This is a genomic window from Mesorhizobium sp. L-8-10 (assembly GCF_016756635.1).
GTDB lineage: Bacteria > Pseudomonadota > Alphaproteobacteria > Rhizobiales > Rhizobiaceae.
In genome coordinates this window covers 5,794,774-6,017,758 of sequence record NZ_AP023263.1, presented here as the reverse complement: position 1 = coordinate 6,017,758, position 222,985 = coordinate 5,794,774, and the positions used below count along the sequence as shown (strand labels likewise).

Below are 222,985 nucleotides of genomic sequence, written 5' to 3'. Positions count from 1 at the left end.
TCGCTGCTCGATGGCGTCTCTTGCCGGGGATGCTTGAAGCAAGGACGAACCGGAACGTGAGCGTATCTGCGGCACGACAGAGATGGACCTACTGGCTGGACGACGAGGGCCGTGCGCTGCCTGGCATAGCGGCGCGACGCCGCTGCTCAAGCCCCACTTTCATGTCGAGGACCAGCTGACGCTTACAGCGGAGGGGTGTGCATTTTCAGGCAGGCCGGTTTGGCAGGGCCGGGAAGGGACGCGATCACCTGCGGCATTGACGATGCCGGGCGGCGCGCTTAGCACTTCTGACCTGTTCAACTGTCTGGATTCTTGCGCATGGATTTTGGTGGCGGCGACGACATCCGTTTCGAACGGATCGGCAAGGCAGGAGTCGTGACCCTCACCCGCCCGAAGGCGCTGAATGCGCTCAACCATCGAATGGTGCTGGCGCTGGCGAAGGCGCTGGATGCCTGGGAGGTCGATCCTGCGGTCGCCCTGGTCGTCCTCAAGGGCGAGGGCAGGGCCTTCTGCGCGGGCGGCGACCTGCTCGACGTCTACGAATCGGGCCGGGCGGGAAAGCCGCAGGTGGGCTTCTTCGCGGACGAGTACCGGCTCAATGCCCGCATCCGCGGCTTCGGCAAGCCCTATATCGCGCTGATCGACGGCATTGTCATGGGCGGCGGCGTCGGCATATCCTTCCATGGCTCGCATCGGGTGCTGACGGAGAACGCCCTGTTCGCCATGCCCGAGGTCGGTATAGGCTTCTTCCCCGACGTTGGCGGCAGCTACCTGCTGCCGCGGCTGAAGGACAGTTTCGGCATGTACCTGGCGCTTACCGGCAACCGCATCCGCCATGGCGACGCGCTGGGTTGCGGGCTCGCCACCCACGCCGTGCCGGGTGCTGCGCTGCCCGCACTTGTCGACGCGCTGTGCACGGAAGGCGTTGCCGCATTGGGGGCCTGTAGTGAAGCGCCAGTCGGCGAGACCGACGAAGCGACGCTTCACGCCATCAGCCGACATTTCATGCAAGGCGATCTCGCCGGTCTGATCGCCAGCCTTGAGCAGGCCGGGCCGACGGATACGTTCGCCGCCAAGACGCTCGACACACTGTTGAAGCGGTCCCCAACCAGCCTGAACGTTGCTTTCCTGCAGATCAAGGCCGGTGCCATGCTCGACATGGAGGAGTGCATGCGCATGGAGTTCCGCATCCTCAACCGTATGCTTGCCGGGCACGACTTCTACGAGGGCATTCGCGCCGTGATCGTCGACAAGGACGGGGCGCCGGTGTGGCGGCCCGCGACGCTCGAAGCGGTCGACAGGGCTGAGATCGACGCTTATTTCGCACCGTTGCCGGACGGGGAACTCGATCTGTGAGCAACTCGCTCTTCCGTCGCCCCGCGGACGGCGTACTCGCCGAGATGGCCTACAGCCGGGCGTCCAGTGACAAGCGGGGTGGGGTCTGTCGAGCGTGAGCGCCATGCAGGCAGGCCTGGAACCGCCCCAACGGCTTCCCCAGCAGACGCTGACCGAAACGGCCTTCGCCTGGTTCCAGCGCGTGATCGCCGGATACTGCCTGCTGTTCGGCGTGCTCTACTGGATCCGGCTGATAGGCTTCTACGACGGCCAACTCTGGCGCTTCGATCTGATGCCGGTGCATTGGCAGGTGGCCGGCGTGACGCTTGCCGTGCTGTTTCCCTTTGCCGCGATCGGGCTTTGGATGCTCGCTTCCTGGGGCCCCGTGATCTGGTTCCTTTGCGCCGCAATAGAGACGGTGATGTATGTCGGCTTTCCCGACCTCTACGGGAACCGCCCCGTGATCCCGATCTCGCATCTCTGCGTCGCTTTGATCTATACGGCCTTCAGGGTCGTCATCTTCCTGCAGAAACGACCGCGAGCCCACCAGTAACTCCCGACGAAGCACGCAGGATTCTGCCCGACAACTCGGGCCTTGCCCTCCATTGGACGCGCAAGGGACGCTCCATCACTTTGAAACCGCGCGTCGCGCTTTCCGAAAACGAGGCCGATATTCGGGCCGATAGGGTACGGTTAATTTTCTCGTTTCGGGTGACCGTTCGTTAAGCCTCCGAGTCGCTCACCCAAATGTAAGGCCTTGTTAAGCCTGACGTTTAAGTCGAATTTTATGTGTATTCGATAGGGTCGCGATCAAGGTGAGAAACTAAAAAAATCACCATGGCGACAAACGAGAGGCTCGAACAATGATCAATACGCGCCAAGCGGCGAAACCCGCTGTTGCTATCGACGAACGTCGCGATGCGATCCGTTCCCTATACATGGAATCCCTGCAGCTTGTTGAAAGATTGCATCGTCGTCTTCTTGACGTGATCAAGGACGAATTCGACCGCAACGGCCGCAGCGACATCAATGCGATCCAGGCACTGCTGCTGTTCAACATCGGCAACTCGGAGCTCACGGCCGGCGAACTGCGCTCGCGTGGCTACTATCTGGGGTCGAACGTCTCCTACAATCTGAAGAAGCTGGTCGATCTCGGCTTTATCAACCACCAGCGCTCGCGTATCGATCGCCGGTCGGTCCGTGTGAGCCTGACCGGTAAGGGTCAGGAAGTCGCCGAGGTCGTGGCCAAGCTCTACGAGCGCCACATAGGCTCGATCGAACAGGTCGGCGGCATAAATGCGGAAGAGTTCAGTCAGATGAACCGTGCGCTGCAGCGCCTCGACCGGTTCTGGAACGACACGATTGCATACCGGATGTGAGAGCGGGGACGCGATGTTCCGCTGGCCGTACGGATATTGAGAGCGGGCGCCTCATCCACGGCGCCCGCTCTCAATTCGGGCTTTCACTTTGTTGTGTGTGGCGCCGGCCACGTTGCCGCCATATTCGGATGGGTAGGGGAAGACGATGCCGCCTTTGTCCATGGCGGCGATGTCGGAGCCGGGGAGGGGTATTCCCGCTAGAGCCGATCTCGATGGCTCGCCATAGGGTTGGCGAATTGTTAAGGCAGGGCCGGTAGTGTTGCCGGCCTACCCGAGGGAATGCGCTGAGAACCGAAACAGTATGTCTGGAATGTTCATGAGAGCAAATCGCCGTTTCTTCCTCGCCGGCGCCGGCGCAGTCGCCGCCACGGTGCTGACGGGCGCAGCCAATGCCCAGGACGTTATCGGCGATATCCTGAGCTCGCCGCGCCGCGGCAACTGGAACGACCAGTTCGACGCCAGCGTGAGCCAGAGCGGTGGCAAGGTGGCCTCCCACCTGCCCATCTTCAGCCCCGAGACAGTTTTCTATATCGAACAGGCGATCGGCCAGTATTCCAACATCGTCGCGCAGGGCGGCTGGCCGACCGTTCCCGCCTCCAAGAAGCTGAAGCTCGGCGTCGTCGATCCGGACGTCGAGATCCTGCGCAAGCGCCTGATGATCTCGGGCGACCTGTCGACTCGCGCCGGCATCAGCCAGTCCTTCGACACTTATGTCGACGCGGCCGTGAAGCGCTTCCAGGCCCGCCACGGCCTGCCTGCCGACGGCGTGCTTGGCAAATACACCTATGCGGCGATGAATGTTTCTGCTCCGGTGCGGCTCGGCCAGCTTGAGACCAACCTCGTGCGCCTGCGCAGCATGTCGGGCGAACTGGGCAACCGCTACGTCATGGTCAACATCCCGGCCGCCCAGATCGAGGCGGTCGAGAACGGCCGCGTGGTGTTGCGCCACACGGCGATCGTCGGCAAGATCGACCGCCAGACGCCGATCCTGAATTCGAAGATCAACGAGATCATCGTCAATCCTTACTGGAATGCGCCGGAATCGATCGTCCGCAAGGACATCATTCCGCTGATGCGCAAGGATCCGCAATATCTGACCAAGAACAGCATCCGCATCCTCGGGCCGGACGGCAACGAGATCGATCCGGCGACCATCGACTGGTCGACGGAGGATGCGGCCAAGTTCCGCTTCCGACAGGATCCGGGCGCCGGCAATGCCATGGCTTCGGTGAAGATCAACTTCCCGAACCCGCATGCCACCTACATGCACGACACGCCGCAGCAGAGTCTCTTTTCCAAGCTGATGCGCTTCGATTCTTCCGGCTGCGTGCGGGTGCAGAACGTGCGCGACCTCGTCACCTGGCTGCTGCGCGACACGCCCGGCTGGAGCCGGCAGCACTTCGAACAGACGATCAAGAGCGGCGAGAGCGTCCCGGTGGCGATCTCCGATCCGGTGCCCGTCTACTTCACCTATGTCTCGGCCTGGTCGACCGGCGACGGTGTTGTCCATTTCCGCGACGACATCTATGGCCGCGACGGGGTCGACGAGTTGCAGATCTCCGCTCTCTGAGCGGCCGAGCGGCACAAGCCCGCGAACAAGAACAGGGGCCGTCCTTCGGGGCGGCCTCTTGCGTTTCAGGCAGCCGATCCGGCCAGCGTCGTCGTCGCTTTGCCACATGCCGCAAAGCGGCAAGCAAAATTCGCGCGGCGAACGTGGCAGGGCCGGACGAAGTGTGTTAATGCGCGGCCGACTTTCCCCGAGCCAAAGGATCTCCCGCCATGGCAACAGCAACGGCCGCCTCGAACCAGTTCGAATCCTCCTTCTTCACAAGAACGCTGGCCGATGCGGACCCGGAAATCTTCGGCGCCATCCGCAACGAGCTCGGTCGCCAGCGCCATGAGATCGAGCTGATCGCCTCGGAGAACATCGTCTCGCGCGCCGTGCTGGAGGCGCAGGGCTCGATCATGACGAACAAATATGCCGAAGGCTATCCCGGTAAGCGCTACTACGGCGGCTGCCAGTTCGTCGACGTCGCCGAGGAACTTGCCATCGAGCGTGCCAAGAAGCTCTTCGGCTGCGCCTATGCCAACGTCCAGCCCAATTCCGGCAGCCAGATGAACCAGGCCGTGTTCCTCGGCCTGCTGCAGCCGGGGGACACCTTCATGGGGCTCGACCTGAATTCGGGCGGCCATCTGACGCACGGCTCGCCCGTCAACATGTCCGGCAAGTGGTTCAAGGTCGTCTCCTACGGGGTGCGCCGTGACGATCACCTTCTCGACATGGATGAGATCGAGCGGCTTGCCCATGTCCACAATCCGAAGCTGATCATCGCCGGCGGCACGGCCTATTCCAGGTTCTGGGACTTCGAGAAGTTCCGCGAGATCGCCGACGCCGTCGGAGCCTATCTGATGGTCGACATGGCCCACATCGCCGGCCTGGTTGCGGGCGGCGAGCACCCTTCGCCGTTCCCGCACGCCCATGTGGTGACGACCACGACGCACAAGTCGCTGCGTGGCCCGCGTGGCGGCATGATCCTCACCAATGACGAGGATATAGCGAGGAAGATGAACTCGGCGGTGTTTCCCGGCCTGCAGGGCGGGCCGCTGATGCATGTCATCGCCGCCAAGGCGGTGGCGCTGGGCGAGGCGCTGAAGCCGGATTTCAGGATCTATGCCCAGAACATCGTGGCGAACGCCAAGGCGCTCGCATCCAGCCTTCACGAAACCGGCCTCGACATCGTGTCGGGCGGGACCGACAACCATCTGATGCTGGTGGACCTGCGTCCCAAGAACGCGACCGGCAAGCGGGCCGAGGCCGCCCTTGGGCGGGCGAACATCACCTGCAACAAGAACGGCATTCCGTTCGATCCGGAGAAGCCCTTCGTCACCTCGGGTGTCCGTCTCGGCACGCCGGCCGGTACCACGCGTGGTTTCGGCCAGGCCGAGTTCCGGGAGATCGGCCAGTTGATCGCCGAGGTGCTCGACGGGCTGAAGTCCGCCAATTCCGACGAGGGCAACGCCGGGGTCGAGGCGGCTGTCAAAGCCAAGGTCGTCGCGCTGACGGAGCGTTTCCCGCTCTATTCCTATCTGGGCTGACCGAAGGCCGAGGGGCCATCCGCATTCAAACGATGTCTCCCGGAGCCGTGCAGCGGTTTCGGGAAAAGCTGAAGCAAGCACCTCCAGCGTCGCGTGAGCCCTTCTTCACGCAACACGCTGGAGGCCGCAGCGCGGAACGGGTTCAGTTGCGCGATCTCGTCGTCGTGAAGAAGTCGGGCCGAAAGGTCCCTTTCGATCGGGACAAGCTTTTGAGGTCGGTCGAGATCGCGCTGCGCAAGCGCAATGTCGATCCCGACCGCATCGACCGCGCCGTCACCGGGATCGTGCGCCAACTCGAGAGCTCCGGCGAGACGGAAGTGGCTTCGGGCGAGATCGGCCGCCTCGTCATGGAGGCACTGAAGTCGCTCGACGACGTGGCCTATGTGCGCTTCGCTTCGGTCTATCGCAATTTCCGTGAAGCGAAGGACTTCCATGAGGTTCTCGGGGAACTCAAGACCGAAGACGACGTCGGCTGAACGTCGATGGGCGCATGCTGCCGGGCGAGAGGTGACCTGCTCGATACTTGGTGACGCCGCGGTGGCGGCGACGGGCGGGACCGGCGGCCTGCCGCTTCCGGTCCAAGAGTGACGGCACCGCCTTACTTGCTCGGAATCAGATGGAGCGCAGCCTTTCCACCTTTTACCGCATCAGGTGACAATTTACGGTCAAAGGTTGCGAGTTGGCCCCCGTTGGACTTGGCGAGCGATAGCAGATAGGTATCGGTCACCTGCGCAGAGGTCCGGATTCTGTCGGTATCAATGTCACGTGAACTGACAAGGCTTGCATCATCGGGCCAAAACTGGTGCCCGGGAAGCGCCCGCAACCTCTTGACGATGTCTGCGACGAGGGGGGGAGAGCCTGGAGAGTTTGGGTACTTTGGACTGCCGACAATCCGCATGACCCCATTCTCGGTTATGGGACAAGTTGCCCAAGACGCTTGCCCTGCCAATTCGAACCACCGATGAGCGTCGTCGTGAGCAATGTGACCCGGATCGATCAGTGCGATTAGCACATTGACGTCAAGCAGATAGATCACGAAAGTTCGTCGCGCAATTCATTGACGAACTCTAGCGTAACGGGGGGGCTGTCGGGGCGGGGCGACAACAGCGGAATGCCATTGCGTTCGCCGCCGATCCTCGGCCTGCGCAAGGAACGCCGCGCCAACTCGGAGATCACCTCTCCGAGGCTTCGGTCCTGCTGCCGGGCCATCGCCTTGGCCGCGACCAGAACATCATCGTCAATCGCCAGTGTCGTTCGCATCTCGTGATCCTGGAGGCGCATCAATCATCACGCATCACATAGCGCGCTCGACCGCGTCCTTCAAGTTGCCGTATCTCATTCACACCGAACTTGAGGGTGCTGTCACATTGTTCTTCGTCAACGGTGTCGGCGATACGGCCGTCGCAACCTACGGCCTCGCCGCCTGCGGAATTGACGCGCTGGCCGTTTCGGGAAACGACAAGCGCTGTAGCAAAACCTGCAGAGTGTTGCGTGAGCCCTTCTTCACGCGACGCGCTGTAGGCCGCAGCACGGCTTTTTTTGCACCGCGCTTGCACTTCGGCGTAAAGCTTCTAAGCCTTTGCGCACGTCGAGAATCGCGAGTTGCCATGCGCTGCCCCTATTGCCAGTCCGAAGATACGCAGGTGAAGGACTCCCGTCCGGCCGAGGACGGGTCGGCCATACGTCGTCGTCGCGTCTGCCCGACCTGCGGGGGGCGCTTCACCACCTTCGAACGGGTTCAGTTGCGCGATCTCGTCGTCGTGAAGAAGTCGGGCCGAAAGGTCCCGTTCGATCGGGACAAGCTTTTGAGGTCGGTCGAGATCGCGCTGCGCAAGCGCAATGTCGATCCCGACCGCATCGACCGCGCCGTCACCGGGATCGTGCGCCAACTCGAGAGCTCCGGCGAGACGGAAGTGGCTTCGGGCGAGATCGGCCGCCTCGTCATGGAGGCACTGAAGTCGCTCGACGACGTGGCCTATGTGCGCTTCGCTTCGGTCTATCGCAATTTCCGTGAAGCGAAGGACTTCCATGAGGTTCTCGGGGAACTCAAGACCGAAGACGACGTCGGCTGAACGTCGATGGGCGCATGCTGCCGGGCGAGAGGGTGCCCGAGGCGTTTTGACTGCGCCGTGCTTTGCGGGTTGGTCACGATCATGTTATTCGCGCGCGGCTGGCCACACTAGCCTTCGCCCTGGAGCATCGGCCCGATGACAGGACCGTTCTTCGGAGAACACGATAGCAGAGCCGAAGGCTGTGGCTCACCACGCGTCCCAGGAGAAGGGGAAGCGGCGCGCAGGAGGAATAGTGCTGTCTCTGTGGAGGGGGCTGTGCGTGATCGACCGTACCGTTTTTCGTGAACGCCGAGGCGTGCCGTCTTTCGTGCTTGGTTGTCTCGCTGTGACGATCGGCGGGCTTCTCCATGTCCCCATGTACTGGATGGGCAAGGACATGGGATTCGTCCTTGCCGATATGCCGATGGACGACGGCATGATCTTCGGCATGGTCCTGATCGTGGCTGGGATAGGCGTTGCCGCTTACGGTCTGTTGCCGACGAAGCTTGGCCGGCAGTTGGACACCGCAGCGACCATTGCGGTCGTGGCGCCCGAGGACGCCCGCCTGAGCCCGGCCCATTTCACCTTGATGGCCGCTCTGGTGATGGCCTTGGTCATCGATGTGATGAAACCCGCCTCGCTCGGCTTCATCATGCCCGGCATGACGGCCGAGTACGGCGTCTCCAAGGCCGAGGCCGCGCTCGTGCCGTTCTTCGCCTTGACAGGCACTGTGGTCGGATCCGTCCTCTGGGGGGTCCTTTCGGATGTCTATGGCCGAAAAGCCTCGATTCTGCTTTCCGCGGTGGTCTTTGTCGGCACGTCGATCTGCGGCGCGATGCCCTCGCTCGCCTGGAACATGTTCATGTGCTTCCTGATGGGAGCGGGTGCGGGCGGGATGCTGCCTGTCACCTATGCGTTGCTTGCCGAGACGATGCCGTCAAGACATCGCGGATGGGCGCTGGTCCTCGTCGGCGGGCTTGGCGCGGTTGGCGGCTATTTCGCGGCGAGCGCATTGTCCGCGCTCCTTGTTCCTGATTTCAGCTGGCGCATCCTGTGGCTGGCCAATCTGCCTACTGGCATCATCCTGATCCTGATGGGCGGGATGATACCGGAATCGGCGAAGTTCCTGTTGGCGCGCGGCCGCATCGATGAAGCGCGCAAGGTCATGGCCCGCTTCGGCACCACGAGCCGCAAGGTTTCGGGCGTCGAAGCGGAAGAGCCTTTCCTTCACCATGGCCATCACCATACCGAGGGCAGCCACGATCCGGGGCCAAGCCTTTGGACGCCCGAAGTGGTCGGCAAGACGATCGGTCTCAGCGTGCTGGCAGTGGCCTGGGGATTGATCAATTTCGGATTGCTGCTGTGGCTTCCCGCAGACCTCGTCTCGAAGGGTTACAGCATGGGCGTGTCGTCGCGCCTTCTGGCCGAGTCGGCGCTGATCGCCTTTCCGACCGTGTTCGTTTGCGCTTTCATCTACAGTCGATGGAGCACGAAGTGGTCACTGGTCGCGACAATCCTGGTTACCCAGCTTGGCCTCATAGGGGTGCTCCTGCTCGATGTGCATGGCAACGGAAGCCCGGTCTTGCCCGTCGCGTTGCTGATCATCGGCAGCAACGGCATCATCGCCATTCTGCTCCCCTATGTGTCGGAGATATTTCCCCTGAAAGTGCGCGGGCGGGCGACTGGTTGGGTCGCCGCCTGTTCGAAGGCCGGCGGTTTGATCGCGCAGGGCCTGAGCATATCAGCACTGGTGCCGCCACTTGGCATCGCCGCTGTTGCCACAGCGGTGCCGATGCTGGTCGCCCTTGCTCTCATTGCCTGGTTCGGCATCGAGACGCGTGGCCTCGACCTGCGTCGTCTGGAGCGGCCTTTGCAGCGCGTGCCGGCCGGATCCTGAAACCCACACTCTGTCCCGCTGCGCCGGACAGACTCCCAAGATCGTAGTCGGCTACTTCGTGCCCGGACCTGCGCGGTTATCCGCAAGGGGCGTCGACGGGAAGACCGATGATGCTCTTTTACTGTGATCCACCTGTTCATATTTGTAAAACAATTCAAAAGCTTTTCTCGTTTATTCTGGTAACGATCGCGTGATATGCGGTATATATAGATTTATATATCAATTGATAGCGAATGTATTATGAGTATGGCGATATGAACTATAAGTCATTTAGCTAGTGGCAGTATGAATAAAGTTGATATCGATTCTGCTTCGAACCGTCTTTGAGAGATGGTCCGGAGCACCAAGCTTTGCACGTACTGATTGCGGTGCCGTCGGAGAACGTTACGTCATCCGGTTCTGCCGATACCCCCATTGAATTCGAATCACAAATATGTGATCAAGTATCATGCCCTGGGGAGGGCAATAAAAACAAAGGAGGGGCCATGCCGGGAAGGAAACGCCGGATTGTCATCGTTGGTGGAGGGACGGCCGGTTGGCTGGCCGCCATGATGTTGCAGCGTCACGGTGCGGCCAACAGCCTTGGGCTCGACATCAGCGTCGTCGAATCGAGCAGGATACCGACCATCGGCGTTGGCGAAGGCACGACCGCCGTCTTCCGGCAGATGATCCTCGAACTCGGCATCGATGAGGCCGCCTTCATCCGGGAAACGGGCGCAACCATCAAGTTCGGCATCCGTCACAAGGAATGGCGCCGCAAGGGGCACAGCTATGACGGCCCGATCGATGACCCCAATCTGCTGGCCGCTACGCCCGCGCTGAAGCCGGCCGAGCGGGAATCGGCGCTCGACATCCATGCCGTCGCAAACGGCAAGCCTGTCTCCGACCTGCACCTCTTCCAGGAGCTGATCAATCGCGGCAAGAGCCCGTTCGGCGTTGGGCCGGACGGGATCGGGCTGCTTCAGGCCGGCCCGTCGGAGCATGCCATGCATTTCGACCAGGCGCGGGTCGGCGCCTATCTGCGCGATATCTCCACGGGCGTGACCCGCATCGATGCCGAAGTCGGTGGTGTCCGCCGCAATAGCGTATCGGGCGATATCGAAGCCTTGCTGACGACGGACGGGCTGGAAGTCTCTGGCGACCTCTATATCGACTGCACGGGATTCCGGCGGAGGCTGATCTGCGGCGAGATGGGTGCGCGCTGGATTTCCTACTCCGACATCCTGCCGGTCAACCGCGCCATGCCTTTCTGGCTGGAGCATGAGCCTGGCGCCGAGATCCCGCCCTACACACTGGCCTGGGCGCAGGAGGCCGGCTGGATGTGGTCGATCCCGACGCAGGACCGCATCGGCTGCGGCTACGTCTATTGCGATCGCTTCCGCACACCCGACGAAGCGCAGGCCGAAATCGAACGCCAACTCGGGCACAAGATAGAGCCGCGCAACGATCTGAAATTCGACGCCGGGCGGGTGGACGAGGCATGGATCGGGAACTGTGTCGCGCTCGGCCTGTCGTCGAGCTTCCTTGAGCCCCTGGAGGCTACGTCGATCCACGGCACCATCGTGCAGGTGATGCTGCTTCGGCGATTGCTGTTCAGGTCGGGGCCGGTCGACGTGAAGAAGGCAAGGGACGACTACAACAAGGTGGTCGCGCGTCAGCTCAACGATTTCCGTACCTTCATCAATCTGCACTATGCCGGCGAGCGCGAGGAGCCGTTCTGGCAGCATGCGCGGCGCGACTGTCTGCACGACACCACCAAGGCGATGCTGGAACTGTGGTCGAAGCGCATGCCGCGGCGCTCGCAGTTTGCGCCGCTCCCTTGGGACATGCCGCATGTCAACGAGCAGCTCTATTATCCCGTCATCGATGGGTTGGGGCATCTTTGTCGGACGGTTGCCAGGTCCCACATGGACGCCAACCCGAAGGTGCGGGCCCATGCCCGCAAGGTGACGGAGGCGATGACGAAGGACAACAAGAAGGCCGCGACCCAGTGCCTCGGCCATCGCGAGTTCCTCGAGCGCATCGCCGCCGGTACCGTCGAGTTTCGCTGGGCGCAGGGCAGGGCGCCGACGCGGACGGCGGCGGTTCGCGAGCCTGCCTCGGCGGGCGCCGGGCGGTAGAAGAGGCGGTCCGGATTCCTGATCTTCGCCACTCTGCAATCGGTCGACATACGGCAGCCGGTCTGCCATGCCTGCCAGGACGAGCGGAGGGGGCTGGATCATATGATTCCGGCCTCGGCGCGGATTGCGGTGACATGGCGGATTGCGGTGACATGGTTTCGCCGATACATCATCCTTCGCATGGAGTTCCCGCTTCCCCATTTCTTCGGCGAGGCCGCCCCGCATGACGACATCGGCTGTTGACCGTCGCTTCATGGCGGCGGCAATCAGGCTGTCGCGCATGCACAAAGGACGCACCTCGACCAACCCGGCCGTCTGCACGCTGATCGTGCGCGACGACGGCGACGGTCCCGTGATCGTCGGTCGCGGCGTGACGGCAATCGGCGGGAGGCCGCATGCCGAGACCCAGGCGCTCGCGGAGGCAGGCGAACGGGCCCGCGGCGCGACAGCCTATGTGACACTGGAGCCCTGCGCGCATCATGGCCGGACCCCGCCTTGCGCCGACGCGCTTGTCGCCGCGGGGGTCGCGCGCGTTGTCGGCGCCGCCAGCGACCCCGATCCGCGTGTCTCCGGCAACGGCTATGCGATCCTGCGGCGCGCCGGCGTCGAGGTTGTCGAGCGTGTGCTCGCTGACGAGGCTGCAGACCTCATGGCCGGCTACCTCATTCGTTCGGTGAGGAAGCGGCCGGAGGTGATTCTGAAGCTTGCGCTTTCCGCCGACGGCATGATCGGCCGGCTCGGGCAGGGACAGATAGCCATCACCGGTCCGGTCGCCCGCGCTCAGGCCCATCTGATGCGCATGGAGGCCGATGCGATCATGGTCGGCATCGGCACCGCACTGGCCGACGATCCGCAACTCACCGTACGCTTGCCCGGTCTCGAGAACCGCTCGCCCGTCCGAATCGTGCTCGATCAGAGCCTGCGCCTTCCGGCTGTGTCGGGCCTCGTGGTGACCGCTCGCATTGTGCCGGTTCTAGTGGCCACGGGGCCGGATGCCGAGGCGGGCCGCAGGGCCGTTCTCGAGGCCGCCGGAGTGAAGCTGCTGGCTGCCGAAATCTATGACGGCCGCATCGCGCTCCCGGAACTGCTCGAGGATCTCGCCTCTCGCGGCATGTCGAGCGTGATGGTCGAGGGAGGCGCCGACACGGCACGTGCGTTCCTGGAGGACGATCTGGTCGACAGGATCGCTCTGTTTCGCGGACCGGCCACGATCGGTGCCGGCGGCGTGGCGGCGCCGATCGATCACGGCCATATTCCCGCCGGGTTCAAGCTGAGCCGCGAGGCTCGCTTCGGCGACGATCATTTCGCGGAATGGACGAGGTCGATCTGATGTTCACTGGAATAGTCACCGATGTCGGCACTGTGGCCTCCGTCGCCCCGCTGCCCGAGGGGAGGCGGCTGCGCATAGAGACGGCCTACGATCCGGCTACGATCGCCATCGGGGCCTCGATCGCCTGCGGCGGCGTATGCCTGACTGTCACCGCCCTGCCCGAGCAAGGTGCGAACCAGCGATGGTTCGAGGTCGAGGCTTGGGAGGAGGCGCTGCGGCTCACCACCGCGGCAGCCTGGACGGAAGGGACGCGGGTCAATCTCGAGCGGGCGCTGAAGGTCGGCGATGAGCTGGGCGGCCATATCGTCGCCGGCCATGTCGACGCCACCGCCGGTATCGTGGCGCGGCAGGACGAGGGCGACGCCGTGCGCTTCACGCTGGAAGCGCCGCGCGAGCTGGCGAAATTCATTGCCCCAAAAGGCTCCGTCGCGCTCGACGGCACTTCGTTGACCGTCAACAAGGTCGAAGGGACCCGGTTCGACGTGCTTCTGATCCACCATTCCCTGCAGGTCACGACCTGGGGACAGCGCCAGGCCGGCGATCGCGTCAACATCGAGATCGACACCATGGCGCGTTATGCGGCGCGGCTGGCGGATGCCGTCAAGGAAGGGTTGTGACGAGCAGTCCGTTGGGGCGATTTTGAACGTCTGTTCCGCGTTCGAAGCAGCGATCGTACCTTCCGTGCCAATGAACGGCTTGCGGTGAACTCGGGTTCGGCCTAAGTCACCGGCGACCCCCCGGAGACATTCATGCCCAATACCCAAAAGCCCCATCTCCTGATCGTCGAGGCGCGCTTCTACGACGATCTCGCCGATGCCCTGCTCGACGGAGCGAAAGCAGCGCTCGACGAGGCCGGCGCCACCTACGACGTCGCGACGGTTCCGGGCGCGCTGGAGATTCCGGCGGTCATCTCCTTCGCGCTCGACGGAGCGGAAGAGGGCGGTACCGAATATGACGGCTTTGTCGCGCTGGGCACGGTCATCCGCGGCGAGACCTATCATTTCGACATCGTCTCCAACGAATCGAGCCGCGCCCTCATGGACCTCTCCGTCGAGGAATCGATCGCGATCGGCAACGGCATCCTGACCACTGAAAACGACGACCAGGCCTGGACGCGCGCCCGGCGCAGCGAGGGCGACAAGGGCGGCTTCGCAGCCCGCGCCGCGCTGACTATGATCGCGTTGCGCAATCGTTTCGGGGCCTGAGATGGCTAACCCGTCCGACAAGCCTGCGCCGACCGTCCGCCACGCCAACAAGCGCGGGGCGGCGAGGCTGGCGGCCGTGCAAGCGCTCTACCAGATGGATGTGGCGGGCAGCGGCCTCCTGGAGATCACCGCCGAATACGAGACCTTCCGGCTGGGCAAGGAGGTTGACGGGGCCCTGTATCGCGAGGCCGACGCGCAATGGTTCCGCGCCATCCTGGCCGGCGTGGTCGAGAAGCAGAAGACCATCGATCCGGTGATCCGCCAGTCGCTGACCGAGGATTGGCCGCTGTCCAGGCTCGATTCCACCTTGCGCGCCATCATGCGCGCCGGCACCTATGAATTGATGGACCGCGAGGACGTTCCGGTCGCCGTCATCGTTTCCGAATATGTCGACATCGCCAAGGCCTTCTACGAGGAGGACGAGCCGAAGCTCGTCAATGCCGTCCTCGACCGGGTCGCCCGCCGGGTGCGCGGGGAAGGGCGCGGAAAAGACGCCTCGTGAGCCCCGCCGAGCGTGAAGCGCGGCGCACGGCGCTGATCCTTGCGTCCTCGCAGGCGATCGTCGGCTCCGCATCCTCGATCTGCCTCTCCATCGGCGGCCTTGCGGGCTATTACCTGCTTGCTGCCGACAAGTCGCTGGCGACCGCTCCGGTCACCGGCTTCAACGTCGGCATGGCGCTGGCCGCCTTGCCGGCCGCCGCACTGATCCGGCGTGCCGGGACACGCAGCGGCTTCATGTTCGGCACGCTCGTCACCGCCATCGGCGGCGTGATCGCGACCTGGGCTCTTTTCCAGGGTCTCTTCTGGCCCTTCGTGATCGGGCTCCTCGTGGTCGGCGGCGGTGGCGCCTTCGTGCAGCAACTCCGCTTCGCGGCGGCCGACAATGCGCCGCCCGCCTTCAAGGCGCGCGCCATTTCCTTCGTCATGGCTGGCGGCCTGATCACCGCCGTCATCGGCCCGCAGATCGTCATCTTCACGCATGAGCTGCTGGCGCCGGTGCAGTTTGCCGGGTCCTTCGCGGCGATCGTGGTGCTGGCCGCGATCGGTGCACTGAACCTGTCTCTGCTGCGCGAGCGTCCCATGGGCCATGCCGGCGTCGCCGCGGCAGACGGGCATTCCGCGCGGCCGCTCGCCGAAATCATCACCCAGCCGAGGTTCCTGGCCGCCCTCATCTGCGGGGTCGGCTCCTTCGCGTTGATGTCATTCGTCATGACCGGCGCGCCGCTCGCCATGGTCGGTTGCGGTTTCTCGGCCGACGAGGCGACGCTCGGCATATCCTGGCATGTGATGGCCATGTTCGGGCCGAGCTTCTTCACCGGCCGCCTGATCCACCGTTTCGGCGTCGAGCGTATCGTGGCCATCGGTCTGCTGCTCCTCATCGCCTGCGCCGCCATAGCCTTGATGGGCATAGAGCTGTGGCACTTCTGGACGTCGCTGATCCTGCTCGGCCTCGGCTGGAACTTCGGCTTCATCGGCGCCACGGCCATGGTCGCCGACACCTATCGCCCGGTTGAAAAGGCCAAGGCGCAGGGCTTCCACGACTTTGTGCTGTTCGGCACGGTCGCCTTCTCCTCGCTGATGGCAGGGACCGTCTACAACGCCTGGGGTTGGGAGATGCTCAACTGGATCGTCTTTCCGGTGGCGGTGCTGTGCCTGGCCGTGCTTGGTGCGTTGGTACTTTCGTCACGCAAGCGCGAGACGGCAAGGGCCTGATCTGGCTGCTGCCTTGTCAGGAGTGATCGCCTGGTCCGCCTGTCTGGCCTTGCGGAGCGTGCCAGGCCTCCCCATTCTGATGGCGGCGCGCAACCGTTCACGCGCAGCGGAGTTGTTTCGTCGGGCCTGTCGCTTGCGAAACCGAATGCGCCGACGGCGGGGTGGGCGCATGCTCATTCGCCGCCATCGCATATCCGACCGTCACAGAGGGAAATCCAGATGAAATCGATCAGAAGCCTCGTCGGCGCCGCCGTCGCGCTGTCGCTCACGACAGTGGCCGCCGGCGCCCAGGTCGTCGTTTCCTCCAAGATCGACACCGAGGGCGGCGTGCTGGGCAACATCATCCAGCTCGTGCTCGATGCCAATGGCATCGCCACGACCGACCGGATCCAGCTCGGTGCCACGCCCGTTGTGCGCAAGGCGATCGCCGCCGGCGAGATCGACATCTACCCCGAATACACCGGCAATGCCGGCTTCTTTTTCGAAAAGGCCGACGATCCGGTCTGGAAGGATGCGGCCAAAGGTTACGAGCTGGCGAAGAAGCTCGACTATGACGCCAACAAGATCGTCTGGCTGACCCCGTCGCCCGCCAACAACACCTGGGCGATCGCGCTGCGCAAGGACGTGGCCGAGCCCAACAAGCTCGCTACGCTTTCCGACTTCGGCAAATATGTCGCCGGCGGCGGCGCGGTGGTGCTGGCGGCCTCGTCTGAATTCGTCAACTCGGCCGCGGCGTTGCCGGCCTTCCAGACCACCTATGGCTTCACGCTGAAGCCGGACCAACTCATCACCTTGTCGGGAGGCGACACCGCCGCCACGATCGCGGCTGCGGCCAACCAGACCAACGGCGCCAACGCGGCCATGGTTTACGGCACCGACGGCGGCATCGCGCCTTCCGGGCTCGTCGTGCTCGCCGACGACAAGGGCGTGCAGCCTGTCTACCAGCCGGCACCTATCATCCGCGAAGCCGTGCTGAAGGAACATCCCGAGATCGCCGACCTCCTCAAGCCGGTCTTCGAGAGGCTCGACCTCGTCACCCTTCAGCAGCTCAACGGGCGCGTCCAGGTCGGCGGAGAGCCGGCGAAGGCCGTCGCCGAAGACTTCCTGAAGAAGAACGGCTTCCTGAAATAGTCCGTGAGGCCGGTCCCCCGGAGCGCGGCTCGCCTGCATGGGTCGACGTTCAAGTCCGATGATGTAAGGTGCCCGCAACCGTCGTCCGGACAGAGGACGAAGCACCGTTTCGCCTAGGGACGAATGCCCGGCCTCAGGCGCTTGACCGGCAAATGGGGGGAGGGTGGTCTTTCGATTCGACAAGCTCGGCGTGGTGATCGCGGCGATCGCGGCCTATGGCGCGCTGATCGCTCCCTTCGCCACGTTTCGCGCGAACCGCATCGTAGCCGGCGAGCCGCGTTCCTTGTTCGAGGCGCTGCCGCCCTCGATCGCGGCGCTGCTGTCGGCTGTCGTGCTTGTTTCGGGCCTTTGCGCCTTCCTGCGCGTGGCGGCAGGTGTCCGCCTCGCCGCGAGCCTTGTCGCGCTGGTCGCGCTCGCCCTTTCGATCGGCTCGGCCGCGGGTCACCTGACGCCGCCGGAAAACAGCTTCGCGCGCGTATCTCCCGCGTCTGGCTTCTGGCTGCTGGCCTTCGGCTTCGTTCTGCTGCTTGCCGATGCTCTGACCAGGCTGAAGCTTTCGCCGCTGGGGCGCGTTGTGGTGCTTATCCTCACGGCCGCGGCACTCGCTGCGATGATCGCGTCCGGTCTCTGGGACGGGCTGTCGGTCTTCAAGGAGTATGCCAATCGGGCCGACAGTTTTCGTGCCGAGGCCGCTCGACATTTGACTCTCGCGCTCGGCTCGCTCGCCGCCGCCATGGTCGTCGGCATACCGCTCGGCATTCTGTGCCACCGCCTGTCGGCGGTGCGCGACGCCGTGCTCAACGTTCTCAACATCGTCCAGACCATCCCGTCGATCGCCCTGTTCGGTATCTTGATCGCACCTCTCGGCTGGGTCGCGACCCATGTGCCGGGAGCGGCCGCGCTCGGCATACGCGGCATCGGCGTGGCGCCCGCCTTCGTGGCCTTGTTCCTCTATTCGCTGCTGCCGATGGTGGCCAACACCGTCGTCGGCCTTGCCGGGGTTCCCTCCGCGGTCAACGATGCGGCACGCGGCATGGGCATGACCGACCGCCAGCGACTGTTCGGCGTCGAGTTCCCGCTCGCCTTTCCGGTTATTCTGACCGGCATCCGCATCGTGCTCGTGCAGAATATCGGCCTGGCGACGATCGCCGCTCTGATCGGCGGAGGCGGCTTCGGCGTATTCGTCTTCCAGGGCATCGGCCAGACGGCGATGGATCTTGTGCTGCTTGGCGCCATACCCACCGTGGCGCTGGCCTTCGCCGCCGCGATCATCCTCGACGCGGTGGTCGAGCTTACCGCAACCGGCAAGCGTCCGGGGAACCAGTCATGATCGAGATCGAGAACGTCACCAAGCGCTACGGCGACGCGGCCGTCGTCGACGATGTTTCGCTTGTCGTCGAGCCTCGCACCATCACGGTGGTCGTCGGTACCTCGGGGTCGGGCAAGACCACCTTGCTGCGCATGATCAACCGCCTGGTCGAGCAGACCTCGGGTGCGATCAGGCTCGACGGCGTCGACAATCGTTCGCTGCCCGGATACGAACTGCGTCGCCGTATCGGCTATGCGATCCAGGGACATGGGCTCTTTCCGCACCGCACCGTCGCGCAGAACATCGGCACTGTCCCGGTGCTGCTCGGCTGGGATGCCAGGCGCGTTGCGGCCAGGGTCGAGGAATTGCTGACGCTGTTCCAGCTCGACCCCGCGGCTTTCGGCCCTCGCTATCCTCACGAATTGTCCGGCGGCCAACAGCAGCGCGTCGGCGTCGCGCGTGCGCTCGCGGCCGAACCAAACGTGCTCCTCATGGACGAGCCCTTCGGCGCGCTCGATCCCATCATCCGCGCCAAGGCGCAGGAGGATCTTTTAGCGATCCAGCGTCGCTTCGGCACCACCATCGTTCTTGTCACTCACGACATGGAGGAGGCCGTTCACCTCGGCGACAGGATCGCGGTGATGGATGGCGGCAAGCTGATGCAATATGCGACGCCGGCCGAGGTGCTGGCGCGGCCGGCCAACGCCTTCGTGGAGAACCTGATCGGCACGGGCGATCGGCCCTTCCGTCTGCTCTCGCTCGGCAAGGTGAGCGAGGCGGTCGAGCCGGGCCCGGCCGAGGGTGAAGCAATCACGGCCGACGTCAGCCTGCGCGATGCCCTGGCAATGCTGCTCTGGTCAGGGCGTCAGGCGCTGCCCGTGGTGACAGCGGACGGCAGCCCGCTCGGAAGGGTGACGGTCGATGAATTGGTCAGGCGCGGGGCGAGGCCGGCATGATCCGCTTCCTGCCGTTCGCGTTGCGGCTTCTGGCATTGCTGCTGCTCGTCGCCTTCGTGACGGCGCCCGACTGGTTCGCGCCGCTGTTTCGCCCGCTCACCAGGAACAACGCGCCGGCGATCTATAACCAGGGCAGCCTCCTTTCGCTCACATTGCTGCATCTGTGGACCGTGCTGCTCGCGACCGTGGCGGCGACGATCGTCGCGGTGGGGCTCGCCATTCTCGTCACCCGGCCGGTAGGTGCCGAATTCCTCCCGCTGTCGCGCAGCCTCGTCAATATTGGCCAGACCTTTCCCCCGGTTGCGGTGCTGGCACTGGCCGTGCCTGCCGTCGGTTTCGGCGAGAAGCCGACACTGATCGCGCTTTTCCTCTACGGGCTCCTTCCGATCTTCGAAAATGCGCTGACGGGACTGACGACGCTGTCGCAGCCGGTGGTTGAGGCCGCGCGCGGCGTCGGCATGACGGGCTGGCAAAGGCTGACCAAGGTCGAACTGCCGCTCGCCGTTCCCGTCATCCTGGCAGGCATCAGGCTGTCGGTCGTGATCAGCCTGGCCACCGCGACCATCGGCTCGACCGTCGCGGCCAGGACCCTGGGCGAAGTCATCATCGCCGGGCTCCTGTCCGACAACCTCGCCTTCGTCCTGCAGGGCGGACTGATCGTCGCCGTGCTGGCGGTGCTGATCTATGACGGACTGTCCGCGGTCGAGCGGATTGCCGCTCGTCGCTCAGGTCGGCTGCAGGTTGCAGACTGAGTACGAAGCGCCTTTCGAATCGCGGCGAAATCAGGGCAAAAACCTAACAAAACCTTGACGTTGACGCTCGCCTTTGGATAAGCCCGTGGCATAGGCCGGATTCCGTCCAGAGACCGGCCTGTCCCAATGGCCCGGGGAGGGGTTCTATTCGGGCCGCAATCGAGGAAATCCGCAATGACAATGCTTTACGTCGTCATTCTCTGCGGGCTGCTTTCTGTCCTGTACGCCCTATGGGCTACGCAGTCGGTCCTTGCGTCCGACCAGGGCAATGCACGCATGCAGGAAATTTCTGCCGCCATCCGTGAAGGCGCGCAGGCCTATCTCGCGCGCCAATACACCACCATCGCCATCGTCGGCGTGGTCGTCTTCCTACTCGCCTGGTGGCTCCTTTCCGGCACCGCAGCGATCGGATTCCTGATCGGGGCCGTTCTTTCCGGGGTCGCCGGCTTCATCGGCATGCATGTCTCGGTCCGCGCCAATGTGCGCACGGCCCAGGCAGCTTCCAACAGCCTCGCGGCCGGCCTCGATATCGCCTTCAAGTCCGGCGCCATCACCGGCCTCCTCGTCGCCGGCCTCGCGCTGCTCGGCGTCTCCGTCTACTACTGGGTCCTGGTGGGTGCGCTCGGCCACCAGCCCGCCGACCGCGCCGTCATCGACGCGCTCGTCGCGCTCGGCTTCGGCGCATCGCTGATCTCCATCTTCGCCCGTCTGGGCGGCGGCATCTTCACCAAAGGCGCCGATGTCGGCGGCGACCTCGTCGGCAAGGTCGAGGCGGGCATTCCGGAGGACGATCCGCGCAATCCGGCCACCATCGCCGACAATGTCGGCGACAATGTCGGCGACTGCGCCGGCATGGCCGCCGACCTGTTCGAGACCTATGCGGTCACGGTAGTCGCCACCATGGTGCTCGGCGCCATCTTCTTCGGCGGCACCGCAATTCTCGGCAGCGTCATGCTCTATCCGCTCGCCATCTGCGGCGCCTGCATCATCACTTCGATCGTCGGCACCTTCTTCGTCAAGCTCGGCGCCAATGGTTCGATCATGGGTGCCCTCTACAAGGGCCTCATCGTCACCGGCCTGCTGTCGATCGTCGGGCTTTGGGCGGCCACGCAGCTCACCATCGGCTGGGGGGAGATCGGGACCGCCGGCGGCACGGCCGTCACGGGCACGAACCTGTTCGCGTGCGGCCTGATCGGCCTCCTGGTGACGGCGCTGATCGTCGTCATCACCGAATACTACACCGGCACGGGCAAGCGACCGGTCGTGTCGATCGCGCAGGCGTCGGTCACCGGACACGGCACCAATGTGATCCAGGGTCTCGCCGTCTCGCTGGAATCGACCGCGCTTCCGGCGATCGTCATCGTCGGCGGCATCATCGCGACCTTCCAGCTTGCCGGCCTGTTCGGCACCGCGGTCGCGGTCACCACCATGCTTGGCCTCGCCGGCATGATCGTCGCGCTCGACGCCTTCGGCCCGGTCACCGACAATGCCGGCGGCATCGCTGAAATGTCGGGACTGCCCAAGGAAGTGCGCCAGTCCACCGACGCGCTCGACGCTGTCGGCAACACGACCAAGGCGGTCACCAAGGGCTATGCGATTGGCTCGGCCGGCCTCGGCGCCCTGGTGCTGTTCGCGGCCTACAGCTACGACCTCCAGTACTTCGCCGCGAACCCCACCCGGTTCCCCTATTTCGCCGATCTCGGGACGGTTTCGTTCGACCTGTCGAACCCCTATGTCGTGGCAGGGCTGATCTTCGGCGGCCTGATCCCCTATTTGTTCGGCGGCATCGCCATGACGGCGGTCGGCCGCGCGGCGGGCTCGATCGTGGAGGAGGTCCGCCGGCAGTTCCGCGAAAAGCCGGGCATCATGCAGGGCAAGGACAGGCCGGACTATGCCCGCGCCGTCGACCTTCTGACCAAGGCGGCGATCCGCGAGATGATCGTGCCGTCGCTCTTGCCGGTGCTGGCGCCGCTCGTCGTCTATTTCGGCGTGCTGCTGATCTCCGGCTCCAAGGCCTCGGCCTTTGCCGCACTCGGCGCCTCGCTGCTCGGCGTGATCGTGAACGGCCTCTTCGTCGCGATCTCGATGACTTCGGGCGGGGGCGCCTGGGACAACGCCAAGAAGTCTTTCGAGGACGGCTTCACCGACAAGGACGGCGTCAAGCACATGAAGGGCTCCGAGGCGCACAAGGCCTCGGTGACCGGCGATACGGTCGGCGATCCCTACAAGGACACCGCGGGCCCTGCCGTCAATCCGGCGATCAAGATCACCAACATCGTCGCGCTGCTGCTGCTCGCCGTGCTCGCCCATTCGGCCTGAGCGAGGAGCATCAGCCTGAAACAGAAGCCCCGCGGGAGCGATCCCGCGGGGCTCATCTCTTCTCGCGTTCGGAAGCGGTCCGGTTGTGCCTGCATTGCGCCGAGCGCGCCGGCATAGGCGAACGGCTTTATTTGGATAGGCGCTGGCGGCCTTGATCAGCCGCCGCCGCCGAAGATGTTCTTCGCGGCCTGGGCTCCTCCCGTGCCTGCACCGGCGAGCAGCTGGCCTATGAAACTGTTGTCCTTGCCGCCCGTCGGCGTGGTCCGCGAGATGAAGTCGAACACCTTGCCGTCCTGCAGGCCGTAGTGGGCGATGTTGGTGACGCGCCCGTCGGGCCCGAAATACACCGCCAGGATCCGCTGATCCACCAGAGCCGGGTTCATGAACGCGACTCTGCGGACGCGGGTCTGCGAGATGTAGTAGAAGACCTCGTTGTCGAAAGTCGCCGTCGTCGAGGGTGTGCCGAGGGCCAGCAGAACCTGCTCGCGGCTGGAGCCGACGGGCACCTGGTCGATCTGCTGCTGGTCGATGACATAGCCCTGGGTGAGGGTCTCGCTGGGGTTGAGGGTCTGGGAGGCATTGCAAGCCGCCGCGGTCACGCCGAGGGCGAGCACGGCGGAAAGGCGCATCGTCCTCGTTCCCGCCATCTTGAAATTCTGCGAAACCAACAACAACTCCATGTCACCCCTGTCGAACATCGGCTTGCTGCTCGAGCGGCAGAAGCGGTAAACCAGCTTCTACGCCGATGCAACCTGACCACGCCGCGAAACGGTTCCAAGGAGGCCGTACCGCATGCTGAAATTTCTGTTCGGCCGCCGTAGAACGGTGAGCCGCGCAACTGTCGACCGCCTCTACGATCAAATCGTGGCGGCCGCGCGGCAGCCGCAGCTATATTCGGCCTGGAATGTGCCCGATACGCCGCTCGGCCGCTTCGAGATGGTCGCGTTGCACATGTTCCTGTTTCTTCGTCGTGTCCGAGGCGAGGAAGGGCCGATCGCGGAAATCGCCCAGGAACTTACGGATGAGTTCTTCCGCGATGTCGAGCATTCGATTCGCGAGCTCGGCATCAGCGATCCGGGCGTGCCGAAACGCATGAAGCTGCTAGCGCGCATGTTCTACGGACGCGTGAAAGCCTATGGCGAGGCGCTGGATGCCGGGGACGGCGAGGCGCTGTCGCAGGCGCTCGCCCGCAACGTCCGCCCCGGTGTGGAGAGGTGGGCCGAGGTTCGGGAGTTGGCCGCCCATGTCGGGGGTGTCGCGACGGCGCTCGCGGCCCAGCCGTCGTCCGACCTGCTTCGCGGCGAAGTGACGTTCCCGGCGCCCGAGCCGGGCACAAGGAGTTCATGATGGACAACCAGACGAAGAGCCCCGTTTCCTTCCTCGCCCATGTGGCACGCCTGCCGCAGAAGGGCATGCCCGTTGTGATCGACGCGGATGAGAAGGAGCGTGCTGCCTTGGCCGCCGCGCATGGGCTCGTCGCCGTCGAGCGCTATCGCGCCGAACTGCTGGTCGCCCCCTGGAAGCGCCACGGCGTGAAGGTGAGCGGGACGGTCGAGGCCGATATCGTGCAGGAATGCGTCGTCACCCTCGATCCGATCGAGAATCACATTGCCGAGGCCGTTGAGGCGGTCTATCTGCCCGAGGATTCCAAACTCGGCCGCCTCGGCTTCCAGAGCGGCGGCGAAATCGTGCTGGATGCGGAAGGGCCCGACAGCCCGGAGACCTTCTCGGGCGACACGATAGACGTCGGTGCCCTTGCCGAAGAGTTCTTCGGACTGGGCATCGATCCCTATCCGCGTAAGGCCGGCGCCGAGATAACACCCGCTGTGGACAGCGAGAATGAAGCCGAGGGACCGCTGCAGCAGAAGCTGCGCCTGTTGAGGTCGAAAATCTGAAAAGCCGCCTTGTGAGGCGAAATGCCGGTTGTGTCGGGGACCAAAACCGGTATTTTCGCCCGACTTCCGAACCCCGGCCCCGCCCCGGGAGAAACGAGATGACTGCCGCGTGATACGTATTTCCATTGACGCGATGGGTGGCGACCACGGCCCCACGGTGACGATACCCGCTCTGGCCAAGGTGGCAGAACGGCGAGCCGATGTCCGCTTCGTCGCCTATGGCCGCGAAGAAGAGGTGCGTCCGATCCTCGCGCAATTCCCGAAGCTCGCTTCGATCACCGACTTCCATCATTGCGAGGTGGCGGTCCGGATGGATGACAAGCCGAGCCAGGCTCTGCGCCAGGGGCGCTGGAAGTCGTCCATGTGGAAGGCGATCGAGGCGGTGAAGAGCGGCGACGCCGATGTCTGCGTTTCGGCCGGCAACACCGGCGCGCTGATGGCGATGTCGAAATTCTGCCTGCGCACCATGGCGACCATCGAGCGCCCGGCCATAGCCGCCATCTGGCCGACGGTTCGCGGCGAGAGTATCGTGCTGGATGTCGGGGCGACCATCGGCGCCGATGCGCACCAACTGGTCGACTTCGCCATTTTGGGAACGGCCATGGCCCGTGCGCTGCTTGAGACCGACCGGCCGACGGTCGGCCTGCTCAATGTCGGCGTCGAAGAGATCAAGGGGCAGGAAGAGGTCAAGGACGCGGGCCGCATCCTGCGCGAGGCGGGCCTGCGGTCGATGGACTATCGCGGCTTCGTCGAGGGCGACGACATCGGTAAGGGAACGGTGGACGTGGTCGTCACCGAAGGCTTCGCCGGCAACATCGCGTTGAAGAGCGCGGAAGGCACGGCCCGGCAGATCGCGGAATATCTCAAGGCAGCGATGAGCCGGACGCTGATGGCGCGCATCGGCTATGTTTTCGCCAAGGGCGCCTTCGACCTGCTGCGCGAGAAGATGGATGTACGCAAGGCCAATGGCGGGGTTTTCCTCGGCCTGAACGGCATCGTGGTCAAAAGTCACGGCGGCACGGACGCCGAAGGGTTCATGGCGGCGGTCGAACTCGGATACGACATGGTTAGGAACCGGCTGATCGAGAAGATCAAGGCCGATCTCGACCTGTTCCATGCTCGATTGCCGCAGGTGGCGCGGCCGTTGCCCGCCGCCGAAAGCGAAGCTGAAGACACGCTCTAGGGGCTGAAATGATACGATCAGTCGTGCGCGGCATTGGTTCGGCCCTGCCGCGCCGCATCATGAAGAACACCGACTTCGAGGGCGTCGTCGAGACCTCGGACGAGTGGATCGTGCAGCGCACGGGCATTCGCCAGCGCCATATCGCGGCCGACGACGAGACCACCGCCTCGCTCGGTGAAGCCGCGGCCCGCGCAGCGCTCGACAATGCGGGCCTGACGCCGGCCGATCTCGACCTGATCGTGCTGGCGACGTCGACACCCAACAACACCTTTCCGGCGACGGCGGTCGACATCCAGCAGCGGCTCGGCATGCGCCACGGCTTCGCCTTCGACATGCAGGCGGTCTGCAGCGGTTTCGTCTATGCCGTCACGGCGGCCGATCTCTATCTGCGCGGCGGCCAGGCGAAGCGTGTGCTCGTCATCGGTTCCGAGACCTTTTCGCGCATTCTGGACTGGAACGACCGCTCGACCTGCGTGCTCTTCGGCGACGGCGCCGGCGCGATCGTCATGGAGGCCGGGGAGGGCGCGGGCACCATCGCCGACCGCGGCGTCCTTGCAGCCAGCCTGCGGTCGGACGGTACGCACAAGGAGAAGCTCTATGTCGACGGCGGTCCGTCCACGACCGGCACCGTCGGCCATCTCAGGATGGAGGGCCGCGAGGTCTTCAAGCATGCCGTCGGCATGATCACCGACGTCATCGAGGCGACCTATGCGCAGGCCGGCATCACGTCGGCCGATCTCGACTGGTTCGTGCCGCACCAGGCCAACAAGCGCATCATCGACGCTTCCGCCAGGAAACTCGGCATAGCCGAGGAGAAGGTCGTCGTCACCGTGGACCGTCACGGCAACACCTCGGCGGCGTCGGTGCCGCTGGCGCTTGCCGTCGCCGTCGCCGACGGGCGGATCAAGAAGGGCGATCTCGTTCTCCTGGAGGCCATGGGCGGCGGCTTCACCTGGGGGGCCGTTCTCCTGCGCTGGTGACCTGCGCGGGAGCGCCTTAACCATTGTGGCCATGGTGTGGCGCAAATCGGAAAACAGCCGGTCCGTGGGTCCTTGACCTAGACGAACCAATTACTTAACGTCTCGAACGTTTTGTATCGCTGTCAGTTTTGAGGATGGTTGGACGTTCGCATGGGGGGAAAAACACTTACGCGAGCCGACCTAGCCGAAGCCGTCTATCGCAAGGTCGGCCTGTCCCGAACGGAATCCGCGGAACTGGTCGAGACCGTGCTCGATGAGATCTGCGAGGCGATCGTCCGTGGCGAGACGGTAAAGCTCTCCTCTTTCGCCACCTTCCACGTCCGCTCCAAGAACGAGCGCATCGGCCGCAATCCCAAGACCGGCGAGGAAGTCCCGATCCTGCCGCGCCGCGTGATGACCTTCAAGGCCTCGAACGTGCTGAAGAGCCGCATCCTGCGGGCGCATCAGAACAATCGCGGCAAGGGCGGCAAGTAGCGCCCGAGAGTGTCGATTTCCAGATTTGGCGGTTGACAAGCCGGACGCGGATTCGTGCCGGGCTTGAATGTTGCGCCGCAAACCGCTGAAATAGTCTACGAATCGATCCCGGAGCGCCTATGATGCGCAGCGCGGAGTGGCGCCCGGGGTGTTGCTTTCAACGCATCGGGCCATTTGCAGCCTTAGGGCCGATGCGGCAAGGAGGGAGACTTGGCCATGGACAAGAGCCCCGACGCGTTCCGAACCATCAGCGAAGTCGCCGAAGACCTTGATCTGCCGCAGCATGTGCTGCGTTTCTGGGAGACGCGGTTCACCCAGATCAAGCCTATGAAAAGGGGCGGCGGCCGCCGGTACTACCGGCCCCAGGATGTCGAGTTGATCAAGGGCATCCGCCACATGCTCTACGACCAGGGCTACACCATCAAGGGCGTGCAGAAGCTGTTGCGCGAGAACGGCAACCAGTTCCTCGTGGCGATCGGCAGCGGCGACCTCGCTGCGGTCGAGGCGATCGCACAGCGCAAGCAGGCCGAAGCGGCTGCGCCGCCCCTGACGCCGGCGGCGCAGCCGCGAAGCCATGACGATGAGATGCTGGTGGGCGAGCCCAAGGTGAAGCCGTCCCGCCGCTTTTTCGGGCTCGGCAAGGCCGACGACGAAGGCCCGGTCCAGCCTGGCAGCGGCAAGCTTTCGCGCGACAACCGCGCGCTGCTGCAGGAGGCGCTCTTCGACCTCCTCGAGTGCAAGCGCCTGCTCGATCAGGTGCGGTAGCTCTTCCTTAGCGCCGGCGGTCAATTTTTCGCCGGAATTCGGCATTCCGGGGCTATGGGGCTGGAGCCGGGTAGCGGCTGTAGGGGAAGTCGGATACTCGAAAATAGGTCGGAGCATCCGGTGCTCGGACAAACAAATGGAGCGCGAGCGCGGTGCGCCGCTCTGGTAGTTTCGTGGGGCGGCGTTCGACGCAAAGATCGGAACGCCGGTATCGGGGGTAGATGAATGGCAAGTCCGACACGGAACTCCGTTGGCTGGACGGAGGTGAACCCAGAGTGGGCGGGGATCGGAAAGTACCTGATCGGCGGCACGAAATGGGGTGGCGGCTTCGGGCAGGGCGTGACGCTGACCTACAGTTTCCCGACCGGCTGGGCATACTACGACAACTATCCCGGCAACGAGTGGGGCAACTGGATTGCGTTGTCGGCAGCGGAGCAAGCAGCCGTTCGCGACGCGCTTGCGGTGTGGGCGGGTTCCGCCAACGTCCGCTTCGTCCAGGTTGCGGACAACAGCACGACCGTCGGTGAGCTTCGTTTCACCTATACGCAGAACATCAGCAGCGGTTCGGCCGCGCATGCCTATTACCCAGGCGGCCACACCGCGGCCGGGGACGTGTGGTTCAGCTGGGTCAATTTCAATGCGGACGGTGGTTCCGTGCCGCGAGGGACCGACGATTTTCACACGATCCTGCATGAGGTCGGACATGCGCTCGGCCTGAAGCACCCCTTCGAAGACGGCAACATCATGCCGCGCGCGCAGGACAACTATTTCTACACGGTGATGAGCTACACGGCGTCGCCCTGGTCGAGCCAGGGCGACGGCTGGGCGTCCTTCTATCCGACGACGCCGATGTATTATGACCTCGTCGCCATCCAGGCGCTCTACGGCCGTGCCAGCGTCAACACCGGGAACAACACCTACATCTTCTACGACAACCGCTATTACTGGCAGGCGATCAACGACAGCGGCGGCATCGACACGATCGTCTACAGCGGCTCCGAGGCCACCAGGATCAACCTCAATCCCGGAGCGTTCAGCAGCCTCAGCGAGGCGATCCGCTTCAATGGCGGCTCGACCTCGCGCGATACGGTCACGATCGGTCCCGGTGTCGTCATCGAGAATGCCACCGGCGGTTCCGGCAACGATACGCTGACGGGAAACGGTGCCGCAAATGGTCTGAGCGGGGGCGCCGGCAACGACGCGCTCTATGGCGGTGCCGGCAACGACGCGCTCGTGGGAGGAACGGGCAGCGATCGGCTCTACGGCAGCATCGGCAACGATCGCCTGAACGGCGATGCCGGCGCCGACCGGATGTACGGCGGCGCTGGTAACGACATCTACTATGTCAACAGCACCAGCGACATCATCGACGAGAGCGTTAGCGGGTCCGGCGGCAGCGATACCGTGCTGTCGTGGATCAATTTCAGCCTTTCCTCCAGCGCGCGCGTCTTGGGGGCGGTGGAGTACCTGAGGCTTACGGGTACGAGCGCGGTTTCCGGCACGGGCAACAGCCTGAACAACGTGATTGTCGGCAACGGCGTCGCGAACCGGCTCGACGGCGGTGCCGGCAACGACATGCTCAACGGCGGTCTGGGCAACGATACCCTGATCGGTGGTGTGGGCAGGGATTCATTCGTGTTCAACACCAGGCTCGGCAGCGGCAATATCGATCTGATCAGCGGCTTCTCCGCCGCGGACGATACGATCCGCCTGGAGAACGCCGTCTTCACCGGCCTGAAGCAGCTCGGCTTCCTGGCCGCGTCGGCCTTTGCCAGGAACACGACGGGCCTTGCCCAGGATGCCGACGACCGCATCATCTACGAAACCGATACCGGCTGGCTGAACTACGACTTCAACGGCAACGCAACGGGCGGCGGCTTGCATTTCGCGCGCCTCGGCACGAATCTGGCGCTTTCGAACGCTGATTTCTACGTGGTTTGACCCCGTCGCATTTCCATCGGCGCGCCGGACCCGGAACTGAAACCACCTCCGGGTATTTTCAGTCGTCGTTAGACGCATCGAGTTCGTCCGGACGCTTTCCTTCGTCCGCGCTCGGCACATGGCCATGCGCGAGCGCCCAGTCGCGGAACGCGATCCGGAGGGCCTCGGGCCGCGACAGGTTGCCGTTGCGGGCAAATCGGTCAAGCGCCGAGAGCAACTCAGGCTGCAGGCGCACGCCGACAAGGACGCCCTTGCCGGTGGGCGCAGGGCCGCGTCGCTTCCGGCGCGGTGGGATGTGCTGATCCATGACAAGAACCATGTTAACACAAAAAGCGGCGGCGTGGAGGCCGCTGTTGCAGGACAGCGTTTGTCATCTCCCGAGGAGGATGGCGGTCGTCCGGCGAAGCAGAGCGGTCACATGCCTGGTCCCGTGGAAGCCCATGGGCGCGGACGGGTGACACGCGGTCAAGGCGATTCGCCCTTGTGGCGGGCCTTCTGGTCCTGCGGTTTACGCGGGCTACGCCTCGCAGCCTGCGCTTGCATGATCCAAAAGTGAGGCTCCATCGTTCCGATGGCTGGCTTGGCCTGATGCAGCCGGCTCCGTAGACTGGTATTTGGACGCGCCCGTAGCTCAAACTGGATAGAGCGGCAGGCTTTGTCTCTGGCAATGCAGGTTCGAATCCTGCCGGGCGCACCATTTCTTGATCTCACGCCGGCTCGCTGCGCTCGCAGCTCCGATGGGGCGGCCTGACCGTCCGGCGGGCCGTCGCCCTTACGAACCCTTTGGGTTCGATCCCACTCCAATATGGCACACCAAGAGACCCGTTGCGGTACGAAACTATCCCGGCGCCAGCTTGAACCGGTAGCTATGTGCCTCCGGGCCGGAAAAAAGTGGAAAATGGTCGGAGCGGCGGGATTCGAACCCACGACCCCTTGACCCCCAGTCAAGTGCGCTACCGGGCTGCGCTACGCTCCGAACCGGGTGCTCTCTATCGTCTTATCCATCGGGCGGTCAACCGAATTCGTCGTCTACGCACTCGAAAGAAGAGAGCTGCCTCGTGGCGCCGGGACGCCCTGAGCCGGCGGAGGAGGGGGCGCCGCGACGAGCGGCTGCAGCCGCAGAGCGCGCTGATGCCGCTGCTCCAGCGCGATGCCGCCCCAGACGAGGCCGAGCAGCAGGTAGAAGTGCCGCCAATGGTCGGTGTCGATGATGGTCCCAAGCGCCACGTGGCCGATCAGCACGACATAGGCGCACAGGAAATAGGGCTGCCAGGGCCGTGCCCGGAACAAAATGCGGAAACCGGCGGCGAGCGTCCAGCCGATCAGGACCGCATAGGCGGCAAAGCCCAGCCAGCCATAGTCCAGCAGCGCCTTCAGCCAGATATCGTGGGTGTCCTCGCCATAGATCCTGCCGAAATTCAGCGGGCCGATTCCAAGCGGGTGCTCCATCGCCATGGCGAAGCCGATGCCGTAACGGGCAAACCGGCCGAGCCGGTCGCTGTCATAGTCCTGGGCGAACCGCGCCCGCGCCGTGAACATGTCGGCGACGCCGGGGATCTGCAGGATCACCAGGACCGCAAGAATGAGCAGCACGATCGCCGCCACGGTCATGACCACGATGCGCAGACGGAACAGGCCGCTTGCGCTCTGCAGGAAGAGGCAGGCGACGAGCAGCACCGAGGATGCGGCGAACAGACCCCATGCGCCGCGCGAGAAGGAAAAGAAGATGCCGGCGGCTATGATCACCAGCGGCACGGCATAGAGCACCATTCTGAGCGGGCTGCCCGTCAGCAGCCGGTAGAGCAGCCAGATGCCCGGAAGCGTGAGGAATGGACCGAAGACGTTCGGATCCTCGAAAGCGCCCGCGGCGCGATCGTAGCGCGTGAAGACACCGGCGCCGGGAAAGGCATTGAAATAGCCGAGTATGCCGAGTGCCGCGGTGGCGAGCGCGGCTGCCAGCCAGGCCATGAAGATCAGCTTGTAGATGCCGGGCCGCGCTTCGGTCACGGCGGCGAAGAACACGGCGGTAAAGGCCAGGAACAGCGAGACGGCGAGGTAGAGCGGCGTGTTGTAGAGTTCGCCCATCTGGCTCATCGAGATCAGCCCGCCGATGTTGAAGATCACCAGCAGCACAAGCAGCGGCGTGACCGCCCGGGAGATTCGCAGTCCGAACAGCGCCCATACCGCGATCAGCCCGGCCATGTAGAGCTCGTAAGGCGCGGGCTCGTTGATGACGAAGCCGGAGAGGAAGACGCCGAAGGAAACAGCGGCTCCGCTGATCAGCGCGACCAGCCTGGCATTGACTGCGGCACGCGGCAGCTCCGGGGCTTGCGCGGTCAATACGCGTTTTCCGTGTTGAGCAGCCGGACCGGCGTGAGCAGCAGGATCTTGAGATCGAACCAGAGCGACCAGTTCTCGATGTAATAGAGGTCGTATTCGGTGCGCATCTTGATCTTCTCGTCGGTGTCGATCTCGCCGCGCCAGCCGTTGATCTGCGCCCAGCCGGTGACGCCGGGTTTGACCCTGTGACGGGCGAAATAGCCATCGACCACCTCGACATAGAGCTTGTTGTGGGACTGCGCCGACACCGCATGGGGCCGCGGCCCCACCAGCGACAGGGAGCCGAACAGGGAATTGAAGAACTGCGGCAGCTCGTCGATCGAGGTCTTGCGGATGAAGCGGCCGACGCGCGTGACGCGCGGATCGTTCTTGGTCACCGCGTTCTTCGCCGTCGGATCGGACATGTCGGTGTACATCGACCGGAACTTGTAGACGTCGATCTCCTCGTTGTTGAAGCCGTGCCGCTTCTGGCGGAAGATCACGGGGCCCTTGCTGTCGAGCTTGATGGCGATGGCGGTGACCAGCATGACCGGGGAGAAGACGATGATGCCGACCAGCGAGAAGACGATGTCGAAGGCGCGCTTGGCGACCGAATCCCAGTCGTTGATCGGCTTGTCGAAGATGTCGAGCATCGGCACGGAGCCGATGAAGGAGTAGGAGCGCGGCCGGAAGCGCAACTGGTTCGAATGGGCCGACAGGCGAATATCGACCGGCAGCACCCACAATTTCTTCAGCATCGAGAGCACGCGGGCTTCGGCCGTGATCGGCAGGCAGACGATCAGCATGTCGATGCGCGCAATCCGCGCGAACTCGATCAGCTCGGACACGTTGCCGAGCTTCGGATAGCCGGCGACGACCGGCGGTGATCGGCGGTCGTCACGGTCGTCGAAGAGGCCGCAGATGCGGATGTCGTTGTCGGGCTGCCGCTCGATCGAACGGATCATGGTCTCGGCCGCCTGGCCGCCGCCCACGATGACGGCCCGGCGCTCCATCGTGCCGTTGCGGGCCCAGCGCCGGATCATGCTCGACATGACGAGCCGCAGCCCGAACGACAGGACGAACCCGGCCAGGAACCAGCTCCCCAACCAGAAGCGCGAAAAGTCCGACGACACCTTCAGGAAGAAGCCGCCGAGCGCCAGCAGGGCGAAGGTGCCGATCCAGATCAGCAACAGACGTCCGGCATGGACGATCGGCCGGCGCAGTGCGGAGATCTGATAGAGATCGCTGAGCTCGAACAATATCACCGTGACCAGCGATCCGCCGAGGATGACGGCCGGGTAGAGCCAGTAGAGGTGAGAGAAGCCGACATAGTAGCCGTAGAGGGCGATGCCGCAGAGCGCGAGGAGCGCGAACTCAACCAGCCGCAGCACGCCACTCACCATCACCGGCGACATCGTGTCGTGGCGGTACTGGGATGCCACCTGGCGGGCGACGTCGTTGAGTTGCCGCAGCGAATTCTTGTCGGCCGAGCCGTCCTGGAACTTGCGGACGGCGTCAACCGAAAAGCGCTTGGCGGGGTCGGTCTCGTTCATGGCCGGCTGTCTCGGATTGCGACGGACAATTAGCCGAAATGGGCTAAGAAACCCTTTCGGCGTGCGGGTGCGGCTGAGACGTCCGCCGGCCGCGATTCGGGACTGGTGAACGCTCAGCGCTCAAGCGCGGCAAAATAAGCCTTTTCGATGCTTGCTGCCATCACATCGGCACCGAAACGAGCCCGAAGCGCCTCCGGCGTGGGCATGCGCGCCCTGTAGGCGGCGAAGTCGCCGAGCGCATCGGCCATCCTGGCGGCGATCTCTCCAGAATCCGGGCGCACGAGCGCCGCCTGGTCAGGGTCGAAAATCTCCGGAATGCCGCCCACCGCGGTCGCGATCATCGGCTTGCCGGCGGCGAGCGCCTCCAGCACGATGTAAGGCATGGCCTCGGCGCGCGAGGGGACGACCACGATCTCGGCCAGCGTGAAGGCTTCGCGCGCCGGCATGGGCTTGAGGAAGACCGTATGTTGCGAAAGGGCCAGGCTTTTCACCTGTGCCTCGTAGCGCGGCCTGTCGTCGCCGTCGCCGACCAGCACGGCGGTCACCGGGCGCCCGAGCCGGCGGCTCGCCTCGGCGAGGGCGTCGATGAAGAGGTCGGGTCCCTTCAGATCGCGCATCATGCCGATATAGAGGAAGTCGGCGGCGCCGGGCGGGACGGAAACGGGTTCGAATTCGGTGGCGCGAAGCCCGTTGTGCACCAGGCTGTTCGGGGCGCTGGGCTCGCCGATCTTGCGGCGGAAGACCGCGCGCTCATATTCGGAGACGAAGAGCAGGTGGTCGGTGAAGCGTTCCATCGCCCGCTCCAGCGCGAAGAAGAACTTCCCCGTCGCGGTCGTTTCGTCATAGTGCAGGCTTCCGCCATGCGCTGAATAGAGGCGGGCTACGCGAGACCTTGAAACCCGCAACAGTGAGCCGAAGACGCGGGCATAGACGCCACCCTTGGCGCCGTGCCCGTGCAGGACGTCCGGCTGCAATTCCTTGATGATCTTCAATGTCCGCCAGGCGGACGTGACATCTCCGAGGCCGATATGCCGCTGCATGGGAGTGCGGCTCACCCCCAGCGCCAGCATGGGCCTTATGCCGTCGAACAGCTTCTCCTCGAAGGCGCCGCCGGTGGTCGAATCGCATACGATGCCGACAGCATGGCCGGCAGCCACCTGCGCCTCGACGAGGTCGCGCACATGGCGGAATATTCCACCGACAGGCGACCGGAAGCAGTGGACGATGCGGAGCTTTCTCGTCGTCACGGGCATCGGGCCGGTTCGATCTCAGAACAGCCTTTCGCGCACATAGACGGTGTCGCCCGGCATCAACGGGTCGGAGGTGACGACGCGTCCGGTCATGACCTTGCCGTTGATGGCGCGGGTGATGTCGACATTGGCCTGATTGGCGCGCGGCGAGAAGCCGCCGGCAATGGCGATGGCCGAATATACGGTCATCCCCGGCACGTAGGAGTACTGGCCGGCGGCTCCGACCTCGCCCATGACGAAGATCGGCCTGTAGCGATCGATCTCGACCGAGACGTCGGGGTCGCGCAAGTAGCCCTGGCGCAGCTTGGCGGCGATCTGTCCTTCAATCTGCTTGGCCGAGTGGCCGCGCGCGGCAATGGAGCCCACCAGCGGGAAGGAGATGTAGCCGGACTGATCGACGCTGTAGGTGTTGGTAAGGTCCGCCTGCTCGAAGACCGTGACGCGGACGCGATCGCCCGCGCCGAGCAGATAGGGTTTGTCGAGCGCCTCGTGGAACGCCTCCGGCGCCGGACGGTAACCGGCACAGCCGGCGAGAATCGCCGCCGCAAGCATCGCGTGGAGCAGGGGGAGCGATCGTTTCATGGGCGGCGCAAACCTCTGTCGAGGGGCGGGAAGCCCCCGGCACTTCGTAGTAGGCTCGTTATCACTCTGTTAGGGTTAATGCCCGGTAAAAGCTTCGGGCGGCGACGTGTAGTCGAGAAGCCGACTGCAACCGCGGCTGGCGCGATCGGCGCGGGTTAACGGCTGGGTTACCATGGTTGTTTACCATGTGACCGGTTCTTGTGTGGAGTGGATGCATGACCGGCATTCAAACGGCAATCAATGATGTCGACGTCGATCTGGGCAGGCTGTTTGCCAGCCTCGTCCGGGAATGGCGCCGCATCGCCGTCGTGTCGCTGATCGTCACGGGCCTTGCCTTCGTGCTCGCCTGGATGGCGACGCCGCATTACCGGGCCGAGACGCGGATCCTCATCGAGACGCGCGAATCCGTCTTCACGCGCCCGGCCGTCGAGGGCGGGGAGAACAACACCAACCCTGTCCTGGACGAGGAAGGGGTGACCAGCCAGGTCGAGGTCATCGGCTCGACCGACATATTGATGCAGGTGGCGCAGAAGCTCGAACTGGCAAAGCGGCCCGAGTTCGACCCGGCGGCCAACATGTCGCTGGTCGGGCGCCTGCTGGTGTTGACCGGGCTGCGCACCGACCCCGGCGAGATTCCGGCGAAAGAGCGCGTGCTGAAGGCCATGCGCGAGAAGCTCTATGTCTACCGTGTCGAGCGCTCGCGCGTCATCGTCATCGAATTCTCCTCCGAGGACCCGAAGCTCGCGGCCGCAGTGCCGAATGCGATCGCCGACGCCTACATCGCTGTCAGCCGCGACGCCAAGCTTCAATCGAACTCCGATGCCACCGAGTGGCTCGAGCCGGAGATCGCCGACCTCACCAAGCGCGTAAAGGAAGCCGAAGCCAAGGTGGCGAACTTCCGCTCGCAGTCGGACCTTCTCATCGGGCAGAACAATTCCGTGCTGGCCACGCAGCAGCTTTCCGAACTCGCGACCGAACTGTCGCGCGTGCGGGCGAACCGGGCGGCCGCCGAGGCCAACGCGCAGGGCGTTCGCGCGGCGCTGCAGAACGGCGGCTCGCTCGATTCCCTGCCCGAAGTGCTGTCGTCGGGGCTGATCCAGCGTTTGCGCGAGCGCCAGGTCCAGTTGAAGGCCGATATCGCCGACCTGTCGACGACGCTGCTCGACAACCACCCGCGCATCCGTGCGTTGAATTCGCAGCTCGCCGACCTCGATCGCCAGATCCGCAACGAAGCGGAGAAGATCCTGAAGGGCCTGCAGACCGAAGCCAAGACCGCGCAATTGCGCGAACAGCAACTCACCGGCGACCTGAACTCGCTCAAGGCCGCCTCCGCCCGCGCCGGCGACCAGGAGGTGGAACTGCGGGCGCTGGAACGGGAGGCGGCGGCGCAACGCCAGTTGCTCGAATCCTATCTCGCGCGCTACCGCGAGGCCTCGTCGCGCACGGATCGCAGCTACCTGCCGGTCGACGCGCGCGTCTTCTCCCGGGCGATCGTTCCATCCGAACCCTATTTCCCGAAGATCCTGCCGATCGTCGGCGCCGCTTTCGTCGGCTCGCTGCTGATCACGGCGATCGTGACCTTGCTGCAGGAACTGTTCAGCGGCCGCGCGATGCGCCCGGCGCCCGGCGCGGTGGTCGAGCCGGTGGGGCAGGTGGAGATGCCGTCCTCGGCCGAACCTCCCGTTCCGGAACCAGACGTCGTGGTCGCGGAGCCTCGTGCCGAGCCGTCCGCACCCGCCACCCCGAAACCCAAGCCGTCTCCGGAACTGCATCCGAGCCTGCTGGCAGAACTGCCGCCGCAGCCTCCTCCGACGCTCGGCGAGGTCTCGATCGAGCGGGCCGCCGAAAAGCTTATCGCGGGCGGCGCGACGCGTGCGATCTTCGTCTCGCCGGAGGGCGACGAGGCGGCCGCGACGGCCGTACTGGTGGCGCGCGAGGTTGCCGATGCCGGGCTGCGGGTGCTCCTGCTCGACCTTACCGCATCCGGCGCGGCCTCGCGTCCGATGCTCGAAAGCGGCGCCTATCGCGGGATCACCAATCTTCTGGCATCCGAGGCCCAGTTCACCGATGTCATCCATGCCGATCTCTATTCGGACTGCCATGTCATCCCGCCGGGCACGGCCGACCCGGCGCGCGCCATGCGTGCCGCCGACCGCCTGCCGATCATCATGAATTCGCTGACCACGGCCTATGACGTGGTGGTGGTCGAATGCGGCCCCGCCGACGCCGAGGAGATCCGGCGCCTCGTCTCATCCGCGACCGAAGTGATGGTGAGCGTGATCGAGCCCGCCGACAAGGCCGTGGCCGAAGCGGCGGCGGAACTCGAGGCGGTCGGCTACGGCAAGCCCACCCTGGTCACGCCCCTGGGCTACAAGCCGCCTTCCGCGCCCGTGCCGGGCCGATCGGCCGCGTGATGTGTTGGTGAATGGTGGAGTGGTGAATGGTAGATCAGTTTAGTGAAGTTCACCAATCGAATGAGACACGGTAAAACAAGTATCGGGGTGAATTCAAGAGTTGCGCGGTTCGATCTACTGAGATATTTCCATTCACCATTCACCATTCTGGAGTGCACCCCTTGATTGAGACACGCTAATCAAGTGACAGGGCCTCTGAGGAGGTGCCATGCCACAACAACCGAAGCGAGTCTTTTCCGTTGCCTTCAAGGAAGCAGCCCTGCGCCGGCTGGACGCGGGTGAGTCGCTCGCCGCCGTTGCGCGTGAGCTGCAGATCGTGCGCAAGCTGCTGTATGACTGGCGGGCTGCCTATCGGGCGCACGGCGCTGCCGGGCTGGAGAACCGCAGGCCCGGACGCAAGCCCGGCCGGCTCAAGGTTCGCGATGCCATGGCGGTGAAGCCGCCGCCGGAACTGCCCGGCGATCTGGCGCAAGCCCACGCCCGGATCGCCGAGCTCGAGCGCAAGATCGGGCGCCAGCAGATGGAGCTCGATTTTTTTCGCAGAGCCTTGCATCTGGTGAGCGGGACGGCGGCGCAGGCCGCCACCGCCCCCACATCTACGCGGCCATCGAGGAAATGACCGCACAGATGCAAGGCAGCCTCGATGTCCGGCGGCTGTGTGCCCTCGCCGGTGTCTCACGGGCAGGCTTCTACCGGTATCGGCAAGAGCAGGCACCGGCTCGCGCCGACGCGGAACTGCGCGACATGATCCAGAAACTCAGCCTCAAACACCGCCACTACGGCTATCGGCGCATCGCAGCCCAATTGCACCGCGACGGCGTGCCGGTGAATGCCAAACGTGTGTTGCGGCTCATGCGCGAGGACAATCTCCTGTGCATGCGCACCAGGCCCTACGTGCCGCGCACCACCGACAGCCGGCATGGCTACCGCATCCTGCCCAATCTGGTGCGCGGGCTCGTGCCTCCGGCATCGATCAGATCTGGGTCGCCGACATCACTTATGTCCGCCTGGTCGAGGCCTTCGTCTATCTCGCCGTCATCCTCGATGCCTTCTCGCGCAGGGTGATCGGCTGGGCTCTCGACGATCACCTCGAAGCCCGCCTGGCGCTGCATGCCCTCGACATGGCCATCGCCGCACGCAAACCGCAGGCCGGGAGCCTCATCCATCACTCCGACCGGGGCGTCCAGTATGCCTGCAGCGATTATGCCAACCGCCTCGACAGCCAGGGCATCCGCATCAGCATGAGCGGCGTCGCCAACCCGTACGACAATGCCAAGGCCGAGAGCTTCATGAAGACACTCAAGGCCGAGGAGGTCAACGGCAAAAGCTACACCACACTCGACCACGCCCGCCGCGACATAGCCATCTTCCTGGAAACCACATACAATCGCGAACGGCTACATTCGGCCATCGGATATCAGCCACCAGTTGAATTCGAAGCCGGCTTGAACCAACCCCAAACCCCATAACCGATCAACCAATGCACCCCTGTCACTTGATTTCCATGTCTCACTTGAGGGGTGCACTCCAATTCACCATTCACCATTCACCATTCACCATTCACTTCCCGTCCAGCCTTGCGTCGGCGCAGCGCCTTGGCCAGTCGCCAGAGGTAACGATTGCCCTTGACGATCGCCTTGAGGCGGTTCTTCGCGTGGGTGGCGAGTGCGAGCAGCGTTCCCCTGGCGCTGAGCGGTACGATGACGTCGTGATGGACGATCTCCGTGTCGCACCACAGCCGTTTGTAGGGCTCGTCGCCGACACTGAAATCGTAGACCTCCAGCCCCTCGGCGCAAGCCACGGCGATGTTGTTGAAGAAGAGGAAATCGCCGGGGCTGTGGATTGCGAGCTCGTCGTCGATTATCGCCCCGAATTCGCAGATCAAGCGGCTGCCGCAGCGGCTCGCGCCGGTTACGGCGCGGAGCTTGCCGCCGACCTCGAGTCCGTCGAGCTGAAAGACCGGCGGATCTGTGGCGAGGGATTCCGAGAAGAGGCGGCCGAAGAAGCCGCGGATCTCGGCATCGGCGAAGACGTCGCCGACGCCCATCTTGCGGAACTGCTCCCGCTTCATCGAAAAAAAGGCGTCGAGCAGCCTTGCCGCCTCCATCTGGCTCGAAGCCCTGATGAATCGGTAACCGCCGGCGGCTGCGAGCTTGCGCGCCTGGGCCCGGTTCCTCTTGCGCTTCCGCCTGCTGCCGGCACGATCGAGCACGGCGTCGAAGCCGCCGGTCAAGCCGACGGCCAGCGCCAGATTGGGGCTCGGCCGGTTTTGCAGCGCCAGGAGCGGGTTGGGCTGCCCCCCGATCTCGCCGGCCATGCGCTCCAGCGAAAGCAGATCGATGTCGGGCCTCGCCTGGCCGATTGCCGCGACCAGTCGCCGAAGCACTGCGAGCGGCAAGCGACCGCTCGAGGCCGCAAACGGGCAAAAATTGCCATTGGCGTGGTGACCGCCCATGAAACGGGCGAGGCGGAACGGACCGGACGCGACGACTTCAGCCGCCAGCGCAAGAACCGGCGCGCCGGATTGCGATACCACGGCGACGAAAAAGTCCGGCCGCGTTTCGGCGATCCACGCGCGGATCCATTGGGGGCTCTGGGAGGGAGAATGGACGGTAGCCTCGCAGAGTGCTTCATAGGCTGCGATGGCTTCCGCCCCGCCGGGATGGATGACGATCACGGCTTCGCCGGAGGCCAATGCGGCATCCGGCACGCCGACCTCGATCGAATGGCCCTCGAACGACGCCGCAGCGTCAACCATACTTCAATCCTTGGGTCCTTATCATCGGCGCGGATTGCATGGCCCTGCAGCCATGCATCCCCGAGCTTAGTCGCCAAAGGTGAATGAATGATCGACAGGGCGGAGACGCTGCGCAAGCTGGCACTCAATACGGCCAGGCTCACTGGCATCGCGCCCCTCCTGCGCCCATGGACGGCAGGCGTCGGCGTGATCCTGATGCTGCATCGCGTAACGGCGGCGCCGGGCAAACCGCTTGCCATCAACGACCATCTGAGCATATCGCCGGCCTTTCTCGACGTGCTGATCGCCGACATGAAGCGGAGCGGCTATGTCTTCATCGGCCTGGACGAGGCCATCGATCGCCTGAAACGAGGCGGCCGTGGGCCGCGTTTCGCAACCGTCACGGCCGACGACGCCTATCGCGACAATCTGCTCGAGGCGCTGCCGATCCTCGAAAAACACGATACGCCCGTAACGATCTATGTCGCCCCCGGGCTGATCGACGGCACGGTCGATCTCTGGTGGGACCTGCTCGAGGATGTGGTCACCGCAAGGGAGCGGATCGAGATGAAGACGCCCCAGGGGCCGCTCGATCTCGAATGCTCCACCCGCGCGGGCAAGCGCGAGGCCAGCGCCCGGCTTCACGACTTCTTCACCCGCGAGGTGGCCGAGGAGCATCAAAGCGAGGCCGTTCGCGCGCTCGCGGATTCTGCCGGTCTCGATTTCACCGCGCCGCGCCGCGAGACGTTGATGAACTGGGACGAGATAAGGGGCATGGCACGCCACCCGCTGGTTACTATCGGCGCCCACACCGTCCATCACTACAATCTGCGGAGGCTGAGCGAGGAAGCTGCGCTGCGGGAGATCGTCGATGCCGGGCGAGCCCTGGCGCTGCATCTCGGCGAAACACCGCGACATATGGCCTATCCCTATGGCTATGAAAGCGCGGTCGGGCCGCGCGAAGTGGCTCTCGCATGCGGGGCAGGATACGAGTCGGCGGTGACGACCCGCCACGGCGTGCTGCGGGCCGAGCATGCGGACCATCTGCACGCCTTGCCGCGTCTCTCCGTCAACGGCCGCTACCAGCGGCTCGCCCATATGCGCACCATGCTGACGGGCGTGACGACGCCGCTGGCCAATGGCGGGAAGCTGCTTGTCACAGTCTGAGCGGATTGCGGCCGGCTCAGCTCCTTGCCTTCGGCTCGGACACCATCCATTTGATGATGCCCATCGCCGGAAGGATCCACACCAGCCCTGACAGCAGGAAGAACAGGAAGTGGACGACAGGGCCGGATTCGGCGAGCTGCGCGACGGCGACCATGGTGGCGACCAGCGCATAGACGATGACGAGCGCCACCAGCAGCACGGTTCCGATGAGTTTCTTGAGGCGGACGGGCATGTTTCTTCCTTTGCCGATCTCGTAAGGGTTTCGCATCGCGGGCGCAACCGGAACCCAGGCAGGTTCCGCAAAAGTGTCCCACCGTTTTTCCGACGGGAACCCTGCGGCGGAAAAGCGCCCAGGCCGGTGACGTGCGGGCGAAGCCACGCAGAGCTGCCTGGGCGCGACGGCGTGTCGCGAAGCCCGCCCTTGCGGCGGCCGCGGCTATGGTCCACCAATCCGCTATCATGACCGCAGTCGTCACCACTCGCCCATCCGCCGAAACCCGCGACCGTCTGCTGCGCAACCGCCTCGAGGTGCGCTCTTGGCTCTATGTCGTGCTCGTCGCGCTGTTCGCGCTCGTCATTGTGGGAGGCGCCACGCGTATGACGGGTTCCGGGCTTTCCATAACCGAATGGAAGCCGATCCACGGCGTCATCCCGCCGCTCAACCAGGCGGAATGGCAGGAAGAGTTCGAGAAATATCAGCAGATCCCGCAATATGAGCAGATCAACAAGGGCATGACGCTCGACGAGTTCAAGGGGATCTTCTGGTGGGAATGGGCGCATCGCCTGCTTGCCCGCGGCGTCGGTTTCCTTGTCGCGATCCCGCTCGTCTTCTTCTGGCTGGCCGGCCGGCTGGAGAACGCGCTCAAGCCGCGTCTCGTCGGGCTGCTCGCGCTGGGCGGGCTGCAGGGCGCGATCGGCTGGTGGATGGTGGCATCGGGACTGGTCGAGCGCGTCAGCGTCAGCCAGTATCGCCTGGCGACGCATCTGACGCTGGCCTGCATCATCATCGTGGCGGTCGCCTATATCGCGCGTGGCCTTGCGACCTACACGCAGTCGCCGGCGGATCGCGGCGTCAGGCGTTTTGCCGGCGTCATGGTGCTCCTGGTCCTCGTGCAGATCTATCTCGGCGGGCTTGTCGCCGGGCTGCATGCCGGGCTGACCCACAACACCTGGCCGTTGATGGACGGGGCGATCGTCCCCGGCGACCTCTTCGTCATCGAGCCGGCGTGGCGCAACCTGTTCGAGAATCCGAAGACCGTGCAGTTCGTGCACAGGATGTTTGCCTACACAATTCTGGTCGCAGCAGTCTGGCACGCGATAGCGACGGCGCGGAGCTTCTCGGCGAGCACCCATGCCAGGCGGGCCTGGGTGCTCGTGCTGCTCGTGCTCGGCCAGGCGGCGATCGGCGTCGGCACTCTGCTGATGCAGGCCCACATGCATTGGGCGCTGCTTCACCAGGCTGCCGCCATGGCCGTGCTGATCTTCGCGACCGCCCATTGGCGCGGGACCAAGGGCGCCTATCCGCTGCCCTCGAAGGTGCCCTCCGGAGGCTGATCCTGGCTGCTTCCCGGATGGGCACCATCCTGTAAAATACTGGAAAAAAACAGGACGAGGCCAGTTTCGGCCCACAGGCCTTTCGGCATCGGGACAGGCCGGTTGAAGGGCAAACGCGAACGACCGCCCGAGAAAGCAGCCCGCCCGCCAGCGCGCAGGTCGCAAAACCTCGACAGTGAAAGAATGCGTCGAAAAATCACCGATCCCGGCGCCGGTGTCAACCGGAGGTCGAGGGGGGGGGACATCAAGAATTGATTACGCCCGGCGCTGCCCGGCGGGCGAACCCTACCGTCAGCGCCCCAGCATCAGTTCCATGTTCTGGACGGCCGCCCCGGAAGCGCCCTTGCCGAGATTGTCGTAGACGGCGAGCAGCAGCGCCTGGGCGCGCTTGTCGTTGGCGAAGACGTAAAGCTTCATCCGGTTCGTGTCGTTGTACTCTTCGGGATTGATCTCGGCCATGCGCTCGGCATCGCCAAGCGGCGCCACCTCGACGAAGCCGTTCTTCACACCGGCATAGTGGTCGGCGATCGCGGCATGCAGTTCCGCGCCTGACGGCACGCGCTCCAGCGTTCCGAGTTGCAGGGGCACGGCGGTGATCATGCCTTGCGCGAAATTCCCGACCGCCGGCTGCATCAGCGGATCGCGCGAGAGGCCGGCGTATTTCTTCAACTCGGGCACGTGCTTGTGCTGGAAGCCGAGACCGTATGGCAGGAACTCCGGCGCGTCCTCGCCCCTGGCGACATAATCTTCGACCATGCTGCGCCCGCCGCCCGAATAGCCCGATATGCCGTTCATGGTAACAGGGTAATCGGCCGGCAGCAGGCCGGCGGCAATCAGCGGCCGCAAGGTCGCGATCGGCCCCTGCGGCCAGCAGCCGGGGTTGGCGACGCGCTTGGCCGCGGCGATCTCGCTCGCCTGGGCCCGGTCCATCTCGGGGAAACCGTAGCTCCATCCTTCAGCGACGCGATGCGCCGTCGAGGCGTCGATGACGCGGGTGTTGTCGTTGGCGATCAGCGAGACGCTCTCTCGCGCCGCGTCATCCGGCAGGCACAGGATCGCGATATCGGCGGCATTGAGGAATTCGGCGCGCGCCGCCTGGTCCTTGCGGCGTTCCACCGGGATCGACAGAACCGTCAAGTCGTCGCGATCCGCCAGCCGGGTCCTGATCTGCAGGCCGGTCGTGCCATGTTCGCCATCGATGAAGATCTTCGGTTTCATCTCAATCATCCGTTGGGAGCCGTGGCGTCCAGATAGTCGAGCCGGGGCGCGGAATCAATTCCATAGCCCGGCCGGTCTCCGCCCGCGAGATCGATTCTCGCGGGCGCGCTCAGGCGCGCGCCTTCCGCTCGGCAAGCAGGCCGAGATAATACATCGCCACGGTCGAACCGGCGATCGCTGTGATGTCGGCGTGGTCGTAGGCGGGCGCCACCTCGACGATATCGGCGCCGACGATGTCGACCTTGGTGAGTTGACGCAGCACCGAAAGGATCTTGGCCGAGGACGGCCCCCCGGCGACCGGCGTTCCCGTGCCGGGCGCATAGGCGGGGTCGAGGCAGTCGATGTCGAAGGTGACGTAGGTCTTCCTGCCGTCGGTCCGCTCGGCGATGGCATAGGCGATGTCGGAGGCCCGCATCTCTTCGACGTCATGGCCGTAAAGGATCTTGATCCCGCAGTCCTCCGGCGCATGGGTGCGGATACCGATCTGAATCGAGCGGTCAGGATCGATGACGCCTTCGCGCACGGCGCGCGCCACGAATGAGCCATGGTCGATGCGCTTGCCGTCGTCAGGCCAGGTGTCCTGATGCGCGTCGAACTGGACCAGCGCCAGCGGGCCATGAATCGCCGCCTGGGCTTTCAGGATCGGCCAGGTGACGAAATGGTCGCCGCCGAGCGAAAGCAGGAAGGCGCCCGATTTCAGGAGCTTCGCGGCCTCGCGCTCGATCGTTCCGGGCGTCTTCTGATGGTTGCCGCTGTCGAGCAGGCAGTCGCCATAATCGACGACGGCCAACTGCTCGAACAGATCCATGCCGAACGGATATTGCGGGTCATTGTCGAAGATGGCCGATGCACGACGAATCGCCTGGGGGCCGAATCGGGCGCCCGAGCGATTGGTCACGGCGGCGTCGAAAGGAATGCCCCACACGATCGCATCCGCGCCTTTCACGTTCTTGGTAAAGCGGCGTCGCATGAAGGACAACGCGCCGGCATAGGTCGGGTCGTAGGCGCGTCCGGTGGACTTCGTCGCGGTGAAGGCGTGATCGATGGACGATGCGGGCATGCACAAATCCCTCTCATGATTTTCGAGGCCTCCCTTATTCGATATTCCCTCCGCAATTGCGACCCCCTTCGCGTGGCGCCGCGCCGCCTCCCGCTTCATGTGCCTGTCATGGGGCCGGGCTATTACGGCCATCGCACATCATCTGCCACGGAGCGATTCTCGTGAGCATGGTCAGGTCGGGCGCCGCGCTCGCCATCCTATTTGCCGCGCTGTCGTCGCCGGTATCGGCGCAGACCAGGGTCGACGCGATCAAGGAGCGGCTCGAACACGCCAACCAGTGGCGTGACCATGTGATGGTGGTTGCCCATCGCGGCGGCGGGCTGCAGGCCGGCAAGTCCCGTTTTCCCGAGAATTCGGCGGCGGCTGTCGAGGATGCGATCGCGCTCGGCGCGGAGATGATCGAGATCGACGTCCAGAAATCGAAGGACGGAGTCTACGTGGTGCTGCATGATAGCTGGCTCGACCGGACGACGACCTGCAAGGGCGAACTCGTCGAAAGGTCGATGACCGAACTGGCCTCCTGCCGGCTGGTCGTCGAGGGCACCGGCGTGGCGACCGCGGAAACCGTGCCGACGCTCGCCGATATGTTCGCCGTCACCAAGGACAGGATCCTCGTCAATATCGACAACAAGCTCGACCCGGGCGAACTGCCCGGGATCGTGGCGGTCGCGCGCGGCATGGGAATGGCCGACCAACTGGTCATCAAGCAGAATCTGTGGAACGCCGAGAAGGTCGCCGAGGCGCGGCGGATCGTCGAAGCTGCCGGGCCGGGTGTTACCTTCATGCCTATCATTGCCGACGACGCCGTGCGCGAGACCGCTTTCCTGGAGTCTGCCACGCGCGCGGTCTCGGCCAACGCCGTCGAACTCATCCACTGGCGCGAAGCGGGCCAGCCGATGACCGGCGACGGCGGACCGCTCTTCGGCGCCCGGGCGAGGGCGGTCGCCGCCCGCGGCGACTGGCACCTCTGGGTGAACACCTATGCGATCGTCAACAGGACCGGCGGCATGCTCTCCGGCGGGCGCGGGGACGAACTCGCCGTCGCCGCGGGTTTTCCCGAACAGAGCTACGGCTTCTGGGTCGACCGAGGCGCGACGATGATCCAGACCGACGAGCCGGCGGCCGCCATCGGCTGGCTGACGGAGAACGGCTACCGCCGGCCGTATGGTGGCGAAGAGGCTTCCGCGCGGCACGCATCTGCCGACGTCGCCGACGGAGAGCGCAATCAGTAGATATCAACCATCGGGCGCAGCGGCCCGAGTTGGTGTCTGTTCAGAAACGTCGCAGGAACCACAGGAAGCCGGCCACCGAACCGTCGAAGCCATCCACCTTGTCGTAGTTCGCTTCGGCGCGGATCTCGAAGTCCTGGACCGGCTCGTAGACCAGGGACAGGTCCGCGCTGTAGCCATCGAGGTCGGTGCCCTCCTCGCTGTACGCCTCATAAAAGTTGTTGAAATACTGGAAGCCGGTGGAGGCGCTGAATTTCGGCGTGAATTGGTGATTGTAGGCTGCCAGCACCGACCATTCCGCGTCACCGAAACCGCCGCTTATGCCGCTATAGGCGCTCTGCGTGCCGTAGGCATTGTCCGAATTGGCATACCAGCCCATGACGCGAATAGCGGATTCGGTGTTGGGAATATTGATCTGGGCGGCGAGCTGGGCGCCGAAACCGCCATCGTCATCCCCGCCGATTTCCGGGCTGCGGGCGCTGTCATAGCCGGCACGCGCCCAGACCGCACCCCAGCCCTGCTGATATCCGATGACGCCCACAAAGTCGGGAACGTAACCGTTGCCCTGAAGCGCGTCGTCTTCCACCGACAGTACGGCGAAAAAGCCCTGTTCGGCACCGAAATTGTACTGGACAAGATGCCGCTGCTGGTCGCCATACCAGAGGCCGCCATCGGAGAACGAACCGCCGTTGGTCACGCCATAGATCGTTTCGGCCCATGCCGATTCGGTATAGCCCATGCGCAGGCCGCCGAGCTGCAGCCAGGCCTGGTCGGCGCCGACGGGCCCGTCGGCGAAGGGATTGTCGTCCTCGGAGGCCTCGCCCCAATTCGCCTGAAACCTGATGAATGCCTGCAATGTGCCCCATTCAGTCTCGGAATGTGTCTCGAAATTGACGCGGGCGCGAGTCTGCTTGTTCCAGCCGCCGCCGGCGAAGCCCTGGTAGTTGGGCGTGTAGCCACCGATCACATTGCCGTCGGCGTCGAAGACCAGCCCGTCGTCATTGGTCGCACCGATCCGGTAGCGGATGTAGCCGGAGATCTTCAGGCAGGTCTCCGTCCCGGGGATATAGAAGAAGCCCGTCCCGAAGGTATCGCAGACACGGACATATTCAATCGGTTCGGGCTCCGGCACCACGACCGCATCCGCCGCGCGAGCGCCCGTACCAGCGGCGAGCGCAGCCGCAAAGCCGAAAGGAATGCACTTCGGCATCACCACTTCCCCCTCCATGAGCATTCGCTCTTCCTGCGAATGCGTCGGATATCACGGTGGTCATGGCCTCACTCCAAGTCCCCACGAGGCCGTTACCAAGGGTGATTCACCCTATCATCATAAGTGGAGTTTGGGGAGCCGCTTTTGCCGGTTCCGCGAGCAACCGGTGGACCCGCCGGCATACAAGAACTTGGCATGCCTCGGTTGCATCGTCGTCATCAGGTCGCCGATCCCCGGCTTGTAGGCGGGGCCGAGGCATCCTGCGCCAAGACGGAGGCGCTGGACAACAAAGAAGCCAAAACAGGCTGAATGGAAACGCGGCTTCAGGGCACTCTTCCCGCTGGCCCAGCGTGCTGCGTCGGCGCCTCCGCGCCTCGGACGCGGAGGATCCGGGTTCCTCTTGCCCCGCCGAAACCCCGGATTTCAGCGCGGGAGCTCTCAATGCCAGGTCATCCCCTGGAAATCGGACCGTATCAGTGTTCCTTTTTCGCCACGCACGATCGCGGCAATGTCCGCCAATGCTCCGATCGCGGCCGTCCGCCCGGTCGTCCGGGCGAAATGACATGCGGCGTCGACCTTCGGCCCCATCGAGCCCGCCGGGAATTTGTGAGCCGATATCGCTTCGGGGCTCGCTCGATGGATGGCCTTCGCCTCGGGCGTGCCCCAGCCGATGAAGACCGCGTCCGCATCGGTCGCCATGACGAAGAGGTCGGCCTCGAGTTCCCGCGCCAGCAGTTCGGAACACAGATCCTTGTCGATCACGGCTTCGACGCCGACCAGCTTGCGGTCCTTGCCCGGTTCGTACATGGTCGGAATGCCGCCGCCACCGGCGCAGATGACGACAGTGCCGTGGTCGAGCAGCCAGCGGATCGGGCGGATCTCGAAGATTCGCTTCGGCAGGGGCGAGGGCACGACCCGCCGCCATTTCGCTCCGTCGAGCTTGAACACCCAGCCCTTCTCCGCCTTGATGCGATCAGCTTCGGCCTGTTCATAGACGGGACCGACAAACTTGGTCGGATCCTTGAAGCCCGGGTCGTTGCCGTCGACTTCGACCATCGTCAGGAGCGTGGCGAAAGGCACCTCGAAAGGCAGCAGGTTGCCCAGTTCCTGCTCGATCATGTAGCCGATCATCCCTTCCGTCTCGGCCCCGAGGACATCGAGCGGATAGGCCTCGTCCGCCTTGTATGCGGCGCCCTGCAGAGCCAGAAGCCCGACCTGCGGGCCGTTGCCGTGACTGATCACCAACTGGTGTTCGGAGGCGATGGGCGCCATCGCCCGGGCGGCGGTTTCTATGTTGCGCCGCTGGACCTCGGCCGTCATCGGCTCGCCGCGCTTGAGCAGCGCATTGCCGCCGAGTGCGATCACGATGCGCATGGTTCAATCCCCCAAGGTGGCCACCAGGAGCGCCTTGATCGTGTGCATCCGGTTCTCGGCCTGTTCGAAGGCCACGTTGGCTTCCGATTCGAAGACGTCGTTGGTGACTTCGAGCCCGTTGCTCATCCCATGGTCCTGGGCGATCTGCTTGCCCACGGTCGTCTCGGTATCGTGGAAGGCCGGCAGGCAATGCATGAACTTGACCTGCGGATTTCCACTGGCCTTCATCAGTTCCGTATTCACCTGATAGGGCGTCAGCAGCTTGATGCGTTCGGCCCACACATCCTTGGGTTCGCCCATCGATACCCAGACGTCGGTGTGGATGAAGTCGACACCTTCCACGGCCTTCTGGACGTCGTCCGTTATCAACAATCTCGCTCCGGAACTCTCGGCCAGGCCGTTGGCGATGCCGACATAGTCCTCGGACGGCCAAAGCTGCTTGGGCCCGCAGATGCGCACATCCATGCCCATCAGGCAGCCGACGATCAACAGGGAATGCCCCATGTTCGAACGGGTGTCGCCGACATAGGCATATTTGATGTCGCTGATCGGCTTGTCGGCGTTCTCGCGCATGGTCATGACGTCGGCCAGCATCTGCGTCGGATGATATTCGTCGGTCAGGCCGTTGTAGACGGGCACTCCGGCATAGGCCGCCAGTTGCTCGACCGCCTTCTGGGCCGAGCCACGATACTCGATCGCATCATAGAGCCGGCCCAGCACCCGGGCCGTGTCCTTGAAGGATTCCTTGTGCCCGATCTGGGAACCGGCCGGGTCGAGATAGGTGACGTTGGCGCCCTGATCGTGGCAAGCGACCTCGAACGCGCAGCGTGTGCGCGTCGATGTCTTTTCGAAGATCAGGCAGATCTCCTTGCCCTTGAGATGCTGCTGCTCGGTACGGGCATATTTTGCGCGCTTGAGGTCGCGGGCGAGGTCGAGCAGGAAACGGAACTCGCGCGGCGTATAGTCCTGCACCGTCAGCAGCGAACGGTTGCGTAGATTGAAGCTCATCTTCCACTCCCTGATGTGATGGCTGATGTCAGTAGGCGGGGTCCCGCAGGATCGGACAGGTCATGCAGTGGCCGCCGCCGCGACCGCGTCCGAGTTCGGACCCGCGTATGGTGATGACCTCGACACCCGCCTTGCGCAGCAGCGTGTTGGTGTAGGTGTTCCTGTCATAGGCGACGACGACACCGGGCTCGATCGCGACGACGTTGTTGCCGTCGTCCCATTGCTCCCGTTCCGCCTGATAGACATTCCCTCCCGTCGCGACGGTTCTCAGCTTGCCGACGCCGAGAGCTTCGCCGACCACTTCCAGGATCGGCTTTTCGTCCCGGCGAACCTCGAAGGAGCCGCCATCGCCTGTGGGGTAGACGCTGTAGCAATGGATCTGGTCGACAACGTCCTGGAAGACGGTGACGAGATCGCGGTCGCAGAAGCTGAATACCGTATCGAGATGCATGGCCGCGCGGCTCTTCGGCATGAGACAGCCTATGATCCGCTTGGCCGCCTTGTTGCGGAACAATTGCTGCGCGACCTGGCCCACTGCCTGGTGTGTCGTGCGCTCGCCGAGACCGATCAGCACGATGCCGTTGCCGACCGGCATGACGTCCCCGCCTTCCATCGACGCGGCGGCAAACGGCTCGTCGGAATCGCCCCACCAGATCTTGAAATCCCCTGCGCTGAAGGAGGGATGGTGCTTGTAGACAGCGCGCTGCAAAAGGGTCTCGGGTTTTCTTGCCGGCCAGTACATCGGATTGCAGGTGACCCCGCCGTAAATCCAGCAGGACGGATCGCGCTGGAACAAGGTGTTGGGTATGGGTGGCAGGATGAACTCCGCCTCGCCGAAGGCTTCAGCCATCATCGTCTTGCTGAGGCCTTCGGGCAGGTCGGCGACGGTTATGCCGCCGATCATCAGGGGCGTGAGACGGCCGGCCTCCAACTCATCCAGCCAGGGACGCATGATCGCGGCGTTCTGCACACCGACGGAGTTTGCCGTGATCAGCCGGTCGAGAACGAAGCGCCGGCCTTCCGGCACCTGCAATGTCTCCTCCAGCAGGTCGTGCAGATCGAGCACCTCCACGCCGCGCTCCTGCATCTTCAACACGAAGTCGTAGTGGTCCTTCTGAGCCTCGTGCACCCAGATAACGTCGTCATAGAGCAAGGTATGGCAGTTGCCCGGCGTGAGCCGTTGGTGGGCGAGCGAGGGCCTGCACACCATCACCGTGCGTAACTTGCCGACCTCCGAATGCACGCCGAATTCACGCATTGTCTCCTCCATTGAGCTCGCTGACGGCGGCTATGCCGGGCCGCCGTCAAAAGGGGCTGATCCGGCCGGTCCACAACAGCCACGCAGCCAGCAACGCCAGAGCGACCAGCACGATCGCGAGGGCGTATTCGTATCCAGAGAAGGCCTGCTCCCCGCGTTCTGTCCTGGCCCTGGCGTAGACGAAGATGCCAGGGGCGAAGAGGATGGAGCACATGAGCAGGTACTCGAGCCCTGCCGCATAGACCAGCCAGATGCCGTAGAGGGTAGCCAGAGCACCGACCACCGTATCCCTGGTTCGCGATCGCTCGTCGTCGGCGTAGCCTTCGCCGCTCCTGGCCAGCTTGAGCGCATAGGCGCCCGACAGGACGTAGGGCGGAAGGATGGCGACGGAGGCGATGAAGTAGAAGAACTGATAGGCGCTCTTCGAGAACAGGCTGAGCACGAGGAATGCCTGGATCAGGATATTCGTGGCCCAGAGAGCATTGGCGGGCGAGCCATTCGCGTTCTCGCCGCCGAACCATCTGGGGAAGGTACCATCACGAGCACAGGTGTAGGGGATCTCGGCACAAAGCAGCGTCCAGGAAAGAAAAGCACCGCCGACAGAGACGATGAGGCCGAGGCTGATAAGGATGGCGCCCCATCTTCCGACCAGGGCCTCCAGCACGCCGGCCATGGAGGGCACTTTCTGGGCGGCCAGCTCCGGCTGGGTCATCACCCCGGTGGCCAGCAGCGAGACCAGCACATAGATGACGAGCGCGCCACAGAAGCCGATGACCGTCGCCCGGCCGACATCGGAGCGTCGCGCAGCGCGCGCCGAATAGACGCTCGCGCCTTCTATGCCGATGAAGACCCAGAGCGTGACCAGCATCGTGCTTTTGACCTGGGCGAGAATCGAGCCGAGCCCGCCGGTGCCGTCAGCGCCTCCCTGTCCCCAGAAGTCGAAGGAGATCTTGTCCCAGTTGAAACCGATGACCGCGAGCAGAACGAACGCCATCAGGGGAACCAGCTTGGCGATGGTGGTCACGACATTGACGAAGGCGGCCTGCTTGATGCCGCCCAGCACGAGCACATGCACCAGCCAAAGGCAGATCGAGGCGCCGAGGATCGAGGCGAGGTTGTTTCCGTCGCCGAAGACCGGAAAGAAATAGGAGAGGGCCGAGAAGATCGCGACGGCGTAGGCCACATTGCCGAGGAAGGCGCTCAGCCAATAGCCCCAGGCGCTGTTGAAGCCGATGAACGGACCAAAGCCCGCCTTCGCATAGGCATAGGGGCCCGCGTTCAACTCCGGCTTGCGAACGGCAAGGCGCTGATAGACGAAGGCCAGCATCAGCATGCCGGCACCGGTGATCAGCCAGCCGATGATGATCGCACCGGGCGAGGCCTGGCGCGACATGTCGGAAGGAAGGTTGAAAACCCCGCCTCCGATCATGGACCCGACGACGAGCGCGATCAGTGGGAGGAGCGTCAGCTTATGCGCGGTTTCGGATGTCGTCTGCGGCTGGTCGGTTGCGAATGTGGTCGACATTGGATGCCCTCCCTTTCACCGGACACACCTCCAACGGAGGCGTACTTGCGAGCCTGTTGTCATGATCCGGGTCGATAATGGTCGCAGGCGGAGCCCGGGGTATGCGACGCGGCTCTACCCTGGCGTCTGCATCGAAGGCGATTTGTGCTACCAGCCGGGACGACTTGCCCTCCCTCGCCATGGCCGCCGGCATCGCGAGTTTGCCCAGCGTGCAACCGGGAGCATTCAACGTATGCTGCATCTTTCCAAGTCGTTTGGGGTTATTCACTAGCCTTTACTTGTTCGCTGTGTGGTGTTCACGCGTCGACAAGAGATGTGAAGTCCTGCTATTTGCTGGCTAATTTCCGGCTGCGGGCGAAACGCCTCGATCCACGATGTCCGATCGCCATCAATCCTGATTGCAATCATTCCGTGCCTCGCCAAGTTGAAACGTCGATGTGGCGAGCGTCGAAAGATGTGTCATCAGCAGGTATGTAACCGTATGTTTCAGTCGAGACTGATCGCGGCGGTAGCAATCGACTACCCCTGTGATAGTCTTCATGCCTCGCAAGACAGCGACGGATCAAAGGACATGGCCGAGGAAAAGTCAGACACCCCGCTCAGCGCGTCACAGCTTCGCCAGATGCTGCTCGAGAAGGAAATGGAGAAAGCCGATCTCTACAGAAAGGAGCGGGAAGCCAAACAGAAGGAACTCGCCGACTTCGCCGAGAGCTTTCTCAAGCAACACGTGACCGAGAGCGAGATCGCCACGGTGCGTCGGCTCGTCATGAACGCGGTCAGGGACGGGAAGCTCGAGGCCCTTGTCTATAGCTTCCCATCCGATCTGTGCACCGACAGCGGACGTGCCATCAACAGCAACGACCCGGACTGGCCGAGCACATTGCGGGGCAAGGCCAAGGAGTTCTTCGAACGGTACCAGGCCTTCGGCAAGCCGCAAGGCTACAAGCTGAAAGCCATGATCATCAATTTCCCCGGAGGAGTTCCCGGCGACGTTGGATTTTTCCTGAGCTGGGCACCGGAAGCAAAATGAAACGGGTTGAAATCGAAGGCGGCTGCTTCGAGGCGATCGAGGCACCCGCTTTCGACGTTACTTTTCTCCGCTTCAAGCCTGTTTTCTAACCGGACGGGCGATTGGGGAGCACGATCCTGGGTTGAAGAAGCTGGGTGTAAGACGTGCCGACCGATGCGGCTCCCGCTTGTCTCTCAGATTTGGATGCTCTGACGCTTCCGACGTGACCCCCGCAGTTCTTCGCTGCGCGGCATCCTTTCAGGGATCCCCCGCACGGAGGGCCGCGCGAGCAGCGTAACTTACGGCAAGCGTCGGGTCACCACAGCGTTCCGATCTTTGTCCAGCGGAGGGAAGGTCAGGCTGACTCTGCGGCCAGAAAGCCAGTATCGCGACCTTGCAAACCCGCCTTGCGCAATCCATCGACGGCCATCCGGATGAGGTCGGGATGCAAGTTGCGGCTCTCCAGATCCGCGACCACATGGTCGCCATAACTGGCGTCGAGCGCGATCATCTGGCCTACTGCCTTCACTGCCTCCTTATGGTCGCCCAGATGGGCTGCGGCGACGGCGATGGCCATCGGTCCGAGGATCATGTGGGGCGTGCCGATCTTGCGCGCTTCCCTCAGCGCCTCCTCGAAGCGGCCATGGGCGCAATGATAGAAGAACAGCCCGAGCCTGTAGCTGCCCGGCTGCACGGGATTTCTCGAGAACGACTCCTCCAGCAACGGCACTGCCTTTTCCCATTCGGCAAGCATGGCGTAACGCTGCCCGAGATCCGCGGCGATCGCCGTGTCGTTGGGGTTGAGCGCACGGGCGGTCTCGAAAGCGGCGAGGCTCGCCCGGATGTCGCGCAAGGACCAGTAGGCCAACGAACGCGCGTAGTGGCCCCAGCTCGAACTCGGCGCAAGCTCGACGGCGCGATCCGCAAGGGCTTGGGCGCGCTCACGGAAATCGGTGTCGGCAAATCTGTTCCCGTTTCCGAACCGATGGATGTTGGAATAGACCAGGGAAAGGCAGGCGAAGGCTTCGGAATAGTGTGGCTCGGACCGGATTGTGCGTTCCAGGCAGTCGCGGACACGATCCACGATGTCCTGATCGAACGTCCGCCAGTACTGATAGAAGTACAGCACGCAGTCGTAGCTGCTCAATCTTTCGGGAGGGCTGCCTTCGGTCTCCTGCGCCCGATCACTGTAAATAACGCCATAGGGCTGGGCCAATGTGCGGGCCACCCGGTTCGCGACCTCGCTGCGAAGCGCGAAGATCTCGGATGGAACGAGCCCGCGCTCGAAGCTGTCCGCCCAGACCGTTCTTCCGCTGCGCGCGTCGACAAGCAGCATGTCGGCCCAGAACCGATCGGAACCGACCGTCGTTCGACCGCTGAGGATGTAGTCGACGGCCACCTCGTCGGCGCCGCCGGATGCGGGACCTGGAACGCGCTCGATCAACGGCTCGGCCCCGAACACCCGCAAATTGGTGAAGCGGGCAAGTCCGACGACAAGCGATCTGGCGAGCCCGCGCCCTAGATTCGGATAGGAGGCCAGATCACCTTCCTCGATGAAAGGGCCGACCAGAATAGAGGGCCCGATCTTGCCCGGCTTCTGCAACTCACCCCCGTGCGAATGCAGCGGGTCTTCCAGCGCCATGGCCGCATCCTCGAAGACGGGCACATAGGAGCCCTTCGGAATCCGGATTCGCAACGGATCATCCTTGCCGCCGGTGAGATAATAACGCTCGAGGGACCGGCGCATACGGCCGGCCACGATACGCACGATGGAGTCGACCTGCGGATCGAAGGTCTCGTCACGGCCAAAGACGGAGGTCGCAATGCTGTAGGCCTTGATGCGGTCGGGACGGCCCTTCAAAGTCTCGTCCACCACGTAGCTCAAAAATCGCCTGATGCGATCCGTCGCGTCGAAATCAGGCGACTCCAAGATGCGCGCGAGCGCGTCTCGAACGGCATCCGAGGAGTGACACCCCGCTTCTTCCATCGACTCGACCTCCCTCAGGGTCACAATGGCGATTGGCTCGCATAGAGCGGGTATGCGTGCCTTCCAACGTTAGCAGACCAAACGGTAACGGCAAACGGGGAAAGGTTAGGCCAGTCACCGTGACTTACTCAACCTTCCATTGCGGCGCGGTATCGAACATCTCATACTTTGACGGTATTCCGGAGGTATGGATGACGGGGCCCGAAAATCTGCGCCTCGATCTCGCGGAGATCATTGAACGCTTTCCCGGAGATGGGGCTCTCATCCGCCGGCTGGCGCTCAAGGACGAGGCGTTTCGCGGAATATGCGAGGAATATGTGCTGGCCCGCGCCAGCCTCTCCTGGTTCGAAGCGCGTTCCGGGGCAGAAGAACGTCCCGAGGTTGCCGACTATCGGTCGGTCATTGCCGGGCTGGAGGAAGAGGTCGCCCAGTTGCTGCAACAGGCTCGAGGATGACGATGGCTGCGCCGACGGCGAAAGATGCACCCAGACATGCGTGATCCATCGGCGTCGCGCGGGGAGAGGGCAGGCGGCCTCGGCCTGATGGCCTGCACGGCTCTGGTCGTCGGCAACATGATCGGCTCGGGGATATTCCTTTTGCCGGCGTCTCTTGCCGCGTTCGGGCCGATCTCACTCGCGGGATGGATCGTGACCTCGATCGGGGCGCTGATCCTGGCCGTCATCTTCGGCCGGCTGTCGCGGATCGTCGTCAAGACCGGAGGCCCATATGCCTATACGCAGGCCGGGTTCGGCGAATTTGCCGGCTTCATCATCGCATGGGGCTATTGGATCGCCTTGTGGACCGGCAACGCCGCTGTCGCGGTTGCCCTGGCTGGCTATGTCGGCTTCCTTGTTCCCGCGATCGGCTCATCGGACACCTACAGCCTCGCGGTGGCGTTGCTGGCGATCTGGACGCTGACCCTGGTCAATATTCGCGGGGTCGAGGAAGCGGGCTTCGTCCAGATCGTGACAACCGTGCTGAAGCTGGTGCCGCTCGTGCTCATCGGCACGCTGGGCTTCCTTTGGGTCGAGCCGGCGAACTTCTCGCCATTGAACACCAGCGGCGAGTCCGACCTGGCCGCGATCTCCGCCGCGGCGGCGCTGACGCTGTGGGCCTATCTCGGACTGGAATCGGCCACCGTGCCGTCCGGCAACGTGATCAACCCGGCAAAGACCATACCGCGGGCGACCATCGTGGGGGTGCTGATCGCTGCCGCGGTCTATATCGCGGTCACCACGGTGGCGATCGGGGTGCTACCGGCGGAATTGCTGGCGCAGTCTTCGGCGCCACTGGCCGACGTGTCGCGCGAGATGTGGGGGGCGGTCGGCGGAACCCTCGTCGCGATCGGTGCGGTCATCTCCACCTTCGGCACGCTGAACGGCTTCACCCTCCTGACCGGCCAGGTGCCCTACGGAGCGGCCCTCGATCATGTCTTCCCCGAGCGGATGGGGCGGCTTTCCCGCTACGGCACCCCCGCCAATGCGCTGATCTTCTCCAACCTCCTGGCATCGATCCTGGTGGCGATGAATTTCGCCAAGGGCCTGGTCGGCGCCTTCAATACGATCATCCTCTTGGCAGTGATGTCGAGCCTGCTGCCTTATGCGCTTTGCGCCCTGGCTGAACTGATGATCGTCGTGCGGTCAGGCCGCACCGTCGCGGGCCCCGAGATCACCAAGGTCGCCATATTGGGCGCCATAGGGTTTGTCTACGCGCTCTGGGCTCTCTACGGCGCCGGGGCGGAGACGGTGTTCCTGGGCTTCCTGCTGGTTCTGGTGGGCATTCCCATCCATGTGTGGATCAAGTGGCGCAATTCCAGGGCGAGCAGCGACCAGTCAGCCACGGCGGCTCGGCAGGACGCGGCATGACCGCGAAAAGTCCAGGGGGCTCCCGCAAAGAAAGAGGCCACCCGGAGGCGGCCTCGAGAGATCGGCACCAGATGGTGCGATAAGAGATCAGCGCTTCGAGAACTGGAAGCTGCGGCGGGCCTTGGCCTTGCCGTACTTCTTGCGCTCGACGGTGCGGCTGTCGCGGGTGAGGAAGCCGCCCTTCTTGAGGAGGCCGCGCAGGCCCGGCTCGTAATAGGTGAGGGCCTTGGAGATGCCGTGACGAACGGCGCCCGCCTGGCCGGACAGGCCGCCGCCGGCGACGGTGGCGACGATGTCGTACTGGCCGGCGCGGTTGGCCGCGACGATCGGCTGCTGCAGGATCATCTGCAGAACCGGGCGGGCGAAATAGGCACCGAAGTCCTTGTCGTTGACGATGATCTTGCCCGAGCCGGGCTTGACCCAGACGCGCGCGATGGCGTCCTTGCGCTTGCCGGTGGCATAGGCGCGTCCGCTCTTGTCGAGCTTCTGGACGTGGACCGGCGCGGCCGGCTGCGCGGCCTGGGTGGCGGCGCCGAGTTCTGCGAGCGAGGAAAGCTCAGCCATGTTGATCAAGCCCTTTTGTTCTTGGCATTCAGCGCGCCGACGTCGAGCGTTTCGGGCTGCTGGGCGATGTGCGGGTGCTCGGCGCCGGCATAGACGCGGAGATTCTTCATCTGGCGACGGCCGAGGGGGCCGCGCGGGATCATGCGCTCGACGGCCTTCTCGACGACACGCTCGGGGAAGCGGCCCTCGAGCAACTGGCGCGCGGTGCGCTCCTTGATGCCGCCGGGATGGCCGGTGTGCCAGTAATAGACCTTGTCGGTGTATTTCTTGCCGGTGAGCACCACCTTGTCGGCATTGATGACGATGACGTTGTCGCCGTCGTCGACATGCGGGGTGAAGGTCGGCTTGTGCTTGCCGCGGAGACGGTTGGCAATGATGGAGGCGAGACGGCCGACGACGAGACCCTCGGCGTCGATCAGAACCCACTTCTTCACCACGTCCGCAGGCTTCTGCGAAAAGGTTTTCATGGTTCGCTGCTTTCGGTTGGGACCTTCCCGGGGGAAGGCGTTTCTTGTTGCTTGCCTTGGAGTGCCGCCGGAACGGTGCGCCAAAAACGAAACGGCGGCCGGCTGGCCGCTGCTTCGGGCTGGCTTATAGGGGAGGGAGACTGTCGCGTCAAGCTTGCGGGATGACCGTTGTTGCAAAAATATCCAGTAAAAACAATGTCGTTATGAATGTGGTATTATTTTACCGCAGTAGGGAGACATGGCATCTGGTGGTGAAGCGCGAAGCTGGGGTTCGCGACAGTTGCTCGGGCCGACCTGATGGGGAAAGCCCGACACCTGGCTATCCGGCGCGGATGTGGTCTTAGAGTCCCGGCAAGGGATCAGGAAACCCCATGCTGGTCAGGCCCGTTTCGCCTTGGCCGCGAGCATCGCCGCCGCGTCCAGCGCGATACCGTAGCCTTCGGGGCCAAGCCCGCATATCACCGCCGTCGCTGCAAAGGAAATGTAGGAGTGGTGCCGGAAGGCTTCGCGACGATGAACATTGGTAACGTGCAGTTCGATCACCGGACCCGCAAAGCTCTTCAACGCGTCGTGGATGGCAATCGATGTATGAGTAAGACCGCCCGCATTGATGATGATTGCGTCAGCCTCGCGGCGCGCCTCGTGAATCCAGTCGATGAGCTGGCCTTCATGGTTGGATTGCCTGAAGACGATACCGTGCTCGCCGGCCGCGGCGGTGCGGCCGCAACTTGCCTCGATGTCCGCCAGCGTGGTGTGGCCGTAGATGTGCGGCTCACGATCGCCCAGCAGATTGAGGTTCGGGCCGTTCAGGACGTAGATGGGCTTGCTGGTCATGATGGGACTTTCTTGCATGGGCTGGCGATGAGGCGAAGGCGCCGGAGAGCGCTTCGTAGCGGTCACGAAGATCGATGCGGGCACCGGTGGCCGCAGCCTCTGTGACGGCGAGCGTGGCGATCAGCGTCCGGGCGCCGTCCTCCACGCTCTGCATCGTTGAGGCGGCGCCGCGGATCACGTCGCGGAAATGATTGAGCTGCGCCAGGTAGGGGTCGATCGTCGTGGCGAAGAGGCGCTGCGATATGACGGGCCGGTTCCAGGAGCGCGCGCCATCGGTCTGGCCCCAGCGGACGAGGGTCGGGAATTCGAGCGAGCCGTGGCTGCCGATGAAACGATAGGGGCTCTCCCCGCTGAAGGGGAACTCGACTGATTCACCCGTGCCCTGCTCGACGCTCCAGGGCGAGACGGCACTGTCGCTGGCGATGATGGTGCCGATGGCCCCATTCTCGAACTCCATCAGCGCGGCGGCGGTATCCTCTACCCCGAAATGCCGCTGGCGATTGGACGAGATCGCGCTGACGGCGACGATCTCGCCCGCCGTGAAGCGCAAGAAATCGACCTCATGGATGAGGTTGATGAGAATCGGTCCTCCCCCCGGTTGCGTGCGCCACGGCGCCGCCTTGAAGTAGTCGTCGGGCTTGTAGACCGCCCAGATGGCCGACACGCCGACTAGCGCGCCGATGTTTCCTTCGGTCAGCAACGATCGAAGCTGCTGCACCTGGTCATGGTGGCGCCGGTGATGACCCACCAGTGTCTTGATGCCGCTGCGCCGGGTCTCGGCAATCAGCACGCGTGCGGCCTCGGCGGTGTCTGTCACCGGCTTTTCCACCAGGATGTGAATGCCGCGGCGCGCGCATTCCACGCCGGCATCGGCGTGCAACTGGTTGGGCGAAGCGATGATGACCGCCTCGGGTCGAGCCTCGTCCAGCATGGCGCGATAGTCCGCATAGACCCGTTCTTCCGGATACTGCGCCGCGACGGCGTCGCTGTTGACGTCGGAGATGCCTGCCAGGGTGTAGTCCGGATGCTCGGCGATCTTCCTAAGGTGCTTGCGGCCTATCAGGCCTGCGCCGATCAGGCCGATGGAGATGCTCGTCATGATGTCCATTGCTCCTTGTGTGGCTGTGTCCGCACTCCAATTCCAAGTGGGGCATCGTGGCCAGAAACGTTGCGTGCCGGCGTGACGGCCGGGCAAAGGGTGCTTGTTCCGAAGGGCGAGATCAGGAGGGAGGCTCCTATCCGTCGTAACCGAACATCCGCGGCAGCCAGAGCACGATGCCCGGGAAGAGGATCAGCAGAAGCAGCGCAAAGACGAGGACGGCCACGAACAGCCAGATTTCGCGGATGATTTCGGCGAGCGGGATGCGCGTCACCGCGTTGATGACGAACAGGAGGATGCCGTAAGGCGGCGTGATCAGCCCGATCATGCAGTTGACGACCGCGACCACGCCAAAATGCACAAGGTCGATGCCGAGTTCGCGGCAGGCGGGAATGAAGAGCGGAATGATTACCAGGATGATCGTCGCGGCATCGAGAATGCACCCCAGGATCAGCAGCAGCAGGTTGACGCACAGCAGGAAGGCGAGCGGTGATACGTTGACGCCGACAAGGGACTGCGCGACGAGATTGGGGATGTTTTCCGAAGCGACAACATAGTTGAGGACGAGCGCGCCGCCGATCACGAGGCCGACCGCGGCCGAGGAACGGGCACTTTCGACGAGAATCCGTCCGAACGCCGCCAGGGACAGCGAGCGGTAGAACAAGGCGGCCAGGAGCAGCGCGTAGAACGCGGCGACCGCGGCTGCCTCGGTCGGGGTCGTCACTCCGCCATAGATGCCGTAGAGCAGGATAGCCGGCATCAGCAGCGCGGGACCCGCATCGAGGGTCAGCTTTGGAAGTTGACTGAGTGGGACCGATTTCTCCACGCCGAACCCGCGCTGGTGCGATATCCAGGCATTGATGGCCATCAGCACCGCTCCCATCAGTAACCCAGGCATGATGCCGCCCAGGAACAGGAAGCCGATGGAACTGTTGGAAACCAGCGCGTAGAGCACCATGGGGATCGATGGCGGGATGATCGGCCCGATGGTTGCCGACGCGGCGGTGATCGCCGCCGCATAGCCGCGCGTGTAGTGGCCGGAGCGAACCATCAGGTCGATGATGATCTTGCCGATACCGGCGGCGTCGGCGACGGCCGATCCGGACATGCCGGAGAAGACAAGGGACGCAAGGACGTTCACATGGCCAAGGCCGCCCCTGAAGCGGCCGACGAGGCCGATGCAGAAGCGCAGAAGCCGGTCGGAAATCGAGCCTGCGTTCATGATGTTGGCTGCAACGATGAACAGCGGCACAGTCAGCAGGATGAAGCTCTGGTAGAGCCCGTCGAGCATGACCTTGCCGGCGATACCAATGCTCATCCCGTTCGCGGCCAGGTAGACAAAGGAGGCGAGGAGAATCGCATAGGCGATCGGTGCGCCGATCGCGGCGATCACGCCCATCGTGCCGAGACAGAGGACAAAGGCGAAGCTCATGCGTCGACGCGCTCCCCGTCCGAGAGATCCAGTTCGTCGACGCCGTGGCGGAATGCGCGCCAGACGCCCGCCGCGTAGCGGAGTGCGACGACGAAGAGGAAAAGCAGGTAGATCGCGTAGATGTCGCGCATCCGGATCCAGTCGCCGAACAGCGCCGAGAGCGTTGCGGTCTTCTTCAATCTCAGGACCGCCAGCCGATCCCAGGTCGGCTCTATCGACAGCAGCAGGCCCACCGAGATGGCAAGGCCCCCCGCGATGAAGAAGGCCCTGCGCATGCCCGGCGCCACGGCGAGATAGAGGATATCGAACGAGACGTGTTCCTGGTTGCGGACGACGAAGGCATTGCCCCAGAACACCAGCCAAACCCACAGCGCCAGGCAGAATTCCAGCGTCCACCCGAAATTGGACGGCTGCAGCAGCGGAACGGCTTCAGCGATCCAGTCGGCCCGGGCAGTGTAACGGATAGTGACCTGCACGATGAAGGTTACGAACATGGCCGCCATCAAGGCACCGGCAACGGCCTCGGCGAAAGTGCGAAAAGTGTCGATCGTTCGTCTCACGCGGGACCCTCCCTAGTCCGACGTCAAGCCCTGCCGCGGATGATGGCGGCAAGGCGGGGACGCGCGTCCCCGTCGCGCCTACTGAACCACTTCAGTTGCCGAGTGCGTTTATCTTGTCCAACACTCCTTCCGGCCATGCCTTGGCGAATTCGGAGCCGACATATTGTGCCTGGACATGCTCGCGAAACGCCTTGAGGTCCGGCTCATAGATCTCGAGACCCTTGTCCTTCAGGAAGGCCACGAGTTCCTCCTCCTTCTGCAATTGCGCCTGCCGACCGGACTCGGCCGCGTCCACCGCGGCCTTCTGCACGGTTTCCTGCTGTTCCGGTGTCAGCCCGTCCCATACTTCCTTGGAGAAGGCGATGTAGTTGAGGTCGACCAGATGCGACGTCAGGCTGATCTGCCTGGTGACTTCGTAGAATTTGGAGTCGACCACGGTGGGCAGCGGATTGTCCTGCCCGTCAACCGACCCGGTCTGCAGCACGGTATAGACTTCCGAGAAGGCGATCGGTGCCGGGTTGGCTCCGAGCGCCTTGCCGAGGAACAGCCAGGCATCGGTGCCCGGCATGCGCAGGTTGACGCCCGCAAGATCTGCCGGCGTCATGACGTTGCGTTCCGAACGCGGGAAACGAAGATTCACGTGGCGGCGGCCCAGATACATGACCGCCAGCAGCTTCACGCCGAGTTCGTCCTCGACCTTCTTCTTGAACGGATCCATCAGCGGATCGTTGAAGACCTTCACCTGATGCTCGGCGTTCTGGTGCACGTAACCGGCCGCGAAGATCGAGAACTCCGGAAAGAAAGTCGCCAGTTCCTGGGCGGAGCAGATCGTCATTTCGAGGTCGCCCGACGAGATCGCTTCCAACTCCGAGCCCTGTGCAACCAGCGAGGAGTTGTAGTGCGGCTGAAAGTCGGCGAAGCCCGAGACGGCGGGACCGAAGACATTGGCCATAGCGATGGATCGCTGATCCGTCTGCGTGCCGGAAGTCGACAGGCGAAGCGTGATCTTGTCCTGCGCCCATGATGTGACGGGTAAGCTGATCGTGGCCGCCAACATGAGGCCAGCGGATCCGGCAAGAAGCGTGCGACGGGTGACTGCGGTCATCTGATTTCCTCCCAGAAATTGTCCATGGTCGTTCATTTGGTCCATCCCGAGAATGCCTCGGAACGATCTGCTTCGAATCGGGGGGCACATGCCGAGGAACCAGGCTGGTGCGCGATTTCGGGTCGAACCTTTCGGCGAAGGCGCAGTGTCGGCCAAAGCCAGCCCATTCGCGGCCAAGTGGCAGCGATCAGGCTGCATCGGTCAGGGTCACAACAATGGATTGGATTCGCGCCGGCCCAACATTTGGCTTGAAACGCGATATTCGAGCCGTCAGCTCATTGCAATTTCCTCCCAGTCGAACTTGCGCGGCGTCTGTTGCGCCATTTCAAAATGTTCGATTGGGTTCACAGTAGCTCAGATATGCGTACTGAGTCAAACCCCTCGGTCGAAACGTGGAAAATTCACAAGGAACATTGTTGATTCAACGCGCTATGATCAGGTATCAACTCCGCGTCAGTAAATCATGCGGAGCTGAGAGCGACGGGTGATAATGAACAAAATGGTTCACAAGCTCGCCTGTTCGGACCGAGAGCCGGCGGCTGAGGTTGTGCCGACGCCGCCTCTCGCGATAAGGACGGGCGGGCGATTGGTCCGAGGTCGAGGGCATGAACGAGCAGCCGCCAGGCAGAGCAGGTCCTAGCCGTAGATACGAGCGGTCGCTGCCGAGCAACGATCCGGATCGCACCCGTGCGGACATTCTGAAGGCGGCGGAGGCAGAGTTCGCACGCCACGGTTTCGGCGGCGCCAAGCTCGACAGCATCGCGGCCAAGACCAAGCGCAGCAAGCGCATGATCTATTACTATTTCTCGTCCAAGGCGAAGCTCTACCTGGCCGTTCTCGAGAACGGCTACCGTCGCATGCGAACCGCGGAGCTCGCGATCAACCTGGACGAGGACGACCCGCGGCAATCGCTGAAGAACCTCGTCGAATTCTCCTTCGACTTCCATTTCGCGCACCCCACCTACGTCAAGCTTCTGATGACGGAAAACCTGAACGATGCCCGCTTCCTCGCGACATCGTCCGTTGTCCAGGAATTGCATCAGCCGATCATCGCCCGCATCGAGCGGCTGCTCAGGAGGGGCTACGAAAAGGAGAACTTCCGGCGGACGATCTCGCCGGTCGAGGTCCACATGACGATCTCGGCCTTGTCCTTCTTCAACGTGTCGAACCGTGCCACCTTCACCGCGGCATTCAATGTCGACATGCAGTCGCCGGCGTTCCGGCGGGCGCGCAAGCAGGAGATACTGCTGACCATCCTCGGGCGTCTCGATGCGGACATGACCGGGTTCGGTTCGGAATATACGCGCTGAGGAGTGGTGCGGCCGCGCCAGGCTGGAGAGGGGACATCGCCAAGCGTGTCGCGGATACGCCATTGCTGTCATCCGTTCAAAGCGTGGACGGTCGCTTCGGTATCGGCCACCGCGTTGCTGGAGATCACCTCAACCACGGCGAGCCCGTCGAACGCAATCTCTCCGAGCGTAGCCCTGACTTCGCCGAAATTCACCGTCCCCAGGCCGGCGGGGTCGTGCTTCCACGAACTGCGCTTCGCATCGGATACATGCACCTGGCCCAGGATCGGCTTGAGGCGGCGGAGGGCCGCGACTTGATCCTCGCCGATGAATTCGGCATTGGCTACGTCGTAGGCGACCAGCAGACGCGGATGGCCAATCGTTTCGATGAAAGCGGCGACCGCCTCTGCGGTGGGGATCGCTGTCAGCGGATGCGTCTCGAGCAGCAGGTCTTGTCCCGTCTTGTCGGCGAAGTGCAGCAGCGCCTCGATGCTGTCGCCAAGCCATGACATTGTGTCCTCCATCTTCGGCGGCAGCAGGCCGGAGACGCGACCCGGCACGACGACGACACCGCGGCCGCCCAGATCCGCGGAGAGACGCAAAGCTTCGGCGTAGTTGCGGACCGCGTGGTCTCGCACCTCGGCCAGGCAACTGCCGAGGTTGAAGTCGAGTGCGGGGAGGTTCAGCGACTCGATTTTCATGCCCTCCCGCGAGAGCGCCTGCAGCAAGTCGCGTCGGGCTCCGGTATCGAGTTCGTCCGCCCACAAATGACCGGGCGCCAGGACGACGTCGAACTCTCGCAGGCCGAGGCGACCGAGGCGCCGCATCGTCTCGTGCGCCGGCTCGCTCCACATGAACGAGAACGTCGTCCCACCAAGTCTCATGTCCGGTCCCCTGTCCGCAGTGGCTGTCGGTGGTGCTGGCCTCGAACCGCTATCGACGAGCGGCCGCGGCGATACGCCGGGCGGTTGCCGCGCTGAAATCCATCTCGCCGAGCCCCATGTGTCCTGCCATGAACGCGAGCTGGTGATCCATCATTCCGGTCCCGTCGATCGTCCTGCAGCCGAGCGCGGCAGCTCGTCGCAGCAGTTCGGTTTCATGCACGATCACGTCCGCCACCACGCTGCCGGCACCAATGTGTGTCGCGTCCATTGGCATCGGGTCGTCGCTTTTCATTCCCAGGGGAGACGCGTTGACGACGAGGTCGAAGCCGGCCGGGTCCGGTGGCCCAGTGCGCACCGGACGCTCAAGGTTCGAGAGCCGCGCGGCGAGGCCGTCGCTGCGCGCGGTGTCGCGGTCGTGGACAAAGAGCTCTGAGACGCCGGACTCGGCGAGCGCGAAGGCGATCGCCGTTCCGACCCCGCCGGTTCCGATCAGCAGCGCCCGCATGCCCCGGGGGTCGACGCCATGGGCCTTGAGGTTTTCGACGAAACCGATGCCGTCGACGATATCGCCTTCCGGCGCGCGGACCTGGGCAATCGGGCTCCCGACGATGCCCACCAGCTGCGTGGCGCCGTCGACGACCGGCCGCCTGGTCACGAGTTCGATGTCATCCGCTTTCATTGTGCTGCTCAGTCCGTTGCATCGAGGCAGAAGGCCATGTCGTAGATGGCTGCTTCGGCCGGATCGATGCTGAGGCCGCGCGCCCGCAACCGGCCCATGATCTTTGCGTCGAGCCTATCCAGTTCGCGGCGCCCGATGCCATCGATCATGATCACGGCGTCGAAGATGTCGTCTCTCGTCATGCCGCGAAGCTCGGTTTCGCGGGTCTTCGCGCCTGTCACGTCAGGGCGAGCGACAGCGAGATGGACCGCCGAGACGCCCTCGAGTTCAATGATTTCCTCTGCCAAGGGCTGAGCCAGAGCGCGAAAGCCCGCGTCGTCAACGCCGTTGAATGGCACGCGGATGGTCGCCATCGCTCCGCCGACGCCGCGTCCGATGCTTGCGGCCAAGACGCAGGCGCAACGGATGAAGTTGTAGAAGGTCGGCTGGGTTCTCAGCGTCCACGGCGTGGGATTGTTGAGCCGCCGGAGATACTCCGGCGAACCGAAAGTACCGATGCTCTCTCCTTCGTAGAGGGTCAGGTAGCGATGCCTGTCGCGGTTCCAGTCCACCCCGCGGCGTCCGCGCAGGAAACCCCGTACGGCGAGCCGCTCCGGCATGTGCTCGCGCGTATGCCAGAGGTGATAGTCCGGTTCCGATCCCTGTCTGATGTCGTGCCAGACGATCATGATGGCTTTGCCCTTGAGCGGCATCGGGTGTCTCCGTTCAGTCGGTGGTGTTGGTCCGATGCGGCGACCTGGGAAGCTGCTCCACGCGCCGGATGTCGCGCCGCTCGATCTCTTCGCCGAGGCAGGCGGGTGCCTCGGCACCGAAGATCACGCGCGAGGGCTCAGACCCGCACACGAAGGGTTGCATCGGTTCAGTTTCCGTTTCGAGCGCGCGGCCGTCACGCACCGGTCGCTTGCGCCGGTTGATCTCCCGGCACGCCGGTGGGGCCGCCTTCGAGCCAGCCCCGGCCGCGAGCATAGAGCGCCTCGACCTCGGGCCCGATCAGGCCGGGCATGTCGCGCTTGACCGTGTAGCCGATGCCGGTCTGCAGGTAGGCGAGGTGTCTGTAGCCCTCGGGAAATGCCTGCAGCAGCTCGCTGTCCAGCCTCGGGGCTTCGGTCGGATCGATCGGATCCAGGCGGTCCTTCTCGTAGATCGGCTGGCGCAGCACGACACCCCAGCGCCCGCCGCGGCGCTCCAGGAAATCATAAAAGCGACCGGTGCAGACGACGTCGCAGGCCACGCCCTCGACTTTGGCGCGCTGGCTGATCGTCATCTTCGTCTGGGCGATCGCCCTGTCACCCGACAGGTCGATCGACGTGCCGCCCAAGAAGTGCAGGATGCGCACGCCGTTCTCGAAGCCTTTGCGGCTGACCGCAATGAACTCGTCCGCTGTTCCCTGGAACCAGGTCGCCATCATTCGCCCGTCGTCGTGCCAGACGGTGCGGAAACGCTCCCAGTCGCCCGCGTCGCGCCAGACGACCCAGTTTTCCAGCAGTTCCCGGATGGTGAACCGGTCATCGAACGGCGCAGTCATGGCTCGGTTCCTCCTTGGTATCTGTTCACATAGGAGAACTTGTTCTATAAGTAAACCGGATTCTGCCACTCGGATCGATGGCCATGCCCGCAATACTGTCACTCGCCCACCTGACCCAGCTCTCGACGCACCCCATCGAACTGATCGAGCTGGCGGCTGGCGCGGGGTTCGACGCGGTCGGGCTGCGCCTTTGGCCGCCGCTGCCTGGCGACGTTGTCGCGCCGGTGCTGGAAGAGCCGAAGACCCGGCGTGCGATCCGGCAACGGCTGCGCCAAACTGGGATCGAACTGCTCGACATCGAGGCGTTCTGGTTGCGGCCGGACAGCGATCTGGACGCGTTCCTACGCGCCTATGAAGTCGGAGCCGAACTCGGTGCGCGCCACGTGCTGATCGTCGGGCACGACCCCCACCGCGCGCGGCTGACCGAAAGTCTTGGCAAGACCTGTGAAGAGGCGGTGGCCTGCGGCCTGTCGCCCATGCTGGAATTCATTCCCTACACGGCGGTTCGCTCCCTGGCGGAGGCGCATGAACTGCTTGCGGCCGCCGGAGCAGCCGACGCCGGGCTCCTCGTCGATGCGCTTCATCTCGCACGCTCCGGCGGTTCGCCCGATGATCTCGCACTCTATCCCCCGGACCTGTTTCGCTACGTTCATCTCTGCGACGCGCCAAGCCGACCACCGATGGACACGGACGCCCTGCGCCGGGAGGCGCGGGGCGCGCGGCTTTATCCCGGCGAGGGCGAACTGTGGCTGAGCGCCTTCCTGAGAGCATTCCCGCGCGACGTTCCCGTGGCGCTGGAAGCGCCGACGATTCGCCATGGGGAACTATCCACCATCGACCGGTTGCGCTTGGCTGCGAAGCTGTCGCGATCCGTGATAGAGCGTGCCTGGAGCGATGAGCCGGCTCCCTGACGCGAGCGGAAGCTCAGAGATGCGAGAGGCCATGGACGGCGAAAAGACCCCAACGGAACAAGGCGTCGTCAAGTCCGCGACGCGGGCGCTCGATCTTCTCGAATATATCGGCCGCTGGGGCGCGGAGAAAACCCATTCCGAGATCGCCGAGGAGCTCGGCATCCCCAAGAGCAGCCTCACGCAGCTTCTCAAGACCTTGGTCAATCGCGGATACCTGGCTTACGTCCCGGCCACCAAAGGCTATGAACTCGGTACCGCCGTGGCCCGGCTGGCGCGGCATGCAAAAGGCGGCAGCGAGGTCATCCCCGCCGCCGAGAGCGTGCTCGAATGGGTCACGCTGCAAACGCAGGAATCGTGCGCGCTTAACGTGATGAGGGGGATGTCATCGCAGGTGGTCGCCTGCGTGACGAGCCCGCGCAGGCTGCTCTACCACATGCGGCTGGGCGACACCGCTCCCCTCTACGCCACCTCCGGCGGCAAGGCGCTTCTTGCATTCCTGCCGGACGAGATGCTGAAGGAGTACCTGGCGCGGGTCACGTTCGAGCCGATTACGCTGGCCACGATCCGTACGGTCAAGGCCCTCATCGATGAACTGGAAGTGGTGCGTCAGAGCAGCGTGGCCTACGTGGTCGAGGAGTTCACGCCGGGGATAGCCGGCGTGGCGCGGCCACTTCTGGACGAGTCCGGCTTTCCGCTAGCCTCCATCAACATCGCCATCCCCATGCCGCGGTTCAACGACGCCGTCCGAGACCACTGCGTAGAGGTCCTCGGCGAGGCCGTTGCGACCGTTTCGCGCAGACTGGCCGGTTAGTTCGCAAGGCTCCCGTTCCCGCGACAACGGACAAGCTCGGCCCGATGAATTCAGTCAGGTCGTGTTCTCGGAAATGACGATGTTGAACGGGAGGGCCTCGGGCCGCGACAACTCGGTTCCCATCGTCTGCACGGTACTGACGGCTTCGTCGACCAGTTGCCGCGTAAATTCGCGCACTGGCGTCGCGATGACCATTGAGACGGTTCCCGCGAGAAGCGCCTGGCGCGAGCTTGGAGTGATCTCGTTGACGACGAGCGACACCGTTCTCTCCCGACCCCTTGCCGTCAGGGCCTCCAGCGCGCCCTCGAAGCCGCCGCTGGCGACGTAGACGCCGACCAGATCGTCGTTTCTATCCAGTAGCTGTCCCACGGCCTGCCTCACGGCGTCGGAAGACTCGGCGACAGCGGCCGTGTCAACGATCGCGAAGTGGGGGCAGCGTTCCCGCATATAGGACCGGAAACCCAACTCCCGCATTTCCTGGGCGCTAAAGTGGTAAGCGCCCGTGACCAGAGCCACCCGTCCCGGGCGCAGGGCCGTATGGGCAATTCCCCAGGCCGCCGTCCGCCCGGCCTGCCGGTTGTTGACGCCGATATAGGCGTGGCGGAAATCGACCGCGAAGTCCGACAGAATGGAAAATGTGAACACCTTCCGCTGACGCAGGCCGAGGATGGTATCGCGCAACTCCGCACTGTCCGGAGCCATCATCGCGATCGCGTCGCAATGGCCGCCCATTTCGCGGGCGAGCCTGACCGCCTCTGCTGGTGAATTGTCCGAGTGATAATAGAAGGCGAGTTCCACCTCGGCAGTCGAATGGCGTGCCGCGGCCGCCCGCAGGTCGGCTTCGATCTGCTGATAAAAGGCGTGGTGCCGCCGGCGGATGGCAATGCCAAGACGCATATGCTGGCGCGGCGCCGGCGCGCGCGCTCTCAGGATCGGTAGCCCGTGATAGCCGAGCGCACGGGCGGCGTCGTAGACCTGCTGCGCGCGCTTGCCGCTGACCGGCGCCCTTCCGTTCAGCACCCTGTCGACCGTGGCGAGGCTCACTCCGGCAGCCTTTGCCACGTCCGAGAGAGTTATCCGCTGCGACCCGGGTTCCTCAGTGATGACAGTTTCTTTCATTGAATGATGATTTTGAGGGAAAATATCAAGACGAGTTGAATCCGGCAAGCTGCTTCGCGATTGTCGCACAACCAATCGTGACGGGAGGAGACGATGCCAGGCGAACCGCTACGCGACTACAGCCTCGCAGGACCGAGTTCACGCGCAGCCGTCGCGGCGGGCCTGGCCGCTGCCGAATGGTACCACACCGAGATTCCACGCAGGGAAATGAAGGCGCTGATGCAGCGCAGCGACGGACCCGCCATCAGGGACACGCTGCTGTGGTTCGCGCTTCTGGCGGCGAGTGCTGCCGGCGGCGTCCATTTCGACGGCTCGTGGCTCGCGCTGCCCTTCTTCGCTCTGTATGGCGTGCTCTACGGTTCGGCGTCGGACTCACGCTGGCACGAATGCGGCCACGGCACCGCCTTCCGGACATTCTGGATGAACGACATGGTGTATCAGCTTGCCAGCTTCATGGTCATGCGCGAGTCCGAGGTGACCCGCTGGAGCCACGCCAGACACCACACAGACACACTGATCGTCGGGCGCGATCCTGAGATCGCCGTCAAGCGGCCACCAAACCTGCCGCTGATCCTGCTGAGCTTCCTGGCCGTGGGCGGCGTCTGCAACTCGATCGTTTCGATGGTTCGCCACAGCCTCGGTCGGCTGACCGGGGAGGAGCGCGATTTCATCCCCGAGGCCGCGCGGGCCAAAGTGTTCACGACCGCGCGCGTCTGGCTGGTGATACATCTCGGCACCGTCGCGCTTTCGCTGCTGCTGCGGAGCTGGATACCCGTCCTGCTGATCGGCGTGTTGCCCACCATGTACGGCGCCTGGCTGGCGCGGCTCTTCGACCTTACCCAGCACGCCGGATTGGCCGAGGACGTACTCGACCACCGCCTCAACTCGCGCACAGTGATGATGAATCCGCTGTTCCGCTTCGTCTACTGGAACATGAACTACCACGTCGAGCACCACATGTTCCCGATGGTGCCGTATCATGCGCTGCCCCGGCTGCACGAGATGATGAAGCACGATACGCCGGTACCATATCCGAGCCTCTGGGCGGCCTATCGCGAAATTGTCCCTACGGTCTTCAGGCAGGCTCGCGATCCCTACCATCATGTGGAGCGCATACTGCCCCCAACGGCGAAGCCCTATCGCCATGAGCTTCATGACCTCGCGGTCATGCCGCAGCCCGTTCAATGAGAACCGAAGCTTCGGAGGAGGAAGTCATGGCTGATCACGACTGGATTGATGTCTGCAGTGTGGACGACGTCGACGAGGAAGACGTCGTCCGCTTCGACCATCAGGGAAAGACCTATGCCATCTACCATGCTCCCGGCGGCCGGTTCTTCGCAACGGACGGTCTGTGCACGCACGAGCAGGTCTCTCTAGCCGACGGGCTGGTGATGGACCACGTGATCGAATGTCCCAAACACAATGGCAGGTTCGACTACCGGTCCGGGCAGGCGCTGAGCGGCCCGGTGTGCAGGAATCTCGGCGTCTATGCCGTCAGGCTCGACGGCGGACGGGTCCAGATCGCGGTCGCTTGAGATGCGGGCGCGAGGAATGGTCATCGTCGGTGCCGGCGAGGCCGGCTGCGCGGCCGCGCTCGGCTTGCGCGCCAATGGCTACGGCGGTCCGGTCGCGCTGATCGGAGAGGAAGCTCAAGCGCCCTACGAGAGGCCGCCGCTCTCCAAGCCGCCGACGAACGGCGGCGCGATCGAACCGAAACCAATCGTTACCCCGTCGGGACTGGCTTCGGCGGGGATAACATTCCTGGAATCCACCCGTGTGGCGTCGATCGACCGCAGCGCGCAGACCGTTGCGGTAGGTGATGGCGGCATCTTCGCCTATGACAAGCTGCTGCTGGCGACCGGCGCGAGCCCACGCCGCCTGAATGGGTTGCCGACACATGAGCGCATCATGACCGTGCGTACGCTGGACGATGCTCGCCGGTTTTGCCGTGCCGTACGCCCGGGAGTCAGGCTCGCCATGGTCGGCGCCGGCTTCATCGGTCTCGAACTGGCCGCGTTCGCGCGGCAACGCGGCGCGGAGGTCGTCGTGCTGGAGGCGCAAGAGCGTGTGCTCAAGCGCGGCGTACCGGCACCCATCGCGGCGATCATTGCCGCACGTCATTCGGCCGAGGGCGTGCGTATCATGGCCAACGCGCGCATCGTCGAAGCGAGCCTCGGACCATCGCAGGTGGCGATCCGGCTGGGAACGGGCGAAACGCTTCTGGCCGACCACGTGGTCGTCGGTGTCGGCGCCTCGCCGAACGACGGGCTGGCGCGCGCAAGCGGTCTTGCGTGTGATGACGGGATCGTGGTGGACGGCAGCCTTGCCACTCTTGATCCGCACATTTTTGCCGCTGGCGATTGCTGCCGTTTTCCGGTCGCTCTCTATTGCGGCCGCCATGCGAGGCTGGAAAGTTGGCGCAGTGCGAGGGAACAGGGCGAGCATGCCGCTTCGGCCATGCTGGGCGATCCCGCGCCATTCGATGCTGTTCCATGGTTCTGGTCGGATCAGTATGAGCTTGGGCTGCAGGTGGTGGGCCTGGCGGAATTGTCGGCAGGCTCCGTCGAGCGCAAGCTGCGCGACGATGGGCTCATCGTGTTCGATCAGGCAGCGGATGGCCGTCTGCTCGCTGCCAGTGCAATCGGCCCGGGCACATCGGCCGCCAGGGAAATCAAGGTTGCCGAGCAGCTCATCAGAAGCCGCCGGGGCATCGATCCCGCACTGCTTGCCGACGGCGGCGTCAGCCTGAAATCGCTGTTGCGACCGGAGGCAATCGCGGGAGCTGCGTCGTGACAGCCAAGAAAACGACGATCGCCGATCTGCGGGCGCTCAAAGGCAAACGCCAGCTCATCATGTTGCGCGTCGAGAGCATCGAGGAAGCGGCAGCGGCCGAGCAGGCCGGAATCGACATGATTTCAGTGCCGCCACATCTTCTGAAGCATCCGCAGTTCCGGGAGGCGGTACCCACGGTCTTCTGCGTGGTAAGCCTGAGCTACGGCGTCTATCTAACGCCGAAAGACTATCTTCGGGGTGCCTTCGAGGCTCGCCGGGCCGGTGCCGACGCGGTCTATTGCGCAGCCAGCATGCGTGTCGTCAGGCGCCTCGCCGAAGAGCGGATTCCGGTCTGCGGCCATGTCGGGATGATCCCTTCGCAGATCAGCTGGACAGGAGGCTTCAGGGCTGTCGGCAAGACCGTCGAGACAGCGATGGAGGTCTGGCAGCGTGTCCGCGACCTCGAAAAGGCCGGCGCGGTCATGGCCGAGATCGAGGTGGTGCCCGAGGACGTGGCGGCCGAGATTTCGAGGCGCACCTCGCTCGTGCTGATATCCATGGGTGCGGGGGCAGGTTGCGACGGCCAGTATTTGTTCGCGACAGACGTACTTGGGGCGCACAGGGGCCACTATCCACGTCACTCCAAGACCTACCGCAATTTCGTCGCCGAATTTGACCGGCTTCAATCCGAGCGTATCAGTGCCTTTCGCGAGTTCGCGGATGACGTCGCCACCGGGGTCTACCCGGCCGCGGGACACGTTGTTTCCGTGAATGGCCAAGTGCTTGCGGAATTCATCAGAAGGCTCGACCAAGCCTGACCGAGACAGTCGCGAGGTGGCCTGACCCGATGGGCGTCGAAGGAGCGCACGGTAATCGATTGGCCGACCGCTGCCCGGTGGGGCGCGCTGCGCCGCGATACAAGTGATGGACGCATATCGCCTGGCTTATAATGTGCCTGAGGCAGCGCCTTACCGCTTCGGCGGGATGGAATAAGTTCCGGTGGCATGCGCGACCGTCTGCCGGTCGGGGCCCGCGACGATGTCGATGTCGAAGACCATCAGGCTCCTGCCGAGCTTCAGGATACGGCAGTGACCGTCGATCGGGCCGGCCTCGGCCTTGCGCACGAAATTGATGTTGAGGTTCGTCGTCACCGACAGCGCGTCGGGACCGGCATGGGTGAGCACGCAGACATAGCCGCCGATGTCGGCCAGCGTGAACAGGGACGGGCCCGACACCGTGCCGCCCGGCCTCAAGTGCCTGTCGTCGGCGTTGAGCCGCACCGTGCAGCCGCCCGGGAACACGTCGACCGCGTGATAGAATTCGAACTGCTCGTTGAGTTGGGGATAGACCTTCCTCAGGAGGTCGTTCACTTCATCCGCCGTCATCAGCGGCTCGAGCCTGGCCTGTGCTGGCATTCCTGCTTCCTGTCCTTGGGGCCGGGACGGCGTCCCAGAGTCTTCCGTTTCCGTAAACGGAAGCCAGAAGACACATTTCGGTGCTGTTCTTCAACCCAGCGCGTGATAGTTCTTTGGCCGAAAAGTCCTATATGAAGGCCGAATGGAGTCGCCGCCATGGCGGAAGTCGTCGCGTTGAAACGCAATCACGAGCAGGGGCCGGTGCATGCCGCGCTCGACGGCGGCATTCTTCGCCTCACGCTCATGAACCCGCCGGCCAATGCGCTTTCGCTCGCCTTCATGGAGGCGCTGCAGGCCGAGCTCGACGCGGCCCGCGACGACAAGGCCGTGCGCGTCGTCGTGATCTCCGCCCCGGGCAAAGTGTTCTCCGCCGGCCACGACCTGAAGGAACTGACCGCGCACCGGACTGATCCGGACCGGGGGAGGGCGTTCTTCGAACTCACCATGGGGCGCTGCGCGGCCCTGATGCAGTCCATCGTGCGGCTGCCCAAGCCTGTCATCGCCGAGGTCGACGGTGTCGCGACTGCGGCAGGCTGCCAGCTTGTGGCGAGCTGCGATCTCGCCATCGCGTCGGACCAGGCCACATTCGCTACCCCTGGCGTCAATATCGGGCTGTTCTGTTCGACGCCGATGGTGGCGCTGTCACGCAATGTTTCGCGCAAGCATGCCATGGAGATGCTGCTGACCGGCGAGACGATCGACGCCGGCACGGCGCGCGAATTCGGGCTCGTCAATCGCGTGGTGCCGCGCGAATATTTGACTCAGGTCGTGACGAAATACGCGCAAACCATTGTTTCCAAATCACCCCTGACGCTGAAGATCGGCAAGGAGGCGTTCTACCGGCAAGCCGAGATGGGCCTCTCGGAAGCCTATGACTACACCGCGCGGGTGATGGTGGAGAACATGCTGGCCCGCGACGCCGAGGAGGGCATCGGCGCCTTCATCGGCAAGCGCAAGCCGGAGTGGACAGGCGAATGACATTCCGTCTCGCCGCGCCTGGCCGGTGATCCGCCCAGTCGGTTAGAGGACGGCGACTTCCGCGACACCGATCATTTCCGCATGATAATTTCTGCGGCGACCCCGCTGGCTTTCTGGCCGAGGCGCTGTATGAGGACGAGGCATGAACCACGATCGCTACGACAACGACTACATTTCCGGCATCCTGAACTCCGTGCGCACCGTTGCTGTCGTCGGCGCCTCGGCCAATGACGTTCGGCCGAGCTTCTTCGTGACCAAATATCTGGTCGACAAGGGGTTTGTCGTCTACCCGATCAATCCCGGGCAGGCGGGCAAGGAGATCGCCGGCAGGCCGACCTATGCCCGACTGGCGGACGTGCCCGAGCCTGTCGACATGGTCGACATCTTCCGCGCATCCGATGCCGTGCCGCCGATCGTCGGCGAGGCGCTGGCGCTCGACCCGCTGCCGAAGGTGATCTGGATGCAACTCACGGTGCGCCACGATGCGGCCGCCGCCAAAGCGGAAGCGGCCGGCATCAAGGTGGTGATGGATCGCTGCCCCAAAATCGAATACGGGCGCCTCTCCGGCGAGATCGGCTGGAACGGCGTCAATAGCCGCGTGATCTCGTCCAAGAAGCCGATCATGCGGCAGGGCTTCCAGAGCTTCGGCGTCAGGGGGAGATAGGGGAGCGAATAGCGAGTAGCGAATAGGGGCGTCGGGAACGGCGCTCCATTTCCTTCGCCCTACTCGCTATTCGCTATTCGCTCATTTTTTCAGCAATTTCTTCTTTGCATTCGCCGGCTTGGTCAGCCAAGAATGCGCCGGTTTTTCAGGTGTCTCAGGGAGATGGACATGTCGCAACGCGCCCCAGGCTTCAACACGCTCGCCGTTCATGCCGGTGCCAAGCCGGATCCGGCGACAGGCGCGCGCGCCGTTCCGATCTACCAGACCACGTCCTATGTTTTCGACGACGCCGACCATGCCGCTTCGCTGTTCGGGTTGAAGGCCTTCGGCAACATCTACACCCGCATCATGAACCCGACGCAGGCCGTGCTCGAAGAGCGTGTCGCCGCCCTCGAAGGCGGCACGGCCGGTCTCGCGACCGCCTCGGGTCATGCGGCGCAGCTCCTGGTGTTCCACAACCTTATGCGGCCAGGCGACAATTTCGTCGCCGCCAGAAAGCTTTACGGCGGTTCGATCAACCAGTTCGGCCATGCCTTCAAGAATTTCGGCTGGGAGGTGCGCTGGGCCGAGCCGGAGAACATCTCGAGCTTCGAGGCCCAGATCGACGAGCGCACCCGCGCCATCTTCATCGAGAGCCTGGCCAATCCCGGCGGCGAGTTCGTCGATATCGAGGCGATCGCCAACATCGCCCGCAAGCACGGCCTGCCGCTCATCGTCGACAACACGCTGGCAACGCCCTACCTGCTGCGGCCGATCGAGCACGGGGCCGACGTCGTGGTCCACTCGCTCACCAAATTCATCGGCGGCCATGGCAATTCGATCGGCGGCCTGATCGTCGATGGCGGCACCTTCGACTGGTCGAAGTCGGGCAACTATCCGATGCTCTCGGAGCCGCGCCCCGAATATGGCGGCATCGTGCTGCACGAGACCTTCGGCAATTTCGCCTTCGCCATCGCCGCGCGCGTTCTGGGACTACGCGATTTCGGCCCGGCAATCTCGCCCTTCAACGCCTTCCTGATCCTCACTGGACTGGAGACCCTGCCGCTGCGCATGCAGCGTCATTCCGACAATGCCCGCAACGTCGCCGAATATCTGCAGAAGCACCCGAAAGTGGCCTGGGTCTCCTATGCCGGCCTGCCGGGTGACAAGAACCATACGCTGCAGCAGCGCTATTCGCCGCTCGGCGCCGGGGCGGTGTTCACCTTCGGCCTGAAGGGCGGCTACGATGCCGGCGTGAAATTCGTCGAGGCGCTGGAGCTTTTCTCGCATCTGGCCAATATCGGCGACACCAAGTCGCTGGTGATCCACCCGGCTTCGACCACGCATCGCCAGCTCTCGGACGAGCAGAAGACGGCGGCCGGCGCCGGGCCGGAAGTGGTGCGGCTTTCGATCGGCATCGAGGACGTGGCCGACATCACCGCCGATCTCGAACAAGCGCTGGCGAAGATCTGAACTGGCGAAGATTGGGCCGGCGTGGCATGGATGGCCGACAAAAGGGAGCCTTCCATGCCGTCATCGCGCTTCGCCTCCATCGATATCTCGGCGGTCGAGCCCGAGGCCGGCGAGCCGGCGGCCGGGCGGCTGATCTCTGGCGATCCGAAGTTCAGGACATGGAACGTCGAGGAGGTCGAAGGCGGCCTCTATGCCGGCGTCTGGGAATCCACGCCCGGCAAATGGCGCATCGAATATGACGAGTGGGAGTTCTGCCACATCCTCGCCGGCGTCTCGGTGATCGCCGAGCAGGGCGGCGAGGCGCGCACCGTGAAGGCCGGCGACAGCTTCGTGCTGCGGCCGGGCTTCAAGGGAAGCTTGGAAGTGCTTGAAACAACTCGCAAGGAATATGTCATCCTGCTTGCGCCATCCGGCTGAGCGGCGGGATCGCCATCCGCAAATGGCGCTTGTTGGCGCATCGGTCCGAAGCTTGCGCTCAATTCTCGGAAGGCGCGACGCGCGTCGATACGAAATGGTGGAGCGTCGTCCCTTGCACGTCCGAATGGGCGCGCGGGCGCTCTATGCGGTGGTCTGCCGCCCGCTCGTCGGCACGGCCTCTCCTTGGGCGGGCGTGAACGCGAGCCGCCGAATACGCGCGACCTCCACGAACGCCGCCAAGCCGAGCGCTGCGACAACGACGAACAGAAGCAGGGCGGACGCAGCCCCGAAATGATCGCTGGCGACCGCAAACGTAAAAGGCGCCATCGCTGCGAGAAATTGCCGGACGCGCGCCATTCGACCGAGCCGCTCGCCGTAAGAAGCGCTTCCGAACAGCGCGAGGGGAAGCGTTCCCTGCACGATGCTCTTCAGGCCCGATCCGAAACCCAGGAGAATCGCAAATATGGCGGCGCCTGCGACCATCGGCGCGGTTCCGATGACGATCAGCGCCGCTGCCGGCAGCATCGAGGCCGCCACTATGGTGATGAAGAGCGGATGGCGCCGCACGCCGAAGATCATGTTCACGAAGCGGACGAGGACCTGAGCCGGGCCGAACAAGGCGGAGACCAGCAAAGCAGACGCCCCGAGCCCAAGGGCCTGAAGCATCGGGACCATCTGCGCAAGCACGGCCGACAACAGGAACCCGGAGAGCGCAAAACCCGCCGTTACGAGGATGAGTGCGCGAGGCTGCAGTCGCACAGGCAGCTCCGGCCCATCCAACAGAGGCGAAGACGATGGCATGCCCACCGTCGTTCGACCGGCTCGCGCCGCCGACAGGACCAGATGAAACGGAAAGCAGATCAGGGCGTTTGCGCTTGCGAAGAGCAGAAGCACGCCGCGCCAGTCCAGAAGGCCGTGAAGCCAGGTCGTCAGCGGCCAGAACAGGGTCGAAGCGAAGCCCGCGATGAGCGTGAGATGCGTGATGCGTTTTCGCGCGCCCGCTCCAGCCGTCTGCACGATCGCGGCGAAGGCCGCATCGTAGAGGACGAGGGTCGAGGCAATCTCGATCGCGATCAGACCCAGGGTGAACGCGATCGGGTTCGGTGCAATGGCCGTCAATGCCAGTGCGACGGCCGACGCGATTGACCCAATCGCCATGACGAGGGCTGCGCCGTGGCTGTCGACATATCGTCCGACAGCAGGTGCGACCAGGCCGCCGAACAGCAAGGCGACCGAAAACGCGCCGTACACCCACGAGACGGGCCAATGGAACTCGCCGGCCATGTCTCCCGCCAGAATGGCGAAGCTGTAATAGAGCGTGCCATAGCCGATGATCTGGGTGGCGCCGAGCATCCAGACGACGGCCGTTGGCGGCAGATGGATCGATCCGACCCGGTGAAACATCAAGCAACCTCGCCTGCGGGTGCGACATTCTTGCCGGAACCGCAGCAACCCGATGCTTCCACCTTTGCCGGCATATTGGGCCACTCGCCGCAGCCGCAGCCATCCAAGCCGAGATTCCTGGCGGTCTCATCCGCCGCGCAGCATGCATCGGCCCTGGTCGTTGCCGGGCCTCCACAGCAACCGGCCTTCTCGTTCTCGGGATCCGGAAACTGCGTCACGCAGACGGCCGTCTCCGGCAAAACGAGCTGGACATTCTCGGCGGCTTCCGTGTCGCCGGCGAGGGCAGCCGCGATCGAACGGACCTGCTCGTACCCGGTGAGGAGAAGGAACGTCGGTGCCCGACCGTAGCTCTTGATGCCTGCCGTGAAGAACCCCTTTTCGGGATGCGCCAACTCCCGAAAACCGTGGGGTGGAACCGACCCGCAATAGTGCTCGTTCGGGTCGATCAACGGTCCAAGAGCCCTGGCGCTTTCCAGCCAGGGATCGAGGTCGAGCCGCAGCTCGCGCGTCAGGGACAGGTCAGGACGCTGCCCGGTCGCGGCAATGATCCGGTCGACCGGTCCGATGATCCGCCTTCCCTCAGCCGTGTCCCCTTCGACGACAAGCCGGCCGTTGTCTTCACGCAGGGCGAGGATGGAAAAGCCCGTCGTCAGCCGGACGCGACCGCTCTCGACGAGTTCCCGCGTGGCGTCACCAAGTTCGCCTCTTGCCGGCAATTGGTCGGCGTCGCCCCCGCCGTAGATGCGAATGAGATTGGTGCTGCGCGTGACCCAAAAGAAGCGGGTGTCGGGCTCAACCCTGGCGAGACGCGAAAGGTCGAGCAGCGAATTTGCCGCCGAGTGGCCGGCTCCGACGACCAGCGTCGTCCGGCCTGCATAGTCGCTACGGTGCCGCCCCAGCACGTCGGGAATGCCGTAGGCGATCCGGTCCGCGAATTCCGCCTCGCCGTCGGCCGGAATGCCGCTTGAACCAAGCGGATTGGGGGTAGCCCAGGTGCCTGATGCATCGATGACGGCACGGACGCGTTCGCGACGTGTGCCGCCGGCGGCCCTGATCGACAGAACGAAGGGGCGTTCGTCCCGGCTGCGACTGACCACCTTGTCCAGCCCCAGGCGGGAGATTGCCTCCACGCGTGCTCCCGTCTCGACGATCCCGGCGAATTCGGGTGTTCGGGCGAGGGGCGCGAGGTACTCGCCGACGATCTCGTTTGCGGTGGGAAACGCATCGGCTGCAGGCATCCGCCAGCCATGCGGCTCGAGCAGGCCGATCGCAGCCGCATCGACGCAATAGCGCCACGGTGTGAAGACCCTGACATGGCCCCAATCGCGCATGTTCCAGGCAATGGAACTCCCGGCTTCATACACTCTTGCCGGAAGGTTCCGCGTGATGAGATGTGCCGCCGCGGCCAATCCGACCGGTCCGGCACCGATCACCGCGATAGGAAGCGAGTCAGAAGATGTCGTTGGCATATTCCATCCTTCCAGAAACATAGAAATAGAAGGCCAAAAAAAGAGCGCCTAGGCGGCCGCTTCTTCACTGCCGATGCACTGTGAGTCCAGGCAGCACTCATCCACGAGGAACCCCACGAGACCGTTCATGGCAACATAGTTGGCGCGGCAGATGAGGGTGGTGGCCTGTCGTTCCTGCGTCACCAGTCCCGTCGAGATCAGGCGATGCAGGTGATGGGAGAGCGTCGACGCTGCGATGCCTATCCGGTCCTGGAGCTGGCCGACCGGGAGGCCCTCTTCGCCTGCACGAACCAGTGCCCGATACACCCTTAGCCGGGTCGGATTGCCGAGCGCCTCCAGCTGTGTTGCCGCTTCTTCGAGTTTCATAGAAATAGCTTCGGCGCATTTTCCGGCACTGTCAACGGCTATTTCGATGTTTGTCGAAATATGGCGCGTTGAGGACGCCGGGATAAGCGGAGGTCAGGTTGCCTCCTTCAGCCTCACACGTGCCTCGAGTTTCGCGGCATCCTCCTTTCTTTCGCTGTAGCGGTCGGTGAGATAGCCGGAAATGTCCCGTGTCAGCAGGGTGAACTTCATGAGCTCTTCCATGACGTCGACCACACGGTCGTAAAAGGAAGACGGCTTCATGCGGCCCGCTTCGTCGAACTCCTGATATGCCTTCGCCACGCTGGACTGGTTCGGAATGGTGATCATCCGCATCCAGCGGCCGAGAATCCGCATCTGGTTCACCGCATTGAAGGATTGGGAGCCTCCCGAAACCTGCATCAACGCAAGTGTCCGCCCCTGGGTTGGACGGATTGCGCCGCCGGGCAGGGGAATCCAGTCGATCTGCGACTTCATGACGGCGCTCATGGCGCCGTGACGTTCCGGACTGGTCCAGACCTGACCCTCGGACCAAAGCATGGCCTCGCGCAACTCCTGCACCTTGGGGTGTTCTGGCGATCCGTCATCGGGCAAAGGCAGGCCATTCGCATGATAGACGCGGGTTTCGGCCCCCAGCGCATCAAGCAGGCGCTGCGCCTCCAGGGTGAGAAAGCGGCTGTAGGAACGCTGGCGCAAGGAGCCATAAAGAAGAAGTATGCGAGGCTTGTGCGTCGAGAGCGGAACACGCAGGGACGACGGATCGGGAAGGCGCAGGAGTTGCTCGACAATATTGGGAAGGTCAGGCAACGCGATTTCCTTCGGCATCGATCACGAGCTCGCCATCCTCCTTGGCGAACGGACCTTTCTGGGGGAGCGGGAGAATGTCGAGCACGACCTCTGACGGGCGGCTGAGCCGGACACCCCAGGGGGTCACCACGAACGGACGATTGATCAATATGGGATGCTCGAGCATGGCATCGAGCAGATCTTCGTCGGTGAGCGTCGGGTCGTCGAGGCCAAGGTCTGCATAGGGCGTTCCCTTTTCCCTGATCGCATCCCTGACGGTGAGGCCCGCCTCGGCGATCAACTCCGCGAGAGCGATCCGGCTCGGCGGTGTCTTCAGATATTCGATGACCTTCGGTTCGACGCCGGCGTTGCGAATGAGCGCCAGCGTATTGCGGGACGTTCCGCATTCGGGGTTGTGGTAGATGGTGACGTCGGTCATGCGATCCTCTGGGCTTCTTCAGCGCGGACCGCGGGCCCGCGTTCGTACCAATCCTTGCTGCGGTTCACGATCCATACGACCGACAGCATCACGGGAACTTCGACCAGCACGCCGACGACGGTGGCAAGGGCTGCGCCCGAGCTGAAGCCGAACAGGCTGATGGCGGCCGCCACGGCGAGCTCGAAGAAGTTCGATGCGCCGATCAGTGCGGAGGGGCCGGCGACGCAGTGCTTCTCGCCCGAGAGCCGGTTGAGCAGGTAGGCGAGGCCCGAGTTGAAGTAGACCTGGATCAGGATCGGAACGGCCAGCAGCGCAATGATCATGGGTTGCGAGATGATCTGTTCGCCCTGGAAGCCGAACAGCAAGACAAGCGTCGCAAGCAAGGCCACAAGGGACAGCGGTTGCAGCATACGCAGAAGTCCCTGGAGTGCTGCCTCTCCACCTTTCGCCAAGCGGCTCCGGCGTACGAGCTGGGCGATGATGACGGGAATGACGATGTAGAGGACGACCGACAGGACAAGCGTATCCCAGGGAACCGTGATCGCCGACAGGCCAAGCAGCAGACCGACGATCGGTGCAAAGGCGACCACCATGATGGCGTCGTTGAGGGCAACCTGCGACAGGGTGAAATGTGGTTCGCCCCTGGTCAGGTTCGACCACACGAAGACCATGGCCGTGCATGGTGCGGCAGCCAGGATGATCAGACCCGCTATGTAGGAGTCGATCTGATCCGCGGGCAGATAGGGCCGGAAGAGCCAGCCGATGAAGAGCCATCCGAGCAGGGCCATCGAGAACGGCTTGACCGCCCAGTTGATGAAGAGCGTCACCCCGATGCCGCGCCAATGCTGGCTCACTTCGCGGAGCGCCGCGAAGTCGATCTTGAGCAGCATCGGAATGATCATCAGCCAGATCAGGACCGCGACGGGGATATTGACCCTGGCGATCTCGGCGGAGCCAATGACGTGGAACAGGCCCGGCAGCATGTGTCCGAGGGCGACGCCTGCGACAATGCACAACGCGACCCATAAGGTCAGATAGCGTTCGAATGTCGACATGGTTCAGGCAACGTCCGTGGTCTTGGAGGTTGTGCCGTCGAGACGACCGATTGCCTTCAAGTGATGATCGAGCGCCATGCGATCGATGGAGGCATGCGGCAGGCTGAGGAAGGCCATGATCCGGTTCTTCATGAACCTGGCAGCCGTGCTGAAGGCGCGTTCCTTCTCGATGTCGGTGCCCTCGACATTGGAAGGGTCTTCGATACCCCAATGCGCCGTCATAGGCTGGCCGGGCCAGACCGGGCAGGCTTCGCCGGCGGCGTCGTCGCAGACTGTGAAGACGAAATCCATTTCGGGCGCCCCCGGCACCGCGAATTCATCCCATGATTTGGAGCGGTAGCCGTCGGTGGGATAATCGAGCGCCGCCAGGACTTTCAGGGCGAAGGGGTTGACCGAACCCTTTGGCGTGCTGCCGGCGGAATACGCGTTGAATCGGCCCGCCCCCTCCTTGCGCAGGATACCCTCCGCCAGAATCGAGCGCGCGGAATTGCCCGTGCAAAGGAACAGAACGTTGTAGATGCGGTCAGTCATGGGCGACCTCCTCGAGGGCAGGATGGTTGGGTGGGCAACATGGGGACAGGTCGGCGATCAGCGGCTCGCATATCTCGGGCCGCCCACCGCAACAGTCCTTGAGCAGGTAGCCGGCAAGCGCCCGGACCGCATCGAGACGGGCCCGATAGACGATCGATCGGCTTTGCCGTTCGGCCTCGATCAATCCGGCGCGCGCCAGCACCGCAAGATGTGTCGACATCGTGTTGTGAGGCACCGCCATGTGCCGTGCAATGTCACCCGCCGGCAGGCCATGCGGCTCATGCCCGATGAGCAGCCGGAAAACATCGAGCCGCGTCGATTGCGCCAGCGCGGCGAAGGCAAGGATCGCTTGTTCTTTTTCCATGTGTCGAGACTAGTCGACATATGGACTCAAAGCAAGAGACATCGGGGGCATGCCTCCCCAAGCTTCGGGCGCCGGGTCCGGACGGATGGAGCCGCACGATATGCGATGCCGCGACGTTGCTCAGCGCGGAGACGTCAAGGCTGCACGACAAGCTGCTCCAGCCCATGGAAGTGGTAGGTGTCGCGGTAGCGCGGCTGCTCGGCCAGACGAAGCCCGGGCAAGCGGTCGAACAGTACCTTCAGGCCCGTCTGCAGCTCCAGTCGGGCGAGCGGCGCGCCGATACAGAAGTGAATCCCGGCGCCGAAGGAGACGTTCTTTCCGCCGGTCCTGGCTGGGTCGAAGCTGTCGGGGGCGGAGAATGCCAGCGGGTCGCGGTTGGCCATCCCAAGGAGCAGGCCGACCTGATCGCCCGGCTTCAGTACGATGCCGTCGCCGATTTCGATCTCGCCATAGGCGTAACGCGTGAACATGTGCAGCGGTGCGTCGAAGCGCAGGCATTCCTCGACCGTCGCTTCGGTGACCTCAGTGGATGCGAACAGGCGGCGTGGGTCGCCGCCCCGCATCAGGATCGTGCGAACGGCATTGCCGGTCTGGTGGACGGTCGCCTCATGGCCGGCATTCAGCAGCAGGATGGTCGAGGAGACGAGTTCGTCCTCGGTCAGCTTCTGGCCGTCCTCCTGCGCCGAGATGAGCAGAGACAGGAGGTCGTCTCCCGGCTGCCGCCGGCGTTCGGCCACGTAGGAGCGCAGGAAATCCGAAAACTCGCGTGCCGCCCGGTTGGCGGTCTCCTCGGTCTCGCGCGTGCGGCCATGCATGTACATGGCGACCATCCTGTGGGACCAGTCGAGCAGTTGCTGGCCCATCTCCACCGGCACACCCAGCATTTCGGCGATGATGGTGATCGGCAAGGGCGCGGCGAAAGCCGGCAGTAGATTGACCTCGTCGGCGCGCTCGAAACCGTCGATCAGCTCGTTGGCGAGCTTCTCCACGCGCGGACGAAGGCGTTCGACCTGACGGGAGACGAAGGCGCGATTGACGAGCGTCCTCAAACGCGTGTGGACCGGCGGTTCCAGCTCCAGCATCGAATTCGCTTCGATCGCGTCGAAATCCACAAGATGCAGCCGGTCGCCGGAGACACCCTGGCTGTCGGCGGCACCGGCCGGCTTCTCGCGACCGAAGCGGCGGTCGCGCAGCAGCCGGTTCACGTCGTCGTGGCCGCCCAGGCACCAGAAGCCGAAATCTTCCCAGTAGAAGCTGCGGGCGGCCTGGTGAAGCCAGCGATAGGCCTCGTAAGGGTCCTGGACGAAATCCTGGTCGTGGGGGTCGAGTCCGACGCGGCGGGTCTCTGCGTCGAATGAGAGATAGCGAGGCTGGATCATGGCCGCTCTCTAGCCCGGCTTGCCCACGTTTTTCCAGACCGTATGTTGACGCGCCTGACAATGGGTCATCTGGTCAAGGAGTTCGAGGCATGAGGATTGCGATCGTCGGCGCGGGCATCGCCGGACTGTCCACGGCCTGGTCGCTGGTCAAGCGCGGCCATCAGGTCACCGTGATCGAACAGGGGCCGATCCCCAATCCGCTCGCCGCCTCCGGCGATCACCATCGCATCATCCGGCGGGCCTACGGGACGGCGGCCGGCTATGGCAGGCTGATCACCGAGGCCTACGAGGCCTGGGACGCGATGTGGGCCGATCTCGGCGCCTGCCGTCTCGATCCACGCGGTTTCCTGTGCATCTCGCGCGAGGCGGGCGACGAGGCCGAGCAGTATCGCGACGGGCTCGCGGCGGGAGCCTATCCGTTCGAGCTTTTCGAACCCGCCGAGGCGGCCTTGCGCTGGCCGTTTCTCGAGCCCGGCACCTTTCGCTATGCCCTCTTCTCGCCCGAGGGAGGGGCGCTGCATTCCCGGCGGATCGCGGCCGGCCTCGCCGTCTGGCTGAAGGAGAAGGGGGCATTCCTCTATGAAAACAGCAGGGTTGTCGACATCGATGCCGATGCTGGACATGTCGGGCTCGCAGACGGGTCGAGCATCGAGGCGGACCGCATCGTGGTGGCCGCCGGCGCCTGGGTGCTGAAGCTCTTTCCACAGCTCGCCGGCACGCTGAAGACCTGGCGCACGGCTCTCGCCTATGCCGAGCCGCCGGCGGACCTGCGCAAGGCCTGGGAAAGGGCGCCGGTCGTCCTCGACGTCGGCGGGCGTACCGACGGCTACATGATCCCGCCGAGCGGCGGGGCGGGGCTCAAATTCGGGACCGGGCTGCACAAGGTGCCGACAAGCGACGCGGACTGGAACAGGCTTCCGGTCGAAGGGGAGGGCGAGGCGATCCGCGACCTGTTCCAGCCGCCGATCGCGCGCGTGCGCGAATACCGCATCACCGACGTTGTGACCTGCGCCTACACCTTCACCGACGACGAGCGCTTCTTCGGCACCGAAATCGGGAAGTGCCTCGTGATCTCGGCCTGTTCGGGCCACGGCTACAAATTCGGGGCGGCGGTCGGGCGTCGCGTGGCCACGGCCGTGGAGGACGGCGATGTCGCCGGTCTCGTCCGATGGTTGCGCGCCGAGGCGGCATGACCCCCCAGGCTTCGCCGCGCCAAAAGCGCAGGCCAGGCAGGTTCGGGTGGCCGTGTCCACGATTCACCTGCCAGTTGCTCTATTTGCCGCAGGTTCCCGTCGGAAGACCGCAGGACACTTTTCGGAGACCTGCCCGGGCGGCATCAGAGGCGCCGGCCTTGCGCAGGACGGATGCGACGTCCTATCTAACAAGCGAGCAATTCAAGTCGATTCCTGCCTGCTGCGCCGGAATCCGGGCAAAGGGACATTTCATGAAGCACCCCGTCGAAACCTACATGAACCTCGTGCCGATGGTGGTCGAGCAGACCAATCGCGGCGAGCGTGCCTTCGACATCTTCTCGCGGCTTCTCAAGGAACGCATCATCTTCATCACCGGGCCGGTCGAGGACGGCATGGCGACGCTGGTGTGCGCGCAACTCCTGTTCCTCGAGGCCGAGAACCCCAAGAAGGAAATCTCGCTCTACATCAATTCGCCCGGCGGCGTTGTGACCTCGGGCATGGCGATCTACGACACCATGCAGTTCATCAAGCCGCCGGTCTCGACGCTTTGCGTCGGCCAGGCCGCCTCGATGGGATCGCTGCTCCTGTGCGCCGGCGAGAAGGACATGCGCTTCGCCACGCCCAACGCCCGCATCATGGTGCACCAGCCTTCCGGCGGCTTCCAGGGCCAGGCCTCCGACATCGAGCGGCACGCCCAGGACATCATAAAGATGAAGCGCCGCCTGAATGAGGTTTACGTCAAACATACCGGGCGGGATTACGAGACAATCGAACGCACCCTCGACCGTGACCATTTCATGACGGCCGACGAAGCGAAGGATTTCGGCATCATCGACAAGGTCTATTCGTCGCGCGAAGCCATAGAAGCGGCGGTGTCCGCGGCGTGACGGCGCAGAGATTTGCGGCGGGAATGACGCTTTTTTGAGAGCGCTTGCGGCATTTCCGTCACAATTTGCTGTTCCCTCGACGATTGCCTCGGCCTACGTTAAGCCTATGTTGAGTTTCGACGGCTTAGCGTGATGCTGGGGCAGCCGCAAATCATTTGCCGCGATTTCTGGATTGTGCTTGGTACGGAAATGCGCAGCGAGTGCCAGCTCTGGCGCCGGCGGGCTTTCCGCCAAGGAATTGCTATGTCATCCGTCGAGGCGAACGGGTGGCAGGGAAAGGACTAGAACAAGATGAGCAAGGTCAGCAACAGCGGCGGCGACTCCAAGAACACGCTCTACTGCTCCTTCTGCGGCAAGAGCCAGCATGAGGTGCGCAAGCTCATCGCCGGGCCGACGGTCTTCATCTGCGATGAATGCGTCGAGCTGTGCATGGACATCATCCGCGAGGAGAACAAGACCTCGATGGTGAAGTCCCGCGAGGGAGTGCCGACGCCGCAGGAAATCCTGAAGGTCCTGGACGACTACGTGATCGGCCAGCCCTACGCCAAGCGCGTGCTGTCGGTGGCCGTGCACAACCACTACAAGCGCCTGGCCCATGCCGGGAAGAACAACGACGTCGAACTGGCGAAGTCGAACATCCTGCTCATCGGTCCGACCGGTTGCGGCAAGACGCTGCTCGCCCAGACGCTCGCCCGCATCATCGACGTTCCCTTCACCATGGCCGATGCGACGACGCTGACCGAGGCGGGGTATGTCGGCGAGGACGTCGAGAACATCATCCTCAAGCTCCTGCAGGCCGCCGACTACAATGTCGAGCGGGCTCAGCGCGGCATCGTCTATATCGACGAGATCGACAAGATCTCGCGCAAGTCGGACAATCCGTCGATCACTCGCGACGTTTCGGGCGAGGGCGTCCAGCAGGCGCTCTTGAAGATCATGGAAGGCACGGTCGCTTCGGTTCCGCCGCAGGGCGGGCGCAAGCATCCGCAGCAGGAGTTTCTGCAGGTCGACACCGCCAACATCCTGTTCATCTGCGGCGGCGCCTTCGCCGGCCTCGACCGGATCATCTCCGACAGGGGCCGCAAGACCTCGATCGGCTTCGGCGCCACGGTCGCCTCGCCTGAGGACCGCCGCACGGGCGAGCTTTTCCGCCAGGTTGAGCCGGAAGACCTCCTGAAGTTCGGCCTCATTCCGGAATTCGTCGGCCGTCTGCCTGTCCTGGCGACGCTGGAGGACCTCGACGAGGCCGCGCTGATCCAGATCCTCACCGAGCCGAAGAATGCCCTGGTGAAACAGTACCAGCGCCTGTTCGAGATGGAGAATGTCGACCTGACCTTCCACGAGAATGCCCTGTCGGCGATCGCCAAGCGCGCGATCGAGCGCAAGACCGGGGCCCGCGGCCTCCGCTCGATCATGGAGGCGATCCTGCTCGACACCATGTTCGAGCTTCCGGCCCTGGAAGGGGTGCAGGAAGTGGTGATCTCGGAAGAGGTCGTCTCGGGCAATGCCCGTCCGCTCTATATCTATGCCGAGAAGGAAAAGGGCAGCGTCAGCGCCTGAGGTCGAGCGAGTAGCGAATAGGGAGTAGCGAATAGGGTTCGCTGCTCCCTTCATGCTTTAAGTGGCTTAACTACGCCTTGGTCTCCTTGCCCTATTCGCCATTTCCTATTCGCTATTCGCTCCCCTTGATCTTTGCCGCCTCAGCATCCACCTAACGCATGAGGTTGGGGCTGAACTCCGTGCTTAAATCTCCGCGTCACAATGAGCGATAGGCGGAAGGGTTCGCGACCGCTAATATGAGATTCGCGGCTGGCCAACGTGCGACCGCGAAATGAAAGGTAAGACAATGGCCAAGATATCCCGGTCTTCCAGCGACGGTGTGTTTGCGGTTCTGCCGCTGCGCGACATCGTCGTATTCCCGCACATGATCGTGCCGCTCTTCGTCGGCCGTGAGAAATCGATCAAGGCACTGGAAGAGGTGATGGGCGCCGAGAAGCAGATTCTGCTCGCGACCCAGATGAATGCCGCCGACGACGATCCGGAGCCGGGTTCGATCTACGACATCGGCACGCTCGCCAATGTCCTGCAACTCCTGAAGCTGCCTGACGGCACAGTGAAGGTGCTGGTCGAGGGCACCGCGCGCGCCAAGATCGCCGCCTTCACCGATCGCGTCGATTTCCACGAGGCCAAGGCTGCCGTTCTCGTCGAGCCCGGAGAGGAAGAGGTCGAGATCGAGGCGCTGGCGCGCTCGGTGGTCTCCGACTTCGAGAACTATGTGAAGCTCAACAAGAAGATTTCGCCCGAGGTGGTCGGCGCGGCCAGCCAGATCGAAGACTATTCCAAACTCGCCGATACGGTCGCCTCGCATCTGGCGATCAAGATCACCGAGAAGCAGGAAATGCTCGCCACGCTCTCCGTCAAGGAGCGGCTGGAGAAGGCGATGGGCTTCATGGAAGCCGAGATCTCCGTGCTCCAAGTGGAGAAGCGCATCCGCTCGCGCGTCAAGCGCCAGATGGAGAAGACGCAGCGCGAATACTACCTCAACGAGCAGATGAAGGCGATCCAGAAGGAGCTCGGCGAGGGCGAGGACGGCCGCGACGAGGCCGCCGAGATCGAAGAGCGCATCAAGAAGACCAGGCTGACCAAGGAGGCCCGCGACAAGGCGGAAGCCGAACTGAAGAAGCTCAAGACCATGTCGCCGATGTCGGCCGAGGCCACGGTGGTGCGCAATTATCTCGACTGGCTGCTGTCGATTCCGTGGGGCAAGAACTCCAAGGTCAAGCAGGATCTGGATTTCGCCCAGAACGTGCTCGATACCGACCACTACGGCCTCGACAAGGTCAAGGATCGCATCGTCGAGTATCTCGCCGTGCAAAGCCGCCAGAAAAAGCTGAAGGGGCCGATCCTTTGCCTCGTCGGCCCTCCCGGCGTCGGCAAGACCTCGCTCGGCAAATCGATTGCCAAGGCAACCGGTCGCGAGTTCATCCGCATGGCGCTGGGTGGCGTGCGTGACGAGGCCGAGATCCGCGGTCACCGCCGCACCTATATCGGCTCGATGCCCGGCAAGGTCATCCAGTCGATGAAGAAAGCGAAGAAGTCCAACCCGCTCTTCCTGCTCGACGAGATCGACAAGATGGGCATGGATTTCCGCGGCGATCCGTCGTCGGCCCTGCTCGAGGTGCTGGACCCGGAACAGAACTCGACGTTCATGGACCACTATCTGGAGGTCGAATACGACCTTTCGAGCGTGATGTTCGTGACGACGGCGAATACGCTGAACATTCCGCCCCCCCTGATGGACCGGATGGAGATCATCCGTATCGCCGGCTACACCGAGGACGAGAAGGTCGAGATCGCCAAGCGGCACCTGCTGCCCAAGGCGGTACGCGACCATGCCCTGCAGCCGAAGGAATTCTCGGTGAGCGAACCGGCGCTGCGGGGGGTCATCCAGACCTATACTCGCGAGGCGGGCGTGCGCAGCCTGGAACGCGAACTGATGAAGCTCGCCAGAAAGGCCGTGACCGAGATCCTGCGGACCAAGAAGAAGTCGGTGAAGATCACGCCCGAAAATCTGTCGGACTATCTCGGCGTGCCGCGCTATCGCTTCGGCCAGGTCGAGGCGGACGATCAGGTCGGCGTTGTGACCGGGCTTGCCTGGACCGAGGTCGGCGGCGAATTGCTGACGATCGAGGGCGTCATGATGCCCGGCAAGGGCCGCATGACGGTGACCGGCAACCTGAAGGACGTGATGAAGGAATCGATCTCGGCCGCGGCCTCCTATGTCCGCAGCAGGGCCATCGATTTCGGCATCGAGCCGCCGCTGTTCGACAAGCGCGACATCCATGTCCACGTTCCGGAGGGCGCGACCCCGAAGGACGGCCCCTCGGCCGGCGTGGCCATGGCGACGGCGATCGTCTCGGTGCTGACCGGCATTCCGGTGCGGGCCGACGTGGCGATGACCGGCGAGATCACGCTGCGTGGACGCGTGCTGCCGATTGGCGGCCTCAAGGAGAAGCTGCTCGCTGCCCTGCGCGGTGGCATCAAGAAGGTGCTGATCCCCGAGGACAATGCCAAGGACCTGGCCGAGATCCCCGACAATGTGAAGAGCGGGATGGAGATCATCCCGGTTTCCAGGGTCGGCGAGGTGCTTCGCCACGCGCTGGTACGCATGCCGGAGGCGATCGAATGGGTCGAGCCGGCGGACGCTCCGGCGGCCAAGCCGGAGGCCGGCGACGAGGCGGGCGCGCAGAGCTTCGCCCACTGATTGTCGCGTTCTGCACCGACCAAGACCTGAAGCCGGGCCCCAGCGCCCGGCTTTTCTGTGAAAAAGCCCGGAATTCCGGGAAATTTCTGGCTCCGGGCCGGTTTTCCAGCTTGGTTGCCGCAACACTTCTTTCTAGAGTTCGTTTCCTGCCGGTTGAGTCGATTGTCCCGGTATTCTCATGGAAGGGAAGTTTTATGAACAAGAACGAACTCGTCTCCGCCGTTGCCGAGACCGCGAAGCTTTCCAAGAGCGACGCACAGGCAGCGGTTGATGCGGTTTTCTCCGTCATCACCAGCGAACTGAAGGGCGGTGGGGATGTCCGCCTCGTCGGTTTCGGAAATTTCAGCGTGTCGAAGCGGGCGGCTTCGACCGGCCGTAATCCGCAGACCGGCGCCGAAGTGCAGATTCCTGCCCGCACCGTCCCGAAGTTCTCGGCCGGCAAGGGCCTCAAGGACGCTGTCAACTGAGCAGCTTCCCTCAGGGACAGTTCGAAAAGCCGGGCCCCGTGCCCGGCTTTTCTATTGTGCGCCATGCCTGGCGCTGTCTTGATCGTTGTGGTGACGGTCGCGGCTGCTTGGAGCCTTTCGCGGCCAAGGAAGCCTGCTTGCCTTGTGGCGAAGGCATCCGATGTTTGTTCGCTTCACGGGGCTCGTTCCGGCACTTGATGCCTGATCTCGGGCGCCGCCGGCATCATTCTGGCGGGATGGGCTTCATAGCTTCTGTCGGTCTGACGGTAGGGCAGCCGCAATCGGCGCACTCCGCCGTGGTCTGGCTATTCGGCATGGCGTCGGGCATCTTGATGGCGCTACCGGTGCTGTTGCTGACGACGCTTGCTGCGCGCGGCATAGGCGGCGAAGGCAAAGCGGCGGACAGGACCCTTGCGCCGATCCGCGCAGCGAAGCGGCCACCGCGGAGGTTCCTTTGCCAGTCTGGTGACGGTCGTCAGTGCGGCGCTGCCGCACAAGGTTTCTTCGGCCAGGGGTGCACATTGCGCCCGGCGAGCGTGTCACGAGCGAAGAAAGTCGCGGGGGCATTCTCGGCCGGCCACGCTTCGCCAGCCCGCTGGAGTTCTTCGCCAATCCGGCGATGGAGAAACGATGCGAGCCGCGCTACGTTGTCGGGAGTCCATGCCGATGACCACGCAGGGTTATATTGTTCTGCGCCTGCCGCCATCAGAAGCTGTCTCACAACCTGCGCGCAGTTGTATTTGGCAGTCAGGACGGAACGGAGGTCTTTTCCGGAGGGGCGCTGCATGTTCCACTCGGCGAGATGAGCCTCCGCTTCGCTATAGATACCTTTGTCCCACCAGCCTAGTGCCTTCTCGGCCGACAGCCGGGAACTGACGCCGTCCTCGACGGTGGGAAGCTGGACTCTGTAGACGGGATCCGACCAACCCGCCTTCGAGAAGTGATCCAGTTCATATTGAAGCCCATGCGCGCCTGGCTGCGTGACCCATGAGATATAGACCTTCGACCTCGTGCTGAGAACGGCGAGCGCCGCGTGGCCGCCAACCGAGGTCAAGCCAAACGTGCCCATCAGGTCGGTACCTGCTTGCGTGTAGACGATCAGCATCTGTTCCCTCCGGCTAGCACGCGGATCTCGCGCAGAATTATCCGTCCGGCCCTTCAAGGTCGAAATGGACTGGATTGTCGCCTCGGGAGTCGATCGATCATGCACCCATCAGGCTGACACGGCCGAGAGTAGGAGTATTCGAACGACACGCATCCGCAGGCGTCCCAGTCACTCGAGACGGCATTGCTCTTTCTAAGTGTGCCGGAAAAATCGCGGTTGTAAATGGTGGGCGATGACGGACTCGAACCGCCGACATCTTCGGTGTAAACGAAGCGCTCTACCAACTGAGCTAATCGCCCGCCGCGTCGGCGACGTTTAAGCGGTTCCCGCCGCGATCGCAAGGACAAAACGGGCTCGGTCCGACGTGCCGCTGCGGCAATTCCAGAGGTTCGAAAAAAAGCTTTTGTGACAATGCGAAAAGCGCTCTCGATGCGCTTGACACTCGCGAACGAACCCCGTAATTCACCGCCCAACGACGGGGCGCGGTTGACTTGTGCCGCCGTCAGAAGCGCGGGTGTAGCTCAGTCGGTTAGAGTGCCGGCCTGTCACGCCGGAGGTCGCGGGTTCGAGCCCCGTCACTCGCGCCATTTCTTTCCAAGGGCTTGAGTGCCCCGTCCTCTCCAGAGGCTTCAATTCTTTCGGTAGCGATTTTCGCCTTTTGGCCGTCGCCGACGGTGGGATTTGCCGGCCCATAGGTTTTCTGCCGCGCCTTGGCGGCCGTACCGCCGTTGTTGACCTCGACTGCGCCCGTGTGCATGAGGCGAAGCTGATCGCCAGTGCCAAAACGGCGGTTCCGCCTCCACGCAAGCGTATGTACCACGGACCAGTTCGGCGTTACGGCGCGGCCGTGCGCGCGGGCGGTCGAGATCTTGTCGGCCTCAGGCATGACTGCGGCATCCACCCCGCTGCCTTCATGTAGGATTCACGATCGAATAGCGCTGACTGTGCGACGCTTCGGGCGACAGTACCAAGCAGTTCGTACATCCGGTCAGTCTTGAGCTTCGAACCGGAGGCCGGCGCAGTGCAAGATCCGCGAGGCGATCCCAAGGAGCGCGCGAGGCGCAAGGCCGTCACGAGGTCGAACTGCCGCCAGTACGGGAGCGATCAATGAAACCGAAGCACGCAGTCGATTGCAAGCTTTACCCGCTCTGCCGCTGCCATGTCGGCTGCAGGGCGGACGACGTGGGCGAGCGCACCCCGGGAGAACGTCTCGAAGGCGCCACGCTGCTGGCTTTGGTCGCCGCCGTCTTCCTGTGCGCGGGGGCGCTGCTCGCGGCATCCTATGCGCGAGCGCACGATGCCCTGCCAACCGCGGCACAGCCGCACGGATGGTCATATCCCTTCGCCTGCTGTTCCGGCTACGACTGCCGTGAGGTCGCCGACAAGGCGGTCGGCGAGCAGTCCGAAGGATATGTCATCGTCAGGACGGGCGAGGTGATCCCCTATTCCGACACCCGCATCAGGAACAGCCCCGACGGCGAGTTTCACTGGTGCTCCGTCGCGGGGGCGAATGACGGGCGCACGATCTGCCTGTTTGTTCCTCCGCGCGGTTTCTGAACCGGACATCGCTTCACCCGACCCGATCGACAGTGCGGCCACTGCGAGCCGTCTGACCCAAGGGCGCCGCGCGTCCAATCGGAAGCTCGACGTCGCCCTGTCACGCCCAATCCACGCATCGCGTTTTCGGAAATTCGGGTGCGTTCTTCGAGCCGATGCGCTACTAGCCCGCTGCCGGAACCGAAGGTCTGATGGCGTCCGGCTGGGCGGGCGCCGAGAAAAGCATCTTCACGAAGCTGCGGAAGGCGAGGATCTGCCGCTCGACGCGCCGCTTGTCGCCCAGCGTCCGCGACATGATGATGCCGCCGTCCACGACGCAGGAAAGCATGTCCGCGATGTCGTCCATGTCGACCGCTTCGCGCAGCGGATGGACGGTCGCGATCTGCTCGAGATATGCGCGGAAGCGCGCGTTCCAGGCTCGGACAGACCTGGCGGTCAGGTCATGCACTCCACGGTCGAACAGGCGTTCCTGGTAACAGACGCTGGCGATGATACAGCCGGGATGGCCGTTTTCGATGTCGGACATGGTTTCCGCGAGCAGCTTGAGCCCGATCAGGAACGCCTGAAGCGGATCGTCGGACAATTCGCGCGCACGGCCGAAAATCTCGTCGAAAAGGCGGTCATTGGTTTCCACGTAGCGCTTCACCATCGCACGGGCGAGTTCGTTCTTGTCGTGGAAATGGTAGAAGAACCCGCTCTTGGTGATGCCGGCTTCCGAGATGATCTCTTCAATCGAGGTCGCGCCGAAGCCCTTCGCCAGCACTGACGCCTCTGCGATCGCCAGCAACCGGTCCCGCGTGTCGTCGCCCTTGCCCATGCTGTCTGCTCCGATCGACTGCACCTGCGGTACGGTTTTGCCCGCCCGGCGTTGAACAGAGACGGCCGAAGCAGCCTTTATGCCTATGTAAAGTCGATGTTTTTTGCGATGGACCCATGCCGGACCACAAGTCTTCTAGTCCGAGCGTCCTGCATCGACAATAAATAGGGTCAAGCCCGGCCGTGTCGTGAGGAACCGACCGACAAACACTAACATTGGAGACCAGAATGGCCAAGTATCGCCATGCCCTCCCGCTGGCGGAGCGGGATGCATTCCTGTCGGACGGTGGTCTGGAAACAACGCTGATCTTTCATGAAAGCGTCGAACTTCCGCATTTCGCGTCCTTTACGCTCCTGTCCACGCAAGAAGGGAGGCGGCAACTGGAAGCCTATTATGCCAGGTACCTGGCGATCGCCCGCGAGCGCGGCGTCGGCTTCATCCTCGATACGCCGACCTGGCGCGCCAATGCCGATTGGGGAGCCCTGCTCGACCATGACGCGGCCGCCCTCGACAGGGTCAACAGGCAGGCCGTCACATTTCTCGAGAGCCTGCGCGCACAATGGGAGGGGCCGTCGACGCCATGCCTCATCAACGGCGTCGTGGGTCCGCGCGGCGACGGCTACAAGGCCGGACGGATGGAAGCGGACGAGGCCGAAGACTACCACGCCGTCCAGGTCGGCTCCTTCGTGAACAGCGCCGCGGACATGGTCTCGGCGGTCACCATGAACACGGTCGGCGAAGCCATCGGTATTGCCCGCGCCGCCAGGGCGCAGTCAATGCCCTGTGTCGTCTCCTTCACGGTCGAGACGGACGGCAGGCTGGCCGACGGGACGTCGCTCCAGGAGGCGATCGAGTCCGTGGACCGGCAAACCGACGGCTCGCCGGCCTACTTCATGATCAATTGCGCTCACCCCACGCATTTCGCGCACGCGCTGGAGAATGGCGAGCCGTGGCTGGCGCGTGTCCAGGGCGTCCGCGCCAACGCGTCGAGCAGGAGCCACCAGGAACTCGACGAATCGACGACGCTCGATGAAGGCGATCCGGTCGATCTCGGACGGCGCTATGTCGCGTTGCGACGTTCTCTCCCCGCGCTGCGAGTGCTCGGCGGCTGTTGCGGCACTGATCATCGCCACATCGCGGCCATCTGCGAGGCTGTGCTGCCGGCGCAAGGCGCTTGACAGGTCTTGGCCAGGGAAGGGGAACGGGGAGCACCGCACTGCTCGTTCCCGCATGAGAGCTTTGCGGCAATCGCGTCCCAAGCGAAGACAGCGTCGAAACCGGAGACGGCGCGAAATTCACAGTCCGACGGATTTCCTCCAACGAGGCGGCAACGCCCTCATCAACGGTGGGGCGGTACGTTCGACGGGATTGCGTTCCTTCCGGTGTACTTCACCAGAGTGTTGTCGGTATGAGACTTGGGAGGGATGTAGAGCGCGACGAGCCAGTTCCCGATCATCTCGGGAAAGTCGCAATATAGCCATTCAGTTTCCCGTTTGGATTGCGGCGCGCATGGCTTGGGGCGGAACAGATAATGCGGCGGAATCTCGAACTCCGCCATGACCATAGTGTCGTTGGTGAGAAAGCTCGTGCTGGAATCGGATTCCTCGAGCAGCTTGCGCCAGTTCGTGGCGATGGACAGGAAAGGACTTCTCATCCCGTCTTCCTGCCTGTCACGAAAGCCGGCGCGGTGAATGCTCGCGATCGCGTTCATATTGCCGAATTCCGGCGGCCCAAGCTTTCTGTAGCGCCTGTCCGAAATCCAGTCCTTCTCCAGCTCCGCTTTTGCCGTGCGGTAGCATCTTACCGTGTTCGCGGCGGCGCCCGCCTGGGCGTCGGATCCCTGATCGATCTGTCCGAAGGTCAGATTGCTGCGTGTCATCTGCAGCATTCCCATTTGCGTGCCCTCTCTCTCGACCGTCGAATGCCGAAATCCTTGCGCGGGGATGCCGTAACGTCAAGTTGGTCGCTCGCGCGCCGGTCATGCGCGAAGCTCGAGCCGGCGGCCATCGCGACGATTCGCTCTGGACCTTTGCATGGCGAACGGGCAAACTGGTCCTACCAGATTGCCCGTGCGCAGCAGACGAGCCGGCGATCCGGCGGGAACAACCAGGGAGCAGGATCGTGAACATCGCCCCGGGCGGCGCCGCGAAGGTCGGCGTTCCTTTTGACCACCAGCGCGTCGACCGTCTGATGGACGAGGCCGGCATCGACATCCTGCTGGCGACATCGAAGCACAACGTGCAGTACCTGCTCGGCGGCTACAAATTCATCTTCTTCGTGGCCATGGATGCGATCGGCCACAGCCGCTACCTGCCCGTGGTGGTCTACGAGAAGGGCAGGCCGGACAATGCCGCCTATGTCGGCAACAAGATGGAAGGTGGCGAGCATCAGAACAATCCGTTCTGGACGCCGGTCGTGCAGACCGCGTCCTGGGGAAGCGTCGACGCGGCCGAGCTCGCGGCCGCACATCTGAAGAAGCTGGGTGCGGCCGGCAAGCGGATCGGCATCGAGCCGGCCTTCCTGCCGCTCGACGCCTACCAGGCCATTGTGCGTGAGCTCGGCCAGCCGCAATTCGTCGACGCGACGGGTATGCTGGAGCGCATGCGGGCGATCAAGACCGACGCCGAGCTCGATCAGTTGCGGCTCGCCTCCGAGAAGATCACCGATTCCATGCTGGCCGTGTTCGCCAACCATGGCGAGGGGGCGTCGAAACAGGAGATCGTCGAGGCGCTGCGCCGCGAGGAGACCAATCGCGGCCTGACGTTCGAATACTGCCTGCTGACGATCGGCTCCAGCCACAACCGCGCCGTGTCGCCGCAGCGCTGGCAGAAGGGCGAAGTGCTGTCGCTCGATTCGGGCGGCAATTATCACGGCTATATCGGCGATCTCTGCCGGATGGGCGTGCTCGGCGAGCCGGACCAGGAACTGGTCGATCTCCTGGCCGAGATCGACGCGGTGCAGCAGGCGGCGATGTCGATGGCGCGCGTGGGCACGCTGGGCAGCGACATGATCGCTCATGCGGAAAGCGTGCTGAAAGCGTCGAAGAGCGCGGCCTTCACCGATTTCTTCGCCCATGGAATGGGGCTGATCACCCACGAGGTGCCTTTCCTCATGACTAACCATCCGGTCGCCTATGAGGGCGTCGATGCCGCGCGGCCGCTGGAGGCCAATATGGTGATCTCGGTGGAGACGACCATGCTCCACCCCCGCCGCGGCTTCATCAAGCTCGAAGACACGATCGCCATCCACAAGGACGGCTTCGAACTGATCGGCGACCGTGGCCGCGGCTGGAACCGAGCCGGCACGGCATAGGGTTTCGGGGCAGGGCCATACGGGCTCTCTCCGAACGGCAAGCCGAGCCGGTTCCTTGGCGCGGCCGATCGTGAAGACACGCCATCCATATGGGTGCCGCCATGCATGGGCGGCCGTAAATCAGCGCAAGTGCGGATCAACCGCCGACCCCATGGCTCAGTCCATTGAGTCGGCAATCCGTGGTTCTCCGTTTGCTCTTTGGCAACTGTAGGCAGAACAGCCTGTGACCACCTAAGGCCATAGCTGCGCGTTTCCCGGCGCTTCCGTAAGGGCAGGCAAGACCTTCTGGACCACAGTTTCGCCACTGTTGGGCTTGCGCCGCCGGATGGGCTGCGCTAACGCTCGCCGCAATGCAGCATGGGCGATGAAACGTCACGTTTCCATCGCGTGTGTCGTGCTGTAGTTGTTGTCTGTCCGCAGCCAAACGAAAGTCAGCCAATGAACGGACTGCTGAGTTCCTATCTGCCGATCGTGATCTTCATCGGCGTGGCGCTCGTTGTGGGTCTGGCCCTGATCGCCGCCCCGTTTTTGGTGGCCTACCGCAACCCCGATCCGGAGAAGCTGTCGGCCTATGAGTGCGGCTTCAACGCTTTCGACGACGCGCGCATGAAGTTCGACATCCGCTTCTACCTGGTGTCGATCCTGTTCATCATCTTTGATCTCGAAGTGGCCTTCCTGTTCCCCTGGGCGGTTTCCTTCGGCGAGATCGGCATGCTGGGCTTCTGGTCGATGATGATCTTCCTCGGCGTGCTGACGATCGGTTTCATCTACGAATGGAAGAAAGGGGCGCTGGAATGGGATTGAACGACAGTTCCGGCACGCTCGTCGCGCCGAAGCCGAAGGGCATACTCGATCCCAGGACCGGAAAGCCGGTCGGGTCCGAAGATGCCTTTTTCGGCGGCATCAATGACGAACTGGCCGACAAGGGCTTCCTCGTCACCTCGTCCGAAGCGCTCATCACCTGGGCCCGCACCGGCTCGCTGATGTGGATGACCTTCGGTCTCGCCTGCTGTGCGGTCGAGATGATGCACATCTCGATGCCGCGCTACGATGCCGAACGGTTCGGCATCGCGCCGCGCGCCAGCCCGCGCCAGTCCGACGTCATGATCGTCGCCGGCACGCTGACCAACAAGATGGCTCCGGCGCTGCGCAAGGTCTATGACCAGATGCCGGAGCCGCGCTATGTCATCTCCATGGGCTCCTGCGCCAATGGCGGCGGCTACTATCACTATTCCTATTCGGTGGTGCGCGGCTGCGACCGTGTCGTGCCCGTAGATATCTATGTGCCGGGCTGCCCGCCGACCGCGGAAGCGCTGCTCTACGGCATCCTTCTTCTACAGAAGAAGATCCGCCGCACCGGAACGATCGAGCGGTGATGCGAGATGAGTGAAGCCCTTAACGACCTCGCCGGCTATATCGGCGAAAAGCTCGGCGCTCGTGTCCGGGAATCCCTGGTCGCCTATGGCGAACTGACAATCACGGTCGACGGTGGCGACATCGTCGACGTGATGAGTTTCCTGCGCCGCGACGCGCAGTGCCAGTTCGTATCTTTCATCGACATTTCGGGCGTGGACTATCCCTATCGCGAGAAGCGCTTCGATGTCGTCTACCACCTCCTGTCGCCGCGCCAGAACAACCGCATCCGCGTCAAGGTGATGACGGACGAGGATACGCCGGTGCCTTCCGTCACCAGCGTTTTCCCCGGCGCCGACTGGTTCGAGCGCGAGGCCTACGACCTCTACGGCATCCTTTTCTCCGGGCATCCGGACCTGCGTCGCCTGCTCACCGACTACGGTTTCGAGGGGCATCCGCTCCGCAAGGACTTCCCGCTGACCGGTTTCGTCGAGGTCCGTTACGACGACGAGGCCAAGCGCGTGGTCTACGAGCCTGTCGAGCTCAAGCAGGAATTTCGTAATTTCGATTTCCTGTCGCCGTGGGAAGGCACCGACTACGTGCTGCCCGGGGATGAAAAGGCGAAATAGTGAGCTGCGGGAGCGAGTAGCGAATAGCGAGTAGCGAATAGGGCAAGAAGGAGAGACGTAGACGAAGATCAATTCCTACAGGGACCTGCTGGTTTGGAAGGGCGCCATCGAACTCGCGGTAGCTTGCTATTCCGCGACGAAAGTGTTCCCAAGCAGCGAAGTCTACGGGATGACAGCCCAGATCCGAAGGGCGTCCGTTTCGATCGCGGCAAACATTGCCGAGGGGCACGGACGCGAAAATACCGGATCGTTCATCCAGTTTCTTCGTGTGGCGCAGGGGTCTCTCAAGGAACTGGAAACGCATCTGATCCTATCGGGTCGGGTTGGTTTGATGTCCGACGCGGAAGTATCGCGACTTCTCGGCCAAGCCGACGAGATAGGGAAGATGCTGCGATCCATGGTCAGAAGTTTGCAGAAAAGAACATGATCGAGATCATTCTCTTCCTCCCCTATTCGCTACTGGCTATTCGCTATTCGCTGGCCGCCGAAGGAGGCCCAAATGGCTGAAACCTCCGTCCGCAACTTCAACATCAATTTCGGCCCGCAGCACCCGGCCGCGCATGGCGTGCTGCGCCTCGTGCTCGAGCTGGACGGCGAGGTGGTCGACCGCGTCGATCCGCATATCGGTCTGCTTCACCGCGGCACCGAGAAGCTGATCGAGCAGAAGACCTATCTCCAGGCCGTGCCCTATTTCGATCGGCTCGACTATGTCGCGCCGATGAACCAGGAACATGCCTTTGCGCTCGCCGTCGAGCGGCTGCTGGGCATCGAGGTGCCGAAGCGCGGACAACTCATCCGCGTTCTCTATTCGGAGATCGGCCGCATCCTGTCGCATCTGCTCAACGTCACGACGCAGGCGATGGACGTCGGCGCGCTCACCCCGCCGCTTTGGGGGTTCGAGGAGCGCGAGAAGCTGATGGTGTTCTACGAGCGGGCCTGCGGCGCGCGCATGCACGCGGCCTATTTCCGGCCAGGCGGGGTGCACCAGGACCTGCCGGAAAAGCTCGTCGAGGACATCGGCAAGTGGATCGATCCGTTCCTGCAGACCGTCAAGGACCTCGACGATCTCCTGACGCCTAACCGCATCTTCAAGCAGCGCAACGTCGACATCGGCGTGGTCTCGCTCGACGACGCCTGGGCATGGGGCTTCTCCGGCGTGATGGTGCGCGGCTCGGGCGCGGCGTGGGACCTGCGCAAGTCGCAGCCTTATGAATGCTATCCGGAGATGGACTTCGACATCCCGATCGGAAAGAACGGCGACTGCTACGACCGCTATCTCATCCGCATGGAAGAGATGCGCCAGTCGGCGCGCATCATGCGGCAATGCGTCGATCTCCTGCTCGGCAAGGAGAAGACCGGTCCGGTCTCCAATCTCGATGGCAAGGTGGTACCGCCGAAGCGTGCGGCGATGAAGCGTTCGATGGAATCCCTCATCCATCACTTCAAGCTTTACACCGAAGGCTATCGCGTGGCGGCTGGCGAGGTCTATGCCGCCGTCGAGGCACCCAAGGGCGAGTTCGGCGTCTTCCTCGTCTCCGACGGCTCCAACAAGCCTTATCGCTGCAAGCTGCGCGCCCCGGGCTTCGCGCATCTGCAGGCGATGGATTTCCTCTGCCGCGGCCACATGCTGGCCGACATATCGGCGGTGCTGGGCTCCCTCGACATCGTGTTCGGGGAGGTCGACCGCTAGTGTCCGTCCGTCGTCCAGAGGCCGTCGAAGGCATGCAGGAACCCGTCCGCGCCTGCCACAGGAACTAAGAGACAAGCAAAGCGATCATCATGTCCGTCCGCCGTCTTGCAGAGCCAGCCGTCCAGCCAGCGTCCTTCGCCTTCGACAAGGCTTTTTCGGCGCAGGCCAGGACCTGGATCCAGAAGTACCCCGAGGGCCGTCAGCAGTCGGCCGTGATTCCGCTGCTGATGCTGGCCCAGGAACAGCAGGGCTGGGTGACCAAGGCCGCGATCGAGCACGTCGCCGACATGCTCGCCATGCCCTATATCCGCGTGCTCGAGGTCGCCACGTTCTACACCCAGTTCCAGCTCAAGCCGGTCGGCACGCGCGCCCATGTCCAGGTCTGCGGAACGACGCCCTGCATGCTGCGTGGCTCGGAAGCGCTGATGGATGTCTGCCGCTCGAAGATCCATCACGAGCAGTTCCACACCAATGCCGACGGCACGCTGTCCTGGGAAGAGGTCGAATGCCTCGGGGCCTGCGTGAACGCGCCGATGGTGATGATCTTCAAGGACACCTATGAGGACCTGACGCCGGAGAGGCTGGCCGAGATCATCGACCAGTTCGAGGCCGGCAAGGGCGCGTCGGTGCCCACCGGCCCGCAGACCGACCGCATTTTCTCCGCACCGATCTCCGGCTTGACTTCGCTCGCCGACGAGAAGGCCGTGCTGAAGCCGGCCGCCAAGGGTACGGCCAGGGCGGCCAGGGCCGGTGCGGCGGCTCCGGTCGCGCCATCGAACGCGGCAAAGCCGAAGACCAACGCGCTGGAGACCAATCCCGCCGTCAAATCTCCATCCGCCGTAAAGGTCGCGCCGGCCGCCGAGAAGGCGGCGAGCGTCGCCGCGCCGCGCCATTCGGCTGCGGCTGCGAACAAAGCCTCGGAAGAGGTTGAAAAGGTTGCGAAACAGCGCAAGTCGCCGGCCCCGAAGGCCGAGCCGGCGACCGCCTTCAAGGCGCCTGAAGTGGCAGCCGGCAAGAAGGCGCCGGCAAAGCCGTCGCTCGACGACAAGAACCGGCCGGCCGGTATCGAGAGGCCGACGGCGGTCGACGATCTCAAGCTCATTTCGGGCGTCGGCCCGAAGATCGAAGGCATCCTGCATTCGCTGGGGATCTTCACCTTTGCCCAGGTCGCGTCCTGGAAAAAGGCCGAGCGCGAATGGGTCGACGGTTACCTGAACTTCAAGGGCCGCATCGAACGCGACGACTGGGTGAAGCAGGCCAAGGCGCTCGCCAAGGGCGGCGTCGCCGAATATATCCGCGTCTTCGGCAAGAAGCCGGTCTGAGGGACGAATAATGCTTCAGGACAAGGACCGCATCTTCACCAACATCTACGGCCGGTTCGACCGGTCGCTGGCCGGCGCCATGGCGCGCGGCCACTGGGACGGCACGGCCGGCATCATCGAGAAGGGCCGCGACTGGATCATCAACGAGATGAAGGCGTCGGGCCTGCGCGGCCGCGGCGGCGCCGGCTTCCCGACCGGCCTGAAATGGTCGTTCATGCCCAAGCAGAGTGACGGGCGCCCGGCCTATCTGGTCGTCAATGCCGACGAATCCGAGCCCGGCACCTGCAAGGACCGCGACATCCTGCGCCATGACCCTCATACGCTGGTCGAAGGCTGCCTGCTCGCCGGCTTCGCCATGGGCGCCGTCGCCGCCTACATCTATGTGCGCGGCGAATTCATCCGCGAGCGGGAGGCCCTGCAGCGGGCCATCGACGAGGCCTATGAGGCCCGGCTGATCGGCAAGGGCAACAAGAACGGCTACGATTTCGACATCTACGTCCATCACGGCGCCGGCGCCTATATCTGCGGCGAGGAGACGGCGCTGCTCGAAAGCCTGGAAGGCAAGAAGGGCCAGCCGCGGCTTAAGCCGCCGTTCCCGGCCAATGTCGGCCTTTATGGCTGTCCGACCACCGTCAACAACGTCGAGTCCATCGCTGTCGCGCCGACCATTCTGCGCCGCGGCGCGGCGTGGTTCTCGTCCATCGGCCGGCCCAACAATGTCGGCACCAAGCTGTTCATGCTGGTTGGCCACGTCAACACGCCGTGCACGGTCGAGGAGGCGATGGGCATCACCTTCCGCGAACTGGTCGAGAAGCATGGCGGCGGCATCCGCGGTGGGTGGGACAATCTGCTCGCGGTCATCCCCGGCGGGGCTTCCTGCCCGGTGGTCAAGGCCGAGGACATCATCGACTGCCCGATGGATTTCGACGGCCTGCGCGAAAGGAAGTCTTCCTTCGGCACCGCGGCCGTGATCGTCATGGACAAGTCCACCGACATCGTGAAGGCGATCGCGCGGCTCTCCTACTTCTTCAAGCACGAGAGCTGCGGCCAGTGCACGCCGTGCCGCGAGGGCACCGGCTGGATGTGGCGCGTCATGGAAAGGCTGGTGCGCGGCGAGGCCCACAAGCGCGAGATCGACATGCTGCTCGACGTGACCAAACAGGTCGAGGGCCACACGATCTGCGCGCTCGGCGACGCAGCCGCCTGGCCGATCCAGGGGCTGATCCGCAACTTCCGCCCCGAGATCGAGCGGCGCATCGATGAGTTCTCGCGCAACGCCCATCGCAGCGAGCCCGTGCTGGTGGCGGCCGAATAAGAGCACAACAAGCAGGAAGAGTATCAGGAAACGGTAAGGGCAGGGACCAACGGAAATCGGCTCAGGAGACGACGATGTCGATGTTTTCCATACTCGAGCATTTGATGCCAGACGTGAAGCAGTTTGAAGAGATGAACCGCGAGATCAACGCCTTGCTGCCGAAGGAACTGGCCAGCGCCGTCAACCTGATGGTGCATCCGGCCGGCGGTTTCGCCGCGGCCTCCGCGCTCGGCATCGGCTTCGCCGGTCATGCCTTCGGAATGTGGATGGGCGCGGTCGCCGGCATGGCGGAAGCTTCGCAACGGCTGCTCGCATCAGGCTCGGACGATTTCGGATCCGAGCCCTCCCGCCGGACCCCGTCTACGCGCGCACGCGCTGCCGCCGAAACGCTGATCGCCCATGCGCAGGAGGCGGTGAGCGTGGACGTTCCGGAGGAGGCGAAGCCGGTCACCGACGAGGCGGGCGTGAAAAAGGCAGTGACGCCGGTTGCCGCCGAGACTGTGGCCGCATTGCTGCCCGAGGATTTCCGGCGGCCGGCTGCGATCGACAGGCCAGATGCGCCTGACGACCTCAAGAAGATATCAGGCATCGGCCCCAAGCTGGAGAGCGTGCTCAACGGGCTGGGTGTCTGGACCTATGCGCAGATCGCGGACTGGAGCGCGCCCGAGATCGCCTGGGTCGACGACTATCTCGCATTCAAGGGGCGCATCGGACGCGATGACTGGATCGGCCAGGCGGCGAAACTGGCCGCGGGCGAAACGAAGCACTGAAGAGACTGGACAGCCGGGCCGAGCGTCGTCGCCCGGCCCGGAATTTGCGGACCACCGCAGGGGTTTGAAACGATATGGCGAAGCTGAAGGTCGACGGCAGGGACATCGAAGTTCCCGACCACTACACGCTGCTGCAGGCGGCGGAAGAGGCCGGCGCGGAAGTGCCGCGCTTCTGCTTCCACGAACGGCTGTCGATCGCCGGCAACTGCCGCATGTGCCTGGTCGAGGTGAAGGGCGGGCCGCCCAAGCCGCAGGCGAGCTGCGCCATGGGCGTCAAGGACCTGCGCCCCGGCCCGAACGGCGAGGCACCGGAAATCTTCACCAACACGCCGATGGTGAAGAAGGCCCGCGAGGGCGTCATGGAGTTCCTGCTGATCAACCATCCGCTGGACTGCCCGATCTGCGACCAGGGCGGCGAATGCGATCTGCAGGACCAGGCGATGGCTTTCGGCGTGGACGCTTCGCGCTACCACGAAAACAAGCGCGCCGTTGAGGACAAATATATCGGGCCGCTCGTCAAGACGATCATGACGCGCTGCATCCACTGCACGCGCTGCGTCCGCTTCACGACCGAGGTCGCCGGCATCTCCGAACTCGGCCTGATCGGCCGCGGCGAGGACGCCGAGATCACGACCTATCTCGAGCAGGCGATGACGTCGGAACTGCAGGGCAATGTCATCGATCTCTGCCCGGTCGGCGCGCTGACTTCCAAGCCCTACGCCTTCCAGGCCCGACCCTGGGAACTGACCAAGACCGAGACGATCGACGTGATGGATGCCGTCGGTTCGGCGATCCGCGTCGATACGCGCGGCCGCGAGGTGATGCGCATCATGCCGCGCGTCAACGAGGCGGTGAACGAGGAGTGGATCTCCGACAAGACCCGCTTCATCTGGGACGGCCTGCGCACGCAGCGCCTCGACCGTCCCTATGTGCGCAAGGGCGGAAAACTCTCGCCGGCAAGCTGGTCCGAGGCCTTCGCCGCGATCAAGGAAGCCGTGGCGCGCACGACGCCGGACAGGATCGGCGCGATCGCGGGCGATCTCGCCGCCGTCGAGGAGATCTATGCGCTCAAGCAACTGATGACGTCGCTCGGCTCCGGCAACATCGACTGCCGCCAGGACGGCGCCGCGCTCGACCCCACGCTCGGCCGCGCGAGCTATGTGTTCAACCCGACCATCGACGGCATCGAGCAGGCCGACGCCGTCCTCATTATCGGCTCCAATCCGCGCTTCGAGGCATCGGTGCTCAACGCCCGCATCCGCAAGCGGTGGCGGATCGGCAATCTGCCCATCGGCGTCATCGGCGAAATCGGCGACACGCGATACGCCTATGACCTGCTGGGCGCCGGAGCGGATACGCTGAAGGGGCTCGTCGAGGGCAAGGGCGCCTTCTTCGACGTGCTGAAGAAGGCCGAGCGTCCGCTGATCGTCGTCGGGCAAGGGGCCCTGGCGCGTGCCGACGGCAGCGCCGTGCTCGGCCTCGCTGCGAAACTCGCGCAGGCGGTCGGCGCGGTGACCGAAGGCTGGAACGGTTTCGCCGTGCTCCACACGGCGGCCGCCCGTGTCGGTGCGCTCGATCTCGGCTTCGTGCCGGGCGAGGGCGGCAAGGATGTCGCCGGCATGATGGACGATGCGCTGGGCGTGCTGTTCCTGCTCGGCGCCGACGAACTCGACATGGGCAGGATCGGCAAGGCCTTCACTGTCTATATCGGCACCCATGGCGATGCCGGCGCCCATCGCGCCGATGTCATTCTGCCGGGCTCGGCCTACACCGAGAAGTCCGGCACCTATGTCAACACCGAGGGGCGCGTGCAGGCAACCAACCGTGCCGGCTTCGCGCCGGGCGACGCGCGCGAGGACTGGGCGATCCTGAGGGCGCTGTCCGACGTGCTCGGCAAGCGGCTGCCCTTCGATTCGCTGTCGCAGCTGCGGGCCAGGCTCTATGTCGACCATCCGCATTTCCGCGCGATCGACCAGATCGCCCCCGCCGACGCGGAAGCGGTGGCCAAGGCCGCGGCGCTCGGCGGCAAGCTCGGGAAGGCGCCGTTCGTTTCCGCGGTCGGGGACTTCTATCTCACCAATCCGATCGCGCGTGCGTCGGCGGTCATGGCGGAGTGCTCCGCACTCGCCAAAGACGGCTTCAATCAGGCCGCCGAATAGGGACGATCATGGACAGCTTCTTTTCTTTCTACGTCCTTCCGGCGCTGATCATCCTGCTGAAGTCGGTGGTTCTGATCGTCGTCCTTCTGATCTTCGTCGCCTACATCCTCTACGCCGACCGCAAGATCTGGGCGGCCGTGCAGTTGCGCCGCGGTCCGAACGTCGTCGGCCCGTGGGGGCTGCTGCAGGCTTTCGCGGATCTGCTGAAATTTGTCTTCAAGGAGCCGGTCATCCCGTCCGGCGCCAACAAGGGCGTGTTCCTGCTCGCGCCGCTCGTTTCGGCCGTGCTCGCCATCTCGGCCTGGGCGGTGATCCCGGTCAGCGACGGCTGGGCGGTCGCCAACATCAATGTCGGTATCCTCTATGTCTTCGCCATCTCCTCGCTCGAGGTCTATGGCGTGATCATGGGCGGCTGGGCGTCGAACTCCAAATATCCGTTCCTCGGCGCCCTGCGTTCTGCGGCCCAGATGGTGTCCTATGAGGTCTCCATCGGCTTCGTCATCATCACCGTGCTGCTCTGCGTCGGCTCGCTCAATCTCTCCGACATCGTGCTGTCGCAACAGGACGGGCTCGGCACCAGGCTCGGGCTGCCGAACACCTTGCTCGACTGGCACTGGCTCGGCCTGTTCCCGATGTTCGTCATCTTCTTCATCTCGGCTCTGGCCGAGACGAATCGCCCGCCCTTCGACCTGGTCGAGGCGGAATCGGAACTCGTTGCCGGCCATATGATCGAATATTCGTCGACGCCGTTCCTGTTGTTCTTCCTCGGCGAATATGTCGCGATCGTGCTGATGTGCGCGCTGACCACGATCCTGTTCCTCGGGGGGTGGCTGCCGCCTTTCGATTTCGCGCCGTTCACCTGGGTGCCGGGCGTGATCTGGTTCGTGCTGAAGGTCTGCCTGGTGTTCTTCATGTTCGCCATGGTGAAGGCTTTCGTTCCGCGCTACCGCTACGACCAGCTGATGCGGCTCGGCTGGAAGGTGTTCCTGCCGATTTCGCTGGCCATGGTCGTCGTCACGGCGGCCTTCCTCAAGCTGACGGGAATGGCGTGATGTCGACGGCCGTCATCGGGGCGATCGTGGGGCTTGTCGTGGCGGCGATCGATTTCGCGCTGCTGCGGCTGCTTGCCTCACGCGTCGAACTGCCCGAGACGAAACGGGTTCTGAATGTTACGGGCCTCAGCCAATTCGTGCTGTTGCCGATCGTGGGCTACCTCGTGGCCCCGCTGATAAGCGGAGAATAATCATGTCAGCGCTTGCGCACGCCGCCAAATCGCTGCTCCTGAAGGATTTCGTCGGTGCCTTCTTCCTGTCGATGCGGCAGTTCTTCGCCCCGAAGGCGACGCTGAACTATCCGCATGAGAAAGGCCCGGTCAGCCCGCGCTTCCGCGGCGAGCATGCCCTGCGCCGCTATCCCAACGGGGAAGAGCGCTGCATCGCGTGCAAGCTCTGCGAGGCGATCTGCCCGGCCCAGGCGATCACCATCGAGGCCGGACCGCGCCGCAACGACGGCACACGCCGGACGGTGCGTTACGACATCGACATGGTGAAGTGCATCTATTGCGGCTTCTGTCAGGAGGCCTGCCCGGTCGACGCCATCGTCGAGGGGCCGAATTTCGAGTTCGCGACGGAGACGCGCGAGGAACTCTACTACGACAAGGACAAGCTGCTGGCGAACGGCGACCGGTGGGAGCGCGAGATCGCGCGCAACATCGCGATGGATGCGCCGTATCGCTGAAGGCGGCAGGATCGGCCGGCGGCGAGGCCGGCCTGAGGGATGCTCCCGGAAGGCTGCGGACTTTTCCGGAAGGGGGTCGTCCTCGAAGTTTTTGAATTGCGCATGTTTCTTCCGTCCGGCTCTTTGAACCCGACCGGGACATGCGCTAGGAACACGCGGCCCTGGCGACCGGAGGCGGTTGCGGAGCCGGCAAGATCGGGCAGGGCGCGGCTTGCGTCTTGGCTGGAAGTAAACCCGGGGGAACCCCATGCTCAACGGACTCGAAGCGGTCTTCTTCTACCTCTTCGCCTTCATCGCGATCGGCGCGGCCTTCATGGTCATTTCCGCGCGCAATCCGGTCCATTCGGTTCTCTACCTGATCCTGACCTTCTTCAACGCGGCCGGGCTGTTCCTGCTCACCGGGGCGGAGTTTCTGGCGCTCATCCTGCTGGTCGTCTATGTCGGCGCCGTGGCCGTGCTGTTCCTCTTTGTCGTCATGATGCTCGACGTCGACTTCGCCGAACTGAAGGAGGGAGCGCTCCAATATGCGCCGATCGGCGCGGTGATCGGCGTGATCCTGGCGGGCGAACTGATCGTGGTGCTGGGCGGCTACGTCTTCTCGCCGGAACTCGCCGGCAGCGTGGCCATGCCGACGCCCGACATCGCGACGCGCCAGAACACCGCTGCCTTGGGCGACATCCTCTATACGCACTACATCTACTACTTCCAGATCGCGGGTCTCGTGCTGCTGGTCGCCATGATCGGCGCCATCGTGCTGACGCTGCGCCACAAGGCGGGCGTCAAGCGCCAGAGCATCCCGGCGCAGGTGGCGCGCACGCCGGCGACCGCGATCGAAATCAAGAAAGTCGAGACGGGCAAGGGAATCTGACCATGGTTGTGGGCATCGCTCATTATCTGACCGTTTCGGCAGTCCTGTTCACGCTGGGCGTCTTCGGCATCTTCCTGAACAGGAAGAACGTCATCGTCATCCTGATGTCGATCGAACTCATCCTGCTCGCCGTGAACATCAATTTCGTGGCCTTCTCGGCCGCCCTCGGCGACCTCGTCGGCCAGGTCTTCGCACTCTTCGTGCTGACCGTGGCCGCCGCCGAGGCGGCCATCGGCCTCGCCATCCTCGTCGTCTTCTTCCGCAATCGCGGCTCGATCGCCGTCGAAGACGTCAACATGATGAAGGGTTGACGGAACCAAAATGTACCAGGCCATCGTCTTCCTTCCGCTCCTCGGCTTCCTGATCGCCGGCCTCTTCGGACGCTCGATCGGCGCCAAGGCGTCCGAATACATCACCTCCGGTTTCCTGGTGATCTCGGCCGTGCTGTCGTGGATCGCCTTCTTCAGCGTCGGTTTCGGCGAGGGCGAGGTGTTCAGCGTGCCGGTGCTGCGCTTCATCGATATCGCCGGGCTGCAGGCGGACTGGGCGCTGAGGATCGATACGCTCACCGTCGTCATGCTTGTCGTGGTCAACACCGTCTCGGCGTTGGTGCACATCTATTCGATCGGCTACATGCATCACGACCCGCACCGGCCGCGCTTCTTCGCCTATCTGTCGCTGTTCACCTTCGCGATGCTGATGCTGGTGACGGCGGACAATCTGGTGCAGATGTTCTTCGGCTGGGAAGGCGTCGGCCTCGCCTCCTACCTGTTGATCGGCTTCTGGTACAAGAAGCCGTCGGCGAACGCGGCCGCGATCAAGGCCTTTGTCGTCAACCGCATCGGCGATTTCGGCTTCCTGCTCGGCATCTTCGGCGTCGTCGTGCTGTTCCAGTCCGTGGACCTTGGCACCGTGTTCGCCAATGCGGCGTCGTTCCTGCCGCCGGAAGGCGCGGCGGAAGCTGCGGCCGAACCCTACTGGACCTTCCTGGGCTGGGGCCTCGACAAGCACGGCGCGCTCACCGTCGTCTGCCTGCTGCTCTTCATGGGAGCGATGGGCAAGTCGGCGCAGGTTCCGCTTCATACCTGGCTGCCCGACGCCATGGAGGGCCCGACGCCCGTGTCCGCCCTCATCCATGCCGCCACCATGGTGACGGCAGGCGTCTTCATGCTGGCGCGCCTGTCGCCGCTGTTCGAGCTTTCACACTCGGCGCTCACCGTGGTGACCTTCATCGGCGCCTTCACGGCCTTCTTTGCCGCGACCGTCGGCCTCGTGCAGAACGACATCAAGCGCGTGATCGCCTATTCGACCTGCTCGCAGCTCGGCTACATGTTCGTCGCGCTGGGCATGGGCTTCTATTCGGCGGCCATCTTCCACCTGTTCACGCATGCCTTCTTCAAGGCGCTGCTGTTCCTCGGCTCGGGTTCGGTCATCCACGCCGTCTCCGACGAGCAGGACATGCGCCGCATGGGCGGCCTCAGGACTCTCATCCCGGTCACCTACTGGATGATGATCATCGGAACCCTGGCGCTCACCGGCGTCGGCATCCCCGCCACCATCATCGGCACGGCCGGCTTCTTCTCGAAGGACGCCATCATCGAAGGAGCGTTCGTCGGCCACAATGCCGTCGCCGGCTTCGCGTTCGCGCTCCTGGTGATCGCCGCCTGCTTCACCAGCTTCTATTCCTGGCGGCTGATCTTCATGACCTTCCACGGCCAACCGCGCGCCACCGCCGACGTCATGCACCACGTGCATGAATCGCCGCCGGTCATGCTCGTACCGTTGGTTCTCCTGGCCATCGGCGCGCTGTTCGCCGGCGTGGTGTTCCACGACTACTTCATCGGCGAGCACTATGCCGAGTTCTGGAAGGCTTCGCTGTTCACCTTGCCGGACAATCATATCCTGCATGATTTCCACGAGGTGCCGGTCTGGGTGAAGCTTGCGCCGTTCGTTGCCATGCTGCTCGGCTTCGGCGTGGCCTACCACCTCTATATCCGCAGGCCCGAGGAGCCGGCGGCGATCGCCGGCCGGCACCAGATGATCTACCAGTTCCTGCTGAACAAGTGGTACTTCGACGAGATCTACGACTTCCTGTTCGTCAGGCCGGCGAAGCGGCTGGGTACCTTCCTGTGGCGGAAGGGCGACGGCTGGCTGATCGACGGCTTCGGGCCGGACGGCGTGTCGGCACGGGTCATCGACGTGACCAGCCGCGTGGTGCGCCTGCAGACCGGCTACCTCTACCACTATGCCTTTGCGATGCTGATCGGGGTTGCAGCCCTCGTCACATGGATGATGCTCGGGAGCGGCTTCTGAAATGACCGAATGGCCAATTCTCTCGACGGTCACCTTCCTGCCGCTGGTAGGGGCGTTCCTCATCCTGCTCATCCGCGATGAGGGCGAAAGCGCGCGCCGCAACATCCGCAACGTCGCGCTTCTGACGACTGTCTTCACCTTCCTGCTGTCGCTGTTCATCTGGGCCGGCTTCGATACCACTACACCCGGCTTCCAGATGGTCGAGAAGGCGGCGTGGCTGGATTCCGGCATCTCCTACCATATGGGTGTCGACGGCATCTCGATGCTGTTCGTCATACTGACGACCTTCCTCATGCCGCTCTGCATCCTGGCCAGCTGGGAGTCGGTCGAGAAGCGCGTCAAGGAATACATGATCGCGTTCCTCATCCTCGAGACGCTGATGATCGGCGTGTTCTGCGCGCTCGACATCGTGCTGTTCTACGTGTTCTTCGAGGCGGGCCTCATCCCGATGTTCATCATCATCGGCGTATGGGGCGGCAAGCGGCGCGTCTATGCCAGTTTCAAGTTCTTCCTTTATACGCTGCTCGGCTCGGTGCTGATGCTGCTCGCCGTCATGGCCATGTTCTGGACGGCCGGCACCTCCGACATCCCGACGTTGCAGACCTACAACTTCCCCGCCGGCATGCAGACCTGGCTGTGGCTCGCCTTCTTCGCCTCCTTCGCGGTCAAGATGCCGATGTGGCCGGTGCACACCTGGCTGCCGGATGCCCACGTCGAGGCGCCGACCGCCGGCTCGGTGATCCTGGCGGCTATCCTCTTGAAGATGGGCGGCTACGGCTTCCTGCGGTTCTCGCTGCCGATGTTCCCGATCGCTTCGGCGGACTTCGCACCCTTCATCTTCACGCTGTCGATTGTGGCGATTGTCTACACCTCGCTCGTTGCGCTGATGCAGGAGGATATGAAGAAGCTGATCGCCTATTCGTCGGTCGCCCATATGGGCTACGTGACGATGGGCACCTTCGCGATGAACGACCTCGGCATCCAGGGCGCGATCTTCCAGATGCTCTCGCACGGGCTGGTCTCGGGCGCGCTCTTCCTGTGCGTCGGCGTCGTCTATGACCGCATGCACACCCGGGAGATCGCGGCCTATGGCGGCCTGGTCAACAACATGCCCAAATACGCCACGGTGTTCATGATCTTCACCATGGCCAATGTCGGCCTGCCGGGCACCAGCGGCTTCATCGGCGAGTTCCTCACCCTGATGGGCGTCTTCGAGGTCAACACCTGGGTGGCCCTGTTCGCCGCGACGGGCGTGATCCTGTCGGCGGCCTATGCGCTCTGGCTCTACCGCAAGGTGATCTTCGGGGCGCTGACCAAGGAGAGCCTGAAGGGCCTGCTCGACCTCTCGACCCGCGAGAAGGCGGTCATCTATCCGCTGGTCGTGCTGACCATCTTCTTCGGCGTCTATCCGACGCCGGTTTTCGATGTGACGTCGGCATCGGTCAAGGCGCTGGTCGACAACATCACCGTTTCGCTGCAAGCCGCGCAAACCGCGGCCGCGAACTGACAGGGACGGGTTCATGACACCGGAACTTTACTCGAGCCTCTCTCTGGCGACGCCGGAACTGATCCTCGCCGTCGGGGCGATGGCGCTTCTGATGATCGGCGTCTATTCCGGCGAGCGGGCCAACACCGTCGTGAATGGCCTCGCCGTCGCCGTGCTGATCGGCGCCGGCGCATGGCTTCTGTTCCTCGGCGGCGAAGGCAACGCTTTTGGCAGCGCCTTCGTCAACGATCCCTTCGCCCGCTTCATGAAAGTGCTGACGCTGATCGGCTCTGTGGTCACCCTCATCATGTCGGTCGGTTTCGCCAAGGCTGAGAAATTCGACAAGTTCGAATATCCCGTGCTCATCATGCTGGCTACGCTCGGCATGATGCTGATGGTTTCGGCCAACGACATGATCGCGCTCTATCTCGGCCTGGAGCTGCAGTCGCTCTCGCTCTACGTGGTCGCCGCGATCAATCGCGACAGCGTGCGCTCGACCGAGGCGGGCCTCAAATATTTCGTGCTGGGCGCGCTGTCCTCGGGCATGCTGCTCTACGGCATCTCGCTGGTCTACGGCTATACCGGCCATACCGGCTTCGAGGCGATCGCATCGGCGCTCGCTGGCGGCGAGCGTCAGCTCGGTCTCGTCTTCGGACTGGTCTTCGTCCTGGCCGGGCTCGCCTTCAAGATCTCGGCCGTGCCCTTCCATATGTGGACGCCCGATGTCTACGAGGGGGCGCCGACACCCGTGACGGCCTTCTTCGCGGCCGCGCCCAAGATGGCGGCGATGGCGCTGATCGTGCGCGTCACGATGGGCGCCTTCGCGCCGATCGCACCCGACTGGCAGCAGATCGTCGTGTTTATCGCCATTGCGTCCATGGCGCTCGGCGCCTTCGCGGCGATCGGCCAGAGGAATATCAAGCGCCTGATGGCCTATTCCTCGATCGGCCACATGGGCTATGCGCTGGTCGGTCTTGCCGCCAACAGCGAAGCCGGCGTGCGCGGCGTCATCATCTACATGCTGATCTATCTGGTGATGACGCTGGGCACCTTCGCCTTCATCCTGGCCATGCGCCGCAAGGACGGCAATGTCGAGCAGATCGAGGATCTGGCCGGCCTGGCGACGACCAATCCGACCATGGCCACGATCATGACGATCCTGATGTTCTCGCTGGCCGGCATCCCGCCGCTCGCCGGTTTCTGGGGGAAATGGTACGTGTTCCTGGCGGCGATCAACGCGCATCTTTACGCGCTCGCGGTGATCGGGGTGCTCGCCTCGGTGGTCGGCGCCTATTATTATCTGCGCATCATCAAGATCATGTGGTTCGATGAGCCGGCCGGCGGCTTCACGCCGATGGCCGGCGAGCTCAAGCTGGTGCTGGGCGTGAGCGGCGCGTTCGTGCTCTTCTACGTGCTGATCGGCGGACCGATCGGGCAGGTGGCGCAAGCCGCAGCCAAGACGTTCTTCTGACGCGATGGCCTTTTCGCTCGCTCCGACCGCACAACTGGAAGGCTACCGGCTCGAAGCGCATGACAGTGTCGGCTCCACCAACGCGCTCGCATTGGAGCGGGCGCGGGATGGAGATGCCGGCAGGCTGTGGATCGTGTCGAAGCGCCAGGATAGCGGACGGGGCAGGCGCGGTCGCGCCTGGGCGACGCCCGAGGGCAATCTGGCCGCGACGCTGCTCCTGATCGGGCGCCACGAATTGCGCCTGGCGGCAACGCTCGGTTTCGTCGCGGGCCTCGCGCTTTCGGATGCGCTGGACGCAGTCCTGCCCGGCGGCACCGTCGCCGTCGCCCCTGACGGCGGGGGCGGTCGCGGCGACCGCTTCGAGCTGAAGTGGCCGAACGACGTGCTGGCGCATGGCGCAAAGCTCGCCGGCATACTGCTCGAATCGGCCATGCTCGACGACAACCGCTTCGGGTTGGCGATCGGCATCGGCGTCAATGTCGTGGCATATCCGCAAGACGTGCCCTATCCGGCGACCTCGCTGAGGGCGCTCGGCAGCCGATGCGACGCCGAAGGCCTGTTCCTCGCGCTGTCGGATGCCTGGACCGAAAACAGCCGCGCGTGGGACGAGGGACGGGGTCTTTCCCGCATCCGTCAGCGCTGGCTGGCGCGGGCAGCGGGCCTCGGCAGCGAGGTCGCCGTGCGCGTCGACGGCAAGGTGATCCGTGGCGTGTTCGAGACGATCGACGAGGATTGCCGGTTCGTGATCCGCGACCGGGAGGGCAATGCGATCAGCATCGCCGCCGGCGATGTGCATTTCGGCGCGGTCGCATCCGCCGCCGCGTCATGAGAAATCCCGGAGAACGCTGAGATGGCGGACAAGGCAGAACTGGTTTTCGTCCCGCTCGGCGGGGTCGGCGAGATCGGCATGAATTTCGCGCTCTACGGCTACGGCCCGCCGGACGCGCGCGAATGGATCGTGGTCGATTGCGGCGTGACCTTCCCGGATTCCGGCCTGCCCGGTGTCGACCTCGTGCTGCCCGATATCCGCTACATCGAGGAGGATCTCGTCAATCTGAAGGGCATCGTCATCACTCATGCCCATGAGGATCACTACGGCGCTCTGCTCGACCTGTGGCCGCGGCTCAAGGCGCCTTGCTGGATGACGCCTTTCGCCGCTGGGCTGCTGGAAGCCAAGCGGCAGTCCGAAAGCGGCTCGCCGCTGGTTCCGGTGATAATCTATCGCGCCGGCGAAACCTTCACCGTCGGTCCGTTCCGGATCGAGGCGATCCCGGTGACCCATTCCATTCCGGAGCCGGTGTCACTGGCGATCACCACCCCGGCGGGCACGGTGATCCATACTGGAGACTGGAAGATCGACCCGGCACCCGAGATCGGCCCGCTCACCAACGAGGCTCGTTTCCGCGCGCTGGGCGAGGCCGGCGTGCTGGCGCTGATCTGCGATTCCACCAACGCGGTGCGGGAAGGTGAATCGCCTTCCGAGCAGGCGGTCGGCCAGAGCCTGAAGAAGCTCATCGAAGACGCAAAGGGCCGCGTCGCCGTCACCACTTTCTCCTCCAATGTCGGGCGTATTCGCTCGATCGCCGAGGCAGCACGCGATGCCGGTCGCAAATGTCTCGTTCTCGGCCGATCGCTGAAGCGCGTCATCAGTGTGGCGACCGAACTCGGCTACATGGACGGACTGCCCGAGTTCGCAGACGAGGAGGACTACGGCTACATCGCGCGCGAGAATCTGGTGGTGATCTGCACCGGCAGCCAGGGCGAGCCGCTTGCAGCGCTTGCCAAGCTCTCGCGCGAGGAGATGAAAACGGTTTCGCTTACCGCGGGCGATACGGTGATCTTCTCCTCGCGCACCATTCCCGGCAACGAGAAGGCGATCCTCGAGATCAAGAACCGCCTGATCGACCTCGGCATGAAGATCATCGAGGACGCAGACGCGCTGGTCCACGTCTCGGGTCATCCGCGGCGGGCCGAGCTGCGCCGGATGTATGAATGGACACGCCCGCGTATCGGCGTGCCGGTGCACGGCGAGGCGGCGCATCTCGTGGCGCAAGGCTCGCTGATGGCGACATCGGGCATTCCCGAAGTGGCGCAGTTGCGCAACGGCGATATGCTGCGGCTCTCCCCCGGAACGGCGCAGATCATCGACCAGGTGCCGTTCGGCCGCATCTTCAAGGACGGCAAGCTGATCGGCAGCGAGGAAGCCATGGGCATCCGCAGCCGCCGCAAGCTTTCCTTTGCCGGTCATGTCGCGGTGAACGTGGTGCTGGACGATCGCTACGAACTGGCAGACGATCCCGATCTGGTGGCGATCGGCGTTGCCGAGATCGACGCGCGAGGCGAACTGCTGGAGGACCTGATGGTCGATGCGGCAATCGGCGCGGTGGACTCCATACCACGTCAGCGCCGAAAAGACCTGGACCTGGTGCAGGAGGCCGTTCGCCGCGCCGTGCGGGCGGCGGCCAACGATGCCTGGGGAAAAAAGCCTCTGGTGACGGTCTTCGTCACGCGATAGGGCATTTCCGCTTTTCTCCGAGACGCGGAAATGACTCTGTCTTCCTGTTTTTTGCGCAATACCGGATGCAAGACGCTGGTCCGGTATTGTGGATGAGGGATTGCATATGCTCGGACGCCTCAATCACGTCGCCATCGCGGTGCCCGACCTGGCTGCCGCCTCCGCTGTCTACCGGCAGACGCTCGGCGCGAAGGTGACCGAGCCGCAGGCGCTTCCGGAACATGGCGTGACCGTTGCCTTCATCGACGTCGGCAACACCAAGATCGAACTGTTGGAGCCGTTGGGTGAGGGTTCGCCGATCGCGGCCTTTCTCGACAAGAATCCGTCGGGCGGCATGCACCATGTGTGCTATGAGGTCGACGATATCCTTGCCGCGCGCGACCGGCTGAAGGCATCAGGCGCCCGGGTGCTGGGCGACGGCAATCCGAAGATCGGTGCCCATGGAAAGCCGGTGCTGTTCCTGCATCCGAAGGATTTCCAGGGAACGCTGGTCGAGCTTGAACAGGCGTGAGGCCGGAGGTCGCGCGACATAGCGCATGATATGAGAGGCGCCTTCGGTCCACCGAAGGTCCGGAATGGCAGAAAGGGTCGGCAATGACCTGGGTTTCCGTCTTCGCGTTGTACTTCATCATCTGGTGGCTGACGCTTTTCGCCACCTTGCCGTTCAGCCTGCGCACGCAGGACGAGGCGAAGGACGTGACGCTCGGCACGGTGCCCAGCGCTCCGACCGGGCCGCATATGCTGCGCGCCGTCATCCGCACCACGATCGTTTCGGCCCTGCTGCTGGGCGGCTTCTACGTTCTGACGCGGGGCTTCGGCCTCACCATCGACGACATCCCCCGCATCGTGCCCGAGTTCGAATAGGGCGCCGCGCGTCCGTTCGGACGCGCGAAGGACGATCCATGAATTTGGACCGGCCATCACGGTTTCCGAAGGCCGAATCCCAACTTCGGGCCGATGCGGCGATCAGCCGGCGAGCACGGCCCAAGCGATCAGGGCCGTGCCCACGGCGCCGACTGCCCAGAAGGCGGTCCTGAGATAGACGATGCCCGCGACATAGGTCGGGAAGTAGGCCAGCCGCGCCCAGAAGAAGAGTTGGGCTGGAAGGACGAGCTTTTCCTCCGGCACCTTCGCCATCCATGCAGCCAGCAGAAGCGTTGCGAAGATCAGGAGGTTCTCGAGCATGTTTCGTGCAGCGCGTTCGCTACGCCCGGCGACCATGCCGGCTGCCGGCAGCGTGTCGCGATTGCCCAGGCCGATCACTACCCCCGCCTTTGTCCAGGTCCGGATGCGCAGGACGCCCGCGAACAGGACCATCACCCAGCAGAGGACCGAAGAGGCCGCGAGAAGATAGGCTGACGTCGGCATGGCAATGCTCCGGTTGAGCGCCGCGTCCATTCGGACGCGTGGAGCACGCTCCATCACTTTGAAACCCCGTATCGTGCTTCCCGAAAATCGGATCCGATTGCCGGTTCTGAGGTAGCGTCCGTCAGGCGGCGGCATTTACATAAGTAAGCAGCCACTTACATAGACCGCCCCAAGCGGGGAGAGACAAGGCGCGAGTGCTTTCGCATGATCCGTGAGCTGTCGACGCCAAGCTGATGATTGCGCAAAAAAAATGCAAGGCCGAAGCCTTGCAGTTTGAACGCGTCCGATCTGCTTTCCGGTGTCCGGCGGCAGCGAGTAACCGCGCCTAGATCGCATCCTCCCAAGACTTTGACCGCGTAGGAGAGCGGATTTATTTCCGCCCTCTCGATTATGCCGGGCACATTAGCCTACGAAAGAACACAATGTCACGCGGAATTTTGCGTGAAAAGCCATCAGATTGTGCTGCAATGCACAATAGAGAAGCAGGCCTTGCCTGGATTTTAGTCGAGCTAAACTTGACTGGACAAGCGAAGGTTTCTGCCGACTTCCGACCTTGGACGGGCAGCCCATTCGCCGCATGCGATCGGGTTCCCAAGCGGCCATGAAATGGCTATGAAGCGCGTGCAAGCAATCACCTTTCGCCTGCCGCTCGTCCTTGCGGCATGGGTCACTTCAACGGATTTTTCATGCGGCTGTCGCGTTACTTCCTGCCCATCCTGAAAGAGAATCCGCGCGAGGCGGAGATCGTCTCGCACCGCCTGATGCTGCGCGCCGGCATGATCCGGCAGCAGGGGCAGGGCAGCTTCTCCTGGCTGCCGCTGGGCAAGCGCGTGCTAGACAAGGTCTGTCGCATCATCCGCGAGGAACAGGACCGTGCCGGGGCGCTGGAAATCCTGATGCCTACCATCCAGTCAGCGGATCTGTGGCGCGAGAGCGGCCGCTACGACGACTACGGCAAGGAGATGCTGCGCATCAAGGACCGCCATGAGCGCGATATGCTCTACGGCCCGACCAATGAGGAGATGGTGACGGAGATCTTCCGGTCCTACGTGAAATCCTACAAGGACCTGCCGCTGAATCTCTACCACATCCAGTGGAAGTATCGCGACGAGGTCCGCCCGCGTTTCGGCGTCATGCGTTCGCGCGAGTTCCTGATGAAGGACGCCTACTCCTTCGACATCGATTATGAAGGCGCCAGAGCCGCGTACAACAGGATGTTCGTGTCCTATCTGAGGACCTTTACCCGAATGGGGATGCAGGCGATCCCGATGCGTGCCGACACCGGTCCGATCGGCGGCGACCTGTCCCACGAATTCATCATCCTGGCCGACACCGGCGAAAGCCAGGTGTTCTGCCACAAGGACTTCCTGACGCTTCCCGTGCCTGGCGCCGACACCGACTTCACCGACGACGCGGCGATCGCCGATGTCGTCAAGCGCTGGACGACGCCTTACGCGGCGACGGACGAGATGCATGACGAGAAGGCGTGGGATGCCATTGCCGGGACCGAGCAGGTTTCGGCCCGCGGCATCGAGGTCGGTCACATCTTCCATTTCGGGGAGAAATATTCGAAGCCGATGGGCGCGAAGGTGACCGGCCCGGACGGCAAGGATCATTTCGCGTCCGGGGGGTCCTACGGCATCGGCCCTTCGCGCCTCGTCGCGGCGATCATCGAAGCGAGCCATGACGAGAACGGCATCATCTGGCCGGAGGCGGTCGCGCCCTTCGACATCGGCCTGATCAACATGAAGGCCGGCGACGCCGATTGCGACCGCGCCTGTGACGAGCTCTACAAGTCGCTCACCGCAGCCGGATGGGACGTGCTCTATGACGACACCGATCAGCGCGCCGGCGGCAAGTTCGCGACGGCGGACCTGATCGGCCTGCCGCGGCAGGTGATCGTCGGACCACGCGGAGTGGCCGCCGGGGAGGCGGAGATCAAGAACCGCAAGACGGGCGAGCGCAGCGCGATCGCGCTCGCCGACGTCGTCAATCGTCTCGGCGCCCGTCCATGAGCAGCGCGGCGGCAGCGAAGCCGAAGGGCGCGGGGCCGTTTTCCGCCTTCGAGCGGATGGTGGCCTGGCGCTATCTGCGCGCCCGCCGCAAGGAGGCGTTCATTTCGGTGATCGCCTCGATCTCCTTTGCCGGCATCATGCTCGGCGTCGCGACGCTGATCATCGTGATGGCGGTGATGAACGGCTTCCGGGCCGAGCTTCTGGTGCGCATCCTGGGCATCAACGGCCATCTCGTGATGCAGCCGATCGATTCGCCGCTGGAGGACTACGCCGCCGTCGCCGGCCGCATCGCCGGGGTGCCCGGGGTCAAATATGCGATCCCCCTGGTCGACGGACAGACGCTTGCCTCGGGCAATATCGGCGCCGGAACGGGCGCGCTGGTGCGCGGTATCCGCGGCGAGGACCTGTCCAGGCTCGAACTCGTCGCCAACAACATCCGCCAGGGCTCGATCGTCGGTTTCGACGACAGCGAGGGCGTGGCGATCGGCACACGCATGGCCGAGAATCTGGGTCTCGTGCTCGGCGACACGATCACGCTGATCTCGCCCGACGGCGACGTCAGCCCGCTCGGCACGACGCCGCGCGTGAAGTCCTATCCGATCGTCGCCATCTACGAGATCGGCATGTCTGAATATGATTCCTCGATCATCTTCATGCCGCTCACAGAAGCGCAGCTCTATTTCAACATGGAGAACCGCGCGCAGGCGCTGGAGATCTTCGTCGACAATCCCGATGCCGTCGACGCGCTGAAAGGCCCTGTCGAGGAGGCGGCGCAGCGGCCGGTCTTCCTGACCGACTGGCGGCAGCGCAACCACACCTTCTTCTCGGCGCTCGAGGTCGAGCGCAACGTGATGTTCATGATCCTGACGCTGATCGTGCTCGTCGCGGCCCTCAACATCATCTCCGGCCTGGTCATGCTGGTGAAGGACAAGGGTGCCGACATCGCCATCCTGCGCACCATGGGCGCCACGAGGGCTTCGGTGATGCGCATCTTCCTGATGACCGGAGCCGCGATCGGCGGGGCTGGCACCATTGCCGGCGTCATCCTGGGCATCGTGGTGTGCCTCAATGTGGAATCGATCCGCCAGTTCTTCTCCTGGTTGTCGGGCACGGTGCTGTTCAATCCGGAGCTCTATTTCCTGAGCAAGCTGCCGGCCAAGATGGATCCGGGCGAGACGATCTCGGTGATCCTCATGGCGCTTGTCCTGTCTTTCCTGGCAACGCTGTTTCCCGCCTGGCGCGCCGCGAAGCTCGATCCCGTCGAAGCGCTGAGGTACGAGTGAGCGTCCCCGTCATCGAACTGAAGAGCGTCGAACGCCATTATGTACAGGGGCCGCGCAAGCTGACCATCCTGAGCGGCGCCGATTTCACGCTCGGGCGCGGCGAGATGGTGGCGCTTGTCGCACCGTCGGGCACGGGCAAGTCGACCTTGCTGCACACGGCCGGACTGCTGGAGCGGCCCGACGCCGGGGACGTCATCCTCTCGGGTAAGGCCTGCGGGCGGCTGTCGGACGACGAGCGTACCGCGATCCGCCGCAACGATATCGGCTTCGTCTACCAGTTCCACCATCTGCTGCCGGAGTTCACCGCGCTCGAGAACATCATGATGCCGCAACTCGTGAAGGGGCTCGGCAAGGCCGAGGCGGCGGAACGGGCGGCGCAGTTGCTCGACTACATGAAGATCGGCAAGCGCGCCCACCATCGGCCGGCCGAGCTTTCAGGCGGCGAGCAGCAGCGGGTCGCGATCGCGCGCGCGGTCGCCAATGCGCCGCTGATCCTGCTCGCCGACGAGCCGACAGGCAATCTCGATCCGACCACGGCCGCCTATGTCTTCGAGGCGTTGGAGGCGCTGGTGCGCCAGTCCGGCCTTGCCGCGCTGATCGCCACCCACAATCACGAGCTCGCCGCGCGCATGGACCGCCGCGTCACCCTGGCCGAAGGCAAGGTCGTCCCCTTCTGATATCGTGTCGGCGGTCGGTGTCGCCGGCCATCGGCCACCCATATTCGTGCCGGTTCGCACCTGAGCCGTCGCATGCGGTCTTCCTGAAAAACCATCGATCCGACACGGCGCGATGCTGTGCATCCGCCGCATGTCGGTGGATCGGATTAGGATTTTGCTAACCTTTTGAGTCGGCCGACGGCACGCGTCGCTGGAAATGGGTTGAAACAAGAACAAGAATAGAACATAAAAGGAACATATCCAAATCAGGAGAGTTCCATGACTGACCTTTTGCAGGATGTCGTTTCGCTGGTTTCGGTTAGCGCCTTCATCGTCACCATGGCGATGTGGATCGGCGCGCTCTGATTGGAGAAGGAGCGGGGCGCCGCAAGGGCGCTCCGCACGGACGAATTCGGCAGACCGCGATCAGTCACCGAGGGCCACGCCTTCGCGGCGGGGATCTGCGCCGCCGGTCAGCCCGCCGGCATCGATGGTGATGCCGTGAAGGCCCGAATTGAGGTCGCGGACCATGACCTCGTAGCCGAGGGCTTCGAGATCGTCGGCCATCCCTTCGGCCGGAGTGCCCGCCTCGAGATCATAGGTGCCGGAGCGGTTCACCATATGCGGCAGGGATATCGCCGCCTGCATGTCCATCTTCCAGTCGATGAGCGCGATGATCGTGGTCGCGACATAGGGAATGATGCGGCTGCCGCCGGGGGAGCCGAGCGCGAACACTGGCTTGCCGTCTCTCAGCACGATCGTGGGCGACATTGAAGAGCGCGGCCGTTTGCCGGCCTCGACCCGGTTCGCAACCGCCTCGCCGTCGGCTTCGGGCTCGAAGGAAAAGTCGGTGAGCTGGTTGTTGAGCAGGAAACCGGCCACCATCATTCGCGAGCCGAAGCCGTTCTCGATCGAGGACGTCATGGCGGCGATGTTGCCGTCCTTGTCGACAACAGTGAAATGCGAGGTGGAGGGCTGCTCCAGCGAGCGACCGTCGATCCTGAGCTCGGCCTTGTCCCACGGCGGCTCGCCGGCGCTTGCCTCGTCGGGGCCGAGGGCGGTGTCCCGGCGCAGCAGCGCCGAACGCGATTTCAGATAATCGGCATCGAGCAGGCCCTTCGGCAAGGTCACGAAATCGCTGTCGGCCACGAAGCGTTCGCGATCGGCAAAGGCGAGGCGGGTGGCATCGCCGATGATGCGCCAACTCACCGGATCGTCGGGCCCGAGCGTCGCGATGTCGAAAGGCTCGATCATGCCGAGAATCTGGCCGATGGCGATCGCGCCCGACGAGGGCGGTCCCATGCCGCAGACCTGATGGCCGCGATAGGGCGCACAGACTGCGGAACGTTCCTTGACCTCATAACCGGCAAGGTCGGCCAGGGTGAGTCCGCCCGGATTTGTCGCATGGCCCTGTATCGCCGCGACGATCTTCTCGGCGATCGCACCCTTGTAGAAGGCGTCCGCGCCGCCCGCCGCCATGGCCTTCAAGGTGGCCGCGTAGTCCGGATTGGCGAGTTCAGTGCCCGTGGCCAGCGGCTTGCCGTCCGAGCCGAAGAAGTAGGCCCGTGCGGCGGGGTCCTGGTCGAGCCGGCCGCCGTCCTCGACGAGCAGGGCGTTGAGGCGCGCAGAAACCGCGAAGCCTTTCTCGCCGAGTTCGATCGCCTGATCGAACAGGCCGGCCCAAGGCCGCTTTCCGTATCTGGCGTGCACCGTCTCCAGGAGGCGCGGAACACCGGGAGTGCCGACCGATCGGCCGCCGACCACGGCGTCGAAGAATTCGAGCGGCTTGCCGTCGGCTCCGAGGAAAAGGTTCGGGGTCGCCGCCGCGGGCGCCGTTTCGCGGCCGTCGAAAGTCGTCACGTTGCCGGTGGAGGCGTCGTACCAGGTGAGGAAGGCGCCGCCGCCGAGGCCCGAGGATTGCGGCTCGACGAGACCGAGCACGGCCTGGACGGCGACCAGCGCATCGGCGGCGTTGCCGCCGTCGCGCAGCACCGCAAGCCCGGCTTGGGCAGCGAGCGGATTGGCCGCGGCAACCATCTGGCTCGCGGCATGGACAGGCGCCCTGGTGGTGATGCCGCTCTTGCCCTCTGGAGCCACGACATCGGAGGCCTGCTGGGCATGGGCGGCTGGAGCCAGGACGGCAAGCAGCGCGGCAAGTGTGAGGGATCGCAGCCGCGCCTGCTTCATGTCACGCACTCCTGCGCATTGTTTCGGATTGTTCGGCCTCAACCGGTCCGAACACTTCGGAGAAGGCGCCCTTCAAGGCGATGTCGACATCGGCCATGGTGACCGGCAGGCCGAGATCCACCAGGCTGGTGACGCCGTAGCCTGTGATTCCACAGGGCACGATGCCGGAGAAATGCGACAGCTCCGGCTCGACATTGACGGCGATGCCGTGGAAGGACACCCAGCGCCTGAGGCGGATGCCGATCGCGGCGATCTTGTCCTCGGCCACGGAACCGTCGGGCAGGCGCGGGCGGTCGGGCCGAATCACCCAGACACCGACCCGATCCTCGCGCCGTTCGCCCCTGACGTTGAAACGGTCGAGCGTACGGATGATCCATTCCTCCAGGGCAGCGACGAAGGCGCGTACGTCCTCGCGTCTGCGCTTCAGGTCGAGCATGACATAGGCCACGCGCTGCCCAGGCCCATGATAGGTATATTCGCCGCCGCGTCCGGCCGCGAACACGGGAAAGCGGTCGGCTTCGATCAGGTCTTCGACCCTGGCGCTGGTTCCAGCCGTGTAGAGCGGGGGATGCTCGACCAGCCAGATCAGTTCGGGCTCCTTGCCCTCACGAATCGAGGCGGCGCGGCTCTCCATGAATTCCAGCGCTTCCGGGTAGGGTGTGAGCCCGGGTTCGATCCGCCATTCGACGGGCGCGGAACCCGGAACCGGCAGGAAGGACGTGGCGATCTGGCTGCGTTCTGTCATGGTTTTTTCCCTGGCCGAATATGGACCTTGCCGGACGCAACGTCCAGTTCGCGCAAGGCGGGAAGAGGCGGGCGAAAACTTGTGCAAATCTCCTCGCTTAAAAGCACCAGGCGCACTTGTTTCGCCCAAAGCGATTTGCTACATGCCGCGAGCCGGTTCGGACCGGCCCCTGTCGTGACGTGCGGTCGTGGCGGAATTGGTAGACGCGCAGCGTTGAGGTCGCTGTGGGGCAACCCGTGGAAGTTCGAGTCTTCTCGACCGCACCATTTCTTGATCTCACGCCAGTTCGCTTCGCTCACGGCTCCGATGGGGCGGCCTGACCGGCCGACGGGCGGTCGCCCTTGCGAACCCTTCGGGTTCGAGCTCCCTCTGCTTTTCTTGATCTCACGCCAGTTCGCTTCGCTCACGGCTCCGATGGGGCGGCCTGACCGGCCGACGGGCGGTCGCCCTTGCGAACCCTTCGGGTTCGAGCTCCCTCTGCTTTTCTTGATCTCACGCCAGTTCGCTTCGCTCACGGCTCCGATGGGGCGGCCTGACCGGCCGACGGGCGGTCGCCCTTGCGAACCCTTCGGGTTCGAGCTCCCTCTGCTTTTCTTGATCTCACGCCAGTTCGCTTCGCTCACGGCTCCGATGGGGCGGCCTGACCGGCCGACGGGCGGTCGCCCTTGCGAACCCTTCGGGTTCGAGCTCCCTCTGCTTTTCTTGATCTCACGCCAGTTCGCTTCGCTCACGGCTCCGATGGGGCGGCCTGACCGGCCGACGGGCGGTCGCCCTTGCGCACCCCTCGGGTTCGGGCTCCCTCTGCTTTTCTTGATCTCACGCCAGTTCGCTTCGCTCACGGCTCCGATGGGGCGGCCTGACCGGCCGACGGGCGGTCGCCCTTGCGCACCCCTCGGGTTCGGGCTCCCTCTGCTTTTCTTGATCTCACGCCAGTTCGCTTCGCTCACGGCTCCGATGGGGCGGCCTGACCGGCCGACGGGCGGTCGCCCTTGCGCACCCCTCGGGTTTCGGGCTCCCTCTGCTTTTCTTGATCTCACGCCAGTTCGCTTCGCTCACGGCTCCCGATGGGGCGGCCTGACCGGCCGACGGGCGGTCGCCCTGCGCACCCCTCGGGTTCGGGCTCCCTCTGCTTTTCTTGATCTCACGCCAGTTCGCTTCGCTCACGGCTCCGATGGGGCGGCCTGACCGGCCGACGGGCGGTCGCCCTTGCGCACCCCTCGGGTTCGGGCTCCCTCTGCTTTTCTTGATCTCACGCCAGTTCGCTTCGCTCACGGCTCCGATGGGGCGGCCTGACCGGCCGACGGGCGGTCGCCCTTGCGAACCCTTGAGGTTCGGGCTCTCTCTGCCAAGGCGCACCGACGGCAGTCTCCAGACCCTTGTTTCCAAAGGTGTTGAGCGTGGGTGTGTCCCACGTCAGCGCGATGCGTGGGACACCTTGCCCGCTCGATCGCCGTTTTGGCGAGTTTCCAGCGCTCGACCCGCCGGGTGTAGACCTCGCTCATCTTCGCCTCAGAATGGCCGAGGATGGCCACGATCGTGGGCTTGCCTTTTTTGTTCGGAAGCTTCCCGACGATCCGCGCGCAGTTGCCGTGCCGTGTAGGTCCGCTGCAGCTTCAAAGCTACCAAGGCGCGGCTCTTTTGGCGCCTCGCCCTCGGGCGGCGTGTCTGTCATCTGACGCGCAGGCTTTTTGCGTTTTGCACTGGGAACCTGACGTCGGTCAGCCGGTTAGTCCATCGAAACTGGAGTGCTGACGATGCCTGATATGGCTGCCCAGATCGTCGGCCTGCTGTATGAGGTCGACGATAAGAAGAAGCAACCGCCCGATCCCAAGGACGGAGCGCCCCCGGAGCCCGAGCACGGTGGGCATCCTCCTCGAGACACCAGAGATTCGCCTTCGGAGAATCCGGAAGGTGAAGAACTCGAGAAACCGGTGAACGGCGCCGTTGGAGATGCACTGAAGCGACGCGGGCGCTAGCCCCCCCCCGCAGGAGCGCGCTGGTTGCCATCTTGCCGGCCTGTGTCCGGGCCGGGCTCTTCAGATAGCGACCGTTGTGCCTCGGTTTGCCGATGGGCATACGCCTTTCGGTCAGATGCTCGGAGAGGAGGCGCGGGAATACATTGCAAAAGGGCTGGGAGCATTCCTCCGAGAGAAAGGAGGGGTTGCGCATGTGCATGAAGGCCTTGCTATCCGCAGCGGCCGTGGCGCTTCTGGTGTCGTCTCCGAGCTTCGCCGAGAAACCCATGCCTCCGGGGCAGGCAAAAAAGATAAGTCATTCCGCACCCGGCCCGGTAGCAGCCCTCGGGCTTCCTGCTGGCGTTTTCATTGGCGGCTATATCTGGTTGCGGCGTCGGACCCGCAACAACTTGAAAAAGAGATAGCAGCAAAACGGGGCGCTGCCGTGCGTGCAGCGTAGTTATGCGGAATGCAGTTTGGCTGGCAAGCCAAGCCTCTCCATCCATGCCGGTCAAATGTTTTTCCGGCCCGTGCAACGCGGGCCGGACATCAATGTGGAATAGTGGCGGAGACGTATCGCGCCATCGACGGGCTACTCGACGCGTTGGAGTTGGTGCCGGATGAGGTCTTTGTGGATATCGGTTGCGGTAAGGGTCGCGTGCTGTGCTCGCAGCTTTCCGCAAAATCCAAATGGCCATCGGCATAGATACCTCTCCGATGATGGTTGCCGAAGCAGATGACAATGTTCGGATAATGCGTCGTCGGCTGCATGCTCCGGTTGAGGTCTACTCGAGTTTCGCTGAGGCTTTCGACTACAGCGCCTGTTCGGCCGGATACTGCTTCAACGCGTTCAGATCGGACTCATTGGGCCTTGTGCTCCGGAAGATACGCCATGACCGCTCCGGCCTGCCCTTTCGTTTGTGCTTTCTCAACGCTACGCCGGGACACCTTGCTGTGTTTGCGGATGAGAAGTGGCGCGTAGGGGCGAACGGTTCTGCCGCCCGCATGTCCTTCGTGGTCGAACACCAGATCTACTAGCAACGGAACCGGGATTGGTTCGACTGGCCTACGCTGCGCAGCTTCGGTGCCGACTTCCTGATCGTTCGCGTCACCGGCAGGCTGATTTCGAGCAACGTGGCAGCCGCCGCATAAGAATCCAATTCCCGCACGTCGACTATATCGCAATCCGTGGGCCAAGAACTGCGACGGATATTGAGCATATTGAAACCAATAAGAAATGGATTGCAAAAGGAAAGGTGCATTGCTGCCGCCTTTGTAGTATTATGCGCAATAACAGGATTTTTGCGCTGCCGGCGGCTAGCGTAAGGGAGACATTCCCTGTTCCGTTGCCTCCTGGTGCGTGCTCGCCTGTTGCTTTCCATCATGTAAGCAGCAACCGTGAGGAAGGAGGGAACATGCCCAACGAGATACAGCAGCCGAAGCCTTTCGATCTGGTCGGCGACCCTGTGCTCATTGCAGGCGTGGGGCAGGGCTTCGAGGCCACGTTGAACTGGCGGGTCCACGACGGCCACGACGAGCGCACCGGCTTCTTCACCGTTGGCGGCGGCACCGGTGAACACGGTCAGTTCCAAATCCAGGTGCAGATCGGCAACGCAGCCTTTCAACTCGACCGCCTGTTCGTCGAGGTGTTCGAAGAGAGCGCACAGGACGGCTCGGAGATCAACAAGGTGATCGTGCCCGTCATCTATGGCCCGCGCATCGTGCCAGGCTATATCGGCTTTCGCATTCATCGAGTCATTGCCGGCGATACGCTGTCGAAAATCGCGCGCGAGAATTATGGTGACTCAAGCCTGTTCACCAGGATCGCCCGCGCCAATCCGCAGCTTGTCACCGACCCTGATCGGATATTTGTCGGTCAGGAGTTGAAGGTGCCGATAGGGGCGTGAAAGGTGAAGCATAGACGGGCGACGATGATCCCCCTCGACCGAGGTCGCTGTGGGGTAATCCGCTGGAGACTTCTGAACCGCACCATTCATCTTCTCGGGACCGATGTATTCCCAGTGCAATTCCAGCAAAAGTGCGCAGCGCTCTTGCGTCTGGAATGCGTATGAACAAAGAGCTGGAGCATTTCCGCTTTTCTTCGAAACGCGGAAATGCTCCAGGCGTGTTGCTCGGGAAACCAGTCAACCCGCGCATGACACAAGAAGCTCACCTCTGTTCGGATTCCCTGCGCCGCTCGATTTCCTCGGGCTCCTGCTGATCAATCTGTGCGAGTTCGTCCCTCGCGGGTCCGGTCGCGCGCAGCAGTTCATCCAGTTTGGCCTGCAGCGCTTGTGTATCTCGATGCTCGGCTCGTTGAATGAACAAGGTCATGGCCCAGGTCGCCAACGTGGCAAAGCCGTGCCAATCGAAGCTGTCTCGCTCGAACGTCAGCCACAGAACGGCATAGGCGATCAGGATCAGGAATGCCCACGGCCGCGCGGTCAGGGTGCCCAACTTCGTTAGAATGCTGCCGGCATCCATGGTCTCCGCTCCGGTTTGGCGAATAACCGGTGCCGGGTGGAGAGGTTCCATTCGCCGTTCATGACGGCATGGTTCGGTCGGGCAATTGCGCGGATCATTCGAACAGCTAGAGCCCGGTGCTCATAAGCGCAGCCGACGGTTCGAGCCCGCTTTCCCACAGGCAGCATTTGAGATGCCCGACGGTGCGACACGCGGACGAAAACGTGTTCTCTGCAACCATCCCATGGCTCGTGCCTTTCGTGGAAGGCATGACAAACGTGGGAGCATCGCGTGAACAACGAGATCGTATTCGGGATCTCGACCGCTTGGATTGTCTCGAACGTCTGGTCACTCTTGGTCGCCGTCGCGGTTCTGGCTGTAGGGCGGTTCAGGCTTTGAGTTTGCAGATCAAGTTCTGGCCGTGCTAAGTCGCCAGTGCCGTCTCTCATCGGCCCCTCGAGCGCGAAAGTCAGGCTTTGTCCAATTCCCGTGCAACGGTGGGCCGGCGCTTCCAACTCGTCCTCATCAAACCGTCGCATTACGACGATGACGGCTACGTGATCCGCTGGTGGCGGGCCATGATCCCCTCCAACTCGCTGGCTGCCCTTTACGGCATCTCCGCAGACTGCGCAGAGCGTGAGGTGCTCGGGCCTGGTGTCGCGATCGACATTGTCGCGATCGACGAGACCAATACGCGCGTCGATATTCCCGGGCTCCTGAAGCGGTTCGAGCGCCATGGCAACTTCGGCCTTGTCGCGTTGGTCGGCGTTCAATCCAACCAGTATCCGCGCGCGCTGGACATGGCTCGCCCTTTCCGGGAGGCGGGCGTGCCGGTCGCAATGGGGGGCTTTCACATTTCCGGCTGCCTCGCCATGCTGGACGACGAGGCGGTCGGGCTCGACCAATGTCGCGAGATGGGGATCTCGATGTTCGCGGGCGAGGCCGAAGGTCGGCTCGACGACGTGCTCCGCGATGCCGCGGCGGGAGAGCTGAAACCGCTTTACGATTTCATGAAAGATCTGCCGGGGATCCAGGGCACGCCCGTGCCGTTCCTGCCGAAAACCTATGTCGAGCACACGCTGGGGCTGAGCACCAGCTTCGACGCCGGCCGCGGCTGCCCTTACCAGTGCTCGTTCTGTACGATCATCAATGTTCAGGGTCGCAGGTCGCGCTTCCGCTCGGCGGATGACGTCGAGAAGCTTGTACGGATGAACTGGGCGCAAGGGATACACAAGTTCTTCATCACCGACGACAATTTCGCCCGCAACAGGGAGTGGGAGGCGATCTTCGACCGGCTGATCGAACTGCGCGAGAAGCACGGCATCCCGCTCGGCCTGATGATCCAGGTCGATACGCTCTGCCACAGAATCGAAAATTTCGTCGAGAAGGCCAAGCGGGCCGGCGTGACGCGCGTCTTCATCGGGCTGGAAAACGTCAACCCCGACAACCTCACGGCCGCCAAGAAGCGGCAGAACAAGATCACCGAGTATCGCCAGATGCTGCTCGCCTGGAAGGCAGAGGGTATCATCACGATAGCAGGCTACATCCTCGGCTTCCCGGCGGACACGCCCGAGACGATCAGGCGCGACATCGCCATTATCCAGCAGGAGCTGCCGCTCGACATCGTCGAGTTCTTCTGCTTGACCCCGCTGCCCGGATCCGAGGACCATCAGGCGCTCTGGAGGGCGGGCGGCGAGATGGACGCGGACCTCAACATCTATGATGTCGAGCATGTATGCACGCCCCATTCGCGGATGAGCAAGGCTGAGTGGGAGGGCATCTACCGCGAGGCCTGGGCGCTCTATTACACGCCAAAGCACATGCACACGCTGCTGCGCCGTGCGGTCGCGACCGGCGTGCCCGTTCACAGCCTCGTCAAACTTCTGGTGACGTTCGGCACCTCTGTTCCGATCGAAAACATGCACCCGCTGCAGACCGGGATTCTTCGACTTATGCGGCCCTCCGAGCGCCGGCCCGGCTTGCCACGTGAAAGCCCTTTGATCTTCTGGCCGCGACTGGCGTGGCGGACCGTCAGGAAGAACATCATCATAGCAGGGCGGATCGTTGGTCTGGTGCTTGCAGCGAGTGCGATCAAGCGTGAGGTGGGCAGAGCGGGTTACATGGATCAAGCGCTAAGTCCGGTCGGCGAAGATGGCGACGGGAAATTTGCACTCCTCACCAAGACGATGGGCGGCAGTGCCGCCATAGCCCATATGAACAAGGTCGCCCGGCTGACTGCTGCTGCGAGGGTCGACAAAAAGTTGGTCACTTAGAAGTTGGAATATCGTCCCCCAACAGGGACGGCGCCATCACCGATGTCCCCGACGATGGCGTTGGGCATCGCTTACGTCAGGAACGGATCGATTGCTCATCTACCTTGACGGGTTAGATGCCGGATCCGCCGCCGAGTATGAGTGCTGCAAGTGGAGTGCGCTCACCAAAAGGTGTTGGCCCTATGCCCGGCCGCCTCGCGGATACTTCCCTTGCACGCTATCGTTTCCGAGCCTTCTTAGGCCCGTTGGCCGTCGTGCCTTCCATCTCTTCCCGGGCGAGCCTGGCGGCGCGCAACCGCTTGGTCTTCGCGGACCTGGACGCTTCTTCTTTTGCGAGTATCTCCCGCGCGGCTCTCGTGGTGGTATCGCTCTTGGCTTCGATCCGCGTCGGGTTCGGTTTGAATATGTCATCTCCGGGGATACGCTTCATGCTGCTCTCCTTTCGCCGGAAAGAAAAAAGGCCGGGCAAACCCGACCTTCCCCCTGACGCTTCGTTGGCCAACATCCGTGGTCAAAGACCCGAAGCGCTGTGTCCTTACGCGGCCTGAAGGTTCTCGGCCGAGCTCTTGCCGCTGCGATTGTCCCGCACGATGTCGAAGCTGACCTTCTGACCTTCTACCAGGCTGCGCATTCCGGCCCGTTCGACGGCAGAAATGTGGACAAACACGTCCGGCTGTCCATTGCCCAGCTCGATGAAGCCGAAGCCCTTGGTGGAGTTGAAGAACTTTACAGTTCCGGTGTTCATGGCGATTTCCTTTCAAATCGGCACAGATTGTCGCCGCCTGGCTGCGTGCCAAACGCCGTAGTCTTCGAAATTGAGAAGGAAGATCGTAAGGGCGCCAAAGCGCGAAACAATGTTCGCCAACAAGATCGATAATTGAACAATAGGCTGCGAATGTGTTCACCGCAAGGCAAATCTAGGTGCGCTTCAGAACGAACTGCCTGGCGAGCCTTGGGGACAACAAGAAATCGGCATGTATCCTGGGTGGCGGGTTCTTCAGTCTTTCGGCTATTCGCTTGACTCTGGCAGTCGAGGAGCGTCCCATGGTTCGTTGCCGGTAATTGGCACGGGCGCCGGTTCTTGAAAGAGACAATCACGCTTTCGCCCCGGACCGAAGGGGTCCCAGCTATGCCCAGCGAAATGCGCAAGCCATTCGAAAACTCCATCGAAGTCGTTCCGTCCATGGGCGAATGGTTCGTCCGCAGTGTCGTCGAAGGGCGGCCTGAGATTCAGTCCTTCGCCAACAAGAAGAGCGCGGTCCGCTACGCGGAGCGTCAACGCAGAAAGCTCCGCGTTCATCGCATAATCTGGATGGATCGCATCTACCGGTAACGTTGGCTCGGGCCAGCGCGTTCCTTTTGATCGCGCTGCCCCGCCGTGCTGGACGCATTTGATCGACACATAGACGCAACAGCTGCGCCTCCCGACCGTGACCGAACTTTCCCGAGCCTATGTCCCGGCACGGAAGGCCCGTTCCAGCAAGTGGCGGCCGCTGAGGCTCCGCGGCGGCTGGTCTCGGCAACATCTCGATCAAGGGATGTGATCCGTTGTTGCGGCGACGCGCCACCTCCTTGCGGGGCATGAGAAGCGGGCTGCCGGGCCGTACGGCAGTACTAAGCGGTCGTTCTCTCGATGCCGCCGCAAATTCGCTTCGCGCGGCTGTTCAATCCGGCAAGAAAACGGGCTAGACCGCTCTGACAACGTTCCCGGAATCGCGTAGCGGGAGGCGCCGTTGGAAGGCACGCACGAACAGGCTCCAGGCGCCTCGGCAGAGGGACACGCCGACATCTACGATGCGGACGGCGTCATCCGCCCGTCGTTCCTCGCCCATATCGGCGCGGCGATCGCCGATCGCGACACGATCACGCTCAAGCGCGACGTGGCCGACCTCCACCAGTCGGAGGTGGGCGACCTGCTCGAGGCGCTGCTTCCGGAGCAGCGGCTGGCGCTGGTCGATCTGCTCGGCAAGGACTTCGACTTCTCCGCGCTGACCGAAGTCGACGAGGCAATTCGCCTCGACATCGTCGACAGCCTGCCCAACGAGCAGATCGCCGAGGCTTTCAAGGAGCTCGATTCCGACGACGCGGTCTACATCCTCGAGGATCTCGACGCCGAGGACCAGGAGGAGATTCTCGCGCAGCTTCCCTTCACCGAGCGCATCCGGCTGCGCCGCGCGCTCGACTATCCGGAGGAGACGGCCGGCCGGCGCATGCAGACCGAGTTCGTGGCGGTGCCGCCGTTCTGGACCGTCGGCCAGACCATCGACTACATGCGCGAGGACCAGAACCTTCCCGACCGCTTCAGCCAGATCTTCGTCATCGACCCGACCTTCAAGCTGCTGGGCGCCGTCGATCTCGACCAGATCCTGCGCACCAAGCGCTCGGTGAAGATCGAAGACGTCATGCACGAGACGCGCCACGCGATCCCGGCCACCATGGATCAGGAAGAGGCGGCCCGCGAATTCGAGCAATACGACCTGCTCTCGGCTGCCGTGGTCGACGAGAACGAACGGCTGGTGGGCGTGCTCACCATCGACGATGTGGTCGACGTCATCCAGCAGGAAGCCGAGGAAGACTTGTTGCGCATGGGCGGCGTCGGCGACGAGGAACTCTCCGACACGGTGGTGGCGACGTCCCGCTCGCGCGTGCCCTGGCTGCTTGTCAACCTGGTTACTGCCTTCGTCTCGGTCTCGGTCATCAGCATGTTCGGCGCGACGATCGAGGAGATGGTGGCGCTGGCGGCCCTGATGCCCGTCGTCGCCTCGCTCGGCGGCAATGCCGGCACCCAGACCATGACCGTGACCGTGCGGGCGCTCGCGACCCGCGACCTCGACATCTACAATGCCGCGCGGGTCATCCGCCGCGAGATGATGGTCGGGCTGCTCAACGGCGTCATCATCGCGACCATCATTGGCGTGATCGCCGCCGGATGGTTCGAGAATACCGACCTTGGCCTTGTGATCGCTGCGGCGATGATCATCAACATGTTCGCTGCCGCACTGGGCGGCATTCTGATTCCCCTGTTCCTCGACCGGCTCGGCGCCGATCCGGCGATCTCGTCGTCGATCTTCACCACCATGGTGACGGATGTGATCGGCTTCCTGGCCTTCCTCGGTCTCGCTTCCTGGTGGATGAATTTGGGCTGAACACGGCTCACTGCACCCGTGACTCCATTCGGCGAACTAGCAGTGAGGCATGAGGAATTTCGGATATTTGACTTTTACGTAAATGCCGTGCCAGATGTCGCATTCGAAACACGGCGAGTGCGCTGCATGGCAATGCGGGAATACTATTCGATCACCGAGCTCACCCGCGAGTTCGACATCTCGACCAGGACGCTGCGCTTCTACGAGGACGAGGGGCTGATCCAGCCGGTTCGTCGCGGCCGCACGCGTCTGTTCCGTCCGTCCGACCGGCATCTGGTCAAGCAGATCATGCGCGGAAAGAGGCTTGGCTTCTCCATCAACGAGATCCGCGAAATCATCCAGATGTACAAGGAACCGCCCGGCGAGGTGGGCCAGTTGAAGCTGATGATCAAGCGCATCGAGGAGAAGCGCGAAGACCTCAGGCAGAAGCGCCGCGACCTGGAGGAGACGCTCGCCGAACTCGACCAGGCCGAGGAATCCTGTGTCGAGCGGCTCGTGGAACTGGGCGTCAATACCTGACCTGCGCAGAAACTGCGGTGAAGCGACCGTGGAAGGCGCCATCCGGCGAGGCGAGATGCCGGCAGGCACCGAATTGCTCTTCGGGCCGACGCTCGCGCCGGCCAGGTCATGTCAGATCCAGCGGCGCACCCGCCTGGCATAGTCGTTATATCGTTTGCCGAAGCGAGCGTGCAGATGCCTTTCCTCGCGTTCGATGGCGAGCTTCTGCGTGGCGAAGGCTGCAATCAGCGCCAGAGGCAGGAACCACGCGATGCCGCTGATCAGGGCGATGCCGATCATCAGCAAGGTGTTGCCGAGATAGATCGGGTTGCGGGTGAAGGAGAAGGGCCCGCTGGTCACCAGATGCTCGCTGGGACGGTTGGGCATGATCGTCGTCCGGGCGCGGACGAGCGTGCGCATCGCCGTATATTCGAGGGCGATCGTTGCCGCGACAGCCAGCCAGCCGACGGCGAACAATATGTCGGAGAGCGGCGCGCCGATCCACGGCAGAGGAAAGAGGATATGGGCGAAGAGGCTTGCGGCGATGGCCGCGAGATAGATGAAGGGTGGCCACGGCAAGCGGTTCGGCCGCGCCTGCGGATCGCTCATTGTGTCCCTCCCTCCGGAACCGTCCGGTCGGCTTCCGCCGTGCATATGCCCGCAAGGCCTTCCACCTGGCTCTGCAGGACTTCGCTGTTGTCCCCCGAGAAGGCCTGCTCGACAAGCCCTTCCCGCTCGAGCGAGTCGAGCATGCAGGCACAATAGCGCGCGCAGAATCCGGCGTCGCCAAGGTCGCTGCATTGCCGTTCGCAAGATTTCAGGAACGTCACCTCACGGCTTTCCGTCCGGGGCGGCGCCACCTGCGACAGGGCCCAGACGCAGGCGATCAGCACGGGCTGATGGATGAGGTAGAAGGCCAGGCTGTGCCGCCCGGCGAATTGGAGGGGGCGGGACCAGGCGCCGGGTCGTATCGTCGCCAGCCGTGCAAAAAGGCCCTGTGCCTGGGCGAGCTTCGCCGCGCCGATGCCGGCCAGCACCGCGCCGAACCAGGGAAACACCGGCACGTAGTCGTTCGAGCGTGGATTGAAGCTGCCGAGGCCGAGCCACCACCATGCGGGATGGTCGAAAAGGGCCGAGCGCAGGAAGTTCGGCGCGGCGATGACGGCGACCGCCGCGAGCAGGACGACCGCCGCCGGCAGCCTCAGGAAGGCCAGGCCGAGCAGGCTCGCCACCGCGATCTGGTGCAATATGCCGAAGAAGATGAACCCACCGCGTAAGGCGACATAGGTGACGATCGATATCGCGGCGGCCGCGGCGGCCACCATGGCCAGCCGGCGCAGGAAGCCGTTCCAGCGGATGCCCCTGCCATGGGCGAGCACGAGGCTGACGCCGACCAGGAACAGGAAGGACGAGGCGATGGCGCGGGCGAACAGCTTCCAGCCGCCCTGTGCGGTCATCTGGGGCTCGGCATAACCGAAGAATTCGAGATCCCAGGTGAAGTGGTAGATCGCCATGGCCACCAGGGCTGCGCCGCGGGCGATGTCGATGGCCTCGATGCGGGAGGCTGATTTCTTCGGGGCTGGTTGCTGCGCGCTGTCGAGGATCATGGTCTGTTGTTGCAGGCGTTTGGTAAAATGTGCAAGCAGATCGACTGTAGCGGAGATCGAGGCCATGGACATCGTGGAGGCCAACGGTGCGCGCATTCCGACGCCCGGGATGGGCACATGGACGCTGAACGGCCGGTTATGCGCGGAACTCGTGGCCCATGCGCTGGCTCTCGGCTATCGGCATGTCGATACGGCCGCCGCCTATGACAATGAGGAAGCGGTCGGCGCCGGCTGAGGGCCTGCGGCGTGCCGCGCGACGAGATCTTCGTCACGACCAAGGTCTGGTGGTCAGATATCGAGCCGCGAAAGCTCGAACGATCAGCCGAGGCGAGCCTGAGGCGCCTGGGCCTCGACCATGTCGACCTGCTGCTCGTCCACTGGCCCAACCCGGCCGTGCCGGTCGCCGAGACGATCGGGGCACTGAACGCCGTGAAGGCGAGGGGGCTCACGCGGCACATCGGCGTTTCCAACTTCACGACCGCTCTGCTGCGCGAGGCGCTCGCGGCCTCGCAGGCGCCGCTCGTGGCCAACCAGGTCGAGTACCATCCCTATCTCGACCAGTCGAAGGTCCATGCCGCCTGCCGCGCGGCCGGCATGGCCATGGTCGCCTACTGCCCGATCTTTCGCGGCGAGCCGCTGTTTTCGGAGCCGGCCGTGACGTCGGCTGCGCGCCGCCACGGCCGGACGCCGGCGCAGATCGTCCTGCGCTGGCACATGCAAAAGACTGGTGTTTTGCCCATTCCCCGGACGACCCGGAAGGAGCGGCTGGCGGAGAACCTCGCGGTCTCCGATTTCGCTTTGTCGGAAGAGGAAATGGACGCGATTTCAATGCTTTCGGCGAGAAACGCCAGGCTTTGCGATTTCAGTTTCTCGCCGAAATGGGACAATCCCTGACCTGCAGCAGGCCGGCCGCTTCGTATTTCGGCGGGTGAAGGTCGGTCTCCCGCAATCGGAGAGGCCGGCCGCCTGGTCATACTTGGCGGACTGCCTCTCCCCAGAGTCTTTCTTTGACGATGCAGGTCCGCCACCCGATCTGGCTGCCCCGCAGTGCGCCCGCCGGGCGCGGGCCTTCGCGAGCTTCCATGTCATCGAGTTGCTGGCGTGTCGTGCTGGTCTCTTTGGGGCTGGACGCCGTCTTCGGCAAGCCCGGCATTTTCCGCGCGTTCTGCGGCTGGCTGACCTGGCGCTGTCTGCCCAAAGCAATGTGATCGGCGGCAACAACTGCAACTCCTCATATTGCGACGATTGTGCGTCATTCGGTTGCTTGTGTTGCCCAGAGAATCGGCACACCCTAGATGAAGCATTGGAAAAGCATCCATGCCGGCACGCGAGACCATCGCCGTCCGGCATGCGGTTTTGGGATGTCACGTTCCGGTAAGGGCCAGCATTTGCTTGGAGCCTGTGTCAGGAATGTCGCCAATGTTTCGAAACCTCAAGGACTTGATCTCACCGAGGCGGGCAGCGATCGTCGCATCCTGGACCGCGTGGCGTCTTGCCGGCCTGGCCCTGCTCGGAATTGTGCCTGCGGGTCCGGGGCTCGCGCATGACGCGATGCCCAGCGCCGCCCAGCCGAGAGGCTGGAGCTATCCCTTTGCATGCTGCTCCGGTTATGACTGCAGGGAGGTGAGCAAGAAGGCGATCAGCGAGCGTCCGGAAGGGTACGTGATCCTGGGCACGGGCGAGGTGCTCGCCTATACGGACGCCCGCGTTAAGAATTCGCCTGACGGCGCGTTCCATTGGTGCTCGGTGGCAGGCGCCAACAACGGCCGCACCATCTGCCTGTTCGTGCCGCCGCGCGGCTACTGACGGCATCGGGCCGGCCCCGGCGAAAGCGAGTCCGGCCTACCCCCTGGCGGCGATCCACAACATCGGCTCGTTCGGCCGCCTTCATACCGCATTTCGCCCACAATCGTGCTACAAGGCCGCGCAGGCATTGATTCACACGCGCTTCGGCGCGCGAAGACCTGGAGAGGGATGACCGGATGAAGAAGACAGTGCTGGCCGTGCTCGCGGCCACGATTTTCGTCGGCGCGTGCACGACTGACCCCTATACTGGCCAGCCCAAGGTGTCGAACACGCTGGGTGGAGCCGCGCTCGGCGCAGGCCTCGGCGCGGGCCTCGGCATGCTGGCCGGCGGCGACGATCGCCGCAATGCGCTGATCGGCGCGGGTATCGGTGCACTGGCCGGGGGCCTTGCCGGCAGCTACATGGACCAGCAGGAGGCGGAACTGCGCCGGCAGTTGCAGGGCACGGGCGTCAGCGTCACCCGCTCGGGCGACCAGATCATTCTCAATATGCCGTCGAACATCACCTTCGCGACCGATCAGGACCAGGTGATGCCGGCCTTCTATCCGACGCTGAATTCTGTGGCTCTGGTCATCAACAAGTTCAACCGCACGATTGTCGACGTCTACGGCCACACCGATTCGACCGGCAGCGCCGGCCACAATTTCGACCTTTCGCAGCGTCGCGCTTTGTCCGTCGCGAACTATCTGAGCGGCCGCGGCGTCGATTCCAGGCGTTTCGCCGTGACCGGGTTCGGCTCGACCCGGCCGATTGCCACCAATGCGACGCCGGAGGGACGCGCGCAGAACCGTCGTGTCGAGATCCAGCTCTCGCCATTGACTTGATAGTTGGCCTCTGGCGCCGGCGAGGCTTGATTGTTGGGCCTCACGCGCCGGCACGGCCCTTTCGGGCTGCCTGGCTTTCGCGCCAACGGGCGTGGGCCACGCGATCGCGCGCTCCAACGGTCGATGCATCGACCGTTGGTCAGGTTCCAGGATCTCTATCCATCCTGAGCGGTCCGGGCGCCGGAGCGTTCGGCTTCCGGCCAGCGGGCATGCAAGTGCAGCGAATCGGAACGTCGGGCGGATGGCACGAAGCGCTCGCGCGCGGCAGGCGCGCCTTTGGGACATAAATAGAACGGATCCGAATTCCGATTTTGTTTCAGTCCGTTATGTCCTCTTGTCAAACGGGAACAAAAGAGGTACAAATCCTAACCATTCACCGGATAGTCCGGTCTTCATTGACGACCCAGGGGTAATGTATCATGGCTCAGAACACATTGCGGCTTGTAGAGGACAATTCGGTGGACAAATCAAAGGCTCTGGATGCGGCGCTGTCGCAGATCGAGCGCGCTTTCGGCAAGGGCTCGATCATGCGGCTCGGCCAGAACGAGCAGGTGGTCGAGATCGGAACGGTGTCGACCGGCTCGCTCGGGCTCGACATCGCGCTCGGCATCGGCGGCCTGCCGCGCGGACGCATCATCGAGGTCTACGGACCGGAAAGCTCGGGCAAGACGACATTGGCGCTGCACACGGTCGCCGAGGCCCAGAAGAAGGGCGGCATCTGCGCCTTCGTCGACGCGGAACATGCGCTCGATCCGGTCTATGCGCGCAAGCTCGGCGTCGATCTCGAAAACCTCCTGATCTCGCAGCCGGATACCGGCGAGCAGGCGCTGGAGATCTGCGACACCCTGGTGCGTTCGGGCGCGATCGACGTGCTGGTCGTCGATTCGGTCGCGGCGCTGACGCCGCGGGCGGAAATCGAGGGCGAGATGGGCGACGCTCTGCCCGGCCTCCAGGCCCGCCTGATGAGCCAGGCGTTGCGCAAGCTGACCGCGTCGATCTCGCGCTCGAACACCATGGTTATCTTCATCAACCAGATCCGCATGAAGATCGGCGTCATGTTCGGCTCGCCCGAGACGACCACGGGCGGCAACGCGCTGAAGTTCTACGCCTCTGTCCGGCTCGACATTCGTCGCATCGGCCAGGTGAAGGACCGCGACGAGGTCGTCGGCAACCAGACCCGCGTCAAGGTGGTCAAGAACAAGCTGGCGCCGCCCTTCAAGGTGGTCGAGTTCGACATCATGTATGGCGAAGGTGTCTCCAAGACGGGCGAACTCGTCGATCTCGGTGTCAAGGCAGGGGTGATCGAGAAGTCGGGTGCCTGGTTCTCCTACAATTCGCAGCGTCTCGGCCAGGGCCGCGAGAATGCGAAGAACTTCCTGCGCGACAACCCGGAACTCGCGCGCGAGATCGAGACGGCGCTGCGCCAGAATGCGGGCCTTATCGCGGAGAAGTTCCTCGAGAATGGCGGCGGCGAAGACGGCGGCCTGGATGAAGCGGGCGAGATGTAGTCGCCGCACGCAACAATTCGCGCGAACGACAAAGCCGCCGGCTTCACGCCGGCGGCTTTGTCGTTGTTCCTCCCGGCGAACGCGTCCGAACCGGGCTGCGCATCATGCCTTGCGGGTCATGGCGGAGCCCGGATTCCAGGCCTTCGCGGCTTTCTGGACAGTCTCCCGCGCTGTCGCTAAAAGGCCCTATCCATATCGCCCGCCGGGACCGGCGGTTCCTCTGAAAAAGGCAGCTTCATGAGTGGCGTAAACGAGATCCGGTCGGCTTTCCTCGACTATTTCCGGAAAAACGGGCACGAGATCGTCGCATCGAGCCCGCTCGTGCCACGCAACGACCCGACATTGATGTTCACCAATGCCGGCATGGTGCAATTCAAGAACGTGTTCACCGGGCTCGAGGCGCGCTCCTATTCGCGCGCCGCGACCGCGCAGAAGAGCGTGCGCGCCGGCGGAAAGCACAACGACCTCGACAATGTCGGCTACACCGCCCGCCATCTCACCTTCTTCGAGATGCTCGGCAACTTTTCCTTCGGCGACTACTTCAAGGAACGCGCCATCGAGCTCGCCTGGAACCTGATCACCAAGGAGTTCGGGCTGAACAAGGACAAGCTGCTCGTCACCGTCTACCATACCGACGACGAGGCGGCCGACCACTGGAAGAAGATCGCCGGCTTCTCGGACGACCGCATCATCCGCATCGCCACTTCGGACAACTTCTGGGCAATGGGCGACACCGGTCCCTGCGGCCCGTGCTCCGAAATCTTCATCGACCGTGGCGAACATATATGGGGCGGCCCCCCCGGAACCCCCGAGGAGGATGGCGACCGCTTCCTCGAATTCTGGAACCTGGTCTTCATGCAGTACGAGCAGGTGACCAAGGAAGAGCGCGTTTCGCTTCCCCGCCCATCGATCGACACCGGCATGGGTCTCGAGCGCATGGCCTCGATTCTTCAGGGGGCCGAGAGCGTCTTCGAGACCGACCTGTTCCGCCACCTCATCGACGCAACGTCTTCGGCGCTGGGGCACGGTCCGGATGCCGGGAACCTGGCATCCTTCCGCGTGATCGCCGATCATCTGCGCTCGTCCTGCTTCCTGGTCGCGGACGGCGTGCTGCCTTCCAACGAGGGGCGCGGTTACGTGCTTCGCCGCATCATGCGTCGCGCCATGCGGCATGCGCAGCTGCTCGGGGCCGGCGAGCCGCTGATGTGGAAGCTGGTGCCTGCGCTGGTGCGCGAGATGGGACAGGCCTATCCCGAGCTCGGTCGCGGCGAGGCGCTCATCACCGAAACGCTGAAGCTGGAAGAGACCCGTTTCAGGAAGACGCTGGCGCGCGGCCTCGGACTCCTTGCCGATGCGACCGAGACGTTGGGCGCCGGCGACATGCTCGACGGCGAGACGGCGTTCAAGCTCTACGACACCTACGGCTTCCCGCTCGACCTGACGCAGGACGCGTTGCGCCAGCGCAGCATTTCCGTCGATCTCGCTGGCTTCACCGCTGCGATGGAACGGCAGAAGGCCGAGGCGCGTGCCAACTGGGCCGGTTCGGGCGAGGCCGCAACCGAGGCGGTCTGGTTCTCGGTCAAGGACAGGACGGGCGCCACGGAGTTCCTGGGCTACGACACCGAGCAGGCCGAAGGCATCATCGGGGCGCTGGTCAAGGACGGTGCCGTCGTGGACGAGGCGAAAGAGGGCGACACGGTCGGCATCGTCGTCAACCAGACGCCGTTCTACGGCGAGTCCGGCGGCCAGATGGGCGATACCGGGACGATGGCCGGCGACGGATTCCAGATCGAGATCACCGACACCCAGAAGAAGGGCGACGGGCTCTTCGTTCACAGCGGCCGCGTCGTGAAGGGTACCATTCGGCCCGGCCTCGCCGTCGAGATGAAGGTCGATCATGCGCGCCGCACCCGGCTGCGGTCCAACCACTCGGCCACCCATCTCGTCCATGAGGCGCTGCGCGAAATACTCGGCACGCATGTGGCGCAGAAAGGCTCGCTGGTGGCGCCGGAACGGCTGCGTTTCGACTTCTCGCACCCGAAGCCGATCTCGGCGGAGGAACTCGAGAAGGTCGAGGCTATGGCCAACGAGATCGTCGTGCAGAACAGCCCCGTGACGACCCGGCTGATGAGCGTCGACGACGCGATCGCCGAGGGCGCAATGGCGTTGTTCGGCGAGAAATACGGCGACGAGGTGCGTGTGGTGTCGATGGGCGCGGCGCTGCATGGCGACAAGGCCGGAAAGCCTTATTCGGTTGAGCTTTGCGGCGGCACCCATGTCTCGGCTACGGGCGACATCGGCCTGGTCAGGCTGGTATCGGAAGGTGCCGTTGCAGCCGGGGTGCGCCGTATCGAGGCGCTGACAGGCGACGCGGCCCGAAAGCATCTCGACGAGCAGGATCGCAGGCTCAAGGCCGTGGCGGCGGCGCTGAAGGTTTCGCCCGGCGATGCGCTGGCGCGTGTCGCAGCGCTCCTCGACGAGCGCAGGAAGCTTGAACGCGACCTCGCCGATGCGCGCAAGAAGCTGGCGCTCGGCGGGGGCGGCGCGGCCGGCAATGGCGGCGACAGCGAGACGGTCGCCGGGGTCGGCTTCCTCGGCAAGTCGGTTTCCGGCGTGGCGCCCAGAGACCTGAAGCCGCTGGCCGATGAGGGCAAGAAGACGCTCGGATCCGGTGTGGTCGTGTTCGTCGGCAGCGGCGACGACGGCAAGGCGAGCGTCGTGGTCGCGGTGACCGAGGATCTTGTCAAGCGCTTCAGCGCGGTCGACCTCGTGCGCGTCGCTTCGGCCGCACTCGGCGGGCAGGGCGGCGGCGGCCGGCCCGATATGGCCCAGGCCGGCGGTCCGGACGCCGCCAGGGCCGGGGAGGCCATCGCGGCCGTGAAGGCGGCGATGGAAGCCGCGGCTTGATCCAACCGCACGGAACCTGATGGGGGCGGGGCTCTTTTGCCGCGCGGCACCGCTCTCCGTCTGGTTGCCGGCATCTTCCCCCGCGAACGCGGGAAGAATCTCCCACCGCCAGCCTTCGTTCGCCCCTCCGACGAGGATGGATGGCCTCAATCCGTCGGCTCGGTCGCGGCAAAGCTCGGCCGCGCGGATATCAGACGCCACCATTCCCAAAGCGCCGGCTGCTCATTCATGAGCTCACGCCCTTCGGGCGCCTTGAGGAAATAAGCGAAGATCGGCGCGGCATGGAGGTCGGCGATCGTCAACTGCTTGCCGAGCAGCCAGGGGCCTGCGGACTTCAGACTGGCGAGGGCGGCAAGGCAGGTCTTTGCCTTGATCAGGGCTGATGCGATGACGACCTCGTCGGAGGCCTTGCCTTCTCGCGGTTTCGACACGCGTTCGACATAGATGTCCCAGACCAGCGTGCGATAGGCATAGGCGTCGAGCAGACCGATGATCTGGTTCATCACGGCGCGACCCTTCGCCTCCGCCGGTTGCAGCGCCGGACCGTCAAAGGCCTCATCGACATAACGGGTGATCGCTGCCGTCTCGAAAAGGTGGAGGCTGCCGTGCTCGAAAGCGGGAATACGGGCGAAGGGGTGGAGGTCGAGATACCAGTCGGGCGGCCCGCCCGGCGCAAAGATGTCGACCGGGATCAACTCGTAGCCTATGCCCTTCTCTTCGAGCGTCAGCCGCACGATCCTGACATAGACGCTGTAGTCCGCTCCGAAGACGCGGATCGGTTCGGGCATGGCAGTTGGCTCCCAGCGCTTCGCTCCCGCTTCAAGCATGCCGGGGGATGGATGCCGTTTCAACCATGCGGCGGCATCCAGCAGCCGGCTGCGTGGCGACCCTGCTGCGGCCAGGCGACACGGCGGAAGCCGTCCTCGTCCGTCTCGGCCGCGCACCGGAAGCCGACGCTCCTGAGCCGCCGCGCGCTCGCCTCATTTTCGTCCTCGACGCCGACGAAGAACTCCCGCGAAGCGTGGGCTGATGGGCAGGCGACGTTTCGCGGCTTCGACATGGCCGGATCGGCGCTCCCCGGGGCCGAACGCAGTCGCGAAGGGCCGTTCGCTCGCCGCGATATGCGCGATCAAGAAGGCGGACCAGTCTCGCCCGCCCAGCCGTTTCACGGCATCGGCGTCGTCGAACTATGGTTCGACGACGGGAATGTCGGCCGCCCGAAGCGGCCGGAGTGTCTGCGATCGGCTCAGGCCGCCATCGCCTTCTGCAGGTTCTCGTCGATCTTGTCGAGGAAGCCTGTCGTCGACAGCCAGGGCTGGTCCGCGCCGATCAGGAGGGCCAGATCCTTGGTCATGTAGCCGTTCTCGACGGTCGCGACGCAGACCCTCTCCAGCGTCTCGGCGAATTTCTGCAACTCGGCATTGCCGTCGAGCTTGGCGCGATGGGCGAGGCCGCGCGTCCAGGCGAAAATCGATGCGATCGAGTTGGTCGAGGTCTCCTCGCCCTTCTGATGCTGGCGATAGTGACGGGTGACGGTGCCGTGCGCAGCCTCGGCCTCGACCGTCTTGCCGTCGGGCGTTACCAGCACCGAGGTCATCAGGCCGAGCGAGCCGAAGCCCTGCGCGACGATGTCGGACTGGACATCGCCGTCATAGTTCTTGCACGCCCAGACATAGCCGCCCGACCACTTCAGCGCCGACGCCACCATGTCGTCGATCAGCCTGTGCTCGTACCAGATCTTCTTTTCCTTGAATCGTTCGGCGAATTCCCTGTCGAACACCTCCTGGAAGATGTCCTTGAAGCGGCCGTCATAAGCCTTCAGGATCGTGTTCTTGGTGGAGAGGTAGCATGGCACGCCGCGGTCCAGCGCGTAGTTGAACGAAGCCATCGCGAAGTCGCGGATCGAATCGTCGAGGTTGTACATGGCCATGGCAACGCCGGAGGACGGCGCGTCGAACACGTCGTGCTCGATGGTCTGGCCGTCCTCGCCGACGAACTTTATGGTCAGCTTGCCCTTGCCGGGAAAACGGAAATCGGTGGCGCGGTACTGATCGCCGAAGGCGTGGCGGCCGACGATGATCGGCTTGGTCCAGCCGGGCACGAGGCGCGGGACGTTCTTGCAGACGATCGGTTCGCGGAAGATCACGCCGCCCAGGATGTTGCGGATGGTGCCGTTGGGCGACTTCCACATCTTCTTGAGCTTGAATTCCTCGACGCGCGCTTCATCGGGCGTGATGGTGGCGCATTTCACGCCGACGCCGTATTTCTTGATGGCATTGGCGGCATCGATCGTCACCTGGTCGTCGGTGGCGTCGCGGCTCTCGATGCCGAGATCGTAATATTCGAGATCGATGTCGAGATAGGGATGGATGAGCTTGTCCTTGATGAACTGCCAGATGATGCGGGTCATCTCGTCGCCGTCGAGCTCGACGACCGGATTTGCCACCTTGATCTTCGCCATGGGAAATGCCTCGTTTCTGGAGTTCGGGACAGCTGTCCCGCAAGGATCGTGATCTGAGAAATGCGGCCCCTATAGCAAAGCGGATACCGCTGCGCAAACGGTCGCAAGCCGCGTCGGCCCATAGAGGGAGGTCAATGGAATGCGCTTCGGATTCTTCGATGTCGGCGACGTCAGGCTTCACGTCGCGTCGACCGGCGATCCCGCCAACCCCCTTATCATATGCCTGCACGGTTTCCCCGAATACTGGGCTGCCTGGCAGGAGGTGATGCTCGAACTGGCCGGGGATTTCCACGTGGTCGCGCCAGACCAGCGCGGTTTCAACCTGTCGTCCAAGCCGGCGGGCGAAGAGGCCTATCGGGCGAAACATCTGGTGGCCGATGTGGCGGCGCTCGCCGACCAGCTTTCACCAGGCAAGCCCTTCATCCTCGCGGGACATGACTGGGGTGCTTCGATCGCCTACGCCTATGCCTTCGCCCATCCTGACCGGCTGACGCGTCTCGTCATCGCCAACGGGGTGCATCCAGTCTGTTTCCAGCGGGCGATCCTGCAGGATGCGGGGCAGCGCAGGGCCAGCCAGTATTTCCACAAGCTGCGCGCGGCCGGCGCCGCCGAACGCATGGTCGAAGACGATTTCGCGCGGACCTTGAGGATGATCGCCGGTTTCTCGAAAACGGACTGGATGACGCCGGAGATCGAGGCCCATCACCGTGCGGCATGGGCAAGGCCGGGAGCCATGCAGGCCATGCTCCACTGGTACAATTCGTCGCCGGTGGTCGTGCCCCGGCCGGACGAGGTCGTGACGGATGCGCCGCTGCTCTCCATGGAGCCCGACAGGGCGAGGGTGCGCATGCCGCATCTGGTGATCTGGGGCGAGGCCGACGAAGCGCTCCGGCCGGTCTGCCTGGGGGGCCTCGACCGCTTTGCCGCCGACCTGACCGTGAAGAAGGTCGCAGGCGCCGGCCATTGGATCCTGCATGAGAAGCCGGTGGAGGTTGCCGCGATCATAAGAAAATTCCTTGAGCCTGCGACCGCGGGCTCCGATAAATAGACCTGACGAAAACGGCGGCGCTGATCGTCGCAAATGCTGCCGGGAGCGGGGACGGGGATGTTGTTTCGAAAATCGATGCTGGCTGCAGCAATTCTGCTGGTCCCGGTCGCGGCCAGGGCCGAACAGCTTCACGCCATTTTCAACGCTGCGGAAGACGGCACGGCGACAGTCGCCATCAGCCCATGCACGCCCGAAGAGGCTGGCGAATGTGTGTATCACGCGCTGACCTGCACGCCCGGCCAATGGCCGCCGGTGCGGTTCTCGATCATCACCGGACCCGTGGAGCAGGTCGCGAAAGCGATGATTCTTGTCACCGATGCGTGGCCGGGTGGGACGATGAAACTGGCGGGCGGAAAGACCGTCGACCTGCAGTTCACGAGCGTCCATCTCGACGCCAACGAGATGGACGGCGGTTGGATGCTGACGACGGGCATCTCCGATCCGACCCCGCTGTTCGATGCCCTGACCGACGGGAGCGGCGAGGGTGCCATGCTCGTCGTGGGCGGCGAGGCGTTTACCCTGGCGCCCGAAAAGGGCGATGGGGCGAAGCTTGCGCGCTTCAAGAACGAATGCACGCAGTAGGCGCCGCTCCGACTGGCCGAACCTTATTTCCTCTTCGGTGCTTTCGCGGGCTTGGGCGGCATCGGGCCGACATGGGCCGATGCCATGGCGATCCAGTTCCGCAGTGCCTCGTCATCCAGCGCCTCGGCGGCGACGATGACGTAGCCCTTCATCTCGCGGCCGGTGAAATTCATCCTGGAGGCGCCGGGCAGAGCCAGCGCGGCGGCTTCGCCGTCCGCGCCGACCCGAACGAGAAGCGTGCCATCCTTCATCGTGCCGACCATCATGTTGCGGTTCAGCGTGAAGCAGATGCCGCCGAACATGCGGATTTCCCCGATATTGGGATCGTCGCCGATGACTTCCCTGATCCGCTCGGCCAGTTCATTGCTCATGCCAGCCCCTTTGCCGATGCTTCATTTTCCGCGGCGAATATGGCAGGGACGCGCAAAAGCCGCAAAGAGCACTTTATTGGCATAGCATGGCAGGCACCGATCGCGACCGCAAACTCATCGCCGAAGGACCGGCAATCATCCTCGTCGAGCCGCAACTCGGAGAGAATATCGGCATGGTTGCGCGCGCCATGGCGAATTTCGGCCTGTCCGAGCTGCGCCTCGTCAATCCGCGCGACGGCTGGCCGAACGAGCGGGCGCGAGCGTCCGCGAGCCGGGCTGATCATGTCATCGACGGCGCCAGGGTCTTCGAGACCCTGCCCGAGGCGATCTCCGACCTGAATTTCGTCTTCGCGACCACCGCGCGCGAGCGTGACGGCTTCAAGCCGGTGCGCGGTCCCGTCGAGGCGGCACAGGCGCTGCAGCAGCGTTTCCGGGCGGGTCAGAAGACGGGGATCCTCTTCGGCCGCGAGCGCATCGGCCTCGACAATGCCGAGGTCGGCCTCGCCGACGAGATCGTGACCTTTCCCGTCAATCCGGCCTTTGCCTCGCTCAACATCGCGCAGGCGGTGCTGCTGATGTCCTATGAGTGGATGAAGTCGGGTCTGGAAGTCGGAAACGAGGCGCCGTTCTCCGGCCCGGAGATGGCGCCGGCACCCAAGGAGCAGTTGCAGGGCCTCTTCACGCATCTGGAGGAGGCGCTCGAGGCCAGGGGCTATTTCCGGCCGCAGGCCAAGAAGCCGAAGATGGTCGACAATCTGCGCGCCGTGCTGACACGCCCCGGATTTGCCGAGCCCGAGATCAAGGTGCTGCGCGGCGTCGTCGCGTCACTCGACTATTTCTCGCCCAGGGAACCGCGCGGTTCCGGTTATCCCGAACGTAAGGCGAAGGCCGATGCGGCTGCCCATCGCGGCGTCGGCGAAGCAGATCGCGGCTCGAGCGGGGATGACGGCGAGAATGGCGCTGCCGGAACCGGGAAGGATGTCGACAATGGCTGAGCATCCGGTCCTCATGTTCGATTCCGGCATCGGCGGGCTGACGGTGCTGCGCGAGGCCCGTGTGCTGATGCCCGGCCGCCGTTTCGTCTACGTCGCCGACGACGCGGCGTTCCCTTACGGGCGGTGGGACGAGCCTGCCCTGAAGGCACGCATCCTCGATCTGTTCGGCACGCTGCTCGATCGCTACGACCCCGAAATATCCGTCATTCCCTGCAACACGGCATCGACGCTCGTCATCGACGCCTTGCGCGAGGTCTTTCCGGGCCGTCTCTTCGTCGGCACCGTGCCGGCCATAAAGCCGGCGGCCGAACGCACGCGCTCCGGCCTCGTTTCGGTGCTGGCGACGCCGGGCACCGTCAAACGCCAGTATACGAGGGACCTGATCGCCCAATGGGCGTCGAAATGCCATGTCCGCCTGGTCGGCAGCGACAAGCTGGCTGGCCTGGCGGAGGTCTATATGCGCGAGGGTTTCGTCGACGAGGAGGTGATCCGCTCCGAGATCGCCCCATGTTTCATCGAGCAGGAGGGCAGGCGGACCGACATTGTCGTGCTCGCCTGCACCCACTATCCCTTCCTGGTCAACCGCATGCGCAAGACCGCGCCTTGGCCGGTCGACTGGCTCGATCCGGCCGAGGCGATCGCCCGGCGCGCCCTGTCGCTGATCGACACGGACGGAGTCGACGACTTCGAGCCGCGCAACGGCGGAGATATCGCGATCTTCACGTCGGGCAAGGCGGACTTTGCGACGCGGCGCCTGATGCAGGGCTTCGGCCTCGGCCTGGCCTGACCAGTACCGTCGCGCGGCGCGGCCGTCACGATGATCGCGGCGCCGCCGCTCCGCGGGCGATTTCGGCTCTTTGCCGTTGTCAGTAACCGAGCGTGAAACGCCTGCGCGAATGCTTCGGCGTTTCGGCCTCGTCGACGATCGCGGCGGCAAGATCGCCGGAAGAGATACCGCTTTCTCCCTTGGCGTCGAAGACGGGCTGGTCGCCGCCGAGCCTGTAGACGCCGGTCTTTTCTCCGGGCGTCAGGTGGATCGCGGGGGAAACGAAGGACCAGTCGAGCTCCTTCTCCTCGCGGATCGCAGCAAGGGCATCGCGCGCGGCGAGTGCTCCTGCCTTCCATTCCGCCGGGAACTCCGGCGAATCGACGAGCTGTGCGCCAGGGGCAACCTCGAGGCTGCCGGCGCCGCCGATCATGATCAGGCGGGTCTTCGCCTGGCCAGCGGCCGCGATGATGGCTTTCGAGCCATCGAGATGCTTGTTGTAGATGTCGGGGTCGCCCCAGCCGCCGTTGAAGGCGGAGACGACAACGTCGTGGCCGGCAATCGCCTTGGCGAGCGCGTCGGCGTCGGCGACGTCAGCTTTCACAGCCGTGACCCCGGGCAGCTTTTCCACCTTATCCGGATTGCGGACGATCGCCGTGACGGCGTGGCCGCGAGTTGCCGCTTCCTTCAGGATGGCGGTGCCGACGAAGCCGGAGGCTCCGATGAGCGCGATTTTCATTTGGCGTTCTCCTTCGGCCGGCCCGAGAAGGGCAGGCATGTTGTGTAAGCAGGTTATCAACGGTAACTATATAGAGCCCAAAGCAGGGACGCGTAAGAACGCATTGTTCCGTGCCCTGGTTACATGGAGAGAACCACATGAATGCCGCGTCGAGACCGGGATCACCGGTGCCCTTGCTTCACACCAATCCGGGCTTCGAGTGGGACGGCGTCGGCAGCTGTCCCGTGCGCGAGGTGCTCGACATTGTGGGCGATACCTGGAGCCTGCTCGTCATCATCAATCTTCAGCCTCGGCCTCTCCGCTTCAATGCCTTGAAACGGTCGATCGAGGGAATCTCGCAGCGCATGCTGACGGTCACGCTGCGTTCGCTGGAGCGCGACGGGCTGGTGCGACGCACCGTGCGGCCCACAATGCCGCCCGAGGTCGAATACGCGCTCACCGAGCTCGGCCAGTCGATCGCGGTGCCTATCGGTGCGCTGGGCACCTGGGCGTCGCAGAACCGCGATCTGATGCGCAATGCACGCAAGCGTTTCGACACCACGTCGGAGATTGGCTGAGGCCCCGGCAAGAAACGGAATGCGGCGCTCGATATGGCCTTCTACGATCCCGATGGAAAACCAGGGATCCAGCCATGACGACCGCCAAGACCGCATCCGCTCTCGACTGGACATCGATCGCCCGCGACCTCGACGCCTTCGGCGTGGCGCTCACCGGCCCGTTGTTGAGCGAGGCGGATTGCCTTTCGCTACGCTCGCTTTACGACGGGGATGGCCGTTTCCGCAGCCATATCGTGATGCAGCGACACGGCTTCGGCGCCGGTGAGTACAAATATTTTGCCAATCCGCTGCCCCAGCCGATCGCCGAACTGCGGCAGGCATTCTATGAGCGGCTCGCCCCGATCGCCGACGCCTGGAACGAGCGCATGGGGCTCGACCGGCGTTACCCCGCGACACTGGACGGTTTCCTGGCCGAATGCCACGCAGACGGCCAGACGCGCCCCACGCCGCTCCTGCTGAAATACCGGTCGGGCGACTACAATTGCCTGCATCAGGACGTCTACGGCGCGCATCTGTTCCCCATCCAGCTCGTGATCCTGCTCAGCGAGCCGGGAAGGGAGTTCGAAGGTGGCGAATTGGTGCTCACCGAGCAGCGCCCGCGCATGCAGTCGCGCGCCGAGGTGGTGCCGCTGCGCATGGGGCACGGCGCTCTCTTCGCCGTCAACGACAGGCCGCATGCGGGCACGCGCGGCGACTACCGCGTGAAGATGCGCCACGGTGTCAGCCGCGTGCGTTCTGGCGAACGGTTCACCGCGGGCGTGATCTTTCATGATGCGGCGTGAGCGGCAGGGAGCCGGCGTGGCGAGATGCCCCGCTCCCGTGCGATCTATAGTTTTTCGGAATTCCTTGACACCGTGGAGCCGATCCACTAGAGCCACGCCAGCGCCGGGCCGAAAGGTCCGGCGTCCTATTTGACGTGTCCCGTGGGTCTTTCCGCAAAGCGTGCGTGGAAGATCCTGTCAGGTCTCGAAAACGGAGGCCAGAGGAGGGCGCGTTTCCTCTGCCCGGAACATGGGGTTCCGGTGCAATATTGTGAAGGGAATGCGATGAGCAAGCGCGAATCCGCAAAATACAAGCTCGACCGCCGTCTTGGCGAGAACGTCTGGGGCCGTCCGAAGTCCCCGGTCAACAAGCGTGAATACGGCCCCGGCCAGCATGGCCAGCGCCGCAAGGGCAAGATGTCCGACTTCGGCCTGCAGCTCCGCGCCAAGCAGAAGCTGAAGGGTCACTACGGCGACGTCTCCGAGAAGCAGTTCCGCAAGGTCTATGACGAGGCCAATCGCCGCAAGGGCGACACCTCCGAGAACCTGATCGGCCTTCTCGAGTCGCGCCTCGACGCCATCGTCTATCGCGCCAAGTTCGTTCCGACGATCTTCGCCGCGCGCCAGTTCGTGAACCACGGCCACATCAATGTGAACGGCAAGCGCGTGAACATCGGTTCTTATCGCTGCCGTCCGGGCGACGTGATCGAGGTGCGCGAGAAGTCGAAGCAGCTCGTCCTGGTGCTGGAATCGGTCCAGCTCGCCGAGCGCGACGTGCCCGACTACATCGAAGCCGACCACAACAAGATGACCGCGACCTATCAGCGCGTGCCGGGCCTGGCCGATGTGCCGTTCGCCGTGCAGATGGAGCCGAACCTGGTCGTCGAGTTCTACTCGCGCTAACCGTTCGCATCCGAATACCGAAAAAGGCCGCGCCCGATCGCGGCCTTTTTCTTTTGGTCCGGGACCTCCCTTGCGCGTCCAAGTGGACGCACGTCGCAGTAATGCTCTATGGAACGGGGCGCAGGAGTCGGCCATGACAGTGCACCAGTCCCCAGACGAGATTTCCGACGCCGAAGGTGCGACACACCCGTTGTTCCGGGACGTGCCGTCCTCGGTCGAGTTCAACAAGCTGCGCAAGCGGCTGCTGCGCAATACGCGCCAGGCGATTGCCGACTTCGCCATGGTTCGGCCGGGCGACCGCTGGCTGGTGGCGCTCTCTGGCGGGAAGGATTCTTACGGCCTGCTCGCGCTGCTGCTCGACCTGAAATGGCGCGGCCTGCTGCCGGTGGAGCTTCTGGCCTGCAATCTCGACCAGGGCCAGCCGAATTTTCCCAAGCACATCCTGCCCGATTATCTGAACGGGCACGGCATCGCGCACCGCATCGAATATCAGGACACCTATTCGGTGGTCACCGACAAGATCGCCGAGGGCAACACCTATTGTTCGCTCTGCTCGCGCCTTCGCCGCGGTCATCTCTACCGGATCGCGCGGGAAGAGGGCTGCGCCGCGCTGGTGCTCGGGCACCATCGCGAGGATATCCTCGAGACCTTCTTCATGAACCTCTTCCATGGCGGCCGCATGGCGGCGATGCCGCCGAAGCTGCTCAACGACGAAGGCGACGTGATGGTGCTGCGCCCGCTCTCCTATTGCGCGGAGAACGACCTCGCCAAATTCGCCGATGGCATGCGCTTCCCGATCATCCCCTGTGATTTGTGCGGCAGCCAGGAAGGGCTGCAGCGCAACGCCATGAAGGCGATGCTGGAAGATATCGAACGGCGCATGCCGGGCCGCAAGGACACGATGATCCGCGCCCTCGGCAATGTCAGGCCCTCGCATCTCCTCGACCGCAAGCTTTTCGACTTCGCCGCCCTCAACGAACAATCAGCCGACGCAGGAACCGCATGACCTTTGACGACAACGCAATCGACTGGCTGGCGGCGCTGCTCGCCGACGCCGCGACCTCCGAGATCATGCCGCGCTTCCGGCGCCTCGATCGAGGCGACATCAGGCAAAAGACCTCGGCCGCGGATCTGGTGACGGAAGCCGACGTCAATGCGGAGCGCGTGATCACGGCAAGATTGCGCGAGCGCTATCCAGACGCGGTGATCATCGGCGAGGAAGCGCATTCGGAAAATCCCGGCATTCTCGACGGGCTCGGCGAGGCGCCACTCGCCTTCGTCATCGACCCTGTCGACGGCACCTTCAACTTCGCTTCCGGCATGCCGCTGTTCGGCGTCATGCTCGCCGTCGTCGTCAAGGGCGAGACGGTCGCCGGCATCATCCACGATCCAGTGGGCAAGGACTGGTTGATCGGCGCGAAGGGTGCTGGCAGCCATGTCAGGCATTCCAACGGCAACCTGGAAAAGGCGCGCGTTGCCGATCCGGTCCCGATGTCGCAGATGACCGGCGCGATCTCCTTCAGCTTCCTGCCGGAGCCGGAGCGGTCGCGGCTCGCGCGCAATCATGTCAGGACGCTGTCGCAGTTCAACTATCGCGCGGCCGCCTGCGAGTACCGGCTGCTTGCCACGGGCTTCGGCCACTTCGTGGTCTACAACAAGCTGATGCCCTGGGATCACCTCGCCGGCGTGCTCATCCATGCGGAGGCGGGTGGGCACGCGGCCCGTTTCGATGGCAGCGCCTACAACGCTTCCCATGTCGACGGCGGCCTGCTGGTGGCTCCGGACAAAGAGAGCTGGCAGGAATTGCGGCGCGAGCTCTGGGCGGAGTAGGGCTGGACGCAGTCCGCCGGCCACCCTCGATACGCGATAGCCCTCTCTTCCCAACCGTAGCTGAACTCAGTGCGTCGGCTTGCCGTGCACCTGGAACAGTTTGCCGTGCTCGGCGAACAGCACCAGCAGGAGCGCAAGGATCGACAGCAGGAAGAAGCCGGCCGTGAGCGGCATCACCGTGCCGTCGAAGGCCTGGCCGATGAGCGCGCCGATAACCGCGCCGCCGACCGTCTGGACGAAGCCCTGAACGGATGACGCCGTTCCAGCGACATGGCCGAGAGGCTCCATGGCGATGGCGTTGAAATTCGAGCCGATCCAGCCGAATTGCAGCATGGCGACGGTGAAGAGCCCGACAAACACGACCAGCGGCACCGGCCCCAGCAGCGCCAGCCCGAACAGGATCGTATTGACGGCGAGGAAGCCGATAAGCGCGCCATGCGACAGGCGGCGCATGCCGAAGCGTCCCACGAGGCGCGAATTGACGAAGGACGAGACCGCCATCATCGCCGCGACCGCCGCGAACAGGACCGGGAACCAGACGCCGAGGCCGTAGATGCCGACATAGACCTGCTGGGCCGAGTTTATGAAGCCGAACAGGCCGCCGAACACCAGCATCGTCGCCAGCGTGTAGCCCAGCGCCAGCCGGTTGGAGAGCACGATGCGGAAGCCCTCCAGCGCGGAGGCGACCGTGAAGGGCCGGCGGCGCTCGGGCTCCAGCGTCTCGGGCAGCCGGCGTGCGGTCCAGAGCGTGATGACGAGCGAAGCCAGGCCCATGAACACGAAGATCATGTGCCATTCGGAGAACAGCATCACCAGCTGTCCGACACCCGGCGCGACGACGGGCACGATCATGAACACCATGAACACCAGGGACATGACCTCGGCCATGGCGCGACCGCCGAAGACGTCGCGAACGAAGGAGACCGCGATCACACGGGTGGCCGAGGCGCCGACACCCTGGATGAAGCGCAGAAGCAGCAAAGTCTCGAAGGTCGGCGCGAAGGAAGCGCAGAAGGCCGCGATCACATAGATGGCAAGGCCGAACAGCAGCGGCGGACGCCGTCCGAGCCAGTCGGAAATCGGACCGTAGAGGAGTTGCGGCAGGCCGAAGCCGATCACATAGGCCGTGATGACATATTGCCTGTGGTTCTCGCTCTCCACGCCGAGGCTGGCGCCGATCTGCTGGAGGCCAGGCAGCATGATGTCGATGGCCAGCGCATTGAGCGCCATGAGCGCCGCGGCGAGCGCGATGAACTCCCAGCGGGGAATGGAGAGACGGCTTCCTGTGCCCCCGGCCGAAACTTGTGCATCCATCGTCGTTCCCTCTCGCGCAAAATGAAAATGCGCCGGCAGGCGCCGGCGCATCGTCAGAGGCTTAACCCGGGAGCGATCGTCCCCGAGGGCTCCGCTTATGGGATCAGGCAGCGCCCTTGGCGCTGACGCCCTTCTCCTCGAGGAAGGGTTGCAGTTCACCGGCCTGGAACATCTCGCGGACGATATCGCAACCGCCCACGAACTCGCCCTTGACATAGAGCTGGGGGATGGTCGGCCAGCTCGAATAGTCCTTGATGCCCTGGCGAAGCTCGTTCGAGGTGAGCACGTTCACGCCTTTGTAGTCCACGCCGAGATAGTCGAGAATTTGGACGACCTGGCCGGAGAATCCGCACTGCGGAAAGCCCGGAGTGCCCTTCATGAAGAGAACGACGTCGTTGCCCTTCACCTCGCTGTCGATGTATTCGGATATGCCGCTCATAGAGAAGTCCTTTCACGCCCGCGGATCATGCAGGCTCGAAACATGACCATGAGATAGACCGTTCGGCGGCTCGAAACAAGACGCATGCAAGAAGCTTTGAAGATAGCCGGCACATCTTGCTGGCACAGTTTCGTTGATCCAGACCGGCTTTCCAGTGCAGCGGACTTGCCTATGAAATCGACAGGCCGTAACGGTGCTTCCGGCGTTGGACGTCTTCGCAATGGGTGTCGCTGTGCCGCGACGCTCCTTGTCTCCCCGCCGGCCCTGTTATCGCTGTGTCTGGCCGGCCATGACGGTGCCGAGCCGCCCGGCGATCCAGGAATGCCCGGCGCAATCCTCGACATCCGAAAACAACACGCCTTCCCAGCCGAATTCATTGGCTGCGGCAACGACGGAACGCGAATCGTCGAACAGGAGCGGCGGCTCCCGCTGAGGGCCGATCCGCGTCTCGACACGGCGGAAGAACTCCGGGTCCGGCTTGGCGACACCCATCCGGGCTGCGTAGAACATGTCGTCGAAATGGTGCTTCAGGCCCACTTTGTCCCAGAGGTGGAAGGCGCGCAGATGCTCCTGATTGGTCGCCAGGTAGAGGCGTACCGGACCTGATGCCCGCAACCTGCCGACGAGGCTCATGAGCTGGAGGTTGACATGCGTGTCGCGCGCCAGCCAGTAGTCGATGAAGCCGAGCGGCGAGAGATGATAGCCGACGGTCGGCAGGAACGCCTCCAGCGCCGTGACCAGCGAAACCCTGCCTTCGATGACCTCCATGAAAGCGGGACCGAAGAATGTCTGGAAGGCTTCGGGGTCGACCCCCGTATCTTCGAGAAGGTAGCGGTCCCAGCGTCGGCGGCGTTCGGGGATGTCGTGGAAGAGACTGTGAACCAGCACGCCGTCGACGTCGAAAAGGACCGATCGCACAGGGACTTATTCCGGAGCGCTGGTCTGCAGGGCGAGCGCGTGCAGGACGCCTCCCATGTTGCCCTTCAGCGCCTCGTAGACCATCTGGTGCTGCTGGACGCGGCTCTTGCCGCGGAAGCTCTCCGCCACCACTTCGGCGGCGTAGTGATCGCCGTCGCCGGCGAGGTCGCGGATCGTCACCTTGGCGTCCGGAATGCCTTCCTTGATCAGCCGTTCGATGTCACGCGCGTCCATTGCCACTGGCGAGTCTCCCGTTCCGAACTGCCCCTGGAGCGCGGCGTGTTCTGTTCGGCACGCAAAGGAGTTCCAGGACCATGCTTCAACGCATCCAGCCGACGATCGAGTCTGCTCGTCGGGCCGATACATCTAGAGATATGGCGGCAAGCCCTGCCGGGGTCAATCGCGGGACGGTCGAAATCCAAGCCGCAGGGGATGAGCGGCGATCAGTCGAGCGCGCGATCCAGATGCGTATAGCCGCCGTCTACGAAAAGCCATTGGCCAGTCGTGTGGCTGGCGCGATCCGAAAGCAGGAAGATGACGGTGTCGGCGATCTCCTCGGCTCTGGTCATGCGCCTGCCGAGCGGAATGCGCCGGGTGATCTCAGCGCGCTTCGCATCTGGGTCGTCGAAGGTCTGCAGCCACTTCTCGTAGAGCGGCGTCATCACCTCGGCCGGAATGACCGCATTCACCCTGACACCATCTTCGCGCAGCGCGGCCGCCCATTCGCGGGTCAGCGAGAGCTGGGCGCCCTTCGCCGCGCAATAGCCGCTGGTGTTGCCCTGGCCGGTGAGCGCGGTCTTGGACGAGATGTTGACGATCGAGCCACGTGAAGCCTTGAGCCAGGGCAGGCAGTGATGCGCCAGGACGTAATAGTGGATCAGGTTCCGCTCCAGCGACGCGCGAAACGCCGCCGGACCGGCCTCCAATCCTATACTGTCGTTGACGCCGGCATTGTTGACGAGATGGTCGATGCGGCCGAAGACGCCGATAGCCTCCTCGACCGCAGCCTTGCAGGCATCGTCATCCATCAGGTCGACCTGGACGAATCTGGCCTGAGGGGCCCGTTCGTTCAGGTGGTCGGCGAAATCCGCAGTCAGCGGGCTGCGGCCGAATATCACCGGTATCGCGCCTTCTGCGACAAGGCCGAGGGTGATCGCGCCGCCGATCCCGGCGCCGCCCCCGGTGACGATCACGACCTTGTCCCGTAGTCCGAGATCCAAGATTGCCTCCTTCAGGCGCCGAAGCGATAGGTTTCGAGCGAAGCTGGCTTCATCTCGATCGAAAAGCCCGGCGCTGCCGGCGGCATATAGGCCGCATCGCGGATGACGCAGGGTTCCTTGAAGTGCTCATGGAGATGGTCGACATATTCGACGACGCGGCCTTCGCGCGTGCCGGCGACACAGATGTAGTCGATCATCGCAAGATGCTGGACATATTCGCAGAGCCCGACGCCGCCGGCGTGAGGACACACGAGCAGACCATATTTCGCGGCCATCAACAGCACGGCCAGGATTTCGTTGACCCCGCCCAGGCGGCAGGCATCGATCTGCACGACGTCGATGGCGCCGCGCATGATGAACTGCTTGAACATGATGCGGTTCTGGCACATCTCGCCGGTCGCGACCTGGATGGGCGCCACGCTTTCGCGGATCTTGCGGTGGCCTTCGATGTCGTCGGGGCTGGTCGGCTCCTCGATGAACCAGGGCGAGGCGAAGGTGAGGTCGCGCACCCAGTCGATCGCCTGGTCGACCTCCCAGACCTGGTTGGCGTCGATCATCAGCTTGCGTTCGGGACCCAGCACTTCACGGGCGATGCGCAGGCGACGGATGTCGTCGGCCTTGTCGCGGCCGACCTTGAGCTTGATGTGGTTGAAGCCGGCGTCGATCGCCTCGCGGCAAAGGCGCCGCAGCTTGTCGTCGTCATAGCCGAGCCAGCCGGCAGAGGTGGTGTAGCAGGCGTAGCCCTCCCGCTCGAGCGTGGCGATCCGTTTGGCCTTGTCAGGCGCCTTGTCGCGCAATATGGCCAGCGCTTCGTCCGGCGTGATGCAGTCGCTGATGTAGCGGAAGTCGATGCAGCGGACGAACTCTTCCGGGCTCATGTCGGCGACCAGCCGCCAGACGGGCTTGCTGACCATCTTCGCCCACAGGTCCCAGACAGCATTGACTACGGCGCCGGTGGCGAGGTGGATGGCGCCCTTGTCAGGGCCGATCCAGCGCAATTGGCTGTCCGAGGTGACATGGCGCCAGAAGGCGCCCATGTCCGCCGTCGCTTCCGCCATGTCGAGCCCGACGACCAAATGGCGCATCGCCTCGATCGCGGCACAGCAGATCTCGTTGCCGCGGCCGATGGTAAAGGTGAGCCCGTGCCCTTCGAGACCGGCGGCGTCGGTCTTCAGGATGACATAGGCGGCGGAATAGTCCGGGTCCGGGTTCATTGCATCCGAACCGTCGAGATGCTGGGACGTCGGGAAGCGCAGGTCGAGCACCTGCATGTCGGTGATGGTGGTCATTGGTCGGATTCCTACGGCAGGGAGCAATTGCATCCATGCCTGAACTATATAGAGGACCGGAGGCGACGGGCCGCCTCCGGTCGATGGCTGGGTCAGTCGTAAAGGACGGCGGCGATCTCCGGATTGTCGATGTTCGACTTGTCGTAATAGTAGAAGCCGGTGTCGATGTTCTTCTCGACCGGCTCGCCCTTGGCCGCCTTCACCGCGGCCTCGACCGTCTTGTAGCCGATGCCGACCGGGTTCTGGGTGATGGCGCCGGCCATTTCTCCGTCGTTGATCGCCTTCTTCTGCTGGGCGCCCGAATCGTAGCCGATGATGACCAGCTTGCGCCCCAGTTCCCTCGCGCCGTTGACGACGCCGATGGCCGAGCCTTCATTGGCGCCGAACATGCCCTTCAGGTCCGGGTTCGCCTGCAGGATGGCCTTGGTGATCTCGGTGGACTTGAGATGGTCGCCCTCGCCATATTCGATCGCGACGATCTCGATCTTCGGATAGGCTTCCTTGATGCGGTTGACGAAGCCGTCGCGCCGGTCGATCCCGGTGCGGCTGGTCTGGTCGTGCACGACGAGAGCGACCCTGCCTTCGCCGCCGATCAACTCGGCCATCTTGTCGGCGGCAAGAGCCGCCGCGGCGAGGTTGTTGGTCGACGCGGTTGCGACGGGAATGTCGCTGTCGACGCCGGAATCGAAGGCTACCACGGCGATGTTGGCGTCCTTGGCCTGCTGCAGCAGCGGGATGGCGGCCTGGCTGTCCAGCGCGGCAAGGCCGATCGCAGCGGGTTTCTTGGCGAGCGCTGCCGCCAGCATGTCGATCTGGCGGTCGACCTGCGATTCCGAATCCGGCCCCTCGAAGGTGACCTCGACGCCGAGATCGGCGGCGGCCTTGTCGGCCCCGGTCTTGACGGCCTGCCAGAACTGATGCTGGAAGCCCTTGGAGACCAGGGGGATGTACATCTTGTCCTGGGCCATGGCCATCGTGCCATAGCCGAGGAACGTTGCGGCGCTCAGAACGCCGAGGACGGTGCGACGAGTAAACATGTTTCCTCCTTGGGGTAAGTCTTGATCGGTTCGTCGGAGCTTCAGCGTCTCTTCTTGATGTTGGCGCAGCGCAGGCGCTGCGCGAAGCACGGCCCGGTCAAAGCCGTCGCCGCCGCAAAATGTCGGTGTACACGGCAAGAATGATGATCGAACCCGTCACCACGGTCTGCCATTCCTGGGCGACCGACAGGATGCGCAGGCCGTTTGCGAGCACGCTCATGATCAGGGCTCCGATCAGCGTGCCGACGATCGTGCCGCGCCCGCCGCTGAGCGACGTGCCGCCGATCACCACCGCGGCGATCGCATCGAGTTCATAACCTTGTCCAAGCGCCGGCTGGGCCGAGTTGAGCCGGGAGGCGATGAGCAGTCCGGCGATGCCGCAGATGCCGCCGGCGAGCGCATAGACGGCGATCTTCCAGCGGTCGGTGTTGACGCCGGAAAGGCGCACCGCCTCTTCGTTGCTGCCGAGCGCGAAGGTGAAGCGGCCGAGAACGGTCCGTTCGAGGATGAAGCTTGCCGCGATCGCCACCAGGAACAGGATGAGCACGCCGTTGGGGATGGGCAATGCGGGAACGACAGCGCCGATGATCGAACCCTGGGAGATCTGGGTGAAGCCGGGCGTGTCGTTGAAATAGATCGGCCGCGTGCCTGAAATGACCAGCGACAGGCCCTTGAGAATGAGCATCATGCCGAGCGTGGCGATGAAGGGCGGAATCTTTAGCTTGGCGACGAAGGTGCCGGAGATGGTTCCGCTCAAGGCCCCCGCCAGGATCGCCGCCAGGACGCCGAGACCGATCGGCATGCCCCAGAAGGTCAGAACGACGCCGGCGATGACGGCACAGAAGGTCATCAGGGTGCCGACCGAAAGGTCGATGCCGCCGGTGATGATGACCAGCGTCGCGGCGATCGCCAGCACCCCGTTGACCGAGGTGGCCTGAAGGATCGTGATGACGTTGCTGGTCTGAAGGAAATTGGGCGAGGCGAGGCTGAAGACCACCATCAGAATGATCAGGCTGGCGAAGGCAAGCAGCCTGTGCTGGGCGCCGGAGAACCGGGTGGAAGGGGCGGTCGTCCCGGTTGTTGTCGCGCTCATCTGCTCTCTCCCTGTGCCGGCCAGATTCCACCTTCGCTCGCCTTGCCAGAGCCGCCGCGTTGCGTCGCCAGTTGCATGATCTCCTCCTGGGAAGCGCCGCCGGGAAGGACGCCGGTCAGCCGTCCCTCGCACATCACGGCGATGCGATGGCTGAGCCGCAGGATCTCGGGCAGTTCGGAGGAGATGACGATGACCGCGCGGCCTTGCCCGGCAAGTGCGTTGAGCAGCTTGTAGATCTCGCTCTTGGCGCCGACGTCGATGCCGCGCGTCGGCTCGTCGAAGATCAGTATCTCGCAGTCGCGCAGCAGCCATTTGGCGATGACGATCTTCTGCTGATTGCCGCCGGAAAGCAGCCGCGCTTCCTGCTTGTCGGAAGGCGTCTTGATGGCGAGTTGACCGATATAGCGCGTCGCCGCCTCGTGCATGGCGGCTTCTTTCAGCAACCCGCCGGGGCCGGTGAACCGGCCGAGGCTCGCCATGGCGATGTTGTTGCGCACATCCATGCCGACGGCGAGGCCGAAATGCTTGCGGTCTTCCGAAAGATAGCCGATGCCGGCGCGCACCGCGTCCTGCGGCTTGCGGATGTCGACCTTGCGGCCGCACACGAAGATCTCGCCGCTGTCCAGCCGATCCGCACCGAAGATGGCGCGTGCGACTTCCGTGCGGCCGGCGCCCATCAACCCGGCGAAGCCGAGGATCTCGCCCTTGCGGACCGAAAAGCTGACGTCGCGGATCTCCGATCCGCGGTTGAGGCCCGACACCTCGAGCATGATTTCGGCATCGGCATCGGCATGGGCGGGGGCGGCGGCACGGTCGTCGGAGAGGGCACGACCGACCATCATGGAGATGATCTTGTCCACCGGCGTCGATTTGGCCGGCATCGTGCCGATATACTCGCCGTCCCGCATCACGGTCACCCGATCGGCGATGCGCTTCAACTCGTCCATCTTGTGCGAGATGTAGATGATGCCCACGCCCTCGGCCTTCAGTTTCCCGATGATGGCGAAGAGTTCATTGATCTCTGCGTCGTTCAGCGCCGCCGTGGGTTCGTCCATGACCAGCACGCGCGATCGGTGCGACAAGGCCTTGGCGATCTCCACCATCTGCTGGCGGGCGATTGTCAGCCGCCCCACCGGCGTGCGGGGATCGAGCCTGAGATGCATGGCGGCAAAAATTTCGGCGGCCTGGGCATTGAGCTTCGCCTCGTCGAGCAGGAAGCCGGGCCATTTGCGCGGCTCGCGTCCGATGAAGATGTTCTGCGCGGCCGTCAGGTCCGGCATCAGGTTCAGTTCCTGATGGATGATTCCGATGCCGAGATCCTGTGCCTGGCGCGGCGAGCCGATCTCGACCGGCTTGCCGTCGAGCAGGATCTTGCCTTCGTCGCGCGCATAGATCCCGGCGAGGATCTTCATCAGCGTCGACTTGCCGGCGCCGTTCTCGCCCATCAGCGCATGAACCTCCCCCGAACGAAGCTCCAGCCGCGCCTTGTGCAGCGCCCGAACGCCCGGAAAGGACTTGCCGATATCGGTCATGGCGACGAGAGCGGTCATGACGTCCTTTGCGCCTCCCGCCGTCAGATGGTGACGCCGCCGTCCACGAGGACGGCCTGGCCGGTGACGAAGCGCGATTCGTCGGAGAGCAGATAGACCACCAGCGGCGTGATGTCGGAGGCCTGCGCGAGCCGGCCGACCGGCTGGCGCGCAATGAAATCCTTCTCTGCCTGGACCGGGTCGGGAGCAGCGGCGATGCGGCTGCGAAGCGATGGCGTGTCGACCGTGCCTGGACAAAGCGCGTTGCAGCGCAGGCCCCGCCCGACATAGTCCGCGGCCATGCCTTTGGTCAGGCCGATCACGGCCGCCTTGGTCGCGCCATAGAGCAGCCGGTTGGGGAAACCTTTGATCGAGGAAGCCATCGACGCCATGTTGAGGATGGCGGCCCCGCCGGTCTTCCCTGCCTGTTCGAGCATCCCCGGCAGGAACGCCCGGATGGCGTGATACATGCTCTTGACGTTGAGGTCGAAGCTGAAATCCCAGTCGTCCTCGCTGCAATCGAGGATCGTGCCGTTGTGCACGAAACCGGCGCAATTGAAGAGCCCGTCGAGCGGCGGCTGCCGTCCGGCAAATGCCGCGACCGAGCCTCCATCGCGCATATCGAGGCGATGACACTCGATCCTGTTGTCTTCATCGACGAGCGTGGACAGCGCCTCCGCGTCGATATCGGTAGCGATCACGCGAGCGCCTTCGGCGGCGCATGCCAGCGCGCTCGCCCGGCCGATGCCTTGCGCCGCCGCAGAAATGAAGATGCGTTTCCCATCCAATCGCACGGCTCGTCGCCTCCTCCAGCAGCCAGCTTGCGTTCGTGTTGTCTATATACGAACAAGCTATTCATATGTAAACTGAGAAATCGAAGGCAGCGACACTGACCTGCAGGGAGCCGGGGGCATGGGACGGAAGCCATTGAACACCGCAACGGAACCGGAAAAGGACGACCGTTACAGGGCACCGGCGCTCGACAAGGGGCTGGACATTCTTGAGCTTCTTTCCGAGCAGCCGGGAGGGTTGACGCGCGCCGAGATCGTCAAGGCCATGGGGCGCGGTCCAAGCGAGGTCTATCGGATGCTGGAGAGGCTGGTCGCGCGCGACTATGTGAGCCGGTCACCCGAGGGCGACCGATATGCGCTGACCATGAAACTCTTCGTGCTGGCCCATCGTCACCCGCCGGTCCGTAGGCTTGTGGCGCGTGCCTTGCCGTTGATGGATGCCTTTGCCCGGGAAGCCGGCCAATCGTGCCACCTTGTGGCCATGGATCGTGATGCGGCCATCGTCGTGGCTCATGCGAGCAGCCCCGGAAACTGGGAATTCGGCATCAGGATCGGCGCGCGCATCGAACTCCTGACCACCGGCTCCGGCCTGACGCTTCTCGCTTTCCAGGAACCGGTGGCGAAGTCGGAGATGCTGGCCCGATGGGAGGGATCCGGAAACACGGAGGTTCTCGCACGGATCGCGCCCGAACTGAAAAGCTACCGGGAAGCGGGCTACCGGATCGGCGACAGCCGCCAGATCGCTGGTATCAGCGACATCAGTGTGCCGGTGCTGTCGCCGGAACGCCGTGCACTTGCCGTCCTAACGTGTCCCTTCATCCGGAGGCTCGACGAGGGGGCGAAGGTCGACATCAATGCAGTGCTCGGCCTTTTGCGCGGTGTCGCGGAACGCCTTTCACTGTCGTGACGGAAATGGCCTGACAGACAGTCGGCTGTCCGTCAGGGTGGGCGAGCCTTGACGACCTAATTCTCCGGTGGAAGGTCGCCGGCCATATAGGCCGGGAACCATCCCTCATGCGCGGCGCGCAATTCATCGATGCCGATCGCACGCGCTTCGCCGAGCTTCAGTTCTTGTCCACCGGTCGTGCCGATAAAGGGCGCGAAGATCCCGCTGTCCTTCAGGTGTTCCTCGTAGAACCAGTCGACCTTGTCGCGCGGTATGGTGACGAGGTAGCGGCCCTGATCTTCACCGAAGAACAGAGGTATCGGCGACAAGTCGTTCAATTGATTGACTGTCGCGCCGATGTTGCCGGCCATTGCCATTTCCGCGAGGGCAACGGCGAGACCACCGTCGGAAAGGTCGTGCGCCGCGGTCGCCATGCCCGAGGTGACGAGCGCGCGCACGAAGTCGCCCACGTTCCGCTCATGGGCGAGGTCGACCGGCGGCGGCGGCCCGTCCTGGCGGCCATGGATGTCGCGAAGATAGATGGACTGGCCGAGATGCGTGCCCCAGGAGGGTGGCGCACCGACCAGGATGATGGCCTCGTCTTCGGCGGCGAAGCCGGCGCGCGCCATTTTCGTCCAGTCGCGGACGAGGCCGACGCCGCCGATGGTCGGGGTCGGCAGGATCGCCTGCCCGTTGGTCTCGTTGTAGAGCGAGACGTTGCCGGAGACGATCGGGAAATCCAGGGCGCGGCAGGCGTCGCCGATGCCGGTGACGGCCCGAGCGAACTGGCCCATGATCTCGGGCCGTTCCGGATTGCCGAAATTCAGATTGTCGGTGGCAGCCAGGGGCAGGGCGCCGGTGGCGGTCAGGTTGCGCCAGCATTCGGCGACCGCCTGCTTGCCGCCTTCATAAGGATCGGCCTCGCAATAGCGGGGGGTGACGTCCGAGGAGAAGGCCAGCGCCTTGGTCGGATGGCCGTCGACGCGCACCACGCCGGCATCGCCGCCGGGACGCTGCAGGGAATTGCCCTGGATCAGCGTGTCATATTGTTCCCAGACCCAGCGCCGGCTGGAAAGGTCGGGCCCGCCGAGCAGTGTCAGCAGGGCATCGGCCACGTCGGCCGTAGGGATGTCGTCATCGGCCAGTGCCGGCTGCGGCTTGGGTTCGGTCCAGGGCCGGTCGTATTCGGGCGCCTGGTCGCCGAGTTCCTTGATCGGCAGGTCAGCGACTTCCTCGCCCTGATGCAGGATGCGGAAGCGCAGATCGTCGGTGGTCCGTCCGACAATGGCGAAATCGAGTCCCCATTTGCGGAAGATCGCCTCGGCCTGCTCTTCCTTTTCCGGACGCAGCACCATGAGCATGCGCTCCTGGCTTTCCGACAGCATCATCTCATAGGCGCTCATGCGCTCCTCGCGCACTGGCACCTTGTCGAGGTCGAGCTCGATGCCGAGATCGCCCTTGGCCCCCATCTCGACCGCCGAGCAGGTGAGGCCCGCAGCCCCCATGTCCTGGATGGCGATCACAGCGCCCGACGCCATCAGCTCGAGGCAGGCTTCGAGCAGGCATTTTTCGGTGAAGGGGTCGCCGACCTGGACGGTCGGGCGCTTCTCCTCGATCTTGTCGTCGAACTCGGCCGAAGCCATGGTAGCGCCACCGACGCCGTCGCGTCCGGTCTTGGCGCCGAGATAGACGACCGGCAGGCCGACGCCTTCGGCCTTGGAGTAGAAGATCGCATCCGTCTTCGCGAGGCCCGCGGCAAACGCGTTGACCAGACAGTTGCCGTTGTAGCGGGGGTCGAAATTAACCTCCCCGCCGACCGTGGGCACGCCGAAGGAATTGCCGTAGCCTCCGACGCCGGCGACGACACCGGCCACCAGATGCCGGGTCTTGGGATGATCGGGTGCGCCGAAACGCAGCGCGTTCATAGCCGCGATCGGCCGAGCGCCCATGGTGAAGACGTCGCGCAGAATGCCGCCGACGCCGGTCGCCGCACCCTGATAGGGCTCGATGTATGAGGGATGGTTGTGGCTCTCCATCTTGAAGACCACCGCCTCGCCGTCGCCGATATCCACGACGCCGGCGTTCTCGCCGGGTCCCTGGATGACCTGCGGGCCCGTGGTCGGCAGGGTGCGGAGCCATTTCTTGGAGGATTTGTACGAGCAGTGCTCGTTCCACATGGCGGAGAAGATGCCGAGTTCGGTGAAGCTCGGCTCACGGCCGATGAGGTCGAGAATGCGCTGATATTCGTCGGGCCCCAGGCCGTGGGCCGCGATAAGCTCCGGCGTGATCGGGACGGCGTTTTTTATGGTCATGGGCGGCGGTCGGATCCCAAAGGTTGGCTCGGCGTGTCATAGCCCAACCCGCCTGCGGGTTACACCGCCGATCGCAGAAAAAAGGACGCAAGCCACAAATTCTCCCGAAGCTCGAAGGTGCGCAAATCCGGCGCCATGGCCGCGGGACGGAACCGGATCGGCGCGGCCCGCGTTCCCATCCTTGTTTCCATCTCGAAGTAGCGAGGGACGATGGCTGCAAGTCTTCTCATCGGCATTCTTGTGACATTCCTGGTGGTCGTGCTCGTGCTGTGGCTCGTGAACCGGCTGCCGCTCGACGGACGCACCAGGCAGGTCGCCCAGATCGTTGTCATCATCATCGGCATCATCTCGCTGCTGAGATATCTCGCGGTCTTCTGACCGTGCCCGCCATCCGGGGGCCACCGCCCGGATGTTCAACCTCGAAAGGAAGTCCCATGGCAGATACCCAGCTCCAAAACGGCACGCCCAAGACGGCGCAAAGCAAATCCACTTCAAAGTCTGTGCAGAGCAAAGCGCAGGGAGTGGCGGCGAGAAAGAACCAAACCCGGACCGCGATGGAGAAGCAGATCGCCGAACTCCAGCATGAGATCGCCAGGATCGACGACATGCTGGCAGAGCAGGCGGGCCATGTCGCCAGGGAGGCGCACGGCTGGTACAACAGCGCCTCGCGGCGTGCGACGAAAGTGACGAGGGCGCTCGGCAACAGGGCCCATTCCGTTTCCGAAGCGGTGAAGGACAATCCCGGCACCGTCTCGTCGGCAATGATGCTGGGCGCGGTCGCCGGTTTCATGGTCGGCATGGTTCTCGGCCACACGCCGAACCGGCGCCGGGACCATTGGTGGCGATACGACCAGCGCTGATGCCGGGGGTGTCAGCCGTAGGTGTCGTATCCGGCGCGCCCGTCGTCGAGCAGGCGGCGCAAGGCCTCCAAGCCGGCCGTGACCTCGTCGCGTGTGCGCGGGGTGGAGAGACCGAGGCGGACGCGATGATAGACCTGTTCCGAGCGTCCGGCCTTGAACTCGTCCTCGTCGTCGAGAAGGATACCCGCGTCGAACGCGGCCTTCGCGAAAGTGCCGGAGAGCCATGGTTCGGGCAGGCCGAGCCAGACGAAGGGGATATTGGTCTGCCAGCGCAGGTCGAAGCCCGCCAGGATCGAGCGCGCGAGTTTCACCCTGGCGTTGACCTCGTCCAGACAGCGCTCCCGGAGCAGTTCGGCCTCGCCCGACAGGACGAGGCGCGCGCTCAGTTCCGCAAGGACGAATGGCATCCCGCCGGTTGTCATTTTGTGGGCAACGGCGATCCTGTGGGCGAAATGCGGCGGGCATGCCACCCAGCCGCCGCGAACGCCCGCCGCCACGGATTTTGAAAGCCCGCCGACCACGAAAGTACGCTCCGGCGCGAATTCGGCCAGCATCGGCGTCGGATCGGAGACCAGGGCGCCGTAGAGGTCGTCTTCGATCAGCCAGACATTGTGGCGTCGCGCGATCTCCGCGATGTCGCGCCGCCGGCTTTCCGGCATCATGGCGACGGTGGGATTCTGGGCGGTCGGCATCAGGAAAGCGAGTTTCGGGTGCCGTTGCGCACAGAGCCTCTCGAAGTCCTCCGGTATCACGCCCTGGTCGTCGGACTGGACCAGCACCGTACGGCGGCCGATCAGCCCGGCGCTGCGGGCGAATTGCGAATAGGTGAGGTTTTCGAAGACGATCGCATCGCCGGGCGCGGTCGCGGCCGACGTTACCGCCACCAGGGCAGCGTGCGCTCCAAGCGTCGAGACGATGCTGTCGGGTTCGGGGCGGTAGCCGCCTCGCGCGAGCCAGACGCTGCCCGCTTCAGTCCAACTCACAGGGGTGGATCGCGTGTAGCTCGCCACCTCGCCGGGATTGTCGCGGCATATCTCCGACAGCATGCGGCCGATGATGGCGCCCTGGCCGACATCGGGGGCGGCGGTGCTGTCGAAACGTATCTTCCCCGCCGGCGCTTCCAGATGCCGCAGTCCTCCGTCCGGCACCGGTGCCCGAACACGTGATCCGGGCGCCGGAGCGCTGCGGTCGAGCACATAGGTTCCGCGCCCGACTTCGCCGCTGACGAGGCCCCGCTCCCGAAGCAGCGCATAGGCACGGCCGACCGTGCCGATGGTGACGCCGATATCATAGGCGAGGTCGCGTTGGGGCGGCAGCTTCGTGCCGCCTGGCAGCACCCCTTCGCCGATGTCGTTCTCGATGCGGTTGGCCAGCCGCAAATAAAGCGGTCCGTCGCCGGTGGAGAGATCGGGTGCCCAACTTGTCATGGTGACAATTTTATATGTTGCCATTCAATGCGAGTCAATTCATTAGATTGAACCCATACATTTTGGCCAAATCGAGCCAGAGGATGAATTCAATGAGTACAATGCGCACAATGTCAGTCGCAGCGTCGGAAGCGGTCGGGGATCAGCGATCGGGTTTCGTCACGCGCATCGTCGTCGTGATCACGTCGGCGATCCTCTGGCTCGAAGATCGTCTGGCGAAGCGCCGCAGCCGGCTTGCCCTGCTCGAACTGACCGACGATCAGCTCAAGGATATCGGCATCTCGCGGGCGGACGCCGAGCGGGAAGGCCTGCGGTCGTTCCTGGATTGACGGCTGAGCCAACAGGCCGAATGCGAGAACGCGGACCGATGGTCGGAGCGGAGCGCCGCCGGTTGTCCCCTTGCTCAGGCGGGGGTGCCGCAGCCGGCTTCGCCGGAAGCCCAGCGGGTCACGTCGGCGCCGATGCGGGCGCCGAGTTGTTCCTGCATCAGAGGCCCGAAGGCCTGCAGCCGCGCCGGCGTTCCCTCGGCCTGGACGACGAGCAACGGGCGTCCCTCGGGGTGCTTTGCCGGCACCAGCAGGATGCGCGGCCTGCCGCTGAACGAGTTGAGCTCATTGGCCATGCGGTAGGGGCGGAAGGCCGCATCCTTGCTGGCGAACCAGCATTTCTGCGCGGCGATCGCCACCTGCTCCATCGTGCGCAGCGCGGCGCTCTTGCCCGAGACGCTCATCCCGCTCTCCCTCGGTCCCGACTGGCAGGCAGCCAGGAGGAGGGCGGCTGCACCGATCGCCGCTGCAGCCGGAAAAAAGACCATGCGTGGAAACATCAGGCAGCCAGCCCCAGCACACCTTCGAACAAAGCGCGGCCGTCCGTGCCGCCATGGGCCGTCTCGATCAGGTTCTCCGGATGGGGCATCAGGCCGAGCACGTTGCCGCGCTGGCTGACGATCCCCGCGATGTCGTTGATCGAGCCGTTCGGATTGGTGCCCTCCGCATAGCGGAAGACGACCTGACCTTCGCCTTCGATCCGGGCGAGGGTTTCCGCATCGGCAAAATAGTTGCCGTCGTGGTGGGCGACCGGGCAGCGAATGACCTGGCCGGGCCCATAGCCACGAGTGAAGGCGGTATTCGCGTTCGCAACTTCGAGCTTCACCTCGCGGCAGACGAATTTGAGCGAGCTGTTGCGCATCAGGGCGCCGGGCAGGAGGCCTGCCTCGAGCAAGATCTGGAAGCCGTTGCAGACGCCCATCACCATGACACCCTTGTCGGCCTTTTCCGCAACGGCCCGCAGCACCGGCATGCGCGCCGCGATGGCCCCGCAGCGAAGGTAGTCGCCGTAGGAGAAGCCGCCCGGGATCACTAGGAGGTCCACATCGGGGATGGTCGTGTCGGTCTGCCAGACGGTCTGTGGCGCGCGGCCGGAAATCTTGGTCAGCGCGGCGATCATGTCGCGGTCGCGGTTGAGGCCGGGAAGCAGGACGACGGCGGATTTCATGACTTAGGATCGAATCCCTTCTGCGCTTCGGCGAGTTCTCGCAGCTCCAGGCGCCACTCTATGCGGTCGAGTCGTTCGTCGTGGCGGCCGAGAATTCCATAGATGTTGTGAATGTCGGCCTGAATCCCGACCATATGGCCGCGAATGACGTTCAGTTCCTTCTTGACCTCCGACAAGTCCAGCCGAAGCCCGGACATATCGTGCTGCATGCGCTTCAACAGCCCATACATCAGGTCGTTCGTGACACCGGTCATTCACGCCCTCCGGCGCAACCTCAGGTTAGCGTCACAGTATAGTTCTCAATCACCGTGTTGGCCAGCAGCCGCTCGCACATGGCCTTGAGGTCGGCCTCCGCCTTGGCGCGGTCGGCCCCGTCAAGCTCCACGTCGAAGACCTTGCCTTGCCGCACGGAGCCGACGCCGTCGAAGCCGAGCGCGCCGAGCGCGCCTTCGATCGCCTTGCCCTGCGGGTCGAGGACGCCTTTCTTGAGGGTGACGGTGACGCGTGCCTTGATCAATTTGACGCTTCCTGCTTCGCGCTCAGTGCGGCTTGCCCTTGCGGCCATCGGTCGAGGCGACCAGAACCGGGCCGGAAGGACGCGGCGGCTCGTTCTCGTTCATGATGCCGAGCCGGCGGGCGACCTCCTGATAGGCCTCCACAAGCCCGCCCATGTCGCGGCGGAAGCGGTCCTTGTCGAGCTTCTCCTGGGTCGAGACGTCCCACAGGCGGCAGGAATCGGGTGAGATCTCGTCGGCGACGACGATGCGCATCATGTCGCCCTCGAAGAGGCGTCCGCATTCCATCTTGAAGTCGACGAGCTGGATGCCGACGCCGAGGAACAGGCCGGACAGGAAGTCGTTGACGCGGATGGCGAGCGCCATGATGTCGTCGATCTCCTGCGGGCTCGCCCAGCCGAAGGCGGTGATGTGCTCTTCCGACACCATCGGGTCGTCGAGCGCGTCGGCCTTGTAATAGAACTCGATGATCGAGCGCGGCAGGACGGTGCCTTCCTCCATGCCCAGCCGTTTGGCGAGGGAGCCGGCCGCGATGTTGCGGACGACGACTTCGAGCGGAATGATCTCGACTTCCTTGATCAACTGCTCGCGCATGTTGAGGCGGCGGATGAAATGGGTCGGGATGCCCATGCGGTTCAGATGCGTGAAGATGTGCTCGGAGATGCGGTTGTTGAGCACACCCTTTCCATCCACGACCTCGTGTTTCTTCTTGTTGAAGGCGGTGGCATCATCCTTGAAGAACTGGATCAGCGTGCCCGGCTCCGGTCCCTCGTAAAGGATCTTGGCCTTGCCTTCATAGATACGGCGGCGACGATTCATCGGTTTTCTCTGGTTTGAAGGGCGATCGGCAATGACCGCTTCCTTGGCTCGCGCGGGCAGCAAGGTGCCGCGACTGTGGGTTTCAAGGCCGGTCTCTATCTTAATCGGCTCTCTTGCTCAATGAGCAATTCGATCCATCAACCGGTTTCGCCTTCAAAATGTCGCACTGCAGCAATCACCCGGTGATATTGACCCGGCGCATACCTTTTGGTTTGTGCAGGGAAAACCCATATCAAGCCATAGAATCGGCGCCAACCGGAGGTTTGCGATGACGACGATGAAGGACCGCGAAGAAGGTTTCGAGAGAAAGTTCGCCCTCGACGAGGAGCAGCGCTTCAGGGCGGTCGCGCGCCGCAACAGGCTTTTGGGGCTCTGGGCCGCCGAGAAGCTCGGCAAGACCGGCGACGATGCCGACGCATACGCCAAGGAGGTCGTCGTCTCCGATATCGAGGAAGCCGGCGACCACGACGTTTTCCGTAAGATCCGCAAGGATTTCGACGCTGCCGGAGTCGAGCAGTCCGACCACCAGATCCGCCGGACCATGGACGAACTGATGGAGACCGCCGCCGAGCAGGTCAGGAATTCCTGACGAACAGGCGGCGTCCGCGTCACTGGACGTGGACACGGTCTGGACCAAGAAGCCGCCCTCGTTCGGGGGCGGTTTTTTGTTGCCTTGCCGGCATGTTCTGCTTCAATGGCTTCGGATCCTGTGGCCGGCTGTTGGTCGATCCGACGATCCGCCCCGCGAAACATCCAGGACCTGCCTTCTCCATGACCCTCTTCTCGCGCCTCGTATCGGGTGAAACGCTCTTCACTGCCTGGTCGGGGGTACCGGATGCCCTGACGGTCGAAATCCTTGCAGGACAGGCGTTCGACGCGGTCACGCTCGATATGCAGCATGGCGGCCATCACGAGGACAGCGTGCTGCGCGGGCTGGTGCCGGTGTTGCGGGCGGGAAAGCATGCGATCGTGCGCATCCCCGTCGGTCGCTTCGACATGGCGAGCCGCGCGCTCGATTTCGGCGCCGAGGCCGTCATCGCGCCGATGGTGAACACGATAGCCGATGCGCGCGCCTTTGCCGGCGCGATGAAGTATCCGCCAGTCGGCGAGCGGTCCTGGGGACCGACCTATGCCTTTCCGCGCACCGGAGCGACCGATACCCAGGCCTGGCTGCGCGAGGCGAACGCGCGCACGACGGCTTTCGCCATGGTGGAGACGCGGCAGGCGCTCGACGCGCTGGACGGTATCCTCGAGACGCCGGGGATCGACGGCATCTTCGTCGGCCCTTCGGACTTCTCGATCGCGTGGACGAACGGTTCCGAGCTAGATCCGTTGCGCGAGGACATGATGGAAACCCTCGCCGATATTTCCCGCCGCACGATCGCCGCCGGCAAGGTCGCGGCGATGTATGTCAATGACATGGCGCTCGCCGGCCGTTATGCCGCCATGGGCTATCATCTGCAGGCGATAGCCTCGGAGCACAAGATCATCGCCGCCGGATCGCAGGGGCTGATCGCGGCGGCGCGGGACGCGCTCGGCCGCCGATAGGCTTTACGCCTGGAGGCGGGAGAGGAACTGCGCGAAGGCCATGGAGCCTTCCGGCCATGGCCCGTAACCCGCTTCGCTGTTGATGTGGCCGGCCTCGCCCGCATCGATGAACAGCGATCCCCAGGCGGCCGCGACATCCTCCGCGATCTCGAGGGCGCAATAAGGATCGTTGCGGCTGGCGATGGTGATCGACGGGAACGGCAGCGGTTCGCGCGGATACGGGCCGAAGCTCATGAGATGTTTCGGCCGTATCTTCGGGTTCGCCACATCAGGGGGCGCGACGAAGAAGGCACCGGCCACGGGCTTGCGGAACTGCGGCAATGCATGGATGGCCGTGGGAACGCCCAGCGAATGGGCAACGAGCACCACGGGGCGCTCCGCCTCGTTGACGGCGGTGGCGAGCGTCGCTGTCCAGTCCTCGCGCACGGGCTTCGACCACTCGGCCTGAACGACACGCCGGGCCGTCGAAAGCTTGGATTCCCAGCGGCTCTGCCAGTGTTCCGGACCGGAGTTGGTGTAGCCCGGCACCATCAATATATCGACGTCTTTGACTTTCATGGCCGCGCATGTAGCGACGCGCTCGCCATGGTGCAACCGCGAAGCCGGCGCAAAATTCGCAGCTTCCGTGGTTGAACAGCGTGTTCGCCATTTGTGTTCTTGCGCCCGCGGCATGATCGCCCGACCTTCATCGTTGATCGCAACTCGGCAGGGGGACGACCTTGGATATCACACGGCGCGCCGTCACGGGCGGCGGAGCGCTTCTAGCAATCGGCGCGGCCGTCGGGGTCGCTCATACGGAGCCAGCCATGCACGGAATTTCCTTCGCGATGACGACGCCGACGCGGGTCTCCCGGATCGGGCTGAAGGCTCGCGACACGGCCACGGTCGCGGAATACTACAAGAAGATCCTCGGCCTCGTCGAGTTGTCGCGCGGCCCCAACGTCGTCGTCCTCGGCGCCGGCCAAAGGCCGTTGATGGAGATCGCCCAGAGCAATTCGGCCAAAGAGGACGACCCGCGAAGCGCGGGTCTCTACCATACCGCGTTCCTGCTGCCGTCCCGGGCCGACCTCGCGCGCTGGACGCGTTTTGCCATCGACGAGCGCATCCCGGTCGTCGGGTCGGCCGACCATTTCGTCAGCGAGGCGATCTATCTCACCGACCCGGAAGGAAACGGCGTCGAGATCTATGCCGACCGGCCCAGGGAAGGCTGGCGCTGGAACGGCCGTTTCGTGAATATGGGCACCGAACAGCTGGACGTGCCCGGCCTGCTCGGTGAACTCAAGCCGGACGACGCCTGGAAGGGCGCACCCGACGGCAGCGTTATCGGCCACGTTCATCTGCGCGTCGGCGATGCCGGCGCGGCTGAAGAGTGGTGGAACGGCGAAATGGGTTTCGACACGGTGCAGAGCCTCGGCGGCAGCGCGGTCTTCCTTTCGACCGGCGGCTATCATCACCATATCGGCGCCAATTCCTGGCAGAGCCGGGGGGCCGGTCCGCGCGACGACCAGCGCACCGGTCTCGCCTGGGTCGAACTGGAATCGGAGACGGCGACAGCCGAGACCGAAAAGCACGACCCCTGGGGCACCGCGATCCGTACGGTGCCGGCGGCCTGAGCGGCCGGAACTGGCCGGGCTCAAAGCTTCCCGAACACCCGCCGGAATATCGTGTCGACGTGCTTGGTGTGATAGCCGAGGTCGAATTTCTCGCGAATGTCGGCCTCTGAAAGGGCTGCCCGGACGTCCTGGTCGGCGAGCAGTTCCTCGAGGAAATCCGCCCCTTGCTCCCAGACCTTCATGGCGTTGCGCTGGACCAGGCGGTAGGCGTCCTCGCGCGACACGCCGGCCTGGGTGAGCGCCAGCAGCACGCGCTGCGAATGGATCAGCCCGCGGAACCGATTCATGTTCTTCAGCATGTTGTCGGGGTAGACGACGAGCTTCTCCACCACGCCGGTCAGCCGCGCAAGCGCGAAGTCGAGCGTGATCGTGGCGTCGGGGCCGATCATGCGCTCGACCGAGGAATGCGAGATGTCGCGCTCGTGCCAGAGCGCCACATTCTCCATGGCGGGCAGCGCAAAGGAGCGGACCATGCGGGCGAGACCCGTCAGGTTCTCGGTCAGCACGGGATTGCGCTTGTGCGGCATCGCCGAGGAGCCTTTCTGGCCCGGCGAGAAATATTCCTCGGCTTCGAGCACCTCGGTGCGCTGCAGGTGGCGGATCTCGGTGGCCAGCCGCTCGATCGAGGAGGCGACGACGCCAAGCGTGGCGAAATACATCGCGTGGCGGTCGCGCGGGATGACCTGGGTCGAGACCGGCTCTGGCTTGAGGCCGAGCTTCCTGGCGACATGCTCCTCCACGCGCGGGTCGATATTGGCGAAGGTACCGACCGCCCCCGATATGGCGCAGGTCGCGATTTCCTCCCGGGCCCGCGCGAGGCGCTCGCGGCAGCGGCTGAACTCTGCATGGGCCTGCGCCAACTTGACGCCGAAGGTGGTGGGTTCGGCATGGATACCGTGGCTGCGGCCGATCGTGACCGTGTCCTTGTGCTCGAAGGCGCGCTTCTTCAGCGCCGCGAGCAGCGCATCCATGTCGGCGAGCAGGATGTCCGTGGCGCGAGTCAGCTGCACCGAGAAGGTCGTGTCGAGAACGTCCGACGAGGTCATGCCCTGGTGGATGAAACGCGCGTCGGGGCCGACGAACTCGGCCAGATGCGTCAGGAAGGCGATGACGTCGTGCTTGGTCTCGCGTTCGATCTCGTCGATGCGTTCGACATCGAACTTGGCTGCGCCGCCCTTTTCCCAGATCGTCCGCGCCGCTTCCTTGGGGATGACGCCGATCTCGGCCAACGCATCGCAGGCATGCGCCTCGATCTCGAACCAGATCCTGAACTTGGTTTCGGCGGACCAGATGGCGACCATTTCTGGCCGCGAATAGCGGGGGATCATCAGTCGCTCCTGACATCAGGGAAATGTTGGCCGCGTCCTAACAGAGCAAGCGCCAATGCTCAACGCGGCTTTCTGACAAACCAGAGCGCGGCGGCGAGCATTGCGGCAAAGCCGATGGGGAAATAGAGGCGTAGCCCGAGCACGGCGAACTGGCCGGTTGCGCCGAGGGTGGTGAAGATCAGCTGGAACAGCCAGGTGAGCGACAGGGGCTCGGCGTGCCAGGCCGCATAGTAAGACCGATAGACCAGCGCATAGGCCAGCGCTGTCGAGGCGACCGTTGCTGCCGAAAAGCCGATGAGCGCGGCGGCAAAGGCGGCTTCACGCCGTCTCCCCATGCCGAAGAGCCGTGCAAGGAACAGGCCGACGGGAAAGCCCACCGCGCCGCCGACGGCGAAAAGCAGCGCGACCGCCTGGACCTTGTAGGGTGTCTGCCATGTCCGCAGCCATATGCCGTGCGTGGCGCTCGCCGCCATGATGGCCGCCCACAAGGCAGCGCCGGCGAGTGCGGGGCCGACCGGCGGTACCGCTCGGCAGACATGGGCACAGAACCGGCGCAGCGTGCCGGGCCGGTCGGGCAGGGATGAGGAGGGGAGCCCCAAAACCGACAAGTTCAAAACCGGCCGGTCACGGCGATCCAGCGATGGTCGGGCCCCTCGAAGCCATATTGGCGCACCGAGATCAGCACCGCATAGCTGGCGAGCGACCCGTCGCCGGAAAAGGTCTGGATCGCACCGAGCCGGTAGCCGTTGGGACAGCCGCGGCTCCTGGGGATGGATTTGTCCTCATGGACGAGGCGGCTCTGCTCGCCGTCTGCCGTGCCGATGCGGATCAGCCGGAAACCGCGCGCCTCGCCCTGGCTCGCGCAGGGTTCCGGAACCGGTATGGGTATCTCGTCCAGGCGGAACTCCAGCATCGGATCGATGGCCGGGAAAACAGGACGCGGATTGACGGCCAGGCGGAATGGATCGGTCGACAGTTCTGTGACGGCGTTGGCGCCGGCGGTAAAGCCGCGGTTGGCTGAGAGCTCCGATTGCGTGACGAACTTCTCGCCCCGCTCCCGCGCCTCGGTCCGGGCTGCGTCGAGCGTCGCAGCCTCGTCGTCGAGCCGCACCCGGACGGGCGTCTCGGGCAGGAACCGGTCCGTCCTGGTGTCGATGTAGTAGCGGTTGGAGTAGGGGAAGCCGGAACCGTCCTGTACGCCGTATTCCTCGAAGGCGAACACGGCGCCGTCCTGGCTGAAGCCCAATATTTCCAGCGAGGCGGTGTCGCCGGCGAAGGCGTCGGCCGCGATGAGTGCGAGGGCGAAGAGCGATGTGGCGAGGGCTGCTGGTCTCATTCGGTGTCTCCCCTGCATCAGGCCCGGCGTTCCGACCATGGCGGAAAAAGGTCGTCGCCGGCCCGCGTCGCGGCGCGAACGCCGCGCGCGATGGCCCGCGCCATGGTTGATCCGGCCACGGCATAGAGATCGATAGCGGCATGAGCGTCGAGTTCGATGCCGCTCTTGCCCGTGGCCAGGCCGAAGACGAGGTCGCCGTCGACTGGCGTGTGCGCAGGCCAGATCGCCCGGGCGAAGCCGTCATGGGCCGCGATCGCGAGACGTTTGGCGGCCGCCTTGGTGAGCACGGCGTCGGTGGCGATGACGGCGATGGTGGTGTTGGCGCCGGCCTGTTCCTGGTCGCGGAATTTGAGCGAAACGTTCCTGGCGTCGTCCGGGATGGGCGAGGGCAGGCCGAGCCCGCCGAATTCCGTCCCGATCTCCCATGGCGACGCCCAGAAATGTCGGGTCCGGCCGACCGTCACCGATCCGGTCGGATTGACGCCGGCGAGCGCGGCGACCGTCACGCCGTTGGGGAGCACCGTCGAGGCCGAACCGAGGCCACCCTTCAGCCCGGCGGTGAGGGCGCCGACGCCGGCGCCGGCGGTTCCGATTTCGAAGTCGAGCCCGGCATTCTGGACTGCGGCGAAGCCGAGCTCGCGATAGGGCGGGTAGCGACCCCAATCCTTGTCGCCGCCGTTCTGAAGGTCGAACAGGATCGCCGTCGGCACCAGCGGAATGCGGATGCCGCGAACCTCGAACCCGATGCCCTGTTCGCGCAGCGCCGCTTGCACGCCCGTGGCGGAATCGAGGCCGAAGGCCGAGCCGCCTGAAAGCACGAGCGCGTTGATCGTCTCGACCGAGTTGTGCGGTTCCAGCAGGTCCGTGTCGCGCGTGCCCGGGGCTCCGCCCAGGATCTGGTAGCCGGCGACAGCCGGTTCGTCGCAGACGACCACGGTGACGCCTGTCTTGATGCGTGGGTCCTCGGCATTGCCGACGCGCAATCCCGCGACATCGGTCAGGAGATTGCGGGGCCCGGTTCGAAAGCTCATTCGGAATTCATCCTCCATCCGTCGCGGCGACAAACCTCGCGCCGTCGAAATGAAACAGCCGATAGGGGTTTGTGGAGAGATCGCCCTTGTCGTCGAACCTCACCAGTCCGATCGCGGTCCGGAATTCCTCGATGTCGAGCGCGGCGGCGGCATCGCCTGAAACCGCGGCGGCGATCGCCACCTGCATGGCCGCGTAGCCCGGAAGCGCGTAACCCTCGGCGATCACGCCTTGCTTCGCCAGCGCTTCGGTCGCCTGGCGATCGGCGGTCTCGGCCCATTCGGGCAGGCCGACCATCAACGTCCCGGCCCGCAAGGGAACCTCGCCCGGCGCGCTTCGCAGGGCCTCGCCGCCGGCGATCACCAGAGGAACGCCCAGGGCCTGCGCATCGCGCTCAATGACGGCAATATCGTCCCGGTCTCCGCCGACGAAGAGGTGCGTCGCGCCCGCCTTGCGAATCCGGCCGACCAGGCCGACCTGGTTGTCGAGCTGCGGCCGGAACGTGTCGACGAACACCGGCTTCAGCCCGGATTGCTCGGCGGCGCCCCTGAAGCCTTCGGCGAGCTCGCGGCCATAGATGGTTCCATCGTCGACAATGGCGAAAAGCGCATCGCTCCAGAGCCTGGTCAGGAGCGTGCCGACCGCGCTGCGCTCGGCGTCGGCCCGCGGCGCCAGGCGATAGACGGGCCATCCGGTCTTCTTGCGCCTGTCGGTCAGGCTGTCGGTGCGCACCCCAGGCGTGACCACAGGGATCGCGGCGTCCTTGAGGATGGGCAGGGCCGCCTCGATGGCTTCCGTGCAGACGAAGCCGACCACGATCTCGACCCCGGCCGCAACGAATTGGTGAGCCGCAGCGGCTCCTCCCTCTGCGGTGCAGCCGTCGTCCACGTCGGTCAGAGCTGCCTGACCGGCGGCAGCGGCATGCGCGCCGTCGCGGAGCTGCTTGCCGAGCAGTGCGGAAGGGCCGCTGAGCGGCACTGCCACGCCGATGCGCGGTTCATCCGCAGCGGCGGCGCCGGTAAGGCAAACGGCCGTCGCGAAGGCCAGGATGAAACTGCGTGGCGGCATCAGGACATTCATCTCACCGGGCCGGTGCGGGGCGGCGCGACGCCCGCGGCCAGCTGAGGCCCACACGTAAAGGCTGGCGGCATGCCGCGCAACACGCTATTTCAGACATGGCTGGCGGGGTTGTGACGCCAATAACTTAACATATTTAACAGATACAGCGTCATCAGGTCGGGGAAAGCGGTGCTCAAGCAGAACGTAGTGGCAGGCCAGGCCTATCGCGATGCGATGAGCCGCTTCGCAGGCGCGGTGCATGTGGTGACCACGGACGGCCCGGCGGGGCGCCGCGGCGCCACCGTGATCGCGACTTGCTCGGTGTCGGACAATCCTCCGATCGTGCTGGTCTGCCTCAATCGCGAGAATCCGAAGAACGACGCCTTCGCTACGAACGGCAATTTCGCGTTGAACACGCTCGCGGCAGCGCAGAAGGAGGTCGCCCAGGCATTTTCCGGTCAGACCGGCCTCCCGGCGGAGAACCGTTTCGGCGCCGGGCGGTGGATGACGATCGCGACCGGCGCGCCGGTTCTCATGGGTGCGCTCGCCACCTTCGACTGCGAGATCATCGAAGCCAAGGATCTGGCCACCCATCGTGTGCTTTTTGGCAAGGTGACAGGCCTCGCCATCGGCGATAACGTCCGCCCGCTGATCTATCATGACCGAGGCTACTGCCTGCTCGGCGAAGCCTGAGTCGGCATTTCCGGAGACAGAATGGCCGAGATGATCCCGCGCCCCGCGCCGCAGTCGATCGACGAGACGCTCGATCTCCTGACCGGTGCGGATTATGTCGCAGACCGCGCGCTGGCGACGGTCCTGTTCCTCAGCCTGCGAATGAAGCGGCCGCTGTTCCTCGAAGGCGAGGCCGGCGTCGGCAAGACCGAGATCGCCAAGGTGCTGGCCAGCGCGCTCGGGCGTCGCCTGATCCGGCTGCAATGCTATGAAGGCCTCGACGTTTCCTCGGCGGTTTACGAGTGGAACTACGCCGCGCAGATGATCGAGATCCGCATGGAGGAGGCGGCGGGCGAGGTCGATCGGAAGGATATGGAGAAGAACGTCTTTTCCGAGAGATACCTGATCCGGCGGCCGGTTCTGGAAGCCCTGACCGGCAAGAAAGGCGCAGCGCCCGTCTTCCTGATCGACGAACTCGACCGCACCGACGAGGCCTTCGAGGCGTTTCTGCTTGAGATCCTCTCGGACTTCCAGGTCACCGTCCCCGAGCTCGGCACCATCAGGGCCGAGGAAGCCCCTATCGTCATCATCACAACCAACCGTACGAGAGAGATCCACGATGCGCTGAAGCGGCGCTGCCTTTATCACTGGGTCGACTACCCCGACGCCGCGCGCGAGCTCGAGATCGTGCGCCGCAAGGTGCCCGACGCCAACCAGCGGCTTTCGGCCGAGGTCGTGCGTTTCATCCAGAAGCTTCGCGAGATCGAGCTGTTCAAGGTTCCAGGCGTTGCCGAGACGATAGACTGGGCCGGCGCGCTGACCGAACTCGACAAGGTTGCGCTCGATCCCGAGACGGTATCGGACACGATCGGCGTGATCCTCAAATACCAGGACGACATCGCCCGCATCGAAGAGGGCGAGGGCCGTCGCATCCTCAACGAGGTCAAGGCCGAGCTGTCGGCTGCGGAATAGCTATGGAGAGTTACCGCTCGGCACCCCAGATCGCCAAACCGGACGGACGGATCGCCGACAATATCGTCTATTTCGCCCGGGCGCTGCGCAAGGCCGGCATGCGGGTCGGGCCCGCTGCGGTGAAGGATGCAATCGAGGCGGTTCTTGCCGCGGGCATCGGCACGCGCGACGATTTCTACTGGACGCTGCATGCCGTGCTCGTAACGCGACGGGAGGATCACGCGGTCTTCGACGAAGCATTCCGGCTGTTCTGGAAGTCGCGCGAACTGATCGAGAAGATGCTTGCCATGTTCTCGCCGGTCGCGCCCGACAATCGCGAGAAGCAGAAGCCGCGCGCGGCCGAATCCCGCGTGGCGGACGCCATGTTCGAGGGGCATCGGAAGGACCAGCCGCCGCAGGAGATCCCCGAGATCGAGGTCGATGCCCGTTTCACCTTCTCCGGCAACGAGGTGTTGCGCGAGAAGGACTTCGCGCAGATGACGGCGGCCGAACTCGCCGATGCGCGCAAGGCCATCGCCGCGCTGCGGCTGCCCTTCGACGAGGTGAAGACACGCCGCGTCCGTTCCGATCCGCAGGGCAGGCGCACGGATCCTCGCGCCATGATGCGCGCCGCGCTGCGCACCGGCGGCGAACTGATCCTGCCTCGCTTCCGTTCGCCGCGCGAGGTTCATCCGCCATTGGTGGTGCTGGCCGACATCTCCGGCTCGATGAGCCAGTACACGCGCATCTTCCTGCATTTCCTGCATGCGCTGGCCGAGAAGCGACGGCGCGTCCACACCTTCGTCTTCGGCACGCGACTGACCAATCTTACGCGGCAGATGCGGCATCGCGACCCCGACGAGGCGCTGGCGGAATGCTCGGCGGCGGTGAAGGATTGGTCCGGCGGCACACGTATCGGCGACACGCTGCATGAGTTCAACCGGCTCTGGTCGCGTCGCGTGCTCAGCCAGGGCGCCGTCGTGCTGCTGATATCAGACGGGCTGGAGCGCGATGACGTGACGGAACTGGCCGAGGAGATGGAGCGGCTCCACAAGAGCTGCCGGCGGCTCATCTGGCTCAATCCTCTCTTGCGCTTCGACGGTTTCGAGGCGCGGGCGAGGGGGGTGCGGGCCATGCTTCCGCATGTCGACGAGTTTCGTCCGGTGCACAATCTTGCAGCGCTTTCGGACCTTTGCGCCTCGCTCGCCGCCGGCCGCATGCGCGAGAACGATCCGCGGTTGTGGCTGGACCTTGGCAAGCGCCGTGCCGCATAACCATATTTCGGGAAAGGAGATGACGTCATGGAACAGACCGTTCTTGATGAAATCCGGGATCCGCTCGCCATAGCCGAAGGCTGGATGGAAGGCGGCAGGACTGTCGCCATCGCAACGGTCGTGGAGACCTGGGGCTCCGCGCCGCGGCCGGTGGGCAGCCACCTGGTCATCGACGGCGAGGGGAATTTCCATGGCTCCGTTTCCGGCGGCTGCGTGGAGGGTGCGGTCGTGACCGAGGCACTCGATGTGATCGACAGCGGCAAGGCGAAGATGCTCGAATTCGGCGTCGCCGACGAGACGGCCTGGCAGGTCGGCCTTTCCTGCGGTGGGCGAATCAAGGTCTATGTCGAGCGGCTGGGCTGACGCACCATGGATCCTGTGTCGCTCAAGGCACTGAATGAAGAGCGCCGCAACCGGCGCGCGGCGATCCTGCTCACCGATCTCGGCGACGGGAGCGATCGCGTCCTGCGGGAGGACGATATTGTCGCCGGCCAGCTTGGCGAGGCGGCGGCCAGGGCGTTCCGAACCGGTGTTTCCGCGGCGATCGAGGCCGACGGCCGATCCTATTTCCTCAATGTCAGCCTGCCGCGCCCGCGTCTGCTGGTGATCGGGGCCGTCCATATCAGCCAGGCGCTCGCGCCGATGGCGAAGATCGCGGGCTTCGACATGGAGATCGTCGATCCGCGAACCGCCTTCGCCACGCCGGAACGTTTTCCGGATGTGCCGCTCCACCCCGAATGGCCGGAGGATGTGCTGAAGCGGCAGCCGCTCGACGCCTATACGGCCGTGGCTGCGGTGACCCACGATCCCAAGATCGATGATTTGCCCTTGAAGGCGGCGCTGGACGCCGGGTGCTTCTATGTCGGCGCACTGGGCAGCCGGAAGACACACGCCAAGCGCGTGGAACGGCTGACGGCGCTGGGGGCTTCGAAAGAGGCGGTCGGCCGCATGAATGCGCCGATCGGTTTGGACATCGGCGCGGCAAGCCCGGCCGAGATCGCGGTTGCCGTCCTGGCGCAGGTGATCCTGGCCTTGCGTTCGCGCGGTCTCGACAGATTGCAGAAGGGCGAGGCGGCGTGAGGTTCGGTCCGGTACCGGTCGACGAGGCCGAAGGCGCGATCCTGGCGCATGCGACCGCTGCGGGAGAAAAGCGGTTGCGCAAGGCGCACATGATCGGCGCCGCCGATATTGCCCTCCTGAAGGAGGCTGGCGTCCGGGAAATCGTGGCGGCCGTGCTCGATCCCGGCGATCTCGGCGAGAACGAGGCGGCAACCCGAATAGCATCCGCCATGACGGTGTCCGGTGTCGAAGCGAAGCCCGCAGCGACGGGCCGCGTCAATCTCCATGCGCGCGCGGCCGGTGTCTTTACCGTCGACAAGGCGTTGATCGATGCGATCAACGCCGTCGACCCCTCCGTCACCATTGCCACGGTCGCCGGTTACGCCACCGTCGGGAAGGGCCAGATGGTGGCGACCGTGAAGATCATTCCTTTCGCGGTGCCGGGGGACGTCATCGACAGGGTCGTCGGGCTCTGCCGGGGCAGGGAGGCCTTCGCCGTAAGTCCGTTCCGGCCGCGCAAGCTCGGCCTTGTCCAGACCATGCTTCCCGGCGTCAAGGACAGTGTTCTCGATAAGACCGTGCGTGTCACCGAGGCGCGGCTCGCCCGATCCGGCAGCCGCGTCGTCGGCGAGCGCCGTACGCCGCATGAAGCCGGAAGGGTGGCCGAGGCCGTGACCGGTCTCGCGCGCGACAGCGACATCGTGGTGATATTCGGGGCCTCCGCGATGAGCGACCCGGACGACGTCGTGCCGGCCGCGATCCGCGCGGCGGGCGGCGAGGTGCTGCGCGCCGGCATGCCGGTCGATCCGGGCAATCTGATCGTGCTGGGTGCGCTCGATGGAAAGCCGGTTCTTGGCGCACCCGGCTGCGCCAGAAGCCCGAAGGAAAACGGCTTCGACTGGGTCCTGGATCGTCTCATCGCCGATGTTCCCATCGCCGCCACCGACATCGCCGGCATGGGCGTCGGCGGCTTGTTGATGGAGATCCCGACACGACCTCAGCCGCGGGAGCCTGTCAGGTCGCCGGCGGCCGCCAAAGTCTATGCGGTGGTGCTCGCCGCCGGGCGCTCCAGCCGCATGGGCGGGCCGAACAAGCTGCTCGCCTTGTTCGAGGGCAAGCCTCTGGTGCGCCTGACGACGGAACGCGCGCTGGCTTCCGGATCGGCGGGAACGGTCGTCGTGACAGGCCATCAGGAGGAGCGTATCCGTGCAGCGCTGTCCGGTCTCGGCGCCACGACGGTGCGCAATGCTGACTTCGCCTCCGGCCTCGCCGGTTCGCTGAAAGCGGGAATTGCTGCGCTTCCGGCGGACGCCGCCGGCGCGTTGATCCTGCTCGGTGACATGCCGGGCGTGGAAACGGCCGACCTCGACCGGCTGATCGCGGCATTCGAGGCAGCAGGTTCGGCCTCGGTCGTTCGGGCCACACATGGGGGCAAACGCGGCAATCCGGTGCTGCTTCCGCGGTCGCTCTTCGCTGATGTTGCGACGCTTGAGGGCGACACCGGCGCGCGGCATATCGTGGAAGCCGAGGGCCTTGCGGTGGTCGATGTAGAGATCGGCGAGGGCGCGGCCATCGATGTGGACACCCCGGATGCCATGCGCATGGCGGGAGGGGTGCTTCAAGACTGAACGAACAGCGAATAAAGGTAGCGAATGGCGACTTCCGGCAGAAGCCGGTTGTCATATGTTGCGGTTGAACGTCACTGTTCGCCTTTCGCCGTTCATCACACTCCGGAACGCCCGCTTGCCCTTGATCAAACGCCTCGCCCACCTCCTTGTGAGCCCCGTCCTTGCCCTGTCGCTGGCCCTGCCTGCGACAGCGGCCGACCTCGCGTCGTTCAAGGACCGGCTCTTCGCCTATCCCGCGATCCTGTCGCAGGCCGACGGCGGCGACTATGTCGTGGTCGACTACAAGGAGGCGCGCGACATCGATGCGCGGGACGAGGTACCGGAACGTCGGGTGAAGAGCGACTATGTCGCACTCGGCGTGCGCAAGGTTCAGAAGGATCTCGTCCTGCCGACACCCGCCGGCGAAATCAAACATGTCGCCGTGGGCAGGAGCGAGGGCGCGAAAATCATCACGATCTATCTCCACGGGCAGGGCGGCAGCCGCAAGCAGGGAGTCGACGATTTCACCTTCGGCGGCAATTTCAACCGCATCAAGAACCTGATGGCCCAGAACGACGGCCTCTATCTCTCGCCCGATTTCTCCGACTTCGGCGACGGCGGTGCAGCCGAGATCGCAGCCCTGATCGATCACTATGCCGGGACCTCGCCCGGTGCGAAGCTGTTCATCGCCTGCGGCTCCATGGGCGGCGGCCTGTGCTGGAAGCTTGCCGCCGACAAGGCGGTGACCGGCCGGCTCTCGGGTCTCATTCTGCTCGGTTCGCACTGGGACGACGGCTTCCTGTCGACCCCGGCCTTCAAGCGCAAGGTGCCTGTGTTCTTCGGCCAGGGCAGCAAGGACAAGGTTTTTCCGGTCGAGAAGCAGGAGACGTTCTACCGGTCGATCCGCCGGAAGTCGCCCGGCTATCCTACGCGTTTCGTGCGCTTCGAGACCGGCACGCACGGCACGCCGATCCGCATGACGGACTGGCGGGAAACGCTCAACTGGATGTTGTCCGTAAGATAGGAGAATCCAATGACCGGCCATGTCGACCCCACGCGCGAGCGTTTCGGCGCGTTTCGCCGGCTGCCTGAAGAGGGGCCGATCCACATGCTCAACCTCATTCGCTTCCGCGATGTGGCCGCCTATCCGGATGGGCGCGAAGCGACGGGGGCGGAGGCCTACGCAGCTTATGGGCGCGAAAGCGGCCCGATCTTCCGCCGCGTCGGCGGCCGCATCGCCTGGAGCGGCGACTTCCGCCTGATGCTCATCGGGCCGGAGGAGGAGCATTGGGACCGCTGCTTCATCGCCGAGTATCCCTCGGGAGCGGCTTTCGTTGAGATGGTCAAGGATCCCGAATACCAGAAGGCGGTCGTCCACCGGCAGGCGGCCGTTCTGGATTCTCGTCTCGTCAGACTGGCGCCGCGATCGCCGGGCGCAGGTTTCGGAGAATAGACCAGCTACCGCATCCGCGCCCGGACGGACGCGCGGCACTCTATGGACCGGTGTTGAAATCCAGCACCGTTACCGGGTTGATTTCGCCGTCATAGCTGGCGTCGACGTCGTATTTCACCAGCGTGAAGGTGCCTTCCCGGAAGATGTAGGTCCCGGTGGACGAAGCGTCGCCGACTCCGCGCCATTTGGCGTGGGAGACGAGCGTCTTGGTCGCCGCGTCGTATTCCGAATTCACCAGCATGTCGTCTGACTGGTAGCCGATGATGTCGACCGATTCGACCTTGCCCTCCGAATTGTCGTTCTCGTAGCGGATGTCGAGCTCGGGGGAGGCGAACTGGAGCTGGCGCAGCTCGCCGCTGTCATCGGCGAGATAGTAGACCTCATTGGTATTGTAAGCGCCTCCGCCACAGTCGAACCTGAACAGCCGCGCCTTGCGCTCGGGCTCGCTCTCGCCGTCCCAACTGTAGTGGAAGCCGATGTCGTGAGCCTCGGGAGCCGCCGCGTCGGGCTGGGCACCTGGCTCCAGGGTCCGGCAGATCGATCCATACGCCGTCGAGAAGAGCTTCTCGGCCTGCTCCTTCAGTGCGTCGCGCGGCGGGGGCGGAGGACCGTTGCCGCAACTTGCCGGCACCACCTCGGACAGCTCGCCTTGTGCGGCCTTCAGCGAGCCTTTCTCCAGATGCAGAGGCTGGAACGGTACGCCCTGGATCGAGGGCTGGGCGAGCCGTGCGGTATAGCAGCCGGCAAAGATGGCTTCGTCGCCGTTCTTCGCGACCGCCCTTATGGCGACCGGCACCTCGAAGAAGGTGCTGCCCGCGGCGCCCTCGCTGCTGACGGCGCCGGTCTCGACATCGACGCGGGCGGTATCGCCATAGCCCTTCGCGAAGCTGTCGAAATCCTTGGCCGGCTTGGTGTCGCCGAAATAGCTCCAGGCCCGCGCATATTCCTGCCGGCTCACGGCATTGTAGAGGGAACGGACGAGGGCGGCAGGATCCGAGCGGTCGTCGAGATAGGGGGGCTCTTCAGCGGCTGCCGGGAGCGCGGAGAGGGAGGCGGCAACGGATGCGAATGCGGCGGCGAGCAGATGGGGCTTCATCGCGAATCTCCGAGGGGGCCGTGGAGAGGATTTAGAACGAATGTGGCGTCGGGATGAAGGCGGGCTACACAAACGGGGCTCACCGAGCCTATCTTGGGGCCGTGGACCCATCAGGCCGTTCCGGCCCAAATCCTTCAGGAGAATTTCAAGTGACGATTTCGATGTACCAGGCTTCTGTGCCGGTGTTCATCACGACGCTCAAGGGCCTTTCGCATGTGCTGTCGAAAGGCGAGGCGCATGCGACGGAAAAGGGGATAGACCCGCAGACGCTTGTCGAGGCCCGGCTGGCGCCCGACATGTTCGCGCTCGCCAGGCAGGTCCAGATCGCTACGGATCACGCCAAGGGCGCGCCCTCGCGCCTCGCCGGCCGGGAGATCCCGAAGTTCGAGGACACCGAGAACAGCTTTCCTGAGTTGCAGGGGAGGATCGCGAAGACGGTCGAACTGCTGAAGGGATTTGCACCGCAGGATATCGACGGGTCGGAGGAACGTTCCATCGCGCTCCCCATGCGCAGCGGCGAGCTTTCCTTCACCGGCATGCAGTACCTGCTGCATTTCGCCATGCCGAACTTCTATTTCCACGTCACGACCGCCTACGACATCCTCCGTCACAACGGCGTGGCGATCGGCAAGGCCGACTTTTTCGGCAGAGGCTGAAGTCTGGCGAAACCTTCCGGTTGCGGCGCGGCGCCATCGGCTTGCCGACGACGCCGGCCTGCAACGCGGAGATCGGCCTCCTCGAGCGCCGCGCTTCCATGGGGACACGCAAAGGGCGCTCTATCACCCTGAAACGACCCGCGAAAACCGGTCTCGATCTTCGGGCCGAAGCGGTGGGCCGATCACTACTCAAGGGGCGCGCGCTTCGCGACTTGCCCCGTGTTCCTGGACTATCGCAGCGACATTTCGCGGGCGATGCGCGGAAAATCGGCGGGTTTGATGCCGATATCGGCGCGATCGGAATTGCTCATCGCGTTGAGCACCGCCATCGCCGCGCGGAAGCGCGCGTGTTCCTTCGGTCGAGGCCGAACGAACAGTTCGGTGAAGAACCCCATGACTAAAGCCCCTATTGGTCCTCCCGATCGTTACGTAGGGCGATTCACTGAAATTGTGCAGTGCAGCATTTGCATGGGAGCTATGCGTGCCGCGGTTCGGACGTCACAAATCGAACATGGAATCGAAAAAACAGCGCGACGTGAAACTTTCATGCGCGCGCATGCGTATCCCTACGCCGGCTGAGTCCGGCTTTCCTCGCCAACCGGCGCATTCGGGCCATGTTTTCCTGCGTGGCCCGCCTTTTCCCCCTCGACGAAGGGGCGACCGCCCTGCAAAAGTCTTTCATGCCGGCCTGATGGCATGACAAGGGGAACCCGACGGATGAGCTTCAGATCGACCGCCGTTGTGACGACCGAGATGGCCAGCCGCTATCTTCAGCAGCTCTGCAAGCACTTCGCCCACAAGATCCCGGCGGAGTTCACGCCGGAGCAGGGAACAATCACCTTTCCGTTCGGCGTCTGTTCGCTCACGGCGCAAGGCAACCGGCTGACCATGACGGTCACGACGGAGAGTGAGGCCGACTTGCCCCGCATGCAGGATGTCGTCGCCAGCCATCCTGAACGTTTCGCGTTCCGGGACAAGCCGGCGATCAACTGGAACGACGCCTAAATTCCTTATCGTCGCGCGAAGCGATTTTTAACGCGCCGGCCCTAAGTTCACGACGAACGAACGTATGGTGTCCCGGCGGAGGAAACAGTCTTGAGCGTAGGAACGGGCCGGGATTTCGCTTCGCTGCTCGACGAATTGCTGGTCGATTCGCGGATCGAGGACCAGTCGATGCCGCCTCCGACCGTGTCCTTCGACTATCTCGCCGTGGCGGAAGAGCTTCTGTCCGGCCGCATCAGGGTGGCCGACGACCGCGTCGCAGCCGAATATGACGACATGTCGGGTTCGCTGGACGACAAGGTCGATGCGCTGTTCGAAGCCGTGGGCGCCTCCGTCGAACGACCGGAGCCGCCCGCTGCTGACCTTCCGCCGGTGGAACCCGAGGCGATCCTGCGCGAACTCGGCCTGAAGGCATCCACCAACGCCGCGGAACTGGCCAAGATCAGGCGCGCCTTCGCCTTCAAGAACCATCCCGATCGGGTTGCCCCGCATCTGCGGCAGCGGGCCATGGTGCGCATGCAGGTCGCCAACATGCTGATCGACGACGCACGGCGCCGCGCCCGTCCGCGCGGTTGAGGCATCTCGGCCACGCCGAGGGATTTTCTCTTGCAGATCAGGCAGCGGGTCTGGTTTCCGGTCCGCCAACCGTGCAAAGTTGGCGCCGTGGACGTCCACATGAAATTGACACCCGGTGCGGTGACGGCTTTTGTCATGCCTGACGAATCCGCCACAGGAGCGGGCGAGCGCTTCGGGCGATCGCAAGAGGATCGGAATGGAAGACAACTACGAGAAATATGCCATCGCGGTGATCATCGTGTTCGGCGCGGTGATCGTCGGCGGGTTGATCGGCGCCTCGATCGGTTTCGACAACCGCATCGCTTTCCTTTTCGCCCTGGGATCGGCGCTCGCCGGCTGGATCGCAGGCCACGCGATGTTGTTCGACCGCCCCCGCATCTACGGGGTGCTGATCGTCATCGCCACGCTGCTGGCGATCGCCTCGACCGTGCGGTTGTGGCCGTAAGCTGAAAATCCCCTGGTCGCCTTCCGGTCGGCCTCAACAAACGGAGCAACCGATGGAAAAGCGCCGTCTCGGGCGAACCGACCTCCATGTGTCGAGCATATGCCTCGGCACCATGACATGGGGACAGCAGAACACGGAAGCGGAAGGCCAGGCCCAGATGGACCTCGCCTTCGATCACGGCGTCAACTTCCTCGATACCGCCGAACTCTATTCCATCCCGCCGAAACCGGAGACGCAGGGCAGCACCGAACGGATCGTCGGCAACTGGATGAAGGCGCGCGGCAACCGCGACCGCGTGGTGCTCGCCACCAAAGTGGTTGGCCGCACGGCCAACGACTGGTTTCGCGGCGGGCGGCCGTCCAAGCTGGTCCGCTCGGACATATTCGACGCCATCGACAAGTCGCTGACGCGCCTCCGGACCGACTACGTCGACCTTTATCAGATTCACTTTCCGGAGCGACGGGTGCCGTGGGGATCGAACCCGACCCGCGTCCCCTCGTGGCCGTCGCCTCGCGATCCCGACGAGACGCCGATTGCCGAGACGATCGCGGTTTTCGACGAACTGGTGAAGTCAGGCAAGATCCGCAATTTCGGCCTGTCGAACGAAAGTTCATGGGGCGTGATGCGTTTCGTCTTCGAAAGCGAGAAGGGCATGGGGCCGCGTCCGGTCTCGCTGCAGAACGCCTACAACCTCGTCAACCGCACCTTCGAGGTCAATCTCGCCGAGGTCTGCGATCGCGAGGAGGTGAGCCTGCTCGCCTATTCGCCGCTGGCGCAAGGCTATCTGACCGGCAAATACGACCATGGCGCCCGGCCGGCGGGTGCGCGTTCGACCCTGTTCAACCGTGGCCAGCGCTACGAGACGCCCAATGCGGCGGAAGTGCTGCTCCAGTACAACCGGCTGGCGCTGGAATTCAACATGGAGCCGGCGCTGTTCGCCAACGCATTCGTGGTCAATCGCCCCTTCGTCATTTCCAACATCATCGGTGCCACCTCGATCCCGCAGCTCGAGACGGCGCTGTCGTCGGTCTCGGTGAAGTGGACGGCCGAGATGCAGGAAGCGGTGGACGCTATCCACCAGCGTGTTGGCAATCCCTGTCCCTGATCACCGGTCGGAAGGGAGGAGGGCAGCCATGACGTTTCCGATCGAGACCGTGCGCGGGGATTTCCCGGCGCTTGCCCTGACCGACGGCGGCAGGAGGCGGATCTATCTCGACAATCCGGCCGGAACCCAGGTTCCGCGGGCTGTTGCCGATGCCGTGGCCCGCTGCCTGCTGGAGACCAACGCCAATCTCGGCGGCTTCTTCCGCACGACGCTCGCGGCCGGCGACGTCGTCGACGCCGCGCATGACGCCATGGCCGATTTCCTGGGGGCGTCGAGCGCGGAAGAGATCATCATCGGCGCCAACATGACGACGCTGACCTATCACATGTCGCGCACGCTCGGGTGGGGCTGGAACCCGAGTGACGAGATCATCGTGACCCGCATGGATCACGAGGGCAATGTCTCGCCCTGGCTCCAGCTTGCGGAGGATCGCGGGCTGACCGTCCACTTCCTGCCTTTCGACACCGTCAGTTGGCAGGTCGAGGAAGATGCCCTTTCCGCGCTGTTGTCGGAGCGGACCAGGCTTGTCGCCCTCAACTACGCAAGCAATCTCACGGGATCGATCAACCGGGTGAAGGCCCTCACCGCGCGCGCCAAGGCAGTCGGGGCGATCGTCTATGTCGATGCCGTGCAGTTCGCGCCGCATGGGCTGGTCGACGTGCAGGATCTGGGCTGCGACTTCCTCGCCTGCTCGGCCTACAAGTTCTTCGGTCCGCATCTGGGCATATTGTGGGGGCGGCGCGCGCTGATCGACACGCTCGTGCCCTACAAGTTGCGTTGCTCGTCGAATGCGTTGCCCGAACGCTTCGAACTCGGCACCCCGCAGATCGAACTTATGGCCGGCCTTTCCGCCGCCATCGGTTATTTCGAGGCGCTCGGTGCGCGGGCCGGCGCCGACGGCTCGCGGCGCGACAGGATCGCGGCAGCCTTCGCCGCGTCGATCGCCTATGAGAACCGGCTCGCCGCCCGGTTGATCGAGGGGCTGTCGGCGATCGGCGGGTTGACGATCCACGGCATCACCGACCCGGCGCGCATTGGCGCACGCGTTCCGACGGTGTCCTTCACGGTCGAGGGTGTCGCGCCCGACGAGATCGTGCGCGCGCTGGCAGACGAGAACATCTTCGTCTGGTCGGGGCACAACTACGCCTGGGAGATCGTCCATCAGCTCGGCATTGCGGCGGATCGCGGCGTCGTGCGGATCGGCATCGCGCATTACAATACGGCCGCTGAGATCGAAGAGACGATCGAAAGCGTGACGCGCATCGTCGGCATGCTGCGCGAGCACCGCGGATAGCGCGCCTATCGTACCCCTTTCCCCCGTCGGCCCGATGCGGATAGGCTGACCGCCTGGAGGCTTCTCGATGCTGCGGGTTCAGAAAATCAAGGTCGACGACATCTATGTGCCGGCGGCGCGGCGCAAGACGCTGCATCCCGAGACGGTGCGGCTGCTCGCCGAGGACATATTGGAAAACGGCATGAAGACGCCGATCCAGGTGCGCGCCGACGACAAGCGCTATGTCCTGGTAGAAGGGCTGCACCGGCTGGAAGCCGCCAAGTGGCTGGGCGAGACGACGATCGACGCCTATCTGGTCCAGGCGAGGAAGCACTGAGCGGCGGGCTTCAGTCCCCTGCCGGTGCGGTGCGAATGGAACCTCCAAAAGATTCGAAATTTTCTTTTGCTCGGCGTGTCGATTCCCGGTCAGCTCGTTCGACGTCCGGTCATAGGCACCTCAACTGAAGGAAATAATGATGGCCTCCACCCCCGTTTCCGATCGCGAACTCGTCCTGTCCCGCCTCATCGACGCGCCGCGCGAAAAGGTCTACCGCGCCTGGACCGACGCTGAGATCCTGAAGCAGTGGTTCGCGCCGAAACCCTGGTCGACGCCCCACGCCGAACTGGACGTGCGGCCCGGCGGCGCCAATCTGGTCGTGATGAGCGATCCGGACGGCAACGAGTTCCCGAACCGCGGCGTCTATCTCGAAGTCGTGCCGAACCGGAAGCTGGTCATCACCGACGCCTATTCCGCTGCCTGGGAGCCGTCGGAAAAGCCGTTCTTCACGGCGGTGCTGACCTTCGAGGACGAGGACGGCAAGACGCGCTACACGGCGCGGGCGCTGCATTGGAGCGTCGCGGACAGGGAAACGCACGAGAAGATGGGCTTCCATGAGGGCTGGGGCCAGTGCGCCGACCAGCTCGAAGCCGTGGCCAAGCGGTTGTAACCGGCCTCTTCGACCGCGCCGCGGCTGCTTCAAGCGCGGCGCGACCTCAAACCATTTCGATATTCCAGAAACACCATCGATGCGCGGCGCTCAGTGCGCCGGCAAGGGAGATCATCATGCTGAAATCCACCCTCATCGCACTCGCCGCTTCCGCGCTTGCCGTTCTCGCTCCAACGAGCGCGGCCGTCGCGGAGGACGCAAAGCCGATGGTTGTCGGCGCTCAGGCCCCGGCCGAGAGCGGCTACGTCATGATCGACGGCATCAACTACTACTATGAGATACGCGGACAAGGCGAGCCGCTCCTGCTGCTTCATGGCGGGCTCGGATCGATCGACATGTTCGCGCCCATCATGCCGAGCCTCGAGGCGGACAGGCAGGTCATCGCGGTCGACCTGCAGGGTCACGGCCGCACGACGCTCGGCGAGCGGCCGATCGACCACAAGGCGATCGGCGACGATCTCTCGGTGCTCCTGAAGAAGATCGGCTACGAGAAGGTCGACGTGCTGGGCTATTCCTTCGGCGGGGGTGCCGGCCTGCGCCTCGCCATACAGCATCCTGAAATGGTGCGGAGGCTGGCGGTCGTCTCGGCAGGTTATGCGCAGGACGGCTTCTATCCCGAGATGTTGCCGATGCAGGCTCAGGTCGGCGCATCCATGGCCGATGCGATGAAGGACACGCCCATGTACAAGTCCTACATGGCCGTGGCGCCGAACCCCGCGGACTTTCCGCGGCTGCTCGACCGCATGGGCGAGATGATGCGCAAGCCCTATGACTGGTCGCAGGAGGTGAAGACGCTGAAGATGCCCGTCATGCTAGTCTATGGCGACAGCGACATGTATCGGCCGGAGCATATCGTTCAATTCTACCAGCTTCTCGGCGGCGGCCTGAAGGATGCCGGCTGGATGCGCGAGAACATCTCGCAGAACCGGCTCGCCATCATCCCCAACCGCACCCATTACGACATGTTCTTCGCGCCGGAACTCGTCCCTGCCGTTCTGCCGTTCCTGAACGGCGAGACCGCGGCGAAGAGCTGGGCGGAGGTCCAGGCCGACAGCGCGAAATGAACGAATCTCATCGGCGGAAAATCGATCTCGATCGCCGTCCGACACGATAAGCGAACCGCCCGGTTTCCTTGCCGCATCCAATCGGCTGGTGTAGCATTTGACGATTGATCGGCCCGCCTTCGGGCGGGCCGGACGGTGACCGGCCGGCGGTCTGGCGATGGGCCGGCTTGGCGTCCCGGAGGCATCCGTCCGACGCCGAGGAACCCGCCGCCATCCACCTTGCGCACCGGCCGCCATGCACGATGCGAAAGGAACGGTCATGGGTATCTCAATGACGATGCAGGAATACCTTGAGGACAATCATGTCCAATACGACATAGCCCGGCACAGCAGGACCGGCTCTTCGGCCATGACTGCCGAGGCGAGCCACGTACCCGGCGCTTCGCTCGCCAAGGGCGTGGTGCTGAAATGGGACGACGGCTACCTTCTGGCCGTGGTGCCCGCCTCGCGCCGGGTCGATCTCGACAAGGTGAGCGCCTTGCTGGGCGAGCGGGTTCACCTGGCCACCGAAGAGGAGGCGAGCACACTGTTCCCAGATTGCGACACCGGCGCCGTTCCCATCTTCGGAGCGCCCTATCGCGTCGCATGCGTGGTCGACGAACGCCTCGAGGGCGGCAGCGACGTCTATTTCGAAGGTGGCGATCACCGCAGCCTCGTCCATGTCAGCGGCGAAGGTTTCGGCCGGCTGATGTATGGCATGCCGCACGGGCATATCAGCGGCTGAGAGCTGTACGAGGCGAGGATACGCTCGCTGGCGAAAACGCGGCGTGGGCCGCCGCGCGAGGCGGCCCTTGCGCTTCATGCGACCGTTCGCGCGTGGCACAACGGCCTGCATCCAGCCGCTCTTGCATCCGGCGGCCGTTCGCGTATTTTGCGCCCATCGCAAAAGGCTTGTCGACCCGATGGCAGGTAAAAGGCTCAAGGCTGCCGGCCGCTTGTTCGGGACCCGCGCTCGATTTCTCAATCACGCGGGCAGCCTTATCGCATGCGCCTAGCCCTGGCGCGGCGACGGCTGCGACCGGGGGTCTGAAATCCAAACCCTGAAAATTCGGCCATGATCGGGCGTCCGCGCAGGCGGGCGCCTCCGCGATCCATGAGGCCGATCCGCAAGATCCGATCGCCACGCGGCGGTCGAGAATTTCCTCTCTGAGACAGCAGGAGAACAGATTGAGAGTCGTCATACTCGGCGGTGGGGTCATCGGCGTGACCACCGCCTATTATCTCGCCAGGGCCGGTCACCAGGTCACAGTGCTTGACCGGCAGAAGGGCCCGGGCCTCGAAACCAGCTTCGCCAACGCCGGCGAGGTCTCGCCCGGCTATTCCTCGCCCTGGGCCGGCCCCGGTGTTCCCGTCAAGGCCGTCAAGTGGCTGCTGATGCGCCACGGCCCTCTCGCAGTCCGTCCGAAGCTCGATCCGGCCATGTGGTCGTGGCTCTTCAAGATGCTGCGCAACTGCACGTCAGCCCGCTACGCCGTGAACAAGGCGCGCATGGTGCCGATCGCCGAATACAGCCGCGACTGCCTGCGCGACCTCCGTTCCGAGACCGGCATCGCCTATGACGAGCGCAGCAAGGGGACACTTCAACTGTTCCGGACGCAGCAGCAACTGGACGGCATCGGCGGCGACGTCGAGGTGCTCGGGAAGTTCGGCGTGCCTTTCGAGGTGCTGGATCCGGCGGGGTGCATCGCAGCGGAGCCCGCGCTTGCCCACGTGCGCGGAAAGTTCGTCGGCGGGCTTCGTCTTCCCGGCGACGAGACCGGTGACTGCCATATGTTCACCAGCAGGCTCGCCGGGCTCGTTTCCGACACCGTCGATTTCCGCTACGGCACGGCCGTCCGTGAAATCCTCACCGACGGACGCCGCGTGAAGGCCGTGCGCACGGACAGCGGGCTGGTGGAGGCCGATGTGTTCGTCGTGGCCATGGGAAGCTATTCGCCGCTGTTGCTGCGCCCCTTGGGAATCCGCATTCCCGTCTATCCGGTCAAGGGTTACTCGCTCACCATTCCGATCCGCGACCAAGGCGGCGCCCCGGTCTCGACCGTCATGGACGAGACCTACAAGGTCGCCATCACCCGGCTCGGCGACCGCATCCGGGTGGGCGGCACCGCCGAGATCGCGGGTTACGACCTGGCGCTGCGCGGATCGCGGCGAGGGGCGCTCGAGCATTCCTTCTCCGACCTTTTCGGCAGGGGAGGCTCGGTCGGCGAGGCGACTTTCTGGACCGGCCTGCGCCCGATGACCCCGGACGGCACGCCGATCATCGGTGGCACAAGCATTGCCAATCTCTACCTCAACACGGGACATGGAACGCTGGGCTGGACCATGGCCTGCGGTTCGGGGCGTGTCATCGCCGACATCATTTCGGGCCAGCAGCCCGAGATCGACGCAAACGAACTCGCCATGGATCGGTATGCGGCATGAACACGCCGTTCGAGCGCGCAGGCGCGGTCCTGACGGTCGATCTCGAAGCGATCGCCTCCAACTACACCCTCCTGCGCGGGCGGCTCGGCGGCACGGAATGCAGTGCCGTGGTGAAGGCCGACGCCTACGGCCTCGGCGCCGTCGAGGTCGCATCGGCCTTGCGGGCGGCTGGCTGCCGCTCCTTCTTCGTCGCTCATGTCGAGGAGGGGCTGGTGCTGCGCGAGGGACTGCCGCACGCCCGTATCCTCGTGCTCAATGGCATGCCGGCCGGAACGGAGGAGGTGTTCCTCGACGCCGGCCTCGTTCCCGTGATCAACAGCCTGCGCGAACTCGCCGCCTGGCGGGAGCGTGCCGTGGAAGCCGATCGGAAACTGCCGGCCGCGCTGCAGTTGGACAGCGGTATGTCGCGGCTCGGGCTCGCGTCCCGCGAGGTGGAGCTTCTCGCGGCCGACCGGAGCCTGCTCGAGCCGATCGAGGTCGTGACCGTGCTCAGCCATCTTGCTTGCGCCGACGAGCCGGACCACCCGGCCAATGGCATGCAGCGGCGCGAATTCGATCGCCTGCGCGCCTTGTTGCCGCCGGCTCCGGCATCTCTGGCCAACTCGTCAGGCATCTTCCTCGGAACCGGCTTCCACTATGATCTCGCGCGCCCGGGGGCGGCCCTCTACGGGATCAATCCCACGCCACGGGCACTCAATCCGATGCGGCCGGTCGTCAATCTTTCGGCGAGGGTCCTGCAACTCAGGGATGTCCCTGCACAGACCGGCATAGGGTACGGCCACACGGCGCGGGCGGCCGGTCCTATGCGTCTCGCGACCATTTCGCTCGGCTATGCCGACGGCTGGCACCGCCACGCGGCGGCTGCCGCGTTCCTCGACGGGCTGCGGCTTCCCTTCATCGGCAGGGTTTCGATGGACAGCATCATCCTCGACGCGACCGAGTGCCGGAAGAACACCCTGCACGAGGGCGCGCTGGTCGATCTGATCTGCCCGGAGCAGACCATCGACCAGGTCGCGTCCGCGACAGGCACGATCGGCTACGAGGTGCTCACCAGCCTGGGACGCCGGTACCACCGGCGCTACCTGGGAGCGGCCGCCTGACGAGCGTCCCGTCCGGCACCGGTCAACTTGGCACGTGTCCCCAAGCCGGCTGATCCATCGGAAAAACAGGTGCTGCTCAGCGCGCCGCGACAATTGCGACACCAGCACCAACCATGACGCCTCCGGCCGTACGGTTCACGCGACGAACCACGGCCGGGGTCCGAAGCAATTTCCGTGCGCGGCCGGCGAGGATCACGTGACCGCCAATGACCACGACCTCAACGGCGAGGATGACAGCCGCCAGTGCTGCGATGTGGGCGGGTGTGAGCGACGATCCAACGACATTGGGCAGGAGTGCCACATGGAACAGTGGCATCTTCGGATTGCCGAGGTTTAGAGCAACGCCGGTCGCGAAGATCGCCGCCAGGCCGCGTCGTTCGGAAACGGGTTGAAGGTCCGGCACGACAGGTTCAGCCGTCCAGAGCTTTACGCCCATCCAGATCAGATAGGCCGCGCCGGCATAGCGCAGAATTGTCATTGCGCTCCCCATTTCGGTGGCGATCATCGACAGGCCGAATGCGGCGAGGGTGAGAAAGACCAGGATGCCGGCAACCGTGCCCATCCCGTACGCGATGCCGGAAGCCGCCCCATGGGAGATCGTCCGGGCGACGATCGTCATATTGTCCGGACCGGGACTGGCGGCAAATACAAAGAAGGCCGCTGCGAAGGCGAGTATTGTCGACAAATCCATGGAACCCCCGAAAGTCATGACTGCTTTCGGACGTGCAGGATAACCTAATTCGCTTGTGGCGAAAGGCCCCCAAACTGGTCTCTTGGGCCAGTCTTTGCAAGGACACGTTCACGCAATATCCGGTACTGCTCGGGCGACGTATCGGAGAACGCCTCATCGCGGCTCGAGGGAACGTCAGCGTAGAATACAGGTGATGTGAATTGGCTTTCGGAGAAGTCCCGCCGCATGTCGTCTATCAGGTTGTAGAAGTGCCAAGCGTCTTCGACGTCCGTTTTGACGATGTCGCCGCCGAGAATATCCTGAACGACGAGCGCCGTTACACTGCATTGTCCACGGGCGGGGTTGTCGGGCAGCCATTTACTGGAGGTTTCGGCAGACCAGGCATGATACAACGCGGATTGCAGGGTTACCGATCGCAGCTCATCGGTCATCGCCTCGTCCCTCTTGACGTTCTATTTTCCTAGATCGTTGTCGCGATACTCCGAAATTCCCGGTTAAGCGATGATTTCGTATCTGACTTCCGCAGCATTGCAACATGGCGATCTTCCAATGGCGCAATCCGTGAGCACTGCCTCAATTCCACACATATTTGCATAGTCCGGTCGATTATTCCCTGCCGCTCCGATAGGGGCGGCAGGGAGATATCGATCAGGCGAGGTCCAGCGGACGATCGCCCTGTTCGTCCTTTATGCGGGTCGGCAGGCCCATGCGGTCGAGCAGCCCGAGGAAGGGCACGGGCGGCAGTTCCTCGACATTCACCATCTTCTTCACATCCCAGGCGCCGGCGGCCACCAGAACGGCCGCGGCCGCTGCAGGCACGCCGGCCGTATAGGAAATGCCCTGGCTGCCGACTTCCGCGTAGGCTTCGGCATGGTCGGCCACGTTGTAGATGAAGATCTCGCGCTCCTTGCCATCCTTCGTACCCTTGACGAAGTCGCCGATGCAGGTCTTGCCGGTATAGTCCGGTGCCAGTGAAGAAGGATCCGGCAACACGGCCTTGACGACCTTGAGCGGCACGACCTGCTGGCCCTCGGCCGTCGTCACGGGCCGCTCCGACAGGAGGCCGAGATTCTTCAATACGGTGAACACCGTGATGTAGCGTTCGCCGAAGCCCATCCAGAAGCGGATATCAGGCACGCCGAGATTCCGCGACAGCGAATGGATCTCATCATGGCCGGTCATGTAGGTCGGGCTCACACCCACCACGGGCAGGTCCCAGTCCTTGCGGATCTCGAACATTTGGTTCGACGTCCAGCCACCGTTCTGCCATGACCAGACCTCTCCGGTGAATTCGCGGAAGTTGATCTCCGGATCGAAATTGGTCGCGAAGTAGCGGCCATGATTGCCCGCATTGACGTCGACGATGTCGATAGAATCGATGCGGTCGAAATAGGCGTCCCGCGCCAGCGCGGCATAGGCGTTCACCACGCCGGGATCGAAGCCGGCACCGAGGATCGTGGTGATCCCTGCTGCCTCGCATTCCGCCCGCCGCTTCCATTCGTAGTTGGCATACCATGGCGGCGTCTCGCAGATCTTCATCGGATCCTCGTGGATCGCCGTGTCGATGTAAGCCGCTCCCGTCGCGATGCATGCGGAAAGCACCGACATGTTCACGAAGGTCGAGCCGACATTGATGACGATGCGGCTTTCCGTTTTCACGATCAGCGCCTTGACGGCTTCGACGTCCATCGCGTCGAGAGCATGAGCGGCCAGCGTGCCGGAAATCCTCAAGCTCTTCTTCTCGCGAATGGAATCCACGATCCTGCGGCACTTTTCCACGGTGCGTGACGCGATATGGATATCGCCCAGCACATCGTTGTTCTGGGCGCACTTGTGCGCAACGACCTGTGCCACGCCGCCGGCGCCGATGATGAGAACGTTCTTCTTCATTCCGGGGGATGTTTCCTTTCGCAGTTGGGAAAAAATGAGCCTAGGAGAGGCTCTGCTCGTAGTCCGCGAAGGTGAATTCGCGGACCAGCCTGGTGCTGCCGTCGAGTTCGCGAACAGCAATCGACGGCATCCTCACGCCGTTGAACCAGTTCTTCTTCACCATGGTGTAGCCGGCGGCATCCTGGATCGAGATACGGTCGCCGACCTTCAAGGCTTCGGCGAAGCGGAACTCGCCGAAGATGTCGCCGGCCAGGCACGACTTGCCGCAGATCATGTAGCTGTGCCCGCCCGCATCGGGTTCGACCTTGGCGGTCTGGCGATAGATCAGCAGGTCGAGCATGTGGGCCTCGACCGAACTGTCGACGATGGCGAGGTGCTTGCCGTTTAAGAGCGTGTCGAGCACCGTGACTTCGAGGGTGGTGCTCCCGGTGATGGAGGCTTCGCCCGGCTCCAGATAGACCTGGACGTCGTAGCGCTCGGCAAAGGTCTTCAGACGCCCGCAGAAGGCAGCGAGCGGATAGCCCTCGCCCGTGAAATGGATACCGCCGCCAAGGCTCACCCAGCCGACGCGCGACAGGAGCCCGCCGAATTTCTCCTCGATTCGGGAAAGCATCCGGTCGAACAAGCCGAAATCGGCGTTCTCGCAGTTGTTGTGGATCATGAAGCCGTCGATACGATCGATGATCGCCGCGACCTTGCCGGCGTCCCATTCGCCGAGCCGGCTGAACGGGCGGGCCGGATCGGCGAGATCGAAGCTGGACGAACTGACGCCGGGATTGAGCCGCAGCCCCCGGGTCAGCCCGGCCGTTCGCCCGGCGAAGCGCTCGAACTGCCCGATGGAATTGAAGATGATCCTGTCGGCATTGGCGACCACCTCATCGATCTCGTCGTCGCCGTAGGCCACGCTGTAGGCATGGGTCTCGCCACCGAACTTCTCCCGGCCCAGCCGGACTTCGAAGAGCGATGAGGAGGTCGTGCCGTCCATGTGCTCGCGCATCACGTCGAAGACAGACCAGGTGGCGAAGCACTTCAACGCCAGAAGGACCTTCGCGCCCGATTTCTCCCGCACCCGGTCCATCTTCTCCATGTTGCGGAGGAGCTTTGCCTTGTCGATGAGATAATAGGGTGTCTGGAGCATGCGGGCTCGTTTCCGTCTGGCGATGTCTATTGGGAAATGCCGGCCTTCAGAGGCGGCACCGGCGGCAGGTCCGAGGGGATTTGCCTGCTGGCAGCGGGCTCGCCGGCGCCTGTTCGTTACGCTGAAACTCGATGGGAACCTGGCGATCCCGAACGCTGAGCCAGGGCTACGATCGCGTCCGGGCTAGATTCCCGCTTTCCAGTGCTGCGGCTCTCGCGGGCTATGTGTCGTGGCGGTCGGCATGATGGCGCCAACCTAGGCATGGGGTCCCGGAAGTCAACCCGTCAAAACGGCGCGATGCCGCTGTCGTTCAATTCCGCGTCGAGCGGTGGGGAAGGGATCAAGGCCGCATCAAGCGGCCTTCCGGTTCCAGTCGAGCGTTGCAAGCAGACCGGCCAACTGCCTGTCGGACGCGGCCTCGCAGGCCTGGTCCAGTCCATGCCAGCGCCGTTGGCGTTGATTCCGTTCCGGCCAGTTGACCAGTGTGCCGTGCACCTGGAGGCTGAACAAGGTTACCAGGCAGTCGTTCTCGGAGCCGTCCGCGAGCGTCTTGACGTAGCTGTATTCGCCCACCGGCCGGGGATCGACGCTGCCGATGACGCCGGCTTCCTCGAAGGCTTCCCGGGCTGCCGTCTGAGCCGGCGTCTTCGCTTTCACCGGCCAACCGCGCGGCAGGATCCAGCGACCGGTCCGGCGCGTGGTGATCAGCAGGATCTCGATCCCGCCCGATCGGCTGCGCCGCCAGGGCAGGGCGCCGAACTGCTGAAGTGTCGCGCCGAACGCACCGCAGGGCGTGCCGGCTTCCATCATCAAGGCCATATCATGCCTCCCACGCCCATGGTCTGCGGGGCGGCAGAACAGCGCAATAGGATCGGAGGGAGACCGAATGTCGATCGCCTCGGGGTTGCGCACCAGAGGCAGCGCGTGGCCGCCTGGGGCAGTATCCGGTGGCAGGAATGACAGATCTTCGGGGGTCGGGGCCCGGTCATGACTCGCTCCTTTGTGCGCACGCAATGCGTGGCATCGAAAAACCGCTGGTGGCTTTCTGCGATTGCTCCCGGAACGGATATTGATGCGGTCTGTTCAGTTCAGGAAGCCGCTCCGGGAAGACACATTGGTCTCGCCGGCCGGCCTTGATGTCCTGATGAAGCAGTTTCCGCACATGAATCGCAGGTACCCCGACATCTCGGCGAAACAAGGGCAGGAACCGGTCGAAATCCGGAATTTTCCGTTTTACGGCAATGATTTGTCGGCTGTTGTTCCTGCAGTGAGGGCAACACCGTATCGATGGTGTCGATGACCATGCAGGGCGGACTACAGCAACTGCGGCAACCGCGCCACAGGCGGTCCAACATTGTGGTGGCCAAGTCGGAATACCCCTCGATCAATGTCGACGAGCCCCGGCCGAAGGCGATGCACCACGTGCGCATTGGCGAATGAAACTGCATACGGAGGTTGTTCGCACGCAATGCATAAGGCGCGGCGGCTCTGGATTTGGGAAAGACGAATCCTGGCGAAACGAAAGGCAATCGAGAGTTGTGCAGCCGATGCAGAGCAGACACGGAAAGGACGCGGAAGCGATCTCGCAGCTTTCCTCCGGCAAAAGTTGTCATGCGCGATGCAGATTTCTTGCACCAGGGCAGCATTTGATTTCATTTGTCGGACTGGTCGCAAGAACCGACAATCGCTCGCATAGCGAGGTGCTGGTAGCCATGATCCGTCTGAAACGCATCTACGAGCCGAAATCCGACGACGACGGGCTCCGTGTTCTTGTCGATCGCCTGTGGCCGCGAGGTATCAGGAAACAGGACGCCGAAATCGATCTGTGGCTGAAGGATATCGCGCCGAGCCCCGAACTGCGGCAGTGGTTCGATCACGATCCCGTGCGATGGTCCGAATTCAACCATAGATATCGCGCGGAGCTTCTGAGCAAGAAGGAGGCACTCGCTGAACTGCGCGAAAAGGCCCGGGGCCAGACGGTGACATTGGTTTATGCCGCCAAGGATGTGGAGCACAATCAAGCAGTTGTTCTGCGGGAGGTCCTATCTTCGGGCCCGTGAGGGGATAGCTGGATCAGCCGGGTTCCGTGGCGATCAGGCGCCAGGCGGAGGCGCCGGTTCCCGGATCGCGCGCGAAGGTCCATAGGTCGGCCGTCGGGACGATCTGCCGAGGGTAGCCCGATATGATCTTCCCGTCCGTGGCACGGGTGAATCTGATCAGTTCGGACCTGAAGCGCACGCCTACCTTGATCGCCTTCTTCCCGACACCGGCGTGGACGATCTCGGCTTCCCTCAACGCGACGAGGGCTATCTCCAAGGTCACTCCATTGGCGCGGCGGACTGCCGCGGCGCGGGCGAACACGTCGCGAACCTCTTGGCCAACGAGCGGCTCGAGGGTCTCGGCGTCGCCTTTCGCATAGGCTTCGAGAACGACCTCGTAGCAAAGGCAGGCACGACCAAGGAAAGCCGTTTCGTCGAATGTCGGATCGCTCTGGCGAAGCAACGATGTCGCCCTTGTCGGTGCTGAAACCGGCAGGTTGTTCCGACCTGCATGACCCGCGAGCGATCGCCCCGTCCTTCTGGAAGCAGGCGGCGGAAATACGTGATCCCAGACAATAAGAAGAATCCAATACACCGTGAGCATCACCACGGCGCTTAGATTGCTTGCGTCTGCTGCCTGGTTCATCCTCGCCTCCACGGGGCTCCACCGGCGGTCTCGATCGGTTGTTGCCGGATGCGCCCGCCCGGATACGTCAAGCATCAGTGACGATCACATCCATCGGGATGTCGTGCGGCTGCGGATAGATTGTACGGATCCGGCTTTCCGCATAGCCGATGCCGACCACCATCGGTCGCCGGGGCATCGCGGCGAGCGTGCGGTCGAAGAAGCCCCCGCCATAGCCGAGCCTGTAGTTTGCTTCGTCGAAGCCGACGACCGGCGCTATCACCACATCGGGCAGCACTGCCGGTCCATGCGCGGGCACCAGTATGTTCCAGACGCCGCGCTCCAGCGGATCGCCCGGCGACCATGCCCGAAACTCGAGCGGCCAGCCCTTCTGGATGACGACGGGGAGGGCGATCCTTCCCCCGCATTCGTTCACCCGCGACATCCAGACGCGCAGGTCCGGCTCGCCTTTGAACGGCCAATAGAGGCTGACGATGCGCCCCGCCACGGAGCCGATGGTTGCATCGAGCCCGGCGGCGATCCGGCCGGATCGCAGCTTGCGGTCGTCGGGGTCGAACAGCAGGCGCTGGTCGATGAGCCGCTGGCGCTCCGACTTGCGCCACCGGGCGACGTCGGTCCAGGTCGCCTGGTCGCGCGGAAGGGGATCGGCTTCGAAACCTGGCATCAGTTCATGCATGAAGCATGGCGGAGAGGCATATTCGCCGGTCTCGATCTCTGTGCTTTCCTGCTCATCCATGACAAGCCTCCACGTCGCTGTGGCGGTTTTCTGGAACCAGCCGCAAGCAAGGTTGCTGATAAAAAAGAGGAAGGCAAACGGAATTAAATGCTCTATTGATGCAATAATTTTGCATTGAATGCGAGGCTCGCGATGGATGTCGATCGCATCAGAACCTTCCTCGAGATCGTCCATTCCGGCAGCTTCCTGAAGGCATCCGAACATCTCAACGTCACCCAGACCACGGTGAGCGCCCGGATCAGGACGCTCGAACAGGAACTCGGGCGGCAATTGTTCATCCGCAACCGCAACGGCGCGCAACTGACGCCATCGGGCCGGGAGTTCGAGCGGTTCGCGCAGTCTTTCGTCCAGGTATGGGAGAGGGCGAGGCACCAGCTCGCCATACCGTCGGGGCGAACGAGCATGATCGCGCTCGGCGGAGAACTGAGCCTGTGGAACCCTCTGCTTCTCGATTGGCTCGTCTGGATGAGGACGGCCGAGCCGAAGATCGCCATTCACGCCCATGTCGGAGTGCCCGACCAGTTGCTGGAGCAACTGCGCACCGGCGTGCTCGACATTGCCGTGCTTTATGCGCCCAAGCTTCTTCCTGGTTTCAAGGTCGAGCTCCTGCTTGAAGAGCAACTCGTCCTGGTGCGGCGGAAGGCGCCGGGTGCTGCCGACACCGGAGAGGACTATGTCTACGTCGATTGGGGGCCGATGTTCGCCGCGCAGCACGACGCCAATTCGACGACCTTCGGCGAGCCGGGACTGCTGGTCGGCCTTGGGCCGCTCGGCCTGAGCTATATCATGAGGGCGGGCGGCATGGGTTACTTCCGCAAGGGCGTGGTGACGCAGCTCGTCGAGGCCGGGGAACTCGAGCGCGTGGATGATGCGCCCGAGTTCACCTACCCGGCCTATGCGGTCTACCCTGAGGAGAGCCAGACCCGGGCGGACGTACAGGCGGCGCTGGCGGCGCTGCGAAATGTCGTTGCAACAGGGCCGACGGCCCACACGAATTCGATCCTTCCCATGGGCTAGTCTCTCGCAGGAAGGCCGATACAGCTCTTCCAGAGCCTGCGCTGGCGACGATCGCAAGGATCGATCATTCCGTCTCCCCGGCCATCGCTGCCTCGCAACGCAGCGCCTCGACATCGCGCCCGATCGTGGCCGCGGCGAGCGTCCTGCCGTCCTTCCTGTACGTGACCATGCAGTCGCGGCCTTCGATGCTGCCCTCGACGTCGATCGCATCCCAGGACCTGGCATAGCCGATATAGCGGATCGTCTCGTCGAAATGGGCGCTCCAGAAGAACGGAACGCTTCGGAACGGCTGTCGAAGCCCGAGCATGTTTTCGGCCGCGACCTGTCCCTGACGCTCGGCCACGACCCAGTGCTCCACCCGACGTGTCTCGGCGCCTCTCTGCTCGCTCCATTCGGCAATGTCTCCGGCCGCGAAGATGCCGGGAATATTCGTTTCCAGGAACTCGCCCACGAGAACGCCGTCGGCTGTGGCGATGCCGGCGTCGGCCGCCAGCGAAAGACGTGGTTTCACGCCGATGCCGACAACGACCATATCGGCGTCGAGAACTTCCCCATCGCTCAATCGGACGGTCCGTTCGTCGATCCGTTCCGCCGTCGCCCCCAGATGGAAGGTGACGCCGTGCTCCTCATGCACGGATCGGATGAAGTCGCCGAGTTGTTGTCCCAGAACGGTTTCGAGTGGCCCTGCTCCGGGAGCGACGACATGAACCGCCACGCTCCGGGTGCGCAGCGATGCGGCAACTTCCAGCCCGATGAAGCCTGCTCCGACGACGACGGCTGAGCGCGTATCGCCAAGGCGATCGATCATCGCACGGCAGTCTGACATGGATCGCAACACGAACACATGCGGGCGATCTGCGCCGGGGATCGAGAGGCGAACCGGCTCGGCCCCGGTCGCGAGAAGAAGACGGTCGAACGAAAAGTCGTGACCGTCCGAGGTCGTCACCTTCTTCTTGCCGGTGTCGATGCGTATCGCGGTTGTTCCGAGCCGCAGATCGATATCCCTTCTCGCATAGAATTTCGGCGACCGCAGCGGCATCCAGGCCTCTTCGGCGGTTCCCGCAAGATAGTCCTTGGACAGATTGGGACGGTCGTACGGCGCGTCGTCGTCCGAACTCAGCATGGTCAACTGTCCTGAGAAATCCCGCCGCCGAAGCATTTCAGCGGCGGCAAATCCGGCCGCGCCGCCGCCGACGATCACGATCCGCTCAGGATCGTTGCTCGTGTCTCGCATAGCGCTTCCAGCCTGTTCCTTGGGTATCTTGCCCTTCACGAACAGGTGGTCGCCCTGGTGTTCCACGTGCCATCGGCCAAGCGGATCGATTGCTGGGGCGGCAAGGGCCTCACCCGTGCGAAGGCTGAAGCAGGCGTGATGCCATGGACAGCGGAGCGTGTCACCGACGATGAGGCCGTCCGCCAGCGGAGCCCCATAGTGGCTGCATGTCCCGCCGAGCGCGAACACCTCCTCGCCGACGCGCGCAAGGACGACGGTCTCCTCGCCGACATGGCCTTGAAGCAGGGTTTTCCCGTCCAACATAGCGGTTGGTATTCCGGCGCCCAGGTCGGGGCCGGCGTCCTGGTTGTCTCGAGACGCCATCGTCGTTTCCTCCTTGCCGGCGCCGCCGATGCGGTGCCGGACACGCCTCTTAGACGCTCGCCAAGGGCAATCGGTTCCTTGCTGATTTGTCGCCAGCGTTCGCGCCACCAATGGACCCGGCCTCGGGCGCTTTTCTCCTTCGATGCACATGTGACGATTTCCGGGAACCTCGGCGCGGCTGCCGCATCCAACGCAGTGACGCCGCGACGTCGGCGGCGCCGCCAAAGAAGGAGTAGCTGCCATGAGAATAGTTTCCGCCGCGCTTGCGCTGGTACTCGCCGCTTCACTGCCCACGCTGGCTGCCGATGTCTCCAAGGCGCCGCCGCAGGGTGCGTACAAGGCGGTCAGCAGCCTCGTGAAGCTGCCCGACTTCCTCCCCGGCATGGGCCAGTTGTTCGTCGATCCCGCGACTTTGCCCGCCGGCCCGTTCCTCGCCTACGATCATGACGGCAGGCTCGTCAGCACGATCTACATGCTGCCGATCAAGGAGCTCAATCCCGACAGACGCTTCGATGCGCTGGCCGCACCCGGCGGCAATGTCGACCACGTCGACGTCTACTACAATGCCGGTCATCCGGGCGTCGAAGAACCGCATGTGCACGTCGTGCTGTGGCACGTGCCTGTCTCCGACCAGGCGCGTGTCGCAAAATGATCCTGACGCGTCGTCGTTTCCTGGCGGCAGGGGGCGGCTGTGCGGCCATCCTCGGCCTGCACCTGGCCGGTGCGCGGGCGGACGCCCCGGTCGAGATCGTCATGCAGGGGCGCGCCGACGGCTCGCATGTATGGTTCGATCCCGTCGGTATCCTGGTCAAACCCGGGCAGACCATCCGCTGGATCAATCGCGATCCCGGCAATTCCCACTCGACGACCGCCTACAGTCCGGAGAATTTCGACCGGCCCTTGCGCATGCCCAAGGGATCCAGGGCCTGGAACTCCGACCTTCTGCTACCCGGTCAGACGTTCTCGGTTACGTTCGCCGAGAAAGGGGTCTACGATTATTACTGCATCCCGCACGAGCATGCGGGAATGGTGGGCCGCATCGTCGTTGGGGAACCGGAGCCGCATGGGTGGATGGAACTGGCCGGCGCGAACGGCGATCTGCCGGGGAAAGCGCTGCAGGCCTTCCCCTCGGTTGAGGAGATCATGCGCAAAGGGGCGGTCCGGCGCGCATGACGCGCCGGGAACGGAGGCAACGGCGGATCATGCAGTTGGCAGTCACACGGCTTCAGTTCGACCTGGCTTCGTTCGATGACCAGAGGCTTGTCGACCTTGCCCGCCATCGCGACGAGGGCGCGATACGCGTCCTCGTCCAACGTCACAACAGGCGGCTCTTCCGGGTGGCACGGGGCGTCGTTCGCGACGACGCCGAGGCCGAGGACGTCGTCCAGGAAACCTATGTCCGTGCCTTCACCAATCTGGACAGGTTTCGCGGTGATGCGCAGCTGTCGACCTGGCTGACGAGGATCGCGCTGAACGAGGCTCTCGGACGCGTGAGACGGCGGCGGCCGATGGCCGAACTCACCGAACTCGACGCCGGGGTCGTCTCGAATGAAGGATCCCTGGTCATGTTTCCCTCCTCGCTGATGCCCGCCGGCCCGGAAACCGAGACGGCACGCAGCCAGATCCGGCAGATCCTGGAGCATGCCGTGGACCGTTTGCCCGACCTGTTTCGGGTCGTCTTCATCCTGCGCGACGTCGAGGGGCTTAGCGTCGAGGAAACCGCGCTCCACCTGTCGATCAAGCCGGAAACGGTCAAGACGCGGCTCCACAGGGCGCGACGACTGATGCGCGCCGCAATCGAAGAACGGCTTTCCGCGGCATTCGGCGACCTGTTTCCATTCGACGGCGCGCGCTGCGCCCATATGGCCGACCGGGTGGTCGAGCGATTGCGCCACGAGCGACCGGTCGAACGCCATCCGGGTTAAGACCAACCAGGCTCTCGTCCTGAAGCGGCGGGCTTGCGCCGAGGCCGTCGCGTGGCCTTTCCATGGCTACCTCCTTCGGCAATAACATGCGGTCACGCGCCTGATGCAATCAGGAACAGCGATGGGCCAGGCTGCGTCATGCGTCCGCCCGTAGTCGCCAACGCGTCGGCAACCGAGCGCGCCGCCTTCGCTTCGGCATCGGGTTCCAGCGGCGCGATTTTGGTCTTTCCGTAACCGAAGGGCAGGGGCTCCAGCGCCTCCCGCGTCACGGATGCGGTGACCAGCGGCGCGTTGGTGCCCGTACCGGCGATCGTGGTGAATGTAGGCCAGATATTGAGAACCAGCCGCGTGCCGGGTCGAGACGTGTCGTCGAGGGTGAAGGTGGCGAGAGCAGGCCGTCCGCCATTGTAGGACTGGAGCGGCGGAAGGTCGGTTATTGAGCCCACGGCAGGCAGCGTGTGCGAGAGGGTGCTGAAGAACAGGTTCGCGGCGTGCTCCCGCCAGCCCGCCTTTTCGAGCGCTGTCTTCAGGGCAGGCAGCGGCATGTCCGTCTGGAGGATCAGCGGTTCGGCGAATTCGCCGTCGAACAGCACTCTCGCCCGCGGGATCGAACGCCATCCTCCGCCTGTCCAGTCGTCGGCAGAGATCGTGTCGAGGGGCAGCGGCCGGCTGTAGCTCGCCAGGGTATCGCCGAACCTCCTGTCGATATGGATCGCACAGGTCCCTGCATAGACCAGGCCGACTGCGACGGCGACCTTGCCCGCGGGCAGGCCGAGTTCGCGGCCATGCAGCAGGAATGCCAGCAGCAGCACCATCGACCCGCCGAACAGCAGCCCGGCGATGACGTCGCTCGGCCAGTGGGCGAGCAGATAGACGCGGGACAAGGCGATGAGTGCCAGCAAAGCGGCGGTCGTGGCGTAGACGACAGACTTCCAGCGCGTCGGCAAGGCGTGGGCGAGGATCACCACGATGCCTCCTATGATTGCGATCGAGAGGGTGGCATGACCGCTCGGAAAGCTGAAGGCCTCCGCGCCGCTGTAGTGCGGCATGGGGCGTGGCCTCTGGAGCAGCGACTTGGCAAGCGGCACGAAGATGGCCGCTCCGATGAAGGTCACCGTCGCCATGGCGGCCAGCCGCCAACGCCTGAGCGCGAGCATGATCGCGACGAAGGCGACCGCCGGCGGTGTCAGCGTCACACTGTCGGCGAGCATGGTGACGAGCACCATCACCCGGTCGCCTGGACCATTCCGCAATGCCTGCAGGAACGTGCTGATGGTCTGGTCCGAGGCGGCCAGTTCGGGCTCGAACATGAGGTTGACCACCAGCAGCGCGAAGCCGGCGAGGCCGAACAGGCAGAGTATGGCCAGGCAGAAGGCGACGAATGCGCCTTCCTCGTTGAGCAGGACGCGGGCAGCAAGCCCTGCGATGCTCGAATCCTTTGTCTTCAGGTGGTCGGCTATCCATAGTCTCGCCTTGTCGAGGCGGGGCAAGGTGAATGCGAGCGTCAGCCTCGTCAGGTACCAGGCCAATACCAGCACCACGAGGACGCCGACGAGCAGTGCTGCCAGCCTCGGATTGGCGGAATGGGCGAGGTCGAAGCCGCGGCCCAGCGCGACCGCGGGGATGATGTGGGCGCCGGCCCATGCGAAGGCCGAGACGACGTTGATGACGGTAAAACGCGCCATGCCCATGCCCATCATGCCGGCGATGCCGGGAATGACCGATTTCACGCCGGGGATGAAGCGGCCGATGAAGACACTCTTGCCGCCGTGCCTTTGGAAGAAGGTCTCGCCCTTGTCGAGAAGAAGCGTGTAGCGGCTGAACGGCCAGACCTGCCTGACCCGTTCCTTCCAGATATGGCCGAACCAGAAGGAGACGGCATCGCCGACCACCGCGCCGAAGGTAGCGGCAAGGAAGATCGGCACGAAGGAGAGCTTGCCCATGCCGACCATGGTTCCTGCCGCCACCAGTACGACGGTGGAGGGGACGAAGAGACCGACGACGAACAGCGCCTCGCCGGCCGAGACGAGAAACACGATCAGCAGCGCCCAGGTGGGGTTCGCCTCGATCAGATCCACGAGCATCTGCAGGAAACCGAAAATCGTCATATGGATCAGCTCGCAGTTCTATCTCTTTGAATTGGCGTGTCGTTCTTTCCGAACCCCGGATCCGGCCCGTCGAGCGGACGGCAGGGTCTCAAGGGTGGTGAGCAAGAATGCCATACGGACGTCTCGCATCGACGCGTCCGCTGCGGCCGTCGTTGCCGCCGTCTTCCGTCAACAACTGCGCGGCAGCGCTTCCAGGGTCAGGCCATGGGTGCCATTCGCCCCGTCCTATCCACCGCGAGCCATTGGCATATTTGTGGCAGTCCGGCCGCGTGTGCTGACGTTCCACAGATCGTAGATCGCGAACGGGATCATGACCGTTCGAGACCGCCTGCCGTCGCCCGCGGCGCGGACAGTGTCGATTCCCTCGGAGAACAAAAGGGCTTTGTCGGAATAGTGTCCGCGACCTCCAAAAGCATGGCCTCAAGCGGCCGGACGGAATCAGCAATGGGTGAGGGTCGGTGACGACTATCTGCTCGTCAATGTCAGGTCCGGCATCATCGCAGCCGTGAGATAGGCGTCGGGCTTCCACAGGCAGGCGCGGCCGGCGCCTCTATGGCTTGCGCCGGCCGCGCGTATCTGATTCCCTTGTCACGATCCGATTCGGGCGGGGGCGTTGCGCAGGAAGCGGGCAAGATGGACATTCCCAAGAAGGCTGAAATCTCGGAAATGAAGCCCAAGCTGACCGTTGTCGGCGTCGGCGGGGGTGGCGGCAACGCCGTGAACAACATGATTGCCGAGGGCCTCGAGGGCACCGAGTTCATCGTCGCCAACACCGACGCCCAGGCGCTGACCATGTCGAAGGCGCCGCGGCTGATCCAGCTTGGGGCGCTGGTGACCGAAGGATTGGGCGCCGGCTCCTTGCCCGATATAGGCCAGGCCGCCGCCGAGGAATCGATCGACGAAATCATGGATCACCTTGCCGGCACCCATATGTGCTTCGTCACGGCCGGAATGGGCGGCGGCACCGGCACCGGCGCGGCACCCGTCATCGCCAGGGCGGCGCGCGAAGCTGGCATCCTCACCGTGGCTGTGGTGACGAAGCCCTTCACCTTCGAGGGCCGGCGCCGCATGATGATGGCGGACCAGGGCATCGAACTCCTTCGGAAGGCGGCCGACACGGTGATCGTCATCCCCAACCAGAATCTGTTCAGGATTGCGACCGAGAAGACGACCTTCGAACACGCCTTCGGCATGGCCGACCGGGTGCTCTATTCGGGCGTCAGTTCCATCACGAACCTGATCGTGAAGGAGGGGTTGATCAATCTCGATTTCGCCGACGTGAAGACCGTGATGCGCGATATGGGCCGCGCCATGATGGGGACCGGCGTCGCCGGCGGCGAGAACCGCGCGCGCAAGGCTGCCGAGGCTTCGATCTCCAATCCGCTGCTGGACGAAAGCTCCATGCGGGGAGCGAGAGGCGTGCTGATCTCGATCTCCGGCGGGATGGACATGACGTTGTTCGAGGTCGACGAGGCCGCGACCCGCATTCGCGAGGAGGTCGGCGACGAAGCCGATATCATCGTCGGCGCCATCTTCGACAATACGCTGGAAGGTCAGTTCAAGGTGTCGGTCGTCGCCACCGGCCTGGAAGCGCCGGCGAGCCTGAACGACCCGATCGTCAACATGCGCCCACGTCCGGACGCGGGCGATATCCAGACCGTGCATTGACGGTCATTTGCCTGTCGCGCACCAAAGTGCCGCATGCGCGATTCCGGCTTGCATCCCCGCCAGGAGGGTGTTTCTTCTGCGTCGAGACGACTGAAGCGGCGTCACAATGAAGAAGAGCACGGAAGTTCCTGTCCTGTTGAAGCGGCGCCTTCAGGCCGAAGTGATCGGCCCGATCCATGCCGAAATGGTCGCCGCGCTCGGCAAGGAACAGGCCGATGCCATTCTCGATGCGGCGGTCCGCAAGGCTGCGATCGCAGAGGGCAAGTCCTTCGCTGCCAAGGCGCCTGAGGGCAAGACCTCGATGGCCGATTTCATCAAGCTCTACCAATTGTGGACCGCTGACGGCGCGCTCGAGGTCGAGGTGCTGGAAACCAACGACACAACCTTCAGCTTCGACGTCACCCGCTGCCGTTATGCCGAGACCTACCGTGAAATGGGCCTGGCCGACATCGGCCATCTGATGTCGTGCAACCGCGACGGCACCTTCTGCCAGGGCTACGATCCCGACATCACCCTGGTGCGGGACCACACCATCATGGCGGGCGCGCCGCGCTGCACCTTCCGCTATTCCTACGGGAAGGGTGGCTGATCCGGCCCCCTTATAGGGCCATAATTTCTGGCAATCTCTCAGCCATGGCGGGTTGTCCGCATATATCCGCCGGATGCCAGCGGCTTGCTGGCCAGGCTTTCCGTGCCCCCATGCCCGTTGCCATCCGGCAATTGCCGGCAAAACATCCGGCCCGTTGCAGGCATCGGTTCGAGCGGTGTCGTGTCGCATTTCGCAAAACATAGATCTGCGATATATGTTTTATTTGAAGCGCGAGCCGCCAGTACCGGGAACGCGGGCCGCACCGCACCGCTGGATGCCACGACAAGGACCAGGACAGGAATGAACGAGAACCCCACAGGCAAAGGAACTGCCGTCGTCGGCGGCGGCTTGCTGCCCGAGGCACTTGACGAACGCATGATCCGTGAGGTGGTTCATGGCTTCTATTCCGAGATCCGCAAGGACGATCTGCTCGGCCCGATCTTCAATGCCGCCATCGAGCCCGAGGCATGGCCGCGCCATCTCGGCAAGATGTGTGACTTCTGGTCCTCGACCCTGTTGCGCTCCGGGCGCTATGAAGGTCGCCCGTTGCCGCCGCACCTGGCCATTGCAGGGCTCGGCGAGGAGCATTTCCGGCGTTGGCTCACGCTGTTCCAGTCAACGGTAGGGCGCGTCTGCCCGGCCGACGTGGCTGCACTCTTCATGGAGCGTGCGCTGCGCATCGCCCACAGCTTCCGTCTGGCGATCGCCTTCAACAGGGGTGAGGACACGGTCGGCGTCAAACCGATCCTGGAGCAAAGCCTGTGACGTCACCGCGGCGGCTGCGGTCGGCCGGGCGTGCGACGGAGGACGGCTCATGCGGCTGACGAACTTCTCCGACTATGCGCTTAGAATGCTTATGTTTGCGGCTTCGGCAGGTGACCGGCTGATCACCATCGAGGAGGCCGCGCGGACCTTCGGTGTCTCGAAGACGCATCTCAACAAGGTGGCCAACACGTTGACGCGCGGCGGCTTTCTCAGGGCGGTGCGCGGCCGCTCCGGCGGGCTCATGCTCGGCCGGCCTCCAGAGGCCATACGCATTGGCGACGTCGTCAGGCTGACCGAGCCCGATTTCGCCCTCGTGGAGTGTTTCGCGACCGGCAATCGGTGCGTGCTGACTTGCTGCTGCAAGCTTGCCGGCATGCTTGACGAGGCGATGGCTTCCTTCCAGACGACGCTTGATCGCTACACCTTGGCCGACATTGTTTTGACGCCCCGGGACTTTCCGGCCCCTGTGCAGGACAGCTTCATGTCGGCTAACGGCTGAAGCGTTGCATCGGGAAGCCTGTCCAGATCGGCCACCTCTTTTCGGCGGAAGACGCGCGATTTTCGCGATTCCTGCAAATCGATTCAAACTTTGTTGACATTTTATCGATCAAGAATCGGCCAGACCCATTCCTGCCGACGGCATCCGCCTGCGGCCTGTTTCGTATTGCGTATAGGCCCCAATGCGTTCGACAAGAGCCCTCATCCTTCTTCTTGCCGGGATCGCCGTGGCCGGCTGCTCCGCCAGCTCCGGCCTGGAAAGCGTGTTGCCGCCGTCGCCCGAGATCACCAACGCCATCAGGCCGACGAAGCCTGTGCCGACCGCCGGCGTTGCGGCGCGTGACGTCGGCTTCGCGGCCGAAGCCGAGGAAGAGGTGGTCCCGGGCGCCGAGCCCCCGGCGGCGGTAGGCGATTTCCAGGCCAATGCGCTGGTGCCGCCGGCGAAGCCGACGACGCTCGCCGTGATGGTGCCGGACAAACCGGCCGCGCGCGAGGCTGCGCCGAAGGCGGGCACGATCTATCGTCGGCGTTTCCGCGACGCCAAGCCGATCAATTTCGGATCCTCCACCCCGCACCAGCTCGCCGTTCACGGCGTGGACGTGTCGCGCTGGCAGGGCGAGGTCGACTGGGTGAAGCTGCGCTCGCAGGGCGCCAATTTCGCCTACATAAAGGCGACGGATGGCGGCGACCATCTCGACCCGATGTTCCGCAAGAACTGGCGGGCTGCCAAGGCTGCCGGGCTGAAGCGCGGTGCGTACCACTTCTTCTACTGGTGCCGCACGGCCGGCGAGCAGGCAGACTGGTTCATCCGGAACGTGCCGAAGGAGCCGGGCGCGCTGCCGCCTGTCATCGATGTCGAGTGGAATGGCGAGTCGAGTTGCAAGCGGCGGCCGTCTCCGGCCAAGGTTCGCGAGAAGATGCAGGTCTTCATGGACAAGCTGGAGGCCCACTATGGCCAACGGCCGATCATCTACACCGCGCCCGACTTCCACGCCGACAATCTCGAAGGGGCTTTCCCGAACCATCCGTTCTGGCTGCGCGCCGTGGCACGCCATCCCTCCAAGGTCTATCCCGGCCGCAAATGGGTGTTCTGGCAGTATTCCGGCTCGGGCCTGTCGCACGGCGTGAGCGGCAGGATCGACCTCAACGTGTTCCACGGCACGGAGCGCGAATGGCACAGATGGGTGGCCGACAAGACGTGAGTGCCGGCGGGCAGGGGCGGGCGTTTCGTGTAGGCCTCTCCTTCGCCCAACCGCCCGTGAGCCCTTGCTGCGTCACTTTGCGGAACAGGCGATCGCAGCTTTTTCTTCGCTGACATCCCCTCGGCCCGATCGAGGCGGATGGAGCGTCTGCCTGCCGATTTCTCCATGTCGATCAGGAAGATGTGAATGGAGCGCGCAGCGCGTGCCGCCGCCATGGTCTTGCCGTGACCGCCGCTCTATATGCTCGATGACAGGCGGGTCGATAACGGGGCGCATTCTCGCATGCATTCCCACAAGGAGACTATGATGAAGAAGATGCTTGCAGCGGCGTTGGCCGCGCAGATGGCGCTTCTGGGCGCTTCGGTGGCCGGCGCGGCAGATCTTCGAGCACAGCCGATCCCGGACGACCGCGACGGCGTGAGGATTGGTTACCTCCAATGCGGTATCGGCGGGGGCGTCGGTTATGTGCTCGGCTCCGCCAAGGAACTCGACTGCGTGTTCACCTCCACGATCGGTTCCAGAGCCATCGACCATTATACCGGCACAATTCGCAAGCTCGGTGTCGACGTCGGCTTCACGACGCAGAGCAGGCTCATCTGGGCGGTCTTCGCCCCGACCGCCGGTTATCACCGCGGCTCGTTGGGCGGCATCTACAGAGGCGCCACCGCCGAAGCGACGGTCGGGGCCGGTATCGGCACCAACATTCTGTTCGGCGGCACCGCTGGTTCCATCCAGCTTCAGCCTGTGAGCCTCACCGGCCAGATCGGTCTCAATCTCGCTGCCACCGGCACGTCGATGACACTCGCATCGGCGAACTGATCCGCGCTGGTGAAGGGGCGGGGGACTATCCTCGCCCCGCCGGGTGAAGCCTGAAGCCGCCTCGTTCTTGTCTGGAGAGTTTGGCCACGTGCGCATGGCCGGGTGCGGCAGCCGGCGCGGCCTTCACGAACCGAGATAGTCGATGGCCTTGGCCACGATCGTCGTCACAGGTAACGTAGCATCCACTCCAAGCGCCCGTTCATCCTCGCCCGGCGGATCGAGCGCCTCGAACTGGCTCCGGACGAGGCTCGCCGGCATGAAATGATCATGCCTGGCCGCCACGCGTTGTTCCGCGATCTCCTGATCGATGTCGAGATAAAGGAATACGATGTCAGGGCAATATCCGCGCAAGCGGTCGCGATAGATGCGCTTCAGCGCGGAACAGGCCGTGACGGTTCGTTGGCCGGTCGCGGACATTTCCGCGATCCGCCGGCCGATCCGGTCGAGCCAATCCTTTCGGTTCTCGTCGTTGAGGGCTGTGCCGCTCGCCATCAGCGCAACGTTGCTGGGCGGATGGAATTGGTCGCCCTCTATGAACAGCGCGCAAACTTCTTCGGCCAGTTGTCGGCCGACCAATGTCTTGCCCGATCCGGCAACGCCCATCACGACGACAGGCGCATTCCCGCCGCTATGTTCCGGTGCTTTGTTCATGATTCAGCGGCTTGCCGGTGCTCGGCCATAGAGAAGCAGCATCAGGAT

At 64.0% G+C, this 222,985-nt stretch carries 227 protein-coding genes, 5 tRNA genes and 4 pseudogenes (1 of these 236 cut by a window edge); 142 read left to right on the top strand and 94 right to left on the bottom strand.

Annotation, left to right across the window (positions count from 1 at the left end):
- Nucleotides 1–318: 318 nt before the first annotated feature.
- The 6 genes and pseudogenes from JN280_RS28185 to JN280_RS28160 form a co-directional block, all read left to right on the top strand.
- Complete coding sequence (locus JN280_RS28185; protein WP_202307223.1) at nt 319–1,356, top strand: enoyl-CoA hydratase/isomerase family protein; 1,038 nt, start codon at nt 319–321, stop codon at nt 1,354–1,356.
- A gap of 103 nt (nt 1,357–1,459) precedes the next feature.
- Complete coding sequence (locus tag JN280_RS28180) at nt 1,460–1,888, top strand: DUF6163 family protein (RefSeq protein WP_202307221.1); 429 nt, start codon at nt 1,460–1,462, stop codon at nt 1,886–1,888.
- Between the two features lie 310 nt (nt 1,889–2,198).
- A complete protein-coding gene (gene ldtR / locus JN280_RS28175; RefSeq protein WP_202307217.1) occupies nt 2,199–2,714 on the top strand; it encodes a transcriptional regulator LdtR in 516 nt (171 codons plus the stop codon).
- 316 nt (nt 2,715–3,030) lie between these two features.
- A complete protein-coding gene (locus JN280_RS28170) occupies nt 3,031–4,284 on the top strand; it encodes a L,D-transpeptidase family protein (protein ID WP_202307214.1) in 1,254 nt (417 codons plus the stop codon).
- Nucleotides 4,285–4,493: 209 nt separating this feature from the next.
- Entirely contained in the window at nt 4,494–5,810 is a 1,317-nt protein-coding gene (gene glyA, locus JN280_RS28165) for a serine hydroxymethyltransferase (RefSeq protein ID WP_202307212.1), read from the top strand.
- Nucleotides 5,811–5,929: 119 nt separating this feature from the next.
- Nucleotides 5,930–6,286: pseudogene (locus JN280_RS28160) on the top strand (ATP cone domain-containing protein); the annotation flags it as partial.
- Nucleotides 6,287–6,408: 122 nt separating this feature from the next.
- Here JN280_RS28160 and JN280_RS28155 read toward each other — a convergent pair.
- Together JN280_RS28155 and JN280_RS28150 are read right to left on the bottom strand one after the other, a co-directional pair.
- Nucleotides 6,409–6,846, bottom strand: a complete 438-nt coding sequence (locus tag JN280_RS28155; RefSeq protein ID WP_202307210.1) for a TA system VapC family ribonuclease toxin — start codon at nt 6,844–6,846, stop codon at nt 6,409–6,411.
- Nucleotides 6,843–7,070 carry a ribbon-helix-helix domain-containing protein gene (locus tag JN280_RS28150; protein WP_202307208.1) on the bottom strand — a complete coding sequence of 76 codons (228 nt, stop codon included), beginning with the start codon at nt 7,068–7,070 and terminating at the stop codon, nt 6,843–6,845. Before JN280_RS28150 ends, JN280_RS28155 begins: the two co-directional genes overlap by 4 nt.
- A gap of 347 nt (nt 7,071–7,417) precedes the next feature.
- On the opposite strand from JN280_RS28150, the gene nrdR reads away from it, so the two are divergent.
- The 13 genes from nrdR to JN280_RS28085 all read left to right on the top strand — a co-directional run bounded on the left by nrdR (nt 7,418) and on the right by JN280_RS28085 (nt 22,593).
- Complete coding sequence (gene nrdR, locus JN280_RS28145) at nt 7,418–7,882, top strand: transcriptional regulator NrdR (protein WP_202307206.1); 465 nt, start codon at nt 7,418–7,420, stop codon at nt 7,880–7,882.
- Between the two features lie 259 nt (nt 7,883–8,141).
- Nucleotides 8,142–9,758 carry an MFS transporter gene (locus tag JN280_RS28140; protein WP_202307204.1) on the top strand — a complete coding sequence of 539 codons (1,617 nt, stop codon included), beginning with the start codon at nt 8,142–8,144 and terminating at the stop codon, nt 9,756–9,758.
- Nucleotides 9,759–10,243: 485 nt separating this feature from the next.
- On the top strand, nt 10,244–11,878 hold the full coding sequence (locus JN280_RS28135) for a tryptophan halogenase family protein (protein WP_202307202.1): 1,635 nt from the start codon (nt 10,244–10,246) through the stop codon (nt 11,876–11,878).
- A gap of 223 nt (nt 11,879–12,101) precedes the next feature.
- Nucleotides 12,102–13,208: a bifunctional diaminohydroxyphosphoribosylaminopyrimidine deaminase/5-amino-6-(5-phosphoribosylamino)uracil reductase RibD gene (ribD, locus tag JN280_RS28130; RefSeq protein ID WP_202307200.1), complete on the top strand. Its 1,107-nt coding sequence runs from the start codon at nt 12,102–12,104 to the stop codon at nt 13,206–13,208.
- Complete coding sequence (locus JN280_RS28125; protein ID WP_202315080.1) at nt 13,208–13,825, top strand: riboflavin synthase; 618 nt, start codon at nt 13,208–13,210, stop codon at nt 13,823–13,825. Before ribD ends, JN280_RS28125 begins: the two co-directional genes overlap by 1 nt.
- Before the next feature lie 132 nt (nt 13,826–13,957).
- Nucleotides 13,958–14,413 carry a 6,7-dimethyl-8-ribityllumazine synthase gene (gene ribH, locus JN280_RS28120; protein WP_202307198.1) on the top strand — a complete coding sequence of 152 codons (456 nt, stop codon included), beginning with the start codon at nt 13,958–13,960 and terminating at the stop codon, nt 14,411–14,413.
- Nucleotide 14,414: 1 nt separating this feature from the next.
- Nucleotides 14,415–14,915 (top strand): transcription antitermination factor NusB, encoded by a 501-nt coding sequence (nusB, locus tag JN280_RS28115; protein ID WP_202307196.1) that lies wholly within the window; start codon nt 14,415–14,417, stop codon nt 14,913–14,915.
- Complete coding sequence (locus JN280_RS28110; protein WP_202307194.1) at nt 14,912–16,126, top strand: MFS transporter; 1,215 nt, start codon at nt 14,912–14,914, stop codon at nt 16,124–16,126. The genes nusB and JN280_RS28110 overlap by 4 nt, the downstream gene beginning before the upstream one ends.
- Before the next feature lie 219 nt (nt 16,127–16,345).
- Nucleotides 16,346–17,257, top strand: a complete 912-nt coding sequence (osmF, locus tag JN280_RS28105) for a glycine betaine ABC transporter substrate-binding protein OsmF (RefSeq protein ID WP_202307193.1) — start codon at nt 16,346–16,348, stop codon at nt 17,255–17,257.
- A gap of 163 nt (nt 17,258–17,420) precedes the next feature.
- Entirely contained in the window at nt 17,421–18,587 is a 1,167-nt protein-coding gene (locus JN280_RS28100) for an ABC transporter permease (RefSeq protein ID WP_202307192.1), read from the top strand.
- A complete protein-coding gene (locus JN280_RS28095; protein WP_202307191.1) occupies nt 18,584–19,522 on the top strand; it encodes an ABC transporter ATP-binding protein in 939 nt (312 codons plus the stop codon). Before JN280_RS28100 ends, JN280_RS28095 begins: the two co-directional genes overlap by 4 nt.
- Complete coding sequence (locus JN280_RS28090; protein WP_202307190.1) at nt 19,519–20,274, top strand: ABC transporter permease; 756 nt, start codon at nt 19,519–19,521, stop codon at nt 20,272–20,274. The genes JN280_RS28095 and JN280_RS28090 overlap by 4 nt, the downstream gene beginning before the upstream one ends.
- A gap of 174 nt (nt 20,275–20,448) precedes the next feature.
- On the top strand, nt 20,449–22,593 hold the full coding sequence (locus JN280_RS28085) for a sodium-translocating pyrophosphatase (protein ID WP_202307189.1): 2,145 nt from the start codon (nt 20,449–20,451) through the stop codon (nt 22,591–22,593).
- A gap of 155 nt (nt 22,594–22,748) precedes the next feature.
- Here JN280_RS28085 and JN280_RS28080 read toward each other — a convergent pair whose 3' ends face one another.
- On the bottom strand, nt 22,749–23,240 hold the full coding sequence (locus JN280_RS28080) for an outer membrane protein assembly factor BamE (RefSeq protein ID WP_446720854.1): 492 nt from the start codon (nt 23,238–23,240) through the stop codon (nt 22,749–22,751).
- Nucleotides 23,241–23,385: 145 nt separating this feature from the next.
- Between JN280_RS28080 and JN280_RS28075 the strand changes: the two genes are divergently transcribed.
- From JN280_RS28075 to JN280_RS28045, 7 genes are all read left to right on the top strand, one after another.
- A complete protein-coding gene (locus JN280_RS28075; RefSeq protein WP_202307187.1) occupies nt 23,386–23,940 on the top strand; it encodes a ubiquinol-cytochrome C chaperone family protein in 555 nt (184 codons plus the stop codon).
- Nucleotides 23,937–24,488, top strand: a complete 552-nt coding sequence (locus JN280_RS28070) for a YceD family protein (RefSeq protein WP_202307185.1) — start codon at nt 23,937–23,939, stop codon at nt 24,486–24,488. The genes JN280_RS28075 and JN280_RS28070 overlap by 4 nt, the downstream gene beginning before the upstream one ends.
- Nucleotides 24,489–24,597: 109 nt before the next feature.
- Nucleotides 24,598–25,671, top strand: coding sequence for a phosphate acyltransferase PlsX (plsX, locus tag JN280_RS28065; RefSeq protein WP_202307183.1), 1,074 nt, complete (start codon nt 24,598–24,600; stop codon nt 25,669–25,671).
- An 8-nt stretch (nt 25,672–25,679) separates the two neighbouring features.
- The gene (locus tag JN280_RS28060; RefSeq protein ID WP_202307181.1) at nt 25,680–26,651 is read left to right on the top strand and encodes a beta-ketoacyl-ACP synthase III; all 972 of its coding nucleotides are present in this window, start codon (nt 25,680–25,682) and stop codon (nt 26,649–26,651) included.
- A 150-nt stretch (nt 26,652–26,801) separates the two neighbouring features.
- A complete protein-coding gene (locus JN280_RS28055; protein ID WP_202307179.1) occupies nt 26,802–27,125 on the top strand; it encodes an integration host factor subunit alpha in 324 nt (107 codons plus the stop codon).
- A 216-nt stretch (nt 27,126–27,341) separates the two neighbouring features.
- Nucleotides 27,342–27,890 (top strand): MerR family transcriptional regulator, encoded by a 549-nt coding sequence (locus tag JN280_RS28050; RefSeq protein ID WP_202307178.1) that lies wholly within the window; start codon nt 27,342–27,344, stop codon nt 27,888–27,890.
- 225 nt (nt 27,891–28,115) lie between these two features.
- Complete coding sequence (locus JN280_RS28045) at nt 28,116–29,831, top strand: M10 family metallopeptidase (protein ID WP_202307177.1); 1,716 nt, start codon at nt 28,116–28,118, stop codon at nt 29,829–29,831.
- Nucleotides 29,832–29,889: 58 nt separating this feature from the next.
- Here JN280_RS28045 and JN280_RS28040 read toward each other — a convergent pair whose 3' ends face one another.
- Nucleotides 29,890–30,138 (bottom strand): ribbon-helix-helix domain-containing protein, encoded by a 249-nt coding sequence (locus JN280_RS28040; RefSeq protein ID WP_202307176.1) that lies wholly within the window; start codon nt 30,136–30,138, stop codon nt 29,890–29,892.
- Nucleotides 30,139–30,451: 313 nt separating this feature from the next.
- On the opposite strand from JN280_RS28040, the gene JN280_RS28035 reads away from it, so the two are divergent.
- A tRNA-Gln gene (locus JN280_RS28035) sits at nt 30,452–30,528 on the top strand.
- Between the two features lie 202 nt (nt 30,529–30,730).
- Here JN280_RS28035 and JN280_RS28030 read toward each other — a convergent pair.
- From JN280_RS28030 to JN280_RS28010, 5 genes are all read right to left on the bottom strand, one after another.
- A tRNA-Pro gene (locus tag JN280_RS28030) sits at nt 30,731–30,807 on the bottom strand.
- A 53-nt stretch (nt 30,808–30,860) separates the two neighbouring features.
- On the bottom strand, nt 30,861–32,171 hold the full coding sequence (locus tag JN280_RS28025; RefSeq protein WP_202307175.1) for an O-antigen ligase family protein: 1,311 nt from the start codon (nt 32,169–32,171) through the stop codon (nt 30,861–30,863).
- Nucleotides 32,168–33,703 (bottom strand): undecaprenyl-phosphate glucose phosphotransferase, encoded by a 1,536-nt coding sequence (locus tag JN280_RS28020; protein ID WP_202307174.1) that lies wholly within the window; start codon nt 33,701–33,703, stop codon nt 32,168–32,170. Before JN280_RS28020 ends, JN280_RS28025 begins: the two co-directional genes overlap by 4 nt.
- A 113-nt stretch (nt 33,704–33,816) precedes the next feature.
- Nucleotides 33,817–34,956, bottom strand: a complete 1,140-nt coding sequence (locus JN280_RS28015) for a glycosyltransferase (RefSeq protein ID WP_202307173.1) — start codon at nt 34,954–34,956, stop codon at nt 33,817–33,819.
- Nucleotides 34,957–34,971: 15 nt separating this feature from the next.
- A complete protein-coding gene (locus tag JN280_RS28010; protein ID WP_202307172.1) occupies nt 34,972–35,535 on the bottom strand; it encodes a polysaccharide biosynthesis/export family protein in 564 nt (187 codons plus the stop codon).
- A gap of 215 nt (nt 35,536–35,750) precedes the next feature.
- Here JN280_RS28010 and JN280_RS28005 point away from each other — a divergent pair, with 215 nt between their 5' ends.
- From JN280_RS28005 to JN280_RS27995, 4 genes and pseudogenes are all read left to right on the top strand, one after another.
- Nucleotides 35,751–37,949, top strand: a complete 2,199-nt coding sequence (locus JN280_RS28005; RefSeq protein ID WP_202307171.1) for a GumC family protein — start codon at nt 35,751–35,753, stop codon at nt 37,947–37,949.
- A 208-nt stretch (nt 37,950–38,157) separates the two neighbouring features.
- On the top strand, nt 38,158–38,568 hold the full coding sequence (locus tag JN280_RS28000; protein WP_202307170.1) for a helix-turn-helix domain-containing protein: 411 nt from the start codon (nt 38,158–38,160) through the stop codon (nt 38,566–38,568).
- Nucleotides 38,565–38,780: pseudogene (locus JN280_RS40375) on the top strand (IS3 family transposase); the annotation flags it as partial. The gene JN280_RS28000 and the pseudogene JN280_RS40375, both read left to right, overlap by 4 nt.
- A 41-nt stretch (nt 38,781–38,821) precedes the next feature.
- A complete protein-coding gene (locus JN280_RS27995) occupies nt 38,822–39,418 on the top strand; it encodes an IS3 family transposase (RefSeq protein ID WP_202307169.1) in 597 nt (198 codons plus the stop codon).
- 77 nt (nt 39,419–39,495) lie between these two features.
- Here the strand turns inward: JN280_RS27995 and JN280_RS27990 are convergent, their stop codons facing one another.
- Nucleotides 39,496–40,707, bottom strand: a complete 1,212-nt coding sequence (locus tag JN280_RS27990) for a GNAT family N-acetyltransferase (protein WP_202307167.1) — start codon at nt 40,705–40,707, stop codon at nt 39,496–39,498.
- A gap of 87 nt (nt 40,708–40,794) precedes the next feature.
- Here JN280_RS27990 and JN280_RS27985 point away from each other — a divergent pair, with 87 nt between their 5' ends.
- Nucleotides 40,795–41,853: a polysaccharide deacetylase family protein gene (locus JN280_RS27985; protein ID WP_202307165.1), complete on the top strand. Its 1,059-nt coding sequence runs from the start codon at nt 40,795–40,797 to the stop codon at nt 41,851–41,853.
- 16 nt (nt 41,854–41,869) lie between these two features.
- Here JN280_RS27985 and JN280_RS27980 read toward each other — a convergent pair whose 3' ends face one another.
- On the bottom strand, nt 41,870–42,085 hold the full coding sequence (locus JN280_RS27980) for a DUF2842 domain-containing protein (protein ID WP_202307164.1): 216 nt from the start codon (nt 42,083–42,085) through the stop codon (nt 41,870–41,872).
- Nucleotides 42,086–42,312: 227 nt separating this feature from the next.
- Between JN280_RS27980 and JN280_RS27975 the strand changes: the two genes are divergently transcribed.
- The gene (locus JN280_RS27975; RefSeq protein ID WP_202307163.1) at nt 42,313–43,407 is read left to right on the top strand and encodes a COX15/CtaA family protein; all 1,095 of its coding nucleotides are present in this window, start codon (nt 42,313–42,315) and stop codon (nt 43,405–43,407) included.
- Nucleotides 43,408–43,698: 291 nt separating this feature from the next.
- On the opposite strand, the gene argC is transcribed toward JN280_RS27975, so the two are convergent.
- Both argC and speB read right to left on the bottom strand, forming a co-directional pair.
- Complete coding sequence (argC, locus tag JN280_RS27970) at nt 43,699–44,625, bottom strand: N-acetyl-gamma-glutamyl-phosphate reductase (protein ID WP_202307162.1); 927 nt, start codon at nt 44,623–44,625, stop codon at nt 43,699–43,701.
- Nucleotides 44,626–44,734: 109 nt separating this feature from the next.
- Nucleotides 44,735–45,685 carry an agmatinase gene (speB, locus tag JN280_RS27965; protein ID WP_202307161.1) on the bottom strand — a complete coding sequence of 317 codons (951 nt, stop codon included), beginning with the start codon at nt 45,683–45,685 and terminating at the stop codon, nt 44,735–44,737.
- Nucleotides 45,686–45,852: 167 nt separating this feature from the next.
- Between speB and JN280_RS27960 the strand changes: the two genes are divergently transcribed.
- The gene (locus JN280_RS27960; RefSeq protein WP_202315078.1) at nt 45,853–46,917 is read left to right on the top strand and encodes a glycerophosphodiester phosphodiesterase family protein; all 1,065 of its coding nucleotides are present in this window, start codon (nt 45,853–45,855) and stop codon (nt 46,915–46,917) included.
- A gap of 40 nt (nt 46,918–46,957) precedes the next feature.
- Here the strand turns inward: JN280_RS27960 and JN280_RS27955 are convergent, their stop codons facing one another.
- The 5 genes from JN280_RS27955 to arcD all read right to left on the bottom strand — a co-directional run bounded on the left by JN280_RS27955 (nt 46,958) and on the right by arcD (nt 53,289).
- Nucleotides 46,958–48,148, bottom strand: a complete 1,191-nt coding sequence (locus tag JN280_RS27955; protein ID WP_202307160.1) for a porin — start codon at nt 48,146–48,148, stop codon at nt 46,958–46,960.
- 414 nt (nt 48,149–48,562) lie between these two features.
- Nucleotides 48,563–49,498, bottom strand: a complete 936-nt coding sequence (arcC, locus tag JN280_RS27950) for a carbamate kinase (protein ID WP_202307159.1) — start codon at nt 49,496–49,498, stop codon at nt 48,563–48,565.
- 3 nt (nt 49,499–49,501) lie between these two features.
- Nucleotides 49,502–50,506: an ornithine carbamoyltransferase gene (locus tag JN280_RS27945; RefSeq protein WP_202307158.1), complete on the bottom strand. Its 1,005-nt coding sequence runs from the start codon at nt 50,504–50,506 to the stop codon at nt 49,502–49,504.
- Between the two features lie 28 nt (nt 50,507–50,534).
- Nucleotides 50,535–51,764: an arginine deiminase gene (arcA, locus tag JN280_RS27940; protein WP_202307156.1), complete on the bottom strand. Its 1,230-nt coding sequence runs from the start codon at nt 51,762–51,764 to the stop codon at nt 50,535–50,537.
- 46 nt (nt 51,765–51,810) lie between these two features.
- Complete coding sequence (gene arcD, locus JN280_RS27935) at nt 51,811–53,289, bottom strand: arginine-ornithine antiporter (protein ID WP_202307154.1); 1,479 nt, start codon at nt 53,287–53,289, stop codon at nt 51,811–51,813.
- Nucleotides 53,290–53,860: 571 nt separating this feature from the next.
- Here arcD and JN280_RS27930 point away from each other — a divergent pair.
- Nucleotides 53,861–54,319, top strand: coding sequence for a histidine kinase (locus JN280_RS27930; protein ID WP_202315077.1), 459 nt, complete (start codon nt 53,861–53,863; stop codon nt 54,317–54,319).
- Nucleotides 54,320–54,653: 334 nt separating this feature from the next.
- On the opposite strand, the gene JN280_RS27925 is transcribed toward JN280_RS27930, so the two are convergent.
- Nucleotides 54,654–56,171 carry a tetratricopeptide repeat protein gene (locus JN280_RS27925; RefSeq protein ID WP_210387823.1) on the bottom strand — a complete coding sequence of 506 codons (1,518 nt, stop codon included), beginning with the start codon at nt 56,169–56,171 and terminating at the stop codon, nt 54,654–54,656.
- Nucleotides 56,172–56,476: 305 nt separating this feature from the next.
- On the opposite strand from JN280_RS27925, the gene JN280_RS27920 reads away from it, so the two are divergent.
- Nucleotides 56,477–56,740, top strand: coding sequence for a hypothetical protein (locus tag JN280_RS27920; protein WP_202307150.1), 264 nt, complete (start codon nt 56,477–56,479; stop codon nt 56,738–56,740).
- 36 nt (nt 56,741–56,776) lie between these two features.
- Nucleotides 56,777–58,150 carry an amino acid permease gene (locus JN280_RS27915; protein ID WP_202307148.1) on the top strand — a complete coding sequence of 458 codons (1,374 nt, stop codon included), beginning with the start codon at nt 56,777–56,779 and terminating at the stop codon, nt 58,148–58,150.
- 87 nt (nt 58,151–58,237) lie between these two features.
- Here the strand turns inward: JN280_RS27915 and rpsI are convergent, their stop codons facing one another.
- The 7 genes from rpsI to JN280_RS27880 form a co-directional block, all read right to left on the bottom strand.
- Nucleotides 58,238–58,714: a 30S ribosomal protein S9 gene (rpsI, locus tag JN280_RS27910; protein ID WP_202307146.1), complete on the bottom strand. Its 477-nt coding sequence runs from the start codon at nt 58,712–58,714 to the stop codon at nt 58,238–58,240.
- A gap of 5 nt (nt 58,715–58,719) precedes the next feature.
- Nucleotides 58,720–59,181 (bottom strand): 50S ribosomal protein L13, encoded by a 462-nt coding sequence (rplM, locus tag JN280_RS27905; protein WP_202307144.1) that lies wholly within the window; start codon nt 59,179–59,181, stop codon nt 58,720–58,722.
- 378 nt (nt 59,182–59,559) lie between these two features.
- Entirely contained in the window at nt 59,560–60,015 is a 456-nt protein-coding gene (aroQ, locus tag JN280_RS27900; RefSeq protein WP_202307143.1) for a type II 3-dehydroquinate dehydratase, read from the bottom strand.
- Nucleotides 59,954–61,114, bottom strand: a complete 1,161-nt coding sequence (locus JN280_RS27895; protein WP_202307142.1) for a Gfo/Idh/MocA family protein — start codon at nt 61,112–61,114, stop codon at nt 59,954–59,956. The genes aroQ and JN280_RS27895 overlap by 62 nt, the downstream gene beginning before the upstream one ends.
- 136 nt (nt 61,115–61,250) lie before the next feature.
- Complete coding sequence (locus JN280_RS27890; RefSeq protein ID WP_202307141.1) at nt 61,251–62,546, bottom strand: TRAP transporter large permease; 1,296 nt, start codon at nt 62,544–62,546, stop codon at nt 61,251–61,253.
- Nucleotides 62,543–63,106, bottom strand: coding sequence for a TRAP transporter small permease (locus JN280_RS27885; protein WP_244742175.1), 564 nt, complete (start codon nt 63,104–63,106; stop codon nt 62,543–62,545). The genes JN280_RS27890 and JN280_RS27885 overlap by 4 nt, the downstream gene beginning before the upstream one ends.
- 91 nt (nt 63,107–63,197) lie before the next feature.
- Nucleotides 63,198–64,211, bottom strand: coding sequence for a sialic acid TRAP transporter substrate-binding protein SiaP (locus JN280_RS27880; protein ID WP_202307140.1), 1,014 nt, complete (start codon nt 64,209–64,211; stop codon nt 63,198–63,200).
- 605 nt (nt 64,212–64,816) lie between these two features.
- Between JN280_RS27880 and JN280_RS27875 the strand changes: the two genes are divergently transcribed.
- Nucleotides 64,817–65,521 carry a TetR/AcrR family transcriptional regulator gene (locus tag JN280_RS27875; protein ID WP_202307139.1) on the top strand — a complete coding sequence of 235 codons (705 nt, stop codon included), beginning with the start codon at nt 64,817–64,819 and terminating at the stop codon, nt 65,519–65,521.
- Between the two features lie 68 nt (nt 65,522–65,589).
- On the opposite strand, the gene JN280_RS27870 is transcribed toward JN280_RS27875, so the two are convergent.
- The 5 genes from JN280_RS27870 to JN280_RS27850 all read right to left on the bottom strand — a co-directional run bounded on the left by JN280_RS27870 (nt 65,590) and on the right by JN280_RS27850 (nt 68,588).
- Nucleotides 65,590–66,354: a sugar phosphate isomerase/epimerase family protein gene (locus tag JN280_RS27870; protein ID WP_202307138.1), complete on the bottom strand. Its 765-nt coding sequence runs from the start codon at nt 66,352–66,354 to the stop codon at nt 65,590–65,592.
- A gap of 79 nt (nt 66,355–66,433) precedes the next feature.
- Complete coding sequence (locus JN280_RS27865; protein WP_202307137.1) at nt 66,434–67,063, bottom strand: shikimate dehydrogenase family protein; 630 nt, start codon at nt 67,061–67,063, stop codon at nt 66,434–66,436.
- An 8-nt stretch (nt 67,064–67,071) separates the two neighbouring features.
- Nucleotides 67,072–67,755, bottom strand: a complete 684-nt coding sequence (locus tag JN280_RS27860) for a hypothetical protein (protein WP_202307136.1) — start codon at nt 67,753–67,755, stop codon at nt 67,072–67,074.
- Between the two features lie 13 nt (nt 67,756–67,768).
- On the bottom strand, nt 67,769–67,918 hold the full coding sequence (locus tag JN280_RS27855) for a hypothetical protein (RefSeq protein WP_202307134.1): 150 nt from the start codon (nt 67,916–67,918) through the stop codon (nt 67,769–67,771).
- A gap of 31 nt (nt 67,919–67,949) precedes the next feature.
- Complete coding sequence (locus JN280_RS27850; protein ID WP_202307133.1) at nt 67,950–68,588, bottom strand: nuclear transport factor 2 family protein; 639 nt, start codon at nt 68,586–68,588, stop codon at nt 67,950–67,952.
- A gap of 83 nt (nt 68,589–68,671) precedes the next feature.
- Here JN280_RS27850 and JN280_RS27845 point away from each other — a divergent pair, with 83 nt between their 5' ends.
- Entirely contained in the window at nt 68,672–69,499 is an 828-nt protein-coding gene (locus tag JN280_RS27845; RefSeq protein WP_202307132.1) for a sugar phosphate isomerase/epimerase family protein, read from the top strand.
- Nucleotides 69,500–69,530: 31 nt separating this feature from the next.
- Nucleotides 69,531–70,310, top strand: a complete 780-nt coding sequence (locus tag JN280_RS27840; protein ID WP_202307131.1) for an IclR family transcriptional regulator — start codon at nt 69,531–69,533, stop codon at nt 70,308–70,310.
- A 54-nt stretch (nt 70,311–70,364) separates the two neighbouring features.
- Here the strand turns inward: JN280_RS27840 and JN280_RS27835 are convergent, their stop codons facing one another.
- Nucleotides 70,365–71,477, bottom strand: a complete 1,113-nt coding sequence (locus tag JN280_RS27835; protein ID WP_202307130.1) for a LacI family DNA-binding transcriptional regulator — start codon at nt 71,475–71,477, stop codon at nt 70,365–70,367.
- Nucleotides 71,478–71,522: 45 nt separating this feature from the next.
- On the opposite strand from JN280_RS27835, the gene JN280_RS27830 reads away from it, so the two are divergent.
- The 4 genes from JN280_RS27830 to JN280_RS27815 are packed head-to-tail and all read left to right on the top strand — an operon-like array spanning nt 71,523 to nt 75,019.
- Nucleotides 71,523–72,617 (top strand): fatty acid desaturase family protein, encoded by a 1,095-nt coding sequence (locus tag JN280_RS27830; RefSeq protein ID WP_202307129.1) that lies wholly within the window; start codon nt 71,523–71,525, stop codon nt 72,615–72,617.
- A 26-nt stretch (nt 72,618–72,643) separates the two neighbouring features.
- Nucleotides 72,644–72,964, top strand: coding sequence for a MocE family 2Fe-2S type ferredoxin (locus JN280_RS27825; protein WP_202307128.1), 321 nt, complete (start codon nt 72,644–72,646; stop codon nt 72,962–72,964).
- A gap of 16 nt (nt 72,965–72,980) precedes the next feature.
- Complete coding sequence (locus JN280_RS27820; protein ID WP_202307127.1) at nt 72,981–74,222, top strand: NAD(P)/FAD-dependent oxidoreductase; 1,242 nt, start codon at nt 72,981–72,983, stop codon at nt 74,220–74,222.
- A complete protein-coding gene (locus JN280_RS27815; RefSeq protein WP_202307126.1) occupies nt 74,219–75,019 on the top strand; it encodes a 3-methyl-2-oxobutanoate hydroxymethyltransferase in 801 nt (266 codons plus the stop codon). Before JN280_RS27820 ends, JN280_RS27815 begins: the two co-directional genes overlap by 4 nt.
- A 150-nt stretch (nt 75,020–75,169) precedes the next feature.
- Here the strand turns inward: JN280_RS27815 and JN280_RS27810 are convergent, their stop codons facing one another.
- Entirely contained in the window at nt 75,170–75,616 is a 447-nt protein-coding gene (locus JN280_RS27810) for a PaaI family thioesterase (RefSeq protein ID WP_202307124.1), read from the bottom strand.
- 156 nt (nt 75,617–75,772) lie between these two features.
- Between JN280_RS27810 and JN280_RS27805 the strand changes: the two genes are divergently transcribed.
- The 4 genes from JN280_RS27805 to JN280_RS27790 all read left to right on the top strand — a co-directional run bounded on the left by JN280_RS27805 (nt 75,773) and on the right by JN280_RS27790 (nt 79,127).
- Entirely contained in the window at nt 75,773–76,594 is an 822-nt protein-coding gene (locus JN280_RS27805; protein WP_202307121.1) for an enoyl-CoA hydratase, read from the top strand.
- 142 nt (nt 76,595–76,736) lie between these two features.
- Nucleotides 76,737–77,258: a CoA-binding protein gene (locus tag JN280_RS27800; protein WP_202307119.1), complete on the top strand. Its 522-nt coding sequence runs from the start codon at nt 76,737–76,739 to the stop codon at nt 77,256–77,258.
- 168 nt (nt 77,259–77,426) lie between these two features.
- Nucleotides 77,427–78,710, top strand: coding sequence for an O-acetylhomoserine aminocarboxypropyltransferase (locus tag JN280_RS27795; protein ID WP_202307117.1), 1,284 nt, complete (start codon nt 77,427–77,429; stop codon nt 78,708–78,710).
- A gap of 54 nt (nt 78,711–78,764) precedes the next feature.
- Nucleotides 78,765–79,127, top strand: coding sequence for a cupin domain-containing protein (locus JN280_RS27790; RefSeq protein WP_202307116.1), 363 nt, complete (start codon nt 78,765–78,767; stop codon nt 79,125–79,127).
- 141 nt (nt 79,128–79,268) lie between these two features.
- On the opposite strand, the gene arsK is transcribed toward JN280_RS27790, so the two are convergent.
- From arsK to JN280_RS27745, 9 genes are all read right to left on the bottom strand, one after another.
- Nucleotides 79,269–80,531 (bottom strand): arsenite efflux MFS transporter ArsK, encoded by a 1,263-nt coding sequence (gene arsK, locus JN280_RS27785; RefSeq protein ID WP_202307115.1) that lies wholly within the window; start codon nt 80,529–80,531, stop codon nt 79,269–79,271.
- Nucleotides 80,531–82,000: a flavoprotein gene (locus tag JN280_RS27780; protein ID WP_244742171.1), complete on the bottom strand. Its 1,470-nt coding sequence runs from the start codon at nt 81,998–82,000 to the stop codon at nt 80,531–80,533. Before JN280_RS27780 ends, arsK begins: the two co-directional genes overlap by 1 nt.
- Nucleotides 82,001–82,048: 48 nt before the next feature.
- Entirely contained in the window at nt 82,049–82,366 is a 318-nt protein-coding gene (locus JN280_RS27775; RefSeq protein ID WP_202307114.1) for an ArsR/SmtB family transcription factor, read from the bottom strand.
- A gap of 93 nt (nt 82,367–82,459) precedes the next feature.
- Nucleotides 82,460–83,188, bottom strand: a complete 729-nt coding sequence (gene arsH / locus JN280_RS27770; protein WP_202307113.1) for an arsenical resistance protein ArsH — start codon at nt 83,186–83,188, stop codon at nt 82,460–82,462.
- On the bottom strand, nt 83,163–83,588 hold the full coding sequence (gene arsC / locus JN280_RS27765; RefSeq protein WP_202307112.1) for an arsenate reductase (glutaredoxin): 426 nt from the start codon (nt 83,586–83,588) through the stop codon (nt 83,163–83,165). Before arsC ends, arsH begins: the two co-directional genes overlap by 26 nt.
- Nucleotides 83,585–84,643: an ACR3 family arsenite efflux transporter gene (gene arsB, locus JN280_RS27760; protein ID WP_202307111.1), complete on the bottom strand. Its 1,059-nt coding sequence runs from the start codon at nt 84,641–84,643 to the stop codon at nt 83,585–83,587. The genes arsC and arsB overlap by 4 nt, the downstream gene beginning before the upstream one ends.
- A 3-nt stretch (nt 84,644–84,646) precedes the next feature.
- Nucleotides 84,647–85,174 carry an arsenate reductase ArsC gene (locus JN280_RS27755; protein ID WP_202307110.1) on the bottom strand — a complete coding sequence of 176 codons (528 nt, stop codon included), beginning with the start codon at nt 85,172–85,174 and terminating at the stop codon, nt 84,647–84,649.
- The gene (locus JN280_RS27750; RefSeq protein WP_202307109.1) at nt 85,167–85,538 is read right to left on the bottom strand and encodes an ArsR/SmtB family transcription factor; all 372 of its coding nucleotides are present in this window, start codon (nt 85,536–85,538) and stop codon (nt 85,167–85,169) included. The genes JN280_RS27755 and JN280_RS27750 overlap by 8 nt, the downstream gene beginning before the upstream one ends.
- 134 nt (nt 85,539–85,672) lie before the next feature.
- On the bottom strand, nt 85,673–86,917 hold the full coding sequence (locus JN280_RS27745) for a cytochrome P450 (RefSeq protein WP_202307107.1): 1,245 nt from the start codon (nt 86,915–86,917) through the stop codon (nt 85,673–85,675).
- Between the two features lie 89 nt (nt 86,918–87,006).
- On the opposite strand from JN280_RS27745, the gene JN280_RS27740 reads away from it, so the two are divergent.
- The 5 genes from JN280_RS27740 (at nt 87,007) to JN280_RS27720 (ending at nt 93,728) form a co-directional block, all read left to right on the top strand.
- On the top strand, nt 87,007–88,110 hold the full coding sequence (locus JN280_RS27740) for an NAD(P)/FAD-dependent oxidoreductase (RefSeq protein ID WP_202307105.1): 1,104 nt from the start codon (nt 87,007–87,009) through the stop codon (nt 88,108–88,110).
- Between the two features lie 251 nt (nt 88,111–88,361).
- Nucleotides 88,362–88,997: an ATP-dependent Clp protease proteolytic subunit gene (locus JN280_RS27735; protein ID WP_202307103.1), complete on the top strand. Its 636-nt coding sequence runs from the start codon at nt 88,362–88,364 to the stop codon at nt 88,995–88,997.
- A 291-nt stretch (nt 88,998–89,288) separates the two neighbouring features.
- Nucleotides 89,289–90,557 carry an ATP-dependent Clp protease ATP-binding subunit ClpX gene (gene clpX / locus JN280_RS27730; RefSeq protein WP_202307101.1) on the top strand — a complete coding sequence of 423 codons (1,269 nt, stop codon included), beginning with the start codon at nt 89,289–89,291 and terminating at the stop codon, nt 90,555–90,557.
- A gap of 286 nt (nt 90,558–90,843) precedes the next feature.
- A complete protein-coding gene (gene lon, locus JN280_RS27725) occupies nt 90,844–93,261 on the top strand; it encodes an endopeptidase La (protein WP_202307098.1) in 2,418 nt (805 codons plus the stop codon).
- A 194-nt stretch (nt 93,262–93,455) separates the two neighbouring features.
- On the top strand, nt 93,456–93,728 hold the full coding sequence (locus JN280_RS27720; protein ID WP_202307096.1) for an HU family DNA-binding protein: 273 nt from the start codon (nt 93,456–93,458) through the stop codon (nt 93,726–93,728).
- A gap of 475 nt (nt 93,729–94,203) precedes the next feature.
- On the opposite strand, the gene JN280_RS27715 is transcribed toward JN280_RS27720, so the two are convergent.
- Complete coding sequence (locus tag JN280_RS27715; RefSeq protein ID WP_202307094.1) at nt 94,204–94,833, bottom strand: hypothetical protein; 630 nt, start codon at nt 94,831–94,833, stop codon at nt 94,204–94,206.
- A gap of 223 nt (nt 94,834–95,056) precedes the next feature.
- Nucleotides 95,057–95,132 (bottom strand) — tRNA-Val (locus JN280_RS27710).
- Nucleotides 95,133–95,343: 211 nt separating this feature from the next.
- On the opposite strand from JN280_RS27710, the gene JN280_RS27705 reads away from it, so the two are divergent.
- Nucleotides 95,344–95,420: transfer RNA gene (locus tag JN280_RS27705), tRNA-Asp, on the top strand.
- A 520-nt stretch (nt 95,421–95,940) separates the two neighbouring features.
- The gene (locus JN280_RS40370) at nt 95,941–96,390 is read left to right on the top strand and encodes a hypothetical protein (RefSeq protein ID WP_446720679.1); all 450 of its coding nucleotides are present in this window, start codon (nt 95,941–95,943) and stop codon (nt 96,388–96,390) included.
- 163 nt (nt 96,391–96,553) lie between these two features.
- On the opposite strand, the gene JN280_RS27695 is transcribed toward JN280_RS40370, so the two are convergent.
- Nucleotides 96,554–97,207, bottom strand: a complete 654-nt coding sequence (locus tag JN280_RS27695; protein WP_202307092.1) for a TetR/AcrR family transcriptional regulator — start codon at nt 97,205–97,207, stop codon at nt 96,554–96,556.
- A 227-nt stretch (nt 97,208–97,434) separates the two neighbouring features.
- Between JN280_RS27695 and JN280_RS27690 the strand changes: the two genes are divergently transcribed.
- Nucleotides 97,435–98,385: a homocysteine S-methyltransferase family protein gene (locus tag JN280_RS27690; RefSeq protein ID WP_202307090.1), complete on the top strand. Its 951-nt coding sequence runs from the start codon at nt 97,435–97,437 to the stop codon at nt 98,383–98,385.
- A gap of 161 nt (nt 98,386–98,546) precedes the next feature.
- Here JN280_RS27690 and JN280_RS27685 read toward each other — a convergent pair whose 3' ends face one another.
- Nucleotides 98,547–99,086 (bottom strand): hypothetical protein, encoded by a 540-nt coding sequence (locus tag JN280_RS27685; protein ID WP_202307088.1) that lies wholly within the window; start codon nt 99,084–99,086, stop codon nt 98,547–98,549.
- A 242-nt stretch (nt 99,087–99,328) separates the two neighbouring features.
- Here JN280_RS27685 and JN280_RS27680 point away from each other — a divergent pair, with 242 nt between their 5' ends.
- The 22 genes from JN280_RS27680 (at nt 99,329) to JN280_RS27575 (ending at nt 121,011) form a co-directional block, all read left to right on the top strand.
- Entirely contained in the window at nt 99,329–100,519 is a 1,191-nt protein-coding gene (locus JN280_RS27680) for a M24 family metallopeptidase (protein ID WP_202307086.1), read from the top strand.
- A gap of 438 nt (nt 100,520–100,957) precedes the next feature.
- A complete protein-coding gene (locus JN280_RS27675) occupies nt 100,958–101,323 on the top strand; it encodes an NADH-quinone oxidoreductase subunit A (protein ID WP_202307085.1) in 366 nt (121 codons plus the stop codon).
- Complete coding sequence (locus tag JN280_RS27670; protein WP_202307084.1) at nt 101,314–101,895, top strand: NuoB/complex I 20 kDa subunit family protein; 582 nt, start codon at nt 101,314–101,316, stop codon at nt 101,893–101,895. The genes JN280_RS27675 and JN280_RS27670 overlap by 10 nt, the downstream gene beginning before the upstream one ends.
- Nucleotides 101,896–101,901: 6 nt before the next feature.
- Nucleotides 101,902–102,501, top strand: a complete 600-nt coding sequence (locus JN280_RS27665; protein WP_202307083.1) for an NADH-quinone oxidoreductase subunit C — start codon at nt 101,902–101,904, stop codon at nt 102,499–102,501.
- A 67-nt stretch (nt 102,502–102,568) separates the two neighbouring features.
- Nucleotides 102,569–102,928 carry a four helix bundle protein gene (locus JN280_RS27660; protein ID WP_202315074.1) on the top strand — a complete coding sequence of 120 codons (360 nt, stop codon included), beginning with the start codon at nt 102,569–102,571 and terminating at the stop codon, nt 102,926–102,928.
- A 72-nt stretch (nt 102,929–103,000) separates the two neighbouring features.
- Complete coding sequence (locus tag JN280_RS27655) at nt 103,001–104,191, top strand: NADH-quinone oxidoreductase subunit D (RefSeq protein WP_202307082.1); 1,191 nt, start codon at nt 103,001–103,003, stop codon at nt 104,189–104,191.
- 89 nt (nt 104,192–104,280) lie between these two features.
- The gene (locus tag JN280_RS27650; RefSeq protein WP_202307081.1) at nt 104,281–105,513 is read left to right on the top strand and encodes an NADH-quinone oxidoreductase subunit E; all 1,233 of its coding nucleotides are present in this window, start codon (nt 104,281–104,283) and stop codon (nt 105,511–105,513) included.
- Nucleotides 105,514–105,523: 10 nt separating this feature from the next.
- Nucleotides 105,524–106,828 (top strand): NADH-quinone oxidoreductase subunit NuoF, encoded by a 1,305-nt coding sequence (gene nuoF, locus JN280_RS27645; protein ID WP_202307080.1) that lies wholly within the window; start codon nt 105,524–105,526, stop codon nt 106,826–106,828.
- A 74-nt stretch (nt 106,829–106,902) separates the two neighbouring features.
- Nucleotides 106,903–107,598: an NADH-ubiquinone dehydrogenase gene (locus JN280_RS27640; RefSeq protein WP_202307079.1), complete on the top strand. Its 696-nt coding sequence runs from the start codon at nt 106,903–106,905 to the stop codon at nt 107,596–107,598.
- A 74-nt stretch (nt 107,599–107,672) separates the two neighbouring features.
- Nucleotides 107,673–109,757, top strand: coding sequence for an NADH-quinone oxidoreductase subunit NuoG (gene nuoG / locus JN280_RS27635; RefSeq protein WP_202307078.1), 2,085 nt, complete (start codon nt 107,673–107,675; stop codon nt 109,755–109,757).
- An 8-nt stretch (nt 109,758–109,765) separates the two neighbouring features.
- Complete coding sequence (nuoH, locus tag JN280_RS27630; RefSeq protein ID WP_202307077.1) at nt 109,766–110,809, top strand: NADH-quinone oxidoreductase subunit NuoH; 1,044 nt, start codon at nt 109,766–109,768, stop codon at nt 110,807–110,809.
- A complete protein-coding gene (locus tag JN280_RS27625; protein ID WP_202307076.1) occupies nt 110,809–111,000 on the top strand; it encodes a hypothetical protein in 192 nt (63 codons plus the stop codon). The genes nuoH and JN280_RS27625 overlap by 1 nt, the downstream gene beginning before the upstream one ends.
- A 2-nt stretch (nt 111,001–111,002) precedes the next feature.
- On the top strand, nt 111,003–111,494 hold the full coding sequence (gene nuoI, locus JN280_RS27620; RefSeq protein ID WP_202307075.1) for an NADH-quinone oxidoreductase subunit NuoI: 492 nt from the start codon (nt 111,003–111,005) through the stop codon (nt 111,492–111,494).
- Nucleotides 111,495–111,741: 247 nt separating this feature from the next.
- Nucleotides 111,742–112,362, top strand: a complete 621-nt coding sequence (locus JN280_RS27615; protein ID WP_202307074.1) for an NADH-quinone oxidoreductase subunit J — start codon at nt 111,742–111,744, stop codon at nt 112,360–112,362.
- A 2-nt stretch (nt 112,363–112,364) separates the two neighbouring features.
- Complete coding sequence (nuoK, locus tag JN280_RS27610) at nt 112,365–112,673, top strand: NADH-quinone oxidoreductase subunit NuoK (protein WP_202307073.1); 309 nt, start codon at nt 112,365–112,367, stop codon at nt 112,671–112,673.
- 10 nt (nt 112,674–112,683) lie between these two features.
- A complete protein-coding gene (gene nuoL / locus JN280_RS27605; protein WP_202307072.1) occupies nt 112,684–114,675 on the top strand; it encodes an NADH-quinone oxidoreductase subunit L in 1,992 nt (663 codons plus the stop codon).
- A gap of 1 nt (nt 114,676) precedes the next feature.
- On the top strand, nt 114,677–116,182 hold the full coding sequence (locus tag JN280_RS27600; RefSeq protein ID WP_202307071.1) for an NADH-quinone oxidoreductase subunit M: 1,506 nt from the start codon (nt 114,677–114,679) through the stop codon (nt 116,180–116,182).
- A gap of 13 nt (nt 116,183–116,195) precedes the next feature.
- Nucleotides 116,196–117,632 (top strand): NADH-quinone oxidoreductase subunit NuoN, encoded by a 1,437-nt coding sequence (nuoN, locus tag JN280_RS27595; RefSeq protein ID WP_202307070.1) that lies wholly within the window; start codon nt 116,196–116,198, stop codon nt 117,630–117,632.
- A 4-nt stretch (nt 117,633–117,636) separates the two neighbouring features.
- Nucleotides 117,637–118,461: a biotin--[acetyl-CoA-carboxylase] ligase gene (locus JN280_RS27590; RefSeq protein ID WP_202307068.1), complete on the top strand. Its 825-nt coding sequence runs from the start codon at nt 117,637–117,639 to the stop codon at nt 118,459–118,461.
- Between the two features lie 21 nt (nt 118,462–118,482).
- Nucleotides 118,483–120,147, top strand: coding sequence for a ribonuclease J (locus tag JN280_RS27585; RefSeq protein ID WP_202307066.1), 1,665 nt, complete (start codon nt 118,483–118,485; stop codon nt 120,145–120,147).
- Nucleotides 120,148–120,253: 106 nt separating this feature from the next.
- On the top strand, nt 120,254–120,658 hold the full coding sequence (gene mce, locus JN280_RS27580) for a methylmalonyl-CoA epimerase (protein ID WP_202315073.1): 405 nt from the start codon (nt 120,254–120,256) through the stop codon (nt 120,656–120,658).
- An 83-nt stretch (nt 120,659–120,741) separates the two neighbouring features.
- The gene (locus JN280_RS27575) at nt 120,742–121,011 is read left to right on the top strand and encodes a DUF1467 family protein (RefSeq protein ID WP_202307064.1); all 270 of its coding nucleotides are present in this window, start codon (nt 120,742–120,744) and stop codon (nt 121,009–121,011) included.
- A 102-nt stretch (nt 121,012–121,113) separates the two neighbouring features.
- Here the strand turns inward: JN280_RS27575 and JN280_RS27570 are convergent, their stop codons facing one another.
- Nucleotides 121,114–121,515 (bottom strand): MAPEG family protein, encoded by a 402-nt coding sequence (locus JN280_RS27570; RefSeq protein WP_202307062.1) that lies wholly within the window; start codon nt 121,513–121,515, stop codon nt 121,114–121,116.
- A 686-nt stretch (nt 121,516–122,201) separates the two neighbouring features.
- Here JN280_RS27570 and proS point away from each other — a divergent pair.
- Genes proS through JN280_RS27555 form a run of 3 tightly spaced genes read left to right on the top strand, consistent with a single transcriptional unit; the run spans nt 122,202 to nt 125,490 of the window.
- Nucleotides 122,202–123,530 carry a proline--tRNA ligase gene (proS, locus tag JN280_RS27565; RefSeq protein ID WP_202307060.1) on the top strand — a complete coding sequence of 443 codons (1,329 nt, stop codon included), beginning with the start codon at nt 122,202–122,204 and terminating at the stop codon, nt 123,528–123,530.
- Nucleotides 123,527–124,813 carry a lipoprotein-releasing ABC transporter permease subunit gene (locus JN280_RS27560; protein ID WP_202307058.1) on the top strand — a complete coding sequence of 429 codons (1,287 nt, stop codon included), beginning with the start codon at nt 123,527–123,529 and terminating at the stop codon, nt 124,811–124,813. Before proS ends, JN280_RS27560 begins: the two co-directional genes overlap by 4 nt.
- Nucleotides 124,810–125,490: an ABC transporter ATP-binding protein gene (locus JN280_RS27555; RefSeq protein ID WP_202307056.1), complete on the top strand. Its 681-nt coding sequence runs from the start codon at nt 124,810–124,812 to the stop codon at nt 125,488–125,490. The genes JN280_RS27560 and JN280_RS27555 overlap by 4 nt, the downstream gene beginning before the upstream one ends.
- 405 nt (nt 125,491–125,895) lie before the next feature.
- Here the strand turns inward: JN280_RS27555 and ggt are convergent, their stop codons facing one another.
- Together ggt and lipB are read right to left on the bottom strand one after the other, a co-directional pair.
- The gene (ggt, locus tag JN280_RS27550) at nt 125,896–127,656 is read right to left on the bottom strand and encodes a gamma-glutamyltransferase (RefSeq protein WP_202307054.1); all 1,761 of its coding nucleotides are present in this window, start codon (nt 127,654–127,656) and stop codon (nt 125,896–125,898) included.
- 1 nt (nt 127,657) lies between these two features.
- On the bottom strand, nt 127,658–128,401 hold the full coding sequence (lipB, locus tag JN280_RS27545; protein ID WP_202307052.1) for a lipoyl(octanoyl) transferase LipB: 744 nt from the start codon (nt 128,399–128,401) through the stop codon (nt 127,658–127,660).
- 181 nt (nt 128,402–128,582) lie between these two features.
- Here lipB and JN280_RS27540 point away from each other — a divergent pair.
- The 4 genes from JN280_RS27540 to JN280_RS39595 all read left to right on the top strand — a co-directional run bounded on the left by JN280_RS27540 (nt 128,583) and on the right by JN280_RS39595 (nt 132,263).
- A tRNA-Leu gene (locus JN280_RS27540) sits at nt 128,583–128,667 on the top strand.
- 1,488 nt (nt 128,668–130,155) lie between these two features.
- Nucleotides 130,156–130,377: a hypothetical protein gene (locus JN280_RS27535; protein WP_202307050.1), complete on the top strand. Its 222-nt coding sequence runs from the start codon at nt 130,156–130,158 to the stop codon at nt 130,375–130,377.
- A 669-nt stretch (nt 130,378–131,046) separates the two neighbouring features.
- Entirely contained in the window at nt 131,047–131,394 is a 348-nt protein-coding gene (locus JN280_RS27530; RefSeq protein WP_202307049.1) for a hypothetical protein, read from the top strand.
- Nucleotides 131,395–131,408: 14 nt separating this feature from the next.
- Nucleotides 131,409–132,263, top strand: coding sequence for a Gmad2 immunoglobulin-like domain-containing protein (locus JN280_RS39595; protein WP_244742166.1), 855 nt, complete (start codon nt 131,409–131,411; stop codon nt 132,261–132,263).
- A gap of 262 nt (nt 132,264–132,525) precedes the next feature.
- Here the strand turns inward: JN280_RS39595 and JN280_RS27520 are convergent, their stop codons facing one another.
- Nucleotides 132,526–132,840: a low affinity iron permease family protein gene (locus tag JN280_RS27520; protein ID WP_202307048.1), complete on the bottom strand. Its 315-nt coding sequence runs from the start codon at nt 132,838–132,840 to the stop codon at nt 132,526–132,528.
- Between the two features lie 455 nt (nt 132,841–133,295).
- Between JN280_RS27520 and JN280_RS27515 the strand changes: the two genes are divergently transcribed.
- Nucleotides 133,296–135,092: a B12-binding domain-containing radical SAM protein gene (locus JN280_RS27515; RefSeq protein WP_244742162.1), complete on the top strand. Its 1,797-nt coding sequence runs from the start codon at nt 133,296–133,298 to the stop codon at nt 135,090–135,092.
- A gap of 535 nt (nt 135,093–135,627) precedes the next feature.
- Here JN280_RS27515 and JN280_RS27510 read toward each other — a convergent pair.
- Complete coding sequence (locus tag JN280_RS27510; RefSeq protein ID WP_202307047.1) at nt 135,628–135,837, bottom strand: cold-shock protein; 210 nt, start codon at nt 135,835–135,837, stop codon at nt 135,628–135,630.
- Nucleotides 135,838–136,825: 988 nt separating this feature from the next.
- Here JN280_RS27510 and mgtE point away from each other — a divergent pair.
- Nucleotides 136,826–138,238 (top strand): magnesium transporter, encoded by a 1,413-nt coding sequence (gene mgtE, locus JN280_RS27505; RefSeq protein WP_202307046.1) that lies wholly within the window; start codon nt 136,826–136,828, stop codon nt 138,236–138,238.
- Between the two features lie 132 nt (nt 138,239–138,370).
- Complete coding sequence (locus tag JN280_RS27500; RefSeq protein ID WP_202315067.1) at nt 138,371–138,757, top strand: MerR family transcriptional regulator; 387 nt, start codon at nt 138,371–138,373, stop codon at nt 138,755–138,757.
- A 111-nt stretch (nt 138,758–138,868) separates the two neighbouring features.
- Here the strand turns inward: JN280_RS27500 and JN280_RS27495 are convergent, their stop codons facing one another.
- Nucleotides 138,869–139,345: a methyltransferase family protein gene (locus JN280_RS27495; protein ID WP_202307045.1), complete on the bottom strand. Its 477-nt coding sequence runs from the start codon at nt 139,343–139,345 to the stop codon at nt 138,869–138,871.
- Nucleotides 139,342–140,343, bottom strand: coding sequence for a DUF1624 domain-containing protein (locus JN280_RS27490; protein WP_202307044.1), 1,002 nt, complete (start codon nt 140,341–140,343; stop codon nt 139,342–139,344). Before JN280_RS27490 ends, JN280_RS27495 begins: the two co-directional genes overlap by 4 nt.
- A 64-nt stretch (nt 140,344–140,407) precedes the next feature.
- On the opposite strand from JN280_RS27490, the pseudogene JN280_RS27485 reads away from it, so the two are divergent.
- The 5 genes and pseudogenes from JN280_RS27485 to alaS all read left to right on the top strand — a co-directional run bounded on the left by JN280_RS27485 (nt 140,408) and on the right by alaS (nt 147,388).
- Nucleotides 140,408–141,237, top strand: a pseudogene (locus JN280_RS27485) (aldo/keto reductase).
- A gap of 525 nt (nt 141,238–141,762) precedes the next feature.
- A complete protein-coding gene (locus JN280_RS27480) occupies nt 141,763–142,149 on the top strand; it encodes a hypothetical protein (protein WP_244742159.1) in 387 nt (128 codons plus the stop codon).
- Nucleotides 142,150–142,325: 176 nt separating this feature from the next.
- Nucleotides 142,326–142,973, top strand: coding sequence for an OmpA family protein (locus tag JN280_RS27475; RefSeq protein ID WP_202307042.1), 648 nt, complete (start codon nt 142,326–142,328; stop codon nt 142,971–142,973).
- A 419-nt stretch (nt 142,974–143,392) separates the two neighbouring features.
- Nucleotides 143,393–144,481, top strand: coding sequence for a recombinase RecA (recA, locus tag JN280_RS27470; protein ID WP_202307040.1), 1,089 nt, complete (start codon nt 143,393–143,395; stop codon nt 144,479–144,481).
- Nucleotides 144,482–144,718: 237 nt separating this feature from the next.
- Nucleotides 144,719–147,388 (top strand): alanine--tRNA ligase, encoded by a 2,670-nt coding sequence (gene alaS / locus JN280_RS27465; RefSeq protein WP_202307039.1) that lies wholly within the window; start codon nt 144,719–144,721, stop codon nt 147,386–147,388.
- A 146-nt stretch (nt 147,389–147,534) separates the two neighbouring features.
- Here alaS and JN280_RS27460 read toward each other — a convergent pair whose 3' ends face one another.
- The 3 genes from JN280_RS27460 to JN280_RS27450 all read right to left on the bottom strand — a co-directional run bounded on the left by JN280_RS27460 (nt 147,535) and on the right by JN280_RS27450 (nt 149,849).
- Nucleotides 147,535–148,176, bottom strand: coding sequence for a glutathione S-transferase family protein (locus JN280_RS27460; protein ID WP_202307038.1), 642 nt, complete (start codon nt 148,174–148,176; stop codon nt 147,535–147,537).
- A 59-nt stretch (nt 148,177–148,235) separates the two neighbouring features.
- On the bottom strand, nt 148,236–148,448 hold the full coding sequence (locus JN280_RS27455; protein ID WP_202307037.1) for a hypothetical protein: 213 nt from the start codon (nt 148,446–148,448) through the stop codon (nt 148,236–148,238).
- Nucleotides 148,449–148,634: 186 nt separating this feature from the next.
- Nucleotides 148,635–149,849: an NADP-dependent isocitrate dehydrogenase gene (locus JN280_RS27450; RefSeq protein ID WP_202307036.1), complete on the bottom strand. Its 1,215-nt coding sequence runs from the start codon at nt 149,847–149,849 to the stop codon at nt 148,635–148,637.
- Between the two features lie 139 nt (nt 149,850–149,988).
- Between JN280_RS27450 and JN280_RS27445 the strand changes: the two genes are divergently transcribed.
- Nucleotides 149,989–150,897 carry an alpha/beta fold hydrolase gene (locus JN280_RS27445; protein ID WP_202307035.1) on the top strand — a complete coding sequence of 303 codons (909 nt, stop codon included), beginning with the start codon at nt 149,989–149,991 and terminating at the stop codon, nt 150,895–150,897.
- Nucleotides 150,898–150,972: 75 nt separating this feature from the next.
- Nucleotides 150,973–151,479 (top strand): hypothetical protein, encoded by a 507-nt coding sequence (locus tag JN280_RS27440; RefSeq protein ID WP_202307034.1) that lies wholly within the window; start codon nt 150,973–150,975, stop codon nt 151,477–151,479.
- A gap of 23 nt (nt 151,480–151,502) precedes the next feature.
- On the opposite strand, the gene JN280_RS27435 is transcribed toward JN280_RS27440, so the two are convergent.
- Entirely contained in the window at nt 151,503–151,850 is a 348-nt protein-coding gene (locus JN280_RS27435; protein ID WP_202307032.1) for a TfoX/Sxy family protein, read from the bottom strand.
- Between the two features lie 86 nt (nt 151,851–151,936).
- Between JN280_RS27435 and JN280_RS27430 the strand changes: the two genes are divergently transcribed.
- Both JN280_RS27430 and murI read left to right on the top strand, forming a co-directional pair.
- A complete protein-coding gene (locus JN280_RS27430) occupies nt 151,937–152,845 on the top strand; it encodes an RNA methyltransferase (RefSeq protein ID WP_202307030.1) in 909 nt (302 codons plus the stop codon).
- Nucleotides 152,838–153,632 (top strand): glutamate racemase, encoded by a 795-nt coding sequence (gene murI / locus JN280_RS27425; RefSeq protein WP_202307028.1) that lies wholly within the window; start codon nt 152,838–152,840, stop codon nt 153,630–153,632. The genes JN280_RS27430 and murI overlap by 8 nt, the downstream gene beginning before the upstream one ends.
- Nucleotides 153,633–153,711: 79 nt before the next feature.
- Here the strand turns inward: murI and JN280_RS27420 are convergent, their stop codons facing one another.
- Nucleotides 153,712–154,350 (bottom strand): NAD(P)-dependent oxidoreductase, encoded by a 639-nt coding sequence (locus JN280_RS27420; RefSeq protein WP_202307026.1) that lies wholly within the window; start codon nt 154,348–154,350, stop codon nt 153,712–153,714.
- 137 nt (nt 154,351–154,487) lie between these two features.
- Here JN280_RS27420 and JN280_RS27415 point away from each other — a divergent pair, with 137 nt between their 5' ends.
- From JN280_RS27415 to JN280_RS27395, 5 genes are all read left to right on the top strand, one after another.
- On the top strand, nt 154,488–154,907 hold the full coding sequence (locus JN280_RS27415) for a winged helix-turn-helix transcriptional regulator (RefSeq protein WP_202307024.1): 420 nt from the start codon (nt 154,488–154,490) through the stop codon (nt 154,905–154,907).
- Between the two features lie 74 nt (nt 154,908–154,981).
- Nucleotides 154,982–155,689 carry a 2OG-Fe(II) oxygenase gene (locus tag JN280_RS27410; protein WP_202307023.1) on the top strand — a complete coding sequence of 236 codons (708 nt, stop codon included), beginning with the start codon at nt 154,982–154,984 and terminating at the stop codon, nt 155,687–155,689.
- Nucleotides 155,690–155,953: 264 nt separating this feature from the next.
- The gene (gene rpsD, locus JN280_RS27405; protein ID WP_202307022.1) at nt 155,954–156,571 is read left to right on the top strand and encodes a 30S ribosomal protein S4; all 618 of its coding nucleotides are present in this window, start codon (nt 155,954–155,956) and stop codon (nt 156,569–156,571) included.
- A gap of 133 nt (nt 156,572–156,704) precedes the next feature.
- Nucleotides 156,705–157,577 carry a tRNA 2-thiocytidine(32) synthetase TtcA gene (ttcA, locus tag JN280_RS27400; RefSeq protein ID WP_202307018.1) on the top strand — a complete coding sequence of 291 codons (873 nt, stop codon included), beginning with the start codon at nt 156,705–156,707 and terminating at the stop codon, nt 157,575–157,577.
- Complete coding sequence (locus JN280_RS27395) at nt 157,574–158,401, top strand: inositol monophosphatase family protein (protein ID WP_202307016.1); 828 nt, start codon at nt 157,574–157,576, stop codon at nt 158,399–158,401. Before ttcA ends, JN280_RS27395 begins: the two co-directional genes overlap by 4 nt.
- A gap of 66 nt (nt 158,402–158,467) precedes the next feature.
- Here JN280_RS27395 and JN280_RS27390 read toward each other — a convergent pair whose 3' ends face one another.
- The 10 genes from JN280_RS27390 to JN280_RS27345 form a co-directional block, all read right to left on the bottom strand.
- On the bottom strand, nt 158,468–159,715 hold the full coding sequence (locus JN280_RS27390) for a multidrug effflux MFS transporter (RefSeq protein ID WP_202307014.1): 1,248 nt from the start codon (nt 159,713–159,715) through the stop codon (nt 158,468–158,470).
- Between the two features lie 103 nt (nt 159,716–159,818).
- Nucleotides 159,819–160,154 (bottom strand): Grx4 family monothiol glutaredoxin, encoded by a 336-nt coding sequence (grxD, locus tag JN280_RS27385; RefSeq protein WP_202307011.1) that lies wholly within the window; start codon nt 160,152–160,154, stop codon nt 159,819–159,821.
- Between the two features lie 267 nt (nt 160,155–160,421).
- Complete coding sequence (locus JN280_RS27380) at nt 160,422–161,072, bottom strand: HAD family hydrolase (protein WP_202307009.1); 651 nt, start codon at nt 161,070–161,072, stop codon at nt 160,422–160,424.
- Between the two features lie 6 nt (nt 161,073–161,078).
- Entirely contained in the window at nt 161,079–161,312 is a 234-nt protein-coding gene (locus tag JN280_RS27375; protein WP_202307007.1) for a BolA/IbaG family iron-sulfur metabolism protein, read from the bottom strand.
- A gap of 203 nt (nt 161,313–161,515) precedes the next feature.
- Nucleotides 161,516–162,292 (bottom strand): SDR family oxidoreductase, encoded by a 777-nt coding sequence (locus tag JN280_RS27370; protein ID WP_202307005.1) that lies wholly within the window; start codon nt 162,290–162,292, stop codon nt 161,516–161,518.
- Nucleotides 162,293–162,303: 11 nt separating this feature from the next.
- Nucleotides 162,304–163,581, bottom strand: coding sequence for an L-fuconate dehydratase (locus tag JN280_RS27365; RefSeq protein ID WP_202307003.1), 1,278 nt, complete (start codon nt 163,579–163,581; stop codon nt 162,304–162,306).
- Between the two features lie 92 nt (nt 163,582–163,673).
- Complete coding sequence (locus JN280_RS27360) at nt 163,674–164,618, bottom strand: ABC transporter substrate-binding protein (protein ID WP_202307001.1); 945 nt, start codon at nt 164,616–164,618, stop codon at nt 163,674–163,676.
- Nucleotides 164,619–164,715: 97 nt separating this feature from the next.
- Nucleotides 164,716–165,711, bottom strand: coding sequence for an ABC transporter permease (locus JN280_RS27355; protein WP_202306999.1), 996 nt, complete (start codon nt 165,709–165,711; stop codon nt 164,716–164,718).
- Nucleotides 165,708–167,261, bottom strand: coding sequence for a sugar ABC transporter ATP-binding protein (locus tag JN280_RS27350; RefSeq protein ID WP_202306997.1), 1,554 nt, complete (start codon nt 167,259–167,261; stop codon nt 165,708–165,710). Before JN280_RS27350 ends, JN280_RS27355 begins: the two co-directional genes overlap by 4 nt.
- Nucleotides 167,262–167,284: 23 nt before the next feature.
- Nucleotides 167,285–168,034: an SDR family oxidoreductase gene (locus JN280_RS27345; RefSeq protein WP_202306995.1), complete on the bottom strand. Its 750-nt coding sequence runs from the start codon at nt 168,032–168,034 to the stop codon at nt 167,285–167,287.
- A gap of 133 nt (nt 168,035–168,167) precedes the next feature.
- Between JN280_RS27345 and JN280_RS27340 the strand changes: the two genes are divergently transcribed.
- Nucleotides 168,168–168,938, top strand: a complete 771-nt coding sequence (locus tag JN280_RS27340) for an IclR family transcriptional regulator (protein WP_244742155.1) — start codon at nt 168,168–168,170, stop codon at nt 168,936–168,938.
- 56 nt (nt 168,939–168,994) lie between these two features.
- Here JN280_RS27340 and purL read toward each other — a convergent pair whose 3' ends face one another.
- A complete protein-coding gene (purL, locus tag JN280_RS27335; protein WP_202306993.1) occupies nt 168,995–171,229 on the bottom strand; it encodes a phosphoribosylformylglycinamidine synthase subunit PurL in 2,235 nt (744 codons plus the stop codon).
- A 210-nt stretch (nt 171,230–171,439) separates the two neighbouring features.
- Between purL and JN280_RS27330 the strand changes: the two genes are divergently transcribed.
- Nucleotides 171,440–171,607, top strand: a complete 168-nt coding sequence (locus JN280_RS27330) for a Thivi_2564 family membrane protein (RefSeq protein ID WP_202306992.1) — start codon at nt 171,440–171,442, stop codon at nt 171,605–171,607.
- A 56-nt stretch (nt 171,608–171,663) separates the two neighbouring features.
- Complete coding sequence (locus JN280_RS27325) at nt 171,664–172,089, top strand: hypothetical protein (RefSeq protein WP_202306991.1); 426 nt, start codon at nt 171,664–171,666, stop codon at nt 172,087–172,089.
- Between the two features lie 11 nt (nt 172,090–172,100).
- On the opposite strand, the gene JN280_RS27320 is transcribed toward JN280_RS27325, so the two are convergent.
- Complete coding sequence (locus JN280_RS27320; protein WP_202306990.1) at nt 172,101–173,516, bottom strand: aminotransferase-like domain-containing protein; 1,416 nt, start codon at nt 173,514–173,516, stop codon at nt 172,101–172,103.
- Nucleotides 173,517–173,608: 92 nt separating this feature from the next.
- Here JN280_RS27320 and JN280_RS27315 point away from each other — a divergent pair, with 92 nt between their 5' ends.
- Nucleotides 173,609–173,845 carry a DUF1127 domain-containing protein gene (locus tag JN280_RS27315; protein WP_342215875.1) on the top strand — a complete coding sequence of 79 codons (237 nt, stop codon included), beginning with the start codon at nt 173,609–173,611 and terminating at the stop codon, nt 173,843–173,845.
- Between the two features lie 74 nt (nt 173,846–173,919).
- Here JN280_RS27315 and JN280_RS27310 read toward each other — a convergent pair whose 3' ends face one another.
- The 5 genes from JN280_RS27310 to purC are packed head-to-tail and all read right to left on the bottom strand — an operon-like array spanning nt 173,920 to nt 176,344.
- A complete protein-coding gene (locus tag JN280_RS27310; protein ID WP_202306988.1) occupies nt 173,920–174,330 on the bottom strand; it encodes a hypothetical protein in 411 nt (136 codons plus the stop codon).
- Between the two features lie 11 nt (nt 174,331–174,341).
- Nucleotides 174,342–175,010: a phosphoribosylformylglycinamidine synthase subunit PurQ gene (gene purQ / locus JN280_RS27305; RefSeq protein ID WP_202306987.1), complete on the bottom strand. Its 669-nt coding sequence runs from the start codon at nt 175,008–175,010 to the stop codon at nt 174,342–174,344.
- Complete coding sequence (locus JN280_RS27300) at nt 175,007–175,264, bottom strand: hypothetical protein (protein WP_202306985.1); 258 nt, start codon at nt 175,262–175,264, stop codon at nt 175,007–175,009. The genes purQ and JN280_RS27300 overlap by 4 nt, the downstream gene beginning before the upstream one ends.
- Nucleotides 175,265–175,284: 20 nt before the next feature.
- On the bottom strand, nt 175,285–175,527 hold the full coding sequence (purS, locus tag JN280_RS27295) for a phosphoribosylformylglycinamidine synthase subunit PurS (RefSeq protein WP_202306983.1): 243 nt from the start codon (nt 175,525–175,527) through the stop codon (nt 175,285–175,287).
- A 22-nt stretch (nt 175,528–175,549) separates the two neighbouring features.
- Nucleotides 175,550–176,344 (bottom strand): phosphoribosylaminoimidazolesuccinocarboxamide synthase, encoded by a 795-nt coding sequence (purC, locus tag JN280_RS27290; RefSeq protein ID WP_202306981.1) that lies wholly within the window; start codon nt 176,342–176,344, stop codon nt 175,550–175,552.
- 268 nt (nt 176,345–176,612) lie between these two features.
- Here purC and JN280_RS27285 point away from each other — a divergent pair, with 268 nt between their 5' ends.
- Together JN280_RS27285 and JN280_RS27280 are read left to right on the top strand one after the other, a co-directional pair.
- Nucleotides 176,613–176,933: a DUF1476 domain-containing protein gene (locus JN280_RS27285; protein ID WP_202306980.1), complete on the top strand. Its 321-nt coding sequence runs from the start codon at nt 176,613–176,615 to the stop codon at nt 176,931–176,933.
- 182 nt (nt 176,934–177,115) lie between these two features.
- The gene (locus JN280_RS27280) at nt 177,116–177,892 is read left to right on the top strand and encodes an HpcH/HpaI aldolase family protein (RefSeq protein WP_202306979.1); all 777 of its coding nucleotides are present in this window, start codon (nt 177,116–177,118) and stop codon (nt 177,890–177,892) included.
- Nucleotides 177,893–177,895: 3 nt separating this feature from the next.
- Here JN280_RS27280 and JN280_RS27275 read toward each other — a convergent pair whose 3' ends face one another.
- Entirely contained in the window at nt 177,896–178,450 is a 555-nt protein-coding gene (locus JN280_RS27275; RefSeq protein ID WP_202306978.1) for an RBBP9/YdeN family alpha/beta hydrolase, read from the bottom strand.
- Nucleotides 178,451–178,698: 248 nt separating this feature from the next.
- On the opposite strand from JN280_RS27275, the gene JN280_RS27270 reads away from it, so the two are divergent.
- Nucleotides 178,699–179,505 (top strand): VOC family protein, encoded by an 807-nt coding sequence (locus tag JN280_RS27270; protein WP_202306977.1) that lies wholly within the window; start codon nt 178,699–178,701, stop codon nt 179,503–179,505.
- Between the two features lie 20 nt (nt 179,506–179,525).
- Here the strand turns inward: JN280_RS27270 and purB are convergent, their stop codons facing one another.
- Genes purB through JN280_RS27245 form a run of 5 tightly spaced genes read right to left on the bottom strand, consistent with a single transcriptional unit; the run spans nt 179,526 to nt 184,266 of the window.
- Nucleotides 179,526–180,833, bottom strand: a complete 1,308-nt coding sequence (purB, locus tag JN280_RS27265) for an adenylosuccinate lyase (protein WP_202306976.1) — start codon at nt 180,831–180,833, stop codon at nt 179,526–179,528.
- A gap of 59 nt (nt 180,834–180,892) precedes the next feature.
- Nucleotides 180,893–181,441 (bottom strand): hypothetical protein, encoded by a 549-nt coding sequence (locus tag JN280_RS27260; protein ID WP_244742148.1) that lies wholly within the window; start codon nt 181,439–181,441, stop codon nt 180,893–180,895.
- 2 nt (nt 181,442–181,443) lie between these two features.
- Nucleotides 181,444–182,169, bottom strand: coding sequence for a DUF2259 domain-containing protein (locus tag JN280_RS27255; protein WP_202306975.1), 726 nt, complete (start codon nt 182,167–182,169; stop codon nt 181,444–181,446).
- Between the two features lie 17 nt (nt 182,170–182,186).
- Nucleotides 182,187–183,200, bottom strand: a complete 1,014-nt coding sequence (locus JN280_RS27250) for a P1 family peptidase (protein WP_202306972.1) — start codon at nt 183,198–183,200, stop codon at nt 182,187–182,189.
- Nucleotides 183,201–183,207: 7 nt separating this feature from the next.
- The gene (locus JN280_RS27245; RefSeq protein ID WP_202306970.1) at nt 183,208–184,266 is read right to left on the bottom strand and encodes an ABC transporter substrate-binding protein; all 1,059 of its coding nucleotides are present in this window, start codon (nt 184,264–184,266) and stop codon (nt 183,208–183,210) included.
- Nucleotides 184,267–184,446: 180 nt separating this feature from the next.
- Here JN280_RS27245 and JN280_RS27240 point away from each other — a divergent pair, with 180 nt between their 5' ends.
- The 8 genes from JN280_RS27240 (at nt 184,447) to JN280_RS27205 (ending at nt 191,273) form a co-directional block, all read left to right on the top strand.
- Nucleotides 184,447–184,950, top strand: coding sequence for a flavin reductase (locus tag JN280_RS27240; RefSeq protein ID WP_202306968.1), 504 nt, complete (start codon nt 184,447–184,449; stop codon nt 184,948–184,950).
- 21 nt (nt 184,951–184,971) lie between these two features.
- A complete protein-coding gene (locus JN280_RS27235; protein WP_202306965.1) occupies nt 184,972–185,901 on the top strand; it encodes an AAA family ATPase in 930 nt (309 codons plus the stop codon).
- A gap of 2 nt (nt 185,902–185,903) precedes the next feature.
- Nucleotides 185,904–187,154 (top strand): vWA domain-containing protein, encoded by a 1,251-nt coding sequence (locus JN280_RS27230; RefSeq protein ID WP_202306964.1) that lies wholly within the window; start codon nt 185,904–185,906, stop codon nt 187,152–187,154.
- Between the two features lie 27 nt (nt 187,155–187,181).
- Entirely contained in the window at nt 187,182–187,517 is a 336-nt protein-coding gene (locus JN280_RS27225) for an XdhC family protein (RefSeq protein ID WP_202306963.1), read from the top strand.
- Nucleotides 187,518–187,523: 6 nt separating this feature from the next.
- Entirely contained in the window at nt 187,524–188,234 is a 711-nt protein-coding gene (locus JN280_RS27220) for an XdhC family protein (protein ID WP_202306962.1), read from the top strand.
- On the top strand, nt 188,231–189,841 hold the full coding sequence (locus tag JN280_RS27215; protein WP_202306961.1) for an NTP transferase domain-containing protein: 1,611 nt from the start codon (nt 188,231–188,233) through the stop codon (nt 189,839–189,841). Before JN280_RS27220 ends, JN280_RS27215 begins: the two co-directional genes overlap by 4 nt.
- A 115-nt stretch (nt 189,842–189,956) precedes the next feature.
- Complete coding sequence (locus JN280_RS27210; protein WP_244742144.1) at nt 189,957–190,844, top strand: alpha/beta hydrolase; 888 nt, start codon at nt 189,957–189,959, stop codon at nt 190,842–190,844.
- 9 nt (nt 190,845–190,853) lie between these two features.
- Nucleotides 190,854–191,273 carry a DUF1330 domain-containing protein gene (locus JN280_RS27205; protein WP_202306960.1) on the top strand — a complete coding sequence of 140 codons (420 nt, stop codon included), beginning with the start codon at nt 190,854–190,856 and terminating at the stop codon, nt 191,271–191,273.
- Nucleotides 191,274–191,313: 40 nt separating this feature from the next.
- Here JN280_RS27205 and JN280_RS27200 read toward each other — a convergent pair whose 3' ends face one another.
- Nucleotides 191,314–192,369: a DUF1176 domain-containing protein gene (locus tag JN280_RS27200; RefSeq protein ID WP_202306959.1), complete on the bottom strand. Its 1,056-nt coding sequence runs from the start codon at nt 192,367–192,369 to the stop codon at nt 191,314–191,316.
- Between the two features lie 149 nt (nt 192,370–192,518).
- Between JN280_RS27200 and JN280_RS27195 the strand changes: the two genes are divergently transcribed.
- Nucleotides 192,519–193,025 (top strand): DUF1993 domain-containing protein, encoded by a 507-nt coding sequence (locus tag JN280_RS27195; protein ID WP_202306957.1) that lies wholly within the window; start codon nt 192,519–192,521, stop codon nt 193,023–193,025.
- Nucleotides 193,026–193,255: 230 nt separating this feature from the next.
- Here JN280_RS27195 and JN280_RS27190 read toward each other — a convergent pair whose 3' ends face one another.
- On the bottom strand, nt 193,256–193,420 hold the full coding sequence (locus tag JN280_RS27190; RefSeq protein WP_202306955.1) for a hypothetical protein: 165 nt from the start codon (nt 193,418–193,420) through the stop codon (nt 193,256–193,258).
- Nucleotides 193,421–193,742: 322 nt separating this feature from the next.
- On the opposite strand from JN280_RS27190, the gene JN280_RS27185 reads away from it, so the two are divergent.
- The 11 genes from JN280_RS27185 to alr all read left to right on the top strand — a co-directional run bounded on the left by JN280_RS27185 (nt 193,743) and on the right by alr (nt 202,958).
- Entirely contained in the window at nt 193,743–194,030 is a 288-nt protein-coding gene (locus tag JN280_RS27185) for a DUF2218 domain-containing protein (RefSeq protein ID WP_202306953.1), read from the top strand.
- 90 nt (nt 194,031–194,120) lie between these two features.
- Nucleotides 194,121–194,603 carry a hypothetical protein gene (locus JN280_RS27180; RefSeq protein WP_202306951.1) on the top strand — a complete coding sequence of 161 codons (483 nt, stop codon included), beginning with the start codon at nt 194,121–194,123 and terminating at the stop codon, nt 194,601–194,603.
- A gap of 196 nt (nt 194,604–194,799) precedes the next feature.
- Nucleotides 194,800–195,048, top strand: coding sequence for a hypothetical protein (locus tag JN280_RS27175; protein WP_202306949.1), 249 nt, complete (start codon nt 194,800–194,802; stop codon nt 195,046–195,048).
- A gap of 52 nt (nt 195,049–195,100) precedes the next feature.
- Nucleotides 195,101–196,153 (top strand): aldo/keto reductase, encoded by a 1,053-nt coding sequence (locus JN280_RS27170; protein WP_202306947.1) that lies wholly within the window; start codon nt 195,101–195,103, stop codon nt 196,151–196,153.
- A gap of 28 nt (nt 196,154–196,181) precedes the next feature.
- Nucleotides 196,182–197,447: a cysteine desulfurase-like protein gene (locus JN280_RS27165; protein WP_202306945.1), complete on the top strand. Its 1,266-nt coding sequence runs from the start codon at nt 196,182–196,184 to the stop codon at nt 197,445–197,447.
- A gap of 67 nt (nt 197,448–197,514) precedes the next feature.
- Nucleotides 197,515–197,763 carry a ParB N-terminal domain-containing protein gene (locus JN280_RS27160; RefSeq protein WP_202306943.1) on the top strand — a complete coding sequence of 83 codons (249 nt, stop codon included), beginning with the start codon at nt 197,515–197,517 and terminating at the stop codon, nt 197,761–197,763.
- Between the two features lie 139 nt (nt 197,764–197,902).
- On the top strand, nt 197,903–198,373 hold the full coding sequence (locus tag JN280_RS27155) for an SRPBCC family protein (protein ID WP_446720678.1): 471 nt from the start codon (nt 197,903–197,905) through the stop codon (nt 198,371–198,373).
- A gap of 116 nt (nt 198,374–198,489) precedes the next feature.
- Nucleotides 198,490–199,437, top strand: a complete 948-nt coding sequence (locus JN280_RS27150; RefSeq protein ID WP_202306940.1) for an alpha/beta fold hydrolase — start codon at nt 198,490–198,492, stop codon at nt 199,435–199,437.
- A gap of 259 nt (nt 199,438–199,696) precedes the next feature.
- On the top strand, nt 199,697–200,161 hold the full coding sequence (locus tag JN280_RS27145) for an aminoacyl-tRNA deacylase (protein WP_202306939.1): 465 nt from the start codon (nt 199,697–199,699) through the stop codon (nt 200,159–200,161).
- A 443-nt stretch (nt 200,162–200,604) separates the two neighbouring features.
- The gene (locus JN280_RS27140; RefSeq protein ID WP_244742139.1) at nt 200,605–201,858 is read left to right on the top strand and encodes a D-amino acid dehydrogenase; all 1,254 of its coding nucleotides are present in this window, start codon (nt 200,605–200,607) and stop codon (nt 201,856–201,858) included.
- Complete coding sequence (gene alr / locus JN280_RS27135; RefSeq protein ID WP_202306938.1) at nt 201,855–202,958, top strand: alanine racemase; 1,104 nt, start codon at nt 201,855–201,857, stop codon at nt 202,956–202,958. Before JN280_RS27140 ends, alr begins: the two co-directional genes overlap by 4 nt.
- A 76-nt stretch (nt 202,959–203,034) precedes the next feature.
- Here the strand turns inward: alr and JN280_RS27130 are convergent, their stop codons facing one another.
- From JN280_RS27130 to JN280_RS27110, 5 genes are all read right to left on the bottom strand, one after another.
- Nucleotides 203,035–203,649, bottom strand: a complete 615-nt coding sequence (locus JN280_RS27130) for a LysE family translocator (protein ID WP_202306937.1) — start codon at nt 203,647–203,649, stop codon at nt 203,035–203,037.
- A 44-nt stretch (nt 203,650–203,693) separates the two neighbouring features.
- Nucleotides 203,694–204,080 carry a YunG family protein gene (locus JN280_RS27125; RefSeq protein ID WP_202306936.1) on the bottom strand — a complete coding sequence of 129 codons (387 nt, stop codon included), beginning with the start codon at nt 204,078–204,080 and terminating at the stop codon, nt 203,694–203,696.
- Nucleotides 204,081–204,297: 217 nt separating this feature from the next.
- On the bottom strand, nt 204,298–205,539 hold the full coding sequence (locus JN280_RS27120; RefSeq protein ID WP_202306935.1) for a saccharopine dehydrogenase family protein: 1,242 nt from the start codon (nt 205,537–205,539) through the stop codon (nt 204,298–204,300).
- Nucleotides 205,540–205,579: 40 nt separating this feature from the next.
- Complete coding sequence (locus JN280_RS27115) at nt 205,580–206,677, bottom strand: carboxynorspermidine decarboxylase (RefSeq protein WP_202306934.1); 1,098 nt, start codon at nt 206,675–206,677, stop codon at nt 205,580–205,582.
- Nucleotides 206,678–207,028: 351 nt separating this feature from the next.
- Nucleotides 207,029–207,496: an NUDIX hydrolase gene (locus JN280_RS27110; protein WP_202306932.1), complete on the bottom strand. Its 468-nt coding sequence runs from the start codon at nt 207,494–207,496 to the stop codon at nt 207,029–207,031.
- Nucleotides 207,497–207,973: 477 nt separating this feature from the next.
- Here JN280_RS27110 and JN280_RS27105 point away from each other — a divergent pair, with 477 nt between their 5' ends.
- On the top strand, nt 207,974–208,117 hold the full coding sequence (locus JN280_RS27105) for a hypothetical protein (RefSeq protein WP_202306930.1): 144 nt from the start codon (nt 207,974–207,976) through the stop codon (nt 208,115–208,117).
- Nucleotides 208,114–208,737, top strand: a complete 624-nt coding sequence (locus JN280_RS40365) for a DUF488 domain-containing protein (RefSeq protein ID WP_446720790.1) — start codon at nt 208,114–208,116, stop codon at nt 208,735–208,737. Before JN280_RS27105 ends, JN280_RS40365 begins: the two co-directional genes overlap by 4 nt.
- A gap of 13 nt (nt 208,738–208,750) precedes the next feature.
- Here JN280_RS40365 and JN280_RS27095 read toward each other — a convergent pair whose 3' ends face one another.
- Nucleotides 208,751–209,179 carry a Tim44/TimA family putative adaptor protein gene (locus tag JN280_RS27095; protein WP_202306928.1) on the bottom strand — a complete coding sequence of 143 codons (429 nt, stop codon included), beginning with the start codon at nt 209,177–209,179 and terminating at the stop codon, nt 208,751–208,753.
- A 250-nt stretch (nt 209,180–209,429) separates the two neighbouring features.
- A complete protein-coding gene (locus JN280_RS27090) occupies nt 209,430–210,038 on the bottom strand; it encodes a 5-formyltetrahydrofolate cyclo-ligase (RefSeq protein WP_202315060.1) in 609 nt (202 codons plus the stop codon).
- Nucleotides 210,039–210,230: 192 nt separating this feature from the next.
- Between JN280_RS27090 and JN280_RS27085 the strand changes: the two genes are divergently transcribed.
- Nucleotides 210,231–211,115, top strand: a complete 885-nt coding sequence (locus JN280_RS27085; RefSeq protein ID WP_202306927.1) for a LysR family transcriptional regulator — start codon at nt 210,231–210,233, stop codon at nt 211,113–211,115.
- A 64-nt stretch (nt 211,116–211,179) separates the two neighbouring features.
- Here JN280_RS27085 and JN280_RS27080 read toward each other — a convergent pair whose 3' ends face one another.
- Nucleotides 211,180–212,712 (bottom strand): FAD-dependent oxidoreductase, encoded by a 1,533-nt coding sequence (locus tag JN280_RS27080; protein WP_202306926.1) that lies wholly within the window; start codon nt 212,710–212,712, stop codon nt 211,180–211,182.
- A gap of 241 nt (nt 212,713–212,953) precedes the next feature.
- Between JN280_RS27080 and JN280_RS27075 the strand changes: the two genes are divergently transcribed.
- The 3 genes from JN280_RS27075 to JN280_RS27065 are packed head-to-tail and all read left to right on the top strand — an operon-like array spanning nt 212,954 to nt 214,637.
- Nucleotides 212,954–213,364, top strand: a complete 411-nt coding sequence (locus JN280_RS27075; protein ID WP_202306925.1) for a DUF5602 domain-containing protein — start codon at nt 212,954–212,956, stop codon at nt 213,362–213,364.
- Nucleotides 213,361–213,885 carry a plastocyanin/azurin family copper-binding protein gene (locus tag JN280_RS27070; RefSeq protein WP_202306924.1) on the top strand — a complete coding sequence of 175 codons (525 nt, stop codon included), beginning with the start codon at nt 213,361–213,363 and terminating at the stop codon, nt 213,883–213,885. Before JN280_RS27075 ends, JN280_RS27070 begins: the two co-directional genes overlap by 4 nt.
- 29 nt (nt 213,886–213,914) lie before the next feature.
- A complete protein-coding gene (locus tag JN280_RS27065; protein ID WP_202306923.1) occupies nt 213,915–214,637 on the top strand; it encodes an RNA polymerase sigma factor in 723 nt (240 codons plus the stop codon).
- A gap of 92 nt (nt 214,638–214,729) precedes the next feature.
- On the opposite strand, the gene JN280_RS27060 is transcribed toward JN280_RS27065, so the two are convergent.
- On the bottom strand, nt 214,730–216,745 hold the full coding sequence (locus tag JN280_RS27060) for a bifunctional DedA family/phosphatase PAP2 family protein (RefSeq protein ID WP_202306922.1): 2,016 nt from the start codon (nt 216,743–216,745) through the stop codon (nt 214,730–214,732).
- Between the two features lie 436 nt (nt 216,746–217,181).
- On the opposite strand from JN280_RS27060, the pseudogene JN280_RS40360 reads away from it, so the two are divergent.
- From JN280_RS40360 to JN280_RS27025, 7 genes and pseudogenes are all read left to right on the top strand, one after another.
- A pseudogene (locus tag JN280_RS40360) lies at nt 217,182–217,259 on the top strand (RcnB family protein); the annotation flags it as partial.
- A gap of 119 nt (nt 217,260–217,378) precedes the next feature.
- The gene (gene ftsZ / locus JN280_RS27050) at nt 217,379–218,413 is read left to right on the top strand and encodes a cell division protein FtsZ (protein ID WP_202306921.1); all 1,035 of its coding nucleotides are present in this window, start codon (nt 217,379–217,381) and stop codon (nt 218,411–218,413) included.
- Between the two features lie 106 nt (nt 218,414–218,519).
- Nucleotides 218,520–219,002, top strand: coding sequence for an L-2-amino-thiazoline-4-carboxylic acid hydrolase (locus JN280_RS27045; protein ID WP_202306919.1), 483 nt, complete (start codon nt 218,520–218,522; stop codon nt 219,000–219,002).
- Nucleotides 219,003–219,302: 300 nt separating this feature from the next.
- Nucleotides 219,303–219,767 (top strand): group III truncated hemoglobin, encoded by a 465-nt coding sequence (locus JN280_RS27040; RefSeq protein ID WP_202306917.1) that lies wholly within the window; start codon nt 219,303–219,305, stop codon nt 219,765–219,767.
- 49 nt (nt 219,768–219,816) lie between these two features.
- Nucleotides 219,817–220,266 carry an RrF2 family transcriptional regulator gene (locus JN280_RS27035; RefSeq protein ID WP_202306915.1) on the top strand — a complete coding sequence of 150 codons (450 nt, stop codon included), beginning with the start codon at nt 219,817–219,819 and terminating at the stop codon, nt 220,264–220,266.
- A gap of 181 nt (nt 220,267–220,447) precedes the next feature.
- Complete coding sequence (locus JN280_RS27030; protein WP_202306913.1) at nt 220,448–221,467, top strand: glycoside hydrolase family 25 protein; 1,020 nt, start codon at nt 220,448–220,450, stop codon at nt 221,465–221,467.
- Between the two features lie 306 nt (nt 221,468–221,773).
- Nucleotides 221,774–222,286, top strand: a complete 513-nt coding sequence (locus JN280_RS27025; RefSeq protein ID WP_202306912.1) for a DUF992 domain-containing protein — start codon at nt 221,774–221,776, stop codon at nt 222,284–222,286.
- A gap of 123 nt (nt 222,287–222,409) precedes the next feature.
- Here JN280_RS27025 and JN280_RS27020 read toward each other — a convergent pair whose 3' ends face one another.
- Together JN280_RS27020 and JN280_RS27015 are read right to left on the bottom strand one after the other, a co-directional pair.
- Nucleotides 222,410–222,937, bottom strand: coding sequence for a gluconokinase (locus tag JN280_RS27020; RefSeq protein WP_202306911.1), 528 nt, complete (start codon nt 222,935–222,937; stop codon nt 222,410–222,412).
- 3 nt (nt 222,938–222,940) lie between these two features.
- On the bottom strand, nt 222,941–222,985 hold the 3' portion of the coding sequence (locus JN280_RS27015) for an ABC transporter permease (RefSeq protein ID WP_202306910.1). 942 nt of this gene lie beyond the right edge of the window; the window shows 45 of its 987 coding nt (coding positions 943–987); its start codon lies beyond the right edge, outside the window; its stop codon occupies nt 222,941–222,943.

Bases quoted from the DNA above. Each gene is read 5' to 3' on its own strand.
- speB (WP_202307161.1), bottom strand. From the start codon at position 45,685: ATGCCCGCATCGTCCATCGATCACGCCTTCACCGCGACGAAGTCCACC.
- ribD (WP_202307200.1), top strand. From the start codon at position 12,102: ATGACGACATCGGCTGTTGACCGTCGCTTCATGGCGGCGGCAATCAGG.
- osmF (WP_202307193.1), top strand. From the start codon at position 16,346: ATGAAATCGATCAGAAGCCTCGTCGGCGCCGCCGTCGCGCTGTCGCTC.
- JN280_RS27085 (WP_202306927.1), top strand. From the start codon at position 210,231: ATGGATGTCGATCGCATCAGAACCTTCCTCGAGATCGTCCATTCCGGC.
- JN280_RS27715 (WP_202307094.1), bottom strand. From the start codon at position 94,833: ATGCTGATCGTCTACACGCAAGCAGGTACCGACCTGATGGGCACGTTT.
- JN280_RS27800 (WP_202307119.1), top strand. From the start codon at position 76,737: ATGAACCACGATCGCTACGACAACGACTACATTTCCGGCATCCTGAAC.
- JN280_RS28040 (WP_202307176.1), bottom strand. From the start codon at position 30,138: ATGGATCAGCACATCCCACCGCGCCGGAAGCGACGCGGCCCTGCGCCC.
- JN280_RS28075 (WP_202307187.1), top strand. From the start codon at position 23,386: ATGCTGAAATTTCTGTTCGGCCGCCGTAGAACGGTGAGCCGCGCAACT.
- JN280_RS28015 (WP_202307173.1), bottom strand. From the start codon at position 34,956: ATGCCCGTGACGACGAGAAAGCTCCGCATCGTCCACTGCTTCCGGTCG.
- JN280_RS27070 (WP_202306924.1), top strand. From the start codon at position 213,361: ATGATCCTGACGCGTCGTCGTTTCCTGGCGGCAGGGGGCGGCTGTGCG.
- alaS (WP_202307039.1), top strand. From the start codon at position 144,719: ATGAGTGGCGTAAACGAGATCCGGTCGGCTTTCCTCGACTATTTCCGG.
- JN280_RS27640 (WP_202307079.1), top strand. From the start codon at position 106,903: ATGTCGATGTTTTCCATACTCGAGCATTTGATGCCAGACGTGAAGCAG.
- JN280_RS27980 (WP_202307164.1), bottom strand. From the start codon at position 42,085: ATGCCCGTCCGCCTCAAGAAACTCATCGGAACCGTGCTGCTGGTGGCG.
- nuoN (WP_202307070.1), top strand. From the start codon at position 116,196: ATGACACCGGAACTTTACTCGAGCCTCTCTCTGGCGACGCCGGAACTG.
- JN280_RS27390 (WP_202307014.1), bottom strand. From the start codon at position 159,715: ATGGATGCACAAGTTTCGGCCGGGGGCACAGGAAGCCGTCTCTCCATT.
- JN280_RS27895 (WP_202307142.1), bottom strand. From the start codon at position 61,114: ATGACGAGCATCTCCATCGGCCTGATCGGCGCAGGCCTGATAGGCCGC.
- nuoH (WP_202307077.1), top strand. From the start codon at position 109,766: ATGGACAGCTTCTTTTCTTTCTACGTCCTTCCGGCGCTGATCATCCTG.
- JN280_RS27020 (WP_202306911.1), bottom strand. From the start codon at position 222,937: ATGAACAAAGCACCGGAACATAGCGGCGGGAATGCGCCTGTCGTCGTG.
- JN280_RS27035 (WP_202306915.1), top strand. From the start codon at position 219,817: ATGCGGCTGACGAACTTCTCCGACTATGCGCTTAGAATGCTTATGTTT.
- JN280_RS27025 (WP_202306912.1), top strand. From the start codon at position 221,774: ATGAAGAAGATGCTTGCAGCGGCGTTGGCCGCGCAGATGGCGCTTCTG.
- JN280_RS27520 (WP_202307048.1), bottom strand. From the start codon at position 132,840: ATGGATGCCGGCAGCATTCTAACGAAGTTGGGCACCCTGACCGCGCGG.
- JN280_RS27960 (WP_202315078.1), top strand. From the start codon at position 45,853: ATGGTCAGGTCGGGCGCCGCGCTCGCCATCCTATTTGCCGCGCTGTCG.
- JN280_RS27570 (WP_202307062.1), bottom strand. From the start codon at position 121,515: ATGCCGACGTCAGCCTATCTTCTCGCGGCCTCTTCGGTCCTCTGCTGG.
- lon (WP_202307098.1), top strand. From the start codon at position 90,844: ATGGCCAAGATATCCCGGTCTTCCAGCGACGGTGTGTTTGCGGTTCTG.
- JN280_RS27585 (WP_202307066.1), top strand. From the start codon at position 118,483: ATGGCGGACAAGGCAGAACTGGTTTTCGTCCCGCTCGGCGGGGTCGGC.
- JN280_RS27325 (WP_202306991.1), top strand. From the start codon at position 171,664: ATGGCAGATACCCAGCTCCAAAACGGCACGCCCAAGACGGCGCAAAGC.
- JN280_RS27415 (WP_202307024.1), top strand. From the start codon at position 154,488: ATGAATGCCGCGTCGAGACCGGGATCACCGGTGCCCTTGCTTCACACC.
- JN280_RS27890 (WP_202307141.1), bottom strand. From the start codon at position 62,546: ATGAGCTTCGCCTTTGTCCTCTGTCTCGGCACGATGGGCGTGATCGCC.
- JN280_RS27985 (WP_202307165.1), top strand. From the start codon at position 40,795: ATGATCGACAGGGCGGAGACGCTGCGCAAGCTGGCACTCAATACGGCC.
- JN280_RS27830 (WP_202307129.1), top strand. From the start codon at position 71,523: ATGCCAGGCGAACCGCTACGCGACTACAGCCTCGCAGGACCGAGTTCA.
- JN280_RS27535 (WP_202307050.1), top strand. From the start codon at position 130,156: ATGCCTGATATGGCTGCCCAGATCGTCGGCCTGCTGTATGAGGTCGAC.
- JN280_RS28000 (WP_202307170.1), top strand. From the start codon at position 38,158: ATGCCACAACAACCGAAGCGAGTCTTTTCCGTTGCCTTCAAGGAAGCA.
- recA (WP_202307040.1), top strand. From the start codon at position 143,393: ATGGCTCAGAACACATTGCGGCTTGTAGAGGACAATTCGGTGGACAAA.
- JN280_RS27745 (WP_202307107.1), bottom strand. From the start codon at position 86,917: ATGATCCAGCCTCGCTATCTCTCATTCGACGCAGAGACCCGCCGCGTC.
- JN280_RS27115 (WP_202306934.1), bottom strand. From the start codon at position 206,677: ATGCTCCAGACACCCTATTATCTCATCGACAAGGCAAAGCTCCTCCGC.
- JN280_RS27285 (WP_202306980.1), top strand. From the start codon at position 176,613: ATGACGACGATGAAGGACCGCGAAGAAGGTTTCGAGAGAAAGTTCGCC.
- arsB (WP_202307111.1), bottom strand. From the start codon at position 84,643: ATGTCGACATTCGAACGCTATCTGACCTTATGGGTCGCGTTGTGCATT.
- aroQ (WP_202307143.1), bottom strand. From the start codon at position 60,015: ATGACCAGCAAGCCCATCTACGTCCTGAACGGCCCGAACCTCAATCTG.
- JN280_RS27435 (WP_202307032.1), bottom strand. From the start codon at position 151,850: ATGAGCAATGAACTGGCCGAGCGGATCAGGGAAGTCATCGGCGACGAT.
- JN280_RS27125 (WP_202306936.1), bottom strand. From the start codon at position 204,080: ATGACCGATGAGCTGCGATCGGTAACCCTGCAATCCGCGTTGTATCAT.
- arsC (WP_202307112.1), bottom strand. From the start codon at position 83,588: ATGACCGACGTCACCATCTACCACAACCCCGAATGCGGAACGTCCCGC.
- JN280_RS27410 (WP_202307023.1), top strand. From the start codon at position 154,982: ATGACGACCGCCAAGACCGCATCCGCTCTCGACTGGACATCGATCGCC.
- ttcA (WP_202307018.1), top strand. From the start codon at position 156,705: ATGACAGTGCACCAGTCCCCAGACGAGATTTCCGACGCCGAAGGTGCG.
- JN280_RS27775 (WP_202307114.1), bottom strand. From the start codon at position 82,366: ATGAAACTCGAAGAAGCGGCAACACAGCTGGAGGCGCTCGGCAATCCG.
- JN280_RS27270 (WP_202306977.1), top strand. From the start codon at position 178,699: ATGCACGGAATTTCCTTCGCGATGACGACGCCGACGCGGGTCTCCCGG.
- JN280_RS27490 (WP_202307044.1), bottom strand. From the start codon at position 140,343: ATGATCCTCGACAGCGCGCAGCAACCAGCCCCGAAGAAATCAGCCTCC.
- rpsD (WP_202307022.1), top strand. From the start codon at position 155,954: ATGAGCAAGCGCGAATCCGCAAAATACAAGCTCGACCGCCGTCTTGGC.
- JN280_RS28005 (WP_202307171.1), top strand. From the start codon at position 35,751: ATGACCGGCATTCAAACGGCAATCAATGATGTCGACGTCGATCTGGGC.
- JN280_RS27670 (WP_202307084.1), top strand. From the start codon at position 101,314: ATGGGATTGAACGACAGTTCCGGCACGCTCGTCGCGCCGAAGCCGAAG.
- glyA (WP_202307212.1), top strand. From the start codon at position 4,494: ATGGCAACAGCAACGGCCGCCTCGAACCAGTTCGAATCCTCCTTCTTC.
- JN280_RS27945 (WP_202307158.1), bottom strand. From the start codon at position 50,506: ATGAGCTTCAATCTACGCAACCGTTCGCTGCTGACGGTGCAGGACTAT.
- arcC (WP_202307159.1), bottom strand. From the start codon at position 49,498: ATGCGCATCGTGATCGCACTCGGCGGCAATGCGCTGCTCAAGCGCGGC.
- JN280_RS28010 (WP_202307172.1), bottom strand. From the start codon at position 35,535: ATGAAACGATCGCTCCCCCTGCTCCACGCGATGCTTGCGGCGGCGATT.
- JN280_RS27245 (WP_202306970.1), bottom strand. From the start codon at position 184,266: ATGCCGCCACGCAGTTTCATCCTGGCCTTCGCGACGGCCGTTTGCCTT.
- JN280_RS27420 (WP_202307026.1), bottom strand. From the start codon at position 154,350: ATGAAAATCGCGCTCATCGGAGCCTCCGGCTTCGTCGGCACCGCCATC.
- JN280_RS27915 (WP_202307148.1), top strand. From the start codon at position 56,777: ATGCGTGATCCATCGGCGTCGCGCGGGGAGAGGGCAGGCGGCCTCGGC.
- JN280_RS27330 (WP_202306992.1), top strand. From the start codon at position 171,440: ATGGCTGCAAGTCTTCTCATCGGCATTCTTGTGACATTCCTGGTGGTC.
- JN280_RS27480 (WP_244742159.1), top strand. From the start codon at position 141,763: ATGTTTCGAAACCTCAAGGACTTGATCTCACCGAGGCGGGCAGCGATC.
- arsK (WP_202307115.1), bottom strand. From the start codon at position 80,531: ATGTTTCACCGGGTCGGATCGATCCATCTGCCGCCAACGGCCGTCGTC.
- JN280_RS27880 (WP_202307140.1), bottom strand. From the start codon at position 64,211: ATGACCGCAGTCACCCGTCGCACGCTTCTTGCCGGATCCGCTGGCCTC.
- grxD (WP_202307011.1), bottom strand. From the start codon at position 160,154: ATGAGCGGCATATCCGAATACATCGACAGCGAGGTGAAGGGCAACGAC.
- alr (WP_202306938.1), top strand. From the start codon at position 201,855: ATGAACACGCCGTTCGAGCGCGCAGGCGCGGTCCTGACGGTCGATCTC.
- JN280_RS27750 (WP_202307109.1), bottom strand. From the start codon at position 85,538: ATGGAAAAAGAACAAGCGATCCTTGCCTTCGCCGCGCTGGCGCAATCG.
- JN280_RS28135 (WP_202307202.1), top strand. From the start codon at position 10,244: ATGCCGGGAAGGAAACGCCGGATTGTCATCGTTGGTGGAGGGACGGCC.
- JN280_RS27250 (WP_202306972.1), bottom strand. From the start codon at position 183,200: ATGAGCTTTCGAACCGGGCCCCGCAATCTCCTGACCGATGTCGCGGGA.
- JN280_RS27560 (WP_202307058.1), top strand. From the start codon at position 123,527: ATGAGCAGCGCGGCGGCAGCGAAGCCGAAGGGCGCGGGGCCGTTTTCC.
- JN280_RS27220 (WP_202306962.1), top strand. From the start codon at position 187,524: ATGGATCCTGTGTCGCTCAAGGCACTGAATGAAGAGCGCCGCAACCGG.
- JN280_RS27780 (WP_244742171.1), bottom strand. From the start codon at position 82,000: ATGCCAACGACATCTTCTGACTCGCTTCCTATCGCGGTGATCGGTGCC.
- nuoK (WP_202307073.1), top strand. From the start codon at position 112,365: ATGGTTGTGGGCATCGCTCATTATCTGACCGTTTCGGCAGTCCTGTTC.
- JN280_RS27360 (WP_202307001.1), bottom strand. From the start codon at position 164,618: ATGTTTACTCGTCGCACCGTCCTCGGCGTTCTGAGCGCCGCAACGTTC.
- JN280_RS27450 (WP_202307036.1), bottom strand. From the start codon at position 149,849: ATGGCGAAGATCAAGGTGGCAAATCCGGTCGTCGAGCTCGACGGCGAC.
- JN280_RS27735 (WP_202307103.1), top strand. From the start codon at position 88,362: ATGAAGCACCCCGTCGAAACCTACATGAACCTCGTGCCGATGGTGGTC.
- JN280_RS27235 (WP_202306965.1), top strand. From the start codon at position 184,972: ATGGCCGAGATGATCCCGCGCCCCGCGCCGCAGTCGATCGACGAGACG.
- ldtR (WP_202307217.1), top strand. From the start codon at position 2,199: ATGATCAATACGCGCCAAGCGGCGAAACCCGCTGTTGCTATCGACGAA.
- nuoG (WP_202307078.1), top strand. From the start codon at position 107,673: ATGGCGAAGCTGAAGGTCGACGGCAGGGACATCGAAGTTCCCGACCAC.
- JN280_RS27275 (WP_202306978.1), bottom strand. From the start codon at position 178,450: ATGAAAGTCAAAGACGTCGATATATTGATGGTGCCGGGCTACACCAAC.
- JN280_RS27690 (WP_202307090.1), top strand. From the start codon at position 97,435: ATGGCCAAGTATCGCCATGCCCTCCCGCTGGCGGAGCGGGATGCATTC.
- JN280_RS27665 (WP_202307083.1), top strand. From the start codon at position 101,902: ATGAGTGAAGCCCTTAACGACCTCGCCGGCTATATCGGCGAAAAGCTC.
- purC (WP_202306981.1), bottom strand. From the start codon at position 176,344: ATGAATCGTCGCCGCCGTATCTATGAAGGCAAGGCCAAGATCCTTTAC.
- JN280_RS28020 (WP_202307174.1), bottom strand. From the start codon at position 33,703: ATGAACGAGACCGACCCCGCCAAGCGCTTTTCGGTTGACGCCGTCCGC.
- JN280_RS27650 (WP_202307081.1), top strand. From the start codon at position 104,281: ATGTCCGTCCGCCGTCTTGCAGAGCCAGCCGTCCAGCCAGCGTCCTTC.
- JN280_RS27990 (WP_202307167.1), bottom strand. From the start codon at position 40,707: ATGGTTGACGCTGCGGCGTCGTTCGAGGGCCATTCGATCGAGGTCGGC.
- JN280_RS27825 (WP_202307128.1), top strand. From the start codon at position 72,644: ATGGCTGATCACGACTGGATTGATGTCTGCAGTGTGGACGACGTCGAC.
- JN280_RS27500 (WP_202315067.1), top strand. From the start codon at position 138,371: ATGCGGGAATACTATTCGATCACCGAGCTCACCCGCGAGTTCGACATC.
- JN280_RS40370 (WP_446720679.1), top strand. From the start codon at position 95,941: ATGAAACCGAAGCACGCAGTCGATTGCAAGCTTTACCCGCTCTGCCGC.
- JN280_RS27820 (WP_202307127.1), top strand. From the start codon at position 72,981: ATGGTCATCGTCGGTGCCGGCGAGGCCGGCTGCGCGGCCGCGCTCGGC.
- JN280_RS27110 (WP_202306932.1), bottom strand. From the start codon at position 207,496: ATGGCCTTGATGATGGAAGCCGGCACGCCCTGCGGTGCGTTCGGCGCG.
- JN280_RS27460 (WP_202307038.1), bottom strand. From the start codon at position 148,176: ATGCCCGAACCGATCCGCGTCTTCGGAGCGGACTACAGCGTCTATGTC.
- JN280_RS28050 (WP_202307178.1), top strand. From the start codon at position 27,342: ATGGACAAGAGCCCCGACGCGTTCCGAACCATCAGCGAAGTCGCCGAA.
- JN280_RS27225 (WP_202306963.1), top strand. From the start codon at position 187,182: ATGGAACAGACCGTTCTTGATGAAATCCGGGATCCGCTCGCCATAGCC.
- JN280_RS27030 (WP_202306913.1), top strand. From the start codon at position 220,448: ATGCGTTCGACAAGAGCCCTCATCCTTCTTCTTGCCGGGATCGCCGTG.
- JN280_RS27590 (WP_202307068.1), top strand. From the start codon at position 117,637: ATGGCCTTTTCGCTCGCTCCGACCGCACAACTGGAAGGCTACCGGCTC.
- JN280_RS27080 (WP_202306926.1), bottom strand. From the start codon at position 212,712: ATGGCGTCTCGAGACAACCAGGACGCCGGCCCCGACCTGGGCGCCGGA.
- JN280_RS27310 (WP_202306988.1), bottom strand. From the start codon at position 174,330: ATGGTCTTTTTTCCGGCTGCAGCGGCGATCGGTGCAGCCGCCCTCCTC.
- JN280_RS27320 (WP_202306990.1), bottom strand. From the start codon at position 173,516: ATGACAAGTTGGGCACCCGATCTCTCCACCGGCGACGGACCGCTTTAT.
- arcD (WP_202307154.1), bottom strand. From the start codon at position 53,289: ATGTCGACCACATTCGCAACCGACCAGCCGCAGACGACATCCGAAACC.
- JN280_RS27280 (WP_202306979.1), top strand. From the start codon at position 177,116: ATGACCCTCTTCTCGCGCCTCGTATCGGGTGAAACGCTCTTCACTGCC.
- JN280_RS27300 (WP_202306985.1), bottom strand. From the start codon at position 175,264: ATGACCGGTGTCACGAACGACCTGATGTATGGGCTGTTGAAGCGCATG.
- JN280_RS27740 (WP_202307105.1), top strand. From the start codon at position 87,007: ATGAGGATTGCGATCGTCGGCGCGGGCATCGCCGGACTGTCCACGGCC.
- JN280_RS27190 (WP_202306955.1), bottom strand. From the start codon at position 193,420: ATGGGGTTCTTCACCGAACTGTTCGTTCGGCCTCGACCGAAGGAACAC.
- JN280_RS27255 (WP_202306975.1), bottom strand. From the start codon at position 182,169: ATGAGACCAGCAGCCCTCGCCACATCGCTCTTCGCCCTCGCACTCATC.
- JN280_RS27170 (WP_202306947.1), top strand. From the start codon at position 195,101: ATGGAAAAGCGCCGTCTCGGGCGAACCGACCTCCATGTGTCGAGCATA.
- JN280_RS28085 (WP_202307189.1), top strand. From the start codon at position 20,449: ATGACAATGCTTTACGTCGTCATTCTCTGCGGGCTGCTTTCTGTCCTG.
- JN280_RS27365 (WP_202307003.1), bottom strand. From the start codon at position 163,581: ATGACCACCATCACCGACATGCAGGTGCTCGACCTGCGCTTCCCGACG.
- JN280_RS27495 (WP_202307045.1), bottom strand. From the start codon at position 139,345: ATGAGCGATCCGCAGGCGCGGCCGAACCGCTTGCCGTGGCCACCCTTC.
- JN280_RS28090 (WP_202307190.1), top strand. From the start codon at position 19,519: ATGATCCGCTTCCTGCCGTTCGCGTTGCGGCTTCTGGCATTGCTGCTG.
- JN280_RS27230 (WP_202306964.1), top strand. From the start codon at position 185,904: ATGGAGAGTTACCGCTCGGCACCCCAGATCGCCAAACCGGACGGACGG.
- arsH (WP_202307113.1), bottom strand. From the start codon at position 83,188: ATGCCGAAGGAAATCGCGTTGCCTGACCTTCCCAATATTGTCGAGCAA.
- JN280_RS27795 (WP_202307117.1), top strand. From the start codon at position 77,427: ATGTCGCAACGCGCCCCAGGCTTCAACACGCTCGCCGTTCATGCCGGT.
- JN280_RS28095 (WP_202307191.1), top strand. From the start codon at position 18,584: ATGATCGAGATCGAGAACGTCACCAAGCGCTACGGCGACGCGGCCGTC.
- JN280_RS27920 (WP_202307150.1), top strand. From the start codon at position 56,477: ATGACGGGGCCCGAAAATCTGCGCCTCGATCTCGCGGAGATCATTGAA.
- proS (WP_202307060.1), top strand. From the start codon at position 122,202: ATGCGGCTGTCGCGTTACTTCCTGCCCATCCTGAAAGAGAATCCGCGC.
- JN280_RS27695 (WP_202307092.1), bottom strand. From the start codon at position 97,207: ATGGGCAAGGGCGACGACACGCGGGACCGGTTGCTGGCGATCGCAGAG.
- JN280_RS27625 (WP_202307076.1), top strand. From the start codon at position 110,809: ATGTCGACGGCCGTCATCGGGGCGATCGTGGGGCTTGTCGTGGCGGCG.
- JN280_RS27130 (WP_202306937.1), bottom strand. From the start codon at position 203,649: ATGGATTTGTCGACAATACTCGCCTTCGCAGCGGCCTTCTTTGTATTT.
- rpsI (WP_202307146.1), bottom strand. From the start codon at position 58,714: ATGGCTGAGCTTTCCTCGCTCGCAGAACTCGGCGCCGCCACCCAGGCC.
- JN280_RS27075 (WP_202306925.1), top strand. From the start codon at position 212,954: ATGAGAATAGTTTCCGCCGCGCTTGCGCTGGTACTCGCCGCTTCACTG.
- JN280_RS27755 (WP_202307110.1), bottom strand. From the start codon at position 85,174: ATGACTGACCGCATCTACAACGTTCTGTTCCTTTGCACGGGCAATTCC.
- JN280_RS27845 (WP_202307132.1), top strand. From the start codon at position 68,672: ATGCCCGCAATACTGTCACTCGCCCACCTGACCCAGCTCTCGACGCAC.
- argC (WP_202307162.1), bottom strand. From the start codon at position 44,625: ATGAAACCGAAGATCTTCATCGATGGCGAACATGGCACGACCGGCCTG.
- JN280_RS27840 (WP_202307131.1), top strand. From the start codon at position 69,531: ATGGACGGCGAAAAGACCCCAACGGAACAAGGCGTCGTCAAGTCCGCG.
- JN280_RS27175 (WP_202306949.1), top strand. From the start codon at position 194,800: ATGGAAGACAACTACGAGAAATATGCCATCGCGGTGATCATCGTGTTC.
- JN280_RS27930 (WP_202315077.1), top strand. From the start codon at position 53,861: ATGGCCGAGGAAAAGTCAGACACCCCGCTCAGCGCGTCACAGCTTCGC.
- JN280_RS27160 (WP_202306943.1), top strand. From the start codon at position 197,515: ATGCTGCGGGTTCAGAAAATCAAGGTCGACGACATCTATGTGCCGGCG.
- JN280_RS27155 (WP_446720678.1), top strand. From the start codon at position 197,903: ATGGCCTCCACCCCCGTTTCCGATCGCGAACTCGTCCTGTCCCGCCTC.
- JN280_RS27145 (WP_202306939.1), top strand. From the start codon at position 199,697: ATGGGTATCTCAATGACGATGCAGGAATACCTTGAGGACAATCATGTC.
- nuoF (WP_202307080.1), top strand. From the start codon at position 105,524: ATGCTTCAGGACAAGGACCGCATCTTCACCAACATCTACGGCCGGTTC.
- ggt (WP_202307054.1), bottom strand. From the start codon at position 127,656: ATGAAGCAGGCGCGGCTGCGATCCCTCACACTTGCCGCGCTGCTTGCC.
- JN280_RS27655 (WP_202307082.1), top strand. From the start codon at position 103,001: ATGGCTGAAACCTCCGTCCGCAACTTCAACATCAATTTCGGCCCGCAG.
- JN280_RS27165 (WP_202306945.1), top strand. From the start codon at position 196,182: ATGACGTTTCCGATCGAGACCGTGCGCGGGGATTTCCCGGCGCTTGCC.
- JN280_RS27105 (WP_202306930.1), top strand. From the start codon at position 207,974: ATGACCATGCAGGGCGGACTACAGCAACTGCGGCAACCGCGCCACAGG.
- JN280_RS27120 (WP_202306935.1), bottom strand. From the start codon at position 205,539: ATGAAGAAGAACGTTCTCATCATCGGCGCCGGCGGCGTGGCACAGGTC.
- JN280_RS27575 (WP_202307064.1), top strand. From the start codon at position 120,742: ATGACCTGGGTTTCCGTCTTCGCGTTGTACTTCATCATCTGGTGGCTG.
- JN280_RS27065 (WP_202306923.1), top strand. From the start codon at position 213,915: ATGCAGTTGGCAGTCACACGGCTTCAGTTCGACCTGGCTTCGTTCGAT.
- JN280_RS27975 (WP_202307163.1), top strand. From the start codon at position 42,313: ATGACCGCAGTCGTCACCACTCGCCCATCCGCCGAAACCCGCGACCGT.
- JN280_RS27185 (WP_202306953.1), top strand. From the start codon at position 193,743: ATGAGCTTCAGATCGACCGCCGTTGTGACGACCGAGATGGCCAGCCGC.
- JN280_RS27315 (WP_342215875.1), top strand. From the start codon at position 173,609: ATGAGTACAATGCGCACAATGTCAGTCGCAGCGTCGGAAGCGGTCGGG.
- JN280_RS27805 (WP_202307121.1), top strand. From the start codon at position 75,773: ATGGCGGAAGTCGTCGCGTTGAAACGCAATCACGAGCAGGGGCCGGTG.
- JN280_RS27860 (WP_202307136.1), bottom strand. From the start codon at position 67,755: ATGCCGCTCAAGGGCAAAGCCATCATGATCGTCTGGCACGACATCAGA.
- JN280_RS27440 (WP_202307034.1), top strand. From the start codon at position 150,973: ATGCTGGCTGCAGCAATTCTGCTGGTCCCGGTCGCGGCCAGGGCCGAA.
- JN280_RS27430 (WP_202307030.1), top strand. From the start codon at position 151,937: ATGGCAGGCACCGATCGCGACCGCAAACTCATCGCCGAAGGACCGGCA.
- JN280_RS27865 (WP_202307137.1), bottom strand. From the start codon at position 67,063: ATGAAAGCGGATGACATCGAACTCGTGACCAGGCGGCCGGTCGTCGAC.
- JN280_RS27510 (WP_202307047.1), bottom strand. From the start codon at position 135,837: ATGAACACCGGAACTGTAAAGTTCTTCAACTCCACCAAGGGCTTCGGC.
- JN280_RS27040 (WP_202306917.1), top strand. From the start codon at position 219,303: ATGAACGAGAACCCCACAGGCAAAGGAACTGCCGTCGTCGGCGGCGGC.
- JN280_RS27395 (WP_202307016.1), top strand. From the start codon at position 157,574: ATGACCTTTGACGACAACGCAATCGACTGGCTGGCGGCGCTGCTCGCC.
- JN280_RS27600 (WP_202307071.1), top strand. From the start codon at position 114,677: ATGACCGAATGGCCAATTCTCTCGACGGTCACCTTCCTGCCGCTGGTA.
- JN280_RS28060 (WP_202307181.1), top strand. From the start codon at position 25,680: ATGATACGATCAGTCGTGCGCGGCATTGGTTCGGCCCTGCCGCGCCGC.
- JN280_RS27060 (WP_202306922.1), bottom strand. From the start codon at position 216,745: ATGACGATTTTCGGTTTCCTGCAGATGCTCGTGGATCTGATCGAGGCG.
- arcA (WP_202307156.1), bottom strand. From the start codon at position 51,764: ATGCGTGAATTCGGCGTGCATTCGGAGGTCGGCAAGTTACGCACGGTG.
- JN280_RS27150 (WP_202306940.1), top strand. From the start codon at position 198,490: ATGCTGAAATCCACCCTCATCGCACTCGCCGCTTCCGCGCTTGCCGTT.
- JN280_RS27685 (WP_202307088.1), bottom strand. From the start codon at position 99,086: ATGACACGCAGCAATCTGACCTTCGGACAGATCGATCAGGGATCCGAC.
- JN280_RS27615 (WP_202307074.1), top strand. From the start codon at position 111,742: ATGCTCAACGGACTCGAAGCGGTCTTCTTCTACCTCTTCGCCTTCATC.
- JN280_RS27090 (WP_202315060.1), bottom strand. From the start codon at position 210,038: ATGCATGAACTGATGCCAGGTTTCGAAGCCGATCCCCTTCCGCGCGAC.
- JN280_RS27810 (WP_202307124.1), bottom strand. From the start codon at position 75,616: ATGCCAGCACAGGCCAGGCTCGAGCCGCTGATGACGGCGGATGAAGTG.
- JN280_RS28045 (WP_202307177.1), top strand. From the start codon at position 28,116: ATGGCAAGTCCGACACGGAACTCCGTTGGCTGGACGGAGGTGAACCCA.
- clpX (WP_202307101.1), top strand. From the start codon at position 89,289: ATGAGCAAGGTCAGCAACAGCGGCGGCGACTCCAAGAACACGCTCTAC.
- JN280_RS27350 (WP_202306997.1), bottom strand. From the start codon at position 167,261: ATGACCGCTCTCGTCGCCATGACCGATATCGGCAAGTCCTTTCCGGGC.
- rplM (WP_202307144.1), bottom strand. From the start codon at position 59,181: ATGAAAACCTTTTCGCAGAAGCCTGCGGACGTGGTGAAGAAGTGGGTT.
- JN280_RS28185 (WP_202307223.1), top strand. From the start codon at position 319: ATGGATTTTGGTGGCGGCGACGACATCCGTTTCGAACGGATCGGCAAG.
- JN280_RS28080 (WP_446720854.1), bottom strand. From the start codon at position 23,240: ATGGCGGGAACGAGGACGATGCGCCTTTCCGCCGTGCTCGCCCTCGGC.
- lipB (WP_202307052.1), bottom strand. From the start codon at position 128,401: ATGACAGAACGCAGCCAGATCGCCACGTCCTTCCTGCCGGTTCCGGGT.
- JN280_RS27200 (WP_202306959.1), bottom strand. From the start codon at position 192,369: ATGAAGCCCCATCTGCTCGCCGCCGCATTCGCATCCGTTGCCGCCTCC.
- JN280_RS27475 (WP_202307042.1), top strand. From the start codon at position 142,326: ATGAAGAAGACAGTGCTGGCCGTGCTCGCGGCCACGATTTTCGTCGGC.
- JN280_RS27530 (WP_202307049.1), top strand. From the start codon at position 131,047: ATGGCCATCGGCATAGATACCTCTCCGATGATGGTTGCCGAAGCAGAT.
- JN280_RS27355 (WP_202306999.1), bottom strand. From the start codon at position 165,711: ATGAGCGCGACAACAACCGGGACGACCGCCCCTTCCACCCGGTTCTCC.
- purL (WP_202306993.1), bottom strand. From the start codon at position 171,229: ATGACCATAAAAAACGCCGTCCCGATCACGCCGGAGCTTATCGCGGCC.
- purQ (WP_202306987.1), bottom strand. From the start codon at position 175,010: ATGAAATCCGCCGTCGTCCTGCTTCCCGGCCTCAACCGCGACCGCGAC.
- JN280_RS27675 (WP_202307085.1), top strand. From the start codon at position 100,958: ATGAACGGACTGCTGAGTTCCTATCTGCCGATCGTGATCTTCATCGGC.
- JN280_RS27045 (WP_202306919.1), top strand. From the start codon at position 218,520: ATGAAGAAGAGCACGGAAGTTCCTGTCCTGTTGAAGCGGCGCCTTCAG.
- JN280_RS27720 (WP_202307096.1), top strand. From the start codon at position 93,456: ATGAACAAGAACGAACTCGTCTCCGCCGTTGCCGAGACCGCGAAGCTT.
- murI (WP_202307028.1), top strand. From the start codon at position 152,838: ATGGCTGAGCATCCGGTCCTCATGTTCGATTCCGGCATCGGCGGGCTG.
- purB (WP_202306976.1), bottom strand. From the start codon at position 180,833: ATGATCCCCCGCTATTCGCGGCCAGAAATGGTCGCCATCTGGTCCGCC.
- JN280_RS28070 (WP_202307185.1), top strand. From the start codon at position 23,937: ATGATGGACAACCAGACGAAGAGCCCCGTTTCCTTCCTCGCCCATGTG.
- mce (WP_202315073.1), top strand. From the start codon at position 120,254: ATGCTCGGACGCCTCAATCACGTCGCCATCGCGGTGCCCGACCTGGCT.
- JN280_RS28170 (WP_202307214.1), top strand. From the start codon at position 3,031: ATGAGAGCAAATCGCCGTTTCTTCCTCGCCGGCGCCGGCGCAGTCGCC.
- JN280_RS28125 (WP_202315080.1), top strand. From the start codon at position 13,208: ATGTTCACTGGAATAGTCACCGATGTCGGCACTGTGGCCTCCGTCGCC.
- JN280_RS28055 (WP_202307179.1), top strand. From the start codon at position 26,802: ATGGGGGGAAAAACACTTACGCGAGCCGACCTAGCCGAAGCCGTCTAT.
- nuoL (WP_202307072.1), top strand. From the start codon at position 112,684: ATGTACCAGGCCATCGTCTTCCTTCCGCTCCTCGGCTTCCTGATCGCC.
- JN280_RS27870 (WP_202307138.1), bottom strand. From the start codon at position 66,354: ATGTGGAGCGAGCCGGCGCACGAGACGATGCGGCGCCTCGGTCGCCTC.
- JN280_RS27205 (WP_202306960.1), top strand. From the start codon at position 190,854: ATGACCGGCCATGTCGACCCCACGCGCGAGCGTTTCGGCGCGTTTCGC.
- JN280_RS27445 (WP_202307035.1), top strand. From the start codon at position 149,989: ATGCGCTTCGGATTCTTCGATGTCGGCGACGTCAGGCTTCACGTCGCG.
- JN280_RS27455 (WP_202307037.1), bottom strand. From the start codon at position 148,448: ATGTCGAAGCCGCGAAACGTCGCCTGCCCATCAGCCCACGCTTCGCGG.
- nusB (WP_202307196.1), top strand. From the start codon at position 14,415: ATGGCTAACCCGTCCGACAAGCCTGCGCCGACCGTCCGCCACGCCAAC.
- nrdR (WP_202307206.1), top strand. From the start codon at position 7,418: ATGCGCTGCCCCTATTGCCAGTCCGAAGATACGCAGGTGAAGGACTCC.
- ftsZ (WP_202306921.1), top strand. From the start codon at position 217,379: ATGGACATTCCCAAGAAGGCTGAAATCTCGGAAATGAAGCCCAAGCTG.
- JN280_RS27955 (WP_202307160.1), bottom strand. From the start codon at position 48,148: ATGCTCATGGAGGGGGAAGTGGTGATGCCGAAGTGCATTCCTTTCGGC.
- JN280_RS28180 (WP_202307221.1), top strand. From the start codon at position 1,460: ATGCAGGCAGGCCTGGAACCGCCCCAACGGCTTCCCCAGCAGACGCTG.
- JN280_RS27875 (WP_202307139.1), top strand. From the start codon at position 64,817: ATGAACGAGCAGCCGCCAGGCAGAGCAGGTCCTAGCCGTAGATACGAG.
- ribH (WP_202307198.1), top strand. From the start codon at position 13,958: ATGCCCAATACCCAAAAGCCCCATCTCCTGATCGTCGAGGCGCGCTTC.
- JN280_RS28150 (WP_202307208.1), bottom strand. From the start codon at position 7,070: ATGCGAACGACACTGGCGATTGACGATGATGTTCTGGTCGCGGCCAAG.
- JN280_RS27790 (WP_202307116.1), top strand. From the start codon at position 78,765: ATGCCGTCATCGCGCTTCGCCTCCATCGATATCTCGGCGGTCGAGCCC.
- JN280_RS27855 (WP_202307134.1), bottom strand. From the start codon at position 67,918: ATGCAACCCTTCGTGTGCGGGTCTGAGCCCTCGCGCGTGATCTTCGGT.
- JN280_RS40365 (WP_446720790.1), top strand. From the start codon at position 208,114: ATGAAACTGCATACGGAGGTTGTTCGCACGCAATGCATAAGGCGCGGC.
- nuoI (WP_202307075.1), top strand. From the start codon at position 111,003: ATGTCAGCGCTTGCGCACGCCGCCAAATCGCTGCTCCTGAAGGATTTC.
- JN280_RS27850 (WP_202307133.1), bottom strand. From the start codon at position 68,588: ATGACTGCGCCGTTCGATGACCGGTTCACCATCCGGGAACTGCTGGAA.